The organism is Spirosoma taeanense (assembly GCF_013127955.1).
Classification (GTDB): domain Bacteria; phylum Bacteroidota; class Bacteroidia; order Cytophagales; family Spirosomataceae; genus Spirosoma; species Spirosoma taeanense.
Genome location: NZ_CP053435.1, coordinates 749,273 through 979,958 on the forward strand (window position 1 = coordinate 749,273; position 230,686 = coordinate 979,958).

At 52.5% G+C, this 230,686-nt stretch carries 190 protein-coding genes, 1 pseudogene and 2 riboswitches (2 of these 193 cut by a window edge); of the genes and pseudogenes, 97 read left to right on the plus strand and 94 right to left on the minus strand.

Going from position 1 to position 230,686, the window contains the following annotated elements; all coding sequences use genetic code 11:
• From HNV11_RS03250 to HNV11_RS03275, 6 genes are all read left to right on the plus strand, one after another.
• A protein-coding gene (locus HNV11_RS03250; RefSeq protein WP_171738295.1) for a glycosyltransferase family 2 protein crosses the window boundary here: on the plus strand, positions 1 to 50 show its 3' portion. The gene continues 940 nt to the left of window position 1, outside the view; only the last 50 of its 990 coding nucleotides appear in the window; the start codon falls outside the window, past its left edge; its stop codon occupies positions 48 to 50.
• A 157-nt stretch (positions 51 to 207) separates the two neighbouring features.
• On the plus strand, positions 208 to 1,371 hold the full coding sequence (locus HNV11_RS03255) for a 3-dehydroquinate synthase (RefSeq protein ID WP_171738296.1): 1,164 nt from the start codon (positions 208 to 210) through the stop codon (positions 1,369 to 1,371).
• Between the two features lie 79 nt (positions 1,372 to 1,450).
• Complete coding sequence (gene eboE / locus HNV11_RS03260) at positions 1,451 to 2,680, plus strand: metabolite traffic protein EboE (protein ID WP_171738297.1); 1,230 nt, start codon at positions 1,451 to 1,453, stop codon at positions 2,678 to 2,680.
• A gap of 202 nt (positions 2,681 to 2,882) precedes the next feature.
• A complete protein-coding gene (locus tag HNV11_RS03265; RefSeq protein ID WP_171738298.1) occupies positions 2,883 to 4,259 on the plus strand; it encodes an alkaline phosphatase family protein in 1,377 nt (458 codons plus the stop codon).
• A 96-nt stretch (positions 4,260 to 4,355) separates the two neighbouring features.
• Positions 4,356 to 4,913, plus strand: coding sequence for a hypothetical protein (locus HNV11_RS03270; RefSeq protein WP_171738299.1), 558 nt, complete (start codon positions 4,356 to 4,358; stop codon positions 4,911 to 4,913).
• A 150-nt stretch (positions 4,914 to 5,063) separates the two neighbouring features.
• The gene (locus HNV11_RS03275; protein ID WP_240163735.1) at positions 5,064 to 5,519 is read left to right on the plus strand and encodes a hypothetical protein; all 456 of its coding nucleotides are present in this window, start codon (positions 5,064 to 5,066) and stop codon (positions 5,517 to 5,519) included.
• Between the two features lie 4 nt (positions 5,520 to 5,523).
• Here the strand turns inward: HNV11_RS03275 and HNV11_RS03280 are convergent, their stop codons facing one another.
• Positions 5,524 to 8,667, minus strand: a complete 3,144-nt coding sequence (locus HNV11_RS03280; protein WP_171738300.1) for a metallophosphoesterase — start codon at positions 8,665 to 8,667, stop codon at positions 5,524 to 5,526.
• A gap of 403 nt (positions 8,668 to 9,070) precedes the next feature.
• On the opposite strand from HNV11_RS03280, the gene ileS reads away from it, so the two are divergent.
• From ileS to HNV11_RS03295, 3 genes are all read left to right on the plus strand, one after another.
• The gene (gene ileS / locus HNV11_RS03285) at positions 9,071 to 12,538 is read left to right on the plus strand and encodes an isoleucine--tRNA ligase (RefSeq protein ID WP_171738301.1); all 3,468 of its coding nucleotides are present in this window, start codon (positions 9,071 to 9,073) and stop codon (positions 12,536 to 12,538) included.
• Between the two features lie 146 nt (positions 12,539 to 12,684).
• Complete coding sequence (locus tag HNV11_RS03290; RefSeq protein WP_240163736.1) at positions 12,685 to 13,113, plus strand: hypothetical protein; 429 nt, start codon at positions 12,685 to 12,687, stop codon at positions 13,111 to 13,113.
• 93 nt (positions 13,114 to 13,206) lie between these two features.
• Positions 13,207 to 15,528 (plus strand): metallophosphoesterase, encoded by a 2,322-nt coding sequence (locus tag HNV11_RS03295; RefSeq protein WP_171738302.1) that lies wholly within the window; start codon positions 13,207 to 13,209, stop codon positions 15,526 to 15,528.
• 33 nt (positions 15,529 to 15,561) lie between these two features.
• Here HNV11_RS03295 and HNV11_RS03300 read toward each other — a convergent pair whose 3' ends face one another.
• From HNV11_RS03300 to HNV11_RS03320, 5 genes are all read right to left on the minus strand, one after another.
• Positions 15,562 to 16,485, minus strand: a complete 924-nt coding sequence (locus HNV11_RS03300) for a 1,4-dihydroxy-2-naphthoate polyprenyltransferase (protein WP_171738303.1) — start codon at positions 16,483 to 16,485, stop codon at positions 15,562 to 15,564.
• 50 nt (positions 16,486 to 16,535) lie between these two features.
• Positions 16,536 to 17,153, minus strand: a complete 618-nt coding sequence (locus HNV11_RS03305; RefSeq protein WP_171738304.1) for a glutathione peroxidase — start codon at positions 17,151 to 17,153, stop codon at positions 16,536 to 16,538.
• A gap of 101 nt (positions 17,154 to 17,254) precedes the next feature.
• On the minus strand, positions 17,255 to 17,557 hold the full coding sequence (locus HNV11_RS03310) for a hypothetical protein (RefSeq protein WP_171738305.1): 303 nt from the start codon (positions 17,555 to 17,557) through the stop codon (positions 17,255 to 17,257).
• Positions 17,558 to 17,623: 66 nt separating this feature from the next.
• Entirely contained in the window at positions 17,624 to 19,423 is a 1,800-nt protein-coding gene (gene argS, locus HNV11_RS03315; RefSeq protein ID WP_171742051.1) for an arginine--tRNA ligase, read from the minus strand.
• Between the two features lie 172 nt (positions 19,424 to 19,595).
• Positions 19,596 to 20,375: a hypothetical protein gene (locus HNV11_RS03320; protein WP_171738306.1), complete on the minus strand. Its 780-nt coding sequence runs from the start codon at positions 20,373 to 20,375 to the stop codon at positions 19,596 to 19,598.
• A gap of 191 nt (positions 20,376 to 20,566) precedes the next feature.
• Here HNV11_RS03320 and HNV11_RS03325 point away from each other — a divergent pair, with 191 nt between their 5' ends.
• Entirely contained in the window at positions 20,567 to 20,995 is a 429-nt protein-coding gene (locus tag HNV11_RS03325) for an OsmC family protein (protein ID WP_171738307.1), read from the plus strand.
• A 30-nt stretch (positions 20,996 to 21,025) separates the two neighbouring features.
• Positions 21,026 to 21,559, plus strand: coding sequence for a 2'-5' RNA ligase family protein (locus HNV11_RS03330; RefSeq protein WP_171738308.1), 534 nt, complete (start codon positions 21,026 to 21,028; stop codon positions 21,557 to 21,559).
• Between the two features lie 27 nt (positions 21,560 to 21,586).
• On the opposite strand, the gene HNV11_RS03335 is transcribed toward HNV11_RS03330, so the two are convergent.
• The 5 genes from HNV11_RS03335 to HNV11_RS03355 all read right to left on the minus strand — a co-directional run bounded on the left by HNV11_RS03335 (position 21,587) and on the right by HNV11_RS03355 (position 28,370).
• Positions 21,587 to 22,939, minus strand: coding sequence for an NAD(P)/FAD-dependent oxidoreductase (locus tag HNV11_RS03335; RefSeq protein ID WP_171738309.1), 1,353 nt, complete (start codon positions 22,937 to 22,939; stop codon positions 21,587 to 21,589).
• 100 nt (positions 22,940 to 23,039) lie between these two features.
• A complete protein-coding gene (locus HNV11_RS03340; RefSeq protein WP_171738310.1) occupies positions 23,040 to 25,022 on the minus strand; it encodes a PAS domain-containing sensor histidine kinase in 1,983 nt (660 codons plus the stop codon).
• Positions 25,023 to 25,331: 309 nt separating this feature from the next.
• Entirely contained in the window at positions 25,332 to 25,574 is a 243-nt protein-coding gene (locus tag HNV11_RS03345) for a TraR/DksA family transcriptional regulator (protein WP_171738311.1), read from the minus strand.
• 211 nt (positions 25,575 to 25,785) lie between these two features.
• Entirely contained in the window at positions 25,786 to 27,678 is a 1,893-nt protein-coding gene (locus HNV11_RS03350) for an amidophosphoribosyltransferase (RefSeq protein WP_171738312.1), read from the minus strand.
• Positions 27,679 to 27,800: 122 nt separating this feature from the next.
• Positions 27,801 to 28,370 carry a hypothetical protein gene (locus HNV11_RS03355; protein ID WP_171738313.1) on the minus strand — a complete coding sequence of 190 codons (570 nt, stop codon included), beginning with the start codon at positions 28,368 to 28,370 and terminating at the stop codon, positions 27,801 to 27,803.
• Between the two features lie 221 nt (positions 28,371 to 28,591).
• Between HNV11_RS03355 and lpdA the strand changes: the two genes are divergently transcribed.
• Positions 28,592 to 29,992 (plus strand): dihydrolipoyl dehydrogenase, encoded by a 1,401-nt coding sequence (gene lpdA / locus HNV11_RS03360; RefSeq protein ID WP_171738314.1) that lies wholly within the window; start codon positions 28,592 to 28,594, stop codon positions 29,990 to 29,992.
• Between the two features lie 60 nt (positions 29,993 to 30,052).
• Here the strand turns inward: lpdA and HNV11_RS03365 are convergent, their stop codons facing one another.
• Positions 30,053 to 33,739, minus strand: coding sequence for a tetratricopeptide repeat protein (locus HNV11_RS03365; protein ID WP_171738315.1), 3,687 nt, complete (start codon positions 33,737 to 33,739; stop codon positions 30,053 to 30,055).
• A 159-nt stretch (positions 33,740 to 33,898) separates the two neighbouring features.
• On the opposite strand from HNV11_RS03365, the gene HNV11_RS03370 reads away from it, so the two are divergent.
• The 8 genes from HNV11_RS03370 to HNV11_RS03405 all read left to right on the plus strand — a co-directional run bounded on the left by HNV11_RS03370 (position 33,899) and on the right by HNV11_RS03405 (position 42,063).
• Positions 33,899 to 35,263: a M28 family peptidase gene (locus HNV11_RS03370; RefSeq protein WP_171738316.1), complete on the plus strand. Its 1,365-nt coding sequence runs from the start codon at positions 33,899 to 33,901 to the stop codon at positions 35,261 to 35,263.
• A 111-nt stretch (positions 35,264 to 35,374) separates the two neighbouring features.
• Positions 35,375 to 35,839, plus strand: a complete 465-nt coding sequence (locus tag HNV11_RS03375) for a MarR family winged helix-turn-helix transcriptional regulator (protein WP_171738317.1) — start codon at positions 35,375 to 35,377, stop codon at positions 35,837 to 35,839.
• On the plus strand, positions 35,793 to 36,275 hold the full coding sequence (locus tag HNV11_RS03380) for a DinB family protein (protein WP_171738318.1): 483 nt from the start codon (positions 35,793 to 35,795) through the stop codon (positions 36,273 to 36,275). The genes HNV11_RS03375 and HNV11_RS03380 overlap by 47 nt, the downstream gene beginning before the upstream one ends.
• Complete coding sequence (locus tag HNV11_RS03385; RefSeq protein WP_171738319.1) at positions 36,272 to 36,802, plus strand: DUF4442 domain-containing protein; 531 nt, start codon at positions 36,272 to 36,274, stop codon at positions 36,800 to 36,802. The genes HNV11_RS03380 and HNV11_RS03385 overlap by 4 nt, the downstream gene beginning before the upstream one ends.
• A gap of 6 nt (positions 36,803 to 36,808) precedes the next feature.
• Positions 36,809 to 37,471 (plus strand): alpha/beta hydrolase, encoded by a 663-nt coding sequence (locus HNV11_RS03390; protein WP_171738320.1) that lies wholly within the window; start codon positions 36,809 to 36,811, stop codon positions 37,469 to 37,471.
• Positions 37,472 to 37,523: 52 nt separating this feature from the next.
• Positions 37,524 to 39,878 (plus strand): penicillin acylase family protein, encoded by a 2,355-nt coding sequence (locus tag HNV11_RS03395; RefSeq protein WP_171738321.1) that lies wholly within the window; start codon positions 37,524 to 37,526, stop codon positions 39,876 to 39,878.
• A gap of 61 nt (positions 39,879 to 39,939) precedes the next feature.
• On the plus strand, positions 39,940 to 40,818 hold the full coding sequence (lipA, locus tag HNV11_RS03400) for a lipoyl synthase (protein ID WP_171738322.1): 879 nt from the start codon (positions 39,940 to 39,942) through the stop codon (positions 40,816 to 40,818).
• Between the two features lie 87 nt (positions 40,819 to 40,905).
• Entirely contained in the window at positions 40,906 to 42,063 is a 1,158-nt protein-coding gene (locus HNV11_RS03405; protein WP_171738323.1) for a lycopene cyclase family protein, read from the plus strand.
• Positions 42,064 to 42,477: 414 nt separating this feature from the next.
• On the opposite strand, the gene HNV11_RS03410 is transcribed toward HNV11_RS03405, so the two are convergent.
• The 3 genes from HNV11_RS03410 to HNV11_RS03420 are packed head-to-tail and all read right to left on the minus strand — an operon-like array spanning position 42,478 to position 48,230.
• A complete protein-coding gene (locus tag HNV11_RS03410; protein WP_171738324.1) occupies positions 42,478 to 44,469 on the minus strand; it encodes a hybrid sensor histidine kinase/response regulator transcription factor in 1,992 nt (663 codons plus the stop codon).
• Positions 44,466 to 44,846: a response regulator gene (locus HNV11_RS03415; protein ID WP_171738325.1), complete on the minus strand. Its 381-nt coding sequence runs from the start codon at positions 44,844 to 44,846 to the stop codon at positions 44,466 to 44,468. The genes HNV11_RS03410 and HNV11_RS03415 overlap by 4 nt, the downstream gene beginning before the upstream one ends.
• Positions 44,847 to 44,852: 6 nt before the next feature.
• On the minus strand, positions 44,853 to 48,230 hold the full coding sequence (locus tag HNV11_RS03420; RefSeq protein WP_171738326.1) for a two-component regulator propeller domain-containing protein: 3,378 nt from the start codon (positions 48,228 to 48,230) through the stop codon (positions 44,853 to 44,855).
• Positions 48,231 to 48,489: 259 nt separating this feature from the next.
• Between HNV11_RS03420 and metK the strand changes: the two genes are divergently transcribed.
• Positions 48,490 to 49,767 carry a methionine adenosyltransferase gene (gene metK, locus HNV11_RS03425; protein ID WP_171738327.1) on the plus strand — a complete coding sequence of 426 codons (1,278 nt, stop codon included), beginning with the start codon at positions 48,490 to 48,492 and terminating at the stop codon, positions 49,765 to 49,767.
• Positions 49,768 to 49,842: 75 nt separating this feature from the next.
• On the opposite strand, the gene HNV11_RS03430 is transcribed toward metK, so the two are convergent.
• The 3 genes from HNV11_RS03430 to HNV11_RS03440 form a co-directional block, all read right to left on the minus strand.
• A complete protein-coding gene (locus HNV11_RS03430) occupies positions 49,843 to 50,217 on the minus strand; it encodes an HPF/RaiA family ribosome-associated protein (protein ID WP_171738328.1) in 375 nt (124 codons plus the stop codon).
• A 298-nt stretch (positions 50,218 to 50,515) separates the two neighbouring features.
• Positions 50,516 to 52,012: a capsule assembly Wzi family protein gene (locus HNV11_RS03435; protein ID WP_171738329.1), complete on the minus strand. Its 1,497-nt coding sequence runs from the start codon at positions 52,010 to 52,012 to the stop codon at positions 50,516 to 50,518.
• Between the two features lie 445 nt (positions 52,013 to 52,457).
• Positions 52,458 to 53,225: a tyrosine-protein phosphatase gene (locus HNV11_RS03440; protein ID WP_171738330.1), complete on the minus strand. Its 768-nt coding sequence runs from the start codon at positions 53,223 to 53,225 to the stop codon at positions 52,458 to 52,460.
• A 257-nt stretch (positions 53,226 to 53,482) separates the two neighbouring features.
• On the opposite strand from HNV11_RS03440, the gene HNV11_RS03445 reads away from it, so the two are divergent.
• Both HNV11_RS03445 and HNV11_RS03450 read left to right on the plus strand, forming a co-directional pair.
• The gene (locus HNV11_RS03445; RefSeq protein WP_171738331.1) at positions 53,483 to 54,448 is read left to right on the plus strand and encodes a GDP-mannose 4,6-dehydratase; all 966 of its coding nucleotides are present in this window, start codon (positions 53,483 to 53,485) and stop codon (positions 54,446 to 54,448) included.
• A 166-nt stretch (positions 54,449 to 54,614) separates the two neighbouring features.
• Positions 54,615 to 54,905, plus strand: coding sequence for a hypothetical protein (locus tag HNV11_RS03450; RefSeq protein WP_171738332.1), 291 nt, complete (start codon positions 54,615 to 54,617; stop codon positions 54,903 to 54,905).
• A gap of 160 nt (positions 54,906 to 55,065) precedes the next feature.
• Here HNV11_RS03450 and HNV11_RS03455 read toward each other — a convergent pair whose 3' ends face one another.
• Complete coding sequence (locus tag HNV11_RS03455) at positions 55,066 to 55,713, minus strand: response regulator transcription factor (RefSeq protein ID WP_171738333.1); 648 nt, start codon at positions 55,711 to 55,713, stop codon at positions 55,066 to 55,068.
• Between the two features lie 492 nt (positions 55,714 to 56,205).
• Between HNV11_RS03455 and HNV11_RS03460 the strand changes: the two genes are divergently transcribed.
• The 5 genes from HNV11_RS03460 (at position 56,206) to HNV11_RS03480 (ending at position 60,889) form a co-directional block, all read left to right on the plus strand.
• On the plus strand, positions 56,206 to 56,757 hold the full coding sequence (locus tag HNV11_RS03460) for a fasciclin domain-containing protein (protein ID WP_171738334.1): 552 nt from the start codon (positions 56,206 to 56,208) through the stop codon (positions 56,755 to 56,757).
• A 517-nt stretch (positions 56,758 to 57,274) separates the two neighbouring features.
• Positions 57,275 to 58,417 (plus strand): endo-1,4-beta-xylanase, encoded by a 1,143-nt coding sequence (locus HNV11_RS03465; RefSeq protein ID WP_240163737.1) that lies wholly within the window; start codon positions 57,275 to 57,277, stop codon positions 58,415 to 58,417.
• Positions 58,418 to 58,768: 351 nt separating this feature from the next.
• The gene (locus HNV11_RS03470) at positions 58,769 to 59,758 is read left to right on the plus strand and encodes an NAD-dependent epimerase/dehydratase family protein (protein ID WP_171738335.1); all 990 of its coding nucleotides are present in this window, start codon (positions 58,769 to 58,771) and stop codon (positions 59,756 to 59,758) included.
• 53 nt (positions 59,759 to 59,811) lie between these two features.
• On the plus strand, positions 59,812 to 60,102 hold the full coding sequence (locus tag HNV11_RS03475; protein WP_240163738.1) for a cupin domain-containing protein: 291 nt from the start codon (positions 59,812 to 59,814) through the stop codon (positions 60,100 to 60,102).
• A gap of 10 nt (positions 60,103 to 60,112) precedes the next feature.
• The gene (locus tag HNV11_RS03480; protein ID WP_171738337.1) at positions 60,113 to 60,889 is read left to right on the plus strand and encodes a WecB/TagA/CpsF family glycosyltransferase; all 777 of its coding nucleotides are present in this window, start codon (positions 60,113 to 60,115) and stop codon (positions 60,887 to 60,889) included.
• A 79-nt stretch (positions 60,890 to 60,968) separates the two neighbouring features.
• On the opposite strand, the gene HNV11_RS03485 is transcribed toward HNV11_RS03480, so the two are convergent.
• The 8 genes from HNV11_RS03485 to HNV11_RS03520 all read right to left on the minus strand — a co-directional run bounded on the left by HNV11_RS03485 (position 60,969) and on the right by HNV11_RS03520 (position 71,168).
• The gene (locus HNV11_RS03485) at positions 60,969 to 62,123 is read right to left on the minus strand and encodes a glycosyltransferase family 4 protein (protein WP_171738338.1); all 1,155 of its coding nucleotides are present in this window, start codon (positions 62,121 to 62,123) and stop codon (positions 60,969 to 60,971) included.
• Between the two features lie 23 nt (positions 62,124 to 62,146).
• Entirely contained in the window at positions 62,147 to 63,187 is a 1,041-nt protein-coding gene (locus HNV11_RS03490) for a glycosyltransferase family protein (RefSeq protein ID WP_171738339.1), read from the minus strand.
• A gap of 35 nt (positions 63,188 to 63,222) precedes the next feature.
• On the minus strand, positions 63,223 to 64,167 hold the full coding sequence (locus HNV11_RS03495; protein ID WP_171738340.1) for an O-antigen ligase family protein: 945 nt from the start codon (positions 64,165 to 64,167) through the stop codon (positions 63,223 to 63,225).
• 358 nt (positions 64,168 to 64,525) lie between these two features.
• Positions 64,526 to 65,977, minus strand: a complete 1,452-nt coding sequence (locus tag HNV11_RS03500; RefSeq protein ID WP_171738341.1) for a lipopolysaccharide biosynthesis protein — start codon at positions 65,975 to 65,977, stop codon at positions 64,526 to 64,528.
• A gap of 44 nt (positions 65,978 to 66,021) precedes the next feature.
• The gene (locus tag HNV11_RS03505) at positions 66,022 to 67,170 is read right to left on the minus strand and encodes an acyltransferase family protein (protein ID WP_240163739.1); all 1,149 of its coding nucleotides are present in this window, start codon (positions 67,168 to 67,170) and stop codon (positions 66,022 to 66,024) included.
• Between the two features lie 125 nt (positions 67,171 to 67,295).
• Positions 67,296 to 67,982: a sugar transferase gene (locus HNV11_RS03510; protein ID WP_171738343.1), complete on the minus strand. Its 687-nt coding sequence runs from the start codon at positions 67,980 to 67,982 to the stop codon at positions 67,296 to 67,298.
• 114 nt (positions 67,983 to 68,096) lie between these two features.
• Complete coding sequence (locus HNV11_RS03515) at positions 68,097 to 70,442, minus strand: GumC family protein (protein WP_171738344.1); 2,346 nt, start codon at positions 70,440 to 70,442, stop codon at positions 68,097 to 68,099.
• A 33-nt stretch (positions 70,443 to 70,475) separates the two neighbouring features.
• Entirely contained in the window at positions 70,476 to 71,168 is a 693-nt protein-coding gene (locus HNV11_RS03520) for a polysaccharide biosynthesis/export family protein (protein ID WP_240163741.1), read from the minus strand.
• A 650-nt stretch (positions 71,169 to 71,818) separates the two neighbouring features.
• Between HNV11_RS03520 and HNV11_RS03525 the strand changes: the two genes are divergently transcribed.
• From HNV11_RS03525 to HNV11_RS03545, 5 genes are all read left to right on the plus strand, one after another.
• Positions 71,819 to 72,547 (plus strand): hypothetical protein, encoded by a 729-nt coding sequence (locus HNV11_RS03525; protein WP_240163743.1) that lies wholly within the window; start codon positions 71,819 to 71,821, stop codon positions 72,545 to 72,547.
• 12 nt (positions 72,548 to 72,559) lie between these two features.
• Positions 72,560 to 74,179 carry a hypothetical protein gene (locus HNV11_RS03530; RefSeq protein ID WP_171738345.1) on the plus strand — a complete coding sequence of 540 codons (1,620 nt, stop codon included), beginning with the start codon at positions 72,560 to 72,562 and terminating at the stop codon, positions 74,177 to 74,179.
• 67 nt (positions 74,180 to 74,246) lie between these two features.
• Entirely contained in the window at positions 74,247 to 75,281 is a 1,035-nt protein-coding gene (locus tag HNV11_RS03535; protein WP_171738346.1) for a dipeptide epimerase, read from the plus strand.
• Positions 75,282 to 75,303: 22 nt separating this feature from the next.
• Entirely contained in the window at positions 75,304 to 76,428 is a 1,125-nt protein-coding gene (locus tag HNV11_RS03540) for an aminotransferase class I/II-fold pyridoxal phosphate-dependent enzyme (RefSeq protein WP_171738347.1), read from the plus strand.
• A gap of 85 nt (positions 76,429 to 76,513) precedes the next feature.
• A complete protein-coding gene (locus HNV11_RS03545) occupies positions 76,514 to 76,954 on the plus strand; it encodes a hypothetical protein (RefSeq protein WP_171738348.1) in 441 nt (146 codons plus the stop codon).
• 13 nt (positions 76,955 to 76,967) lie between these two features.
• On the opposite strand, the gene HNV11_RS03550 is transcribed toward HNV11_RS03545, so the two are convergent.
• The 4 genes from HNV11_RS03550 to HNV11_RS03565 form a co-directional block, all read right to left on the minus strand.
• On the minus strand, positions 76,968 to 77,807 hold the full coding sequence (locus tag HNV11_RS03550) for a sugar phosphate isomerase/epimerase family protein (protein ID WP_171738349.1): 840 nt from the start codon (positions 77,805 to 77,807) through the stop codon (positions 76,968 to 76,970).
• 71 nt (positions 77,808 to 77,878) lie between these two features.
• On the minus strand, positions 77,879 to 78,814 hold the full coding sequence (locus tag HNV11_RS03555; RefSeq protein ID WP_171738350.1) for a DUF1338 domain-containing protein: 936 nt from the start codon (positions 78,812 to 78,814) through the stop codon (positions 77,879 to 77,881).
• Between the two features lie 31 nt (positions 78,815 to 78,845).
• Entirely contained in the window at positions 78,846 to 79,607 is a 762-nt protein-coding gene (locus HNV11_RS03560; RefSeq protein WP_240163744.1) for an acyl-[acyl-carrier-protein] thioesterase, read from the minus strand.
• A gap of 103 nt (positions 79,608 to 79,710) precedes the next feature.
• Complete coding sequence (locus HNV11_RS03565; protein ID WP_171738352.1) at positions 79,711 to 79,953, minus strand: type B 50S ribosomal protein L31; 243 nt, start codon at positions 79,951 to 79,953, stop codon at positions 79,711 to 79,713.
• Positions 79,954 to 80,499: 546 nt separating this feature from the next.
• Here HNV11_RS03565 and HNV11_RS03570 point away from each other — a divergent pair.
• Entirely contained in the window at positions 80,500 to 82,980 is a 2,481-nt protein-coding gene (locus tag HNV11_RS03570) for a ribonucleoside-diphosphate reductase subunit alpha (RefSeq protein WP_171738353.1), read from the plus strand.
• A gap of 81 nt (positions 82,981 to 83,061) precedes the next feature.
• On the opposite strand, the gene HNV11_RS03575 is transcribed toward HNV11_RS03570, so the two are convergent.
• A complete protein-coding gene (locus HNV11_RS03575) occupies positions 83,062 to 84,489 on the minus strand; it encodes a tetratricopeptide repeat protein (RefSeq protein ID WP_171738354.1) in 1,428 nt (475 codons plus the stop codon).
• Positions 84,490 to 85,044: 555 nt separating this feature from the next.
• On the opposite strand from HNV11_RS03575, the gene HNV11_RS03580 reads away from it, so the two are divergent.
• Entirely contained in the window at positions 85,045 to 85,488 is a 444-nt protein-coding gene (locus HNV11_RS03580; protein WP_171738355.1) for a cold-shock protein, read from the plus strand.
• A gap of 100 nt (positions 85,489 to 85,588) precedes the next feature.
• The gene (locus tag HNV11_RS03585) at positions 85,589 to 85,780 is read left to right on the plus strand and encodes a hypothetical protein (RefSeq protein WP_171738356.1); all 192 of its coding nucleotides are present in this window, start codon (positions 85,589 to 85,591) and stop codon (positions 85,778 to 85,780) included.
• Positions 85,781 to 86,045: 265 nt separating this feature from the next.
• Here HNV11_RS03585 and HNV11_RS03590 read toward each other — a convergent pair whose 3' ends face one another.
• The 3 genes from HNV11_RS03590 to HNV11_RS03600 all read right to left on the minus strand — a co-directional run bounded on the left by HNV11_RS03590 (position 86,046) and on the right by HNV11_RS03600 (position 89,440).
• Complete coding sequence (locus HNV11_RS03590; RefSeq protein ID WP_171738357.1) at positions 86,046 to 86,810, minus strand: IS5 family transposase; 765 nt, start codon at positions 86,808 to 86,810, stop codon at positions 86,046 to 86,048.
• Positions 86,811 to 87,000: 190 nt separating this feature from the next.
• Complete coding sequence (locus HNV11_RS03595; protein WP_394353883.1) at positions 87,001 to 88,002, minus strand: methyltransferase; 1,002 nt, start codon at positions 88,000 to 88,002, stop codon at positions 87,001 to 87,003.
• A gap of 94 nt (positions 88,003 to 88,096) precedes the next feature.
• Complete coding sequence (locus HNV11_RS03600) at positions 88,097 to 89,440, minus strand: D-arabinono-1,4-lactone oxidase (RefSeq protein WP_171738359.1); 1,344 nt, start codon at positions 89,438 to 89,440, stop codon at positions 88,097 to 88,099.
• A gap of 308 nt (positions 89,441 to 89,748) precedes the next feature.
• Here HNV11_RS03600 and HNV11_RS03605 point away from each other — a divergent pair, with 308 nt between their 5' ends.
• Positions 89,749 to 90,231, plus strand: a complete 483-nt coding sequence (locus tag HNV11_RS03605; protein WP_171738360.1) for a Cif family virulence factor — start codon at positions 89,749 to 89,751, stop codon at positions 90,229 to 90,231.
• A 60-nt stretch (positions 90,232 to 90,291) separates the two neighbouring features.
• On the opposite strand, the gene HNV11_RS03610 is transcribed toward HNV11_RS03605, so the two are convergent.
• A complete protein-coding gene (locus HNV11_RS03610) occupies positions 90,292 to 92,199 on the minus strand; it encodes a beta-N-acetylhexosaminidase (protein WP_171738361.1) in 1,908 nt (635 codons plus the stop codon).
• Between the two features lie 96 nt (positions 92,200 to 92,295).
• Positions 92,296 to 94,437, minus strand: coding sequence for a GAF domain-containing sensor histidine kinase (locus HNV11_RS03615; protein ID WP_171738362.1), 2,142 nt, complete (start codon positions 94,435 to 94,437; stop codon positions 92,296 to 92,298).
• Positions 94,438 to 94,742: 305 nt separating this feature from the next.
• On the opposite strand from HNV11_RS03615, the gene HNV11_RS03620 reads away from it, so the two are divergent.
• Positions 94,743 to 98,246: a ThuA domain-containing protein gene (locus HNV11_RS03620; protein ID WP_171738363.1), complete on the plus strand. Its 3,504-nt coding sequence runs from the start codon at positions 94,743 to 94,745 to the stop codon at positions 98,244 to 98,246.
• 60 nt (positions 98,247 to 98,306) lie between these two features.
• Positions 98,307 to 99,920, plus strand: coding sequence for a serine hydrolase domain-containing protein (locus tag HNV11_RS03625; protein ID WP_171738364.1), 1,614 nt, complete (start codon positions 98,307 to 98,309; stop codon positions 99,918 to 99,920).
• A gap of 95 nt (positions 99,921 to 100,015) precedes the next feature.
• Here the strand turns inward: HNV11_RS03625 and HNV11_RS03630 are convergent, their stop codons facing one another.
• The 4 genes from HNV11_RS03630 to HNV11_RS03645 form a co-directional block, all read right to left on the minus strand.
• The gene (locus HNV11_RS03630) at positions 100,016 to 100,726 is read right to left on the minus strand and encodes a head GIN domain-containing protein (RefSeq protein WP_171738365.1); all 711 of its coding nucleotides are present in this window, start codon (positions 100,724 to 100,726) and stop codon (positions 100,016 to 100,018) included.
• Between the two features lie 92 nt (positions 100,727 to 100,818).
• Complete coding sequence (locus HNV11_RS03635) at positions 100,819 to 102,678, minus strand: STN and carboxypeptidase regulatory-like domain-containing protein (RefSeq protein WP_171738366.1); 1,860 nt, start codon at positions 102,676 to 102,678, stop codon at positions 100,819 to 100,821.
• A gap of 48 nt (positions 102,679 to 102,726) precedes the next feature.
• Positions 102,727 to 103,800, minus strand: a complete 1,074-nt coding sequence (locus HNV11_RS03640; RefSeq protein WP_171738367.1) for a FecR family protein — start codon at positions 103,798 to 103,800, stop codon at positions 102,727 to 102,729.
• A gap of 3 nt (positions 103,801 to 103,803) precedes the next feature.
• Complete coding sequence (locus HNV11_RS03645) at positions 103,804 to 104,379, minus strand: RNA polymerase sigma-70 factor (protein ID WP_394353873.1); 576 nt, start codon at positions 104,377 to 104,379, stop codon at positions 103,804 to 103,806.
• Positions 104,380 to 104,710: 331 nt separating this feature from the next.
• On the opposite strand from HNV11_RS03645, the gene HNV11_RS03650 reads away from it, so the two are divergent.
• A complete protein-coding gene (locus HNV11_RS03650) occupies positions 104,711 to 105,301 on the plus strand; it encodes a DUF6134 family protein (protein WP_171738369.1) in 591 nt (196 codons plus the stop codon).
• 70 nt (positions 105,302 to 105,371) lie between these two features.
• On the opposite strand, the gene trxA is transcribed toward HNV11_RS03650, so the two are convergent.
• Positions 105,372 to 105,683, minus strand: coding sequence for a thioredoxin (trxA, locus tag HNV11_RS03655; RefSeq protein WP_171738370.1), 312 nt, complete (start codon positions 105,681 to 105,683; stop codon positions 105,372 to 105,374).
• Between the two features lie 101 nt (positions 105,684 to 105,784).
• Between trxA and HNV11_RS03660 the strand changes: the two genes are divergently transcribed.
• Positions 105,785 to 106,393, plus strand: coding sequence for a DUF1684 domain-containing protein (locus HNV11_RS03660; protein ID WP_171738371.1), 609 nt, complete (start codon positions 105,785 to 105,787; stop codon positions 106,391 to 106,393).
• 22 nt (positions 106,394 to 106,415) lie between these two features.
• Here HNV11_RS03660 and HNV11_RS03665 read toward each other — a convergent pair whose 3' ends face one another.
• Positions 106,416 to 107,186, minus strand: a complete 771-nt coding sequence (locus tag HNV11_RS03665; RefSeq protein ID WP_171738372.1) for an SDR family oxidoreductase — start codon at positions 107,184 to 107,186, stop codon at positions 106,416 to 106,418.
• A gap of 98 nt (positions 107,187 to 107,284) precedes the next feature.
• Between HNV11_RS03665 and HNV11_RS03670 the strand changes: the two genes are divergently transcribed.
• The 7 genes from HNV11_RS03670 to HNV11_RS03700 all read left to right on the plus strand — a co-directional run bounded on the left by HNV11_RS03670 (position 107,285) and on the right by HNV11_RS03700 (position 119,157).
• A complete protein-coding gene (locus HNV11_RS03670) occupies positions 107,285 to 108,628 on the plus strand; it encodes a M16 family metallopeptidase (RefSeq protein WP_171738373.1) in 1,344 nt (447 codons plus the stop codon).
• Positions 108,629 to 108,633: 5 nt separating this feature from the next.
• Positions 108,634 to 110,010 (plus strand): M16 family metallopeptidase, encoded by a 1,377-nt coding sequence (locus HNV11_RS03675; RefSeq protein WP_171738374.1) that lies wholly within the window; start codon positions 108,634 to 108,636, stop codon positions 110,008 to 110,010.
• A 163-nt stretch (positions 110,011 to 110,173) separates the two neighbouring features.
• Complete coding sequence (locus HNV11_RS03680) at positions 110,174 to 111,310, plus strand: acyltransferase family protein (protein ID WP_171738375.1); 1,137 nt, start codon at positions 110,174 to 110,176, stop codon at positions 111,308 to 111,310.
• Between the two features lie 76 nt (positions 111,311 to 111,386).
• A riboswitch (cobalamin riboswitch) is annotated at positions 111,387 to 111,610 on the plus strand.
• Positions 111,611 to 111,687: 77 nt separating this feature from the next.
• Entirely contained in the window at positions 111,688 to 113,661 is a 1,974-nt protein-coding gene (locus tag HNV11_RS03685) for a TonB-dependent receptor plug domain-containing protein (protein WP_240163749.1), read from the plus strand.
• Positions 113,658 to 114,758, plus strand: coding sequence for a DUF5074 domain-containing protein (locus HNV11_RS03690; protein ID WP_171738376.1), 1,101 nt, complete (start codon positions 113,658 to 113,660; stop codon positions 114,756 to 114,758). The genes HNV11_RS03685 and HNV11_RS03690 overlap by 4 nt, the downstream gene beginning before the upstream one ends.
• Before the next feature lie 299 nt (positions 114,759 to 115,057).
• Positions 115,058 to 118,165: a PVC-type heme-binding CxxCH protein gene (locus tag HNV11_RS03695; RefSeq protein WP_171738377.1), complete on the plus strand. Its 3,108-nt coding sequence runs from the start codon at positions 115,058 to 115,060 to the stop codon at positions 118,163 to 118,165.
• Between the two features lie 56 nt (positions 118,166 to 118,221).
• Positions 118,222 to 119,157 carry a hydroxypyruvate isomerase family protein gene (locus HNV11_RS03700; protein ID WP_171738378.1) on the plus strand — a complete coding sequence of 312 codons (936 nt, stop codon included), beginning with the start codon at positions 118,222 to 118,224 and terminating at the stop codon, positions 119,155 to 119,157.
• Between the two features lie 70 nt (positions 119,158 to 119,227).
• Here HNV11_RS03700 and HNV11_RS03705 read toward each other — a convergent pair whose 3' ends face one another.
• The 3 genes from HNV11_RS03705 to pnuC all read right to left on the minus strand — a co-directional run bounded on the left by HNV11_RS03705 (position 119,228) and on the right by pnuC (position 120,903).
• Positions 119,228 to 119,536 carry an isoamylase early set domain-containing protein gene (locus HNV11_RS03705; protein ID WP_171738379.1) on the minus strand — a complete coding sequence of 103 codons (309 nt, stop codon included), beginning with the start codon at positions 119,534 to 119,536 and terminating at the stop codon, positions 119,228 to 119,230.
• A gap of 150 nt (positions 119,537 to 119,686) precedes the next feature.
• Positions 119,687 to 120,232 carry an AAA family ATPase gene (locus HNV11_RS03710; protein WP_171738380.1) on the minus strand — a complete coding sequence of 182 codons (546 nt, stop codon included), beginning with the start codon at positions 120,230 to 120,232 and terminating at the stop codon, positions 119,687 to 119,689.
• The gene (pnuC, locus tag HNV11_RS03715; protein WP_171738381.1) at positions 120,232 to 120,903 is read right to left on the minus strand and encodes a nicotinamide riboside transporter PnuC; all 672 of its coding nucleotides are present in this window, start codon (positions 120,901 to 120,903) and stop codon (positions 120,232 to 120,234) included. Before pnuC ends, HNV11_RS03710 begins: the two co-directional genes overlap by 1 nt.
• 119 nt (positions 120,904 to 121,022) lie before the next feature.
• Between pnuC and HNV11_RS03720 the strand changes: the two genes are divergently transcribed.
• From HNV11_RS03720 to HNV11_RS03750, 7 genes are all read left to right on the plus strand, one after another.
• Entirely contained in the window at positions 121,023 to 122,216 is a 1,194-nt protein-coding gene (locus tag HNV11_RS03720) for a Gfo/Idh/MocA family protein (RefSeq protein WP_171738382.1), read from the plus strand.
• 113 nt (positions 122,217 to 122,329) lie between these two features.
• Entirely contained in the window at positions 122,330 to 123,112 is a 783-nt protein-coding gene (locus tag HNV11_RS03725; RefSeq protein ID WP_171738383.1) for an SDR family NAD(P)-dependent oxidoreductase, read from the plus strand.
• On the plus strand, positions 123,109 to 123,999 hold the full coding sequence (locus tag HNV11_RS03730) for an ROK family protein (protein ID WP_171738384.1): 891 nt from the start codon (positions 123,109 to 123,111) through the stop codon (positions 123,997 to 123,999). The genes HNV11_RS03725 and HNV11_RS03730 overlap by 4 nt, the downstream gene beginning before the upstream one ends.
• Before the next feature lie 84 nt (positions 124,000 to 124,083).
• On the plus strand, positions 124,084 to 124,890 hold the full coding sequence (locus HNV11_RS03735) for a sugar isomerase domain-containing protein (protein WP_171738385.1): 807 nt from the start codon (positions 124,084 to 124,086) through the stop codon (positions 124,888 to 124,890).
• Positions 124,887 to 125,396 carry a GNAT family N-acetyltransferase gene (locus HNV11_RS03740; protein WP_171738386.1) on the plus strand — a complete coding sequence of 170 codons (510 nt, stop codon included), beginning with the start codon at positions 124,887 to 124,889 and terminating at the stop codon, positions 125,394 to 125,396. Before HNV11_RS03735 ends, HNV11_RS03740 begins: the two co-directional genes overlap by 4 nt.
• Before the next feature lie 131 nt (positions 125,397 to 125,527).
• Positions 125,528 to 126,490: a phytanoyl-CoA dioxygenase family protein gene (locus HNV11_RS03745; RefSeq protein WP_171738387.1), complete on the plus strand. Its 963-nt coding sequence runs from the start codon at positions 125,528 to 125,530 to the stop codon at positions 126,488 to 126,490.
• Positions 126,491 to 126,594: 104 nt separating this feature from the next.
• Positions 126,595 to 127,623 carry a methionine synthase gene (locus HNV11_RS03750; protein WP_171738388.1) on the plus strand — a complete coding sequence of 343 codons (1,029 nt, stop codon included), beginning with the start codon at positions 126,595 to 126,597 and terminating at the stop codon, positions 127,621 to 127,623.
• Between the two features lie 72 nt (positions 127,624 to 127,695).
• On the opposite strand, the gene HNV11_RS03755 is transcribed toward HNV11_RS03750, so the two are convergent.
• Positions 127,696 to 128,022, minus strand: a complete 327-nt coding sequence (locus HNV11_RS03755) for a HesB/IscA family protein (protein ID WP_171738389.1) — start codon at positions 128,020 to 128,022, stop codon at positions 127,696 to 127,698.
• Positions 128,023 to 128,118: 96 nt separating this feature from the next.
• Here HNV11_RS03755 and mce point away from each other — a divergent pair, with 96 nt between their 5' ends.
• The 3 genes from mce (at position 128,119) to odhB (ending at position 133,192) form a co-directional block, all read left to right on the plus strand.
• On the plus strand, positions 128,119 to 128,547 hold the full coding sequence (gene mce, locus HNV11_RS03760) for a methylmalonyl-CoA epimerase (protein ID WP_171738390.1): 429 nt from the start codon (positions 128,119 to 128,121) through the stop codon (positions 128,545 to 128,547).
• A 144-nt stretch (positions 128,548 to 128,691) separates the two neighbouring features.
• On the plus strand, positions 128,692 to 131,472 hold the full coding sequence (locus HNV11_RS03765) for a 2-oxoglutarate dehydrogenase E1 component (RefSeq protein WP_171738391.1): 2,781 nt from the start codon (positions 128,692 to 128,694) through the stop codon (positions 131,470 to 131,472).
• A 91-nt stretch (positions 131,473 to 131,563) separates the two neighbouring features.
• On the plus strand, positions 131,564 to 133,192 hold the full coding sequence (gene odhB / locus HNV11_RS03770) for a 2-oxoglutarate dehydrogenase complex dihydrolipoyllysine-residue succinyltransferase (RefSeq protein ID WP_171738392.1): 1,629 nt from the start codon (positions 131,564 to 131,566) through the stop codon (positions 133,190 to 133,192).
• 54 nt (positions 133,193 to 133,246) lie between these two features.
• Here odhB and gpmI read toward each other — a convergent pair whose 3' ends face one another.
• From gpmI to HNV11_RS03795, 5 genes are all read right to left on the minus strand, one after another.
• The gene (gpmI, locus tag HNV11_RS03775) at positions 133,247 to 134,782 is read right to left on the minus strand and encodes a 2,3-bisphosphoglycerate-independent phosphoglycerate mutase (RefSeq protein WP_171738393.1); all 1,536 of its coding nucleotides are present in this window, start codon (positions 134,780 to 134,782) and stop codon (positions 133,247 to 133,249) included.
• A 63-nt stretch (positions 134,783 to 134,845) separates the two neighbouring features.
• Positions 134,846 to 135,364 carry a low molecular weight protein-tyrosine-phosphatase gene (locus HNV11_RS03780; protein WP_171738394.1) on the minus strand — a complete coding sequence of 173 codons (519 nt, stop codon included), beginning with the start codon at positions 135,362 to 135,364 and terminating at the stop codon, positions 134,846 to 134,848.
• Between the two features lie 30 nt (positions 135,365 to 135,394).
• On the minus strand, positions 135,395 to 135,706 hold the full coding sequence (locus tag HNV11_RS03785) for an FtsB family cell division protein (protein WP_171738395.1): 312 nt from the start codon (positions 135,704 to 135,706) through the stop codon (positions 135,395 to 135,397).
• A gap of 67 nt (positions 135,707 to 135,773) precedes the next feature.
• Positions 135,774 to 137,054, minus strand: a complete 1,281-nt coding sequence (gene eno, locus HNV11_RS03790) for a phosphopyruvate hydratase (RefSeq protein WP_171738396.1) — start codon at positions 137,052 to 137,054, stop codon at positions 135,774 to 135,776.
• A gap of 143 nt (positions 137,055 to 137,197) precedes the next feature.
• Positions 137,198 to 138,664 (minus strand): hypothetical protein, encoded by a 1,467-nt coding sequence (locus tag HNV11_RS03795; RefSeq protein ID WP_171738397.1) that lies wholly within the window; start codon positions 138,662 to 138,664, stop codon positions 137,198 to 137,200.
• A gap of 608 nt (positions 138,665 to 139,272) precedes the next feature.
• Here HNV11_RS03795 and HNV11_RS03800 point away from each other — a divergent pair.
• From HNV11_RS03800 to HNV11_RS03810, 3 genes are all read left to right on the plus strand, one after another.
• Entirely contained in the window at positions 139,273 to 141,222 is a 1,950-nt protein-coding gene (locus HNV11_RS03800) for a M1 family metallopeptidase (protein WP_171738398.1), read from the plus strand.
• Between the two features lie 51 nt (positions 141,223 to 141,273).
• Positions 141,274 to 141,765, plus strand: a complete 492-nt coding sequence (locus HNV11_RS03805; protein ID WP_171738399.1) for an NADH-quinone oxidoreductase subunit C — start codon at positions 141,274 to 141,276, stop codon at positions 141,763 to 141,765.
• 91 nt (positions 141,766 to 141,856) lie between these two features.
• Positions 141,857 to 143,548 (plus strand): hypothetical protein, encoded by a 1,692-nt coding sequence (locus HNV11_RS03810; protein WP_171738400.1) that lies wholly within the window; start codon positions 141,857 to 141,859, stop codon positions 143,546 to 143,548.
• 7 nt (positions 143,549 to 143,555) lie between these two features.
• Here HNV11_RS03810 and HNV11_RS03815 read toward each other — a convergent pair whose 3' ends face one another.
• Together HNV11_RS03815 and HNV11_RS03820 are read right to left on the minus strand one after the other, a co-directional pair.
• Complete coding sequence (locus tag HNV11_RS03815) at positions 143,556 to 144,554, minus strand: bile acid:sodium symporter family protein (protein WP_171738401.1); 999 nt, start codon at positions 144,552 to 144,554, stop codon at positions 143,556 to 143,558.
• Between the two features lie 78 nt (positions 144,555 to 144,632).
• Positions 144,633 to 145,562, minus strand: a complete 930-nt coding sequence (locus HNV11_RS03820) for a Ppx/GppA phosphatase family protein (protein ID WP_171738402.1) — start codon at positions 145,560 to 145,562, stop codon at positions 144,633 to 144,635.
• Positions 145,563 to 145,619: 57 nt separating this feature from the next.
• Between HNV11_RS03820 and rpsU the strand changes: the two genes are divergently transcribed.
• The 3 genes from rpsU to HNV11_RS03835 all read left to right on the plus strand — a co-directional run bounded on the left by rpsU (position 145,620) and on the right by HNV11_RS03835 (position 147,657).
• Complete coding sequence (gene rpsU, locus HNV11_RS03825; protein WP_012924721.1) at positions 145,620 to 145,817, plus strand: 30S ribosomal protein S21; 198 nt, start codon at positions 145,620 to 145,622, stop codon at positions 145,815 to 145,817.
• A 191-nt stretch (positions 145,818 to 146,008) separates the two neighbouring features.
• Positions 146,009 to 146,923 carry a tyrosine-type recombinase/integrase gene (locus tag HNV11_RS03830; protein WP_171738403.1) on the plus strand — a complete coding sequence of 305 codons (915 nt, stop codon included), beginning with the start codon at positions 146,009 to 146,011 and terminating at the stop codon, positions 146,921 to 146,923.
• Between the two features lie 59 nt (positions 146,924 to 146,982).
• Positions 146,983 to 147,657, plus strand: a complete 675-nt coding sequence (locus HNV11_RS03835) for an EboA domain-containing protein (protein WP_171738404.1) — start codon at positions 146,983 to 146,985, stop codon at positions 147,655 to 147,657.
• Positions 147,658 to 147,663: 6 nt separating this feature from the next.
• Here HNV11_RS03835 and HNV11_RS03840 read toward each other — a convergent pair whose 3' ends face one another.
• From HNV11_RS03840 to HNV11_RS03850, 3 genes are all read right to left on the minus strand, one after another.
• Complete coding sequence (locus HNV11_RS03840; RefSeq protein ID WP_171738405.1) at positions 147,664 to 148,815, minus strand: acetamidase/formamidase family protein; 1,152 nt, start codon at positions 148,813 to 148,815, stop codon at positions 147,664 to 147,666.
• 90 nt (positions 148,816 to 148,905) lie between these two features.
• Complete coding sequence (locus HNV11_RS03845) at positions 148,906 to 149,577, minus strand: porin family protein (protein ID WP_171738406.1); 672 nt, start codon at positions 149,575 to 149,577, stop codon at positions 148,906 to 148,908.
• Positions 149,578 to 149,583: 6 nt separating this feature from the next.
• Positions 149,584 to 150,255 carry a DUF4136 domain-containing protein gene (locus tag HNV11_RS03850; RefSeq protein ID WP_171738407.1) on the minus strand — a complete coding sequence of 224 codons (672 nt, stop codon included), beginning with the start codon at positions 150,253 to 150,255 and terminating at the stop codon, positions 149,584 to 149,586.
• 167 nt (positions 150,256 to 150,422) lie between these two features.
• On the opposite strand from HNV11_RS03850, the gene HNV11_RS03855 reads away from it, so the two are divergent.
• The 4 genes from HNV11_RS03855 (at position 150,423) to HNV11_RS03870 (ending at position 154,490) form a co-directional block, all read left to right on the plus strand.
• Positions 150,423 to 151,355: a TatD family hydrolase gene (locus tag HNV11_RS03855; RefSeq protein ID WP_171738408.1), complete on the plus strand. Its 933-nt coding sequence runs from the start codon at positions 150,423 to 150,425 to the stop codon at positions 151,353 to 151,355.
• A gap of 65 nt (positions 151,356 to 151,420) precedes the next feature.
• On the plus strand, positions 151,421 to 152,299 hold the full coding sequence (gene eboC, locus HNV11_RS03860; protein WP_171738409.1) for a UbiA-like protein EboC: 879 nt from the start codon (positions 151,421 to 151,423) through the stop codon (positions 152,297 to 152,299).
• A 54-nt stretch (positions 152,300 to 152,353) separates the two neighbouring features.
• On the plus strand, positions 152,354 to 153,157 hold the full coding sequence (locus tag HNV11_RS03865; RefSeq protein WP_171738410.1) for a 5'-methylthioadenosine/adenosylhomocysteine nucleosidase: 804 nt from the start codon (positions 152,354 to 152,356) through the stop codon (positions 153,155 to 153,157).
• A gap of 136 nt (positions 153,158 to 153,293) precedes the next feature.
• Positions 153,294 to 154,490, plus strand: a complete 1,197-nt coding sequence (locus HNV11_RS03870) for an amine oxidase (RefSeq protein WP_171742056.1) — start codon at positions 153,294 to 153,296, stop codon at positions 154,488 to 154,490.
• 37 nt (positions 154,491 to 154,527) lie between these two features.
• On the opposite strand, the gene HNV11_RS03875 is transcribed toward HNV11_RS03870, so the two are convergent.
• The 4 genes from HNV11_RS03875 to HNV11_RS03890 form a co-directional block, all read right to left on the minus strand.
• Positions 154,528 to 155,256 (minus strand): esterase family protein, encoded by a 729-nt coding sequence (locus HNV11_RS03875; RefSeq protein WP_171742057.1) that lies wholly within the window; start codon positions 155,254 to 155,256, stop codon positions 154,528 to 154,530.
• Positions 155,257 to 155,330: 74 nt separating this feature from the next.
• Positions 155,331 to 155,924 carry a GDSL-type esterase/lipase family protein gene (locus HNV11_RS03880; protein ID WP_171738411.1) on the minus strand — a complete coding sequence of 198 codons (594 nt, stop codon included), beginning with the start codon at positions 155,922 to 155,924 and terminating at the stop codon, positions 155,331 to 155,333.
• A 68-nt stretch (positions 155,925 to 155,992) separates the two neighbouring features.
• Positions 155,993 to 157,069, minus strand: a complete 1,077-nt coding sequence (locus tag HNV11_RS03885; protein WP_171738412.1) for a homoserine O-acetyltransferase family protein — start codon at positions 157,067 to 157,069, stop codon at positions 155,993 to 155,995.
• Positions 157,070 to 157,133: 64 nt separating this feature from the next.
• On the minus strand, positions 157,134 to 158,450 hold the full coding sequence (locus HNV11_RS03890; RefSeq protein WP_171738413.1) for an O-acetylhomoserine aminocarboxypropyltransferase/cysteine synthase family protein: 1,317 nt from the start codon (positions 158,448 to 158,450) through the stop codon (positions 157,134 to 157,136).
• A 219-nt stretch (positions 158,451 to 158,669) separates the two neighbouring features.
• Positions 158,670 to 158,788: riboswitch (SAM riboswitch) on the minus strand.
• Between the two features lie 192 nt (positions 158,789 to 158,980).
• Here HNV11_RS03890 and HNV11_RS03895 point away from each other — a divergent pair.
• Positions 158,981 to 159,310, plus strand: coding sequence for a DUF721 domain-containing protein (locus HNV11_RS03895; protein ID WP_171738414.1), 330 nt, complete (start codon positions 158,981 to 158,983; stop codon positions 159,308 to 159,310).
• A gap of 45 nt (positions 159,311 to 159,355) precedes the next feature.
• On the opposite strand, the gene HNV11_RS03900 is transcribed toward HNV11_RS03895, so the two are convergent.
• The 4 genes and pseudogenes from HNV11_RS03900 to HNV11_RS03915 all read right to left on the minus strand — a co-directional run bounded on the left by HNV11_RS03900 (position 159,356) and on the right by HNV11_RS03915 (position 163,089).
• Positions 159,356 to 160,057 carry a methyltransferase domain-containing protein gene (locus HNV11_RS03900; RefSeq protein ID WP_171738415.1) on the minus strand — a complete coding sequence of 234 codons (702 nt, stop codon included), beginning with the start codon at positions 160,055 to 160,057 and terminating at the stop codon, positions 159,356 to 159,358.
• 69 nt (positions 160,058 to 160,126) lie between these two features.
• A complete protein-coding gene (locus tag HNV11_RS03905) occupies positions 160,127 to 161,296 on the minus strand; it encodes a glycosyltransferase family 87 protein (RefSeq protein ID WP_171738416.1) in 1,170 nt (389 codons plus the stop codon).
• Between the two features lie 13 nt (positions 161,297 to 161,309).
• Positions 161,310 to 162,137 (minus strand): polysaccharide deacetylase family protein, encoded by an 828-nt coding sequence (locus HNV11_RS03910; RefSeq protein WP_171738417.1) that lies wholly within the window; start codon positions 162,135 to 162,137, stop codon positions 161,310 to 161,312.
• Positions 162,056 to 163,089: pseudogene (locus HNV11_RS03915) on the minus strand (glycosyltransferase family 2 protein). The gene HNV11_RS03910 and the pseudogene HNV11_RS03915 overlap by 82 nt, the downstream one beginning before the upstream one ends.
• A gap of 146 nt (positions 163,090 to 163,235) precedes the next feature.
• Between HNV11_RS03915 and HNV11_RS03920 the strand changes: the two are divergent.
• Together HNV11_RS03920 and HNV11_RS03925 are read left to right on the plus strand one after the other, a co-directional pair.
• A complete protein-coding gene (locus HNV11_RS03920) occupies positions 163,236 to 164,231 on the plus strand; it encodes an ion channel (protein WP_171738418.1) in 996 nt (331 codons plus the stop codon).
• Between the two features lie 41 nt (positions 164,232 to 164,272).
• Positions 164,273 to 165,181, plus strand: a complete 909-nt coding sequence (locus tag HNV11_RS03925; RefSeq protein WP_171738419.1) for a S66 peptidase family protein — start codon at positions 164,273 to 164,275, stop codon at positions 165,179 to 165,181.
• Positions 165,182 to 165,215: 34 nt separating this feature from the next.
• Here the strand turns inward: HNV11_RS03925 and HNV11_RS03930 are convergent, their stop codons facing one another.
• Entirely contained in the window at positions 165,216 to 166,286 is a 1,071-nt protein-coding gene (locus HNV11_RS03930) for a M42 family metallopeptidase (protein WP_171738420.1), read from the minus strand.
• A gap of 135 nt (positions 166,287 to 166,421) precedes the next feature.
• Positions 166,422 to 166,835, minus strand: a complete 414-nt coding sequence (locus HNV11_RS03935; protein WP_171738421.1) for a helix-turn-helix domain-containing protein — start codon at positions 166,833 to 166,835, stop codon at positions 166,422 to 166,424.
• A 176-nt stretch (positions 166,836 to 167,011) separates the two neighbouring features.
• On the opposite strand from HNV11_RS03935, the gene HNV11_RS03940 reads away from it, so the two are divergent.
• From HNV11_RS03940 to argB, 9 genes are all read left to right on the plus strand, one after another.
• Positions 167,012 to 167,695, plus strand: a complete 684-nt coding sequence (locus HNV11_RS03940; protein WP_171738422.1) for a ClpP family protease — start codon at positions 167,012 to 167,014, stop codon at positions 167,693 to 167,695.
• A gap of 155 nt (positions 167,696 to 167,850) precedes the next feature.
• Positions 167,851 to 168,642 carry a hypothetical protein gene (locus HNV11_RS03945; protein WP_171738423.1) on the plus strand — a complete coding sequence of 264 codons (792 nt, stop codon included), beginning with the start codon at positions 167,851 to 167,853 and terminating at the stop codon, positions 168,640 to 168,642.
• 208 nt (positions 168,643 to 168,850) lie between these two features.
• Positions 168,851 to 170,083, plus strand: coding sequence for an ATP-dependent Clp protease ATP-binding subunit ClpX (gene clpX, locus HNV11_RS03950; protein WP_171738424.1), 1,233 nt, complete (start codon positions 168,851 to 168,853; stop codon positions 170,081 to 170,083).
• A 164-nt stretch (positions 170,084 to 170,247) separates the two neighbouring features.
• On the plus strand, positions 170,248 to 170,850 hold the full coding sequence (locus HNV11_RS03955; protein WP_171738425.1) for a hypothetical protein: 603 nt from the start codon (positions 170,248 to 170,250) through the stop codon (positions 170,848 to 170,850).
• Positions 170,851 to 171,064: 214 nt separating this feature from the next.
• The gene (locus tag HNV11_RS03960) at positions 171,065 to 171,664 is read left to right on the plus strand and encodes a hypothetical protein (protein ID WP_171738426.1); all 600 of its coding nucleotides are present in this window, start codon (positions 171,065 to 171,067) and stop codon (positions 171,662 to 171,664) included.
• 54 nt (positions 171,665 to 171,718) lie between these two features.
• Complete coding sequence (locus HNV11_RS03965; protein ID WP_171738427.1) at positions 171,719 to 172,438, plus strand: alpha/beta fold hydrolase; 720 nt, start codon at positions 171,719 to 171,721, stop codon at positions 172,436 to 172,438.
• A gap of 142 nt (positions 172,439 to 172,580) precedes the next feature.
• Positions 172,581 to 173,714: an aspartate aminotransferase family protein gene (locus tag HNV11_RS03970; protein ID WP_171738428.1), complete on the plus strand. Its 1,134-nt coding sequence runs from the start codon at positions 172,581 to 172,583 to the stop codon at positions 173,712 to 173,714.
• A gap of 84 nt (positions 173,715 to 173,798) precedes the next feature.
• Entirely contained in the window at positions 173,799 to 174,767 is a 969-nt protein-coding gene (locus HNV11_RS03975; protein ID WP_171738429.1) for an N-acetylornithine carbamoyltransferase, read from the plus strand.
• A 5-nt stretch (positions 174,768 to 174,772) separates the two neighbouring features.
• Complete coding sequence (argB, locus tag HNV11_RS03980; RefSeq protein ID WP_240163754.1) at positions 174,773 to 175,582, plus strand: acetylglutamate kinase; 810 nt, start codon at positions 174,773 to 174,775, stop codon at positions 175,580 to 175,582.
• Positions 175,583 to 175,620: 38 nt separating this feature from the next.
• Here the strand turns inward: argB and HNV11_RS03985 are convergent, their stop codons facing one another.
• The 4 genes from HNV11_RS03985 to HNV11_RS03995 all read right to left on the minus strand — a co-directional run bounded on the left by HNV11_RS03985 (position 175,621) and on the right by HNV11_RS03995 (position 180,312).
• The gene (locus tag HNV11_RS03985) at positions 175,621 to 176,154 is read right to left on the minus strand and encodes a C40 family peptidase (protein ID WP_171738430.1); all 534 of its coding nucleotides are present in this window, start codon (positions 176,152 to 176,154) and stop codon (positions 175,621 to 175,623) included.
• 252 nt (positions 176,155 to 176,406) lie between these two features.
• Complete coding sequence (locus HNV11_RS03990) at positions 176,407 to 178,356, minus strand: TonB-dependent receptor domain-containing protein (RefSeq protein ID WP_317168057.1); 1,950 nt, start codon at positions 178,354 to 178,356, stop codon at positions 176,407 to 176,409.
• Positions 178,311 to 179,378, minus strand: coding sequence for a carboxypeptidase regulatory-like domain-containing protein (locus HNV11_RS24130; RefSeq protein WP_317168058.1), 1,068 nt, complete (start codon positions 179,376 to 179,378; stop codon positions 178,311 to 178,313). Before HNV11_RS24130 ends, HNV11_RS03990 begins: the two co-directional genes overlap by 46 nt.
• A gap of 37 nt (positions 179,379 to 179,415) precedes the next feature.
• A complete protein-coding gene (locus HNV11_RS03995) occupies positions 179,416 to 180,312 on the minus strand; it encodes a GLPGLI family protein (RefSeq protein ID WP_171738431.1) in 897 nt (298 codons plus the stop codon).
• Between the two features lie 122 nt (positions 180,313 to 180,434).
• Here HNV11_RS03995 and HNV11_RS04000 point away from each other — a divergent pair, with 122 nt between their 5' ends.
• Together HNV11_RS04000 and HNV11_RS04005 are read left to right on the plus strand one after the other, a co-directional pair.
• Complete coding sequence (locus HNV11_RS04000; RefSeq protein ID WP_171738432.1) at positions 180,435 to 181,190, plus strand: ABC transporter substrate-binding protein; 756 nt, start codon at positions 180,435 to 180,437, stop codon at positions 181,188 to 181,190.
• A gap of 41 nt (positions 181,191 to 181,231) precedes the next feature.
• A complete protein-coding gene (locus HNV11_RS04005; RefSeq protein WP_171738433.1) occupies positions 181,232 to 182,269 on the plus strand; it encodes an AraC family transcriptional regulator in 1,038 nt (345 codons plus the stop codon).
• On the opposite strand, the gene HNV11_RS04010 is transcribed toward HNV11_RS04005, so the two are convergent.
• The 4 genes from HNV11_RS04010 to HNV11_RS04025 all read right to left on the minus strand — a co-directional run bounded on the left by HNV11_RS04010 (position 182,270) and on the right by HNV11_RS04025 (position 185,707).
• Positions 182,270 to 182,614, minus strand: coding sequence for a DUF4260 domain-containing protein (locus tag HNV11_RS04010; protein WP_171738434.1), 345 nt, complete (start codon positions 182,612 to 182,614; stop codon positions 182,270 to 182,272).
• Between the two features lie 22 nt (positions 182,615 to 182,636).
• Positions 182,637 to 183,650: an NAD(P)H-binding protein gene (locus HNV11_RS04015; protein ID WP_171738435.1), complete on the minus strand. Its 1,014-nt coding sequence runs from the start codon at positions 183,648 to 183,650 to the stop codon at positions 182,637 to 182,639.
• 153 nt (positions 183,651 to 183,803) lie between these two features.
• Complete coding sequence (locus tag HNV11_RS04020) at positions 183,804 to 185,069, minus strand: 3-phosphoshikimate 1-carboxyvinyltransferase (protein ID WP_171738436.1); 1,266 nt, start codon at positions 185,067 to 185,069, stop codon at positions 183,804 to 183,806.
• Between the two features lie 38 nt (positions 185,070 to 185,107).
• Positions 185,108 to 185,707: a hypothetical protein gene (locus tag HNV11_RS04025; RefSeq protein ID WP_240163756.1), complete on the minus strand. Its 600-nt coding sequence runs from the start codon at positions 185,705 to 185,707 to the stop codon at positions 185,108 to 185,110.
• Between the two features lie 102 nt (positions 185,708 to 185,809).
• Between HNV11_RS04025 and HNV11_RS04030 the strand changes: the two genes are divergently transcribed.
• The 5 genes from HNV11_RS04030 (at position 185,810) to HNV11_RS04050 (ending at position 193,725) form a co-directional block, all read left to right on the plus strand.
• Complete coding sequence (locus HNV11_RS04030) at positions 185,810 to 186,877, plus strand: Ldh family oxidoreductase (RefSeq protein ID WP_171738437.1); 1,068 nt, start codon at positions 185,810 to 185,812, stop codon at positions 186,875 to 186,877.
• Between the two features lie 64 nt (positions 186,878 to 186,941).
• Positions 186,942 to 187,928, plus strand: a complete 987-nt coding sequence (locus tag HNV11_RS04035; protein ID WP_171738438.1) for an aldo/keto reductase — start codon at positions 186,942 to 186,944, stop codon at positions 187,926 to 187,928.
• Positions 187,929 to 188,180: 252 nt separating this feature from the next.
• Complete coding sequence (locus HNV11_RS04040) at positions 188,181 to 189,686, plus strand: circularly permuted type 2 ATP-grasp protein (protein ID WP_171738439.1); 1,506 nt, start codon at positions 188,181 to 188,183, stop codon at positions 189,684 to 189,686.
• A 75-nt stretch (positions 189,687 to 189,761) separates the two neighbouring features.
• Positions 189,762 to 190,742, plus strand: a complete 981-nt coding sequence (locus HNV11_RS04045) for a glycosyltransferase family 2 protein (RefSeq protein WP_171738440.1) — start codon at positions 189,762 to 189,764, stop codon at positions 190,740 to 190,742.
• 118 nt (positions 190,743 to 190,860) lie between these two features.
• Positions 190,861 to 193,725, plus strand: coding sequence for a T9SS type B sorting domain-containing protein (locus HNV11_RS04050; RefSeq protein ID WP_171738441.1), 2,865 nt, complete (start codon positions 190,861 to 190,863; stop codon positions 193,723 to 193,725).
• Between the two features lie 36 nt (positions 193,726 to 193,761).
• Here the strand turns inward: HNV11_RS04050 and HNV11_RS04055 are convergent, their stop codons facing one another.
• Together HNV11_RS04055 and lysA are read right to left on the minus strand one after the other, a co-directional pair.
• Entirely contained in the window at positions 193,762 to 194,475 is a 714-nt protein-coding gene (locus tag HNV11_RS04055) for a YebC/PmpR family DNA-binding transcriptional regulator (RefSeq protein WP_171738442.1), read from the minus strand.
• 88 nt (positions 194,476 to 194,563) lie between these two features.
• Entirely contained in the window at positions 194,564 to 195,841 is a 1,278-nt protein-coding gene (gene lysA, locus HNV11_RS04060) for a diaminopimelate decarboxylase (RefSeq protein WP_171738443.1), read from the minus strand.
• A 43-nt stretch (positions 195,842 to 195,884) separates the two neighbouring features.
• Between lysA and HNV11_RS04065 the strand changes: the two genes are divergently transcribed.
• The 3 genes from HNV11_RS04065 to HNV11_RS04075 all read left to right on the plus strand — a co-directional run bounded on the left by HNV11_RS04065 (position 195,885) and on the right by HNV11_RS04075 (position 199,413).
• Positions 195,885 to 197,258 carry an alkaline phosphatase D family protein gene (locus HNV11_RS04065; protein ID WP_171738444.1) on the plus strand — a complete coding sequence of 458 codons (1,374 nt, stop codon included), beginning with the start codon at positions 195,885 to 195,887 and terminating at the stop codon, positions 197,256 to 197,258.
• A 32-nt stretch (positions 197,259 to 197,290) separates the two neighbouring features.
• The gene (locus HNV11_RS04070) at positions 197,291 to 198,016 is read left to right on the plus strand and encodes a glucosamine-6-phosphate deaminase (RefSeq protein ID WP_171738445.1); all 726 of its coding nucleotides are present in this window, start codon (positions 197,291 to 197,293) and stop codon (positions 198,014 to 198,016) included.
• 80 nt (positions 198,017 to 198,096) lie between these two features.
• Complete coding sequence (locus HNV11_RS04075; protein WP_171738446.1) at positions 198,097 to 199,413, plus strand: NCS2 family permease; 1,317 nt, start codon at positions 198,097 to 198,099, stop codon at positions 199,411 to 199,413.
• 66 nt (positions 199,414 to 199,479) lie between these two features.
• Here HNV11_RS04075 and HNV11_RS04080 read toward each other — a convergent pair whose 3' ends face one another.
• From HNV11_RS04080 to sufC, 6 genes are all read right to left on the minus strand, one after another.
• On the minus strand, positions 199,480 to 199,911 hold the full coding sequence (locus HNV11_RS04080; RefSeq protein ID WP_171738447.1) for a BrxA/BrxB family bacilliredoxin: 432 nt from the start codon (positions 199,909 to 199,911) through the stop codon (positions 199,480 to 199,482).
• A gap of 54 nt (positions 199,912 to 199,965) precedes the next feature.
• Positions 199,966 to 200,277 (minus strand): DUF59 domain-containing protein, encoded by a 312-nt coding sequence (locus tag HNV11_RS04085; protein WP_171742060.1) that lies wholly within the window; start codon positions 200,275 to 200,277, stop codon positions 199,966 to 199,968.
• A 5-nt stretch (positions 200,278 to 200,282) separates the two neighbouring features.
• The gene (locus HNV11_RS04090) at positions 200,283 to 200,735 is read right to left on the minus strand and encodes a SufE family protein (protein ID WP_171738448.1); all 453 of its coding nucleotides are present in this window, start codon (positions 200,733 to 200,735) and stop codon (positions 200,283 to 200,285) included.
• Positions 200,736 to 200,739: 4 nt separating this feature from the next.
• Positions 200,740 to 201,978 (minus strand): cysteine desulfurase, encoded by a 1,239-nt coding sequence (locus HNV11_RS04095; protein ID WP_171738449.1) that lies wholly within the window; start codon positions 201,976 to 201,978, stop codon positions 200,740 to 200,742.
• Positions 201,979 to 202,098: 120 nt separating this feature from the next.
• Positions 202,099 to 203,424, minus strand: a complete 1,326-nt coding sequence (gene sufD, locus HNV11_RS04100; RefSeq protein WP_171738450.1) for a Fe-S cluster assembly protein SufD — start codon at positions 203,422 to 203,424, stop codon at positions 202,099 to 202,101.
• Between the two features lie 70 nt (positions 203,425 to 203,494).
• Positions 203,495 to 204,250 (minus strand): Fe-S cluster assembly ATPase SufC, encoded by a 756-nt coding sequence (gene sufC, locus HNV11_RS04105; protein ID WP_171738451.1) that lies wholly within the window; start codon positions 204,248 to 204,250, stop codon positions 203,495 to 203,497.
• 333 nt (positions 204,251 to 204,583) lie between these two features.
• On the opposite strand from sufC, the gene HNV11_RS04110 reads away from it, so the two are divergent.
• From HNV11_RS04110 to HNV11_RS04135, 6 genes are all read left to right on the plus strand, one after another.
• Positions 204,584 to 206,086 carry an arginine deiminase family protein gene (locus tag HNV11_RS04110; RefSeq protein ID WP_171738452.1) on the plus strand — a complete coding sequence of 501 codons (1,503 nt, stop codon included), beginning with the start codon at positions 204,584 to 204,586 and terminating at the stop codon, positions 206,084 to 206,086.
• Between the two features lie 116 nt (positions 206,087 to 206,202).
• On the plus strand, positions 206,203 to 207,132 hold the full coding sequence (ctlX, locus tag HNV11_RS04115; protein WP_171738453.1) for a citrulline utilization hydrolase CtlX: 930 nt from the start codon (positions 206,203 to 206,205) through the stop codon (positions 207,130 to 207,132).
• Between the two features lie 102 nt (positions 207,133 to 207,234).
• Positions 207,235 to 207,684, plus strand: coding sequence for a MarR family winged helix-turn-helix transcriptional regulator (locus HNV11_RS04120; RefSeq protein ID WP_171738454.1), 450 nt, complete (start codon positions 207,235 to 207,237; stop codon positions 207,682 to 207,684).
• A 56-nt stretch (positions 207,685 to 207,740) separates the two neighbouring features.
• Positions 207,741 to 207,953, plus strand: a complete 213-nt coding sequence (locus tag HNV11_RS04125; protein ID WP_171738455.1) for a hypothetical protein — start codon at positions 207,741 to 207,743, stop codon at positions 207,951 to 207,953.
• 88 nt (positions 207,954 to 208,041) lie between these two features.
• Entirely contained in the window at positions 208,042 to 208,926 is an 885-nt protein-coding gene (locus HNV11_RS04130; protein WP_171738456.1) for an NAD(P)H-binding protein, read from the plus strand.
• A gap of 240 nt (positions 208,927 to 209,166) precedes the next feature.
• Positions 209,167 to 210,030 carry an SDR family NAD(P)-dependent oxidoreductase gene (locus tag HNV11_RS04135; protein ID WP_171738457.1) on the plus strand — a complete coding sequence of 288 codons (864 nt, stop codon included), beginning with the start codon at positions 209,167 to 209,169 and terminating at the stop codon, positions 210,028 to 210,030.
• 63 nt (positions 210,031 to 210,093) lie between these two features.
• Here the strand turns inward: HNV11_RS04135 and HNV11_RS04140 are convergent, their stop codons facing one another.
• Positions 210,094 to 211,035, minus strand: coding sequence for a porin family protein (locus HNV11_RS04140; RefSeq protein WP_171738458.1), 942 nt, complete (start codon positions 211,033 to 211,035; stop codon positions 210,094 to 210,096).
• A gap of 136 nt (positions 211,036 to 211,171) precedes the next feature.
• On the opposite strand from HNV11_RS04140, the gene HNV11_RS04145 reads away from it, so the two are divergent.
• The gene (locus HNV11_RS04145) at positions 211,172 to 211,885 is read left to right on the plus strand and encodes an SDR family oxidoreductase (RefSeq protein WP_171738459.1); all 714 of its coding nucleotides are present in this window, start codon (positions 211,172 to 211,174) and stop codon (positions 211,883 to 211,885) included.
• 12 nt (positions 211,886 to 211,897) lie between these two features.
• On the opposite strand, the gene HNV11_RS04150 is transcribed toward HNV11_RS04145, so the two are convergent.
• The 10 genes from HNV11_RS04150 to HNV11_RS04195 form a co-directional block, all read right to left on the minus strand.
• Positions 211,898 to 213,541 carry a S8 family serine peptidase gene (locus HNV11_RS04150; RefSeq protein WP_171738460.1) on the minus strand — a complete coding sequence of 548 codons (1,644 nt, stop codon included), beginning with the start codon at positions 213,539 to 213,541 and terminating at the stop codon, positions 211,898 to 211,900.
• Between the two features lie 135 nt (positions 213,542 to 213,676).
• A complete protein-coding gene (locus tag HNV11_RS04155) occupies positions 213,677 to 214,093 on the minus strand; it encodes a MaoC family dehydratase (protein WP_171738461.1) in 417 nt (138 codons plus the stop codon).
• Positions 214,094 to 214,124: 31 nt separating this feature from the next.
• Positions 214,125 to 215,183, minus strand: coding sequence for a 3-oxoacyl-ACP synthase III family protein (locus HNV11_RS04160; protein ID WP_171738462.1), 1,059 nt, complete (start codon positions 215,181 to 215,183; stop codon positions 214,125 to 214,127).
• Positions 215,184 to 215,574: 391 nt separating this feature from the next.
• Positions 215,575 to 217,059: a RagB/SusD family nutrient uptake outer membrane protein gene (locus HNV11_RS04165; protein ID WP_171738463.1), complete on the minus strand. Its 1,485-nt coding sequence runs from the start codon at positions 217,057 to 217,059 to the stop codon at positions 215,575 to 215,577.
• A 20-nt stretch (positions 217,060 to 217,079) separates the two neighbouring features.
• Positions 217,080 to 220,262, minus strand: coding sequence for a SusC/RagA family TonB-linked outer membrane protein (locus HNV11_RS04170; protein WP_171738464.1), 3,183 nt, complete (start codon positions 220,260 to 220,262; stop codon positions 217,080 to 217,082).
• A gap of 205 nt (positions 220,263 to 220,467) precedes the next feature.
• Positions 220,468 to 220,980, minus strand: a complete 513-nt coding sequence (locus HNV11_RS04175) for a hypothetical protein (RefSeq protein ID WP_171738465.1) — start codon at positions 220,978 to 220,980, stop codon at positions 220,468 to 220,470.
• A gap of 30 nt (positions 220,981 to 221,010) precedes the next feature.
• A complete protein-coding gene (locus tag HNV11_RS04180) occupies positions 221,011 to 222,474 on the minus strand; it encodes a SusD/RagB family nutrient-binding outer membrane lipoprotein (protein ID WP_171738466.1) in 1,464 nt (487 codons plus the stop codon).
• A gap of 24 nt (positions 222,475 to 222,498) precedes the next feature.
• Positions 222,499 to 225,648 (minus strand): SusC/RagA family TonB-linked outer membrane protein, encoded by a 3,150-nt coding sequence (locus HNV11_RS04185; RefSeq protein ID WP_171738467.1) that lies wholly within the window; start codon positions 225,646 to 225,648, stop codon positions 222,499 to 222,501.
• A gap of 416 nt (positions 225,649 to 226,064) precedes the next feature.
• The gene (locus tag HNV11_RS04190; RefSeq protein ID WP_171738468.1) at positions 226,065 to 227,543 is read right to left on the minus strand and encodes a RagB/SusD family nutrient uptake outer membrane protein; all 1,479 of its coding nucleotides are present in this window, start codon (positions 227,541 to 227,543) and stop codon (positions 226,065 to 226,067) included.
• A 14-nt stretch (positions 227,544 to 227,557) separates the two neighbouring features.
• Positions 227,558 to 230,686, minus strand: the 3' portion of a protein-coding gene (locus tag HNV11_RS04195; RefSeq protein WP_171738469.1) for a SusC/RagA family TonB-linked outer membrane protein. 57 nt of this gene lie beyond the right edge of the window; only the last 3,129 of its 3,186 coding nucleotides appear in the window; its start codon lies off the right edge, out of view; the stop codon is at positions 227,558 to 227,560.

Below are 230,686 nucleotides of genomic sequence, written 5' to 3' on the forward strand. Positions count from 1 at the left end.
TGTACTGGCGTTTATACGGCGCCGTGAAATACCGGGTTCTGTATTGGTAGTCAACCCCTAAGTTCGACCAGTCACAAGCTTCAGTTTTGTTTGGCTTGTGGCTGGTTTGCTGTTTTTTAAGTCATAACGAGTAGAATAAGGAACCATAAACGATTTGATTGTATTTTTGAAGGATGAGGGCGGCTCTACTCAACCGCTTTTTAGTTCATGGATCACCTGCAACAAGATTTCAGCGTTCGGTTTACCTATACTGTTTTCTTTACCGAACAATTATTCGCTCCCTCCAATCCACTGCTGACCGATTTCTTTAACCGGCAGCTAGTTGATGCTACGCCTAAAAAAGTGCTGTTTGTGCTGGATTCTGGTGTTGTTGCGGCCCATCCAGATTTATTGACGTCTATCCAGACCTATTTTGCCCAGTCAACCGTTCGGGTTGACCTGATTCCTGAATTCCTCCTTATACCGGGGGGCGAGTCCGCTAAAAACGATCCGTCGCTGGTTGAGCAGATTGTGAACGCTGTTGATCAGTTCGGCATTGACCGACATTCCTACGTGGTTGCAGTTGGGGGTGGATCGGTGCTGGATCTGGTTGGCTATGCGGCTGCTATTTCGCACCGGGGTATTCGCCATATCCGGATTCCGACGACGGTTCTGTCGCAGAACGATTCGGGTGTAGGTGTCAAAAATGGGGTGAACTACCGGGGGAAAAAGAACTTCCTGGGTACGTTTGCGCCCCCGGTTGCCGTCTTTAACGACCTGACGTTTCTGACAACGCTCGATGATCGCGACTGGCGGTCGGGTATTTCGGAAGCGATTAAGGTGGCCTTGATCAAAGACAAGTCTTTCTTCGAATGGATCGAAGCAAATGCCGAAGCGCTGGCGGCCCGGGATATGTCGGCCATGAGCTACCTCGTGCATCGCTGCGCCGAAATGCACTTGCAGCACATTGCCGGCGGTGATCCCTTTGAAATGGGTTCGTCTCGGCCCCTGGATTTTGGTCACTGGAGCGCCCATAAACTGGAGCAGCTTACTGATTTCGACCTGCGTCACGGCGAGGCTGTCGCTATCGGAATCGCGCTCGATACACTGTATTCACAGCAAATTGGCTGGCTATCGGCTGCCGACGCCGACCGGGTTCTGGTAACGCTGCGCGCCCTTGGCTTTGCACTTTATCACCCAATGCTCGACGCCGATCATAGCGCCGGTGTGCTGAAAGGATTAGCTGAATTTCGCGAACACCTGGGTGGTCAGTTGACGATCATGCTGCTGCAGAGTCTGGGGCGGGGCGAAGAGGTGCACGAAATAGAGGCCAATAAAGTTCAGCAGGCCATTGCTACGCTGCGCGAAAACGAATTATTAACGACGGACTAACCGTTTAGCTAACTGACAAAAGCACAGAGTGCCTGCCCTAAAAGGTAGATCTTTGTGCTTTTGCGTTTACTCTAGTTTCATGAAGACACCCCTTGGACACCTCGGCTACTGCACCAATATCCACGCGGGCGAAACGTGGGTCGATCATTTTGCGGCTTTACAACAGGCCATTCCGGAACTGAAACAGCGGCTTTCACCCGATCAGCCGTTCGGCATTGGCCTTCGCCTGTCCAACGTAGCGAGCGAAGAGCTGGAACAGCCCGAAAACCTCGTTGCCTTTCAGCGGTGGCTTGCTGAGAATAACTGCTATGTGTTCACCATGAATGGCTTTCCGTTCGGGGGGTTCCATAACACGGTGGTCAAAGACCAGGTACACACCCCCGATTGGACGACCGAAGCGCGGGTTGAATACACCAAGCGATTGTTTCGTATTCTGTCGGTGCTGTTGCCGGTCGATGAGCTGGGGAACGCCATTCAGGGGGGCGTGTCGACCTCGCCCTTATCGTATCGGCACTGGTTTGAATGGGAGCAGCCGGCCGCCCGCGATTATATCTTCTCGCAGACCACCCAAAACATTCTTGAGGTGGTGGCCGAACTAATCAAGTTACGTCGGCAAACCGACCGACTGATGCACCTCGATCTGGAACCTGAACCTGACGGCGTCATCGAAACCTCCGACGAGTTTATTGCCTGGTTTACGGATTACCTGCTGCCGATGGGTATCGAGCAACTCAGTGAGCAGTTCGACTTAACCGACGAAGAAGCCGAAGCGGCAATCTGCGAGCATGTCCGGCTATGCTACGACGTCTGCCATTTTGCCGTGGGATATGAACGCCCGGCCGAGGTGCTGGCCAAACTGAAAAACTATGGCCTGCGCGTCGGCAAAATCCAGATCAGCGCAGCGTTGAAAGCGGAGTTTCCAGCCGACGAAGCGGGACGTAATGCCGTTCGGCAGGCGTTCGAACAATTTAACGAACCAACGTATCTGCACCAGGTCGTAACCCGCACAAAGACCGGCGCACTGCTACGTTTCCCGGATTTGCCCGATGCGCTGGCTGCGTTCGATGATACGCATAATGAATGGCGGGCGCATTACCACGTTCCGCTGTTCGTATCCGATTACGGCCGGTTGATGTCCACGCAGGACGACATTCGGGAGGTGCTGCAGTTACAGGCCGAGCGGGCTTTTACTAACCAGCTGGAAGTCGAAACCTATACCTGGGACGTCTTGCCGGAGAAACTGAAGTTGAACCTGGTCGATTCGATTGAGCGGGAGATCAAATGGGTTGTACAGAACATACCCGATTGACCAGCTCAGGAGGTAAATAGCAGGGTTCCTGAAGAGCTTCCCTAAGTGAGATACGAACCGGATTTAACGTCCTGATCTTCATCTATCTTGCCTAAATCTCCGGTTACGTGCCTAATTAATGGTTTGTTTAGCTTGATTCCACTCCGGATTGCGCCTATTTTTATGCACCGGTAGTGGTTATTTTAATTGTCGGTTTTGACTGATGCAAAAGACCATAGTACTCGACGTTGTAGGCCTGTCGTATTCGCTGATTGGTGAACACACGCCCTTTCTGAAACAGTGGTTTGCTGGTAAACACCAGGCCACAATTGATCCTATGCTGCCGGCCCTTACTACCTCGGTGCAGTCAACCTACGTAACAGGCAAATGGCCGAGCGAAACCGGAATCGTTGGCAACGGCTGGTATGACCGGACCGACTCGGAAGTGAAATTCTGGAAGCAGTCGAACAAGCTCGTGGCGGGCGAAAAAATCTGGGAACGGGCCAAAAAGATTGATCCTAATTTTACGGTCTCGAAGATGTTCTGGTGGTATAATATGTACTCCACCGCCGACTATTCGGCTACGCCCCGGCCGCAGTATCCCTCCGATGGGATGAAAATTCCGGACTGCTATACCCACCCCGGCGACCTGCGGGATAGGCTTACCCAAGAACTTGGCACGTTTCCCTTGTTTCAGTTCTGGGGCCCCGCCACAACAATTAAAAGCAGTCGCTGGATTGCCGATGCGTCGATGCTGGTCGATAAATGGCATAACCCAACGCTCACGCTGATCTATTTGCCGCATCTGGACTACTGCCTGCAGAAATTCGGTCAGGATTTTGGTAAGGTGGGTAACGATCTGCGCGAGATCGACGACGTTTGCCGTGATCTGATCCAGTATTACGAAAAACAGGGTGCCGAGGTGATTGTGCTGTCGGAATACGGCATTACGAACGTCAGCCGCCCTATTCATATCAACCGGATTCTGCGCGAAGCGGGTCTGATTCGCTACCGTGAAGAGCGGGGCCTGGAAGTGTTTGATGCGGGCGCTTCGCCGGCCTTCGCGACGCCCGATCACCAGATCGCTCACGTGTATATCAACGACCCGATGGTTTATGACAAAGTGCGATCGATGCTGGAGAAGACGCCGGGCGTTGAACGGGTGCTGGATAAAGAACAGCAGAAAGAATACCACATCGACCACGAACGTTCCGGCGATTTTGTGGTCATTGCCGATGCCGAGAGCTGGTTTACGTATTACTACTGGCTCGACGACGCCCGCGCTCCGGATTACGCCCGGCTGGTGGCTATTCACCAAAAGCCCGGCTACGATCCCGTTGAAATGTTCATGGACCAGACCAATCCGCTGATTAAGCTCCGAGCTGGTTATAAACTTGGTCGGAAGCTGCTTGGGTTCCGGTATCTGATGGATGTGATCTCGCTCGACGCAACGCTGGTGAAAGGCTCGCACGGGCGCATTGGAACGGCGCGGGAACACCATCCGGTTTTCGTCAGCAGCCGGAATGTAGGTAATTCGCTGTCGGCAACGGCTGTTTATGACCAGATATGGGAAACAATAGCGGCCGGCGTTATGGCCTGAAAAACAGATAGCGGCTGGTATTGGTTGTCATACCTAGTTAGATTGGTTTCGTATACGAAGCGATAAGGATAGTAAAACACCCGCAAACGACCGCTTATGAAAACCTTCGTCGCCCTTCTTCTGCTTGCCTCAGCCTGCACGTCGAACCGGCCACCCCGGGTAACGGCGCCGGTTGATGGTGCGGAGTATTACCAGCCCAACCAAACTACGTATGCGCTCCAGCAGCGTCTTTATCCGGACCCGCACGGTGGTTTGGGGCATTCGCAGGACTCTGACATCCGCGTAACAGATATCCGCCTGACGGCTAATTACACCGTGCTGTATATGACCTACAGCAAAGACCCCGGCGACCGCAACAACAACTATTACGGTACAAGTGCTATTTCATTCAATCCCAAAGCCGTCCTGGCCTCCTCGGATGGTAAACGAACGTATGCGCTGGTCAAGACCGAGGGTATCCCCCTGACGCCCAATACGCGCGAGATCCGAAACGATGAAAAGGTACCGTTTGTGCTGTATTTTGAGCGGTTAGATAAGGGCGTTGAGTCCTTCGATCTGTTCGAGTGCAAGAGCGATAATCAGAACTCATGTTTTAATGTGGCCGGCATGAGTATCGAGAACCCAGCCGAATCGTCGGCGCAAACGCCCAGATAAGGCTTTTTTCTGATCATACGTACACCGAAACAGCGAGCTGACCGTTAAAAGTTAGTAGTGCCAAGAAGTTTACGCGTGATTATGTCTTTTTTTAAGTCCCTGCATTTCCGTTTACGAGTATCTAGATCGTTCTCTTTTCTCACATTCTGTTTGTTGGTAAGTCTGGTTGCACTGGCGCAGACGAACCTTCGGTATCGGCTGCTCGAAGGTTTTGCGCTGAATGAAGACGCACCGGTCAATAAAGGAAAGCCAACTTTATTTGTGTTTGAACAGGCCGAGACCTTTAAGCAGGTTTTTAAACCGGCCCCGGGCCTGTTCCGACGCACGCTGCAGCCAAACTTTGGTAAGGAGATGGTTGTCGGTATTGCTCTGCCGCCGACAAATACGCCCCCCAAGCTTTCCGTTAGCCGTATTTTTGTGCAGGACTCAATCCTTACTGTGCGGTATATCCGACTGAAGGACACGACCCAGGTTCAGAAGCCTGAGTCTGTTAGCTCGCAGCCGATGCTGGTTGTGGCTATTCCTAAACAAACGGTCCTAAAAACCCGACTGGTCGAAAACGGACGAGTTGTCCAGACTATCCGTAAGCGGGAGGACGAGGAGTAAGCCGTTATTTGGGTTTCGCTGCGGATGGCGGTTGGGTTAATAGTCTAACCCGACGTTCCAGTTGTGCCTGTCTCTGGGCAAATGCATTGAGTTTAGTAATCTGTTGCTGTAAATGGGCGTTCTCAGCTCCCAGCTTGCGGCTGTTTTTTTCCAGCTGAACGACATACAACGTGAGTTCTTCGATTTTTTCCAGCAGTTTCGCATTAATCCAGGCCAGATCAATGCCCTGACTGACGACCTGCTCGGCTGACGGAATGCCCGGCAGATGCCGGTTGGTGCGCACATACTGCTCGACTTCCGGTAGCGGACGGAGGTGGTAGGCGTCTTCAAACACGCGGTCGCTCCAGTCGGCTGTGTTTCTCACGGCTACCTTCACTTTCTGGGTCAGGATTCCTTTGGACACGAACAGGTTATAGTCGGCGGGCATTCGGGAAATTCCCTCGCCAATAATAACGCTACCCGCGTTCACGTTGCGCAGGTTATTGCCCTGCTGCTCCCAAAGCAGAGACGTTGCGCGGGCGGAGTTGTTGATGCTGCCCAGCACTACGTCACCATTGGCGTTGACGGTTAGAAATTTAGTCTGGTTCAGGAGAGTCGCCGGTGTGGTTGATCGCAGATTCGTTATACGTAATCCCCCAGCATTGTTGGCACCAACGATTTCCAGGCGGTTTTGTGGCGTTGAAGTGCCAATACCAACATTAGCACTATTGCCCAGCACAATACTGTTACTCTGATTTACCCGGGCATTGTTGCCGATAGCAGTAGCATTGGTCAGGTTGTTCGCGCCGGCATCGGCCCGGAAGCCCAGAAAGGTATTGTTGAAGCCACCAACGTTAGCCCGGCCGGATTCAAAGCCAATGGCCAGGTTATTGTCGCCGTTAACGCCTGCCCCAGACGCGGCATTGGCCCCGATGTAAATATTAAAGCCGCCGGTCGTATTGCCGCTGCCGGCGTTATCCCCCAGGAAATAGTTACCCGAACCCGTCGTATTAGCCACGCCCGCGTTGGTACCCATGATATAGTTGGCAGAACCGGTCGTATTACTTAATCCGGCCTGTACACCCAGGAAGGTGTTGAAGTTGCCGGTTGTGTTGTTGTAGCCAGCTTTATAGCCAAACATCAGATTGGCTGAAGAGGTCGTGTGGTAGCCAGCCTGATAACCCACCAGGGTATTCTGCTGACTTTCTGTGTTCAGACTAGCTCCGGCATCAGTACCCAGGAGGGTGTTAGTCGTATTGGCTACCGATTCTGTTTTGATCATGGTGAACTCGTCTTTCACCGCTCCGTTCAAACCAATAAATTTTCCAATGAGTTGATTCCCCTCTACTTCCAGATACAGCGAGCCGCCTTCATCCAGCGAAACATCCATCGCCGGGTGCTGGGGGATAGACCCTTTTCCGGCTGCTCCGCCCGTGCCATTTACGATATACATGACGCCCTCGTTGGTCGGCGCCATTCGGTTCTTGTAATAAAAATTGGGCGTTGGCTCATTGTTGGCGGGCGGGGCATTGTGCACATTGGGGTCGAACGTACTGGATGGACCCGTATGGCCTTTTATCAGCTTGGTGCGTTCATACACATGGCTGTGTCCGCCGATTAAGAGATCAACCCGGTACTGATCCAGTATAGGTACCAGTTGCTGGCGAATGTTTGTCAGTTCGGCTTCGCTGTCGGAGTCGTGCGTGCCATTGGTGTACGGCGGATGGTGCAGGAAAACCAGGGTCCACGTAATGGCGGGATTTGCTTTGGCGGCTTCCAGGTCGGCTCTGAGCCAGGTCATCTGCGGCCCAGCCGGAGCGAAGATGGCTGTACCCTGGCCACTCTCGTAGCCATAGCTGTCGAGACTGACAATGTGGATATTGCCGTGGTTAAAGGAGTAATACTCTTCTTTGTCGTTACCAGCCCCACCCCGAAAATTGCTGACTATATTGAAATAATCGATGGCATGGTCTATTCGTCGGGCTTCGGTGCTGTAATAATCGTGGTTGCCGGGGGTAGCGTAAAAAGGAGTCTGTCGCATAAACCGGTCCGGACCGTATACATTGAAGACATTGAGCTGATAGACCGAGTCCCGCCCATCTCTTGTCCCGCCTGCACTATAGGCATTATCGCCCAGCCAGATCCACATATCGATATACTCGCTGCCGGCGAAGGTTTTGAAGCCATTTTTTACGTCAATCTGGCGGGCTCCCCCAGTTCCAAAATCGCCGATTAGCCATATGCGCGTTTTTTCAGGAATGCCTAATGGGGGTGACGTATAAAAGTAATTGTCGGGTGTGCCCTGCAGCACAGAGCCGTCGGTAGCGCCTATTGTGTAGAAATAACGGGTTGACGGAGTTAGGCCCGTCAGGCGTTTCTCGTGTTCGGTCGTCGCCGATGTCTCGTCGGCAGTAAAGGTCTGACTGCCTGGTTCAGTGGTCCAGTAACGCACCCTACCGGTCGAAACCGTTGAGGTGCGCCAGCGCAGGGTCATTTCATGAGGTGTCCCCATTTGCAGATACGGCCCCCGGACCAGCGGTGTAGCAACCGGCGTAAACGTAACTTCCATGTTAAAGCGAATGTCGGAACTGGAGGCACTCGTCTGATGAATCTCGGCGGCAATGACGTTATTTCCCGTATGGAACAGGCTGCTTGGGTTCATAGTCACGGTTTTCCAGGCCCGCTCCTCGTCATCGCTTGGAATGGCAGTAGCTGTGGTTGAGTAGGTGATGGTAGCGGGTGCTTCCGGGAGATTTTCGCGATGAACTTCTGTGCCGTTCACATAGATGACAATGCCATCATCGCGCTGGTAGCGAATTGAAAAGGTTCCGGTAACATCGCTCAGGTTGACCGTGTGTCTGAAGTAAGTTGTAATGCGCTTGGTGTTACAGTCGGGCGCACAATCGGTACAGGTACAGCCGGAACAGCCGTTGCAGATAGTCGTGCTAGCCGCATCCGAATTATTGGGTGAGTAGCCCAGGGGTGATGGCCCCACCGACCAGGACGCGTCATTAAAGGTTTCGGTTCGCCAGACAGTACCCTGGTCGCCGTTTTGATTTAGAAATTTCCAGGTAGCCCCAACGGCAACGACAGTTTGACTGGTAGGCTGTGCAGACAGGCCCGCGAGAAGCCCAAATGACAGCAATGCTAGAACGATAAGAGACTTCATGGCTCATAATGTTTATATAATTTATTTAAATTGTCTAACTAATTTAAGTGCTTTGAGCCAGCTATATTTTCTGGATGGGTTGTTTAAAAAAGTTATTGGCCTGATTTTATTATACGGTGGTGTATATACGTAATTAGTTTACCTAAGAGTAGAGAAGGGTAGTCTTAACAGAGATATATAGAGAGCCAGGTTCTTACCAGTCTGGTTTTATCATCAACTGGTTGGTGAACGTTCGCACCTTGGAGCAATGTTCAATCTCTGAAGATAATCCGGAATGCAGGCAGATTCATGGGCTGACCACTGCGCCAAAATTCCGTATCTTTGCACTTATTTTTCAACCACTTTGGCGCGGAACGGGTGTATCGCTTCAGCGGACCGACCACTCCAGCAGTACCGACCGATTATGTCAGGCGTGACTTATCAGCAATATGAATCCCTCGATTACGCAAAGATTGCGGCCGAGGTCTTGACTTACTGGAACCAGAATCAGGTATTCGAGCAGTCCGTTGCTATTCGCGAGGGAAAGCCGTCGTTTACGTTTTATGAAGGACCTCCTTCGGCTAACGGCACGCCCGGTATTCACCACGTCATGGCCCGGACGATCAAGGATATTTTCTGCCGTTACAAAACCTTACGGGGCTTTCAGGTTGAACGTAAAGGCGGCTGGGATACGCACGGCCTGCCGATCGAACTACAGGTCGAGAAAGAGCTTGGCATCACAAAAGACGACATCGGCAAGTCGATCAGCGTTGAGGAATATAATCGCCGGTGCCGCGAAACGGTTATGCGTTTCACCGACCAGTGGAACAGCCTGACTGAGCAGATGGGCTATTGGGTTGATCTTGATAATCCCTACGTTACCTACAAAAACGAATATATTGAGTCGGTCTGGCATCTACTGAAGCAGCTGTATAGCAAAGGATTGCTTTATAAAGGCTACACCATTCAGCCGTTCTCGCCGAAAGCCGGAACGGGCCTGAGCTCACACGAGCTGAACATGCCCGGTACGTATAAGGACGTTCGCGATACAACCGTTGTGGCCCAGTTCCGGGTGAAGCTGACGGGTAAGTCGGGCTATCTATTCGATGCCGCCGATTCCGACGACGTGTTTATCCTCGCCTGGACGACAACGCCCTGGACGCTGCCGGCTAACTCAGCGTTGACCGTCGGAAAGGATATTGACTACGTTTTAATCAAGACATTCAACCCCTATACGTTCCTGCCTATCAATGTGGTGCTGGCGAAGGCGCTGGTAGGTCGGTGGTTCAGCGAAAAAGGCCGTCAGGATGACGTAAACAGCCCGGCTTTTGACGCCTACCTGCCTACTGATAAGGTTGTTCCCTGGGCGGTTATCGACATCCCCGGCTTTAGGGGCGAACATCTGGTCGACATTGAATATGAGCAGTTGCTGCCGTACGTACAGCCCGTTCAGCCCGCCTTCAAAGTCATCCTGGGCGACTTCGTAACGACCGAAGACGGTACGGGGGTTGTGCACACCTCGCCAACCTTTGGGGCCGACGACTTCCGGGTGGCGCAGGCGGCTGGTATTCCGGCGATCATGGTGAAAGACGAAACGGGCAAAAACGTCCCAATCGTTGATCGGCAGGGCCGGTTCGTGGCCGAAATTACGGACTTCGCCGGGCGTTACGTTAAGGAAGAATATTATTCCGACGAGGAGCGTGCCGATCCGGAGTTCAAACCAACCGACGTGCTGATCGCCATTAAGCTGAAAGAAGAGAACAAGGCGTTCCGGGTCGAAAAATACGAACACCCGTACCCGCACTGCTGGCGCACCGACAAGCCGCTGCTGTATTACCCGCTCGATAGCTGGTTTATCCGGACGACGGCCGTTAAGGAGCGTCTGGTTGAACTGAACAAGACCATCAACTGGCAGCCCGAGAGCACCGGCACCGGGCGCTTTGGCAACTGGCTCGAAAACCTGGTAGACTGGAACCTGAGCCGGAGTCGTTACTGGGGAACGCCCCTGCCTATCTGGCGGAGCGAAACGGGCGAGGAAATATGCGTAGGCTCGGTGGCCGAACTGATTGAATATTGCTCACGGGCGAATGCGCAAATGGGCGAATGGGTGGCTCAGGGTAAAGCTGAGTTCCAGTCGTATATCGACAAAAACGCGGCCTTCCTTTCGGCGCATAAAGACGGTACGTATGACCTGCACCGGCCATATTCCGACGAAATCTATTTCGTTTCGGAATCGGGTAACCTGATGCAGCGCGAGCCTGATCTGATCGACGTCTGGTTCGACAGCGGAGCTATGCCGTATGCGCAGTGGCATTACCCGTTTGAAAATCAGGAGACGTTCCAGCAGGCGTTCCCGGCCGATTTTATCTCCGAGGGCGTTGATCAGACGCGCGGTTGGTTCTTTACGCTCCACGCCATTGCGGTTATGCTGTTCGACTCAGTGGCGTTCAGGAACGTCGTTTCGACGGGGCTGGTGCTGGATAAGAACGGCAATAAAATGTCGAAACGGCTGGGTAACGCCGTCGATCCGTTTGCAACGCTGAGCCAGTACGGTCCCGATGCGACACGCTGGTACATGATTACCAACGCTGAGCCCTGGGATAACCTCAAATTCAATGTCGACGGTATTGGTGAGGTGCAACGGCGGTTCTTCGGAACCCTGTTCAATACGTATAACTTCTTTGCTCTGTACGCCAACCTGGACGGCTACCAGATCAATCAGTTTGACCGGGTGCCCCGTGAGCAACTGCCAGAGCTTGACCGCTGGATTCTGTCGAAGCTCAATACACTGATCCGCGACGTAACGGAGCAGTACGAAGGGTATAACCCAACGAAGGCCGGCCGACTGATTCAGGACTTCGTGACCGACCAGCTTTCGAACTGGTACGTTCGGCTTTCGCGCCGGCGGTTCTGGGCGGGCGCGTCGAATGCGGGCGATCTGTCGCTCGACAAGCGGGCGGCTTACGAAACGCTGCAGCACTGCCTGGTCGCGGTCTCGCAGCTGATGTCGCCCATTGCGCCGTTCTTCAGCGACTGGCTGTATCGCAGTATGACGGAGGGCGTCCGGGAAGAGTCTCGGGAAAACGACACGCCGTTCAGGCACGATTCGGTGCACCTGACTGACTGGCATCCCGTTGAAGAAGCCTGGATTGATGAGGAACTGGAGCGGTCGATGGAACTGGCTCAGCAGGTGTCGTCGCTGGTTCACTCGCTACGTAAGGGTCATAAACTCAAAGTTCGCCAGCCGTTGAGCCGCGTGCTGATTCCGGTGCTCAGCGCCGATACGCGTCGGCAGCTCGAACACGTTGCTCCGCTGATTATGTCGGAGGTGAATGTAAAAGCCGTCGAGTTTGTAGACGACGCATCGGGCATCCTGAAAAAGAAGGTGAAGCCCAATTTCAAGTCGCTGGGTCCGAAGTTTGGTAAGCAGATGAAAGACGTGGCGGCTGCGATTACGGCCATGACGGATGAGCAACTGAAGTCGCTGGAGCAGGTGGGCACGCTGCAGCTTGGCGAGTACAGCCTGAGCCTGACGGACCTCGAAATTCTGACCGAGGACATTCCCGGCTGGCTCGTTGCCAGTGAGGGTGGCCTGACCGTTGCGCTAGACGTAAACGTAACCGACGAACTGCGCCGGGAGGGTATCGCCCGCGATTTTGTGAACCGGATTCAGAACCTGCGTAAAGACCGGAACTTCGACGTAACGGATAAGATTCAGATCGAACTCGAACGGAACGACGCTACTCTGGCGGAGGCTATTGAGGCCAATAAGCCGTATATTCAGCAGGAGGTTCAGGCCGTTTCGCTGGATCTGGTGACGGATCCGAATGGCTCGGCGACCGAAATCGAGATGGACGAGTTCAGGCTGCGGGTGAAAGTCGAAGTCGTGTAGAAACCAACTGGTTTAACTAGCAAGGAGCCGTTAACGATAGCGTTGACGGCCCCTTGCTAGTTACGGTCCACATATATCAGTTGATGAACATGTGACTGGCATAATTTTAGCTATCAGGCTCTACTGTCCAATCATTGTGAGTTGGAATGGAGAATACGTCAAATGCTTTAATGGAAGCCTTACAGACAAGTTTACGCTCATTTGTCAATACCTATTTATCCGTGATGTGGCGTCTGCGGGAGTGTCGGCTCAACGATGAGCAGCTAAGTTCGGCAATCGGTGTGAGAAGCAGCGCGGTCCGCAGCCGACGCGCCAAACCGGACCTCTGGAAACTCTCGGATATCGAACGACTGGCCACCTATTTTCGGGTACCAACAACGGCCTGCCTGCAGTTAAACGCAACGTTACACGATTTACCGACCCGGCTCTCGGAGCTGACTACTGCCGAACGTCGGCAACTGGAACGAATACTGCCCGTTAAAAAAACTCAGCTTCATGCGTACAACGTAACGGGCTGGCCAGTCCGGCATCTATTGCAGATGCACCAGGCACTAGGTACCCTTCCGCACGAATAGCGGTGGACAAAAAGAGTAAGTCAGGGAGTTGACAGGGAATGTTATTACTTGTCAACTCCCTGACTTATTTTTATCGGTTTCCATCACATCTTCATGAAACAGCTCTCTGGTTTGTTTGCCTGTTTAAGTATATTAATTCCTTTTTTCACGGCTGCCCAAACGCCCCGAATTGTACGAGGGCCCTATCTACAGGTTATTACGCCCACATCAGTCATTATCCGGTGGCGTACCGATCAGTTAACGGTAGGCCGGCTCTGGTACGGGGCGTCTACAAAACAGCTGACGAATACCCTAAGCGAAAAACAGCCGGCTCTTGACCACAGCCTGACACTGACTGGCTTACAGGCTGCCACCCGGTATGCTTATGCGGTTGGTTACGATAACACGCAGCTGGGGTCAGGCGCTGACTATTACGTGCAGACGGCTCCCGCTTCAGGCGCTGCCAGTCCGTTTCGGATGTGGGTCCTGGGCGATTTTGGCTATGGAAATAGCGATAATCAACTGAACGTTTACCGGGCTATCCGCAACGCAACCGCCGATCGCCCGGCCGATCTATGGCTCTGGCTGGGCGATAATGCGTACTGCTGCGGAAAGGAAGATCAGTTTCAGACGTCTGTGTTTGATACCTATGCGCCAACATTCCGAAATACGCCTTCATTGGCTACGCCCGGTAATCACGATTACGCCGATAATAACCGGGTATTCGATATCGCCTATTACAATCTGTTTTCATTTCCTCAACAGGGTGAAGCCGGTGGCGTAGCCTCGGGTTCTAAAGCCTACTATTCAGCGGATTATGGCAATGTGCATCTGGTTTCGTTGGATTCGTATGGCCTTGAGGCCGGCCAGTTCCGGTTGTATGATACCACCGGAACGCAGGTGCAATGGCTCAAACGGGATCTGGCTGCTAACAAACTGCCCTGGACGGTCGTCTTTTTTCACCACCCGCCTTATAGCAAAGGGTCGCACGATTCCGATACGGAAGAGCAGATGCGGCTACTCCGCCAGAATCTGACGCCAATTCTTGAACGCTATGGGGTTGACCTGGTTTTGAGCGGTCATAGCCACGTCTATGAGCGGTTTTATCGTATGAAAGGGCACACAGGTTTAGCCAACACCTTCGATCCCGCGAAACATACAGCCGAACTTACGACCGCCCGGTACGACGGTTCGCCGAATTCCTGCCCTATCCTGTCAAAAGGCGCCGGGACGGTTTACGTCGTGAATGGCTCAGGCGGAGCGCTGGGCGGAAAGGCGGCTGATTATCCGCACCCGGCAACAATCTATGGGAATACAACCGTTGGTGGGTCGATGCTGATTGATGTGAACGATAACCGGCTGGACGCACAACTGATTCTGGCCGATGGCTCGGTTCCGGACCGGTTTACCATTCTAAAAAACGTTAATAAAACAACAACGCTTACGGCCGAATATGCAGACACCATTCAACTGAAAGCATCCTGGCCCGGCGAATACCGTTGGCCGGACGGGCAAAGCAGTCGCACTATTCCGTATGCTGCCAGTAAAGCAGGGACATTCCCCCTTACCGTTCAGGATAAGCGCCAATGCCTGACGGATCAGTTTATGGTGACTGTGCTACCCGAACCAAAAGTAACGGCCAGCGTCCCCGGCCCTGTTTGCGCAGGAAGCCTAATTGACGTGCGGGCTACGGTCAATAATACGGCCCGGTCTGCTGAATGGTCATACGATGTGCTACTGTCAGATGCTACTGGAAATTTTGACCACGAACGGCTGATCGGTTCCGGATCTCTACAGACGCTTCGGGCTACCCTTCCAGCCGCATTACCTAAAGGAGACGGGTATCGGTTACGGGTTCGGCCCCGCAATCGACCCTATGTACAAAGTATAGCGAGCAATAGCTTCGTGGTGAAGACTTTGCCAACGGCAACGCTGTCTGGCTCAACGACCGTACTGCAGGGTCAGCCGGTTTCTCTGACGCTGAGCTTCACCAGCGATGGCCCCTGGCAGGGCAGTCTGTCGACCGGAACGATGTTCAATACCAGCGTAAACCCATTCACGATTTCGGTTCTTCCCGCCCAAAGCACTGTATACAGCCTTAGCGGGATCAGGAATGAGTGCGGACAGGGAACGGCTTCCGGAGATGCTACCGTCACGGTTGTATTGCCAACAGAAACAGAAGAGTTTGCCGGTGGGCAGTTGCGCATCTATCCGAATCCGGCTCAGGATATTGTGCATATTGATCTGACCGGCTTCCAATCCGGAAAGGCAGAGCTAACGTTACGCGACGAGCAGGGAAGGCTGATGTTTAAAAAACAAATAACGGCATCCTCATTTACCCACGAAGTCGTACCTATGCCCGTTAGCGCAGGCTATTACCTGCTGACGGTGCAGATAGGCAAGTATTCGCTAACTCGAAAAGTGATCCGGCAATGACAGGGCTCGTAAGTTACCCGTGTCGGACAACTGTCACAGCAACTGCCCCAGCCCGAACAGCACGACAAACAGCAGGGTCGAGAGGGCGAGCTGTCCCAGTCGGGCGTTGAGTTCGGCGGGCCGTTTATGAGTAGCAACCGCCCGGCCGTTCAGCACAAACAGCGGGAACGCCAGCACATACAGGTAGTGAGTCAGGGGCGCGTCGGTGAGCAGGGAGTAAGCCAGGGCGCAGACCATGCCGGTTAACAGTAAGCCCCAGTGGTACCGGATAGCCAGTGGGAGACCCAACCGCGCCGGAATGGAACGTTTTCCCGTCAGCGTATCGGTTTCAATATCGCGGATATTGTTCACGTTCAGAACGCCGGTTGCAAACAGGCCAACGCTCGTAGCGGGTAGGAGCAGGATTGGGCTAAACGAGCGCGTATGCAGAAAATAAGTCCCCAGCACGCCAACCCAGCCGAAAAAGATCAGGACAGCAATGTCGCCAAAACCGGCATAACCGTAGGGCCGCTTTCCGTTTGTGTACCCGATGGCAGCCGCAATGCAGAGTAACCCAAGAATCAGAAAAATCCAGAACAGAGAAGCCCCCGCCGGTTGGGCGTTCGTTCCGGCGTCTGCCCGCTCCCGAAAGGAAAGAAACAGCAGCCCGACGCCTGACACCAGCGATAGGATCGAGGTCAGAACAATACCCCGCAGCATGGCTTCTTTCGTGATGTCGCCGGTGGCTACAGCCCGGCGCGGCCCAACGCGCAACTCGGTGTCTTTACCGGACACCGCATCACCGTAATCATTGGCAAAGTTGGAGAGGATCTGCAGGAAAATGGTTGTCAGAGCCGCCAGCAGGGCAATCTGCCACTCAAAATGCTGGTTAGCCAGCGCCAGAAAACTGCCCAGAATAATGCTGGCCAAGGACAGCGGCAAGGTGCGCGGCCGGGCCGCAGCAATCCACGATTTCATAGTACTAAAGAAAAGTAAAGCCGTGCATAACCCATGCACGGCTTTACTCATTAAATGCCTACCGCTTTCTTAAACTCTTCGTCATCGGGCTTTACCTTCGACCCGAAGAAGTGCGTTAGTTCACCTTTTTCATTTACAACATACTTGCAGAAATTCCAGGTGGGTACTTTGTCGTTCCAGCCGTTCAGTTCTTTGGTTGTCAGCCATTTGTAGAGCGGGGCCTGGCCGTCGCCCTTTACGTCAACTTTCTCAAACATGGGGAACGAGACGCCGTAATTCTTCTGGCAGAATGAAGCAATCTCTTCGTTGCTGTCCAGTTCCTGATTGGCGAAGTTGCCGGATGGGAACCCCAGCACAACAATCTTCTCGCCATGTTCCTTATAGAATTTTTCCCAGTCAGCATACTGGGGCGTAAAGCCGCATTTGGAGGCTGTGTTCAGCACCACCACTTTTTTCCCCTTGAAGCCGCTCAGCGCAACCGATTTGCCGTCAAGGGTCTTAACCGTAAAATCGTATAATGATTTTGTGGGAGCAGCGTGCCCAACAGGCGCTATAGCCACCTCATTCTTGTTGCTGAAAATACCTTTTACAATGTCTTTAAACATAAAACCAGATGAGATTACAATTAGCCCGGCAGCGGTCAGGATAAGCGGAACATGTTTTTTCATAGGGAAAGAGCTTTGAATATTGAGTCTGGCAACGTGCCGACCTCCCTCTCAACGGTTTGTTAAAAAAAATAGTTTAGCAAGCCACTTGGCGTTCGCGCCAATTAATTGACTGCATCGCGAATGTACACTTTTACCCCACCTATTCGGGGCGCCAAAACATTATAGAGAAAGGCAAAGAGCGCCCCAAAAATCAGTCCCATTGTGCCATAGAGGAGGGGCAGCAGAATTAGCATTACCATTCCGCTTCCCATCATGGTTCCCCATCCCGAGCCGCCCATCATGGGACCAAACAGGGAGCCGAAGAGAGTAAACAGCAACGCAAAGAAAAGACCAATAGCAGCCAGGGCCGCCCCGTACATAATCGCTACCGACATGATGTCTAAGCGGGTAATTTCTCGTTTCATCGTATGAAGGCTTAAGGTTTACGCTCTGAAAGTAAGCAGTTTATACGCCTTCGCCATATGGACCGCCTACATTTTTTCCGGGACCTGTATGCCTAACAGTTCCATGGCTTTCCGAATGGTTTCGGCGACGGCTTTCGACAGAATCAGACGAGTGTTTAACTTGACCGGGTCGGTTTCTTTGAGTATTGACAGCCTGTCGTAAAACTGGTTGAACGTTTTGGCCAGGTCATAGGCATACTGAGCAATGTACGACGGGGAGTAATGCTCTCCGGCATCGGCTACCCGCTGCGGATACTGACTTAGCAAAAACACCAGCTGCTGCTCTAACTCGTCGAGTTCGCTGGCTTCAACCGGCACAGCAAACTGAATTCCTGTTTCGGCTGCTTTTCGCAGCACCGACTGAATCCGGGCGTGTACGTACTGAATGTAGGGGCCGGTGTGACCGTGCAGATCGACAGATTCGGCGGGGTTGAACTGCATCCGTTTCTGCGGGTCCACTTTCAGCAGGTAATACTTCAGGGCTCCCAGACCCAGCATTCGGAACAGCTCGGTTTTTTCCGTACTGCTGAACTCGTCCAGTTTGCCTTTGGCTGCTTCGTCGGCGGCCGTCGACGCGGCTTCGGTCGTCTCCTGAATCAGATCGTCGGCGTCCACTACGGTTCCTTCACGGGATTTCATCTTACCCGTGGGCAGGTCTACCATGCCGTAGGACAGGTGAAACAACTGGCTGGCGTAAGGACGACCCAGCCGGCGCAGGATCGCAAACAGAACGTTGAAATGGTAATCCTGTTCGTTGCCGACAACCCAGATTTGGCGGTCGTTACGAAAATCCTGGAATTTGAGGTCGGTTGTACCGAGGTCCTGGGTCATATAAACCGAGGTGCCATCCGAGCGCAGAACAAGTTTCTGGTCGAGGCCCTCTTCGGTCAGGTCAATCCAGACGGACTGATCCTCTTTGCGGTAAAAAACGCCTTTCTGAAGCCCTTCTTCAACGATCTCCTTACCGAGCAGATACGTATTGGATTCGTAGTACGTCTTGTCGAAACTAACGCCGATGTTCCGGTACGTTTCGTCGAATCCTTTGTATACCCAGCTGTTGAGCTGGCTCCAGAGCGCAACCGTGTCGGGGTCGCCCTGTTCCCAGAGCCGGAGCATTTGCTGAACTTCCTGCATGAGCGGAGCCTGCTTTTCAGCATCTTCTTTTGGCGTACCTCCGGCTACCATTTCCTCAACCTGGGCTTTATACGCCTTATCGAACAGTACGTAATATTTACCGATCAGGTGATCGCCTTTCATGCCGGCCGACTCCGGCGTTTCGCCGTTTCCGAACATCTGGTAGGCGAGCATGGATTTACAGATATGAACGCCCCGGTCGTTGACGATGCAAGTCTTCACCACATCGTAGCCGTTAGCCGCCAGAATCCGGCTGACCGAATCACCCAGAAAATTATTGCGCAGGTGCCCAAGGTGCAGCGGCTTGTTGGTGTTCGGCGACGAAAACTCCACCATCACCGACTGGCCTTTCTGAGGCAGCGAGCCAAACTGCGAATCCATGGCTATATCGTTCAGAACCTGCACCCAGGCCGAATTGGCAATACTGATATTCAGAAAGCCTTGGACGACGTTGAACCCGCTCACCACGGGGCTATGTTCGACTAACCACGAGCCAATTGACTGGCCAATCTGGGCGGGCGACTGGCGAAGCGTCTTGGTCAATGGAAACGTAACGAACGTATAAAGTCCTTCGAATTCCTTCTTGGTTGGCTGTAAAAGAACCTCGCCTACGCCGTTCGTATCGACTGCCGACTGGTACACATCAGCAATGGCGTTTTGTATCGCCTGTTTTAATTCTTCCTGAATATCCATTGGATCATTGAACCGCACGGGTGAGCGGTTTTGCGGGTGCAAAAGTACGAACCTTTAGCGGGAAAGTCAGGCAGCACACGGCTTGACTATATGACTAAACATACGGGGCGAAGCCAAAATGGCTTCGCCCCGTACAATCTGGTAGGCCCGGCGCCGATGGTTACCAATTAGTCTATTTCTTATTGCCGAAAAACAGGGTGATATAGCCCGAGGTGAAAAAGCTGCGGTTACCCTCGGCGCGGTTTCCGTTAGGATTCGTGTTCGGGATAATGATGATCTTGTTGGGGAAAACCTCGGCCAGAAAGCCAATCTCGACTCCTGTTGTATTATTGCGAAACGTGCTCAGTTCGAAGCTAATCGCCGTTTTTACGTTCAGACCAACGGTTAGCTTTGATTCGCCCAGGCCCTGAAAGAAACCCCCTGAGCCTATGGGGGCACCCGCCTGACCTGCCCGGTTCAATGAACTATACGGTACGGTAAGCGTTCGGGTACCCTCCTGAATCTGCACGTAATAGGGCTTAACAATCCCCAGCGTTGGGCCGGCTGCCACAATGCCACTCACGGAAATCCCTTCGTCGGCGCTGCGCTGGAACAGTTTCAGTTCACGACCATACTGACCCCGAAGGGCAAACAGGTAATTTTCTTTACCCTGAATAAAACGGGAACTGGCAAAATTGTTCGTCGTCTGAATCTCTTTGGGATGCTTCACATTCACCAGCTCTACGCTCAGGTAACGATATTGAGGCAAGCCAAAGAACTCACCGGGCAATAACCTAGCCTGCCGAAACGAAAGCCCGCCCACTATGCCGGAATTCGTATTGGTCGTAATGCCATACGTGGTTATGGTCTGGTAGGTCTCATCTTCAGGATCCGTGTTCTGCGCACGGGCCCCTCCATTGATTAATAACCACCCGAGTAAGGCTATTCCTTTTATCGTGTATACTGTTCGCATTATCGTCTGATTCAGAACTAAAACTAAACAACTTTTAACAATTTTCACACAAAATCGCTGCGCACATTAGCGTAACCATCCCATTATTTTTATGTTTAGGTCAAATAACCGATAAATTAACCAATCAGGAACAAACGGGTAAATAATTCAGGAACTTACCGGCCAGTTTGCCGAATTACAAACAGAATCGCATGGCTACAATTCATATTGATTACCTGGGTGAACTACGAACGGACTGCGTCCATCTTCAGTCGGGTACCCATATCACCACCGATGCCCCTACCGATAACCAGGGTCGGGGCGAGGCTTTTTCGCCCACTGATCTGGTTGTCAATGCGCTCGGTAGCTGCATTATCACGACGATGGCTATTATGGCCCGGCGCGAGGGAATAGAGTTGCGGGGCAGCGCATTGGACGTGACGAAAATTATGACCAGCCAGCCACCCCGACGCATAGCGCGCATTGAAGTTGACCTGGTTCTGCGGGCGGAAACGCTACCCGATGACGAAACCCGCGCCCGGCTGGAGAAGATCGCCCATACCTGTCCGGTTGCCATCAGCCTTCATCCCGACATTGAACAGGCGGTGCAGATTCGCTGGGAAGTAGCCGAAACGGTTTAGGCAGACCTGCGTTTGGCCTGATACTGAAACATGGCTTCCGGAGGCACTAATCTTTATTTTATTGCGCTGCTGCCTGACCAGATTATTCAGGACGAAGTAACGGCCTTTAAACAAGAAGCGCAGGCTCGGTTTGGGTCCGGCCATGCGCTCCGATCGCCCCCGCACATTACGCTGGTACCGCCGTTTCGCAGCCATCTGAGCGACTTTTCAGCCTTACAGGCCTCTGCCGATGAGCAGGAGCCTTTTTCGGTTCAACTCCGGGATTTCGAACGGTTCGGCAATCGGGTGATTTTTGTGAATGTGGTACCAGAGCCTGCGTTGCTGACCTGTCAGGCGCAGATTGCTGACTTCTGTCATCAGCAATTTGGTATATCTCCCGATCCGCGTCCTTTTCATCCCCACATGACGGTAGCGTTTAAAGACCTGGAACGGGCCGTATTTCCCAATGCCTGGGCTTATTTTTCGGCGCAGGCTTACGAACGGATGTTTACTGCCGACGCGTTTACCCTGCTTATGCATACCGGACAGCAATGGGAGATTAAACACCGCTTTGCGTTTAGATAAAGCCCAATGGCAGGATGCTACGTCTTGTTAGCGGCCAAACAGGCCGAATAAGCCTTTCTTCGCTTTTAGCCGCACGGGTCGGTTGGGATTTTCGGCATTAAATTTTGCCAGGATAGCAGGCTCAAACTGCCGGAAAAATTCCGGATCGAAATTGGCCTGCGGCAATTGTTCGAGTACATATTCAATTGGTTTGCCGGCTGCAATCCAGTCCTCCCAGATTGCCTGCCGCTGGCGGATACCGAGCGCGTTCACACCCGTAACGGCACCTGTATCGGCGCGGTAATTGATCCGCATGGCGATTTCGCCCGCTGCGTGTTCCCAGTAAAACGCCTGTTCAGGACCGTCATTAGGCAGGAAATTAGCCACGTCGCCATACGTCTGGTATTCGATGTCGAAAAATTTGGCCGAGTTAAAAAAGACGCCTGGTTTATAAGCTGTTTGCTGACCTGTCAGGGTCTGAGCCAGGGTTTCGCCCATGATTCGGCCGCTGTACCAGATCTGCTCCAGGGGTTTACGTCCCGGCGGGGGTGTTCGATGCTGAACGCAGTCGCCAATGGCGTAGACATCGGAAAGGTTTGTTTCCAGAAACTCATTCACCAGGATGCCCCGGTCAGTTTCCAGTGGCGTATTTCTCACGAAGCTGATATTGGGGCTGACGCCTACGGCTATGCCCACAAACTGCGCCGGAATCTGCTCACCAGCTTTGGTGACGACGGTGTTCACCTGGCCAGTTCCATCGTCGCGAAGTTCGGCCAGTTCGGTATGCAGGCGCAGGTCAACGTGGTGAGCTACAATGTGGCGTGTAACCAGCGCTGATTCTTCGGCGGGCAGCACACTACTCCAGAAACTTTTTTCGCGGACCAGAAACGTTACGTGAATATTGCGCGAAAGCAGCATCTCGCATAACTCAATACCAATCAATCCACCCCCAACGACCACGGCCTGGCGAATGCTCCGCGTGTCGGCTTCCATGCGGTCGAGGTCTGGCTTGCCGTAGAGACCCTGAACCCCGCGCAGGGTTTGACCCGGCCAGCCCATGAAATTAGGCTTGGACCCAACCGCAAGAATAAGCACATCATAGGCAAATGGCTCTTCCAGAGCGGGCGTGCGAACCAGGTTCAGGTATTTTTTGTCGAAATCAATCTGGGTTACGTGCGCCAGGACCAGTTCAATCCGGTTTTTGACCCAGAACCAGTCTTCATAGGGTTTCAGATGATGAAATTCGAGCTGGCCCATATACACGTACATGAGCGCCGTGCGGGAGAAAAAATGTTCAGTTTCGGCAGAAATGACGGTAATGCGGTCGTCACTTTGTTTGCGGATTTCGCGGGCGGCCGTAATACCCGCAATGCCGTTGCCAACGATAACAATATGACGCATGAAGCTGAAAGGACGAATTTAGCCAAAGACAATCTATATACTGGTTGTCGTCTTCGGTGGATTCGTCAAAGTACGCTAATTTGCTCCAGCAAACAGCCGCTCAGGCGGGCAGATATACCCGAAAGGTGGCACCTTCGCCCAGCTTACCCGATGCACTGATCCCGCCCTGATGATTTTCGGCTACTTTCTGACAGATAGCCAGACCCACACCAGTTCCGGGATACTGGTTATGGGTGTGCAGGCGCTGAAATACCTGGAATATTCGGTCAAGGTATTTTTTGTCGAAGCCAATCCCGTTATCCTGCACACTTATTTCGTAGAACGTTTCGGCGTCAGAGCGCTGTGTTTCCAGCGTAGCTGATGCGGGTAAGGTGCCCGCTGGAATGGCCTGTCGGGTTATGCCGCGGGCCGATACCCGAACGTGGGGTGCTACATCCGGTCTCCGGAACTTCAGCGCGTTGGTCAGCAGGTTGCCGAAAAGCTGATGCAGTTGCGGCCGATCGCCGGTCAGCTCAGGAAGTTCGCTTATCTCTATGACTGCGCCGGTTTCCTGGATAGTCAGCTCATATTCATCAACGATGGTCTGCACAATCTCGCTCAACGAGATTTTCCGGAAAGGCTCCCGAACCGTTGAAACGCGGGAATAAGCCAGCAAATCTTTAATCAGCTCCGACATGCGCACCGATGCTGACTGCATACGCTGTACGTAGCTCTGGCCGGTGCTGCCTAAAGCCGAACCGTATTGTTCGGCCAGCATAGTGCCGAACGCCTGAATTTTGCGGAGGGGTTCTTGCAGGTCGTGGCTCGCTACGTAGGCGAACTGCTGGAGACTATCGTTGGAGCGCTGCAGTTCCAGATTCGCGGCTTCGAGTTGCTGGCGGTACCGGTGGTTATCGGTAATATCAATCGAGGAATTAATGAACCCATCGCCAAACTTATTAAGGGTCAAATAATACCACCGGTCTCCGTAAGGCAGCTCCAGATGCAGCGTCTGCCCCGTGTTGACCACGTCGACGTATTGCGTAAACGCAGCACTACCCGCCAGTTCCGGGTTACGATCGCAGAAAGTTTGAGTGTAAACCCCCTCGGATAAATTACCAAATACGTCCATAGCCTGCTGATTGGCCAGGGTGATCTGAAAGTCTATAATCTGACCGGCTTTGTTGCGGATGGCTTTGTTGACCGTAATGCCCGTGAGCGTCGAATTCATGATCCGATCCAGTAGTTCAGCCTGCTGCTGCTGAGCCAGCTCGGAACGCTTCAACTCCGAAACGTCCATGAAGGTGAACAGGGCTCCATCGTTCTGCTTCACAAAAGAGCAGTCAAACCAGCCGTCGATTCCGTCGTTGGTGTACGGAAAGATAAACTCCCGGGTTTTGCCGGTCTGAATCGTTTCAATAAGATCAGCCACAAATCCAGTATCGCTCAGGCCCGGAAACAGTTCCAGCATGCGCTGACCGGTCATTTCGGCTACTGTGCGTCCGGTCACCCGCGCGTTGGCCGGGTTTGTCAGTCGGTATATGAAATCAACAATCTGTCCGGTATCGTCCCGAACGGCTTCGAATACAGCAAGGCCCGCTGGTGAGTTATTGATGATGGTTTGCAGAAGATCAGCCTGCTGCTGACGTTCGAGCTGAGCCTGACGTTCGGGGGTAATGTTGTTATGGATCAGTAAGATGCCATCCCCCAGCTTTTGAACAGACAGGTCGATCCATAAGCCAAACAGTGGGTGAAAATGCGGATCACGATAGGGAGCCCCCGTTTCGCATACCTGGATATAATGCTGAAGCAGAATATCGCCCGTACCCCACGGATAAAACTCGCTGCGCGTACGTCCGATGAGTTGTTCCGGTGTTTTGCCCTGCAGGTTGCTGGCTACTTCATTGATTTGCCGAAGCCGGAAATCAATAATCTTTCCCTGGTTCGGCCCTTTCGTCTGATCCCGCACAGCCTCATAGAGGGCAATACCCACGTAAGGGTTTGCCATCAGGCCGGTCAACAACGCCGACTGATCATCAAACTCATGAGCGGAGAATTTTGCAGGGGGTGAAGGAGGAGGCTGAGAGGTGGTAAAACCATCCATTGCAAGTAACGCGGACGCGGATTTTTGGTTACGAAAGAGGGTTCAGTAAAAATAAAAAACGGTATAAGTCCTATTTTCAATACTACAAATAAAATTTTATTTGTCAGAAAATACAACACGTTACACGTCCTGAAACTCTGACTGATAGACATTTTTCCCGCTAAACCATTAAAGCGGAAGCTAATGTGAAATTCTGGTTGTAACCCGAACCGCCAACTGGGACACCGCCCTGACGGCCCGACAAAAAAAGAGCCGATCCCCTGGGAGTCGGCTACAATTATTTTTCGGCAATCGCTCAGGTAAGTAAGCTTAATTGCGCTTCTCGCGGGTCATTGACATGGAAGCGCCAGTACCCCGCCGGGCCTGCATTTTCTGCAAACGAACGGCCTCCTGCTGCGATACGATCTGCAGGGCCGAATACTCGGTCTTACCCGTAATGAGCGGGAAGCCAGCCACGCGTTGCGCCCGCGAACAATGAACGCAGGTCTTAGCCGTTGGCAGGGCTTTCAGACGCGCTTCGGGAATAAGATTGCCACACTTGATACAGTACATAACGTTGATTTGTTAGCTATATACAGAACATCCTGCCGAGTCATAAAGTGCCTAAATCTGGCTATACGTTCAGCCTGAATTGTTGAGTATGTATCTGGTAATCAATAGTTTGCTTTAGGCTTATAACGCGGTTTAAAAGGGTTGGCTAGCCAGAAAATCAAAAAAGGGATGCAAACGTTTGCATCCCTTTTTTGATAGTCGTTTCAATATTTTAATAGGCCCGAACCAGACGGCCTTCCATGAAATTGACAAAGGCTTTGTTAACGACTGTATTTCCGCCGGGGGTTGGGTAATTGCCCGTGAAATACCAGTCGCCCGAATGGTTGGGGCAGGCCCGGTGCAGGTTTTCAACAGTCTGATACACAACAGCCACTTCGGCGTTCAGGTCGCCGGGCGTGATGATCTGCGCTACCTTGCGCGAAATTTCCTCGTGCGTAAAGGGATCAAACAAGGCCTTAACGTAATTATGCTGCGAGGCATTTCCGGACTCGATAGCTGCGACGCTTTCAGCATAGACTTCGTCGAGCAGATTGTCCATGCCGCGTTCGCGAAGCAGTTCGAGAGCTGCCCGGAAGGCCACAAACTCTTTCACCTTCGACATGTCGATACCGTAACAGTCGGGGAAGCGAATCTGCGGAGCCGACGATACGATAATGATTTTCTTGGGACCAAGCCGGTCGAGCATTCTGAGGATGCTTTTCTCCAGGGTTGTGCCCCGCACGATGGAGTCGTCAACGACGACTACGTTATCCTTACCCTTTTTGATGACCTCGAAGGTGGTGTCATAGACGTGCGAAACCATATCGTCGCGCTGAGAATCGTCGGTGATGAACGTCCGCAGTTTTACGTCCTTGGAAACCAGTTTTTCAATCCGTGGCCGGAACGACAGCACCCGGTCGAGTTCTTCCTCGAACAGGATACCATCCATGATGGCTTTCTTCCGCTGTTTGTACAGGTATTCTTCCAGACCCTCAACCATGCCGAAAAAGGCGGTTTCGGCCGTGTTTGGAATATAGGAAAAGACCGTGTTTTCCAGATCGTAGTCGATTTCTTTCAGGATTTGCGGCACGAGCAATTTCCCGAGGTCTTTGCGTTCGTTGTAAATGTCGGGGTCGGTGGCCCGGGAGAAATAAATGCGCTCGAAGCTGCACGACCGCTTCTCAATCGGCTGCACAAACTGGAGTTCATTATACTCGCCGTACTTGTCGATGATGAGCGCATGACCAGGCTGCACTTCTTTAATCTCACTGTACTCGGCGTTGAAAGCGGCCTTAATAGCGGGCTTCTCCGAAGCGACTACCACCACTTCATCGTCGGCATAGTAATAGGCGGGCCGAATCCCGGCGGGATCGCGGGCTACAAACGCTCCACCGTAACCCGTCATGCCCACCATAGCGTAACCACCGTCGAAATCGCGGCAGGAACGGTGCAGAACCCGCTGCATATCGAGGTTGTCCTCAATGATGTCCGACAGGTCGGGGTTTTCGTAGATGCCCTTGAACCGATCAAATACGCGCTGGTTCTCCTCATCCAGAAAGTGGCCGATTTTCTCCATCACCGTTACGGTGTCCACTTTCTCTTTGGGGTGCTGACCGAGCGAAACCAGCTTATCAAACAGACCATCTACGTTGGTCATGTTAAAGTTACCCGCCATAACCAGGTTGCGGCTGCGCCAGTTGCTTTGGCGGAGCATAGGGTGGCAGTTTTCAATTTCGTTGGCGCCGTGGGTACCGTAACGCAGGTGGCCCATCCAGACCTCGCCCGTGAAGGCTACATTTTCCTGGAGCCACCGGGCGTCTTTACCCTTGTCTTTATTGCCTTTGAGCGCCTTGCGGAATTTCTTGTTGAGCTTTTCAAAAATATCCGTCACCGGACGCTGATCAACTGAACGGTAACGGCTGATGTAGCGGTGGCCGGGCGGCACGTCGAGTTTGATGTTAGCGATACCGGCTCCGTCCTGGCCACGATTGACCTGCTTTTCCATAAGCAGGTACAATTTATTGGCTCCGTAGAGGGCTGTGCCGTATTTATCAATGTAGTATTGATACGGTTTGCGGAGTCGGATGAGGGCAATACCGCACTCGTGTTTGATGGCGTCGCTCATAACAGGGGTTGATGAAAGCAGACTAACCGCCGGGGCGATTGATTATCAGGTTGCTAAAAAAGTAACGACCTGCCAGCCCGTTTCGTTCGGCAGGAGCGCTAAACAAAGGTAGAAAAAGATAACTACTGCAGCTGCCCCTCCACCGAAAACTCATTCTTGTCGAAGAAGGGTAACTGCTGATAGCCCGACAGTTTATACCGCTGAATGCGCCACTGTGGCCCTTTGACCAGACCACTTTCGAGCAGCAAGTGACGCTCTGACGAATATAACGGATTTTTGGTTTGCAGAACGGCTTCAATCTGGCGCGGCTGCCGGGTCAGGGAGTCGAGCCGGACGGTCAGCGACCGGACGGTTAAGCGCTCCTCCGTCGTTTTGAGCGTATACTGGTAGGTCAGTGAGTCCGGGCGGGCAATCCGGTAACTGTTACGGAGAGCGGGCTTGTTAATGTCGGTCTGGGTGAACAGCTCCAGCTCACGGCTCCAGTTGACATCCCGGGTCGTCTGCTGATTCCGCTCCTCGTTAATTCGGACGGCTTTGCTGACGAGTGGTTTCTGGGCCGACAACGCCCTGATCTGGCCTTTTACAAAGCTCAGCACATCGTAATAGACATTGGGTTGGTTTTGTTGAGCAGGATTGTTGCAACTGCTCAGGACGAGCGTAGCGAGCAGGTTCAGTGAATAAACAAAGCGCATAAAGCCAAACGGAACGGCCCCGGATGAGGAAGGGCATCTGAAACCACCAACACGATTTTTGGAAAATCGGTTTGGACAATCAAATTCTGAACCAAATTTGCACCGGCAATGCTTCTCTTTAAAAAGGTTTGCGGTTCGGGACGCGTTGACTGACAGCAGTGGTACTAACGTAACGGCTTCTGATTACTTGTCTTAACCGCAGACTGCGAACTCATCTCATCATGGAATACGATGTTATCATTATCGGTTCGGGGCCGGGTGGCTACACCGGCGCGATTCGCTGTGCCCAGCTCGGACTGAAAACGGCCATTATCGAAAAATACCCGACGCTGGGTGGTACCTGTCTGAACGTCGGCTGCATTCCGTCGAAGGCGCTGCTGGACTCGTCGGAGCATTTTTACAATGCCTCCCACACCTTTGCCGAACACGGCATCAAACTCGCTGATCTGCAGGTTGACCTGCCCAAGATGATCCAGCGGAAGCAGGATGTTGTCGATCAAACGACGAAGGGCATTGCCTTTCTGATGAAGAAAAACAAGATCGATACGTTCTCTGGTGTCGGCTCGTTTGTGGATGCGCACTCGGTGAAGATTACCAAAGCCGATGGGGGCGAAGAAACCATAAAAGGCAAAAACATCGTGATTGCAACGGGCTCGAAACCATCCTCGTTCCCGTCCATGCCTATCGACAAGAAGCGCGTGATCACCTCGACGGAAGCCCTGACGCTGCAGGAAATCCCGAAGCACATGATCATCATCGGTGCGGGTGTAATCGGTGCCGAGCTGGGGTCGGTTTACGCCCGGCTTGGCGCGAAGGTGTCGTTCGTTGAGTTCTTCGATTCGATGATCCCGACGATGGACAAAACGATGGGGAAAGAACTCCAGCGGGCTGTTAAAAAACTTGGCGCCGATTTTTACTTTAACCACAAGGTAACGAAGGTTGAGAACAAAGGCGAAGAGGTTGAGGTGAGCATCGATACGCCAAAAGGCGAGCAGATTACGCTGACCGGCGACTATTGCCTGGTATCGGTCGGTCGGCGCCCCTACACTGACGGTCTGAACCTCGAAGTGGCCGGTCTGCAAACTGACAACCGGGGCAAGCTTGAAGTAGATAACAACCTGCGGACGAGCGTGCCGCATATCTACGCGCTGGGCGACGTAATTCGCGGGGCTATGCTGGCCCACAAAGCCGAAGAGGAAGGAACGTTCATTGCCGAAACCATTGCGGGTCAGAAGCCGCACATTCACTACCGGCTCATTCCGAACGTAGTCTATACCTGGCCGGAAGTGGCGGCCGTAGGCTATACCGAAGAAGAGGTGAAGCAGGAAGGGATTCCCTACAAAACCGGCTCGTTCCCGTTCAAGGCACTGGGCCGGGCGCGGGCGAGTATGGACATCGACGGGCTGGTGAAGGTGCTGGCGCATAAAGAAACCGACGAGATTCTGGGCGTTCACATCATCGGTCCCCGCGCGGCCGACATGATTGCCGAAGCCGTTGTGGCGATGGAGTTCCGGGCCTCGGCCGAGGACGTATCGCGGATGTCGCACGCGCACCCGACCTATACCGAAGCCTTCAAGGAGGCCTGTCTGGCCGCTACCGACAACCGGGCGATCAATATGTAATCCGATTTGAAGTCTTTATAGGGCAAAAGCCCGATTGCTCATCAGCAGTCGGGCTTTCTTTTACTGGCAGGCATCGGTTAACCCGGTCTGTTCGACTAAATAGTGCATATTTACGCCTTCCCAAACAGTTTTTGCCTTACAGCGACGTTCCTGTCTGATAGTGTCATCAGATGCATACAAAGACCAATAATAGTATGCCCGACCAAGAGAATAATGGTCGTTGATTTGATTGTACAATCGAATAGCTACTTCATATAGCTTGTCACCTCCGCCACTATCCGACTGGCGAAAAGCCACATCGCCTAGACTCTTCAGGCAGTTGGCCTTACCTAACAGATCACCAACCTGCTCATAGAGCGGCTGAGCCTGCTCATAGTAAGTGATGGCCCTGGCATTGTCCGACTGGAGAAAAGCCACATCGCCTAGACTCTTCAGGCAGTTGGCCTTACCTAACAGATCACCAACCTGCTCATAGAGCGGCTGAGCCTGCTCATAGTAAGTGATGGCCCTGGCATTGTCCGACTGGCGAAAAGCCACATCGCCTAGACTCTTCAGGCAGTTGGCCTTACCTAACAGATCACCAACCTGCTCATAGAGCGGCTGAGCCTGCTCATAGTAAGTGATGGCCCTGGCATTGTCCGACTGGAGAAAAGCCACATCGCCTAGACTCTTCAGGCAGTTGGCCTTACCTAACAGATCACCAACCTGCTCATAGAGCGGCTGAGCCTGCTCATAGTAAGTGATGGCCCTGGCATTGTCCGACTGGAGAAAAGCCACATCGCCTAGACTCTTCAGGCAGTTGGCCTTACCTAACAGATCACCAACCTGCTCATAGAGCGGCTGAGCCTGCTCATAGTAAGTGATGGCCCTGGCATTGTCCGACTGGCGAAAAGCCACATCGCCTAGACTACGCAGGCAGTTGGCCTTACCTAACAGATCACCAACCTGCTCATAGAGCGGCTGAGCCTGCTCATAGTAAGTGATGGCCCTGGCATTGTCCGACTGGCGAAAAGCCACATCGCCTAGACTCTTCAGGCAGTTGGCCTTACCTAACAGATCACCAACCTGCTCATAGAGCGGCTGAGCCTGCTCATAGTAAGTGATGGCCCTGGCATTGTCCGACTGGCGAAAAGCCACATCGCCTAGACTCTTCAGGCAGTTGGCCTTACCTAACAGATCACCAACCTGCTCATAGAGCGGCTGAGCCTGCTCATAGTAAGTGATGGCCCTGGCATTGTCCGACTGGAGAAAAGCCACATCGCCTAGACTCTTCAGGCAGTTGGCCTTACCTAACAGATCACCAACCTGCTCATAGAGCGGCTGAGCCTGCTCATAGTAAGTGATGGCCCTGGCATTGTCCGACTGGCGAAAAGCCACATCGCCTAGACTCTTCAGGCAGTTGGCCTTACCTAACAGATCACCAACCTGCTCATAGAGCGGCTGAGCCTGCTCATAGTAAGTGATGGCCCTGGCATTGTCCGACTGGCGAAAAGCCACATCGCCTAGACTACGCAGGCAGTTGGCCTTACCTAACAGATCACCAACCTGCTCATAGAGCGGCTGAGCCTGCTCATAGTAAGTGATGGCCCTGGCATTGTCCGACTGGAGAAAAGCCACACCGCCTAGACTACGCAGGCAGTTGGCCTGTAATTGTTGCCACTGGTTCGTTTTTGTTATTTGAGCTGCTTTTGTTAAAAAGTTGGTTAGATATAGACCACTGAAGGAAGAAAAAAGTGTAAGGTCGGTTAAGGCATCAATCAACCATTCGGTGTAATCGCACTTACTGAAAATTTGGTTCAGGTTAAGCCATTCGGCCTGAACTCTTGTAAACGCTCCCTCCTGAAAACTGACTTGTCGGCCGCTTTCGGCGGCTATATTCACTATTTTTCGCACGGTTGGCTCTAACCAAAGCGGGTCAGGAGAAAATTTTCGGTTAATCACTTCGCGGATGGGAGCCAGCACCCGCACCCGACCTATACTGTCTTCTTCAGCCAGCACTACGCGCAACAGGGCGTTCAGGTCGTCTTCATAATCTGGGAAAGCAGATTCCCAATCGGCCCGCTGAATACCGTCGGGTAACCAGCACAACGCTTTAAACAGTTCGCGCCCAGTATCGCTCAGTCGAGGACTATCGAATGATAACAATATGGATACTTCAAGATTTAAATCTTTATTGGCGGGATCTAATTTAAGGAGATCGGTTTTACGTTGTTCCCATTTCTGTTCAAGCGCAGCTAATCTCTGTTCATCTTTAGCGCGTTCGGCTAAAAGGGTTACGGCTAGCGGCAGATAGTCCACGGCGCGGAGCAGACGCGGCAGTGCTGGATCATTAGCGAAGACCTCACCCGTTAGATTTAGAAACAGGGCTCTGGACTGTTCCTCTGTCAGGGCGGGTACGGTTATCGAGTCCCAGCCGATGCGGGTGCCGGGAATAGCTTTCCCCCGGTAGGTGACTACCAGTCGAAGATTGGTCAGACTTTTAAGCCGCCCCAGTATACTTTCAAAAACTGGTCCGAACCGTTCCCAGGGCGTTTCGGCATTGTCGAACACTAGGAGCGTCGGTTGTTCCACGAGAAAATGCTCGACCTGTTGCTGGGGCGACAGATCGCGGCTGGGTTGCAAACCAAGCGTGTCGAGGGTTTGCGACCAGAGCAAATCAGACGTTGTTACAGCCTCGCAACGCACAAAATACCGTTGTTCGCCGAATTGGATAGCGGTTTTACGGTGATACAATACATTCAGTATTGTGTTGCTTTTGCCAATGCCCGCGCCCCCCAATAAGCCTATTGGTTTGTTTCCAGGCCGTACGAGCTTATCTACTACCGTTTCAATGAGTTCACCTCGACCAATATTATCGGGCACAGCTGGTAAGTTCTTGGGGATGGGTGGAACAACCGGCAGTTGGTAAGCCAAGCGTTCCAGAAACGGCGTAAGATCGCTGTAGTCAGCACCATAACTGATAAGTTGGATATTGTAACCCAACGTCTGATGCTCTTCCCGAAGCTTATCCAGTTCGGATTGGCGTACCACGCGAAATACCTGAGTTGCTGAAAGGTGCGCCCGCGACCAGGTGAGAAGTCGACTGAAATTAGGGTCTTTTGTGCTGTCTCCAAAGCCAATAAAGATCACGTTATAGCGACTGAATAGGGATTTTTCGGCAAAGAGCGCGAACTCCTGTTCCAGCAATTCGTCGTAGGAGCGTTTGCCAAGAATAATCGAATTCGGATCGCGAAAGTGACCATGCAGGTGTAAAATAGCTTGTTCCTGGCCGTTTAAGAAACGATGGAGTTTGGCTGTGTCGCGCCATGAAATACCAGGCAAGCCGGTAATGTCCTCAAACAGTCGGTCGTAATTTGTAGTAGCAATGGGCACCTTAAGCTTTTCCAGCGCTCGGATCAAACGCTGGTCTTCAGGCGACAATCCCGCAAAAACAACCTCCAGCCATCTTTCCATGAGGTTATTTTTAATAAGGTATTGCTGAACTTCGTCGCCAATTGCCAGCAATTCATCGAGTGAAGCTGATGATGTAGCATCGAACGTGCGGCAGGATTCACTTATCTCGTTGATATCCTGGGCATGACTACAACAAAAATCAATACCATGCTTCAAAAGCAGCGACCAACTACGGATAAGTTTGTTGCTACAGGCAACACTAGCCGAGACCCCCGTACCTGCAATTACGATGGCTTCGCCTTTTTGGAGAACCTGAAGTAAATCGTCGATGGACTGAGCAGTAGACGTAGACATTCGGTGTGGAAAGAGTTGATTGTAAAAATGAGCAGATACCTCCACTAAAACAAGCTCAATTAACTCCTGTGCAGGAGGTATTAAGTGCAGAAAAGCCCGATTGATTATTAGCAGTCGGGCTTTTCTGTATCTTGCTGTCTTAACGAATACAACCCAATCATGAAAAAAACGCTTACTCTTCTGCTCATGCTGCTCGTTGGTTATTGCCGCGCGCAGAACGCCGACTCGGTCACGATCCGAAAAATCTATAACGAAGCCCTGTCGAATGGTCAATCGTACGAGTGGTTACGTCACCTCACTAAGCAGATCGGCCCTCGGCTAAGCGGCTCGACTGGTGCGCAGAAAGCCGTCGACTGGACGAAGCAGCTCATGGAGCAGCAGGGGTTCGACCGCGTATTTCTGCAGGACGTAATGGTGCCCCACTGGGTACGCGGGGCAAAGGAAGAAGCCTATATCCGCAACGGTAAGCAAAAGACGACGGTGCCAATCGCGGCACTCGGCGGTTCGGTAGCTACGGGGCCGAAAGGCGTTGAAGCGGGCGTCGTGGAGGTTAAAAGTTTTACCGAACTACGAGCACTCGGTGCCGACAAGGTGAAGGGCAAAATTGTGTTCTTCAACCGCCCGATGGACCCGACCAAGATCAATACCTTCGAAGCCTATGGCGGGGCCGTTGAGCAACGGGCCAATGGGGCAACCGAGGCCGCCAAGCTGGGTGCAATTGGCGCGATTGTACGCTCGATGACCAATGTGCACGACGATAATCCACACACAGGCAGCATGCGCTACGGTACGGGCGTACCGCTGATTCCGACGGCGGCCATCAGCACCAACGGGGCCGATCTGCTCAGTAAGTCGCTCAGCGAGAATCCGAACCTGACATTCTACTTCAAACAGAATTCCGAGACCCTGCCCGACGCGAAATCCTATAACGTAGTCGGCGAAATTCGGGGTAGCGAGAAACCCGACGAAATCATCGTGGTAGGCGGCCACCTCGATTCCTGGGACTTATCAGAGGGGGCGCACGACGACGGGTCGGGCTGCGTTCAGTCGATCGAAGTGTTACGTATTCTGAAGTCGTTAGGAATAAAACCCAAGCGTACGATCCGGGCGGTGATGTTCATGAACGAGGAAAATGGTCTGCGGGGTGGGGTACAATATGCCGATCTGGCAAAGAAAAACAACGAGAAACACATTGCGGCCGTCGAGTCAGACAACGGCGGATTCACTCCGCGCGGCTTTGGCATCGTCGGTACGCCCGACCAGCGGGCGAAGGCGATTGCCTGGAAACCCTTACTGGCTCCGTATGGCCTGACCGAAATTGGACCGGGTGGCGGGGGCGCTGACATTGGGCCGTTGGCAACACTTGGTACGGTCCTGTTTGGCTTCAAACCCGACACGCAGCGGTATTTTGATTACCACCACACAGCCGTTGATCGCTTCGAGGCTGTCAGCCAGCGCGAACTCGAACTCGGCGCAGCTTCGATGGCGGCTCTGGTGTATCTCCTCGATCAGCACGGCCTGTAGCAATCTTAACGAGTTCCGTCCTGAAGCCCGGTTGCGCCAACGTAACCGGGCTTTTGTTTGCCCGTAAATTCTAAAGTTGCATATGCAACTTTTTCTGATTAAGCTTGCCGCATGAACGAGCAGAGCTATTGCATAGCGGGGCGGTTACGGATGCTGGCGCGTGTGCTGACGGGACGTTATACCGATGCCTTCACAGCTGAGGGCGTTACGTTTGCGCAGGCCGGACTACTGATGCGCATTTTTGCGCAGCCGGGTATTCGGCAGACCCAGCTCTCGAAGCAGTTGCAGATTGAAAAATCCGCCATGAGTCGGGACGTACAACTGCTTCACAGAAACGGCTGGCTGACCGATAATCTCCGGCAGGGCTTGTTTCTGACCGAAAGCGGCTCGCAGCTCGCCAAACGATGCCATAAAATCTGGAAAGTTCTGAACGCGCGGATTCACGACGAACTAGGGCAGGAGGCTATTGACGCGCTGACGCTGTTCTCAGCTAACGTATTAACGCCTAAAAATCAAACACCAACTCCCAATGACAACTCAATTGTTAATCCAGCTCTGGCAAACGAACCAGAATAGCGTACTGGGTCCGATTCGCAAACTCAGTCCTGATAATTACCGGAATCGATTAATGCCTACTACGGCGTCGGCGGGGTTTATTGCGCTGCACACGGCCGAGGCTATGCACCGCTTTGCTCAGATGATTTTCAATCGGGAGCCGACGATTCTGCTGCAAGCGACGGGTGGCGTAATGGACGAAGGTAATCTACTGGATCTGCCCACAGTGCTGCAGACTGTAAACGAAAGTTTTGCGATGGTTGAGGAACAGATTCGGCAAACCACCGACGAGCAGTGGGCCGAGCCGGTAGCCTCGCCCTTCGGCGAAGCGTCGCGCATGCAGGTACTGGCGTTCCTGATGCATCATAATTCCTACCATGCCGGACAGATTGCGCAGGCTATAAAAAAAGGGCGTGTGTTCGTCCGGAATGTGGCGGCTTCGGGAACCATCGCATGAAGCCGATCTTTCTGCGAACCAAACGCCGGGAGTCGTTCCAGACATGGCGCTTTCGGACGCTGATGAACTGGTACCCCATGTTTTTCGGAACGGGCGGTAAGATTCTGTTCTGGTCGGCCGATTCGCGGGAGGTGCATCTCTGCCTGCGTCGGAGTATCTGGACGTACAACTACGTCGGGACCATTTTTGGTGGTAGCCTCTTCTCGGCGGCAGATCCATTCTATATGCTCATGCTCCTGCGGATTTTTGGTAATAACTACGTTGTCTGGGACAAAGCCGCCAGCATTCGGTTTCGCAAACCGGGCCGCCAAACGCTTTACATGCGCTATGAATTGACCGACGAGCAGATTGACGACATTCGCCGGGACGTAGCCACTAACGGGCAGACCGAGCGGAGCTTTAGGTTGCAGTGGTTAGATAAAGACGGGACGGTTTACGCCGAGATTGAGCGGCTATGCTACGTGGCCGACAAACAGCATTACGAACAGCGCAAAGGCGACCGGCAGCGGTCGCGGTTTCAACGCTAACAGCTTATGACCGAACACCACCTTACCGTTCAGCGGACGGCCCGTTATTACACCCTTGGGGAACTGACCGACCAGACCACGCACGTCTGGTTTTGTCTGCACGGGTTTGGCCAACTGGCGCAGTTTTTCGGTCAGAAATTCGCAAGTCTGATTGATGAACAGACGCTGGTTGTAGTGCCGGAAGGCTTGTCGCGGTTATACCTGAACGGCGAGTACCAGCGCGTGGGCGCTTCGTGGATTACCCGCGAAGACCGGCAGCACGAAATCAGCGACTTCGTGGCATATCTGAATGCACTGTACGATCGGGTTCTGACGGGACGCGATCCCAAAACGCTGCACTTTACGGTGCTGGGCTTCTCGCAGGGGGCGTCTACGGCCTGTCGCTGGCTGAATGCCGAGCACATCAAGGTCGACCGACTGATTCTCTGGGCGGGTTATTTTCCGAGTGGCTTTGGTGATATGATCAGTCCGGATCAATTAATGCCGCTGGACATGCATTACGTGTATGGTCGGCAGGACGAATTTATCCGCCAGATGCCCGATGCCGAAGGTTACCTCCGCCGGATGCAGGAGGAAGTGCCAACGCTTAAACTAACGGTCTTTGACGGTGGTCATCGGGTCGAGCCGAAGGTACTGACGCGGCTAATTGGCCGGGAAAAGCCGGAATAAATATCCACCGTAGCACCTGTTTTGGCTATCTTACGGCCAAATGCCCAACGCTATGCTTCGTTTGTTTGCCCTCATGGGGCTTTTGTTCTGCATTAGCCAATGCTCAAATGCCCAGCAATTCCCCGGTCTCCAACAACCCGTCGAAGTCATTTGCGACCCCTGGGGCGTTAATCACATCTACGCAAAAAATGAACATGATCTGTTCTTTGCGCAGGGGTATATGGCCGCCCGGGATCGCCTGTTTCAACTGGAGATCTGGCGTCGGCAGGCAACTGGAACGGTTGCTGAACTGCTTGGCTCGCAGGAAACCAAACGGGATATCGGCACGCGGCTGTTCCGGTTTCGGGGCGACATCAACAAGGAACTGCTGCATTATCATCCACACGGCCCGCAGATCGTTGGGGCGTTTGTCGATGGCATCAACGCCTACGTAAAGGAAATAAACAAAACGCCCGAAAAACTGCCGTTCGAATTTCGGGTGCTGAACACAAAACCGGGCTTCTGGACACCCGGAGTGGTCATCAGCCGACATCAGGGACTGGCTTATAACGTGCGGGACGAACTGAATTACGGTCGGCTGGTGAAACTAATTGGGGCCGATAAGCTGCGGGAATTGCAGTGGTTTCATCCCGTCTCGAAGGCCAACGAACCCAATTTGACCCTGCACGTCAACGGTGACGAGCTGTTTCAGCCGATCTTAGAGCTATACGAAGCGTTCCGGCTGCCGCTGAAATTTCAGGGTCGACCGACCAAGGCCGATGAAGACGAAGCCAGGCGATCTGGTGAGTCAATAGACGACTGGTTCAACGTCGAAAAGCAGTACGTTGGCTCCAACAACTGGGTGATTGCGGGTAATAAATCGGCGAGTGGCTACCCCATGCTGGCCAACGATCCGCACCGGGCGCAGTCGACACCCTCGTTACGTTACTGGGTGCATCTAAACGCACCGGGCTGGAACGTCATCGGCGCTGGCGAACCCACGCTGCCCGGAATCTCGATTGGGCATAATGAGTATGGGGCATGGGGACTGACCATCTTTGAGACCGACAACGAAGATTTATACGTTTACGAGACTAATCCGAAAAACCCAAACCAGTACCGGTACAAAGGGCAATGGGTGGCGATGAAAACGCTGACGGAAACCATCCCGATGAAAGACGGGTCATCCGTTCGGGCGGAGTTGAAATACACGCGTCATGGGCCGGTGGTATTCGAGGACGTAAAGAACCACAAAGCCTACGCCATTCGCGCGGGCTGGCTCGACACAGGCTGTGCGCCTTATCTTGCGAGTTTACGCATGAATCAGGCCCGCACATGGCCCGAGTTCCGGCAGGCGTGTTCGTTCAGTCGGTTGCCGGGCGAGAACATGATCTGGGCAGACCGCAAAGGGACAATTGGCTGGCAGGCGGTTGGGCTAGCGCCCATCCGAAAAAACTTTACGGGCCTGCTGCCGGTGCCGGGCGACGGACGGTTCGAATGGAGTGGCTATCTGCCGATGCAGCAATTGCCCAACAAACTCAACCCGCCCGAGGGTTACGTCGTAACGGCTAATAACAACCTGACGCCACCCAACTTCCCGCACCGGAACGCGATTGGCTGGACGTGGTCGGCACCCAGCCGTGCCCATCGCATTGAAGAGGTCCTGAGCGACGGCAAACGTAAAACCCTGGTTGATTTTATGACCCTGCAGGCCGATTACCTGTCTATTCCGGCCCGGACGCTGGTGCCGTTGCTGCAAAACCTGTCGTCGCCCGAAAACCGGACGGAACAGGCGCTGGCTTATCTCCGGCGCTGGGACTACAAACTCAATCCCAACTCGGTGGCGGCTGCTATCTACGTAGCCTGGGAAGAGCAGTTGAAACTGGCTGTAGCGCAGCAGATAGTTCCGCGTGAGGCCAGACCTTACCTGAAAGCCGTCCCGTCCAAACGCATCATGGATGCCCTGTTGGTGCCAACCGCCGGTCGGGATAGTCTGTTACTGGCTTCGCTCGATAAGGCCGTAGCCGCGCTTACCGACCGATTGGGAAGCGATATGGACGACTGGTCGTATGGGCAGCGAAAAAATAAGCACATTACCATTACGCACCCGCTAAGCGATCTGGTTGACAAAGCCATGCAACAGAAAATTAACCTGGGGCCGGTGGCACGGGGCGGCTATGGCGAAACCGTCAACGCAACGGCCAACAACCTCAACCAGACACATGGTGCCTCGTTCCGGATTCTGGTCGATACAGAAGATTGGGATAAAGCGCTGGGAATCAATAGCCCTGGTCAATCGGGTGATCCTGAGAGTCCGCACTATCGCGACCTGTTTCCCATCTGGGCCGAGAACGGCTATTTCCCGGTTTTCTTTTCAACAGAAAAAATCAAAACCGTAGCTGAGACGACAACCGTACTGCGTCCGTGATTGCTTTTTTAACGAACTTTACCGCCCTGAAAAACCTTTTTCAGGAAAGGATTGAGGAGCCATGATCGAACTACCCGTAATACCCTCCGAACAACAACGTAAGAAACGCCCCGACTGGCTGCGCGTGAAGCTGCCTATCGGTCCTGAATATGCCAAAGTCCGCAAACTGGTTGACGAGCACAAGCTGCATACCATCTGCGAAAGCGGCAACTGTCCCAACATGGGCGAGTGCTGGGGGGCTGGCACGGCTACGTTCATGATTCTGGGTAACGTTTGTACCCGTAGCTGTACGTTCTGCGCCGTAGCGACGGGTCGCCCGAATGAATATGATACCGACGAGCCCCGGCGCGTGGCCGAAGCCATCGTGCTGATGAAGGTCAAGCACGCCGTTATTACGTCGGTCAACCGCGATGAGCTGAAAGATCGGGGCGCCGAAATCTGGTACCAGACGGTACGGCTCATTAAGGAAGCTTCGCCTGCAACGACGATCGAAACGCTCATCCCCGACACGAAAGGAAACTGGGAAGCCTTGGAACGGATGATTTCGGCCGGGCAAGAGGTTGTCTCGCACAATATGGAAACCGTCGAACGGCTTTACCGGCGCGTTCGGCCGCAGGCGCGGTACGAACGCAGTCTGGAGCAGATTCGCCGGACAAAGGAGTACGGTCAGCGCACCAAATCGGGTATCATGCTGGGGCTGGGCGAAACGCACGACGAAGTGTTCAAAGCCATGGACGATCTGGCCCAAAACGGACTCGACGTGCTGACCCTGGGGCAATACCTGCAGCCCACAAAAATGCACCACGAGGTCATTGAGTGGATTCACCCCGAAACGTTTGCCATGTACCGGGAAGAAGGTCTGGCCCGGGGCCTGAAATACGTCGAATCCGGCCCGCTGGTACGGTCAAGCTACCATGCCGAGAAACACGTGAATGTATAGTTTGCCCGAAATGGGTAAACAATTAGGCTCACCCGCTTATTTTATAAGAAGAGTCCGGACGGAACGTTCGGGCTTTTTCTTTGTTGCATGAAAAAATACGACTTCATCATCGCCGGGGGCGGCATGGCGGGTTTGAGTCTGGCGTATTATCTAAGCCAGTCTGCCTTACGCGACCGATCGATCCTGATTCTCGATCGGGAACCTAAAAACCGTAACGACCGAACGTGGTGTTTCTGGGAGCATGGGGCCGGCCCGTTTGAGCCGATTCTGTTTCGGAAGTGGAACACGGTCAGCTTTCACGGAACTACGCATGCCGGCCCACTCGACATGGGCGAGTATCAGTACAAAATGCTGCGCAGCATTGATTTCTACGATTTTGTGCAGAACGAACTGGCCCGGTTTCCAAATATTGAGCATCGGCAGGCAACGATTAACCGGATCAAAGATACCCCCCAGGGTGGGTTTGTTATTGCCGACGATGAGCCGTTCATTGCCGACTACGTCTTCGACAGCACCTTCGCGCTGAAGCTCGACCAACCCGAAAATCACAACCTGCTACAGCACTTTAAAGGCTGGGTTATTAAAGCTGAGAAGCCCTGTTTCAACCCAAAACAACCGGAACTGATGGATTTTCGGGTTGAGCAGCATGGCGATTGCCGGTTTGTGTATGTCATGCCTTTCGATACGCAGACCGCGCTTGTGGAATTTACCCTGTTTAATGGCAGTCCGCTGAAGGCCGACGAATACGACGCTGACCTGCGGCTGTATATCGACCGGTATCTGGATACGGGCAATTACCAGATCTGCGAAACCGAAGCGGGCGTGATTCCGATGTCGGATGAGCCTACGCACGAAAATCCTTCTGAACATATTGTCCGGATTGGCACAGCGGGCGGATATACAAAACCGTCAACGGGTTACACCTTCCAGCGTACGCAGCGTTACCTGCGCGATATTGTCAAAAACATTGTTCAGACGGGTAAGGCTAACCGCCAGCTTCCCTGGTTCAGAAGTCGCTTTAAGTTATACGACAGTGTGCTATTGAATGTACTGGAACAGCGCCGTCATCCGGCCGATGACGTATTTACGCGGTTTTACGCCGAAAATCGGCCTGCTACGGCTTTTCGGTTTCTGGACGAAGACACCAGATTTCTGGAAGAACTTCGCATCTTCGCCACCATGCCATGGTGGCCCTTTACCGCGGCATTCTTCGATGTGCTGCGCCGGAAAACGTTCAACGGTTAGGTAGAATAGGCCAGAAAGGCAAAAGAGCGACTGTTTTCAGCCGCTCTTTGCGCTAACTACCAGCCTAATTAACAAAGGATAGAAACGGAAAGCGTAGAGGTCTTCATTTGTATTCTGGCCGGTCTGCTGATAGGGTATATACAAGGCCAAACCGGGTTTATACGTTGGTCGTGGGTGGTTGAACGTTTATCAATGACGTACACAAAGGTCAGATATAGCTTTATAGCAGACTTTCAAATTGGGGACAAAGACTGTCGAATTGGGGACATCTTTTTCAATACCTGCCTTAAATGTTTAATAAGCGGTTTTCGGATGGCATAGCGGCAAAGGCAAAAAGTTATAAATGACATCGGCCCTGAGCAGCGCCATCATAACTGGCGCTGCTCAGGGCCGAACTACCTGCTTATGTTCCGCTTATTTCAGGGCAAACTCGGAAGGCGTTTTTTTATAGAACTCCTTAAACACCGACGTAAAGTGCGAAGGTGTTTCGAAGCCGACCATGTAGGCGGTTTCGGATGCATTATGCCCCGCTCGCAGCAACTGGGCAGCCTTGCGCAGCCGATATTGCCGGATCAGTTCGTTAGGAGCCAGATGGGTCAGCGTGTGAACTTTGCGATACAGCGTTTTTCGGCTGATGGACAGTTCTTCGGCCATCCATTCGACCGTTAGCGCTGACTGATCCAGGTGTCGTTCGATTAAGGTATAAACCTGGCGCAGAAACGGATTCTGCACCGTGTCGAGCAGGGAAGAGTCGTCGGGCTGAGTGAGTTGGCGACTGTATTGATCCCGCAGTTTCTGCTGGCGGTTGATGAGGTTAGACAAGCGCAGATGCACTTCATCCAGATTAAACGGTTTAATGATATAGTCGTCTGCGCCGTAGCGCAGACCTGCGATAACATCATCATGCTCCGATTTGGCGGTCAACAGGATAACGGCAATATGATCGGTTTCCGGATGCGATTTTATCTGCTTCGTCAGGTCATACCCATCCATTTCCTGCATCATCACATCCGAAATCACTACGTCGGGCAGTTCCTGCTGCACCAGGTCCCAGCCTTCTTCTCCATTCGCGGCTGACCGAACGCGGTACGTTGGGGTCAGTTCGGCAATGATAAACTCACGTAGCTGATGATTGTCTTCCACAACCAGAATCAAAGGTGTTTCGTCGGATTGCGGGGGGGATGGCACAACTACCGAGTCAGGCACTGGCGTAAGAATGATACGCTTCGGGGCAACCAGCGAGCGATCAACAGGGGCAACCAGTACCTGTACCGGCAAAATCAGATTGAAGCAGGTTCCTGATGTGTCGATTTCGCCGGCGGGCGGGCTTTCAACGGTTATGGTGCCGCCGAGCCGTTCGGTGAGCTCCTTCACTAAAGCCAGCCCGATACCGGTACCCTCATAAGCCCGCGTCCGGGCGCTATCGACCTGGTAGAACCGATTGAAAATGCGTTCGCGTTTATCGGCCGCAATACCAATGCCCGTATCGCGCACCGTTAGCCGGATCAGTGCTTCAGACTGAGCTGAGCCAACAGCAGGGAGGCTATCCGGTATTTCGGTCAAATTAATGGCTACACAGCCTGTTTCGGTAAATTTAACGGCGTTGGAGAGCAGATTATACAGAATCTTCTCCCATTTATCGGCGTCGAACAGATAGTTGCTGGAGAGTAGATCGGCCCGGTAGGTCAGATCAATGTTTTTTATTTCCGCCGATGGCCGAAACACCTCCACTATCTGGCTGACGAAGCCGCCCAGATCACCTGGTTTGTTGACAATGGTCATGGCGCCTGCTTCGAGTTTAGCAATGTCCAGCAACTGATTAATGAGCTGCAGCATATGCTGGGCATTCTGACGAACGATCGAGAGCGAATGAAGATACGGCGTGGGCAGGTCATTTGCGGTCAGCAGTTTGTCAACCGGTGCCACAATTAACGAGAGGGGCGTACGGAACTCGTGAGTGATATTGGCAAAAAAGCGCATCTTCATCTCGTCGATGGCTCGCAGTTCCATTGATTCCCGCAATTGCCGGACGTATTCCGCCGTTTTTTCAATGGTTATGGCCAGATCGCCGAAGTCGATGGGTTTACAGACAAAATCAAATGCCCCCCGGTTCATGGCCGTTCGGATATTGCTCATATCGTCGTAGGCCGTCACCATAACAGTTCGCGCGACCGGATTTACCTCCAGCAGTTTAGCCAGCAATGTCAGGCCATCCATGCCCGGCATGTTGATATCAGACAGCACAACGTCTATGTCGGGCTGCTCCCGAATAATCGCCAGCGCCTGCATCCCGTCGTGAGCATAAATAAACTCGTATTGATTGGCCTGTATCCTGCGCCGGAAATGCTGCTGAAACAGGGCCTCCAGATCGGGTTCGTCGTCGACCAGTAGAATTTTTGTTTTCATTCCTGCGTCAGATTAGCTAGTCTACTTTTAAGGATCTCGAAATCAACGGGCTTCGTTAAAAAATCGTCGGCTCCGAAGCGTATAGCCGCCTGATGGTTCCTGTCGTCGCCATAGGCCGTTACCATCATGACCGAAGGCGGCTTCATGGGGTGTTCATCCCGAATCCGACGTAACAGCTCCAGGCCGTCCATTCCCGGCATATTGATATCGGACAAGACCAGCACGACGCCAAAAGCATGCTGGTTCAGATAGTCAAGAGCCATCTGACCCGAAGAAGCAAATGCAAATGTCAGCTTTCCCGAGCGGATTTCGCGTCGGAAGCGCTGTTCAAACAAGGGTTGTACATCGGGTTCATCATCAACAACTAAAATATTCATGGGTCCTTAGGCTGGTAAGGGAAATTTAATAATAAACTCGGCAAACTTGCCTTCCTCCGTCTGAACAGTCAACTCACCACCATGGCCTTTCGTAATAATGTCGTAGCTGAGCGAGAGGCCTAAGCCAGTCCCCTGCCCAGTTGGTTTTGTTGTGAAAAAGGGCTGATAGATTTTGTCTAAAACGGTCTGGGAAATGCCAATGCCGTTATCGTGAACGCAAATTTCAATGGCGTAGTCGGTACGCCGGGTACTAACCATCACCTCCGGCTGATAATCATCGCCAACCCGCTTCTGCTTTTCAGATACGGCATAAAAGGCGTTGTTGAACAGGTTCAGCAGCACCCGGCCTATATCCTGAGCCACTACCGGAATCAGACCCAGATTCGGATCGAATTCCGTAACCAGACGCGCGTTGAAGCTTTTATCTTTCGCGCGCAGACCGTGGTAAGCCAGCCGCAGATACTCATTGGCTAAGCTGTTCAGATCGGTTGGGTCTTTCTGTCCAGTGCTGGTGCGGGAGTGCTGAAGCATCCCTTTTATAATTGCATCGGCACGCTGCCCGTGGTGCGTGATCTTTCGGAGGTTCTGACCAAGCAGATCCGCCAGATCCAGCGCATCGTTCTGATGGCCAGCCTGCAGTTCTTCGGTCATTTCTTCTACCAGTTCGACGCTGATCGCCGAGAAGTTATTGACAAAATTGAGGGGGTTCTGAATCTCGTGAGCGATACCCGCCGTCAGTTCACCCAGCGAGGCCATCTTTTCTTTTTGAATCAGCTGCCTCTGGGCCGACGTCAGCTCCGACAGGGTCTTTTCGAGACTATCGCGTTGCCGGGCAATCTCGTTCCGTTGCTGGCTAACTTCGGCCGTTCGGACCGCCACTGTTTCTTCGAGCAGGCGGTTGGCAATCCGCAGTTGCCGGGAACGATATCGGATGAACCCCCAGATACTGCCGACCAGCGCCAGAACATAGAGGGTATAGGCCCACCAGGTTTTCCACCAGGGTGGCAAAATGCGAATGTGGAGCGACGTGCTCTGGCTATTCCAGATCCCGTCGCTGTTTGCCGCTTTCATCCGAAACACATAGTCATCGGGAGGGAGACTTGTATAACTCACAAACCGGCGGGTACCGCTCTGAATCCAGTTATTATCCACTCCAACGAGCTGGTAGGCATAGCGGTTGCGTTCGGGCATTACATACGCCAGAGCGGCAAACTCGAAGGAAAGAAAGTTTTCGTCGTGACGTAGCGTGATGACGCTGTCGGTTAATGGACGGTCCCTATCGAGTACTTTAAACTTCGTTACGTAGAGCGGAAATGGGCGGGTATCGTCCCGAATACTGTCGGGGTTAAAGCGGACATACCCGTTCCGGCTCCCGAAATAAAGTCGGTTATTTTTAGTGACAACGGCGTTCTCCACGAAGTCGTTGCTGGGCAGTCCGTCGTTGATGTCGTAGCTTCGGACTGCTTTGGTACGTGGATTATAACGACAGAGTCCCCGGTTGGTGCTAAGCCATAAATTGCCAGCTTTATCGCCCGCTATTGCCACGACGCGGTTACTGGGCAGGCCATCCTGGGTCGTAACAGGCGAGAAATACCCGGTTTTAGGGTCAATTCGATTTAGCCCCCCCTGATTCGTGCCCGCCCAGATAATCCCGTTGGGATCTTCATAGAAAGTCAGGACCTCGTTGTTGTTGAGCTGGCCGGGCCGTGGACCCGCTGTGTAATGCGTAAACTGGCCCGTTGCCGGGTTTAGCCGGCTCACACCTTTTCCGTTGATACCGACCCAGACATCGCCCGACCGGCTGGCCAGCAGGCTGTACACGAACTTGTCCGGCAGCCCGGCCGTATCACCAGCTTTGTATTTGTAGTAGGTGTATTGATGCGTGCGTGGATTAAACGAAGCGATTCCACTTTCGCCCCCCAGCCAGATATCGCCCGTCGGTCCCCGGCTGAGGAGTTGGGCGTTAATGTCTGCCGGATAACGGGTGTACTGCTTTGAACTGGCATTGTACTGGTATAACCCGTCGCGCGTGCCCAGCCAGATACCCAATGGACCGTCCGGCAACAAAGCAAAGATGTAATTCTGGTATTGATCCGAAAAGCCTACTGGCGATAGGGGAAGCTCAGTCAGCTGTTGTTTCTGCTCATCCAGCCGGTGTAGACTAAACTGGTTGGTCAGCCAGACCTGGTCATGGTGGTCAACCAGCAGGCTATGAATCTTATTAACAAACAGGTTAACTGCTCCCTTGCTAGGCTTGATTTTATAGGGCGTAAAGTGCTTTGTATGCGTAATCTGTTTATCAATTCCGTTGCTTGTGCCCACCCAGAGCGTACCGCTTCGATCATGAAAAACAGCCTGGGCGCTCGGACTGCTGAGCCCATTTGGGTTATTGGGATCCGGACGATACGTCACAACCTGTTGGCTGGTCAGATTTACGCGCTGCAAACCATCAGTGGTACCAATCCACAGATCGCCGTCTGCATCGCAGTGAATACCGTCCAGAAAGACGTATTTGTTTATAAGACCGCCGGGGTTGAACGGCACAATCCGGAGCGGCTGACTCCGCAGATTAATCTGAAACACACCGCTGCCGGCCGTGCCGAGCCAAAGCCTATCCTGCTCATCTAAATAAAAAGCGTTGAACGTCGGCTGGGAGGCCGCAGGTGAGTCGAGATACAACGGCGTGAAGCGGCCGGTTTGCCGGTTAAACTGATACAGCCCCTGCCCGGTAGAGACCCACAGCCGATTCTGGTGATCTTCAAAAGCCCGCTTGACCGGAACTTCATTTTTTGGGGATGGGTATAACCGAAAGTGGCGCTTACCTGGATTATAGGCGATTAAGCCGCCATAAGCACTGATCCAAAGGATACCTTGTCGGTCTTCGCAAACAAAAAGCTGGTTATTCCAGCGACTGGCGTTTTTTACCCGAACAGGATGGGGAGTAACGCGACCGGTACGTTTATCTACTTCGTGAAGGCCGCCACCTTCCGTAACGGCCCAGAGTCGGCCAGTATGGTCTTCGCAAAGGCCCGTAACTTTGTTACTCTGAAAGCTATGGTTTGGGTTCGCCGGGTCGGGCTGGAAAACAGTGAAATTATACCCATCGTGCTTGTTCAGCCCATCGTAGGTACCAAACCAGAGAAATCCTTCCCGGTCCTGGTGGATACAATTGATGGAATTATGAGACAGGCCATTCTGGACCGACAGATGCTCAAAGTAATTGTCGGTCTGCTGAGCGTTCAGCCCCTGAAACGGGAGAACGCCAAGCAGAAACAGAAGAAGTAGGCCAACAGCGAATAACTGGTTTGTTATATGATCAGGCGTGCTGAACCTCAGGTCTTTACTAACCTGGCGTCCGCGTACCGCCATCACATACCTCTTCATACGTTCTCGTTAGGCTGGAATTCAAAGCAAGTACATTTTACGTACGCACTATTTCCAGATTATTGATTAAAAGGTGGTGGATTTATTGTGTGTTGGTCTGGAAGCTGTAAACCCTTTAACAGGCTGCCCGGCAGATGCTAATTGCTCAGGATTTAGCCTGATTAGCAGCCTCATTCCAGCCTTCGCATCCGGCTAAATCTTGCCCCTTGCCAAATAACGTGTAGCTTTGCAGCTTAAACTAAGTCATACGGAAAGAGTAATGCCTTATCTTTTCACTTCCGAGTCCGTTTCTGAGGGACATCCTGATAAAGTCGCCGACCAAATCTCCGACGCACTGATTGATAATTTTCTGGCATTTGACCCATCCAGTAAGGTAGCCTGCGAAACGCTGGTAACCACTGGTCAGGTGGTGCTGGCTGGTGAAATTAAAACGGATACGTACTTAGACGTTCAGAAGATCACCCGCGATGTAATTCGCAAAATTGGCTATACCAAAAGCGAGTATATGTTCGAGGCTAATTCATGCGGGATTTTCTCGGCCCTGCATGACCAGTCGGCGGATATTAACCAGGGGGTTGATCGGAAAGTCGACAGCGAAGATTTTGAAACCCGGGCGAATGCTCAGGGTGCCGGCGATCAGGGTATGATGTTTGGTTACGCAACTAACGAAACCGATAATTATATGCCCCTGCCGCTGGATCTGGCTCATGCCATCCTGCGCGAAATGTCTCATATTCGCAATAACGAAAGTCACCTGATGCCTTACCTGCGGCCTGATGCCAAATCGCAGGTAACCATTGAGTATTCAGACGACCATCAGCCTATTCGCATTGATACAATCGTTGTTTCTACGCAGCACGACGATTTTGCTGATGACGACACGATGCTGAAGAAAATCAAGGAAGATATTATCAATATCGTGATTCCCCGGGTGAAGGCCGCTCAGAAGCCTGAGTTGCATAGCCTGTTTACGGACGATATTACGTATTACATCAACCCAACGGGTAAATTCGTGATTGGCGGTCCCCACGGTGATACGGGCCTGACCGGACGTAAGATTATCGTGGATACCTACGGCGGCAAAGGTGCCCACGGCGGTGGCGCTTTCTCGGGTAAAGACCCATCGAAGGTAGACCGGTCGGCTGCCTACGCAACGCGCCACATTGCTAAGAATATGGTAGCCGCTGGTTTGTGCGATCAGGTGCTGGTACAGGTTTCTTACGCTATTGGAGTTGCGCAGCCCTGTGGTCTGTATGTCAATACGTATGGTTCAGCTAAGGTTGATATGCACGACGGCGAAATTGCTGAGAAAATCAGCCAGATTTTCGATATGCGACCCTATGCCATTGAGCAGCGGCTGAAGTTACGTAATCCAATCTATTCCGAAACGGCCGCTTATGGGCACATGGGCCGTAAGAACGAGATCGTGAAAAAAACCTTTGGTTCAAACGGTCACAGCAAAGAGGTTGAGGTAGAATTGTTTACCTGGGAGAAGCTGGATTTCGTCGATAAAATTAAAGAAGCCTTTGGGCTGTAAGCCGTATTTGGCGGCCGCTTAACAAAACGAAAGCCACTCCGAATGGAGTGGCTTTCGTTTTGTTAAAAAACTAGGTTATAACTCATCGGGTTCAAAAACCTCATCTTCTGTTATTCTGGATTTAGCCTCCGTAATAGCCGGGCTGGAAAAGTCGTTTCGCTTCTGTTTGCAGCGAACGAGTTTGTCTTTCAGAACGTCAAGTACCCGGTCGGTTGCGCTTTCGAAACTTTTGTCGTGTTCTTTCACGAACAACTCTTTGCCGGGGATCGTAAGACGAACTTCGACGATTTTTTCTTTAACTCGATTCGAGTCGGCTCCGTCCAGCCTTAAAAACACCTCACCGCCAATAATACGGTCGTGGAAGGTGTCCAATTTGTTCAGTTTAGCCTGGATAAAATCTAACAGGCTCTGATCTGCCGTGAAATGTACGGCGTGCATTTGTAGTCTCATTGTGTCGCTTTTTAAGTGAATTGAACAGAACAGCAATGGACTATCTAAGTTTGGGGTTACCAACTAGAATGTCAAGTGCTGCTATAAAAGATACAATTGTGTTTCACGAGTCAGATTACGCAAAGGGTGGCCATAAGTCAGATTGAGCAATTTACGTCTAACCGTGGAACCCCCTTTGGCTAAAGTTCTTTGTAAAGTATAATTTAGCTCCTTTACTCTATATAGATAACTGCTGGCGAGTGAGTTTTGATTTACTTTTTTCGCCACAAATCGGTTAGCGGCTGGTACTGAAGAGGTTCTAGTGCGTCGTTTTCCATACTTTGCGCAGGCTGATCCAGCCACCTACTGCATTAGAATACAATTGCCCCTGATCGACAGCAACGGCCGTCCGGAGTTCAGAGCCCCCCAGCCAGGTAAGCGGCCACGTAAGCCAGGCCGCGCCAGAAACCTGCGGTACCGGTTCAACAAACCGAAACCGATGGGTACCGAAATTACGGCTTACCGACAGTCGGGATTGCCAGCGAATACCACTTCGTCCAACCGTTCCGGCCAGTCCGATATGAGCCATCTGCACTCGGTTGTTTGCAATGGCCCATATCCGTTTGTTTGGCTCGTTCTGCCGTTCCGGACGGAGGTCGGCCCGACGCGACAGAAATGGCGTGCCAATCACGCGTTCATGCTGCGTCCAGCCGTTGATATACTGAAAGTTGTTGAAGTAGTCGTCCTGCCCATCATAACGTCCCGTATGCACCAGCGAACCGCTCTGGCTCATCGTATTAAGGAATTCCAGCAGAAGGTGCCGTATCTGAAAGCCGCCTGAACTGGCACCTTGATGCTGTAGGCGCAGGCCATACAGCCCATCCGGGAAATTGACGAACGCCGTTCCGGACTTATCCTCAAACGGATGCTGATAATAACCCATTGTCTGCCACTGCCCCAGGCGGGTTTCAAGGCCAAAGTCTATTGAACCCAGATGATTACCAAATCGGTTGATTCCGTCGAAGGCTGTATGCGTAGCGGATTCAAGCTCATCGGGTTGTTTGGCTGTGATGACGTACAGGTAATCCCGAAACGAGTCGGGCAATTGCCCATTCCGGGCTACACCGCTGGTCATATAGCGTGAATGACCTCCCCACTGGGCGCTGTGGAGGACGCCCCCGGTCAGGCGCACCCGCCAGTTGGGGCGACCAATGCGTACGTAGAATGCTTTCTGGTGAAGATACGACTGTTGAATTGAGTCCGAATTGGCAAACCAGCCGTGGGCGTAAAAGGCGTGAACGGAAATGATGTTACTGGTAAAGCCCAGGGGCATGAATTGATTGGTGCCCAGCTGAAGCTTTGTAATAGGCAGGGCATTCCCCGACCACGAATAAAAACCCGAAGAAAGAGTGGAGTCGCCCAAACCAATGATTTCTTTCTTTCGCCCAACCCATAGACTGAAATAATCCCGGTCAATCGATGCAAAAGCCTGTGGTAGGATAACGCCAGACTGGTTACCAAGATGACCAACCGCTTCCAGCCCGTAACTCAGCCCTCGATTGAGCCCTTTGTGTAGGTTACCAAAACGACCGTTTGTACCAACTGTCACAAAACCGGCTGGACTGTTACGGGGAACGATGCCGTACTGATTAGCCTGAAGCCAGAAAGGCGTTCGATTACCGGATGCCGCCAGGCCAGTCAGCTCAACGCTATAGATTGCTGAATGGCGTGAGGGTATAGCTGAAGAATCTACCTGAGCAGTTACGGCCCTGGTAACCATCAGGCCTATAGCAAACGAAAGAAGCCTTATCTTCACAGATACAAATAGTTGAGTAGTGAGCAGAACTGGTAACCCTTTACGTGTTCACTACATACTTTATACTTACTCTAGTGAATGCAAGGTACTAAAATTAATTTTCAAAAAAGGTTATTTGGTAACAAATATTGTCTCCGTATAATAACGCATGAAATAATCTATTACGTCTCGATATAAATGAGAAAGGGGCTAATGGTCTGGTAAATAGTCAGATAAATAGTTAGGCGCATTGTTGGTCTACCTAAATAGAACAAGATAAACTCAGATATACTTGTTTGTGATATATTAAAAGCGTAAATATATTTCTAGGGGTAAGGTCATCAATTGTTTTTGGTGTAGTTTTGTCTACTAACCTTAATCCGTAGTGTATGCAGTTGTTAACAATCGTCTGTCAGACCGTAAAAAGAGAGTTTAATACGTTCACGTCACTAATGAGCGGTTTAAGCTAACCTAAAGACTCATTGAGCAGGGGTTGCTTACGTAACTGCTCATATTCGGGGGAAGAAAACAAGGCTGATAAGGCGGATAGATCGCCTGGCCGGTGTAAATCGCTGCCAATGAAATCAACCCAGCCTTTTTTGAGCAGCATACGAGCCTGTATTTGCGCGCGTTCGCCGTAGCGACCCGTTAAAGAGGCCCAGTTGAGCTGAAACAGGCAACCTGTCTCGTGGAGGTGGATGAGCGGAGTAGGATCGTCGTAATAATAAACATAACGTTCAGGATGAGCCAGGACAGGTGTATAACCCCGTGTTCGTAAGCGGAACAGCAGTTCGTCCAACTGATGCGGGGCAGCCGCCCAACCAAGTTCAAACAACAGATAACGCGCTGAACCAAAGGTTAACAGCTCATCAGTGTCGATCATCGCCGGAAAAAACTCGTCGAGCAGGTACTCAGCTGCAACCTCTATCTGTAACCCAGGAGCGTGTTCGTCAGCTAATGCCTGCAACGTAGCTTGTCCTGCTCGCAGCCCGGCCGACGTATTGGGATACCAGTCACGGCTAACATGAGGGGTTGTAATCACCTTTTGAATGCCCCAGGCTGCTAATTGCTTCAGGCACAGAACGGCCTGATCCGGATTGGTAACGCCATCGTCAATGCCGGGAATAAGGTGTGAATGCATATCAACCCGCCAGTAGCAAGGCTCGGTCATGTCAACCGTTGTCGGTGTGGAGAACGAATTGATTGCCCGCCGGATTGTTTGCCAGAAATGCATAAAATAGTTGTTGTACTCACTTTTACTGGTCGCTGATTGACCCTGTGCTAAAGCTAATACGCTTTTGCGCGAAAGTTAGTTTTAATTAGTTAAACCTGCTTCTACTCACGGGATGGTAACAGCCTCGAAAGCAATGGACAGTTATTTATACTAATCCTTTCCTTTTAACGTAAAGCCTTAAAATGTTGGTGTACCAGCTGATAAGATAAAAGGCTTGTCGACCAGTCGTGATCTAGTTATAATAACTTAAGAATACTATGACCATTCTTTTAACGGGTGCAGCCGGTTTTATTGGATCACACCTAACCAGGCAGCTGTTGGCCGCTGGACATGTGGTCATAGGGCTGGATAACTTCGATGATCAATATGATCCGGCTCTCAAGCGCCAGGCTATCCGACCGTTTATTAGACTGGCCAACTATCGACTTGTAACAGGCGACATACGTGATCAGGCCCTGTTGGCCGAAGTGCTGAGTCAGTATCGCTGCGACACGGTGGTGCATCTGGCCGCCCGAACCGGAGTAAGAGCTTCGGTTCATGAACCTGCCTTATGTATTGATGTAAACGTAACTGGTACACTGGCGCTGCTGGAAGCAATGCGGGTTTCGAACGTACGACGCCTGGTGCTGGCTTCTTCTTCCTCTGTTTATGGTAACTCGAGCTTTGTGCCGTTTCGAGAAGATGACGAAGCAAATGGTCCCTTATCCCCGTACGCCATGTCGAAGCGGTCGGCGGAACTACTCGCTCACACGTATCATCATTTATACGGATTTGATGTGGCCTGCCTGCGTTTCTTTACGGTGTATGGCCCCCGACAGCGACCTGAAATGGCCATTAGCAAGTTTACTGCCCGGCTACTTGATGGCAAGCCTATAACGCTCTATGGTGACGGCAGCACAACTCGTAACTATACCTATGTTCAGGATACGGTAACGGGCATTATTCAGGCTATTCACCACCTTGGTGGATTCGATCTGCTGAATATTGGCGGAATGGCTTCCATTAGTTTGAGCGAGTTAGTTCACCTGATTGAGCAGGCAGTAGGACAGCGAGCCATTATCAACTGGCAACCTGCTCAACCGGGAGATGCTCAGTCAACCTGTGCTGATCTGAGGCAGGCCCAGGCACGTATCGGGTATTATCCGTCGGTTTCGATCAAGGAGGGGATTGGCCGGTTCATAAATTGGTATAAGAAACAAGCCTTAAACCAACCAATAGTATAAGCATGCCCCGGATAGTGCTTGTTGTTATTACCGGCCAGTATGTGTTAACTTATCATACCGCTTATTTATGATGTATATACATTTAATTGAAGTTTAATTCCAGAAATTACTTAGTAACAAGTGGGTGACATACCTTTGTATCATAAACAAAACACCACCAGTTACTATGAAACGCTACATGGCCATTCATCACAAAGGAAATGCAACTACTTTCACCGCCGTTGAGTCCGTCGAACATGCACGAGCGCACCTGTTAAATCTGCTTAACACCCGTAAGGCCAGTTCTAAAGATGCCATGTCTATTGTGGAAACAACTGAAGATAAGCTGTTGTATTACAGAAAAAAGAACACGATTGAAAGCCTGAACGGCATGGATGTGTCGACCGATAATTTTCGGGAGCTATTCGCCCGGTATATTCAATCGACATTGAATCAGTTAGGGTACGTAGCGCATTAATCCCCTATACGTCGGGTTTCCAGCCCTTTCAAAGTGAAGAGGTTAATTACCTGAAGTGACTAATGAAGTCAAGAGTGAGTGTAGCGAATTAGTATATATATAGTAACAAACGGGAAGGGACGATCAGACTAATCGTCCCTTCCCGTTTGTTATAGATTCCTTACAGTTCAATTAAGCCATGTCGGACTGCCTCCAGAGCCATTACAACCCGGGTACGTACGCCCATTTTCTGAAAGACAGCTTCACGATAGCCATCAACCGTGCGTGGACTAACGCACATACGGTCAGCAATTTCGTTGTATGTTAATTCACTACACGCCATTTTAAGGAAATCGTATTCGCGGTTATTGAGATTAAACGACAAAACCGGCCCCCCAGTCCTGGTCGTGGGGCTATTGCGGGTAAGCTGGCGCGGCAGAAGATCAGAATAATCAAATTCCTTTTCCATCACATCATCCAGGGCCTTTTTGAATTCGCTAGACCGACAGCCTTTGAGTAAATACCCGCGTGCTCCATTGCGGATCATCTGAAGGATATGTTCCTCCCGACCAGTCATGGACAGGGCCAAAACACGTACGGTTGGGTAATGCTGACGAAGTTGGATAGCTGTTTCAAAGCCATCCATTCTGGGCATCTTCAGATCAACCAGAGCAATATCGGGCACCAGGCCCCGGCTCATATAGTCCAGCATTTCCTGACCATTCTCTGCTACAAATAATACTTCGTAGTTATCAAATTTCTGAATCAGGTTGGAGAGGGCTTCTGCAAACAGACGATGGTCGTCAGCTATGGCTATTGATGTCGGCATATGTGTGGTTAGTTAAGAGGGTTATGTGCTGAAAGGTAACTAGTTAGCTAACTAACCACAATATATATAGACAATTATTTTTTTGGCGGTAAAGACCCTTCACTTAAACGTTTTAGGAACCCGTAACCTGAATTTGCATTCGCTTTAAACGGCATAATACGTGCAGAACAGGTTTGCTAATGGCAGCATAGCGGTTAGAATCGTTCCAACTGTTACTCCAAAGAAACGCCTGGTTCGGTGCAGGGTTACTGAACAGAGGCAGACGTTACCCTTGATCGTCTAATCGTGCTTATAGTCAATCTGATGTCTGAATTTAAAAATACTCTGGATTACGGAAAGACGACAATAGCCTGATGGCAGCGCTTTGATTGAATCAGGTTATAAGTAGTTTTTCTAGTTATACAAATCCAAGCCTACCTCTTTGTGCGTAAGTCTTCCCGTTGATCGATCACAACATTCAAGACAAATTTTAACTAAGACACAATTAACAACATGAAGACGTTCAAATTCGCTCTTTCATTGACAGCCTTACTGGCGATCGGTCAAATTTCATTTGCCCAGGAAAAAACGGTTACAGTCGGTGGCGCACCGATGTATCCTTCAAAGAATATTGTAGAAAACGCGGTTAACTCAAAAGACCATACTACGCTCGTGGCAGCTGTCAAAGCGGCCGATTTAGTGGAGACGTTGTCTGGACCTGGCCCATTTACGGTGTTTGCCCCAACGAATAGCGCATTTAACAAGCTGCCAAAAGGAACCGTAGAGACTTTGGTGAAGCCAGAAAGTAAAGCAACGCTCACAGGCATTCTGACTTATCATGTCGTACCGGGTAAAGTGAGCGCAGCTGATCTGATGAAGATGATATCCGATGGTGGAGGTAAAACGATGCTTAAAACTGTAGGAGGGGAATCGCTGACCGCTACAATGAAAGGCAAGAAAGTGCAGATTACGGATGACAAGGGTGATGTAGCCACGGTGACTATTGCTGATGTAAATCAATCTAACGGGGTTATTCATGTAATTGACACCGTCTTATTACCGTAATAGGCGTTCATTTAACCATTAAAGGCCATTCCTGCGCGCAGGAATGGCTTTTTGGTAGATAATATATCTTTGTTACTGAATATTTTGTTTTTTTAACTATAGTTAGACTTTAGGTCGTCACGTCTATAAAAATTCTTTTTTCAAGGTATAAGCGTCACTTAATTGACTTTTAATGATTGTATTGATCTAGTAAAGGGGCCTCAAGTATAGCAGAAAATGTGTTCAATGTTATAGATACTAATATTAAATGTATATACATTTAATATTAGCAAAACTAAAATATTACATCTATATCTATTAGTATACTTATAGCTAATTAAATGGTAGTTTCTTTTAGTGGATTTTTATAGATAATATTTAATAGTCGTTTAATGGCTCACTATGTTTTAATTCTTCGTTAATAGGTTCTTAATTTGTTTATAATTTTGCCTTAAGTACATGTTAATCAGGCTTTAAAGTTGATTTAATGTAGGTACATCAATTTTGTCTCAACAAAAACGGACAAAACGACGTACCTGTGAAACAGATTTCTACCTCCGCTTCTAAACAGCTTTTAGTTTTGATTTCTTTGTTTTTTATCAGCTTTATGACTGCTTGCAACCCCAATTCGGAAGATGTCAAGCCACAGAGCGTAATGATAATAGATTACTCGGCAAGTACTCGAGCAACTGCCGTCATCGATAATGATAGCACACTAAAAGCTGTGGCTACTTTTCCGATTGGTGCCGCTTTTAACTCTAAGATTGTAAAAGAAAGTGATAAGGCTAACAGCTTGTTCCAAGCCCAGTTCAATGCTAAAACGGTTCATGCTTTCATGAACACTGAACCTGCTCCTGGCCAATTCAACTTTTCTGAAATTGATTATTGGGTCAATGCTGCTGACAAGCAGCCTCTTCGGTTGCATGGCCATTGTTTAGTATATCACATGGCGGCTCCTGAATGGTTCTCTCAGTTTAAGGGTAACACGGAAGGATTTGAGAAGGCAGTTAAAAATCACATTCAAACTCTGGTAAGCCGTTATAAAGGTAAAATCAAAAGCTGGGACGTAATTAACGAAGTGTTTGACTGGAACTCAGGTGCGGTTCGCCAGACGGCTTTCCGCCAGTTGTATGCTAGTGATGCCGCTTACCTGGAGTTCGTGAAGCGTTGCTTTCAGTGGGCTCATAAAGCTGATCCGGATGCCTTGCTGTTCTATAATGACTACGGTTTCGAAACCTATTCGTCAAAACTGGATGGTGTATTAAAAATGATCGACAATTTCAAAAAGAGCGGAACCCCTATTCATGGGCTTGGCACGCAATTGCACATCGATATTAACACCTCTGAAACTGGTCTTCGCAACGCCTTCCAGCGGTTGGCCGCAACCAGCCTTCTGGTACACGCATCAGAACTGGATATCGCTGTGAACCCTAAGAATGATCAGACCCTGGTTTTTTCGAATGAACTGATGAGTGTGCAGGCTGCTAAATACAAAGTTGTAGCTAGTCTCTATAAGCAAAATGTACCGAGCCGCCTCCGATATGGTATTACTATGTGGAGCTTTAGCGACGCGGATAGTTGGTTGGTAACAGATAAAAAGATGCGCGATATGCCAAATGTATTCGATACAAAACTGAACAAGAAAATGGCTTTTTATGGTTTAATGGATGGTTTGAAATAATCAATATAAATACTTTTCATTGCTATAGCCAGTCTTAAATTATAACGTCATCTGTTTTTATAACGGCTAGCGGTCAGACTTTCTAAGAGCCTGACCGCTAGCCGTTTAATGCGTATATATAAACCTGTCAAAAGGTTTATATGATCCATTGGATGTATTATAGTTTAAAAGATTAGCCAATTACATAAATAGCAATAACCCATTTTGGATTATATAATTGATATACAATACTATAACAAGTTTATAAAAATAAATTTATGTAAACTAATAGTTGGTATAGGACTTGCATATAGTTATTAATTATATTGCGTTCGTAAAAAATAACTACAATCAAAATCAATCAATTCTATCATGAAAAAAGCACTTGTATGCGGAGCCGGTGGTTTCATCGGCGGACACCTGGTAAATCGCTTAAAGTCAGAAGGTTACTGGGTGCGGGGAGTCGACATTAAGTATAACGAATACGGCAATACGAACGCCGACGAATTTATTCTTGGCGACTTAAGAGACCCAGCCATAGCGGCTGAGGTAGTAACAAGTGATTTAAACGAAATTTATCAGCTTGCCGCTGACATGGGCGGAGCCGGTTTCGTATTCACCGGTGATAACGATGCCAGCATTATGCATAACTCCGTGTTGTGTAACTTAAATATTCTGGAAGAAGCTAAACATAAAGGCGTGAAGCGTATTTTCTATTCGTCTTCAGCCTGTATGTATCCTGAGTATAATCAGTTAGATCCCGAGAACCCTAAGTGCTCTGAAGATTCTGCTTATCCGGCTGCTCCCGACAGCGAATATGGCTGGGAGAAACTCTTCTCGGAGCGTCTATATCTGACATATCAGCGTAATCACGGCATTGAGGCCCGGATCGCTCGTTTCCACAACATTTTTGGCCCACAGGGTACCTGGGAAGGCGGTCGTGAAAAGGCCCCTGCTGCAGTTTGCCGTAAAGTAGCTATGGCTGAGGATGGTGGATCTATCGAAATATGGGGTGACGGTAAGCAGACACGTTCGTTCCTGATTGTTGACGAATGCGTTGAGGGTATCCGTCGGTTAATGGAATCTGATTTTTCAGGACCGGTCAACATCGGATCGGAAGAGATGATTTCACTCAATGACTTTGCGAAAATGGTTATTGAACTGTCTGGTAAATCTATCGCTATCAACAACATTAAAGGCCCAACGGGTGTGCGTGGTCGTAACTCCGACAACCGCCTGATTCAGGAAAAACTGGGCTGGGCACCGTCTACTCCGTTACGCGTAGGTGTTGAAAAAACCTATAACTGGATTTGTGAGCAGATTCAGAAAAAGGCAGAAGTAGAAGTTCTTGAAGAGGTTTAATGGATACTATTACGGCGGTAATCAGCAGCCTTGCAAGTGAGTCGACGGCTCACTTGCAAGGCTCTAAAAAGGTGTTTCTGCGTAATTCAGATACGCCGACGAATCTCACGCAGGTAGCCCACGGGACGTTCCGGGCAGCTGACTATTGCGAGCTGCATAGTCATGCTACAATGGAGGAGGTCTTCTTTTTTATGAGTGGAAAAGGAATCTATACAGTTGGCGATCAGCAGATACCTCTGGAAAAGGGGGTTTTCGTCCGGATTCCGGCCGGTGTCTCTCACCGTTTAGAGGCCGTTGGCGACGAGCCGTTAGAATACGTATACTTTGGTGTTGCTACAGAGTAATCTACAAAAAATGGTACAGGTATTAAAGACTAAACTATACGATGCTGGTCTGGAAACGGCTGTTTCAGAATTAATCGAGCAATGTGCACCAACGAGCCAACGACAGAATAAATGCGTTAGTGCGACAGGGGCACACGGCATGATTACGGCCATCAAAGAGCAGGATTTTCAGCAGGTTCTGGACTCGTTCTATTGGAATCTGCCAGATGGAATGCCCGGCGTATGGGTTGGCCGTTTGAAAGGTTCCGCAAACATGAATCGGTGTTACGGCCCTGATTTCTTCATGCGGGTGTTTCAGCAGAGTGCCAACACGCCAGTCAAGCATTTTCTGTGTGGTGGAAAGGAGGGCGTAGCTGACGAGCTGAAAGAAGCCGTTGGTAAGAAGTTTTCAAATCACAATGTGGTCGGTACGTATTGTCCGCCGTTTCGGACCTTATCGGAAAATGAGTTTAAAGCACTGGGTGATCAGATCAACCAGTCGGGCGCGAATGTAGTCTGGATCGGGTTGAGTACTCCAAAGCAGGAACGCTTTGCCCAACAATTAAAGAAATACACGTCGGTTCATTTTATCGTTACGGTCGGTGCAGCCTTCGATTTTCATACCGACAATGTAAAACAGGCTCCGGCCTGGATGCAGCAGATGTCAATGGAGTGGTTTTTCCGCTTATTGATGGAGCCCAAACGCCTTTATAAACGATACTTAGAAATTGTCCCACTATTCATTTTTTATAATCTAAAAGAAGCGTTAAGTGTCAGTAAATCCCACCGGGTTTCAGGCGCTAAATAACATAATTCAATCCATAAAAAAAAGAATAAACGAAGGCTGGAATATAGTGTATTCCAGCCTTCGTTTTTGAATAACGGGATCAACGGGCTACCTGCTGATAAATGTTCATCAGCATAGCATAGTTAGATGCCGGAGTATATTTCCTTTCATAATTCGCTCTGCCTTCTAATCCCATCTCCGTCGAGCGTTTATTATTACTACATACCAACTCGATTTTATCAACCAAATCATCGATTTGTCCGGCTTTAAAGGTATAACCTGTACGGCCATCTTCAATTAATTCTGGGATACCACCCATGCGAGCTCCAATAACAGTTGTCCCCTTTGCATAGGCCTCTACGACCACCCGACCGAAGGGCTCATGCCAGAGTGACGGAATAACCAAGGCCCGAGCTTTACCAATAATTGAATAGGTTTCGGCAAGCGTTTTTTTACCTAAATACTCAATATTGTATTGCTTTGTACAATCTATTACTTCCTGCTCCAACGGGCCTTCTCCAACAACTTTTACCCGAACGCTTTTAGACAGCTTGGGCAAGGCAGCTAACAAGGTTCGGATGCCCTTTTCCACCTGTAATCTGCCAACATAGACAATGTAGTCTTCTTTTGTAAAACAGACGCCAGGGTCCGGATACACAAAGTTTGGCTTCACCACAATTTTTTCGGCCGGAAAACCACCCTCAATCATTTTCTGCTTTACAAATTCAGAAACGCTAACAAACCGGTCTATCTGCTGCCAGGTAGGCAAATAGTTATGTAACATTAGCATAGAAGTTGCTGTTGCGCTGGCGGCTGCATTATCCCGATAGCACTTATGTTGGACAGCAGCCGTCTTAATCATTTTAGTTAAACATAACTCACAAACTTCACCATCGCGGTAGAGCATTGCATTAGGACAAACAAACCGGTAGTTCCGAACGGCCTGAATAACGGGTACGCGTTCGGTCTGAGCAGCGTAATAAACAGAAGGAGAAATAAGCGGAAAGAAATTCTGAACGTGGATAGCATCGTGCTTATGCTGCTTCAGTAACCGCCGTACCTCACGATATGACTCCCGAGACCATAATGTGCGCAAGGCTGCAGCTGTTTTAGATAGAGTAGCTACTTTTGAGTTGTTTTCAATATAAGAGGAAACCGAGTTACCATACTGTTCCAGGACAGATACTTCAGCTTTACGTGACTCGTCTTCACCACCTTTGATTAAGTATTCGTTGTGAACGCTCAGAATTCGCATGGATTTAATGAGAAGGGTTGGGCTTAATAGTTAACCTCTGCGAGTTGAGGTTCGTACTGCGATAGAATATGAGTTTTCAGAAACAGCGCGTAGGACTCCCAAGAGTGGTCTTGAATAAAACGGTTTATTCTCCCTATGTCAACTACAGAGTGTGGGCTATCAATAGTCTTGTTCACTAATTCGATCAGCTCCTCAAAATCCTGGTAGGTGTAGGCTAGGCCTTCCTGTGCAAAATCTTTGAAATTACCGAAGTTAGGTCCAATAACAAGTTTATAATTAACCAAAGATTCAATTAGAGCCCCTGAACTCAGAACGCTTTCTTGGCGATAGGTGAACACTACGGTTCGGGAGAGTTCAAATAGCCGCTGAAGCTCGTCGTCGGAGGTGAAGCGGTTTATAACCCGTATCGAGTTTGTTTCTAAAGCCTGTAAATCTTGGTAATAAACTGGGTCGGAGCACTTTCCTTGTATAAGAATGCGTAAATTTGTATGCCCTTTATCATGCACATACTCTAAAAATTCTTTGATCCCTTTATATGGTAGTATGGTTCCCCAGAACAATATGTCATAAACAAAATTACTGCCGAAGTGGGGTTTATAAGAACTGACTTTGAAGGGGTGAGGATAGTAGATAAGACGTGATGACCTCTGCAACTGAGTAGTTTCCTTCGAATGAGCAATCATTAAATCAGCCTGACGGTTTAATACCTTTCGAAAATAGCTGGAAAGCCATCGGTTGCGTGAGCTATGACTGACTTTATTGTGAATTGTCCAGATAATCTTTACGCCCATTATCTTAAGAAAGGGGAGCAAAAAGACTAAAGCCAGAGCTTGCGTATACCCCATAGTGCGGTTAGCTACCTCTTCCACCCAATTAAAGACAACCGCGTCTATGCGACGTGTGTGTAAAAAAATATCAATAACTCCAAGCCAGGCAGTCTTGCTGCGAATTACGGCTACCTGGTTGACTTCTAGTGCTTTTGCTAAATTACTAACATAAGGATTAGTATCAGGCCTGAGACTATATGACCGGTCAGGATATACATATACCTGGATATTTTTCATATATAAGGTAGGGATACAAAATGAACAGATGTTAGTTAGGTAATTGTTACCGGTCTTGTGAATTGGTTGATAGAAACAGTTTGCTGCTTGATGGTAGTTGCGCGGATTTTTCGTGTCGTCACCTGTATAAGATCGTAAGAACTTAGAGTAGCAATAAATAGAATCCACAGAAAATTATTTTGACGTAACATGTTACTTTCTACGAAATTATATACTAAGAAAAGTATCATATACATAACACCCCATCCATATAGATGCTCTCTACGTAGACTATAGTTCATCATATAAGCGGATAGTTTAGTGACATAAAGAATCAAAAAGGCTACAAAGCCTACATAGCCTAAATCCAATAAGATATCTAGGAAACCATTATGCGCATTAGGAACTTCCCAATTTAATTCCTGTGATATAATTGCCGAAGCGCTATGATCGCCTAACCAGAACCCACCGAAACCATGCCCGAATAACGGCCGCTTGTCCACCGCTACGAAAATCTGTTCCCAAAGCAATGTTCGGCCAGTGAGTGTCGGATCTTTACCAAGAAGCTCAAATAATACTTCGTAATTGTTGAGCATATAGTAGCCGCCACTAGCCAGACCAGACAGCACAGATAATAAAACAATAATGAGACTGGAGGCCTTCAGTTGAAAAGTCTTTAGAATGTAGCCTAAACCAATTACAAAGATCACTAATACCAAAGCGCTTGATGAGCGAGACATGATGATTAGAAAAACCGAGAGGGAAATATGTAACCAATATTTCTTCTGAGGTTTGATAGAATGCAGAGTAAACGCTGTGAGCGTATAAATCACCATTAGACGTCCGAGCGTATTTTTATGGGTATATACGCCTTTCCAGGCCCCTTCGTGGAACCCTCCTTCCTGTAAAGCTCCCATTAGACCGTAGCTAGGAAAAGTAATTGCTGTTATCAATGATAAGACTGCGCCAGCCACTAGGGTTTGGTTGATCAGTATGAGCATATCGTGCAGCGAGTATCGTATGGATAGATAGTAGCCGAATAGCGATGTGCCAACTAAGGCTATAAATCGACGGCCGGTTACTAATGGACTGTCGCTCCAGCTTATCGATACGAGTACAAGTGCAAATAAAAGGAGCAGAAGTATATTGCCCGATAATGCTGTTTTTAGGGGTCGTACGTTACCCGATAAGTAATAAATTGTTACAAGATATATCGTTACATATACAATTTGTGAGACAATGTCCCCCTCTGGGTTTACCGCATCCCCAATCGTTGAGTTCCGGAACATAGCCAATATGGCTCCGCTATAAATTAAAAGAGATACAACAACGAAGAACCGTTCGGTAAAGGAGGGGGGCTTACGCATAGTTTTTCTTACTTTTTAATTTTAATTGATTTGTAACAAAAGAGATACTAATAACTTTAAATGCTATCAATAGGCTCCCATATAAGATACCGCCTAATAGGGTAAGGAATAGTAGTCCCCACAAGCCAGAGCCATAAGATCGGAATAAGAGAATAACGGCACCCATCAGAATAGAAGCTGTCAGAATTTTTAGAATCTCTTCCCAAGGAATAGGTAGTTTATAAGCACGTAAGCTAAGCATATAACTTAACAGCAATACTGCACCGTAACTGATCAATGTAGCATACGCTGCTCCCATTAGGCCAATGCGTGGCAATAACAGTAAATTTAAAGCGACATTAATAAAGGCAGCTACTCCTACCGACCAAAGCTGCAATCGCGTTTTTTGAGCAAGCTGAAAACTCTGATCCAGATAGAAGCTCTTTATACCACTCAATACAGCTCCAATAGCAATGTATGGTATTAGCATTGCAACTGTATCTGCATATTTTTCGCCAACTAGAACGAATGCTATTTGTGGGGCCAAAGCTGCCATGCCAATAGCAGTTGGGAGCGAGATTGCCAGAAGTAAAATTAGATTGGATTTGAGATGTTTATTGGCAGCTGCTGGTCCTTCGTGTTCCAAAGCCCTGATAACTAATGGATAACTAGCTAAGCTAATAGATATCATGATAACCCATAATGTCTGTTTGGCTAGATCATAGCCGACTGAATATGTTCCTGTGCTAGCCGTTCCTAAGAAGTGTTTTACAAGATAGCGGTCAGAGCTATCCATAATAAAAGTTAGGGCGCTCGAGGCTGTCAATGGTACGCCATACGTCAGATGGGTACGGATGGCCCGGGAATCAAAAGAGCCGGTTTTAGCTGTTAATTCCGTAAAGAAACTTTTAAAATAGAAAGCTATTGCTGCGAAGGAAGCAATCAGTAGGCCGAGTAGCAGACCTGTTGCACCATACCCAAAATAAGCCAAGGCTGAACTTAGCCCTATAGCCAAAGTCGCTTTTAAGAAGTGTGCGAAAGAGTACTGTTTGGGTTGCAGGTTGGATCGATAATAATCGAGCCCTATTTCAAAAAACGCCTGCACAAATAATAGCCCGACTCCCAGACTAATATAACTAATGGGTATTTTCTGCCCACTGATGTACAAAAACAGGCCAATCAAAACAGCCGAGAGCAGAATTGAGCCTAAATAACCCGCTAGTACCGTAGTGTTTAGCTGACGCTTATCATCTTCAGAAGTGCAAGTGGGTGTATAGCGTAGCAGCACCAGCCGAATCCACTGAAATAAAACTGCGTTGAACAAGTTGACTGTTGCGACAATTAGTGCATAGCTACCATACTCCTCTGGTAAAACGAGACGAGTGTAAATACTTAAGGCAAGAAAATTGATCAGGCCGGGCATACCTCGCCCTAGAAAATAGATAATACTGTGCTTCGTTAACATAGAGAGGAATAATTAAGCCTAAGCAATACTTCGCTAAAATGTATTTAGAGAGTCGGCCTTGCGACTTTAAACCGTTTAATAGTATGATTCAGCTTATTAAGTATAGGTGTTTCGATATATCTGTGAACGAGCATACCAAAAAGTAGTGCTACTAGCATAATTGGCAACACGGTTATTGCTAGATTATGAGGCCAGATAGACTTGAGTAATAACGTTTCTGCATTGATGAGCGAAGAGTGAGTAAGATAGATAGCATACGATGCATTACCTATGAATAATAATCCTGTGGGAACATTCCATTTATCTAGCTTATCAATATGGGCGCTACCGAGTATAATCAGGAATGAGGGTATACCGAAGAATAGATAAGAGTAATTTTCTGTCACTGTCTTTAAGTCTTCTGATCTAGTAATTAAGTCGACCCCCTGCTCAAGAGCAATTTGGTTCACGTTAATTACGGTATATAACGAAGCCGTAACAAACAAAACTAGGCCGCTTGCCAATAGCCAGTAGCGGAACTGTGTAAGTAAAGAATGGCTGAATAAATAAGCTGCTGCTAGACCGAACAGGAATTCAGTATGATGATAGCTAATTATAAAACTATGTGATGAGTGAAGTAATTTTGGTACATCGCCTAGAAGCAGACCACTTGTCCAATATAAGAAAATAAAACCCCCATAGCTAAGAAGTAAGTATTTAAGGCTACTTGATTTATTGAAGATCAAGAGACTAAAACAGGCGTAAAAAAAAAGCTCGTAGCTCAGAGTCCAACTTACATTAAGCACTGGAGATTGAGGATGAGGAAGTAAAAATAGGGCGCCAAGTATTGTTAAAGCACTGTATGTTTTAATAAGCAGCTTGGGAATTAGCATTAGCCAGTATAATGGGAAAATTCTGATAAGGCGCTTGCTAATAAAATAGTAAACCCGATCTTTAACTCCCAGATCATGCTGGTGGATAGTATATATAATGAAGCCGCTTAATACAAAAAAGAAATCAACGCCCGCCTTACCGAACTTAAAGGAATTGTTCAGAACAGAGTGATTTAAGTTTGTAGCGTATAATGTGCTCGTATGATATAGTAAAACAATCAGAGCCGCTAACCCTCTAAATAGTTGAATTAAAGCTAGCTTGTCCGACCGATTTATGTCGGGTGTAATCGAGGTATTAACAGTTAATATAGGCAAATTCATCGCTTTATACCTGGAATTTTATTTCTGCTAATCCGCTGTGTAGGTGTATGTAAATGACCCGCTGATTTAACACTAAATCTACTTAACTCTTTATCTTGTGGCATATCTATACGGACAACAGCGGTTTAGAATGCCTTCTTATCACCTTTAATCATACTGGTTACGGTCCACCAGCAGATTTTCAGATCCAGGGGAAGGGTTTGTTTCCGGATGTATAAATGGTCGAAGCGTATCCGGTGCTGCATGTCAATCAGTCGTGCTGTTTCGCCCCGGCAGCCGCGTACCTGCGCTAATCCCGTGATCCCGGGCTTTACCGCATAGCGTTTGGGGTAACCCGCCATTGTGCTCCAGTGCTGCGCGTCTAACTGAATTGGATGCGGGCGGGGACCAACAATGCTCATATCACCCAGAAGTACGTTGAAAACCTGTGGCAGCTCGTCCAGATTGCTTTTACGCAGGAACCGACCAATAGGCGTGACCCGGCTGTCATTCTTGGTTGCCTGCTTAAACTGAGCGTTTTTATCGTAGGTCATTGTCCGGAACTTCAGGCAGCGGAACGGGCGTCCATTCCGACCGGTTCGCAGCTGGATAAATAACATTGGTCCGGGCGACGTTAGCCGGATTAGTAAACCGATAACCGGGACCAGCCAGATCAGCAGTGAGACAATGACTAAGCCGGATACTACAATGTCGAACAGACGTTTCCCCCGGCTGTCTTTGTTAGACAATACAATTTTGTCGTGGGTAGTTGCCGAGAATGACTCATTAAATACTGCTGGATCAGTGAGTGATGGCAAGGACAAATCGAGCATATTCATGGGTGGTTGAATGGAGTATCAGGGAGGATTATTCAATGAATAGGCAGTAGCTGGCCATTAAGTCGCGTTGCGACCTTCACAACTCAATGGCCAGTAATAATTGATGACTTATCTGCGGTTATGAATGGTTACTTTAGGCGGCTTGTTGGATTCTTCATAATAGCCACCGCCGTACCCGTAGCTGTATCCGTACTGATACGACTCGCCACCGCCGACGCCGTTCAGGATTAAGTTGAGCCGCTGGAATCGGTGCTCTTTGTAGAGATTGTCGATCATGCGCAGGTAAGCCTTCGGCGTGTGATCGTGCCGTACCATAAACATGGTTGCATCTACGTGAGGAGCAATTAATTGAGCGTCCGTTACCAGACCTATTGGCGGAGAATCTACGATAATGTAGGCAAACCGTTCACGCAGTTCACGGAAAAGCTGCTCCAGTCGGGGGCTGCTCAACAGTTCGGCCGGGTTTGGTGGAATCGGGCCACAGGTAATGATGTGGTAGTTCGGAAAGCCTGGAATTTCCTGCAGAACCTCGTCCAGCGTAGCTTCCTGAATGAGGTAATTGCTGATGCCAACGGTATTGAACAGACCCAGTACCGAGTGGAGCTTGGGTTTACGTAAATCCATCTCCAGAATGACAGTCGGCCGGTCAACCAGAGCCAGGCTGGCGCCCAGGTTCAATGACAGAAAGGATTTGCCCTCACCACTGATGCTGGACGTAAACATGACAACCTGGCTATCCGTCGGGTTGCTACGCAGGAATTGGAGGTTAGTACGCAGCGTCCGGATCTGTTCGGCAATAACCGATCGCTTGCCCGATACCATTACCAGCGGATCAACGTTCCGGCTGGCCATGATCTCGCCGAGAATGGGAACCTGGGATACCGATTCTACGTCGGTCCGGCGGCTGACGCGGTCGTTCAAGGCGTCGCGGGCGGCCAGAACACCTACCGGAAACACCAGTCCTAAAAGGCCAAACAAAAGGAAAATGGTAGCTTTTACGGGTTTTACTGGCTCACGACCACTACGCGGGGGATCAATCGTGCGGCTATCGGCCACGGTCGACGCGTACGACAGGGCCGTTTCTTCGCGCTTCGCCAGCAGATACGTATACAGGTTATTTTTGATTGCCTGCTGACGGGTAATGTTAACGAGCGCCCGTTCTTTGCGAGGAATTGTGCGGATCTGATTTTCCAACTGACGGTTGGTATTCTTCAGTTGTTGCTGAGTGCTAATCAGCGTCCGTTTTACGTTCTGAATGTTCTCCGTCAGGCTCGCTTTCGTCGCTTTGATCTGATTGTCGAGCGATTGCAGGATCGGGTTGCTTGGCGTCGTCGTGCGGCTAAGCTGATCGCGCTGCAGTTCCAGTTCGCTTACCTTGGCTACCAGGCCCATCAGCACTGGGTCGGTTACGCTAAGAGTAGCCGGTGCCATGCCGCGTTCGTCGGCTTTGCTGTCAATGTAGCGTTCGATATCCTGAACCGCTCCTAACTGAATAGTTGCTTTGTTAAGCTGATCGTCATTTTCTTTGACGGTTTCCAGGAAAACCTGCGCCTGTGAGCTCAGATCGGTAATGCCTTCGGCTGATTTGAACGACTCCACGCCTTTCTCAACTGTTGACAGTTCACCGGCGATCAGCCGTAAACGTTCTTCGATAAAGTTCAGCGTGTTCGAGGCAACGATGTTTTTATCGACAATAGCCGCCTGGTTGTATTCACTGATGAGCTTATTAAGTACGGCCTCGCCTTTGCGGGGAACAGCGTCTTCGAGGGATAACTGCAGCACAGTGGAAGCTTTGCTGCTCGGCTCAACCGTTAGGTGCTCCAGGTATTTATCAACCGCTTCGGCTTTGGGCAGTACCCGAACAACGATCGGCTCTGACTCCACCTTCAGCGGTCGGCGCGTAAACAGCCGCAATTTACCATAAGGTGTCTGAACACTCTGGTTAACCGGATAGGATACATCATTAACCCGCACTGTTTTGGCATCTGCAACGCTAATATCCAGATCCGTTTCGTAAAGGGCAGGGGCTGGTTTCTCGATCAGGACCCGGATTGGCGACTCATCATAAATTTCCCGGTTGCCCATATTGGTTGGCCGGAAATACTTTACGTCAAGGCCAAGGCCGTCTACGACCTTGCTCATCAGCGCGTGCGACTTTAAAATTTCGGTCTCGTTCTCGACTACTTTTTTGGGCGCAAAAATGTCCATCTCTTTCAGGATGTTCTCTTCGCTCAGACCTTTCTTATCGTCTTTAATCAGCAGGCTTGTCTGTATTTTATAGATGGGCGTCTGATACAGCATGAAGACATAAGCCCCTGCTCCTGCCAGGACCAGTGAAAGAACAAACCATTTCCAGTGCCGGACGTAGCGCATCAGCACCGCCCGCAGGTTGGGCGTATTCTCGGCTTCGTACAGTTGGTACGGAGCGTAGGCATAGTTATTCTGATTCGACATGATGGAGCCGTTAGATTGGATAAAGGATATAGATTAATAGAATCGGGACGCAATGATGGCCAGGAACGAGAGCCCGCTCAGCACAATTGGCAGGAGTTGGTTCGTGCGATCAGCCGTAGCTGCCCGCGCGCGTCCGGGTTCGACGTACAGCACATCATTGGGATGCAGATAATAGTAAGGAGAATTAAATAAGTCACGGCGGGTAAGATCAATGCGGGCAAATGTGCGCTTTCCATTTTCCTCCCGGATCAGGAGTACGTTGTCCCGGCGGCCATAGATGGTAATGTCGCCCGACAGGCTAAGCGCTTCCAAGAGCGTAATCTGCTCATTTGGGATAGTGAATAAGGACGGACGGGTCACTTCGCCCATCACCGAGATCCGAAAGTTCAGGCTGCGGATATTGACCGTTGGCTCCTTCAAAAATTCTTTGAGGGATTCGCGCAGTTGCTCTTTAACCTGAGCAACTGTTTGCCCGCTTACGTTTACTTTTCCCAGCACGGGCAACTCAATAAAGCCATTGTTGTCGACTAAATAGCCATTCTGCGGAGGCAGTGGGGTTGTACTGGTTGAAGCTGAGGGTTGAACGCTACGATCGGCAATAGCAAAGGAGGTATAGGGATTAAAGAAAGATGATGCCTCCTGGTTCAGGCTGCTGACCTGTACAGACAGGACATCCCCCGGTTGAATTTTCGGAGCGTACCGGGCAGCAACAGCCAGGGTGTCCATTTTGGAGGCTTCTCCCTGGAAATAAGTAATCTGTTTAGAAGAAACGCAGCCTGTTAAATACTGACAGCTGCCAATAAGCAGGATTAACGTGATTCGCAGACAGTAGCTGCGGCTGGTACGCATAAGATGTATTTTCATTTTACGGATCTAATAGCTGACTGCTTTTTTATTAATCTTACCAATTTTATCTTCAGGCGGATATTGGTCAATGGTGTGGTAGAGAACCTATGAATTCGTTGGAGCCCCGTTGTTTGATCAATCACCCCTGTAAAGACATAGACAAAATTAGTAAAATTTTTATTTACCAAAATACGATAACGTTAATTTAATGTGTATTTGGTCAACTATCTATGTTCGGTCACATATTGTGCCAAAATTAAACTGTTTTTAAGCTTTTTATTTACTGATTGGTAGGTGACCGAACGGCCTATACGTTGTCTGCCTAGGTTTTGTGCAATACGATTCCCGATTATCTTAAAAGAGCTTCCATCGCCCATAATAAAATACAGTTTTAAGTACTCAGTAAAGCTGAACTGATAATCTTATAAATTACTTAATGAATTGCCAGGTATCACTCTGATTAATAAGTGGCTGAAGTGGGAAATATATGCTTATTTTTGTTACCTTATTATTGTTATAGTAAATTATTTATGAATAGACTCTTTTATCGTTCGCTGGGTACGCGATTATTGACGCTTACTGCGGTCTGGTTCACAGCTACTTATGCAGCCTTAGCTCAGTCGGACTCTGGCTCTGCAGCGAAGAGCCAGAATGTGCAGTCAATTAATCTACAACTCGGGACGACCGGGCCCGGGCTATTCTATACGCATCTGATCAGCCGTCAGCGCCGTCTGGCGTTTCGTATCGGCGGACAGTATATAGCGTACCAGAAACCGATACGGGTTAAAACGGCCCCTGATTCGTATATCACGATTGATCCGGACTTTGTCATTGGTACTGCGCAGGCCGGGCTTAAATGGCAGCCGTTTCAGCGTGGGGCATTCTTTGTGGCCGCCGGATTAGGTTATACTTGGCATCCAAACCTGAATTTTGTCATCACGGCGGAGAACAAACTAAACTTCGATGGCCTTGAGTTAACGCCCGAAGACGTTGGAACTATTAACCTTGGCTTCCGCTGGCATCCTGTAGTGGGGTATATTGGCTGGGGTTTTGGACGAATAATTCCCCGCAGGCGGTTCGGCGTAGGCTTTGAGATGGGCATGTATTACCTCGGGCGTCCGAGCGTGGAGCTTACCTATGAAGGCTTTCTGGAAACCACTAACCTCGATGAACAGGTGCCGCTTGTGGAGCAAAACCTGTCGAACTACCGCTATCTGCCGGCTATCAATCTAACGTTATCGTATGCACTCAGCCGTTAACTCAGTCCAGCTATGAAATTACGTTACCTTCTCTATAGTCTTACCAGCCTGCCACTTTTGCTGGATGGCTGCCAGAATCCGCTTGAAGGCATTCAAATCCGGGTTAAAGATCCAATTCAGCAGGGGGTGGTGGAGTGTCGGCTCTACGATCCGGCCGGTAACCCGCTACCTCAGAATAGCCGTATTAGTATTGCCGGACCCGATGCCGACAAGGTCGTAACGACCCTGAATACGAAGAAATACAAAATAAACGCGGATGGGAGCCTGCTGGTGGCTGCTTCGCCAATGGTAACGCTCTCCAGCCAGCAGCCTATGCGGTTTTCAACGGTTGTTGAAGCAGAAGGATATCTGACCATTGTTCAACCGTTTGTCTTGACGAACGGCGGCCGGCAAACCCGTTACGTACGGCAGATTAGTATGACAAAGCCTCCCCGAACGCTATCGGTTGCCCGCCTTGCCGGTCGGGCCAATGCCGATGGAACGCTGCCGACAACACTGAGCTTGACAACTGCTGAACAGAACACCGAGGCCGACCACGCAACGGTTACCATTGGGGCCGGCACAAAACTGACCGACCGCGAAGGACAGCCGGTTGGTGGCGATCTGACCATGGCTGTTCTGCACACCAACGCCCGTACTGGCGATGCAACAAGCCAGGTACCGGGAGGAGGGATTCTGTCGTATGTGAACGGACGGAATGGTGGGCCATCACTCGGCACACTGCGGGTTACGTCTATTGCCGGGTCCGTATCGTTCGAAATTTTTAACGGCGCTTATCAACTGCTCACGGGGCTGTCGCAGCCGGCCCGCTGGACAATGGAGCTGAATCCGGCTACGATTAACGGGCAAACAGGCCGGGCGGTGCAGCCGGGCGATTCTATTCCGCTGTACAGCTACGATGCATTTTCGAATCGCTGGCAGCAGGAGAAACCCGGTGTAGTTGTCCGCAATAGCCAGACTGGTCGGTTGACATACCAGGCCGAAGCGTCGCGGGCGGCTGCTTACGTGGCTACCTGGACCGAATTTCTCTGCGACGTAGGGCCAGTGTTTAAGGTAAGCAGCAAACTAACCAACGTTGACGTTAATTATCTCTGCAGACTAATTGATGCCAGAACCGGCGCTCAGGTGAGTGCTTTCCACGCAAACGTGAACAACGGAGCACTCATCCGGATTTACAACCAGTTACCCGGACGCCAGTTGAAATTGCAGATATATGATGAAACCGATGCCTGGGGGAAGGGGGCGAAAGGTGGACTAATTGCGGAGTCTGCCGTGGGTACAACCTGCGATCAGACGCCCATAGCCGTTGATCTGCGCGAACTGCCGGTTCCACCCGTCATGAAGCTGGAATTTTATTTCTCCTGCCCCGCCGGAACCAAATTAGACGAGTCGGCGCTGCCCGCCATGATCCGGACGCAGTATAGCGAAGCCGGTAAAGAAAGCTGGCGCGACCTGATTACGGCAACCCGCACCGAACGTAAAGTCGCTTCGTATAAACTACAGGTCGGACGAAAGTACGACCTGCGAGCCAGCACCGACGGCGGAGCTACCTGGCCGCTGCGGGAAAACGATTATCTGGTTGATAAACCCGACTGGACCCTTAAAATCCGAGCTTCGATGTACTGCAAATAGAACGGAAGCGTAGCTTTGCCGGAATAGCTGGAACCGATCCTGCTGGCACCGACAATCGATACCATTCATGCAGTTGTTTCTCCACCGCGTCGATTTACGTCTGAGGCATACATTTACCATCGCGCACGACAGTCGTGATATACAACCATCACTCATTGTTGAACTGCGCGACGGGGCGTATAGCGGATACGGCGAAGCTACGGCAACCCGGTATTATGGTATTACGATCGATGGCATGGTGGCGGCTCTTGAGGCTATGCGTAACCGGATCGAAACTGACAGGCTGGCCGATCCTGAACAGTTCTGGGCGGATATGCAGCCCGAACTGGCCACAAATCCGTTCGCTCTCTGCGCCCTCGATCAGGCGGCCTGGGATTTATGGGGCAAACGCGCTGGTCAACCTCTCCATCAACTCTGGCATCTGGACCCGGCGCGCGGACCCCTGACGAACTACACGATTGGGCTTGATACGCCGGCGCAGATGGTTCGCAAGATGAAGGAGCGTCCCTGGCCGCTGTATAAAATTAAGCTGGGGCGACCCGAAACAGATCTGGAAACGGTTCGGTTGCTGCGTAGCTATACTAACGCTCGCTTCCGGGTAGATGCGAACTGTGGCTGGACAGTTCAGGATGCAATCGAGAAGTCGCGGGGCCTGGCCGACCTGGATGTTGAATTCATTGAGCAGCCACTTCCGGCCAGCGATTGGGAAGGTGCCAGGCGCCTGTATGAACAGAGTGTCCTGCCGATTATTGCCGACGAGAGCTGTATCGTTGAAGAGGACGTAGACCGGTGCGCGGGGTATTTTCACGGCGTAAATATTAAACTGACCAAATGCGGAGGCTTAACACCCGCCCGGCGCATGATTACCCGCGCCCGGCAATTGGGGTTACGAGTGATGGTGGGCTGCATGACCGAGTCGAGCGTGGGCATTTCGGCCATTGCCCAATTGCTGCCCCTGCTCGATTATGCCGACTTAGACGGTTCTATGCTGATTGCCGATGACCCCGCAGCGGGCGTTACGTTTGATTACGGACGGGTTGTTTACGCCAGTGCCAACGGAACCGGAGCAACACTGAGACCTGACGTAACAAACAGGGAATAATCACAGGCTATTTAAAGTACCCATGACGAATAGTTTTAGCATCCACCACCTTCCCGGCCGGACGATTCAGCATGATGGGAACCCTTATCTGTTTTTTAGCGGTACGGCTTACTTAGGCTTACCCCAGCACCCCGCTTTTCAGCAGTTGGTAATCGAGAGTATCAGACGTTACGGGACCACCTTTGGCAGTTCACGTAACGGGAATCTACGCCTTGCGGTGTATGAAGAAGCAGAAGCAAAACTGGCGGCTTCGGCAGGGGCCGGGGCTGCTTTAACGCTCTCATCAGGGATGATGGCCGGGCAGACGGTAATCAACTGGCTGCGGGCGCAGAAGGCTTTGTTCATCTACGGCCCCAATACGCATCCGGCTCTGTGGGACAGCCCCACCCGTGTGCTGCCCGCTCTGTCCTTTGCCGATTGGGCGGCTCAACTGCCCGAGCAGTTACGATGGAGTGATGCCAGAGATCATACACCAGGGCCGATAGCGGTTTTAGTTAACTCACTGGAGGCTGTTCGCTCCGAATTTTATGAGTTTAGCTGGATGGATCAGCTTCCCGCCGACCGGCCCATTTTGCTGATTGTAGACGATTCGCACGGGCTGGGCGTTCTGAACGTCGGTGCGCAGGGCTATGGACGGGGTATCTGGCCCCAGTTGCCGGGCAAACGGCGGGACCACGTCAGACTGATCGTTACGGCTTCGCTGGCGAAAGCAATGGGGCTGCCGGGGGGCGTTGTCTTCAGTGATGCGCATATAGTAGCAGAATTGCGTCAGACGGCTTTCTTTGGGGCCTGTTCGCCCATGCCACCTGCCTACCTGGATGCCTATATAAACGCCGAACCGCTCTACGTTGAAGGCTACAACCGGTTGCAGCGTAACCTGAAGCAGGCCGAAACCCTGCTGTTGCCAACGGGCCTGTTTCAGCATGCACCGGGTTATCCGGTTTTCTTTACCGAGCAGGATGACCTGTATGCGTATCTGCTCCGGAGGGGAGTGTTCATCTATTCGTTCGCCTATCCAACGGCAGCCGACCGGGCCAATACACGTATCGTAATAAGTGCATTTCATGAACCAGCCGACGTTCAGCAGTTAGCCGAACGCGTTTACGAATACTGCGACCGGATAAAGACAAACTCGCCGTATATCTGAGCCAACAGATTATTTGCGCGCAAATTACGGGGCGAGTGCCACAATGCACAGATGAGCAGCGTATTGGAAGTAAATCTCCCGGTTTATGAAAAAATACTATGCTTTTCTTGTTTTGCTGGGAATTGGGTTCGCAGCGTGTACCAAAAACAATGATGTTGCGCCTGATTCCTCATCCCGGATCGCTGGAACGTATCAGCTTACCTATATCCGGCAGGATTCAGCCGATGTTGTGGATTCGCTTGTGTTGCCTTATATCGTAGGCGGACAAACCGTAATTTCTGGAACCATTACAGCTACACGTATTGCCGGTACAACACCGACAGATAGCCTCGCTGTCTCATTAACAGTTCAGGGGCAGGCTTCCACATCCCCACTAGGCCGGGTTGAGGTTAGAACGAATGGAAACAGCTATGACCTGTACTCGGGAACGGACAAAGTAGGAACGGCCGACGGAACAAATATCGAGATTGACACCGACCCGGCGAATACGCAGACGTTCCGGCTGGTGTTAAGAGGCAAAAAGTAATTTCCTGCCCGGCTTATTTCAGTCCCGACAGAAACGCAAGACTCTGCGGTATCTGCTCCAGCGAGCGTGACGATTCGTCTTCGATAAAAAAGTGCTTCACGCCCAGCTTTCGGGCCTGTTTCATTATGGCGGCAATACCCACATCGCCCTGGCCGAGCGGCACGTTCGATTCAACATCAGCATGGCCGTTGTTGCTGTCGGGGGTACCGGGTTTGCGGTCTTTGAGGTGCATGAGGGGAAAGCGCTTTGGATACTTCTGCAGCAATGCAACGGGATCGTAGCCGGGCGCTTTCACCCAGAAAACATCCATTTCAAAATTGACCGCTTTGGGGTCGAAGTTTTCGGCCAGGTAATCAAAGAACGTACCGTCCTTATAGGTCTGGAATTCATAGCCGTGGGTATGATAGCAGAACGTAAGCCCATTATCGGCCAGGAGTCGGCCGGCGGTGTTAAACACATCAATAGCTCGGTCGGCGTCCTCAATCTGGAACAGATCGCCCGGATGCGGAATCCAACTGCAGACAACGTATTTAGCCCCCAGCGCTTTCGCTTGGGCTAGCACCTTCGGTACGTTATTATCCAGATCCTCAAAACTGGCCCCTGTACTGATCACTTTGATGTTGTTTTCATCCAGAAGTTTACGGAAATCGGTCAGGCTCAGGCCATACGTTCCCCCGGCTTCGACCTCACGGAAACCCATCTGTTTGACCTTCGCCATCGTGCCGGGTACGTCTTTGGCAAACTGGTTGCGTAAACTATACAACTGAAGGCCAACCGGAGCCGGTTTTTGCGCCAGGGTTACTAGACTGCCTGATAGCAGCCCGGTGAGCAGAAGAAGGGGTTTCAGGTTCATGGCTACGGGTTATCGGTAAAACTCGTGTCAGTAGAAGCGAACAACCATAAATCTAAATGATAAAGCGAACGTTATCTACCTGTTTGGGTCGTAAACGTACTCTCAAAAATCTTATCGGCATTCCCCGTCTCGAAACCCTCGCGTCGGTGGGCGCGCGTAATCTGATTGGTCGGCAGGTGACGGAAATCCGGCAGGACCCGCCGTTCCGCAAATTCGACGTAAGAGCCCGCAATGCGGAACACCTCCCCCCCGGCAAACTCGGCATCAAGCATCTGCGCTACGGTCGAAGCCTGCCGTAAGTCGCCGTCGGGACTGACTTTTATCGTGCCCCCCGCCGAGTTTAGCCGGAAGCCCCGGCGCTCCAGAAACGCCACAAATTCGTCAATCGTGTTGTAGCTCGGTTTGAGGTTATGAACGCTGATGGTAAAATGATTCAGATAATACCGGTTATAAATCACCCAGGCTGCATATTCGCTTTCGGCCAGCAGGGCCCGATAGTCGGCCAACGTAGGGGTTTGCCAAAGGGGTTGATGCAGAAACGCATCCACAGCCGCAGCATCGTCCAGGTTCAGCACGTCGACCGGGTCGCTCGTAACAGTATCGGTATACCGGTGAATAATCCGCTGAGCCTCGGCCGATAACTCATCGACGCGCAGCTCGCTGGCGAAAATACGCGGCAGGTTACCGCCCAAACGGGCTGGAGGACTGTACCAGTACGCTGTGAGCTTCTTCTCGGTAAAATTGTATTCGTCGCGCTTTTCGTAGCCGTAATGCAGAAAAATCTTCTCGAACGAAGCCAGCCCGAGGTTGGGTACGCCCATGGTGCGGAAGGCAATGTGGTCGTTCTCGATCTCGTTCGGCGATGCGATAATGCCTTCATCAAGCATAGCGTCGAACACCTTCTTTACGTCGGGAACGCGCTCGCTATACCGGCGCATCAGCCCGTCCAGGACGGCGGTAAGGGTCTGGTTCCGGTCAATGGTTGATTTGTTCGGTGAAGTGGTCATGCTTGTACAATCTTACCGTTGGTTACGTTGATTAATCCGATGTTCGCCAGCGCGTTCGGGCCAGCAGTATCTCCTTACCCGACCCGCTGTGTTCGATCCGGTGCAGCCGGGTGTCTGACGGAGCCTCCGCCGACGTATCAATGGCCAGTTGAACGCGCAGCCGATCGTGCCAGTGGCTTTCGGTTCGGTAAACTAAATCAATTTCGGCTAATTCCCGCGTTTTCAGCGTTTCGTCCTCAACGCATTCAACCAGCCATTGTACATAGGCTACATTGTTGACGTGTTGGTTCTGATCAATACTGAGCCAGCCCACTTCAACTGTCTTTTCCAGAATGGGCGAAAATGGGGCTGTCTGGAAATCCGGTTTGAGCGGCAGTCGGGGTAAGGGGTCTGGGTGGGATGGCAGCGTCAGGTTACGGATAAAGTCGGGCAGCGGCACCATTGTCCGCTTTTCCATACTGAAAACGAGCCAGGTGCTGGTGGCATCGGCCAGTAGCGTCCCATCTTCGGCCAGCACCCGAAAGTCACGATAAATGAAATACTTCTCTACAAAAGTTGGGTAGGTCATCACCTGAATTGTCTGTCCGTAGACTGGATAATGATACATCCGTAGCCGGAATCGCATCAGCATCCAGCCGAGCGCAGACTGGCTGAACTGGGTCAGATCGGCCATGCCAAACCCGTGCTCAGCCGCATTCCGGTTGGCCGACTCCTGCAGAATATTCATCAGTGCGGGTACGCTCAACCGGCCGTGGGCATCGGTTTCATAACCGCGTAGCGTAAACGTGTCCATAGGCATAAAAGAATCGGGGGCAAAGGGCACCAACGAAAACTCCCCCGACACGACATGGCGTAACGGGGGAGTTGCAAACCTGTATGGTCGTTGAGACCTCTAATTACTTGGTGCCGTACCGCTTGCGGAACTTGTCCACGCGGCCTGCGGTATCGAGCAGCACATTCTTACCCGTATAGAATGGGTGCGACTGTGAGCTAACTTCAATCTTAACGAGTGGGTAGGTCTGGCCCTCGAACTCGATAGTGTCTCTGGTCTGAACCGTTGAGCGCGTCAGGAATTTGTAGTCGCTCGACAGGTCATGGAATACCACTTCGCGGTAATCCGGGTGAATGCCCTTTTTCATGGTCTTATGCTCAGTTTCTTGTCATCTTCTCGGTTTCCGACCGAAAAGGACTGCAAAGGTACGGTGTTTTGTGAGGATTGACAAGATTTTTGTATGTTCTTTTTAGAGCTGATTGTCAGCTTAATAAGGGTGACCCGTTGGCTAATAATGCGCTAACAAATCCTTGCGACTGCTCGCCTTTCTGCCTATTTTTAGCAACAGAAACACTTCCTCTGCGGTGATTGCCGGACGGGTTCCGGTCCTGGTCAGCCGATTCATAAATTCGCTCTTTTTAATTTTTTAGTCTACGTCTGCTGTGGGGTATTGTTAAGTCGCTAAGGCTTACGACTTAACAATTTCGTAATCTGCTGGCAGCGTTCTATTTTTTCAAGACGCTCCAAAACCGCCGAACTCTCGGGCTTGGTTTTCCGTCTATTTCAACAGAACTTTAAAAATTCATCGCTCCCTGCCGGGATATTCTGTCGCCTTACCCGACAGAAAATAGGGAGGAATATATCTACATTGCATTTAACATTTTCTATATATCACCATTAATCCCAATCGCCCATGTTTGTAGTCAAACGCGATGGCCGCCGGGAGTCGGTCAAGTTCGATAAGATCACCGCCCGGATTGAGAAATTGTGCTACGGTCTTGACCCTGCTTACGTACAGCCCGTGGAGGTCGCCATGAAAGTCGTCAACGGCCTTTATGACGGCGTCAAAACCACCGAACTTGACAACTTAGCCGCCGAAACTGCGGCTTCGATGACCACCAAGCACCCGGACTACGCTATTCTTGCCGCCCGGATCGCCATCTCGAACCTGCACAAGGAAACCAACAAGTCCTTCTCGGGTACTATCAAGCAGCTTTACCATTACGAAGACCCGAAAACCGGCGAGAACGCATCGCTGATCTCGCGCGAGGTCTATGACGTAGTACGCCAGAATGCGGCCCTGCTCGATTCGACGATCATTTACGACCGTGACTACGGCTATGATTACTTCGGGTACAAAACCCTTGAAAAATCGTATCTGCTGAAGATTGACGGCCGCATCGCCGAGCGCCCGCAGCATATGCTGATGCGCGTGGCGGTTGGTATTCACATGGACGACGTCGATTCGGCTATCGAGACATACAATCTGCTGTCGGAAAAGTGGTTTACGCACGCGACCCCGACCTTGTTCAACGCCGGTACGCCTAAGCCGCAGATGTCGAGCTGCTTTCTGCTGACCATGAAGGACGACTCCATCGACGGAATCTACGACACGCTAAAGCAGACCGCTAAGATTTCGCAGTCGGCGGGGGGAATTGGCCTGAGCATTCACAACGTTCGGGCGACGGGTACCTATATCAAAGGTACCAACGGGACGTCGAACGGGATTGTACCCATGCTGCGCGTCTTTAATGACACGGCCCGGTACGTTGATCAGGGCGGGGGTAAGCGGAAAGGCTCGTTTGCGGTCTATCTGGAGCCCTGGCATGCCGATATTTTCGAATTCCTGGACTTGAAAAAGAACTCAGGGAAAGAAGAAGTACGCGCTCGGGATCTGTTCTACGCACTCTGGACGCCCGATCTGTTCATGAAGCGGGTAGAAGACAACGACGTCTGGTCGCTGTTCTGCCCGCACGAGTGCCCCGGTCTGGCCGATTGTCATGGTGAAGAATTCGAAGCCCTTTATACGCGTTACGAACGCGAAGGTCGTGCCCGCCGGACGGTGAAGGCGCAGGAGCTGTGGTTCAAAATTCTGGAGTCGCAGACCGAGACTGGCACGCCGTACATGCTCTACAAGGACGCGGCTAACAAGAAGTCGAACCAGAAGAACCTCGGTACCATTAAGTCGTCGAACCTCTGCACCGAGATTATCGAGTACACCGCCCCCGACGAGGTGGCGGTCTGTAACCTCGCATCCATCGCTCTGCCGAAGTTCATTAAGCGGGATACCGATGGGGTGATGCGTTTCGATCACCAGAAGCTGTATGAGGTGACCAGAACCGCTACGCGCAACCTCAACAAGATTATCGACATCAACTATTACCCGGTTGAAGAGGCTCGTCGGAGTAACATGCGCCACCGGCCGATTGGTCTGGGGGTGCAGGGGCTGGCCGATGCGTTCATCATGCTGCGGATGCCGTTTGAATCGGACGAAGCGCGTCGCCTGAACGAAGATATCTTCGAGACGATCTATTTCGGTGCCATGACGGCTTCGATGGAGCAGGCTAAGGAATACGGTCCTTACGAAACCTGGAAAGGGTCGCCTATTTCGCAGGGGATCTTCCAGTTCGATATGTGGGGCGTAAAGCCGAAGTCGGGCCGCTGGGATTGGGAAAGCCTGCGCAAAGAGGTTGTCGAACACGGTGTTCGCAACTCGCTGCTGCTGGCCCCGATGCCGACCGCTTCGACCTCGCAGATTCTGGGTAATAACGAATGCTTCGAGCCCTACACGAGCAACATCTATACCCGTCGCGTGCTGTCGGGTGAGTTCGTCGTAGTGAACAAGCATCTGCTTAAAGATCTCGTGAAGCTGGGTCTGTGGAACGATGCGATGAAGAACAACCTGATTCTGGCCAACGGTTCGGTTCAGGCCATTCCGGGTATCCCGCAGAACATTAAAGACCTCTACAAGACGGTCTGGGAGATCAAGCAGAAGCACATCATCGACATGGCCGCCGACCGGGGCGCGTATATCTGCCAGTCGCAGTCGCTGAACATTCACATTCAGGACTCGAACTTCGGCAAGCTGACGTCGATGCACTTCTACGCCTGGAAAGCGGGTCTGAAAACAGGTATGTACTATCTCCGCACGAAGGCCGCTGCCGATGCCGTGAAATTTACGGTTGTTCAGCCGCAGGCCGAGCCGCAACTGGAGCCGGTCATGGCCGAAACCGCTCCCGTCGAGAAACCGCTCGATTACGTGCAGTATGCTAAAGACCACGCGACCAACGCCATGCCAACGCCCGTGCCGATGGTAACGGACCTGGAGCAGCAATATGCCGCCATGACCTGTTCGCTCGACGACCCGGAAGGCTGCGAGGCCTGCGGATCGTAACGAACTCGCTAGCTTCCTAACAGCAGAAAAGCCCTGATCGATCAGGGCTTTTCTGCTGTTAAGGCAAAACCAGTCAGGAGTTTATTGAGCGCCCCTGGCAATGGCCCGGTCGTAATCCCGGTTGAGGCTCTCCAGAAATTTACCCGTGACCCAGCTGATATCTGAATCGCGGATGAACACAAACCGTTTGGGGATAGACGTGTTCGAATAAGCGCGGAAGATAGAGTCCAGCAGCAGGGCTCCGGCAATGATCTGCTTTTCGTTGAACTGGCTCTGCACGTTATTCATATCAGTCTCTGCTTTCTGGCGCACAACCGGGTCCGTCAGATTGGTTAGGTCCGGGTGAATCAGACTTTGGTAGTCGGTCAGGGCCAGACGGGCGAAGCGTTCTACGTCGCCGGCCGTCAGGGGAACTGCGGTCTTGTCGGCCTTGTCGGGATGCAGATAGGCCGCTACGGCCCAGGCAATGCCGCCACCCAGGGCGACCGTCTTGCGCTGATGCAAACCGGGGCTGGCCGTGTTGAACTCAACGTTGACCATCGTGTCTGAAACGGCCTTGATAACCCGCTGCGCTTCCTGTTTGTACGCATTGATGTCCAGCGAGCGGTTGTTGTCAATCAGGTTCGCCAGCGATTTAGTACCGTATGGAAAGCTAATCGGGCGGAACCGCCGGTTGGCGTCGAAATATCCGCCTTTGGTGTTACCACTGCCAACGTCAATGCAGGATGAGCTTAGCCAGAACTTACGCGGAATAGCGCCAACCATAAACAGTTCGGCCTCCCGGGCCGCGGTCATTGTTGTATCAATGAACAAAGTCGCGTTACTATAAGTACCGCTGGTTACCAGGTTCGCCAGCTGATCGTAAAGCTTCTTTTTCCTGTCCGGCGTTTTATTAAAGGTTTCATTAACACCACTGCTGAAGGCGATGTATGTACGTTCGGCGGGAATGTTGTAACGCCGAATCGAATCCATATATACTTTCATAATGTCCCGGCCCGCCTGAAACGACTGCGCCGTGCCGGAGATGAGGGTTACGTTGGGAGCCGTAGGCTTTAATTTAATGTCTTTCTCGTAGAAGCCGTTTTCAAACTTGGTTCGGAAAATAGCCAGTTTCACACCCGACGAGCCAATGTCAATTCCCGCATACAAATCTTTGCCGGATGTTTCACCAATAAGCTGCTGCATAGCTGCTTCGCTGGCGCCGTAATTCAGCTTCTGGTAGAGAATAAGCGCTTTCTGGTAATAGCGTACTGCATCCTGGGTGTTTTCCTGCTCACTGTAGGCGTAGCCCAGATTTTCATAGGCAACGGCTTCCATATAGGGGTCTTTTGATTGAACTGCCGGTAAAGCCCGCAAAAGCAAATCAATGGCCTGCTGCGGGCGATCAACCATGCGGAGCGTATTACCCAGCTTAATAAAATGCATGGCTTCTACAGCCGTGCGGGCGTTTTGCGACAGACCCGGGAGTGAACATCCAACGAACAAAATAAAAAATAGAATACCTTTCATAATAGAGAGAACTAGTATACAAACGCACTTGAATCCAGTACAATAGAATGCGAATTGATCACTAAGTCAACGTTGATCGCTTCATACGAACTGGATAGTTTGTAGTCAAGAAGTAGTATTTAGTAAAAGGCACTGACACCCGAATGATAACTGCTCAGATTATCAGATGCATTCCGGGCTATTCCAGGCCGTCAGGCGGCAGAAGGCGATCCCTGGCGGATAATAAGGAAAGCCGGTCAGGCGCTGAGATTTTTGATTGCTTTCGGAGGATAATAACTTTCTGAATCCTATGAACTGAAATTAGTTTGTTGGCTAACGTAAAGAATTTATAAACAGTTTATTGACTCGCCAACTACTGAACCACGACGATCTGCATTCATGAGAAGAGAATATTATCTGTAGAAACCAACTTATTTCCGATAGATACGGTTGTATAACCAGAGGCTTCCTTAAGTCTGTACGGATTGGCAGACCGTCCTATCTCATCGCTCCCTCTCAGGAACATATCCTCCCGGCGAACGCGCGCTCAGTTATCTCACTTAATTTTAACATTGAATGGAGACATTTAAGAAAAAAGAGAAAGAAAAAGCAAGACAAAAGAAGAGAAAAGACAAAGAAGAAAAACGAGACGAACGCCGGGCAAATACCCAGAAGGGTCAGCCATTTGCTGAGATGCTGGCCTACGTGGATGAAAACGGCAACATTAGCTCGACACCACCGGACCCGAGACGGAAAACTAGTATTGATGTCGATACTATTCAGATTGGTGTGGCCCGGCAGGAAGATATGGAACCGCAGGATACCGTCCGACAGGGTATTGTGACGTTCTTTAACTCGGCAAAAGGATACGGGTTTATCCGGGATCTACAGAGCCAGGAAAGTATTTTCGTACACATGAACGGCCTGGTCGATGCGATCAACGAACAGGATAAGGTAAGTTTTGAAATTACAATGACTCCCAAAGGTGCCAATGCGGTCGGGGTCAGGAAAAACGCGTAGGCGTTCCCGATTTGCTTGACGGGTAGATACCAGCCTGTAGAGCCTTGTTTCTAGGAACGATACCACGCGGGTATCCTTCATCACTCTGATCATCTGCATTATGGCAAAGCCAGCATACACCTCCATTCCGCCTACTACCGACCATGTTTATTGGATGCTAAAATCCTCGGATGGCAAAACCAGTATTTACGTGCCTCGGGACAGAGAGCTGGATCGGCAGTTAAAGATTAAGTTTCAGGCCGAAGTAGCTGCCCGAACGTCACCGAAACGCCGACGAACCAGCGGAAGCTGATAACGGAGTATCCGACAACCTGGCCTCAACCGCCAGGTTTTATTTTATAAACTCCCGGTGCTCGTCTTCGGCGGGTTCTGGGTAGTCGAGCCTAAGGTCAGATGCTGTCGATGCGGCATTGACATTCCAGGTTTTGCTTACCAGGGATTTTAAGGTTTTGATTTACCCGGGGGTGCCAAATCGTCCATTGATTTCTTGGACGATACGATTATGATAGCCATTCCGACTATCAGTAAGAATGTGTTTGGGAATTATCTTTTGCCATTCAAATGATCCGTTGCAATATAATCTGAATGTTGGCTAAGTACAGCCAGCAAACCGAAGATGATATCGTGTATTCATAATCTTTGACAATCCTTCGAAAGTGATTCGTCCAAGCAATGGTCCGTTCCACTACCCACCGTTTGGCTACGGGTACAAAGCCCAGAGTTGATTCAGGACGAGACGCTTTTTCAAAATCAAGGCTCCATCTAGCCAACTCTTGAGCGAAGACGCCATTATAAGATTGATCACCGTAGACTTTCTCCAAACGCTCTCCAACTAGCCATAGTAAGTCACTGACCATCGATACGGCTGAAGGGCCATCCGCTTGATTAGCAGAATGGACATCTGCTAGCCATAGACGCCCTTGGGTGTCAACGATGAGTTGCCTTTTTCGGCCATTCACTCGTTTATTCGCGTCGAGACCTCGGTTCTCCCAAATCATCGGAGCCAACTTAACACTTTGTGAATCAATACATACTGCAGATGGATATGCTTCTTTACCGACCCGCTTACGGTCAAGTTGATTTAAGGCCAGATTGATTCGACCAAAAGTACCATCCTGTTTCCAACGTCTAAAATAGTAATAGACGGTTTGCCAATTAGGCCACTCGGTAGGCAGATTGCGCCATTGGCATCCTGTGCGTAGCAGCCACAAAATACTGTTAACAATCTGTCGCAAATCATGAGTCCGCTGACGATCAAGTGGTAAAAAAGGAGAAATTGCATCCCACTGGGCGTCGGTCAGTGGCTTCCACTGTTTGGTCATTGCTTTGCATCTTGGTCGATACAAAAATGACTCGACGCTCAGCCTTTAACAATTCCCAAACAGCTTCTAAAGACAAACAATTTCATAGACGCAACTCTGATTAGAATTTCCCCAATACGGTGAAACCCTAACTGAATTTGCGTGGATACGTAAAGAGCTTATTCGTTCCGGCAAGGTTGACCGTTGGGTATCAATCTGGCTTTCGGGCCCGGATCAGGCCGTAATCCATCTGGGTCGGGAAGGCGTCCTGGGTTGGTTCCAGACCTGCCTGCGTGAACCAGCTTCGGTATTCGGCCCGGCTGTAGCACCGGCCTTTAGTGTTCCAGAAGAGTTGTGCCGAATAGTCCGTAACGGCCAGTGGACCGTCGAGCGTATCGTTGAGGAAGGCGTCGTGTACCCAGAGTTCGCCACCGGGGTGCAGGGCTGCGGCAAAGTGATGGGCCAGTTGCTGGCAGGTTGGGGTGGGCCAGTCGTGAAAGAGGCTGGCCGCCAGAAGCAGATCCGTCTGGGGCAGCTCGTCGGTCAGCATATCGCCCGGCAGGAACGTCACCCGACCTTTAATGGTTTCGGCTCCCGGCCGACCACTCTGGACAAACTCATCCAGCAGTTCGGCCGCTATGGTCAGTACGGCTGGCCGATCCAGAATGGTGGCCGTCGATTCTGGGTTGACCAGCAGCCATTCGTAAGTATAATAACCCGTGCCGCCCGCTACGTCCAGCAGGTGCCCTTGGCGCGTTGAAAGATTAGCCGCTACGAGGGGAGACAGATGGCGGGCGCGTCCGGCCAAGCCCAGCGTCAGGGTACGGGCCAGACCGGGGTCGTCCATAGGAGAGGGTCCTTCGCCTTCTTTGACGAACGAAATGCCCTGGGTAGTATCCAGCGGGCCGTCGTTCTTTAACCGCACAGCCATCTCCAGCGCCCCCGGATCGCTTTGCTCCAGACCTGTATAGCCCGTGAGGTTCGGCGTCTGGCCATGAATCAGGAAACGTCCCAGTTCAGTGATGAACAAACGCTCAGACTCATCATGGGCAAGTAAGCCCATGGCGCAGAGCGCCGGAAACAACACCATTGCCGGGCGCTCGCTCAACTGGAGTCGGCTTCGTAGCTCGGCCAGGGAAAGCGGTTCGATCCGTAACGTTTCAAAGACGCGCAGGTGATGAACAGCGGCAATTAACAAACGGGAGCCAAACATAGCCCGCAAATGACGTGTGATTGGCGCGGGGTCGGGTTGAGTGACAGGCACTATCGGATTAGTTTTGTGGCCAGGGCGATTATACGGCCAGATCTTAGCTATACAGGTTTGTTTGCAGGAAGTCGTTGCGAAACTTGCCCTGCGGGTCATATTGCTTAACCAGTTGCTTGAAGTCGGTGAGCTTCTCGTAGCGCGACTGGAGCAGCGATGGCGACATCGTAAATAATTTACCCCAGTGGGGCCGAAACTTGAACGGGGCCAGCTCTTTCTCGATCAGGGGTAACACCTGCCGGACGGCGGGCCAGTCCTGTTTCCACGTAAAGTGAATGGCCAGGCTGGGCTGCTTGTAGCAGGTGCTCATCCAGAGGTTATCAGCATCAATGGTACGTAATTCAGAAATCAGCAGGTGCGGGCTTATCTGGTCGCGCAGACGCTCTACGGCCAGAATGGCCTCCACCGCGTTCTGGCGGGGAACGAAGTATTCTGACTGCAATTCTTTGCCGCTGCTGGGCGTAAAACCCATCCGAAAGTGCGGCAGACGCTCATACCAGGGACCGGGTACGCCCATCTGCTCCGTGCAGTTTTCGGCCGATAGTTCGGCTATGGGGTGGAGATTGCGGGTGGCGAGTCTGGCTCCGTAAAACTCGGGTTTAGCGGTCAGCGTGACGCCTTTGGCAACTCGGCGTTTGATCCAGACTTCATTGACGCGGTTTTTCTGCCAGTCGGTGAACAGGCTGACACTGTACCCGCTCGACATAATAGCCTCAAAATTGTCTTTTAACTGTGCTATCGGCAGGTTCTCGTAGACATCCTGTCGCATCCGGAAGGTGGGCTGAACGTCGAGCGTAACGTGCGTGATTACGCCCAGGGCGCCCAGATTAACCACCGCGCCCCGGAAGGTCTCGCCGTCTTTTTCGCGGGACAGTTTGACCACGTCGCCGTTTGCCGTGACGATTTCCAGTGCCGACACGGAGGTGGCCAGGTTACCGTTACGCACCCCCGAGCCGTGCGTTGCCGTGGCGCAGGCCCCGGCAATAGAGATATGGGGTAGTGAAGCCAGATTGTGCAGGGCAAACCCTTTGCTTTCTAGATATGGGCACAACTGCCCGTAACTCATGCCCGCGTCGACGGTGACGGTGCGCGCGTTTGTATCCAGCGCCACAACCTGATCCATTGGCCTGACCGAGATAAAATTGTGGGGGCTGTCGGCTATGCTGTTGAAGCAGTGTCGCGTACCGAGCACTTTCAGTTTACTGTATTTCTTAACAATCTCCTGAACCTGCCCGGTTGATTTGGCCGGATAAAGTTTATCCGTACTGTATTCATAGTTACCGGCCCAGTTTTTCAGTTTATCGTCAGCAAGCCAATCGGTCAGGGGAGAAAATACAGGCGCTGTCATTAAGGCAGAAGATAGTTTGATAAATGTTCGCTTTTTCATGGCTAAAAGGCTTAGGTTGCCTGCTAAACTAACTGGATTCGTTGAGATTACGCAATATTCCGCTTGCGAAAAATCTGAAGAAAGAAGCAGGATGAAACCAACAAATGTTTATTCTACGGTCGTTAGGCCGGCCTGGATAGCTATCAATTTTCCAATTTGTTAGACGAAGGCAGGCAAATGCTTACTTTACTACCCCTGTAAGTAAACCAAGCAGATAAAATATACTATTTATTCTAAAAGCACAAGAAAATACTTGCATATTATAACTTCACCGTTTACCTTGATGAGGAACTAAATAGTCCTCAGCTATGAAAACTTACCTTTTAGCATTGGCCGTTTTTTTCGGCACAGTATCGGGTAGTTTGGCTCAGGCGGATCATGACGCTATCAAGCGAGTGCTTCGCAGTGAGACGGAAGGCTTCTTCAAACGAGACAAGGCGGAGTGGGCAAATGCCTGGGCGCATACACCGTACATTAACTTTGCGGCTAATCTGTACGGCGGAGACTTTTTGTTAGTCCAGGGCTGGAATAACCTGGAAAAACAGTTCGCCAGCCAGTTCAAAAGCAAAAAGGTGACGGATAAAGTCGTGGTGCAGAATTCCAATTACAACATTCACCAGAACGGCAACATGGCCTTTGTGGCCTATGACCAAACGTTGGTAGACAGCCATGGCAAAACCACCTCGAAGGAATCACGGGTAGTCGAGAAAATCAACGGTCAGTGGAAGATTATCAACGTTATTGCTCTGACAAACCTGAAAAGTTTTGGGTTGGCCCAACAAACAAAATAAGCTTACAACCAACTGGTTTTCACGTAAAAAACGGGGCTGGATCCAGATCCAGCCCCGTTTTTATTTCACCCGTTTTTTTAGCTCGTCGCGTTTCAGGGTGAGCATTCGACCAATGGGTTTGCCTGCTCTGTACGTAATCACCCGGAGGGTAACGGGTCCTTCCGGAATCTCGATGGGCGTAGAATATTTAGGAGAATACTGACCAGGAACGCTATCATCAATCGTATAAAAGATATCTAGGTCAGGGATTTCGGCATCCAGGGTAGCCACGAGTTTGTCGCCTTTCAGGACGGTTGTAACCATAGGGTCGTAGGCGCTACGAGCGTAATTGATACCGGCCTGATCGGCGCGCCCGAACTGCGTTTCCATGCGGGGCACAAAAGCGGCCCAGTTCTTACTGTCTTTAGGCGACCAGTACACGTCGGCCAGCGCCCAGGCACGCGGATAGGTCATGTACTCCGCATGACTGATGGTGTTGATAGCTTCAGTCCACAGGTTCGCCTGACCGCCGAGAATGAACTTGGGGTCAATGCCTTCGGGAACAGGCTCGAAGTTATAGCTGGTTTTCAGACGTACGGTGCTATAAATGGGCGGATCGAGCGTCGGATCGCCCTGCATTAGATCAATGTAAACGTATTGACTTGGCGTCATCACCACATTATGCCCCAGGTGAGCCGCTTCGATACCGCCTTTAATGCCCCGCCAGCTCATTACGGTTGCTTCGGGAGCAATGCCGCCTTCCAGAATCTCGTCCCAGCCAATAAGCTTTTTTCCTTTACGTTTCAGAATCTGCTCTACCCGTTTCATGAAATAACCCTGTAGTTCCTCAACGTTTTTCATGTTCATTTTCTGCATTAGGGCCTGGCAGCCGGGGTCTTTTTCCCAGTAGCCTTTGTAGCACTCGTCGCCACCGGCATGAATGTAGGAATTGGGAAACAACTGAGCTACTTCGGTAAAGACTTTGTCCAGAAAGACGTAAACGTTTTCGTCCGACGGGTTCAGTGTGTTGTCGATGAACATCTTGAACGTGCCGTTACCGAACCACTCGGCGAAGTTGCTGCCGGGGTTTACTTTCGTGCTGGTGTCCCTGGTACACGAAAGTTCGGGATAGGCTGCAATGGCCGCCATGCTGTGGCCGGGTACGTCAATCTCGGGCACGATCGTTACGTTCCGCTCCTGGGCGTAGCGCACAATTTCCCGAATGTCGTCCTGCGTGTAGAAACCGCCGTCCGTTGGTGCTTCGCCGGGCCTGGGCGCTTCCAGCTGACCAAATTTACCGACGCGGGGTACGCGCCAGGCGCCAACCTGCGTGAGTTTCGGCAATGATTTGATCTCAATCCGCCATCCCTGATCGTCGGTCAGATGCCAGTGAAAGGTGTTGTATTTTAACTGGGCAATCTCGTCGATGAACCGCTTTACGTCCTCTTTGGGGAAGAAGTGTCGGCTTACGTCCAGCATGACGCCCCGCCAGCCAAAACGGGGGTAGTCGGTAATCTGAACGCAGGGAGCCGACCAGGTGCTTTGCGCCAGCGTTTTGCTCGCCATTTCCTTAGGAAATAACTGAAGCAGCGTCTGCATTCCGTAGTAAAGCCCGGCTGGCTGATTGGCCGACAGCTTGACCGCCCTGGGAGAGACCTCCAGCGTATAGCCTTCATTGCCTAACTGAGCGCTTGGCGTTGTATTCAGACTGAGTTCAATGCTACCGGGCGCAGCCGTTTTCCCCGACGTAACGCGGCCCTGTCTGGCCTTGAAGCCGTAGCCCGTAGGGGTCGAGAGCTTTTCGGCAAGCATCTCTGCAACTGACCGGCTCTGGGGCTGTGTATAGCTGATAACCGTGGTTTTGGTGAGCAGGAACTTGCCCGTCAGCGGTTTGACGTCAACGGGCTGCGGGATGAGATGGATGGGGTTGGTCTGTGCCTTACCCGTCAGGGTTATCAGCAAAAATAGAATGAGTACGACGTGTTTCATGAAAAGGGTTACTCGTTGCGTAAGTTGACCGACAATATTAGCTATTATCGGGTTAACCTGAATGCAGGCAAATCATCACCTGAGTTAAGAGCCTGCTCAGCTAGTAGTCGGCTGGTCGGCTGGGAGATAAACCTGAAATGTGGCTCCCTGTCCGGGCTGGCTGGTGGCGGTAATTACTCCGTTGTGGTTATCGACCACTTTCTCGCAGATGGCCAGCCCAATGCCGGTGCCTGCAAACTGGGTGCGGCTGTGCAGCCGCTGGAATACCTGAAAGATGAGTTCCAGGTATTTTTCGTCGAAACCAATCCCATTATCCTTAAAATTAATCTGATGGTAGGCCGGCGCTTCATGATCGGGCCGGACGGTCGAGGGTAAGTCAGTAGTAAGAATAAGCCGGTGATTTATTGCGATAACCGGCGTTACGCCCGGTCTGGTAAACTTAAGTGAGTTGGACAGCAGATTCTGAAAAAGCTGCCGCAACTGATGAGTATCGCCCATGACCACGGGTAACGGGTCGACATGAATGGTGGCCTGCGTATCCCGAATTCGCATTTCCAGGTCAGACAGTACGTCGTTGGCCAGCGTTTCCAGTGCTACGGGCTGGAAAGAATCTCGTTTGGTCGAGAGCCGGGAATAGTTGAGCAGGTCATGAATAAGTGTAGACATCCGTTCAGCCGCCGACTGCATCCGTCGGAGTAAATCCTGCCCATCACTGCCTAAAGCGGGGGCATACTCGTTGTGTAGAATCTGGCCAAACGACTGAATTTTACGAAGGGGCTCCTGCAGGTCGTGGCTGGCTACGTAGGCAAACTGTTCCAGCCGTTCGTTGGATTTCCGGAGTTTCTCATTGGTTTCACCCAGTTCCTGCGTGCGCTCCTGCACTTGTTTTTCCTGCTCTTCAACGCTTTTTCGCAGGGCCTCCTGCATCTGTTTCAGTTCCGTAATGTCTACGACAATTCCGGCGAAGCGAACAATCCGTCCCTGATCGTTCCGTACCGTTCTGCCTTTTGCCCGAACCCAGCGTTCCTGCTGATCGGCCTCACCGATCGTGCGGAAAACAACGTCGTGGTCGCCATCGCCTTCCGGATCAATGGCGCGCCGGTTCGCGAGCCGAACCCGCTCCCGGTCGGCGGGATGGACGCGCGCCAGCAGATCATCCGCTGTTATGGGCGCGTCAGGCGGCAGTCCGAATAGCTGTTTGCAGTTGGGCGACCACTGAGCCTTTCCCGTGAGAAGATCGAAATCCCAGGTGCCCGACGACGCGGCTTCCATCGCCAGGGTTAGCCGCTCTTCGCCTTCCTGATGTTTTAGCTCGGCCAGTTTTCGGTCGGTGATGTCAACCAGTACTCCCAGAAAGGATATAGGCTCACGCTGATCGTTGTAGTCAAACCGTCCCCGGGCAATAACCCAGCGTACTTCGCCTTCGGGGTTGATTACCCGATGATCAGCCTCAAATTTTTTGCCGCTGGCAAGAGCCTGCTGGAACAGAGTTCGTACGTGTTCCCGATCGTCGGGGTGAACCGAGTCGGCGAACGATTCAATAGGCATTCCGCTGGCGGTCTGTTCTGCATCAGCGCCAAACAAACGGGCCAGGTCACCGTCGGCGTAGAGCTTATTGGCCTGAATATCCCAGAACCAGGTTGCGACCAACCCGGCCGACAGCGTGTCGTGCATCAGGGACCGGCTGCGGTGGAGGGCGGTTTCCGTACGAACAGTTGTATCGCTGACAAGCGGCAGCTGCAAATCGAGCTGGTGCGTCGCCAGGGCTGCGAACCGTTGTAGCATCTGTCGATCTGATTCGGAAAAGGATCGTGGCTGCGTATCCAGCACGCAGATCGTACCGGCGGGGATTCCATTGGACGTCCGAATGGCGGTGCCGGCGAAGAACCGTAAGGTTAGCGCACCTGCCACAAATGGCAGAGTCGATCGATGAGGCTCCTCCAGAAGATCGTCAAAAACGAGAGCCTCAGTCGTGTGCAACGCCTGCGAACACAACCTGCCGGCTAAATCCAGCGCGTCAGCGTCCGACAGGCCTACGTTGGCTTTGAAAACAACCCTATCCTGGTCCGCCAGCGAAATCAGCGCACCAGGAGTTTGAAAAACCTGCGTCAGAATATGGGCAATGTTCGTGAACGCTTCTTCGACGGATGCGTCGAGCAGAGTATATGGACCTAATCCCTGCATGGGTTGTTGATTATGAACCGATAGGTTAGGCTTGTCCAAGGTATTGTGCTGCATAGCTTACCCGGCAATTGAAGGGTTGATTGAACAGGAGCGAGTTTAAAGATAGAAATCTATTTAGAAAATAGATTAGCTTATTTAAAGGCCGCCCGTATCTATTCCGTTCAAAATACTTCGTTCGGTTGACGACTGAGGGCATTTTCAGAAAGACATCGTTAGCTATTTTACGGTTGAGCGCGGCTTAGTGGGTAGTTTATAGGGCAATATGACTTACTATCCACGAACCTTTCCTGACAGCCTGAAGACGCAGGTCGCCTGTCAGACTTTGCCACGAAACGTAAGCCCTTAACTCTTGCCGTATTATGATTTGGTTACCGTCATCAACGAAGCATTATCTTCGTTTGCTTGTAGCAGCCGGAGCCACGGTTGGTCTCTACGCCTGTCTGAATACCCAGAAAGCCGTTAAGCAGACAACAGTTTCTGCCAGTCCGCCAGCCGTTACACCAGCAACCCCCAAACGGGTGCTGGTCTTCTCGAAAACGAAAGGCTGGAAACACACGTCCATTCCCTTCGGTATTGCCGCCATCCAGAAACTGGGCGCCGAAAACAACTTCCGGGTCGATACCACTAAGAACGCCGACTATTTCAATGACGACAGCCTGCGGAATTACCAGGCCGTGGTGTTCCTGAGCACAACCGGTAACGTTTTGAACCCCGTTCAGCAGGCTGCCTTTGAGCGGTACATTCAGGCGGGTGGTGGCTACATGGGTATCCATGCCGCTGCCGATACGGAATATGACTGGCCGTGGTACAACAAGCTGGTGGGGGCTTATTTTTCCAGTCACCCCAGCAATTCCAACGTCCGCAAAGCAACCGTTGACGTAACCGACAAAAATCACCTATCTACGGCCCACCTGCCCGACCACTGGGAGCGTACCGACGAATGGTACAACTACCGTTCGTTCTATACGGATTTGAACGTTCTGGCGAACCTGGACGAAAATACCTATGATGGCGGAACAAACGGCGCTAATCACCCTATTGCCTGGTATCATGAGTTTGACGGTGGTCGGGCATTTTATACCGGTGGCGGTCACGAAGACGCCAGCTTCAGCGAGCCCTTGTTCGTAAAACACCTGTTAGGCGGCCTGAACTACGTAATGGGCAACGGCAAGCCTCTGGATTACAGCAAATCGTACGCAGTTGTGATGCCGGAAGAGAACCGGTTTGTCAAGACCGTCTTGGTCAACGACCTCAACGAGCCGATGGAACTGGCCATCGCCGACGACGGGCGTGTGTTCTTTACGGAGCGGAGCGGCAATCTGTCGGTCTATAACCCGCGAACCAACGAGCACAAGATTCTACACAAGTTTTCGGTATCAACGAAACAGGGCTTTGGCGTTCAGGGCGTAACGGTCGATCCAAACTTCGCGACGAACCACTATTTGTATCTGTATTATTCGCCGATGGCAGACAAAGATCCGGTTTATCATCTGTCGCGCTTTGTGATCAAGGATGACAATACGATCGATCTGGCTTCGGAGAAAGTGGTGCTGAAAATTCCGCACGAGTTTGAAGCCAGCGCGCACCATGGCGGTTCATTCGCCTGGGACAAGGAAGGAAACCTGTATCTCTCTACCGGCGACAATACCAACCCCTTTCCGTCGAATGGGTACGCGCCAATCGACGAGCGGCCCGACCATCTGACCCTCGATGCGCAGCGATCGGCGGCTAACACCAACGATCTGCGGGGGAAAGTGCTGCGGATTCGTCCCCAGCCGGATGGAACCTATACCATTCCCGACGGAAACCTCTTCCCGAAAGGTATGGCCCAGACGCGCCCCGAGATTTACACGATGGGTCTGCGAAACCCGTACCGGATTGCGGTAAACCCTAAATCGTCGGTACTGTACTGGGGCGAAATCGGCCCGGATGCAGGCAAAGACAGTACGATTGGGCCGCGGGGTTATGATGAATTCAATCAGGCCAAGAAACCGGGTAATTTCGGCTGGCCGCTGTTTATCGGCAATAGTCAGCCGTATCCAGACCTGGATTTTGCCACGAACGTAGCCGGTCCCCGCTTCGATTCCAACGCGCCGGTCAACAGTTCGCCGAATAACACCGGCATGAAGACTCTGCCCCCGGCCAATCCGGCTATGATCTGGTATCCGTATGCGGCTTCCAAAGAGTTTCCGGAAGTTGGACAGGGTGGTCGCAGCGCCATGGCCGGTGCATTTTATACGCACGACCAGAACTCGGGCTCGAAGAATAAATTCCCGGCCTACTACGATGGCATGCTGTTCATCTTCGACTGGATGCGTAACTGGGTGATGGCCGTGCGGGTCGATCAGAACGATAATTATATTCGCAACGAACCCTTCATGGCGACCAATGGCGACTTCCGGCGACCTATTGATCTGGCGTTCAACAAAGACGGCGTGATGTATATGCTCGAATACGGTTCGGTGTACGGGGCCGATAACGACGATGCCCGCCTGGTTAAAATCGAATACAATACCGGCAACCGGGCGCCCGTTGCCCGCGCGACCGTCGTTGATTCACTGGCTACGGCGCAGGCCAGCGCCCGCTCGTTCCTTACCTCCGACAACCGGAACAGCCCCGCCACTCGTGAAGCCGTTGGACAGGCCCCGCTGCGGGTAAAGTTCAGTGGTCGCGGTACGGATCTCGATCAGGATGATGTACTGAACTACCAGTGGCTGTTCGACGGTAAAACGGTAGGTAGCACCCAGCCCAACGCGACCTATACGTATACACAGCCCGGCGTTTATAATGCTATTCTGAAAGTGAGTGATCAGACGGGGCTGGTGGCGATGGATACGGTTGTCGTCAAAGTCGGCAATGCCAAACCCGAGGTAGCCATTACGACGCCGGGTAATAAGTCGTTCTTCTGGGCGGGCAAACCATTTACATATTCCGTCAAGGTAAGCGATAAGGAAGATCAGAAGATTGACCCGAAACGTATCAAGGTCTATTACGCCTATAGCGCTCAGCCGGGTAATGCCCCGACTGCGGCTCCGCAGCAGGGCCACCAGGACCTGGCCGCAATTGGCAACGGCTCGCTCGGGAAAACCCTGATCGCGGGCAGCGACTGTAAAGCCTGCCACACGATTGATAAACCATCCGTCGGGCCTACGTTCCTGGCCGTGGCCAGCCGGTACAAAGGCCAGCCCGGCGTGGTTGAGCGGCTGGCGAAAAAAATTATCGAAGGCGGTGGCGGCAACTGGAGCAAAGATCACCTGATGAGCGCCCACCCGCAGATTCCGGCCCAGGACGCGCAGGAGATGGTGAAGTATATTTTCTCGCTGACAGATGAGCAGAAGCAGAAAACAGTTCCGCTACAGGGAACGCTTGCCCTGACCGACCACAAAGCCGACGAGCCACGCGGGCAGTATACGCTGGTGGCCGCATACACGGATAACGGTGGACAGGTCGTTGGACCGATCACCAGCACCGATGTTGTTTCGCTGCGTCCGGCTAAAGTCAGAACCCTCGACGCCGATGCTTACGTCGGTTTCCCAAGATGGGGCAATCGCCTGTCGGCCGGTGGCCATAAGGCATACGTACTGCTGAAGGGGATTGACATGACCGGTATTAAGTCGCTGACGTATGATTATTCATCGCTCGATAAAGACGGTGAAATAGAGTTGCGGCTCGATTCCTATGCCGGGCCCGTGGTGAACCGAACGCCCTACAAAGCAACGGGCGACTGGAAAAACGCCGGGCAGGTGACGGCCCAACTGGACAAGCCCATTACCGGCAAGCACGATGTTTACGTCGTGGTTGTCAAGCGCGATAAACCCAGCAACAATATCATTCAGCTTAACAGTATAGAGTTCAATGAATAACCGAGGCCAGGTTGATTAACCCGGTATCTAAGCGTATCACTTAACTACGTTCTTACTACGATGGGCCTGGATCGCAGACTCTTTCTCAAGCAACTGGGCTTTGGCGCAGCCGGTCTGAGTATAGCCGCTACTTTCGACACGGTTGGCTGGGCTTCGCCGACCCGTTCACTCAGCCTGCCGCGCAGCCTGCCCGAAGCGCAGGGCGTGGCCTCGGGTGGCCTGCTGAATTTTGTCAATACCGTTGAAGCCGGAAAATTAAACCTGCACAGCCTGATGGTACTTCGGCATGGGCGGGTTGTGGGCGAAGGCTGGTGGGCGCCGTATGCGCCCCAGTTGAAGCATACATTGTACTCGCTCAGCAAAAGCTTTACGTCGACGGCCGTTGGCATGGCCGTGGCAGAAGGTCGCCTGACGGTGAATGATAAGGTTGTTTCGTTCTTCAAGGCCGATGCGCCCGCTACCATCAGCGCCAATCTGGCGGCTATGCGCGTGAAAGACCTGCTGACCATGTCGACCGGGCATGATAAGGACGCAACACCGGCTGTCCGAGGCTCCGGTGAAAAAAACTGGATTAAGGCGTTTCTGGCGCTGCCGGTCGAGCATGAACCGGGAACGCACTTTGTGTACAACAGTGCCGCGACTTATATGCTCTCGGCGATTGTGCAGAAACTTACTGGCAAAACGGTGCTCGCGTACCTGAAACCGCGTTTGTTCGAGCCGCTGGGCATCAACGGCGAAGACTGGGAGGTTGATCCAAACGGAATCAATACCGGCGGCTGGGGACTCCGTTTGCGCACGGAAGACATTGCCAAGTTCGGTCAGCTGTATCTGCAGAAAGGCATGTGGAACGGCAAACGGTTGCTGCCCGAGGCCTGGATTGCGGACGCTACCCGATTTCAGATTCAGTCGGCCGGGGGTAAACGTAAAGCCGAAGAAAACGACTGGCTTCAGGGGTATGGCTATCAGTTCTGGCGGTGTCGCCATGATGCGTACCGGGGCGATGGCGCGTTCGGCCAGTACTGCATTGTCCTCCCCAAAGAAGATATGGTCGTTGCCATCACTTCCGAAACAGGGGATATGCAGGCCATTCTGGACGCCGTATGGAATCATATTCTGCCCGCCGTTCAGGATTCGGGCAAGTCGGTGGATAAGCTGCCTCAGGATGCTTTAAAACGGAAACTGGCCACGTTGGCCCTGGCTCCGCCCAGTCTGCAATCACCTTCATCGGCAGCGACGCAAATCAGCGGGAATACCTACACGTTCGCGGATAACTCGCTGAAAGCCAAAACGGCTTCCCTGACGTTTGGCAAGGACGGCTGCATTTTTAAACTGCAGGATGACCGGGGCGACCATCAGGTTACGTGCGGAATAAACCGCTGGGTAGAGGGTAGTACGACTTTTTCGACCATTCCGCTCAAACTGGTGTCTACGCCGGTGCCAGGCGAAACCAGTTCGAAAGTGGCCGGTAGTGGCGGATGGCAGGACCCCAACACCTTTGTTATGACGTGGCGGTTTATCGAAACGGCCCATTATGATACCGTTACGTGCCGCTACAATGCCGATGGCGTTGAGGTAAGTTTTGAAAACAGCATTGCAAAGCTGAACGGCACGAAAGACTCTCGGCCAAAGCTGATGGGAAAACTGCAATCGTCTGTTTCGCAGAGAAAAAGTTGAGCAACGTAAACGTAATCAAGCGCATTGCCGCCTATCGGATTAATCCCGCAGGCGGCAATGCGCTTGGTTGGTTTAAAAGGCTTATTTCTCGCCAATTAATCGTTTTGTACGCTACTGGCTCCGCTCACGTGCTGCCGCACGGTGGGTGTGCCCCGGTACCGCACGGTGCTGGCTCCGCTGGCATCGACGACCAGCGCTGTGTTTACGCTGACACTGGCTTTGCTGGCCCCCGATACGTTAATGTTCGCTTCGGCAACCGGATACGTAAAGGCTTGCAGCTTCGATGCACCCGACAGATCGGCCGCCAGCGACGAGCCGTTTCCATTCAACTGCAGGTTCGACGCACCCGACAACCCGATGTTCGTTCGTGCTGCCTGTACGGTAAATTCCCCTTTGGATGCGCCTGACAATTCAATGTCCAGCTCACGCAGGTTTGTAAAGCCTGTAATCGTCGACTGGCTGGCTCCTGAAAAGGCAACGCCCCGTAGCGTTGGCATGGTAATGAGAAAGGCTGTCCGATGTTTGCGATTCCGCGAGTTACGGTACCGGGCAAACAACGTTCCGCTGCGGGTATACACATCCAGATCGTCCAGATTGCGCTGATCGCCTTCAGCTACGATACTAAAAGTAACTCCGGACTGGACGGTAATAGAAAAGGCACTGCCCATGTCGAGCCGGTCAAAGCCGCTCAGGGCGTAGGTCTGTTCGCCGGCCTGATAGGGGCCAATGTCCTCGGGCCCGCAGGCGACCAGACTAATTAATACGAAGGCAATACAACTAATCTGATAACGTAAGCTGCGTTTCATGGTGTTTACTGGTTAAATGAATATGCTGTATTTGGCTTCATGACAGCCTCCTTTTCATTTACCCCTACGCGTCAGAAGAAAATTTTCAGTTTTTAAGGCGTACCGAACCGCAGGCCGGCCTGAAAGCCTATCCAGCCCCAATGGCGGGCGTTACCAAAATCGGTGGTGCGATTGTCGAAGAGGGGCAGAGCGGGCCGAAGCAGGGGCCGGGTAGTCCCGCCGGTGCTAAAAAACCAGTTGGCCGATGGACCGAACGCGAGGAACAGCCCCCGGCTGAGTTTAGTCTCAATCAGAGGGCTGAACCGAATTTGCTGGTTCCAGTCGTCGATCGTTCGGGTCCTGTAAAGGAAATAATGCCCGGTAGCCTCCAGACTCAGCAGCGTTCCTGGCGACAGCCGGAATGCGGTTCCTAAACCGTAGCCGACGCTCAGCCAGGGATTATCTGTCTGGTTAAAACTACTGCCCGCCGTGAAAATATTGTAGAACTGCCGGACGCCCGTGCGATACGTTAAATTCAGCCGGTTAACTTCATTGGTGGCCACCTCAATCCGCCGAAAGCCATTGTTTACGTGGCTGAATAAGCCAATGGGAACGCTGCCCGATGATTCGGCAATGTTGATCAGACCAATCTGCGTTCCGCCCGAAATTGCCCCCGCCCGGTTGAGCAGGCCGCTGATCTGCCAGCCCTGCACGTTGCGACGGGCGAAATTAAACAGCCCAGCCAGTTGGACGCCGTTGATAGACTGGCCAGTATAATTTATCAGCCCACCGATTTGCACGCCACGCGACATATCGCCCAGCGTCAGATTGAACAAACCGCCGATTTGTACGCCCTGTGCCTGTTGTAGATTAATATTGAACAAACCACCTGCCTGCGTACTGCGCACATCGCCCCCGTTGAGGTTAAACAGTCCACCCGCCTGCACGCCATGCACCTGCCCGCCCACAAGGTTACCAAGTCCCGCTACCTGAACGCCCTGCACATCATTCCGAACAAGGTTGAGCAGGCCACCAGCTTCGAAGGCACGCACGCCAAGTGAGTAGCCCACAAAGACGTTAAACGAAAGCCGGTTGATAATACGTCCGCTCAATCGGTGATTCGTGCCGATGTACGGCACCAGCGATACCTGCCAGTCGCGGTAGAGCGTATCGCGGCTCAGGTTGATGTCGTGGATCGCCTGCTGCGCCGATACAAACAGCTGCATGAGGCCCATGCGCCCGCGGTCAAGTGCCGACATCGGAGGGTGCCGGGGCGTCGAGTCGATGGCTGCGACCAGAGTTGGTAAGACAACCGGCGGGGTAATGGGGGGTATAGCGGGGCGGGTTGTGTCTTCGCTGGTCCGTATCGGTAGCGCCTGTAGGGGTGTGCTGGGTGGCTGGGGCGTCAGGCGAATGTTGACCGAGTGATTGAATCTGGCCCGAACCGTAACGGTTTCGCCTAGATACGACTGCTTCCGCACATCGAGCCGAATCGTTGGCAGATTACTCGGCAGTCGAATGCGGTAATACCCAAATGGGTTACTGACGGTAGAGGCCAGGGTTGTTTTCTCGAAAATACTGGCCTGCGCAATGCGTTCGCCGGTTTGCTCGTCGAAAATATAGCCATCCAGCAAAAGCTGTTTGGGTGCCGTTTCGGGCGGGTCGGCGCGGAGCAGAATGATATAGTTTCCCCGCGATTTATACGTCATGCTGCGGGCAAACAGCTGGTTGAGCACCTGCCGAACCGGCGCGTTGGTCAGCCGGACCGTAACGAGCGTAGCCGGGTCAAGGCGGGTTGGGTCGTAGGAAAATTCCAGACGCCCGGCGCGGCTGATCTGCCTGAGCGCATTTTCAACCCGCTCGTTCCGAATATCGACCGAGATGAGCCGCTCAAGCGGGGGCGTCGTCTGCGCCAGCAGCCGGGTGCTCAAGAGCAGGAGAAAGAGAAAGATAGAAGAACGTATCGGGGCCATTGACAGGAAATTTTAAAGCAAGACAGCCAACCGGGTGTTAGCCCCTATCTACTGGCAGCCATCGCCTTCTAAAACCACCTGCTGACCGACTCGCCTAACGCGTAACTGCAGCGTTTCGGCCGTAATGGCGATGACGTCATCCAGCGGCAATTTGTCGAAACGAGTGCTCAGAAGGCAGTTCCCCAGCCGGGCGCTACCCAGCCGCACGTCGGCCTGATAAACGGTATTGATCGTTTGCACAACGTTACGTAACGGCTCTTTATCGAACACCAGCTGACGGGTTTTATACGCGAACACATTTGGAGAAACCTGGAGAATCTGGCGAAGCGTATCAGCCCCGGCCACGAAGGTTGCCTGCTGATTAGGCGTAAGAACAACGGCTTTGCGGCCACCGGCAAACCGAACCTTACCCGTACGAACAGCCACGCTGACGTTCGCGTCGTAAGCCCGGACATTGAACGACGTTCCTAATACCTGCACGGTGGTCTCCCGGGCCTGAATGCGGAATGGCCGCGTAGCATCGGGCGAAACGTCGAAGAAGGCTTCGCCCGTCAGCGTAACGTCGCGATGGTCGTCGGCAAACGTGGCTGGGTAGTGCAGGGTTGAGTGTCGATTCAGGAGAATTTTAGTGCCATCGGAGAGGGTTTTGTTCAGAGATTGCGTGGTTGTGGTCAGCGTCAGAAACGTTTGCTCGCCGGGCGGTGGCTGCTGCCCCCGGAAGCGAAGAGCCAGCCAGCCGGCACCTAGCGCCAGCAGCAGCACGGCTGCGATACGCCAGATTGGCCGGGACCAGATTGATCGGTGTTGGGCTGGCAGCGCGTCGATCTGAACCGGCAATGGTTTGATTGTTGGCTCCGGCTGCGATCCGGGCGAACCTGATAGCCCGCGCATTTTCTGGTGAACGGCTTTCCAGGCCGCATCGGTATTAATCGACGATTGATCGGCGGGCGTTGCCGTTTGCCAGATGCGTTCAAAGCGAACAAAATCGTCAGGACTGGTCGTTGACGCAACTGAGCTGTCGCCGTCGAGCCACTGCTGTACCCGCGCCGACTCGTCCGGGTCGGTTTCGCCCGCCAGAAACTTGGCCAGCAAGGCGTCGTCTATGGGTTGTTGGTCTGCCATGGCTCAGGGCTGGTTTAGCAGCCAAATGAAAAGTATAGGTAGGTAGTCGCTCAATTCTGTTCGTAATAAACGAAGGGCTTTACCGATCTGATTTTCCACTGTTTTAATGGAAATGCCCAATTGATCGGCAATCTCTCCGTATTTCAGCTCCTCAAACCGGCTTAACGTAAACGCCAGTCGGCACTGTTCGGGCAGTTTTTGAATAGCCGCCTGCAGCCGGTCAGCCAGCTCATCGCCCAGCAGTGTGTGGATTGGTGACTCGGCGGTCGTCTCACCAGCGTAGAGCGTGTGCTCTCGGTGTTCGTCGCGAACCGCCAGGTGCTTGATCCGGTTCAGGCAGCGATTATGCACGGCCCGAAACAGATAGGACTTCAACGAAGTTGTAATAAATAGACCGTCGCGTTTTTCCCAGAGTGCCAGAAACATGATCTGTACTTCTTCTTCGGCCTCGTCGGCGTCGGGCAGAAACTGGCGGGCGTAACGGCACAAGGAAGCGTAATGCTGCCGGAAAACAGCTTCAAACGCTTGCTCGTTGCCTTGTCGGATGGCCGAAAGTACGTCCTGTTCAGCTGGTTGCACTGACTTGGGTGGATGGATGATAGGATAGGGTAAAACTATCATTTTCACAGAACATACATTTAGCTGGTGATAAGACACCTATTCTTCGGTAGACCCCTATGCACTTTTTAAATAAATTATAGTTTGATTTTTATTTTTCTGAAATTGGGGTGAGATTAGTAGTTCGGAAATCCTTTTTTCGGCCGGATGCTGATGAATGCTTTCCTAACCAATCGGAACTGTACAGAAAACCAGCCGGCAGATTTCAAGCGATTTTCCGGGTTGGTATAGGGGTGAGAGCCTGACGAGCTGTCCTATTAACGAACGAAACAACAAGTTACTTTCAGACATTATGCTGCTCATTCAATTAACGGGCATATGCCTCCTGAATCTCTTCTTCTGCGCTCCGTCGGCGCAGCCGCTGACCTATGATGTAGTTGTTAATAACGCAAACGTTGGTCAGTTACGCGTTAACTCAACAACTACAGCCACCGGCGTTCAATATCAGGTCGATGGATCGGTGACTATGAATCTGTTAGGGGAAAAACGGATGATTACGCAATTTACCAGCATCTACCGGGGAAGTTTAATGACCGAAGCGTCGTCCGTTGAACAGCTTAACGGACGAACACGCCATAACTCGTCGGTTAACTGGGATGGTAACAGCTATCATATCCGCATCAACGATGCCCGATCGCGGCTAACCGACCGTCGGGTAACCTATAGCACAGCCCGTTTATACTACCACGAGCCGTATCAGATTCGGGAGTTATTCTCGGAGCGGCACGGTCAATTCTGTCACCTGCGGCCCGTAGGTGCGCATACCTATGAGCTGACTATGCCCGATGGCCGAAAAAATTATTACCGCTACGTAGACGGCGTTTGCCGGGAAGTAGAGGTAAATCAGCCGTTTTTTACCTGCTACTTCCGGCTGCATACCTAAGCCTGAGTTCTTCCGGGCTCATTAGCCTTTCTTCTTTACAAAAGCTGAAAGCAACTGACGGGCGTCAGACTTACCCGCCATACTGTTTCACCAGACCTTCCAGCGTGTGCAACGGCTGAACGCCCGACTGGCGCCAGACAATCTTACCGCCTTTGAACAGGATCATGGTCGGAATACTTCGAATCTGATATTGCATGGCCGCTTTCTGACTTTTATCAACGTTGACCTTAACAACGCGGACTTTCTCGCCAACGCGGTCGGTCAGTTGTTTCAGAATGGGAGCCTGCTGCTTGCAGGGGCCGCACCAGTCGGCGTAGAAATCTACCAGTACGGGCTTATCGCCGTGAATAATATCATGAAAAGATTCTTTGGTCTGGCTCATAACGTTGTTGCGTTTATAGGTTGGATGTAGTTGTTTCGTATTTAGTAAACATTGCCAGGGGGCCGCTGGTTCGAGCCGACACCCATCCCGCTCCTCCAGCCATGAAAGAGATTCTGCCCGTTCTGCTAACGTTCTTGCTGGCAAGCACAACAGCTGCCCAGACGCCGTTCGCTGACCAGATTGCCCGGCATCGGGAGACGTATCGAAACGAATTCCTGATTACGCCGAACAGCCCGCTGAAATCGGCGGAAGCTTTGTCGTATCTGCGGTTCTTTGCGCCCGACTCGGCTTATCGGGTTACGGCCACGGTACAGTTAACGCCCGATGCCGAGCCGTTTGACATGCCAACCTACAGCGGAAAAACCAGTCCGAATGTGCAGTATGCGGTGCTGTCGTTTCAGCTTAAGGGCAAACCACAGCAACTGGTCGTGTACCGGAGCCTGAATCTGGCTCGACTGCCGCAGTACCGGAACTATCTGTTTTTACCCTTTAAAGACGTTACGTCGGGGCAGTCGACCTACGGTGGAGGACGTTACCTGGACTTCCGCACCGGCGACATAAAAAACGGCCGCTTAGTGCTCGATTTCAACAAAGCCTATAATCCTTACTGCGCGTACAGCGACGGGTACTCCTGTCCCATTCCGCCGAAAGCCAACGTGCTCTCTGTCGCCATTGAAGCGGGGGAGATGACCTACGGCAAAATCCACTGATTAAATCGCGCTCCTGCTAAGGTCAATACCCCCAGGCCAGTAGTCCGCCATCGACCGCGATGGTCTGTCCGGTAACGTAACCCGAAGCGGGCATACTCAGAAAGGATACCACTGAGGCCACTTCTTCGGGTTCTCCAACGCGGTTCATGGGCGTCCGTTTCAGGATACCACCCAGCTTTTCGGGGTTTGTCAGCACCGGGCTGGCCAAAGGCGTGCGGATATACCAGGGCGCAACGGCGTTGACCCGGATGCCATCAGCGGCCCACTCCACGGCCAGATTGCGGGTGAGCTGAAGCAGGGCGGCTTTACTCATACCGTAAAGCGATCCACTGCTGGTATGCGTCAGCCCCGATACCGACGAAACCATGATGACCTTTGCGTTGCCGGAGGCTTTCAGCAGCGGATAGGCTGCCTGGGTCAGTTCGTAAGCCGAGCGCTGGTTGGTGTTCAGAACGTGATCATACTCGGCAGGGCTGTATTCAGCGGTTGGCTTACGGATGTTTGTCCCGGCATTGTTCACCAGAATGTCCAGCGTGTTCCAGCTCGTCTGAAGCGCTTCAATGACCTGCGCGGCCACGCCTGGCTGACTGACATCCGCTGCCAGACCATCGACAGTATGGCCCTGTTGCCGGTAGTCGGTAAGTTGCTGCTGCAAAAGGTCATTGTCGCGGGCAATGATAAATACGGCCGCGCCGAGGTCCAGAAACTGCCGGACGATAGCCTCGCCGATACCTTTGGTTCCACCCGTAACGAGGGCGCGTTGGCCGCTCAGCGACCAGAGAGATTGATTCATGAGCAATGAGTTATTTCAACCGGAACGCAAAGAAACGGCTTTTTGTAATCCGCTTTATCAGGCGTATTTTTAGCTTTTCTCTCAATCAATTCATTCACATGACTAAACGAATCGGGCTGCTGGTCGGGCTGCTGTTCTCGACAGGTAGCGTTGTTCTGGCTCAGAACAAGCCTAAACCGGAGGACGTGCAGACGTTCACGCTCAAAAACGGCATGAAGTTTATGGTCCTTGAAGACCATTCCATCCCTAACGCCAATTTCTATTCCTTCTGGAAAGTTGGTTCGCGCAACGAGGTGCACGGCATTACGGGCCTGTCGCACTTTTTTGAGCACATGATGTTCAACGGAGCCAAGAAATACGGCCCTAAGCAGTTCGACCGCGTAATGGAGGCCAACGGCGGTTCCAACAACGCCTACACGACCGAAAACACGACGGTGTATACGGACTGGTTTCAGAGCGGAGCCCTGGAAACAATTTTCGACCTCGAAGCCGACCGCATCCGGGACCTGGCGATTGATCCAAAGATGGTAGAGAGCGAGCGGGGCGTGGTGCTGTCGGAACGCAGCACCGGTCTGGAAAACAGCAACTACCGCGTCATTAACGAGCTGGTGCAGTCGGTCGCGTTTGTCGAGCATCCGTATATGTTTCCGGTCATTGGCTTCGAATCCGACATTAAGAAATGGACGCAGGCCGATCTGGAGAAATATTTTAAGACCTACTATTCGCCCAACAACGCCGTGGCGGTGGTCGTTGGCGACGTAACGGCCGCGCAGGTAAAAAAACTGGCCGAGCAATACCTTGAGCCAATTCCGGCGCAGAAACTGCCCGATAGCCTCCGTACCGTAGAGCCTCCTCAGAATGGGGAACGCCGGGCCACGACTTATAAGGACATCGCAACGCCGAACATCCTGATGGCCTATCATACGCCCGCTACCCGCCATCCGGACTATTACGCCCTCGATCTGCTCAGTGGGGTGCTGAGTTCAGGTAACTCGTCGCGGCTGGTTAAATCACTGGTACTCGATTCGACAATCGCGTCGCGGGTGTTTACGAACATGGATCAGTCGTTCGACCCAAGCCTGTTTTCGGTTTATGCGATTGCCGCCAGTGACATATCGGCCGAAAAACTGGAGCAATCGGTCCTGAATCAGATCGACAAGGTCATCAACGAAGGCATTACGGATACGGAACTTCAGAAACTAAAGAACCAGAAGCTCATGGAGTTCTACCGGACGATGGAAACAATTAACGGAAAAGCCAACTCACTGGGTACCTATGAGCTGTTTTTCGGCGATTACAAGAAACTATACGAAGCCCCATCGCTGTACGAGAAAGTAACGAAAGAAGACGTACAACGTGTAGCCAGAACCTACCTCACCGCCCGCAATCGTACCGTTGGCTACCTGCTGCCGGAGCCAAAGAAAACGGGAACGACCAACTAATCGGCATGAAAACAATACTGACTCTCATTACGGCCCTGTTTCTGACGGGCCTGGCATCGGCGCAGACCTTCAAGGTGCCGCCCTATCAGAAATTCAAGCTCAAAAATGGCCTGACCGTTTACCTCATGGAGCAGCACGAGGTGCCGCTTATTAATGTCTCAGCGGTTTTCGATGCCGGGGCGGTGCAGGATGGTAACCGTTACGGTCTGGCCAATATGACGGCCGATGCCCTGCTGTTTGGCAGTGCCAAATACCCAAAAGCGCAGCTGGAGGAAAAAACCGAGTACGTCGGGGCCAGCATTGATACATATGCGGGAAAGGAAGTCGCCAAGCTCTCGGCTTCGTTCGCCGTGAAGGATCAGGACCTGCTGTTCGATATTATTCAGGACGTAATTACCCGGCCGACGTTCGATCAGGCGGAATTTGATAAGTATAAGCAGCGGCAGCTGCTTCAGCTTACGATGCAGAAAGAAAGCCCGCGGGCCGTGGTGAACTCGTATTTCAACCGGTTTGTGTTCGAAGGGCATCCGTATGCCAACCCCGTAACGGGTACACCAACGGCGGTGTCGGCTATCTCGGCCAGCGACGCCCGGCAGTTTTATCAGAAAAACTTTACCGCCGACCGGTCAGCCATCGCTATTGTGGGCGACTTCAACACGGCCGACATGAAAAAGCGGATTACCAGCCTGCTGGGGGGCTGGAAAACGCCAGCTGCGACCTCGCCCAGGCTAACTGACCCTACGTTCGCCTTCTCGGGCAACCGGGTGCTGCTGATCAACAAAGATGACGCCCGCGAAACAACGTTCCTGATCGGTGGCAAGGGCATTACGCAGAACAACCCCGATTTTATTCCGGTCACGGTGGTCAACACGATTCTGGGCGGACGGTTTACATCCTGGCTCAATGACGCGCTGCGGGTTAACTCGGGCCTGACGTACGGAGCCGGGAGCCGGTTTGGTACCTACCGGAACAGCGGTACGTTCGCTATCTCGACATTTACCAAAGTGAGCACCACCACGGAGGCAATTGACATGGCCCTGCAGGTACTCGACAGTCTGCACCGTACGGGTATTGACGAAAAAACGCTGACATCGGCCAAGAATTACGTCAAAGCCGATTTCCCGCCCCGGTACGAGTCGGCGAGTGAGCTGGCCAGTCTGCTGACGGATATGTTCAGCCTGGGTTTCGATGAATCGTTCATCAACAACTTCCAGAAAAACGTGGATGGACTGACGGTGGCTAGAACCCGCCAGATTATCGATCAGTATTTCCCGAAAAATAATCTGCAGTTCGTTCTGATCGGTAAAGCAGAAACCATTCGGGATAAGGTAAAGAAATACGGGACGATTACTGAGAAGGAAATTAAGGCGGATGGGTTTTAACTCCCCGGCGACACCTGAGTCGATCCTATTAACAAATGACTAAAGGCCAGACGATTATAAAAAGTCTGGCCTTTTTTAGACCTCAATCTGCCGTTTAATTAATAAGGGCCTGCTATATGCGTAAACAATGATAGCTTGTACAGTTTTTAACCGTCCGTAACTAATGGCACCAGTTTTACCCGCCGAAACTAAACGACAGGAATCCTACTTTACCTGGCTCAGAACGATCTATACGGGTTTCTTCGCCAGTAATACCCGTCTGACCTGGATCGATTATGCCCGCGCTGTTTCGATCATGGTCGTTGTGTATGGCCACACGGCCACCGGCGTGGCAAAAGCGGTGGGTGGGGTGGCACCCGCTATCCTGTATGTTCCGCAGCTCTATAATCACCGCATGGCGGTATTCTTTCTGGTGTCAGGCATGTTTATCCAGAGCAGTATCGCCAAGCGGGGCTATAAAGGGTTTGTCTGGAATCGGTTCGCAACCTTACTTTACCCGTATTTTTTGTGGGGCGCACTGCAACTGACTACCCAGATTCTGCTGTCGGGACAGACCAACACCAAACGCGACTGGACGTATTATCTGTATCTGTTCTATAATCCCCACGAAGTAGACCAGTTCTGGTATCTCTACGCGCTTGTGAGCGTAGCTGTTATGTTTGCCCTGACTTTCCACTTTCTCAGGATTCGGGGGCTGTGGCAGGTGGCGCTGGGACTGGTGATGCGGTATTTCGCGCCGATGGTACAGGACTACAGTGCTCCGTATTACCTGATGTATTTCTACGTCTTCACGGCGGTTGGCTATGTACTGACCGATGAGATGCTGAAGCGCGATTTGCTTGGTCGGATCAATGCCAAAGCCTGGACCCTGGCTCTGCTACCGGTGTTTGTGGCTTCGCAGTGGTACTGGCACACCACGGGCCGAGACAATGTCAATAACATGGTTTATCTGGCAATCACGCTCGGGGGCGTAGCCATGAGTATTCTGGTTTGTTATCTGCTCAGCCGGTGGGGCGCTGCCCGCTGGATGCGCTTCATAGGCTACCATTCCCTCTATATTTATCTGGTTCACATCTTCATCGTATCGGGCCTGCGCATTGTAGCCACGAAGGTGCTGCATTTTTATCAGCCCATACCGCTGATTATCATTGGCATTGTCCTGGGATTAACCTTACCCATTCTATTCTATCACCTGGCCCTGCGCTTTGGTGCCTGGTGGCTGTTTTCATGCGATAAATCCGAGATGGATGCGTATAAACGCCCGAAACCAGTACCGCAACCGGCGGCTGCCATATCGTAGCAAGCCAGACCTGTCGTTAATGAATCTTGCAGCCCCGGATAATCGGGGCTGTTTTTTTGTTTGGCCGATACCGCTACCTTTGTCGCGAGTTTTCGGTGCCTGATGCTGCTTCGTGGCGGCTTTCACGGCTTAAAAGGGAATTTGGTGCAAAGCCAAAGCTGTCCCCGCAACTGTCAGTCTCAATAATCAGTCGGTTCCATCTGCGTAGCCACTGCCTGAAAACGGATATATCCAGCAACAGGTGGGAAGGCCCGAACCGGCGAGACGAGCCAGGAGACCTGCCGACGACCATTCGCTGTTCTGGTGTTCGGAGGAAACGTCCAGACCGCGTGCCATACGTAGCAGGTGGCTTAAGGTCTGTTTTTCCGTTTTAGCAAGTGAAGAAAACCCGCTGGTGGTTTCATGGAGCCGTTTGGGCTGCTCTCATTCTCTCCGGGATGAGGCCTCCGGAGGCATCTGCCCTATCGTCTGAACGCGGCCGGGAACTGGTCTGTCAGGCCGATACCGCCGTGCCGCTGTCGGCAGTGACGGTGCGGGCCATTGCGCCCGAACGATTTCTGGCGGGGCAGAAGCTCCAGCGCGTTGATTCGACAACCCTTCTTCAATTTCGGTTTGGGATGCTGACCGATCTGCTGGCGCTCAACACACCGCTGGCGTTCAAGAGTTACGGTCCGGGTCAACTGGCAACGGTCTCCTTTCGCGGCACGTCGGCGAATCACACGGCAGTCCTCTGGAATGGTATCAATATTAACCAGCCCAATCTGGGGCAAACGGATTTTTCGACCCTGCCCGTGGCGGGTTTCGACCGACTGGCCGTGCAGTACGGCTCCTCGGCAAGCGTCGTGGGTTCCGACGCGGTTGGTGGGAGCGTGCTGCTGGGCAGTAGTCCCGTCTGGAAACCGGGATTTTCAGCAACGCTTGGCCAGCAGATCGCTAGTTTTCAGAATCATCAGACGCAGGCTGGCATCCGGTATGCAAGCACGCCAGGACAGATTTGGCAGGTAGCGGGAAAAACGTTTGCGTACCGTAACCAGTTTAACAACGTTTATCCTTATACCGAACGACGCAACTATTTTCTGGAACAGTCCGAAACCGCGCAGCGCGGGCTGGTTCAGGACCTTTATTTTCGGCACAGAAGCGGACGGCAACTGTCGGTTAATGCCTGGCTGTCCGACAATGATCTGGTTGTTGCGCCTGACGATACCATCGCCCGCGAACGAACCCGAACTCAGTCGGCGCGTTTGCAGGGCACCTATGAAGCCGACCGTCTGACCGTCCGACTTGGCTGGATTCGGGATGTATACGATTACGCCAAGGGCAATTTTGATGCGCCAAGCCACACCCGAACGGACCGGTTTGTCAACCGCGTCGAGCGGGAGTTCGTACTCTTGCCCACCCGTGAAAGTCTGCGGCTGAATCTGCGCATCGGGGGGGAATGGTCGCACTACCGCACCGTAACGGATGGCTACGGCGGACAGCTAATTACCGAAAACCGGGAGGACCTGTACGCCCTGCTGCGGTTTCAAACGGTCCGCTGGCTTGTATCGGCTAACGTCCGGCAGGCATTTGTAACGCGCTTTAATCCACCCCTGACTCCTTCGCTCGGTGCCGAGTACCGGCTTGTTCAGCACCGCTCCTTTGCGCTGACAGCTAAAGGGTCGGTAGGCCGCAGTTACCGTGTCCCGACCCTGAACGAACGCTACTGGCTTGGGCTGGGGAATCCGAATCTGCGGCCCGAACGGGGATTTAATCTGGAAGCCGGACTGGTGGCCAACGCTACGTTAACGGAACCACTCCGTCTGACTGTAGAAGCAACCGCCTATCAGAACCGCGTGGACGACTGGTCATACTGGAATCCGGACTACGGCTATCGGGTCGAAAACCTGCAACTGGTGGTTTCGAAGGGTCTTGAGCTAAGTACGAACCTGACGTACACACAGGCCCGCTGGCAGGCAGGGCTGCGGGGCGGCTATGCCTTTATCCAGTCCTCGCAGGAGCGTGCCTATAGTACCTACGCGCAGGACGTTGTTGGGCGGCAACTGCCTTACGTACCATTGCATACGGGCACGCTGAATATCTTTTTACAGCAACACCGAACGCGCCTGACGGTGCAGACGCAGGCAACGTCGCGCCGGTACATTACGTTTGACGAAAGTCAGTTTTTCCGGGGCGTCACGCTAACTAATGTTTTGCTGGAGCATACCGTCCGGGTTGGGCCGGTGGCGGGGCGGGTGCAGGGGCAGGTCAACAACGTATTCGACGCGCTGGCGTTCAGCGTAAAACGAAATGCCTTGCCCGGTCGGAATATAGCAATTAACTTATTACTCAATTTATTTCCCAGTACTCCATGAACAACCAATTGAAGAAGAGCATCCTCCTTGGGTTAGTGGCCCTGAGCGCGTGGAATTGTCAAACGCCAGACCCCCAGCCTTCGCCCTATGAGTCGGGGGCGTATATCTTAAACGCTGGTAATTTTACCGACAACAACGGTTCCATTTCGTTCCTCCCGCGCAACTCAACCACCCCGGTAACGGACATTTTCAACGCAGCCAACACCCGTACGCTGACGGGTGGCGTACGCGACTACACCGAAATCGACGGCAAGGGCGTAATTCTGGTTGACAACAGCACGGCCGGTCAGGATAAGATTGAGGTAGTCGAAGCCGGGACGTTCAAGTCGCTGGTTACGTTTAAAGCTCCCGACGTCGAGAATCCTCGTTACGTCGTGTATGCCGGCCCGAACAAGGCGTATATCAGCTGCTGGGGCGCAACCGGGAGCGGAACTAATTTCTTCGCCAATCCTGGGTATGTACTGGTTCTGAATCTGGCCTCGAGAACCATCGCGAAGAAGATTCCGGTAACTAAGGGAGCCGAACGGATGGTTGTAGTCGGGAAGGAAGCCTTCGTCGGGAGCGCCGGTGGCGACCGCGTTCTGACGGTTATCAACACCGAAACGGATGAAGTGCAGCAGCCCGGTCTCGATATCGGGGTTAATCCCAATCCGATTGCCTTCGACGGCAACGGAAAACTATGGGCGTATGCTTCTTCAACGAAAGAAATGGTGCGGATAAACCCGAACACTAAGTTTGCCGAAGTCCGGCTGAAGGTAGGCAGTGGCAGCAAATCGCCCGGCTCGATTGTGCTGAGCGCCGACAAGCAGTTCTTCTATTTTGTGAACTCCTTCTACGACCCGGCGGATAACTACAAAGAAAAAGGCGAGACGTACCGCTTTTCAATCAACGACACCAGTATTCCGGCTACAACGCCCTTTATTCCGCGCCTGTTCAGTGGTCTGGGCGTTGATTCCAGCGACCCACGCGGATTGATTTATGCCGGCGTGACGCCCTCCTATAAGCAGGCGGGTTACGTTCTCCGCTATTTGCCCAGTGGTGCGCTGGTTGATTCGGTGCGGGCCGAAATTGCCCCGAGTGGGTTTTTCTTCCGTTAATCCGAAATAACTCTAACATAATCCGGCCCGGTAGGTAGTCCCTGTCGGGCCGGGTTGTTTATTGGCTTAGGCGATTCGTTTTGTCTGATGGCGTAAATTATGAATCTGAAAAGAATTTACGTGCTAAGCAGCGAGATAGGTGGTAAAAAGAGTAGAAAGCAGCCTTCCTAGGGTTTGATGATGGATGGTTTCTTACGACTGTTCGGGTGAAATTGATTTCCAGATTCTGAAATAAAGACTTTCTTTATCACTATATTTACGGGTTATAATACAATCCATTGCTCTTTCAACTGTTCCTTATGACTTCTTTTCGGCTACCAAACTTTATACGTTCCCGGCGAGCGCTAACGCTCTCAGCGGCTGGCTTGCTGGTGAGTGGGGCCTTCATTGGTGCCTACCAGAACCGAAACCTGAACGCAGCCTCCAGCCGTTACCTGACGAGCCTGTTTGCCCAGCTTAGCGACGACGATAAGCACGACCCAAAATATGCCGTGGGTAGTCTGAACGTCGCGCCGGGACTGGAAGCCACGCTGTTCGCGGCTGAGCCAATGCTGACGAATCCGACCAACATTGACGTAGATGCCAAAGGGCGCGTGTGGGTCTGCGAAGCTTACAACTACCGCCCGGCCGTCAACGGTAACCCGACACGTAAGGAAGGCGACCGGATTGTGATTCTGGAAGACCAGAACGGCGACGGTAAAGCCGACGTTACGAAGGTTTTTTACCAGGGACAGGACATCGAATCGCCCCTCGGTATCTGGGTGCAGGGCAATAAAGTAATCGTCTCCGATAGCCCGAACGTCTGGGTGCTGACCGACGAGAACGGCGATGACAAGGCCGATAAAAAAGAATTACTGTTTAGTGGAATTGGGGGCGAACAGCACGATCACGGCATGCATACGTTCGTGTTCGGCCCGGACGGCAAATGGTATTTTAACTTCGGTAACGAAGGCCGCCAGCTATTGGACAAGGACGGAAAACCGGTGGTGGATATTGCGACCGGCAAAACCATCGACCGGACTAATTTTAAACAGGGTATGGTGTTCCGCTGCGACCCCGACGGTAAAAACGTAGAGTTGCTGGGCCAGAACTTCCGGAACAACTACGAAGTTGCCGTTGACTCCTATGGTACGCTCTGGCAGTCGGACAATGATGACGATGGCAACAAAGGCGTGCGGATTAATTACGTTATGGAGTACGGCAACTACGGCTATACCGACGAGATGACCGGTGCAGGCTGGCAGGCCAACCGCGAAAATATTGAACCCGAAACGCCCCGGCGTCACTGGCACCTGAACGACCCCGGCGTTGTGCCGAACCTGCTTCAGACCGGGGCCGGTTCGCCAACGGGTATCATCGTTTACGAAGGAAAACTCCTGCCTCAGCAGTTCCAGAATCAGGTCATCCACTGCGATGCAGGTCCGAACGTAGTCCGGTCGTATCCGGTGCAGAAAGAGGGTGCGGGCTATACGGCCAGGATTGTGAATGTTCTGGAAGGTGCACGGGACCAGTGGTTCCGCCCCGCCGATATCTGCATAGCGCCGGATGGTTCGCTGATTATTGCCGACTGGTACGACCCCGGTGTAGGTGGTCACCAGGCAGGCGATCAGAACCGGGGCCGGGTGTATCGTGTGGCCCCGCCCAACTCACCCTATAAAATGCCGAAGGTTGACGTAACCACTACTGACGGTGCGATTGAAGCGCTGCAAAGTCCGAACATGGCAATACGGTATGCGGGCTGGCAGAAGCTGCACGAGATGGGTGGAAAAGCCGAGAAAGCGCTGGCAAAGATGTATAAAAGCAGTGCTGATCCACGGATGCAGGCTCGTGCCCTGTGGCTGCTGAGCAAACTGGACAAAGGTCAGAAATACGTGGAGACGGCTTTGAAAAGCAATAATCCTGATCTGCGGATTACCGCGCTTCGGGCGGCCCGCCAGCTTGGCAGCGACCAAACCATTTCGGCCGTAAAACAACTGGTCAACGATTCGGATGCCCATGTTCGTCGGGAGTGCGCCATCGCTTTACGTTTGAGCAAGTCCGCTGAGGCACCGTCACTTTGGGCACAGTTGGCTAACAAACACGATGGCAACGATCGCTGGTATCTGGAAGCACTCGGTATTGGTGCCGATGGCAACTGGGATAGCTATTACACCGCTTGGGTGAAGCAACTCAACGGCGATCCGCTGGCTAACGCCGGTGGTCAGGATATTGTCTGGCGCGCTCGCACGAGGGAATCTGTGCCCATGCTTGCTAAACTGGCGGGTGATGCCGGCACCGATCTGAACCAGCGGCTGCGGTACTTCCGGGCGTTCGACTTTAACCCCGGTGCCGTAGAAAAATCAAACGCCCTGTTAGGAATTCTGCAGGCAAACAGCGGCTCTACCGACGTAACCAAGCTGGCCCTGCGCCACCTGGATCCTGACTTTGTGAAAACCTCGTCTGTGGCCTCCAGTGCGTTAACCAAACTCATGGATGACATATACGGCACTAAGGAGTACATTGAGCTGGTTACGCGCTATGAGCCGACTTCCGAAAACGCCCGCCTGAAGCAGATGGCCATGGCGAAAGCCTCGGACGTAATCGGCCGGGATGCCGCCCGACAACTGCTGAAGCAGAACGGTAGCCCGCTGGTTTGGGACGTCATTAATGGCAATGATACCGATGCTACGCTGAACATGCTGACCGCTTTACGTCGGGTGGGCAACAAAGAATCGCTGGAAATCCTGAAGAATGTCGCTTTAGATGAAAAACGGCCGGTGGCTGTTCGTCGGGAGGCTGTTCGCTCACTAGGTGGCAGCTACGAGGGTGAGGAGATCGTACTGGCGCTGCTTAAGTCGGGTGAGATCAAGGGCGAATACAAGGCGCCCGCCGTGCAGGGTGTTAGCGGAGCGTGGCGGAAAAAGATTCGTCAGGAAGCTGCGACCTACCTGGACGCAGGAACCGCTACCAGCAGCAAAAAGCTCCCGGCTATGAACGAGTTGTTGGCCATGAACGGCGACGCGACAAAAGGCGTCAACGTCTTTAAAACGAACTGCACCATTTGCCACCAGGTCAACGGTGAAGGTATGGACTTCGGCCCGAAACTGTCGGAGATTGGTTCCAAGCTGCCGAAAGAAGGGCAGTATCTGGCTATTCTGCATCCTGACGCCGGTATCAGTTTCGGTTTTGAGGGCTGGGAGGTGAAATTCAAGGATGGCAGCACCATGTCGGGTATCGTTTCGAGCAAGACAGAAACCGATCTGCAAATGAAATTCCCCGGTGGTGTCGTGCAGAACTATAAAATGGCTGATGTAGTCTCGATGAAGAAACTGGATTCGTCCATGATGCCATCGGGTCTCCAGGATGCCATGAGTACGCAGGAGCTGGTTGACCTGGTTGAATACTTAGCAAGTTTGAAAAAGAAATAAAAATTGTCTGGACCGCAGGGACAATACTCTTAGGTCCGGACGCTCCACAATTCCCTATGCAACGACGCAATTTTGTCAAATCGACTCTCGGTGTAGCCGGAGCCGCTATCTCGGGTGAAGCAATGGCCAACAACTGGCACTCGCAGCCCAATCTTCTGGCTAAGAATACGTTCAAGCTCAAATATGCCCCTCATATCGGCATGTTTGAAAACAGCGCCGGTAAAGATCCGATTGATCAGATCAAATACATGGCCGACTTGGGCTTTATGGCCCTGGAAGACAACGGCATGATGGGACGTGAACCGGCTCTGCAGGAAAAAATGGGCAGGGAACTGGATCGGCTGGGAATGACGATGGGCGTGTTCGTACTCGATAAAGGTGGAAACTCGCAGAACGCGCTGGCTGCCGGAAAACCCGAATTCATAGACATTTTTCTGAATGGATGCCGGCGGGCCGTAGAAACGGCAAAACGGTGTAACGCTAAATGGACCACGGTCGTCCCCGGCGATTTTCAGCGGAATCTGCCGATTGGTATCCAGACCGGAAACGTAATCGATGCTCTGCGTCGGGGCGCCGATATTCTGGCACCTGCAGGTTTGACGATGGTACTGGAGCCGTTAAGCGATACGCCGAACCTGTTTCTGCGCACCTCCGATCAGACCTACGAAATCTGCCGGGGCGTCAACAGCCCGTCGTGCAAGATTCTGTTCGATATCTATCACATGCAGAAAAACGAAGGGCACATTATTCCGCATATTGACTGGGCCTGGAACGAAATTGCTTATTTCCAGATCGGCGACAACCCCGGACGGAACGAACCAACCACGGGGGAGATCAATTACAAGAATGTGTTCAAGCACATTTACAAAAAAGCCAAAGCCGAGAACAAGGAGTTTGTGTTCGGGATGGAGCACGGCAAATCAATGCCCGGCAAGGAAGGCGAAATGGCGCTAGTGAAAGCGTACCTCGAATCGGACAGCTTTACGGTTTAATTGAGATAAAAGTGACGGGGCGGCCGGGAGAATACTCTCTCGGCCGCCCCGTCACTTTTATCTTTCGCTATTACAATACAACCACCGAATTCTGAGCGTCAGAAACTCCGCTTGCTACGTATTTGTCGGCAGCCGAGTCATTTACCCAAGTCGCGCCATCGAGAATGTAACGGTATTGATACTCGTTGCCAACTGGCAACTCAACCGTCGTCTTATACGAACCATCTTTTTGCTTTTTCAGCACCTGAGCTGTGGCGTCCCAGTTGTTGAACTCACCGGCCAGGGCGACCGTCTTGGCACCGTTGACGGCATCCGCCGGCAACTCAAACGTTACTTTACAAACAGGCTTACTTTTGAGAAATTGTTTGGCAACTGCCATAGTGGTCCATTGTTTGGTTTCTAATGCAAAATTATATCACAAAATAAATAAGTTAATAGTTATCAGCTAATTAACTTATAATATTCTTCGTAAAGTTATAAGTAATATATTATGTTTTATAATTATTTCTCTAGTGTACTGATTAATTTACTATACGGAACCGGGGGCGTTCAGAAGTTGATCAGCCAGTTGACGTACGGTAGTAAGACGTTCTGAGTATGAGCCACTTACTAGGACGTAGGGAAGGTTACGGTGGTCAAGTTCAGTCTTAAACCGAGTCATTAGTTCGGTTCGTCGGTGGCCCAGATCACGTAATCCATCGGCCACCCAGGGCACATCAATATCCAGCAAAACGTAGGCGTCGTACTGAATTTGCTGCTCCAGTTCATAGAGAACGGGCGGCACCTGACCCAGATAAATATCCGAATAAATCTGCGTGGTTATTACGTCGGTATCGCAAAATAAGATGCGGTTGGCCTTCTGCTCGGCGGCTAGTACGGCCTGGGTCTGCGCGTGCCCGATGCGGACAATGTCGTCTAACGAGAACTCATTGGAGGTAATGAGGTCGCGGGCAACTTCGGGCACAAAAACGGTCTGGTACTCGGTTGCTAACTGCCGAGCCATGGTGGTCTTTCCCACACTTTCGGGGCCGAACAGGCAAAGTTTACTAACTGGCTGCGCTATTTTCTCACTCATCACGACAGAGGTTGGGTAGAATAGCCCCGGTATTCCCGCGTCCAGTTCCAGGCTCCTAGCGCGGCAATGAAGCAAAAAACAAAGTATTCAACGCCAACTAATTTGACGCCTTTCACAAAATACATATACGTCAGAATGACGTCAACACCGAGCCAGACGTACCAGCACTCCACGCGCTTCTCGATCATTAGAAACGTAGCGACGATACTCATGACTGTTGTAAACGAATCCAGATACGGGAAGGCGCTGGGCGTGCTGAACAGGACCGGAAACCACTCGTGCAGGTTACTGGCAAAAGTGCCCAGCAGACCGGTTGCCACGATGCCCGCTACGGTCCAGACTAGAAACCGGCGCACAGGCATACGCGTAATGCGAAGTTCCTGGTCTTTATTTTCTTCACCGCGTTTCGGGTGAGTCCACCGCCACCAGCCCTGCAGGTTCGTAACGAAGAAAAACACCTGCAAAAACATATCGGGGTAAAGCTGAATCTGGTAGAACAGGAAAAAGAACAGCACAACGCTGCCCGCGCCAATGGGCCAGCTCCAGACGTTGGCCCGCGCCGACAGCCAGACCGCCACTGCGCCACTCACCACCCCAAAGAACTCCAGATAACTCATGGGGTAATCCCAGATGGTAAAGAAAAGCGTATTGATGTCAAAAAAATCAATCATGGGTCAAAGTAATCGGCAGGCAGAATCGGCTTTAGTTTCGTAAAAGTACAGCACAAACGTTCTGCTTTGACTAACTCCAGGTTGGCCGCGGAGCAGTATCTAACCCCTTCGACCTCTCTATGCAACGTATTGCTATGCTCGGTGGCGGCTTCATTGGCCGCTTCTATGCCGATTCACTCCACGGTCAGCGCAGTCGCGACAAAGTCGTCGCCATCTACGCCCGCCGTGAAGAAACCGCCAAAAAATTCGCCGACGATTACGGCTGCTCGTTCCTGTCGACCAATATGGAAGAGGTAATTGCGCATCCGGATGTCAATATGGTGTGCATTGCCCTGCCGAATAATCTGCACGCAGCGGCTGTTGAACTTTGCGCCAAACACAAGAAAAACGTAGTCTGCACCAAACCCCTGGGCCGCACCGCCGACGAAGCGTTACGTATGATGCAACTGGTTGAGGAAGCCGGTATTTTCGGGGGTTACCTGGAAGACCTGTGCTATACGCCCAAATTCCTGAAAGCGATGGATAGCGTACGGAACGGCGCGCTTGGCCGAATTCTCTGGGCCAAATCGCGCGAAACGCATCCGGGGCCGCACTCCAACTGGTTCTGGGATAAGGAGCAGGCCGGCGGGGGCTGTATGCTGGATCTGGGCTGCCACTGCGTCGAAATCGCTCGTAACTTCATCGGAAAGGACGTAAAGCCGGTGGAAGTGATGTGCTGGGCCGCTACCCAGGTGAAACCCATCGAGGCCGAAGACCACGCCATTGCGCTGGTGAAATACGAAAACGGCGCGATTGGTCAGTTTGAAGTGAGCTGGACCTTCCGGGGCGGAATGGATCTGCGCGACGAGGTCATGGGAACCGAAGGCACAATCTGGATTAATAGTTTCCTGCGGACGGGCTTCGAGATGTTCACGACCGGCAAAGGCGCCGATTACGTAGCCGAGAAGGCCGAAAGTAACACCGGCTGGCTCTTCCCCGTTGGCGACGAAGTCAATGATCTGGGCTACAATCACATGTTTACGGATATGTTCGTGTCGGCGGAAGAAGGTCGCCCGCCCGCCGAAACCTTCTACGATGGGTATATAGTAAATGCCATTCTGGATGCGGCCTATAAGTCGGCCAGCACGAAGCAGTGGGAGCCGGTACAGCTACCCGTCTGGCGCGGCAGAGAAGGGCTAACCCAGGAAACCACCCTCACCGAGTATGACGCCGATCATTACCTGATTAAACAGGAGATGACCCACGACGGCCGGAATAAGCTAATTTTAAAAGAAAAGGCCACCGGCAAAATCATTGAGCGGGATCTGGCATGATCTGCCCTAACAGAGCTAGATTGTAAATAATTACGCTGGAGGGCATTTGATCGGTTAATCCAAATAAATTGCCGGTTGTAGTCGATTAATTTACGAAGTACACGGTAAGAACAATGTGGTTAGAGAATAAACGAATCGTAGTTATTGGTGGCACGACCGGCATGGGTCTTTCGGCTGCGCTGGCATTTGTCCGTGAGGGGGCAAATGTGATTGTGGTGGGACGTAATCCGGAAAGCTGTACGGCGGCTGAGGCTCAGCTCGATGGCAACGGCTTAGCCATGTCGGGCGATGCGGGCGATCCGCAGACCGCTTTGAAAGCCATTACGCTCTGTCAGCAGATTTTTGGTGGTTTCAATGGGCTTTATCACGTAGCCGGTGGCAGTGGCCGCCGGTTTGGCGATGGCCCGCTTCACGACCTGACGCTAGACGGCTGGAATTATACCGTCAACCTGAACCTGACTTCACTCATGCTGTCGAATCAGGCGGCTGTCCGGGCGTTTCGAGCGCAGAAAACGGGGGGTACTATCCTGAACATGGGTTCGGTGCTGGGCTCGTCGCCCTCGCCGACCTATTTTGCCACCCATGCCTATGCCGCCATGAAGTCGGCCGTGATCGGGTTCACCAAGTCCGTGGCGGCCTATTACGCTAACGACAATATTCGGGTCAATGTGCTGGCTCCCTCCCTGGTTGAAACACCCATGGCGCAGCGAGCAACCACCAATGAGGCCATTATGGCGTTTACAAAGACAAAACAGCCGCTCGACGGTGGTCGCATTGGTAAGCCCAGCGACCTCGATGGGGCGGCTGTCTATTTTATGTCCGACCAATCGCGCTTCACAACCGGGCAGGTTCTGACCGTTGACGGCGGCTGGAGCGTTAGCGAAGGGCAGTTATGAACGCTATCGGCATTGACCTGGGCGGCACCTGGATTAAAGGTGTGCTGGTGAATATCGACACCGGAGAGGTTCTCAGGCAACTCTACCAGCCGACCAACGGCGAAAAAGACTGGAAACAGGCCGTTGCCGAAACCGTTGATGCTCTGCGCCAGCAGGCAGCCGGGTCTGTACGGGCTGTGGGGCTATCGGCCCCCGGTTTGCCGAATGAAACAAATCAATACATTGCGTTCATGCCCGGTCGGCTGAGCGGACTGGAAGGTCTGCACTGGGGGCACTTCCTGAACGGTCGGGTCCATGTCGTCAATGATGCGCACGCGGCTTTGCTGGCCGAAGCGCGGTTTGGCGTGGCCAGAGGTCATAAACATGTTGTCATGCTCACGCTCGGCACGGGCGTTGGGGGCGGGGTTCTGATCGATGGCAAACTTTACCAGGGTAATTTCCAGAAAGCTGGTCACGTTGGGCACATGACGGTTGATTCGAGTGGGGACCGCGACATTACGGGCGCACCGGGAAGTCTGGAAGACGCTATCGGCAACGCAACTATTGAACGTCGGTCGCTGGGGCGGTTTACGTCTACCTACCAACTTCTCGAAGCCTATAAGAGAGCCGATTATTTTGCCCAGTGGGTCTGGCTGTCGTCGGTTCAGAAACTGGCCGTGGGCATTACGTCGCTTATCAACTGTTTCTCGCCTGATCTGGTTGTGCTGGGCGGAGGTATTACGCAGGCTGAAGACGATCTGTTATTACCCTTGGCCGAATTTATGGCTTTATACGAATGGCGGCCCGGTGGTCAGACAACACCCATTAAAATTGCTCAGTTCGGCGATATGGCCGGTGCCATTGGTGCCGCAAGTTTTGCCGTTCAGTCTGAACCGGACATTGGATAAGCAAACGGATACGTACCTTTCCTGTCCTGATATTATCATCCGGCTTTCCAACAGCTGGTGTTCGCTTCCTAAACTCGAAAACTCTTGGTTCAGACTTACATTCAAAAATGCCGGGCGATTCTCGACACCGTCGAAGCGCAGGAAACGCAGATTCAGCAGGCAGCCCGCTGGTTTGCGGATACGATTCTGGCGGGACGGATGGTGCATGTTTTCGGGTCGGGTCACAGCCGGATTATGGTCGAGGAGATGTGGCCGCGCTACGGTTCGTTTCCGGGCTTTAATCCCATTGTAGAACTGTCCCTAACCTTTCATAACCTCGTTGTCGGGGCGAACGGGCAGCGGCAGGCGATGTTTCTGGAAAACGTGCCGGGGCTGGCCGACCGAATTCTACGTAACTACGATCTGTCGGCGCAGGATTCGGCGCTCGTCATCTCGTCGTCGGGCTGCAACATCGTGCCCATCGAAATGGCCGAACTGTTTCAGCAGAAAGGGGTTAAGGTTGTTGCCCTACTTACACAGGAACATTCCGAAAAAAGCCTCAGCAAACGCACCGATGGAAAAAAACTTGGTGCTTTTGCCGACCTGATTCTAGATACCGGTGCACCCGTTGGCGACGCTATGCTGACCGTGCCGGGGCTGGATACGCCCGTAGCGCCGGGCAGCACAGTAGGCGGGGCTGTGCTCATAAATTGTATTAAAGCTGAAGTGGCTCGGCTTCTGACCGAAGCCGGTCAGCCGCCCAAAGTTCTGAGTGCGGGCGTCGTAGTAGGGGCGCAGCGGGCTGTCGAGCTGTTTGAGTCGGCGTATGACGAACATGCGCACCGGCTGGCAAAACTGTATGCAAACGTAGGCGTCGCGAGCTACGTAAGCGGAACGAGCGCTGAGTTATGATTGAAACGTCCCGTCTGACCTTATTACCTCTGACGCTCGACCAGCTTCGGCTTTACGTTGCCGATAACCATAGACTTGAGCAGACGCTGAACCTAAAACCGGGCTATCGGCGTGTGGTGGAACCGCTGCTGAGTATCATAGTCCATTTTACCATTCCGCGCCTGAAAGACCCGGCTTTCAATCCGATTTATCATACGCTCTGGATTGCCATTGACCGGGACCGCCAGCAGATTGTTGCCGAAGCCAAATTTAAGGGCGAACCCGACGAAACCGGCACTGTCGAGATCGGTTACGGCACCTACCCGGCCTTTCAGCGACAGGGCTACATGAGCGAGATGGTTGGTGGCATGATGAACTGGGTGGCTCAGCAACCGAACGTCCGGCGTATTGTGGCCGATACGGACGTGGAGAACGTAGCGTCGCAGAAAGTCCTGTCGAAGAACGGTTTTCGGCTGTTTGACCGGATGGAACAAATGTTGTGGTGGGAGTACTGCCTAACGGAGTAGAGAAACGTAAAGGGCAGGTTTTATACCGATTAATAAATTAAGCATCCGCCCAAAAAGCGGTTGAACCGGCTTAACCGCCAATAATTTATCTTATCTCAATAACTGTTCCTTCCCTATACACCGAAGTCACTATGAAAAACGTCGCCGTAGCGCAGAAGATGAATCTGCCGTGGGTCGAATCTCCCTTCTTCAATGATTTATTACTGAAAAGAAACCTGACGCCGGAACAGCGCGAAAGAGTTGTTCACTACAACCGTGAAGGTTTTTTGCTACTTCATCAGCAGGTTAGCCACGACCTCATTGACCGCACGCTCCGCGAAATAGAATCAGAATATCCCGCCAATGTGGGCGAACAACCCAGCCGGCACCAGGACCTCTGGAAAAAGTATGCATCGGTGCGGGAAATAGCCAGTCAGCCGCAGATTTTCGACGTTCTTCGGCTGCTGTATGAACGGGAGCCGATTCCCTTTCAAACGCTCAATTTTAAATTCGGTACCCAGCAGCGTGCTCATTCCGATACCATCCACTTCAGCAGCGTACCGGCCCGGTTTATGTGTGGCGTTTGGGTCGCTATGGAAGAAACCAATGCCAATAACGGGCCGCTGTTTTACTATCCCCGGTCGCACCGGCAGAAAGAGTTTAACTACTTCGACATTGGTATCGAAGCCGAAGAAAATTACGCCGAATACCCTCATTACGAAGAGTTCATGGAGGAATTTATGGAAACTAACGGCTATCAGCGGCAGGAAATCCATATGCAGAAAGGCGATGTGCTGATCTGGTCGTCCAATCTGGTACACGGCGGCATGCCCATCAAAGGCGGAAACGTAACGCGCTGGTCGCAGGTAACGCACTATTATTTTGAGGGCTGCATGTATTACTCGCCCCGCTTCTCGGATATGTTCGCCAACAACCTTAATCTGCGGCATGTCGTCAATATTGCTACCGGTAAGGTGATTCAACATAGCGAGAATGGCCGGCCGATCGAAACGATAAATACAGGAAAGTTTCGGTACGCTGTCAGCCACAATTTCACCCTGCCTGTTCTGCTGAAAGAAGTGTTCAAAAAAGTTCTGGGCAGAAAGCCATTCTGACGGTTGAACTAATGAATGGGTGACCAAATCAGTAGTTTCGCCGGGGGCAGGTCTCTTGGTTCTGTGCCCACGGTGTGGGTTAATCCAGATAACGTACTACCCGCTTGCAACCCGTTCCTATCAAAACCACGGTCGTCGGCTCCATGCCGTTTCCCGGCTGGCTGGAGTTTTCCAGCCAGAATCTTCATCAGTTTGGGCCGGCCGACATTCATGAAATGATTGAAGACGCCGTCGTGGCGTCCATTCATGATCAGGTTGCTGCCGGATTAGATGTCATTACGGATGGCGAACAAACCCGCTTCGATTTTAACCTGTCGTTTTACGGCTACATCAACGGCATTCAGAACAACGAGACGGAACTGCGTCGGTTTGGGCCGCCCGCCCACGACCAGCGGGGAAAGCACAATATCGTAGAGCCACTGACGGCCCCCAGAGGTCTGGGCGTAGTTGAGGAATACCAGCGGCTGAAACGGTTAGCGCCCGAAGGGCAGGGGCTAAAAGTTTCGATTCCGGGGCCTTACACCCTCAGCGGTCGGTTGCTGCCGGGTAGTTTATATAAAGACCGCTGGGAAGTGACCGAAGCGCTTCTGCCGCTGGTGCGCAAGGAAATTGCCGACCTGGTTGCGCTCGGGGTGCCTGAAATCTGCGTCGATGAGCCTTCCATGTCCTGTTACGCTTACCGCGAGGACACGAAGCGGTTTGTCGATATTTTCAACCGTACCGTCGCGCCGGGCGTGGGTAAAACCCGACTGTCCATGCATCTCTGCTTCGGTAATTATAAAGGCCGGTCGGTCGGTAAAAAGACGATTGCACCCATGCTGCCCGATTTTCTGGATATGGCCGTCGACGAGCTTCACGCCGAGATGACGATTCTGAATTTTGCGGAGGTCAACCTACTAGAGCGGTTTTCCGAGAAATTTGATGTAGCCGTTGGGGTAATCGACGTCAAGAGCTACTACATCGAAACGCCCGACGACGTAGCCGAGCGCATCCGGAAGTGTCTGCCCTACGTTCCTGCGGAGAAACTGGCCGTTGCGCCTGACTGTGGCCTGAGTCAGACGGCGCGCTGGGCCGCCAGACAGAAACTGGCCAATATGGTGGCCGGGGCAAAAAAGGTGCGGGCCGAACTTTAAGCTGGTCGGCCAAAAAAAGGCTGCTTTGCAAAGCAGCCTTATACGAAAAGCATAGGTGGTCGGTTCTGCAGGCTACACAGCAAAGCTCTCTCCGCATCCGCAGGTACGGGTAGCGTTGGGGTTTTTGAACTGGAAGCCTTTACCATTCAGACCGTCCGAGAAGTCGAGTTCAGTGCCGGCCAGATACAGCAGACTCTTCCGGTCAACCAGAATCTTAATGCCTTTATCTTCAACAACATGATCCGTCGGCTGCTGCGTAGCGTCGAACTGCAATTCATACATCAGGCCCGAGCAACCTCCGCCCTGCACAGCCACGCGGATAGCGTAGTCCTCAGCAAGGCCGTCTTTCTGGCGGAGTTCAACGATTTTGTTTTTGGCGATCTCTGAGACAGTAACCATGGTCGTAATGGAATCGGATTTGGCGCAAATCAATGCTAACTTACTAACTTTCGGCCGGACGGAAAAGTTCTTTCCTGTATCCGCCAGCTCGATACTATGCTCACCAATATAGAACACATTGGCATTGCGGTACGCAATATAGCTGCATCCAATGATCTCTTTACGAAGCTGTTGAACACTGCACCGTATAAAGCCGAAACCGTCGAGTCGGAAGGCGTAACAACTTCGTTCTTTCGGGTCAATCAAACCAAACTCGAACTGCTGGAAGCGACCAGCCCCAACAGTCCGATTGCCCGCTTCCTGGAAAAGAAAGGGGAGGGCATCCACCATATCGCGTTTGAAGTCGATGATATTCTGGCCGAGATGGAACGGTTAAAAACGGAAGGGTTTATGCTTTTAAACGAGACGCCCAGGCCCGGTGCAGATAATAAACTGGTTTGTTTTCTGCACCCGAAAGGTACGAACGGCGTACTGATCGAACTCTGTCAGGAACGCAACAAACCGACTTCTGAACCATTGGAGTAACCATCAACTAAACCCGACTTTACGCTGTTATACCAACAAGGGCGTCGTAATCAAGAGGAAGCCAGATAAAAACCCTAAATTTTGCGGTCAACTGTTTGGCTGATACGCTACCTTTGCGAGTCAAAACAACGACGCGCCCCCGTCATGGATCAGTACTCATATATCGCCAATTCCGACGCGGCTTACGTAGACCAACTGTATCAGTCTTATAAGCAAGACCCTCAATCAGTTGACGAGAGCTGGCGGCAATTTTTTAAAGGATTCGAGTTTTCGTTGACCTATGGTGAGAAAACCAATGGTAACGGCGGCTCCGCTAAGACAAATGGTGCGGCTGTTGCCTCGGCTAACGGCAGCCAGACGGCCCCAAAGCCGGTTGATGCCAGCCATGCCGAAAAGGAGGTATCCGTAGCCAGTCTGATCAAGGCCTATCGGTCGCGTGGGCACCTGCTGGCCAAAACCAACCCGCTCCGCGCCCGCAAGGATCGTCAGCCGCGCGTAGACCTGCCCGACTACGCCCTGTCGGACGCCGACCTCGACACTACGTTTGAATCGGGTAAGCTGCTCGGTATTGGCCCCGCAACGCTGCGAACTATCATGGAATCGCTGCGCAAGATTTACGCGGGTAATATTGGTTTCGAGTACATGTACATCCGCGAACTGGATGTCAAGAACTGGCTGCGTAACAAGATCGAGAAAGAAGCGCTGGTATTCATGCCTACGCTCGATGAAAAGAAGCGCATTCTGGAAAAGCTGAACGAAGCCACGGTTTTCGAAAACTTCCTGGCAACAAAGTATCTTGGCCAGAAACGTTTCTCGCTCGAAGGGGGCGAAACAACCATTCCGGCCTTGGACGCAATTATTCGGACCGCAGCCGACATGGGCGTTGAAGAGGTGATGATCGGTATGGCGCACCGGGGGCGGCTTAACGTTCTGGCTAATATCCTTGGCAAAGCCTACGAGAGCATCTTCGACGGTTTCGAAGGAAACGTACCGGAGCAGGTGCAGGGCGATGGCGACGTAAAATATCACCTGGGCTATTCCAGCCTGACCGAAACCCCGTCGGGCAAGCAGATCAGCGTTAAGCTGGCGCCAAACCCCTCGCACCTGGAGGCCGTGAACCCGGTTGTTGAAGGGTTCGTACGGGCACAGGCCGACGAAGAATACAACAGCGACTTCACCAAGATTATGCCTATCCTGATTCATGGCGATGCCGCCGTGGCCGGACAGGGTATTGTTTATGAAGTGACGCAGATGGCCAAGCTGGCGGGTTATCAGACCGGCGGTACGGTGCATTTTGTGATTAATAACCAGGTTGGTTTCACGACCGACTTCGAAGACGCCCGGTCGTCCATCTATTGTTCCGACATCGCCAAAATCATTGACGCGCCTATTTTCCACGTCAACGGCGACGATCCGGAAGCAGTCATTTTCTGCGCCAAGCTGGCGGTTGAATTCCGGGAGAAGTTCAACCGGGATGTGTTTATCGATATGGTCTGCTACCGGCGATATGGACATAACGAGTCCGACGAGCCGAAGTTCACGCAGCCGACGATGTATAACATCATCGACAAGCACGCCAATCCGCGCGAACTCTATAACAAACTACTGATTGAACGGGGTGATGTGGACGCCGAGCTGGCCAACCGCATGGATACCGAGTTCAAAAAGCAGTTGCAGGACCGGCTCGACCGCGTAAAGCAGAAGGCCGAGATACCCTATAAACCCCTGCGGTTAGACCTGGACTGGGCGGAGCTTCGGTTCGCCGAACCACAGGATTTTACTCACTCGCCTGAAACCGGCGTTTCGCTGGAAACCCTCGAAACCGTTGGCAAGGCGCTGGTTCAGCTTCCGGAAGGCTTTAAGCCGCTTAAGCAGATTGATAAGCTGCTGAGAGACCGGCAGACAATGCTGACCGAGACAAAAATGGTGAACTGGGGTACGGCCGAACTGCTGGCCTATGGTTCGCTGCTGGTTGAAGGGAAACCGGTTCGGCTCAGTGGGCAGGATGTACAGCGGGGAACGTTCTCACATCGTCATGCCGTGCTGCACGATGTCGAAACGAATCAATCTTATTCGTCGCTGGATCACATTCGGGAAGGTCAGCAGAAATTCCAGGTCTATAACTCGCTGCTGTCGGAGTATGGTGTACTCGGTTTTGAGTACGGATACGCAATGGCGAACCCCCATGCGCTGGTCATTTGGGAAGCTCAGTTCGGTGATTTCTCGAACGGCGCTCAGCTGATCATTGACCAGTTTATTGCCGCTGCTGAATCGAAGTGGGGTATCCAGAATGGCGTAACGCTGCTCTTGCCCCATGGATACGAAGGCCAGGGGCCCGAGCACTCCAATGCCCGGCCCGAACGCTATCTGCAGCTCTACGCAGAATACAATATGGTGGTGGCCAACATTACCACACCGGCCAACTTCTTCCACCTGATGCGTCGGCAACTGGCGTGGCCATTCCGCAAGCCGCTCGTTGTGATGTCGCCGAAATCGCTGTTACGGCATCCGAAGTGCATTTCACCCCTGGAAGACCTGACCAAAGGCTCGTTCCAGGAGGTGCTGGGCGACAACTATGCCGATCCCAAAAAGGTGAAACGGGTGCTGCTGTGTACGGGCAAGATTTACTATGATCTGCTGGATAAGCAACAGGCCGATCAGCGGACCGACGTTGCCATTGTTCGGCTGGAGCAGTTGGCTCCGCTGCCCAAAACGCAGCTGGATGCGATTCTGAACCAGTACAAAAAAGCCGAAATGTTCTGGGTACAGGAAGAACCCGAGAACATGGGCTACTGGACGTATCTGCTGCGTATTGGCTTAAACCTGCCGATCATTTCGCGCGAAGCGGCTGCTTCGCCGGCCACTGGTTACGCTAAAGTGCATACCCAGGAACAAGCCGATATTGTTCGGAGAGCTTTTGAATAACTAATAGTCGATCAGTTGGTCAGTCAGTGCAGTCGTGAAGTGATTTTCGATGAATACGGATTGATTAACTGACTGACCAACTAACTGCTATATGGCCGTTGATATGAAAATCCCCGCTGTAGGGGAATCCATTACTGAAGTAACCGTTGGCACCTGGTATAAGAAAGAAGGCGATCAGGTGAAAATGGACGACGTCCTTTGCGGACTCGATTCTGATAAGGCAACGTTTGAACTGACGGCCGAATCAGACGGTATTCTGCATATTCTGGCGCAGGAAGGCGACGTGCTTCCCATTGGAGCCAGCATCTGCACTATTGACGATGGCGCGGCTGCCTCCAATGGGGCCGCAACGCCTGCTTCAACCGAACCGGCAAAGGCCGAAGCGCCCAAAGCTGAACCCGCAAAATCTGCTGAGTCAGCACCAGCACTTCAGGCCGTGGCAGAACCGGCTGCTGCGCCGGTAGCAACTGGCTCAAGTGTGATTGAGATGAAAGTACCAGCCGTAGGGGAATCCGTTACGGAAGTGACCATTGCGTCGTGGAGCAAGAAAGACGGTGATCAGGTAGCGCTGGACGAAGTGCTGTGCGAGCTGGAATCGGACAAAGCTACGTTTGAGCTTCCTGCCGAAGCTGCCGGTACGCTCCGGATTGTAGCGCAGGCAGGCGAAACGCTGCCCATTGGTGCGCTGATTGCCAAGATTGAAACGGGTGCTTCCGCGGGAACTTCCCAACCTGCTCCTGCTCAGCCAGCACCGCAGCAGACTACGGCTCTGTCAAGCAACGGATCGAGTCAGCATGGTAGCGCGCAACCGGGCTACGCGGCTAATCATCCGTCGCCCGCAGCCGCCAAAATTCTGGACGAAAAAGGCGTTTCGGCCCAGCAGGTTCAGGGTACGGGTGTAGGTGGACGTATCACGAAGGAAGATGCGCTGAAAGCCCAGCCCGCTCCGGCACAAACGGCTCCTGCCCAGCCTGCGGCTAAACCGTCAGCACCGGCACCCGCTCCGGCTGCTTCGGGTAATCGTGAACAGCGCCGTGAGAAAATGACCTCGCTGCGTCGGACGATTGCACGCCGACTGGTCGCTGTGAAGAATGAAACGGCCATGCTCACTACCTTCAACGAGGTGGACATGAAGCCGATCATGGATCTGCGCAATAAGTATAAAGATAAGTTCAAAGAGAAAAACGGTGTGGGCCTTGGGTTTATGTCGTTCTTCACGAAAGCCGTCTGCATTGCGCTGAAGGAGTTCCCGGCCGTGAACGCCCAGATCGATGGCGATCAAATCGTGTACAACGATTTCTGCGACGTATCCATCGCGGTTTCGACCGACCGGGGCCTTGTGGTTCCGGTGATTCGGAATGCTGAGCAGATGAGCTTTGCCCAGATTGAGAAAGAGATCGTGCGGCTGGCTGGTCTGGCCCGGGACAATAAGCTGACGATCGAGCAGATGACCGGCGGTACGTTCACCATCACGAATGGCGGTACGTTCGGCTCCATGCTGTCAACGCCGATCATTAACGCTCCGCAGTCGGCTATTCTGGGTATGCACAACATCGTTGAGCGGCCCGTGGTCGTTAACGGTGAGATTGTGATCCGGCCGATTATGTATGTAGCGCTGTCATACGATCACCGCATCATCGACGGTAAAGAGTCCGTGAGCTTCCTGGTCCGTGTGAAGCAGATTCTAGAAGATCCAACGCGAATCCTGCTGGATATGTAATAACCATTAACATAAAAAAGCCGCTCTGAATTGGTCAGAGCGGCTTTTTTATATCTATTCGTTTATCAAACTGATGCCTGTCATTTCGGGCGGTTTCGGAATGCCCATCAGGTGCAGGATAGTGGGTGCAATATCAGCAAGTTTACCGTTGTTTAGCTTTGGTTGGTAATCGTTATCCACCAGAATGCACGGAACCAGGTTGGTGGTGTGCGCAGTATTGGGCGAGCCATCCTCGTTGATCATGAACTCAGCATTGCCATGATCGGCAATAATAATCGTTGAATAACCATGATCCAGGGCCGCCTGCGTAACGGCTTTGGCGCAGGCATCGGCGGTTTCAGCCGCTTTAATAACAGCCTCGAAAACGCCCGTATGACCCACCATGTCGGTATTGGCAAAGTTCAGGCAGATAAAATCGGTTTCCTCGTTCTGCAGCTCAGGAACAATAGCATCGCGAATGTCATAAGCGGCCATTTCTGGTTTCTGATCGTAGGTTTTAACGTCTTTTGGCGACGGGCACAGAATCCGCTTCTCACCGGTAAAGGGTTCCTCGCGGCCACCGGAGAAGAAAAACGTAACGTGCGGGTATTTTTCTGTTTCCGCAATTCGAATCTGCTTCCGGCCGGCGCCGGCAATAACTTCACCCAGCGTATTCTGCAGATTGTCTTTCTCAAAAATGACTTTGACGCCTTCAAAGTCATCGTCGTACTTGGTCAAGGTAACGTAATTCAGCGCCAGCTTTTTCATGCCCTGCTCCGGAAAATCTTTCTGGGTCAGCGCCTGCGTAATTTCGCGGCCCCTGTCGGTCCGGAAGTTAAAGCAAAGCACTACGTCACCGTCTTCAATGACCGCTATGGGCGAGCCATCGGCTCTGGTTGCGATGATTGGCTTCACAAATTCGTCGGTTACGCCCGCATCATACGAAGCCTGCAACGCAGCCGTAACGGCATCCGGCGAAACTGGTTGACCGGTGCCGTGAACCATAGCGTCGTAAGCCACCCGAACGCGCTCCCAGCGGTTGTCGCGGTCCATGGCGTAGTAACGGCCCACAACGCTGGCAATCTGGCCGGTTGTTGCGGCCATGTGCCCTTGTAGTTCCGTCAGAAAACCAACCCCACTCTTTGGGTCGGTATCGCGGCCGTCGGTAAAGGCATGGACAAAGACATTGGTCAGGCCGTGATTCTGAGCAATCGAAAGAAGCCCTTTGAGGTGGTCAATATGCGCATGAACGCCCCCGTCGGAAACCAGACCAATAAAGTGAACCTTCCTGCCCGACGTTCTGGCGTAATTCAGGGCGTCAGTCAGGACAGGTTCGGTATCTAATGTGTGCTCATCAACTGCCTTGTTGATTTTGACCAGGTCCTGATACACGACCCGACCCGCGCCGAGGTTCATGTGGCCTACTTCCGAGTTGCCCATCTGCCCGGACGGCAGACCAACCGCCAGTCCAGAGGCTTCCAGCAGACTGTTGGAGTATTTCGGGTAAAGTGACCGCATGAAGGGGACACTGGCCGCTTCGATGGCCGATACTTCGGGCTTGAGGGGAATCCCCCAGCCATCAAGTATGATAAGAATGACCTTTTTGTTCATATGCAACGGGTGAAAAAGCAGAAGAGCGAATGAGTGAAAAGCTGACGCATGAGAGCCGCTTGTTCATTCATTCACTCGTTCGCTCTTTACATAGTCAAGTTCATGCTGCTGCGCAAGGTACACCAGTAACTGTCGACAGCAGCGCAGGCAGATCTGGTAAACTTCTTCAAATACCTCCGGGCCTTCATAATAAGGATCGGGCACGTCTGGTTGGTCGCCGACTTGCGGATCAAATTCGCGCAGCAGAAAAATGGTATCGGTTGTATGCAGACCGGTGCTTCGATAGTTCAGTTTTTCAATGGCTTCGAGGTTTGCCTCGTCCATCGCCACAAAATAAGTGAACTGGGCCAAGTCTTCGCCGGTCATGCGTCGGGCGCGATGGGTGAGAGTCAGATTGTGCTCAAGCGCGTTCTCGCGGGTCCGGCGGTCGGGTAACTGCCCCAAGTGAAACGATGAGGTACCGGCCGAATCGCAATGAAGCAGCTCACTCAGCCCGGCTTCGGCTACTAATGACCGAAATACGCCTTCTGCTACCGGCGACCGGCAGATGTTGCCGTAACAAACGAAAAGCACGGAAAGCATAGTGGCGATCTTCAGCAAACAATCAGCTTACTACTTCTCAATCGGTTCATTCTGTTCATCGACGATGACAAACACATCTTCGGTCGGCTTTTTCATCAGGTACTTCTCCCGGGCGAATTTTTCGCGAAGCCGGTCATTGCCCAGCACTTCGCGCCGTTCAACCTGCAGGCGGCTAATCTGCTCCTGATAATACGTCGCTTCCTTTTCCAGCTCGTGCAGTTTCCACCAGTTCCGGGCCTGCGTAACCAGATCATTGGCGTCAAAAAACAGCATCCAGACCAGCAATGCCAAGCCCGTGGCCACGTAAAAATTACGAACGGAGCGGAAGAGACGATTGAGCATGACTATATAGGATACAGGCGGTACGATAAATGGCACTTAGTCATTCATCGTACCGCCTTACGTCGTTTTAAAACTTCAATCCGGGAAAATACGCCGATTCGCCCAGTTCTTCTTCAATGCGGATCAACTGGTTATACTTCGCCATCCGGTCCGAACGCGAAGCCGAGCCGGTCTTGATCTGACCCGTGTTGAGGGCAACCGCGAGGTCGGCAATGGTCGCGTCTTCGGTTTCGCCCGAACGGTGCGACATAACGCTCTTGTACGAATTCCGCTTGCCGAGATTTACGGCGTCGATTGTCTCGGTCAGCGAACCAATCTGGTTAACTTTAATCAGGATCGCGTTGGCAATGCCTTTGTCGATTCCTTCCTGCAGGCGCGTTACGTTGGTTACGAACAGGTCGTCGCCCACGAGTTGAGTTTTCTTGTCTTTCAGCGCGTCGGTTTGCATCTTCCAGCCATCCCAGTCGTCTTCGGCCATTCCGTCTTCGATAGAGAGGATTGGGTATTTACTCACCCACTCTTTCCAGTAGTTGGCCATTTCGGACGAGGTCAGTTTGTCGCCCGATGACTTTTTGAAGTGGTAGACTTTCGCGTCGGCATCGTAGAACTCCGAGCTGGCCGCGTCCATGGCGATCCAGACATCTTCGCCCGGCCGGTAACCTGCCTTTTCAATTGCCTGCAGAATCGTCTGAATGGCTTCTTCGTTCGATTTAATGTTGGGCGCAAATCCACCTTCGTCGCCGACGTTGGTAGCCAGACCCATACCTTTCAGAACTTTCTTAAGCGTATGGAAAATTTCCGTACCCATCCGCAGGGCTTCCGAGAAGCTCGATGCGTTGGCCGGCATGACCATGAACTCCTGAAAATCAATCGAGTTATCAGCATGAGAGCCTCCGTTCAGAATGTTCATCATTGGAACGGGCAGCGTGTTGGCGTTAACACCGCCGATATACCGATATAAAGGAAGACCGGCTTCCTGAGCTGCGGCTTTGGCAGCGGCCAGCGATACGCCCAGAATAGCGTTTGCTCCTAAGCGGCCTTTGTTCGGCGTGCCGTCCAGTTCCAGCATGATTTTATCAATCATACCTTGCTCGAAAACGGAAATGCCGACCAGTTCCGGAAAAATCAGTTCGTTTACGTTGGAAACGGCTTTTAGAACGCCTTTGCCGACGTAAACCTTCGGGTCGTCGTCGCGGAGTTCAACCGCTTCGTGTGAGCCAGTGGATGCGCCCGACGGCACGGCCGCGCGGCCTAAGAAACCGTTTTCGGTCCGAACGTCTACCTCAACGGTCGGGTTGCCTCGAGAATCCAGAATTTGCCGGGCATGAATGCTTTGGATGGTACTCATTGCAGAAAATAAGAAGGGTTAACAACGAAAAAGCCAATTTTTTCGGTGGTGATTACCAAGTTGTTGCAGGAACCGGGTAAACCGACGCAAAGTAACAAAATACGAGGCAAACTTCAGACCGGTCAGACAAAACCGCGTTAAATCTAGCTTTCCTGGCTCGCATCAATTTTTTTAACCACCTCGTTATTAAGTATATACGTAAACATGCGCCGATCAAGCGTTGTAGGGACTCGCTCAACGGCTTCGTTGATATCCCAGAGCAGCTTTATTTTTAGATTAATGCCTTTGATGACGTCAGCTCGCACCCGGCGTTGGTTGTCCAGGGTTTTGTCGGTAATCTTCAGCAATTCATTGAGTTGTTCACCACTGATGCCGCCCGTTGTCTGCGCCCGTAGCAGGGCCTCAAATACTTCCTTTTCCTGCGGGTTGAGAACAGACAACTGGCTGATTCGGGTGGGCTCCTGGTGAGCAGTGGGAGTCGGCTTTGCTACGGCTTTTTTGTGCCGCAATCTCCAGAATAAGTTAGCGCCTATACCAACCAGTAGCAGAGTCCCCAATGTACAGACAGCCCAAAGGATAGAATTATCCTCGGTTTCGTAGAAAGCGCCAATAGGCCGGGCGTCGCGCCAGATCTGAGCAATGGGTAACTTGATGATGCGAACGCCTGCCTCTGAGTTATCTGCCACATTCCGGCGAAAATGCAGCGTATTCTGCCACACATAACTATGGTATACATCCCGCTCGCCATTAGCCAGTACATTACCCAGCAATTTATCAGTATCCCGCCAAAGTCTGGCTTCGTTACGAACCGCGTCGAACACCAGAAAGGTTGTCAGCGGGTTGTCGTAAAAGCAAAGTATAAAGTATCGGTTAATCTGAAACCAGCTCGCCTTGCTCAGAATATCGAATTGTAGATGTTCGCGCACTGCTGATGACGTTTGCCCAACCTTCCGCCAGGTATTGCTGGCGAATGAGAACTGATAGACGCCCTCGTCCCAGTGAAACCCGCCCTGGTGCTCAGAGTCATTCTGATGAAAGCTCAGGGCAGAGATAAAGGCGTCGACTTCGGGCACATAGCCGTTGAATCCCTGATAGATTGAGGCAGGCGCGTTCGTGGCAGAATTCAGACTTTCCCATTCATTCGTGGCAGCCTTGTAATACGCCAGAATGTTGTTTGTATGCCAGAATCCGTAACCGCCGAAACTGTGCAGGATACCCTTTCGTATGAACTTCGCCGAATGGCAGTTATAGCCTCTAAAAAATGTTTTATCCAATCGTTCCAGCCGCCTTGTCTGCCGATTGAATTGGTAAACCTGCTGCGTACAGTTAACCAGCAGGAGACGATTAGTCGAATCGACCGGGAAGCTTTCAACGCGGGTGGGTGACGGAAACTCACCCGAAACAACACCTTGCAGTTCTATAACGCCCTGTAGTTGCCAGATGCCCGGTCTGGTTTCGACTTCCAGCGTTTTTTTATTCGTATCAATTCGGTGCAGTCGGCCGTCGGGCGCGTCGGGCCAGGTCAGGACGGCGGCATAACTATGTCCCGTTTGTAGTCCGAAGAGCAAGTGGACTAATAACCAGATATATAACTGACAATAACGACTCATGATGGGGATGGATAAAAGCCAATGCAGACAAATATGTCTTTATTCCCGGATATGTGAGGAAGGGAAATCACGGAAATTTTCTTGCCGACCGTAAAGGGGAACGCTTTTTTTGCGGCAGATAACCGCCCCACCCACGTTCAGCCTTCCTTTCTAGGCCTTTACGTGATGAACCAGCTCAAAATTCATAAACTTTATATGTTTATGAATTTTGAGCTGTTCGTTACCCTTGTCTGGTGCTTTGCGTTCTGCTTTCATGCCACTTTCTCATTCTGCGAATCCCCAAAATATCCTTGAGTTTGTGAAATGCTATGGGATCCACTTCGAGCTATTAAGGCGTGAGTTGATCGGCTGTAGTGAGATTTCTTCTGAACGTAATAAAGCTATTCTGGCTGATTTTCAGGAGGAAACCAGACCCATGGTCCTTGCTGTGGCCGAATTGATTCGACAGGAAGTGATACGTATGGAGTGGGGACAGACTTCTGATAATTAATTGGCTTCAGGACCTAACGGGGGCTGCCTGCCTGACCATTACGTGTAGCTTCTGCTGATTCCGTTGCAAACCCGCCTGCTTTTTCGGTACTTAGCCTTGCCACTACCCGGTGCCGCCGATGAAAGCTGCTTTATTTCTCTTTTTGCTCGTTAGCACAGCCCTGACAGGACTGGCTCAGGTTCCCCGACCAACTTTCCCGACGCCCCTTAGCCCACGGCTGGCGAACTACCGGATTGACGTAACGCTTGATCCGGCCACCAAAAAACTGGTCGGCGACGAAACGCTGACCTGGCGCAATCCGTCCGACGATGTTATTCGGGAGTTGCAGTTTCATCTGTATCTCAACGCGTTTCGTAACGAGAAAACGACGTTCATGCGCGAGTCGGGCGGGCAGTTGCGGGGCGACGTCATTGATCGGAATGCTACAGAAAACCCGTACGGTTCGATTGATATTCTCTCGATGAAACGGCACGCGACCTCGGGCGCGTCGGAGTCGCTGGCTTATCAGTTTATTCAGCCCGATGACCGGAACAAAGACGACCGTACGGTTATTCGGGTGCCACTCAGCAAACCGGTTGGGCCGGGTGAGACGATTGTACTAGAGATTCAGTTCCGGGCCAAACTTCCTCAGATCTTCGCCCGTACGGGCTTTAGCCGCGACTATTTTCTGGTCGGGCAGTGGTTTCCCAAAATCGGGGTTTATGAACCCGCTGGCACGCGTTACGCGACAACAGGCCAGTGGAACTGCCATCAGTTTCATGCCCACTCTGAGTTTTACGCCGATTATGGCGTTTATGATGTCAATATTACAACGCCGAAAGAATATTGGGTGGGCGCAACGGGGGTAATGGTGGGCGAGAAAACTGGGCCGGGGGAGACCAAAACGCTGCGCTGGCATGCCGAAGACGTAGTAGATTTTGCCTGGACGGCTTCGCCCCATTTCCAGGTTGTCAACGATAAGTGGAAGCACGTAACGATTGAACTCCTGCTACAGCCCGAACACCGGCATCAGGCCGACCGGCATCTGAAGGCGGCCAAAGCGGCTCTGGCGTATTTCGACAAACATCTGGGGAAATACCCGTTTCCAAATCTGACCATTGTGGACCCGCCCGTTCATGCCAGTGGTTCTGCCGGTATGGAGTACCCAACCTTTATTACGGCCGGAACGGCCTGGTTCATACCTGAAGGTATTCGCGCGCCGGAGATGGTTACGGTACACGAGTTCGGTCATCAATACTTTATGCAATTGCTGGCGTCCAACGAGTTTGAAGAGGCCTGGCTCGACGAAGGCTTCAATCAATATTACGAAGGCCGGATTATGGACGCAACCTACGGTGTTCGCTCGTCGCAGGTCAATCTGCTGGGTTTTCGCATGGGCGATCTGGAGAGTTCGCGCGACAGTTACGTGCATCAGGACAATCCAGCCGTCGGGTCGTCGTTTGGGAATACCTGGCAGTTGCCCGAAGGTCAGTACGGGGTGTTGACGTACTCAAAAACCGCTACCTGGCTACGAACGCTGGAAGGGCTGGTGGGCCGGCAGGTAATGGACGAGATTATGCAGACCTACTTCATTCGCTGGCGGTTCCGACATCTCAACGCCCAAAGCTTCATCGACATCGTGAACGAGCTTGTTTCGAAGCGACTCGGCAGTAAGTATGGCCCTGATATGAACTGGTTTTTTGCGCAGGCGCTCTATGGGGATCAGGTAGTTGATTATGAGCTAACCGGCCTGAAAAATCGCAGACAGAACGGTCGGCAGCAGTCCGTCATTACCGTTATGCGCAATGGCGACGGACAGATGCCGGTCGATATACAGGTGCAGTTCGAAAATGGCCGGACGTTAATGCTGTTCTGGGATGGGAAAGCCCGCCAGCGCCAGTTTACGATTACCGAGAACGCGCGGGTTGTTTCGGCAACGGTCGACCCGAAGCAGAAGATATATATGGACACTAATTTCAATAACAACAGCCTGACGCTGGAACCATCATCGGCGCCGGCGGCTAAATTTGCCACAAAGTTTTTGTTCTGGGTTGAGAACTGGATGCAATGGCTGGCCTGGCTGGTCTAAAATTGGTTCGTATTTACGTAACCGACGTAATGGATTCTGTTTTTTAAAAGTATGAGCTTTTCCGAAATCGCCAGTTTTCTCGATAGTGCCTTTGGTCCGTCACTAACCGCCAACACGCAGAATCCACAGCCGTTTCTGACGGTTCCAGCAGAGCGTCTGGTGGAGGTTTGTCAGTTCTTGCGCGACGATGAGCGCTTGTTTTTTGATCTGCTGGCCTGCCTGACGGCCATTGACAACGGCGCTGAAGCCGGAACGATGGAGGTCGTGTATAACCTTACGTCTATTCCGTATGAGCATAACCTGATGCTGAAAGTGATTGTGCCGCGCAACCCGGAAGGTCAGCCGTTACCCGTTGTGCCGAGTGTGGCTGCCATCTGGCGCACCGCCGACTGGCACGAACGCGAGGCTTTTGATCTCGTCGGCATTCATTTCAGCGGCCACCCAAACCTGCGCCGAATTCTGCTGCCTACCGACTGGCAGGGCCATCCCTTACGTACTGACTATCGCGAAGACGAACAGTATCACGGCATCCGAACCCAGTAAATGAACCCTGGGCAGACCGGCCACCAGCTTACATCAGGTTAGCCATTTTGTCGTTTTATTTGTTGTGGTTTCACAACCCGACTGCCTTTCCATGAATCGTTTGCTACGTAACTGTCTGCTGTTTTCATTTCTCTACGTATCCTTCACGACTGTCTTTGCGCAACCCACTTCAGTGCGTGGTATTCCAGCGGTTGACTCGGTCATCGTAACGGGTCGTATCCGGAATCTGTCGGCGCGACTTTATCGTGAAGCACCAACGGTCCTGATCAGCCGGAACAACATTCTGCAGGCCAGTCGCGAGTTGGTCCGGCCCGCTCCGCTGAACGTGGATGGTAGCTTTCGGGTATCGCTGCCGTTGATCTATTCGCAGGAAGAGTTGTATCTGAACTACGGGCGAATTTCAACGGCGTTTCTGGCTGCACCCGGCACATTATCCATCGAACTGAATGCCGATTCCTTATTCACGTCCGCCGTTCCGTTCCAGTTTGGGGGTGTTAATGCGCAGGTGAACCGGCAGTTTGCCCGCTACAAAGCCTTTGAGGCCGCTTTTTCAGACAAACCCGACAACCGAAAACTATCGGATCAGGTGAGTGGTAAAAACGCTCAGGATACCTATAATACGGTTCTCACGGCTTATGGGGCCGCGTTTCGGCAATTTGCCGTGCGCGAAAAGCCGTTTCCACTCGTCGCCCAATGGGTTAACTCGATCAACCGCTACAATGCCGCCGGGTTTGTCTATGAAAAAGCTACGTACGAGAACGAAAAGCTGCCAACTTCGCTGAATGATTCGCTACGGCCACCCGACGACCGGATGCTGACGGCCGCCCGGGCTTCGGCCATGAACCGGTTTGCGGCCTACGCAACGCAGCTTTTAACCACTGCACAGACTAACCGTTCCGCCAACGGACTAACCGTTCGCACGCTGTCGTCGCTGCTGCTGCGGTATGGCCGTAATCTGACGGAAGCCGAACGAACGCGCCTGCAGAGTTATATGGAAAACAACAGTGCCAGGGCGTCAGACCTGCGTTTTTTCGACGGGTTGATTAAACGCAGCAACGATACCATTCAGCGGCTGGTTACCTACGAAACCCTGATGCAGCGCAGCCGAGATCAGTTCGATGAGGCATCGGTGGGCTATATCGGCGCTTATACGCTGGCGGTTGCCCTGCCCAGCCTGACCCTTGATTTTGCCCGGTTGCTGCAGGATTACGTTCAGGAACAGATTAAGGCTACGGCCCTGAAACAGTCGCTCAACGAGTTATACCGGCTGGAGGTGAAAGACAGTGCCCGGATTCGGGCGGCCGTACAGACCTTGAACAAAGCGGGTGAAACGGCACGCAGCGTTGAAGTAACGCCCGGCGTATTCATTACCCGCGATGCGATCGGCAGCGGTTCAGCGGCATTCGATCAGGTCATCAACAGTAATCGGGGAAAGGTTATTTACGTCCTGCTCACCTCCGTGCTGGAAGAGAGCGGGCGACAGGCGGCACTCGACGCACAGCGACTGCGGAGCATTTACCGAAGTCGTGATTTTGCCTTAGTTTACCTACCCTTACCCAGTTCGGATAAAGAAACATGGGTTGAGTTTTCGGTCAAGAATAACCTCTTGGGCGATCACCTGCTGCTGACCGAAGCGCAGCTTGATGATGCACTTAGCCGCTTACGGTCGTCTAATGAGGTGTCGGCAACAATCATCAACCGGGTTGGCAAGATCGTCAAGCGGAACGCACCATTACCAAACGACACCGAAGACTTAAGAAAAGTGCTCGACAAGAACCTGTAGTTGAGGCTTAGCGGGATGAATCGGTAACGCTTTCCATTTCAGACACGTTGGCAATGCTTTTGGGCGGACGCTGGCTCCAGAAGGTAGCCAGCAGCGAACCGGTCGTGTTCATAATGGGACCAAACAAGGCTGCAGCTAGTCCGACCGTAGCAACTTTCCCCATCTGAACAGCGATGCCCGAGGCTAAACCACCATTCTGCAAACCAACCTCGATAGCAACTGTCCGGCAGCTCTGCTCGTCCATGCCAAACAGGCGGGCACTGCTGTATCCCAGCAGGAACCCGGCCAGATTATGAACCAATACGCAGAGGGCCAGCGTCCAGCCAACGGTCAGCATACTGTCGCGTCCGGTAGCGGTAATGATAGCGACAATGAGGATGATCCCGGCCATGGAAATAAGGGGCATGAAGCGGTTGATAAAGACGGCTGACTTATGGAAAATCCGATTCAGAACCAGCCCCACAATGACCGGCAAAATCACAATCTGCATGATTTCGAGCATCATCTTCAGAAATGAAATTTCAACGAATTGCCCGGCCAGCAGTTTCATCAGCGCGGGCATGAGCAAAGGCGCCAGCAGCGTGGCCAGCGTTGTGATGGTGATGGAAAGTGGTACGTTGGCTTTCGCAATGAAACACATTACATTGGAAGCCAGACCACTGGGCGAACAACCAATCAGAACAACGCCCGCAGCTACTTCGGGTGGGAAGTCAAAGGTATTTGCCAGCGTAAAGCCCATCAGCGGCATAATCAGGAACTGACAGGCCACGCCGATGAACACCGCCCTGGGCTGCCGGATAACCCCCTCAAAGTCTTTCAGCGACATGGTTGTGCCCATACCCAGCATGATAATCTGCAACAGCGGGACAATCAGCTTCTTCAGCTGGAAATCGCCAATCTGGGTAAACGGCCCCGGAAACACCAGCGCAACAACAACTGCCAGGATGATCAGAACAGTGTACGTCAGGTTACGGTACGGCGATTGATGAGTGGTTTCGGTTTTCAAAGGCGTTGTTAATTAGTCGTCAGTACCTGGCAAAGCGGCTCTGTTTCCGTTTCTACTTAACCAGCTACAACCCAGCGCCTACGCTTGCTTCATGGTTGAGAGAATCCCTTCTTTCAGCGAATAGGTTGAGGTTCTGATCTGGGTGATGCCATACGCTTTCAGAACGTAATCAATCAGGCACACGGCTACGACGATCATGTCAACGCGCAGTTCGATCATGCCGGGAAGCTGCATCCGTTCCTCATGGTTTCGGGTGATCAGCAGTTCATAGGCCCGGTAAAATTCGTCGATTGGCAAGTTGAACGCGGTCTGGGCCGGATCGGGGAGGTGACCCCGCTCATGCATATACCACATATCAACCAGGGTGTCAAACGAGCCCGATGACCCAACCAGCACCGTCGGCTGATATTGATGGATGGCGTTGGCCAGGGGCAGGAGCTGTGCCTGGAAATAATCGGTTAACCGGCGGATGCTGCCGGCGCTGATGGGATCGGTGGTCATGAACCGTTCGCGGAGTCGCTGGCCGCCAATCTCGAAGCTCTGCTTCCAGTAAATCCGGGTCTGATTGCCCAGAATAAACTCAACGCTGCCGCCACCAATGTCAATGACCAGCGCTGTCTGATCGTCCAGCGCGCCAGCCGCCCGCACGCCTTTATAAATATATTCGGCTTCCTGCTCGCCCGAAATGACCTGAATGGGGATACCAGTTTCCTGCCGAACCTGCTGGATAAATTCCTGCTGGTTGCGGGCAACCCGAATGGCGCTTGTGCCAGTGGCCATCACCTGCTCCGGCGCAACGTGATGCTGGTCCAGCACCTGCCGGAAATGGGTTAGTACGTTCAGCGCCCGGCCGATAGCTTCGGGCGTGATAATTCCCTGATTGATACCCGCCTGACCGATTTTAGCCGGGCGGCTTTCGCGAAACAGCGTTCGGTAGCCGGTTGCTTCGTTTTCAACAATGAGAAGGTGAAAGGTATTGGTGCCTAAGTCGATAATTGCTTGCTTCATAGTCGCAAATCTATTATCTTTGCCGTCCGGTTTTAGCTAAAACACAATATTTAAGACATGCTTATCATTAACGTAAAAGACAACGAGTCGATTGACAAGGCCCTGAAACGCTTCAAGAAGAAATTCGAGAAGACGGGCGTGTTGCGGCAGTTGCGGTCGCGGACGGCTTTTCAGAAACCGTCGGTAAAGCGTCGCACCGAGATTATTAAGGCTGCCTACAAAGAGCGTATGTACGGCAACCACACCGAGCAGTAGGCCGGTGGTATGCAGCTGGCGTTGACAGGTTGATTGCGCAGTCAATTTCGTAACGTCACTGATCAGGATACAGAAGCAGCAGGCAGCAATGTCGGCTGCTTTTTTGTTGCCCAAATCGGATGCCCGCCCCAGTTTGCATGGGTTTCCCGATTAGCTTTACAAAGTGAAACGCCGTTAATCTCTTTAAGCCTATGAATCCTGCGGGGCATACCCTGAGTGCGGACGATTTCCTTCAGCACATTCGCTTCGAAAAACGCCTGAGCCACCATACGCTGACGGCCTACGCCAACGACCTGGCACAGTTCAGCACGTTCCTGACGACGGAATGCAATCTGGACCAACCCGCCCGCGCCGATTTCCGGCATATTCGTTCGTGGATTGTGAGCCTGGTCGAAGCGGGTATGGATAAGTCGTCGATTAACCGGAAAATCGCTACGCTGCGCTGTTATTATGGTTTTCTGGTACGCCGGAAAGTGATTGCGCTGGACCCGATGGCGAAGATTCAGGCGCTCAAAGCCAGCAAAAAGCTGCCGGTTTACGTCGAAGAAAAGCCCATGGAAACTCTGCTGGACGAAATCGAGTTTGCCGATACGTTCGAGGGAGTACGCGATAAATTAGTGCTGGAACTGCTTTACGGAACCGGTATTCGCCTGAGCGAGCTGACGGGTCTGAAAACGGCGGACGTTAATCTATACGACAAAACGATTCTGGTGTTGGGTAAGCGAAATAAACACCGGATTATTCCACTGACTGACCCGCTGCTGGAGCTGATCAAACAGTACAGTCGGCTGAAAGAACAGGAGTTTGGTGGTCAGGCCGATCCGGCGATGTTAATTGTAAGCGATAAAGGAGTGGCGGCTTATCCAGTCCTGATTCAGCGGATAGTGAAACGACACCTGACGCTCGTAACCACCCTCGAAAAGAAAAGTCCGCACGTTTTGCGACATACGTTCGCCACGCATCTGCTTAACCGTGGGGCCGATCTGAATGCCATAAAAGATTTGCTCGGTCACAGCAGTTTAGCCGCCACGCAGATTTATACGCATACCAGCCTGGAGCAATTAAAGAAAACTTACGACCAGGCTCACCCGAAAGCCAAAAAGTAGAGTAGCCGTCTGGTTCGCTTTACCGGATAGGCGAACCATCATCTGATCATTAGTACCTGATGAATACTCTTGCAATTAGCCAGACGCTGTTTTATCTGATTGAACAGCAGCCTGATTCCAGCAAAGCCGTTACGTATCTGCGTCAGCAAGCCGACGCTTTTCACTCGGCGCCACAAGTCTCCGTCTTTTATCGCGTCTTTACGGCCCTGCCACGGTTTGTCGGAAAACAACCCATTGAAGTGCCGGCAGATATGGCGTTCGCGCTGGAGCGTGCCCGGCCGGGTTTTACGGTTGCGGGCTGGACGCTCGACCGGCTGGCGCGGGTGTGGTGGCTGCTACAGCTTCCGGCCGACGACGAAGCACGTTACGTCAGGACCATCACGGAGCTGTTCAAGTCGGGCGAATTGAACGAGCTAGTGGCGCTGTATTCGGCGCTACCTGTACTGGCTTTTCCGGAAGCCTGGCGGTTTCAGGCCACCGAAGGTATTCGTAACAACATCGCCGATGTGCAGTCGGCTATCATGCTGCAGAATCCCTATCCAGCCGATTATTTTGATGAACCGGCCTGGAATCAGCTGGTTCTGAAGGCATTTTTTACGGACAAAGACGTTACGCAGATTATTGGGCTGGATGACCGAAAAAACGCCCGGCTGGCCCAGACGCTGGCCGACTATGTCGCCGAACGCCGGGCCGCCGGGCGCAGTCTGCCGCCCCATATCGAGCGGCTGCTGTAACTGGGTTTACGCCCAGTAGCTGAACTTCTTCTGGGTAAAGATGGACTTGGGAATCATCGCGTGAACACCGAGCACCTGATCGACCACCTGGCTGACTTCAAAATCAACGGCTGTACTGGCAATAGACAAGGCTTCATTGAACGTAAAGCCCAGCTCATCTTTAATAAACGAAGTGGCTTCGGTCAGCGCGTTTTTCATCGCCAGGCGCAGGTCTTTGTCGAGGCCAACGGCAATAAAATGGGTTGGTGTTTCGGCCCGGGGCATTTTCAGCGCCTTGCCTTTGTGAACGATAAACTTAGCCGTCAGCGTCAGCGCCGTTTCGATGGCTACGCCACTGACCTCGCCGTTGCCCTGCGCGCCATGTCCGTCGCCGGTAGTGAACAAACCGCCCGGTACCGATACCGGCAGGTGTAATGTCGTACCCTTAACGAGGTGCTTAATGTCCAGGTTGCCGCCGAAAAAACCAGGTGGAATCGAGCTGACACGGCCCGTTTCGGAAGGAGGAGACAGGGCCATTACGCCCATAAAAGGTTTCAGTGGTATTTCGACGCCTTCTTTCAGATACGCTACTTTCCGTTTCGCGTCGTAACGGTACACAAACGTTTCGCGGGTCGTTACGGCGTCGGGAATACCACCCCCGCCCGGCCATACACTGTTGACGCCAAAACCAGCCGGAAACTGCAGGTTCAGAATCCGGATTTCCAGCGTGTCGCCGGGTTGAGCGCCTTCGATGTAAACCGGCCCTGTCAGCATGTGCCCTCGAATACCGGACGGTTCGGGCTTCACATTCTTCATAATGGCGATGACCTCCTGTGCGTGGGCATCAATGGGCAGGTTATTTTTTGTATAAAACTCTTCGGGGTTAGTGCGGCTGACGCCCGAAGGGTTTACAGTCTGAATTTCGACCACGTCGCCGTCTTTTACCCGGGCAACGGGTGACACATCGGCCCCAAAATAGCCCCACACCATGTTCTCCGGCATCGACCGGACAATGTGATCGGGCTTGACCCGACTGGTCGTGTTCGCTGCGGGCTCTAAAACAACCGGCGACGGACCCGCAAGCAGATCCGTCGCCGATATGGATAGGCCACTTACCGAAAGGGCCGCCAGCCCATTGCGGGTAGACTGGTGTAAAAAAGAACGTCTTGAAGTTTTCATTCGGTTGTATTGTTGGTTACGCCCAGATGAGCGTCTTCCAAGATAAAACCGAATTGGTTGTCCTGCTAATTCTGCGGACGAAAATTGTGGCTAATACCAGCGATATACGATACCTGCCGACAGCATTAGTGATGGACTGCTGTTTTTCAGCAGATCGTAGTTGAAGAAAATATTCTGGTATTGCGCCTGAATCTCTGCGCCGAACCCTTTCTCGCGTCCACCGTAATATTTCAACCCAATGGCGGGTGCAATAGCCCCTTTGAAGCCGGTTTGCTGATCGGATAGCGTGCCGAAAAAGTTGGTGTAGTCCACGAAAGCGCCACCCCCCGCAAACTGCACGTAAGGCCGGATAGCCGCTGCATTATCGGCAAAATAATAGGAGAGCGAAGCCATTGCTGGAATCACCGACAGCGTTCGGGTCTGCACGGCCGAAATGTCCTGCACGGTATTGCCGTTGGTATACGTATAAGTGCTTCGGCCCAGACGCTGCTGATTGTATTGATAGCCGGTTTTCAGACCGAGCGAAAATCGCTGCGGGAACAGCCATTCGCCCTCAATGGCGAGGTTGGCGGGCGAAATCCGGTCAATATATCCCTTCTGACCACCCAGGGGAAAAGCGACACCGTAACGAGCCGCAAAATTAAAGGTTACGTACTGCTGATAAGGCGATGGAAACGCGTTTGCGTACTCATCGCGATTTGCTTGTGCCCAGGCTGCCGATGTAAGCGTAGCGAGGGCAAGGATTGCCAATATGCGTTTCATAAGTCGTTAGCGGGCTGCCTGTAAATAAGGAGATTGATTGAATAGGGTACTGATCGCCGTGTCGACGTCCTGTGGCTCGGTAATATCGGAGCCGCGTATTGTCGCGTCGTAGATGACGTTCAACTGCTGCTGATCGGTACCCGTTGAACCGACAGGGCGGTTTTTAAGATCAACGATCTGGATTTCCCAGTACTGATCGCTCACCTGATAGGTGTAGTAAGAAGGATAGTAGGGGTAGTAGCCACCGAAGCCGCCAAATCCACCATACCAATAGTTCGAGTAGTACGACGAGTACGGATTAACGCCTACGCCCGTATACCGATTATTGACCCGGATGATGGCTACGCCCAGATCGGCGTTCTGCCCCCGACTGACCCGCCGGAATCCACGGTTGGTCAGGGCAGCCGTTATGTTGGTGACGAAGCGGCTCTCGACCGTATTCAGCGAGGGTGTATAGCTGTTGTTCGACTCGATAATCACCGAATCGGGCAGGCTGAAGGTCTGGTACTGGCTGAAATTAACCGACTTGTCGTAGTTGGTGATGTATACCTGACTATCCTGCGGACTCAGATCATTGATGGCATTCTCCCGACAGGCGGTCAAACCTCCGCCGAGCGTCAGGAGCAGGGCCGCATACAGACCCCACCGGCCTGTCATTAGCTGTTGACTCGTTTTCATGTTCAAAGTTTGTTGTCTTACTATCAATTAAACGAATAGGCTAATCGTAAGTTTACGGGAACCAGATTAGAATTTGCTTAAAGAATGATGAAAGACTGATTCGGTTTTTGTGGAACTTTGTCGGTGAACCGGCGTTGGTTCCAGACGCCCTTAACGCAGCATCACTCATGGATTTTATGGATTCCATTCGCGGCATGTCGTTCTTTGATATGCACGTGCACATGACCTCCCGCACCACCGATGATTACCAGGCTATGGCCGACGCGGGCGTAGTCGCTCTGATTGAACCCGCTTTCTGGTTAGGCCAGCCGCGCACGGGCGTTGACTCATTCCGGGATTATTTCGCCAGTCTGGTTGGCTGGGAGCGGTTCCGGGCGTCGCAGTTTGGAATCCGGCATTACTGCACCATAGGTCTCAATTCCAAAGAAGCCAATCAGGAAGAACTGGCCGAGCAGGTTATGGAAATCCTGCCCCTATTCATCTATAAGGAAGGGGTCGTCGGCGTTGGCGAGATTGGTTTTGATGACCAGACCGCGGCCGAAGAAAAATACTACCGGGCGCAGCTGGAACTGGCCAAAGAAGCAGGTCTGCCAGTACAGATTCACACGCCCCACCGCGATAAAAAGCAGGGTACGAGCCGAAGCATGGACATTGCGCTGGAACACGGTCTGGCCCCCGGCATGGTCATCGTCGATCATAACAATGAGGAAACAGTCCGCGAAGTGCTCGACCGTGGCTTCTGGGCGGGCTTTACAATCTATCCATTCACCAAAATGGGTAACGAACGCATGGTCGAAATCGTGAAGCAGTACGGTCCGGAGCGAATCATGATTAACTCGGCTGCCGACTGGGGAATCAGCGATCCGCTGGCCGTACCGAAAACGGCCGCTCTGATGAAACAGCGCGGTATTTCGGACGAAGCCATCCGGCTCGTTACGTTCCAGAACGCCGTAACGGCCTTTGCGCAAAGCGGTCAGCTGAGCCTAGACGAACTGACACAGCCAATGGGTATTGACCAGAGCCAGCGTTATAACGGTAGCTCGGTGCTTCGCGGAGGACAGGCCCCCCGGGTTGATAAAGAGTCAACAATAATTAAATAATCATTGAGTGGATGAGTGATTGAGTAGATGCTGTTCACTCATTCGCTCATTCACTCAATCGCTCAATGAACATCAAAGCCTTCCTTTCGCTCACTCGCCCTGCCAATTTGGTAACGGCTATCGCCGACGTGCTGGCGGGTATGGCCATTGCAGGTTACTTTCTGGATGCGTCGCCAGCGCCGGCGCCGGTAGGCTGGCTCGCTTTGTCAACAGTTTGCCTGTACGGTGGGGGCGTTGTGTTCAATGATGTATTCGATGCTGAACTCGACGCCGTTGAGCGGCCCGAACGGCCTATTCCAAGCGGTATTGTCAAGAAAAACAGCGCAACGATGTTAGGCACAGTACTGCTGCTGATCGGGATTGTTACGGCCTTTCTGGCGAACCAAACCGCTGGCCTGCTGGCAATAGGTATTGCTGTAGCGTCGCTCGTATATGATCGTTTCGGGAAGCACCATAACCTGCTTGGGCCGCTGAACATGGGTCTGTGCCGGGGCCTGAATCTTCTGCTGGGCGTCAGCATTCTACCCAATCAGGTGCTGCCCTGGGCGTGGGTCGGCCTGGTGCCGATCGCCTATATCGGCGCTATTACCATGATCAGCCGGGGTGAGGTGCACGGCGGCAGCGCCGGCACTCTGCGGGTGGCGGGCCTGCTCTACGCGCTCGTTATTGGCTGCGTAGCCGCACTGGCCCAGAGCCGGGGACAGTTAGGTACTGCCCTGCCGTTTCTGTTGCTGTTTGGCTATTATATTTTTCCTCCGCTATGGCGAGCCGTTCGCGAACCCGTCGGGCGTAATATTGGCGCAGCCGTAAAGGCGGGCGTATTGTCGCTCATTGTAATGAATGCAGCTTGGGTGGCTTCGTTCGCGTCGTTTCCACTGGCCATGCTGGTGTTTTGCTTATTGCCGCTGTCGCGTTTGCTGGCGAAAATCTTTGCCGTAACCTAACCTGAACGACAGCGTAATGTCAGACGTGTTATCTGACAAATTAATAAAGCCTGTATGAATAAATTTCTGGTTCTTCTGTTGCTCGTTTCGCATATTTCCCTGGCCCAGCGTTATAAGCCGCAGCCTATAACCGGCCTGCTGGGAGCCTTTGGTGCCGAGGTTACGTTGGTTAAACAATCCTTGAAAAATCCGAAAACCGTTGTTGTGGATGGCGTTACGTTCACCACCGGGCGTATCGGAAAGCATAAGGTAGTGGTTGCCGAAACCGGCATTGGTAAGGTGAACGCAGCTATGACCACGGCTTTGCTGCTCGATCATTTCCGGCCCCAGCGGGTTTTGTTTACGGGTATTGCGGGCGGTACCAATCCCGACCTTCAGCCGGGTGATATTGTCATTGCGGGCCGGACGGCTCACCACGATTACCAATCCATTACGTTCGATCAGAAGCCGACAATTCAGACGCGGGCGCTGTCGGGACAGATGAACCCGGTTTATTTCCCGGCCGATTCGATTATGCTGCAACATGCCCAGACGGCTGCCAAGACGGTTACGTTTGATCCTATTCCCGTGACGACCCGCCCACCGGCCGTTGTGACCGGAACGGTCGTTACAGGTGATCAGTTTATTTCATCGGCGCAGAAAGTGGCGCAACTGCGGCAGGACTTCAATGCCGATGCCACTGAGATGGAAGGCGCAGCCGTAGCGCAGGTATGCCACGAAATTCAGGTGCCGCTGCTGGTCATTCGGAGCCTGAGTGATCGGGCCGACAGCAACGCCCGGCGCGATATGCTCTCGTTTTATGAAACGGCGGCCCGCAATTCGGCCAAACTGGTTCTGGCAATCGTACAAACATTCTGAATAGTGCCTTCGTATGGCGAACACATGAAGCTTAGTGTGTTCCTTTGCCTCGGAAAAAGCCAGTTAATTTGATGGATAAGGGCTTTTTGTTCATATTTGATTGCTGTACACGTTCAGCCCGCAGGCTGCTTACTTCATGCTCGACGCTACTGACTTCCCATCAATGAATCCGTTTCGATCCTTTTGGTGGGCGGGTTATGAATGTACTGACCAACTCAACTGCTTTGGCAACCGGGTTGATTTTCTGCCGCTAACGGGTCACCTGCAGCTTCTGAAAGAAGACTACAAACATCTGGCCCCTTTTGATATCCAGACCGTACGGGAAGGGATTCGCTGGAGTCAGGTTGAGAAAACGGCCTACCAGTACGACTGGAGCGTTGTTGAACGTATGCTGGCCGAAGGGCATCGGCAGGGCATTCAGCAAATCTGGGATTTATGTCATTTTGGTTATCCCGATGACCTGACCCCCCTGCACCCAATGTTTGCCCGCCGGTTTGCCGCCATGTGTCGGGCCTTTGTTCGGTTTTATCGCGATCGTTACCCTGATGATGAATTGATCGTAACGCCTATCAATGAGGTAAGCTTTATGTCCTGGCTCGGAGGGGACGCCTGTGGAACCTCCCCGTACTGTACCAGGCAGGGGTGGGAAGTGAAAGTTGGTTTGATGCGGGCGTATATCGAGGGCGTGGCGGCCATGCGTGAGATTGACCCAACGATACGTATCCTGACAACCGAGCCCCTAGTGCAGATTGTGCCACCACTGAACGCTACCCGGCAGGCGATAATGGATGCGGCTATTGCCGATGAAAACCAGTTTCAGTCGGTCGATATGCTGGCCGGCTATCTGATGCCTGAACTGGGTGGTTCGCCCGATTATCTCGATCTGCTGGGTTTCAATTATTACTATAATAATCAGTGGGTAATCGGCTTCAATAATTTTCTGCCCTGGGCCGATCCAGTTCCTGATCCGCGGTGGGTTCCTTTTCGCCAGCTATTGACTAAGGCCTATCGTCGCTATAATCGACCGATTGTCCTGACCGAAACTAGCCATCCCGGCATCGATCGTCCGCATTGGATCGATATGATTGGTCGTGAATGCGCAGCCGTTATTCGGGCGGGCGTGCCGCTCCTGGGCGTCTGTCTGTATCCCATTGTGGATCGCCCCGACTGGGACCATCTTGACCGCTGGCATCATTCCGGCCTCTGGGATGCCGACCTGACGACGGATCCGCCCGGTCGTGTCCTGGTCCGCGATTATGCAGATGCGTTGTTACGGGCGCAGAATAAAGTGCAAATGGCGCAGATAGAGGTTAGTCAGCTGCCTGTTCTGTAAGACGGCTAAGCCAATGCGCTGAACCGCCGAATTACGGTCAAAGATAAATCTGCACCATCTTGTGCCAGTCGTCGGGGTGGTGAGCCCGGCCAGACCAGACAAATAATTCGTGCGGTATCTGCTTGGCAGATAAAGCCTCACTGAGCGCAAGATTGCTGCCCAGAAAAGGATCTTCGGCCCCAATAGTCAGCACAATGTCCAAGCGACGCAGGTGTTCAAGTACGGCACCGTCGGCCAGATTGGGCAGAAAGTGATTCGGCGTGTTAAAATAAATGTCGTCGTCGTAATACGTATCAAACAGGCTGGGAAACTCCGCAACGGGGGCCGATAGATCGTAGCGTCCGCTGAGGGCAACTACTTTGCCAAACCACTGCGGGTGTCGGAACGCAATATTCAGTGCATGATAAGCACCCAGGCTGCACCCGTGCGAGATCATAAATGGCTGCGGGTTTTTCAGGCGGGAAAGCGGCAGAACTTCGTTCAAAATGTACTGCTCATATTGACCATGTCGCCGGATTCGGTCAGAAGGGCCAATGTAGCGATTATAAATACTCTCGCTGTCAATACTGTCTACGCAGAAAAGCTGCAGCCAGCCCTGTTCGATCCGGTCGGCCAGGGCCGCTACGAGGCCAAAATTCTCGTAATCATAGAACCGGCCACGGCGGGTAGGGAAGACCAGTACCCGAGCCCCTGCATGGCCGAAAACGAGCAGCTCCATGTCGCGACCCAGATTGGGACTGTGCCATCTATGATACTCGCGCTGCATAGTCTGAGTAAGATTCATGAACGAAGATGGGCCCTTTAGGTTGAACCTGATACAGTTATCCGATAAACAAATCGTTAAAAAATATCGTTTCGGGCCTTCAGGGTCTGCTGCCAGACCCGATAACCTGCCGGACTTAAGTGCAGGCCGTCGCTCTCAAAAAACTCTTTTTTGGGCCGCCCGGCCGGACCCAGCAGGGGCGTTGTCATATCGACAGTTTTAAAGTCCGGGCATTTAGCAATTTCTTCCGTAATGAAGGCGTTGGTTGATCGTATCTTGTCGGCGAGATGCCAGCGGGCAGGACTGATTTTAATAGTCAGATACGACAAAGGTACGCCGGGCAAAAATTGATGCATCTGTTCGGCAACCGCCCGAAAAAATAGATACACTTCTTCCGGGTGGCGACCGTCGCCAAGGTCATTATCGCCTGCGTAGAACAGCACTGATCGGGGCGCTGCCGGAACCACCAGCCGCTTAAAAAACCACGCACAGGCTGCCAGCGTTGAACCGCCAAAGCCTAAATTAAGCGTATTGAGGTTAGGAAAATCCTGCGCCAGACTTGTCCAGAGCCGGATGGATGAACTACCGTAAAAGACGACCCGATCTGTAGCGGGGGATTGTGCGTTTAGTTTTGTTTCGAGTTGTCGTACCTCGTCTTCGTACCAAAGCATTCGAACCTGGTTGAGTGGATAGAATTAACTTATCTGCTTATTAACAAGCGTTCCTGCCATCAGTGTTTTCACGGATTACTTTTTAGTGAGGCAACGACAGTTGTTTTAGCCGTATTTGCGGCCTTCCACTTCCGAATGAGTGTCGCCAGCGGCCGGAATTCAATCAAAAACCCATCGTGCCCATACAGCGAGTCAATTTCCTCATACGTAGCGTCGGGAATGTGGCGGGCCAGAAACTGCTGCTCTGTTGGTGGGAATAACAGGTCGGAACGGATACCCACAACCAGCGTTCGGGCCTTAACCTGAGCCAGCGCGTTCAGGATGCTGCCCCGGTTGCGGCCCACGTTATGGGAGTCCATAACTTTCGAGAGCGTCCAGTACGTAAAGGCATTGAAGCGGTCGGCCAGTTTATCACCCTGATAACGCTGGTAACTGGCGGCCTTATAGCCGTCCAACTGCTCGTTATTATCCAGGGCCTGGGTAAAGCCGTAGGTGTCATAGTTACGGTAGGAAATCATGGCCATGGCCCGGGCTGCTTTCATCCCGGCAATACCCGCGTCGTCGCGTCGTTCGCACCAGGTGGGGTCGGCTTCAATCGCCATCCGCTGGGCTTCATTGAACGCAATACACCAGGGCGAAGCCACTGCACCCGAGGCAATCAGGATCAGGTTTTTGATGAGGTTCGGCTGCAGGATCGCCCATTCGATGGCCTGCTCGCCCCCGACTGATCCGCCAATGCAGGTATCAATTGTCTCAATGTTCAACTCCTGACGTAATAGGTCCATTGCACTTACCATATCCCGGATGGTAAGTGCCGGAAAGTCGTGGTGATAGGGGATGCCCGTGGCCGGATTGATTGACAGCGGCCCCGTTGAGCCGTAACAGGACCCAATTACATTGGCACAGACAATAAAGTCTTTTTCCGGATCGAAATATTTACCGTGGCCTACCATACCGCTCCACCAGTCGCCGGCGTCGGCATTACCCGTCAGCGCATGGCAAATCCAGACAACGTTGGTTGGTTCGTTGGTGTCGGCGTTCCGATTGAGTGTGCCACGCGTCGTATAGGCCAGCCGGAAACCCGGCAGACTCGCCCCCGATTCAAGCGGGAAGGAATATTTATAATCGAAGTACTGGAGGTTCAAAATTGGTTTACAGTTTGGGTTTTCGGATCGCAACCCATAGCTGCGATCCGAAAATCAGAAACGCCTAATTCAAAACCGGCTCCGCAATCTGAGCAAACGCCTGTTCGAGGTCAGCTTTGATGTCATCAATATATTCAATACCCGCCGAAATACGCAGGAGCCCCGGCTCAACGCCCGCAGCCGCCTGCTCCTGTTCGCTCAACTGCTGGTGGGTCGTTGACGCTGGGTGGATAATGAGCGTCTTCGAGTCGCCAACATTGGCCAAATGGCTGATTAGTTTAAGGCTGTTCACAAACTGGTCGGCCGCTGCCTGACCACCCTTCACTTTGAACGTAAAGACGCCCCCAAAGCCGCGTTTGAGGTATTTCTTCGCCAGTTCATGGTAGGGACTGCTTTCCAGGCCGGGATAGTTAACCAGTTCAACCTGTTCGTGTTGTTCCAGCCACTGCGCCAGCGCCAGGGCGTTCTGCACCGTCCGATCGACGCGCAGCGAGAGTGTTTCGAGACCCTGCAGGAGCAGAAACGAGTTGAACGGGCTAATGGCCGGGCCCCAGTCACGCAGACCCTCCACCCGGGCGCGGATAATGAACTGAATGTTGCCAAACGGTCCGCCAACACCGAACACATCGCTGAACACCATGCCGTGGTAACCCGGAGAAGGCTCGCTGAACTGCGGAAACTTGCCGTTGCCCCAGTTGTAGTTGCCGCCGTCCACAATAACCCCGCCAATGCTTGTGCCGTGCCCGCCAATCCATTTTGTTGCCGACTCGACAACAACGGCCGCACCATGTTCAAGGGGCCGGAACAGGTACCCGCCCGCACCGAACGTATTGTCGACAATAAGCGGCAGATCATGCTGCCGGGCAACAGCTGCAATGGCGTCGAAGTCCGGAATGTTAAAACCCGGATTGCCGATGGTTTCGAGATAAATGGCTTTGGTTCTGTCGTCAATCAATCGGGCAAACGATTCGGGTTTGTCGCCATCGGCAAAACGGGCCTCAATCCCCAGGCGTTTAAATGAAACTTTGAACTGGTTATATGTACCGCCGTACAGAAACGACGTTGTCACAAAATTGTCGCCCGCACTGAGAATATTGCTCAGCGCAATAAATTGAGCCGCCTGCCCGGAGGCAACGGCAAGGGCCGCCACCCCACCTTCGAGAGCCGCCATGCGTTTCTCAAAGACGTCGGATGTAGGGTTCATTATGCGGGTATAAATGTTCCCGAAAGCTTTCAGGGCGAACAGGTCTGCGCCGTGCGCTGAGTCATTGAACACGTAAGACGTAGTCTGATAAATGGGGACAGCCCGCGCGTTGGTGGTTGGGTCGGTTTCCTGACCGGCGTGTAGCTGGAGGGTATCAAAATGAAGTTGCGAGTCCATATGATTGAAGTCAAAAGTTAAAAGCCGCTGCTGCGGTGCGTAGGGTTTAGACTGATTGAGTAAGGTAGCAGTGCGTAACACCTGTCACTGAAAACAAGGTTACAGCGACTGCAACAGACGCCCGAAAACCACTCCCGGTTTAGGGTGCGATGAGGGTGAACTGCGCTTTAGTAAGCCCCCGCGGGCATACAGCATAAGATGTAGAGCATGTGATAAACCGATTTATAGTCCCTAACGATCCGCCACCGCGGTTGCTTTAGGCAGGAGTTAGCACCTTGCCATGTGGTAGGTTGCCAGCGGTTCGCAGAGCCTGATCTCTCCCCGCTTCTGTATAAATCAATCTGCGCCGAGAGAAACGTAATAAATGGCGCTTAACAATTGACTTGATGGCGCAAGTATAACAGCCAAACGGTGGGAAAACAAACCCTGCTCGGTATTTCTATCCGCTACCTTAATTTTTCGGCCAATCACGAAAACAGATATAGGGGAAGTGAAGACGTTTTTTACCTTTGTGTTAAGACCAGTACCCAATGAGCCACACGCCCTACCGTTACAACCGGGAAAATGCTACACGCGTAGCCGGTATAACGACCGTTAAAGACGCCATCGGCCAATTGCTGAAGCATTATCAGCTCCAGACGCGTTTCAACGAAACCTATCTTGAAGCGTTTTGGGGTCGCATGATGGGACCCGCTATTGCTTCCCGTACCAGTCGCCTTTACGTGCGCGATCGCAAACTGCACATTGAGATTGCATCGGCGCCCCTCCGCAACGAACTGGTGAATGCCAAACAGAAGCTCATTCAGTTGGTCAACAAAGATATGGGCACCGACGTCATCGACGACGTGGTGTTTATTTAAACGCATCGTCTCCTGGCCGAAGGAATACTGATGTGTCGCGTTTCTTCAGAACTGGATCAGCAGATTCCGGCGCTCTTCCTGCATGGTGATTGGCTCCGATAAAAACCGGGCATTCAATTTCAGCCGCTGGCAAATGGCGAGCCATTCCCGTTCCGGTACGACCAGAAACCCGTTTTCTTTCCGGACGGTGTGATAATCCGAAAACCGTAACCGGAACAGCAACCGCACCATCGACAGCAACTGCCCCTGCCGGAACGACTTGCCGATAATGCTCAGAATGTCTTTAATGATATTCTCCTCCACAATCAGGTCGCAGATCAGCGCTTTGGCACCGGGCTCGGCTACTTGTTTAATGTTATTTAGTAATTGCTCGACCTCTGCCGAATTACGGTAATACTGCACCACGCTCATTACGATAATAACGTCGAACCGCTGGTCAGCAACCGGACTGAAGTTTAGATAATCGTCCGCAGACAAATCGTGAAAGAACACATTGGGGTGCGCCACATGCTTAGCTCGGGCAATCTCGTTATACCGTTTTGAAACATCCAGCCCGTGGATTTCGGCCACGCGGTCGTGCCAAGCATCTTCCAGATTGCCCGGTCCGGAGCCAATGTCGAGCACCTTCTGATTGGCCGATAACGGAATGTATTTCTCGACCCGGGCCAGAAAATAAGCGTAGTTTGCTACCATCGAGTCGTCAAACTCATTCTCTTTCTGCCAGAAGTCAAGCCAGGTGGATGCCATTCTATCTAAAGTTATGGATGCATCGGCTGCCATAGCGTTTCGAAACCAATGGCGTAGCCGATAATGTGTTTATGAATTGATCAGGGAACTCGATTTGGAAACGGAATGCATTATCGGCGAACGTACATGCATTAAGTAAATCACCCGGAACCAGATCAGGACGCAGGGCAGTGCCTTAAGCGCATAGGGCTTCGTCCACTGATCCCGCAGAACGGCCGGAAAAAAATCGCTGGGGGAAAGAACCGTAAGCACGAAGCAACTAATAAGAAGTATACGGTCCAGGGTTGACTGTGGCCCAACGAACCACCAGATCAGGACGCCGGTAACGGCCGTGATGTACGTAGGCGACTCGGATACAGGGTTGAAAATAACCTGAAAGATGAGAATGGAGGCTACCATCAGCAACCGGAATGCGCGTTGCCCGAACCGCTGGACATGCACGTAAACCGTACAGAACAGCAGCACTCCACTGCCGATAATAACCGCAGTCGGCACGTCGGGAGAAAGAAACAGGTGAATAAGCCGGTGAATCGACGTATTCGCCCATTTATCGTGATTCGACTTGAACAGCAGTTCCCGCACCCACATCTCATATTGATAGAGCAATTCGGCTGGCGACGTAAAAAGCAGGGGTAACAACCCAAGCACAAGGCCCCATAACATCATGTACACTAGGAAACGCCTTTTCTGCGGATACAGCAGAAACAGAGCGGCTGCGACCAGACTGTAGATTTTGATGTTGAACCCAAGGACAATGAAAAAGGCGGCCCAGAGCGGCTGCTTCTTTTCAAAGCTTAGAAAGGCAAAAAGGGGAATGGCGGCTATGAGCGGATTGGTCTGGCTATTGACCAGCGACGTAAACAACTCCTGCAATCCGAACCAGTACGCAAATACCTTCTGCTGTCGGGTTAGCGGCATTCGGTAAACGGCGTAAACCCACACGCCGGCAAACAGAAACTGCCATAGAAATAAGCCAACCGAGTAGGGGAGAGCAAAGATGGGCGCAAACAAAGCCGCGAACGTTGGCGCGTAATGATAATGGTCGCTGTACTGAGCTGGATACAGGGCATACAGGCTTTTACCTTCAATCAGGTGATACAGGGAGTAATAAAAGATGCTGTAGTTATTCGAACTGAACAGAATGGTGAGTTTGATGCTGGCAAAGAGCGTGGCCAGTGCGTAAACGCCGAAAACAAACCGGTAATTACTAAAAATGGATTGGCCGGGAAAAGCTGACATGCTTTAAAAAATGTTAGCGAATGGACAATTGCTCGACGAACTCATCCATCGTGCTGAATTCGCCCATTGGCTTTAAATACCGTAACAAACTTTCGACCCGGTCGAGTAGGGCGTCGCGGGAGTGCCGACGAACATACGTTGGGATATTGCCGTAGGCCGACAAGTCGGTGAATTCCCACGGATGAACGTATAAGTTCAGAAAACCGTCGGACTGGAGCGTCTGGCGGCAAAGCTGTTTATAATAGCTAAACGGAAAGTTCTTCAGGCTCAGCCAGAATAGGGGCAACCGCAGCGTTGGGGTTACCGAGGCCGGCACCTGCCACACGCCCATTTCCTGAAACGGATGCCGGGGCTCACCCCAGTGGTTATACCGACCCGGCAGGTAAGTGGGGTGCAGAGATGAATTGTACCGATAACCCGCCTGTTGCACATCGTTCGGGTCAACAAATCCCATGCGTGCCCGCCGGAATCCGGTTACGGGACGGCCAAGCAACTTTTCGAGCGCGAGCCGCGATTTGAGCAGATCAGCCGGTTCAAACGTCGTGTGGTAATAGCCATGCGACGCAATTTCGTGCTTTGTTGCCAGGCCCTGAATCAGTTCTGGCTCGTGCAGGGCGTAGTTGGCCGTTGTAAACAGCGTAGCGCGGGTGCCGACAGCATCGAAGCGTTCGGCGAGCAGTCGCAGGCCCTGCGTTGAAACGGCAATTTGTTCGCTTAAGGAAATATCATGGCCAAATTCAACGGCGGTGTCAAACTCTTCTACGTCAACGGTGAATAAAATCGCTCGGTCTCCATAGCGGTTTTGATAGGCCGGATCGGCTGCTTGGTTTGTGCTTTCCATGTTGTCGTTACGGTCTCCTCAATCTCACTGGTATCGCCGATGATATAAGCCGGTCGTTGCTTTACTTCGATGAAGGTTTTGCCTAGATAGACCCCAATAATGCCGATCATGATAAACTGAACCCCGCCGATCAGGGCCATCAGGACTACCAGAGTTGTCCAGCCCGATACAGTCGCGTTCGTGAAAAAGTATTCATACAATACTTCTGCGCCGAACAGAGTGGCAAACAATGACATGCCGAAGCCCAGCAAAACAGACAAATATAGCGGCCGTGTCGAGAACGACGTAATGCCCATGGCGGCCAGTTTGAGCATCTTGCGGAACGAGTACTTCGAGCGCCCGGCGTAACGGGCCGCCGGCTGGTAAATAATCCGGCATTGCTGGAAGCCAATCCACGAAATAGCCCCGCGCAGAAACAGATCGTTTTCTTTAAACTCGTTTATTGTGTCAACAACCTTACGGTCGAGCAGCCGGAAGTCAGCTGCACCGTCTTCAAGCTGCAGATTTGAAACATTGCGCAGTAGGGTATAGAACGCTTTTGACGTGGAGCGTTTGAACCACGATAACTTTGGGTCAGCCTGGCGGACTGTATAAACCACTTCGTAACCTTCACGCCATTTGGCAATCAGCGCAGGAATCAGCTCCGGAGGATGCTGCAGGTCGGCGTCAAGGCAGATGATGGCCTCCCCCGGGCGTGTTCATACCCGGCCCGCAGGGCCATCTGGTGGCCGAAGTTTCGGGAAAAAGATAGATACCGGACCACAGCATACGCCTTACTTAATTGGCGCAGTACGTGCCGAGTCTGATCGGTGCTGCCGTCGTCGATAATTAATAGTTCATAGGAACCATAGGGCTCCATCACAGCCATGAGCCGATGAATAAGAACCGGCAGGTTCTCTTCTTCGTTATAGGCCGGTACGATCAGACTAATCATCCCATAATCGGTTTTCATTTCTGCTTTTGGGTATGTTACGGTAGGTAATTTAGAAGCACTAAAGTAGGTAGTTATACTTATTGATGGAATGATGTTGAATTAAACTTAGCTTAAAGTTGTCATCCAGACCGACAGGTCTGTTCATTATGTTGCCTTTGTGAAATATGTCTCCAATTACATCAACGTCTCCAAAAAACTTGCGAGGGGCTGATAGCCAGCTGGTTCATCAGGAAGAGCAGCGTCAGGATCTTGGCTTCGGTACTAAGCTCAGTGAAGCGTACTCACGGCTGATTAACAAAGACGGGAGTTTTAATATAAAGCGGGTAAACGAGGCATTCTGGGACCGGCTTAATGTATACAATCGGTTGATTATGATGAGATGGGCCAGTTTTTTGAGCTGGGTTATTCTCGCTTATCTGGTGGCCAATCTAGTATTTGCCGGTATTTATATGCTGGCGGGGGCCGACAACCTGAAAAGCTCAAACGATCAGGCGTTTAATGGTGATTTCTGGAAGGCGTTCTTTTTTAGCGCGCAGACACTTACAACAGTGGGCTATGGACACATTGCTCCCAACAGTTTCCTGACCAGCTCAATTGCCGCCTTCGAATCCATGCTGGGGTTACTAGCCTTTGCCCTGGCAACCGGTTTACTGTACGGCCGGTTTTCGAGGCCAACTGCGCATATCCGTTTTTCGGCAAAAGCGGTTTTCGCACCGTATCTGGACGTAAATGGGTGGATGTTTCGGGTTATCAATGCGCGGGCCAACCAACTGATCGATGTCGAGGTCGAGGTATCTCTCTCGCGTCTCGAAACCAGGCCTGATGGTACGAAGTATCGACGGTATAACAGCCTGAATCTCGAACGACATAAGGTAGCGTTCTTTCCGACCAACTGGACGCTGGTTCATCCCATTACGACCGAAAGCCCGCTGCACGGCTGCACACCCGAAGACCTGGCTAATTCCGACGCAGAATTCCTAATTTTGCTGCGGGCAACGGACGATACGTTCTCGCAGACGGTCCACACCCGATACTCGTACCGCTACGATGAGGTGCTCTGGGGACGAAAATTCCGGGCGATGTTCGACGGGAGTCAGCATGGGATGGTGACGCTCGACCTGAACAAACTCGACGAAACCGACGAAGTCCCGCTTAATTGAACCGAAGGTAGTCGCCCGGCGACTGCCTGTTGCTTATCAGCATGCAAATTCCTTCTTTTTTACGCCCCGGCGATACAGTCGCGGTGATGTCGCCGGCCAGTTGGTTTCCCTACGAAGAACTGGCCGAGGGGCTGCGGATCTTACACGACGACTGGCAGCTCAACGTGATCGAAGGCGAAAGCTTGCGGGCGGTCGATGGCCCCTTTGCGGGCTCCGATGCGTTGCGCCGGGCCGATCTGCAGCGCTTTCTGGACGACCCGACGATACGGGCGGTGTTTGCTGCGCGCGGTGGCTATGGCTGCTACCGCATCGCCGATGGTCTTGATTTGAGTGGTTTGCAGCAACATCCCAAATGGCTCATTGGCTTTAGCGACGTAACGGTGCTGCTTAGCTTGTTTTATAATCAGGGCGTGCAAAGCCTGCACGGACTAATGCCCCGGCAATTTGGCGGGATTGAGCGGGCCGAGTCACTCGAATCGCTGCGGCAGTGGTTGTTTGGTGAGATACGGGATCAATATGCGGTGCTTGCGCATCCGCTCAACCGTTTAGGGCAGGCTACTGGGCCATTGGTCGGTGGCAACCTAACCCTGCTGATCAATTCGCTTGGCACGCCTACCGATCTGAATTTTGCAGGAACGATTCTCTTTATCGAAGATATTGACGAAACGCTTTTTTCCCTCGATCGGATGATGACGCAGTTACGTCGGTCGGGGCGGCTGGCGGGGCTGGCGGGTTTGGTCGTGGGGCAGTTTACCGACATGCGCGTAAACCTGTCGCTGCCGTTCGGCAAAGATGCCTTTGAAATCATTGCCGAGGCTGTGTCGGACTATAAGTATCCTGTCTTGTTCAACTTTCCGGCCGGGCACGTTGACTATAATCTGGCCTTGCCCATCGGCCGGACAATAAGCCTGTCGGTGGGTAAAGAAGAAGGGAAATTGGTATTTGGGTAAACTAAAAAGGGGCTGCAAGCAGCCCCTTTTTAGTTTACTTGATGTAGCGGAAATCTTCCCCCCCTTTCAGCGCGAGCAGGGTTTCGTACATGAGCCGGATTACGTTCTGGACATCGTCCATGTGTACCGTCTCAACGGTCGTGTGCATATACTTCAGCGGCAGCGAAATCAGAGCGGATGCGATACCCTCGGTTGCATAGGCGAACGCATCGGTATCCGTACCCGTTGAGCGACTAACGGCCTGTCGCTGAAAGGCGATGCCCTGCTGTTCAGCCACGCCGATCATGAAATCGAGCACGTTGTTCTGCACCGCCGGACCGTAACACAGCACCGGACCGTCGCCACATTTCAGGTCGCCCTGTTCTTTCTTGTCGTACTTGGGCGACTGGGTGTCATGCGTTACGTCCGTGCAGATGGCGAGGTCAGGTCGGAGCCGCCGGGCAATCATTTCAGCCCCGCGCAGGCCAATTTCTTCCTGAACCGCGTTGACAACGTAGAGCGTAAAGGGCAGCGTAACGTTGTTTTCTTTCAGCAGCCGTGCTACTTCGGCGATCATGAAACCACCCATGCGGTTGTCGAGCGCCCGACCCACAAAATAGCGCCCGTTCAACTCCATCAGGCCGTCGGAGAAGGTGCAGACCGTGCCAACATGAATGCCCATATCCAGGACTTCCTGCTTCGTGGCCGCCCCTACATCAATGAACAGGTCGGTTACCTTCGGCGCGGTGTCTTTAGCCAGATCCCGAACGTGAATAGCCGGCCAGCCGAATACTCCATCAACAACGCCTTTTTTAGTGTGCAGATGAACCCGCATGGACGGCGCAATGAGCGCATCGGAGCCGCCGTTCCGCCGAACGAACAGATAACCATCGTCGGAAATGTAATTGACAAACCACGAAATCTCGTCGGAGTGAGCCTCGATGACAACTTTATAGTCCTTGCCGGGACCAATGACTCCTACCGCTGTGCCATAGGTATCTACGATGTACTCATCGGTGTAAGGCTTAAGGTAATCCAGCCAGATTTGCTGCCCCGATGATTCAAAGCCAGTGGGGGAGGCATTATTCAGGTACTGGTACAGGAATTGTTTACTGTGTTCGTTCATTCAAAAAAGTGTTTGTAAGCGGTAGCGAATACGAAGATCCAGGGGCGGAACCGGCCCCGGCAAATGTACAAAGAGCGCGCTCATTCCCTGACTGAAGGCCGGGCTGTTTTAGAAGGATAATTTTGCGAATAAACTTCAGAATCCGATCCGCTCGCGCTTCTGCTCGACGCCCATGGACCGTAACAAATCCATTGCGATGCGGTCGTCGTATTTCCGTTTCCAGTAGTCGGCCTCCAGGCGAAGTTTATCCAGTTCCACATGTTGCTTCTCGACAGTCAGGCGGAGTTTATCCAGTTCGTGGGTAGTGGCTGGGTCAGCTTTGGGCTCAACAATCTGGGCCGATACGGCTTCGTCGGTCAGCAGGGCCAAGGGCGAGACATTAAGAGCATCGGCAATCTGGGTCAGCCGCGCAATGGTCAGGTCGGTTTTGCCGCGCTCAATGTCGCCATACGCCGTTGTGGACAGATTAAGCATATCCGCCATATTTTCCTGCGACAAACCGCGCTGGAGTCGCTGCAGTCGTATTTTTTCTGCGATGGATGCCTTCATATCAAGTAACTACGATAAATTCTAAACCAGAACCGACAGGACTTTTCGGGATGATAACGCATTTTTGTACCGTTCGGTGCAATCATACCCCGCCAGGTTACCTGGACCCGGGCGGGTTTGATCTCGAAACTTACACCATCTGTTATTGGTTTTCAAACAAAGAGTAAACGCCATTTATGAATTACGAAAAAGAATTCCGCAAATTCGCCGTGCATCATATGGGCCTGAACGGCCTGACGGTGGACGGTTACGTAAACCACACCGTTGAGAACATGACCCGCTCGGTGATTGAAGAGCGTCCCATGAACTTCCGTGAGGTGGATGTATTCTCCCGGCTGATGGCCGACCGGATCATCTTCATGGGTCTGCCCGTTGACGATAACATCGCCAATATCATTGTGGCCCAGCTTCTTTTCCTGGAGTCGGCCGATCCGAAGAAAGACATTCTGATGTATTTAAATAGCCCCGGCGGGTCGGTTTACGCGGGTCTGGGTATTTACGATACCATGCAGTACGTGCGGCCCGACGTAGCGACAGTCTGCACCAGTCTGGCCGCTTCGATGGGTGCCGTTCTGCTGGCGGGTGGTGCCGCAGGCAAGCGTTCGGCGCTGCCCCACGCCCGCATCATGATTCACCAGCCGTCGGGTGGTGCGCAGGGGCAATCGGTCGATATTGAGATTACGGCCCGCGAAATTGTTAAGCTGCGTGTGGAGCTATACGAGATTCTGGCGCATCATTCGGGCAAGACCGTTGAAGAGATTGAGAAAGATTCGGACCGTGACAAATGGATGCGGGCCGACGAAGCAAAAGAATATGGCCTGATCGACGAAGTCCTACGCCGGGACCGGCCCACGACCTAAGCCGTCGTGAACGAGTGAAAAGCGCGGGTTGCCATTGTGTAACCCGCGCTTTTTTGTTAACGATATGGGGGGGCCGGGGCCAGGGGCATGGTTTTTGTTTACTGAACAACTGAAAATATGTAGTAAGGCAGTTTAACTGAAAACGACCAGCCTGTATGAAAATTCGTGTACTCGTTCGTTGGTTTAGCGGTCTCTTTGTTGGGTTATGCGTTGCGGCCTGCTCGGTGCCCGATGCGCCTGATCCGGGGCCGGAATACCGGCTGGTCAGAACAACTTATTCGGGGCTTTCCGGACGTACGCTGAATATCGACACAACCCTCTATACGTATGATCAACTTGGTCGGTTAAGCAGTTATACATCACATGGCGAGAACCCGCAGGCCGTTCGGCGGACAATGATTTACTACAACGCCGAAAATCGCATTGACCACATTGATCAGCAACTGCCCAACGGTGGATTCCTTGATGGAACAACTCGGGTTGTTGGCTGGCGGGCTATATACCGCCATGATGCTATGGGGAATGTGGAGACCGTTACGGTGTCGAAGGCTATAGACGACTTTGCTCATTTTACGCCCTACGAAGAGTATCGGTTTATGTACGAAGCTAACCGCGTTCCGTCCCGAATAACGGTTATCAAGCTCAATACCAACCAGGCTGATAATTACGATTATACGTATTCGGAAGGAAATATCATTCGCGTCCGGCACACATCCGTTCTGCTGGCAAAGGCCGAAGAAGTTACGTATGAATATGACGACAGGCAGAACGTCAATAAAGGAATCATCAGGCTTACGCCGGACCTGGACTATTATAATCGAAACAACCGGATTACGGGTCTGACGCCTTTTTATGACGAGCGGGGATTACTGGTAAAAACCACATCGCCGGGCCAAATTCGCGATAACATTACGTTGTACACCTATGAAGAGGTGACCAGAAACTAATCCCTTGGCGCTGATAGTTTGGGGAATTGACCGCCGGTGGATAAATTTGCTTACCACAGATGACCTGGGCTCGCCTGGGTCGTTTTTTTTACTGAAATTAGACTAACAAAGCTCTTATACGATCCGTTAACCATATTCGTTCGGCAGACGCGCTGACATCACCGTTATCCGAACGAATTTAACTTCGCTATTTACACTGCAAACGTACATGCCACAAATTAGTTGCTCGTTCTGCGGACGGCGCAAAAACGAGGTGCTGCTGCTCCTGTCGGGCATCGACGCGCACATCTGCAACTACTGTATTGAACAGGGCCACCAGGTGGTACTGGAGGAAATGCGTCCCCGTCAGAGTGAACCGACGGAGGTGCATATCAACCTCATCAAGCCAGTGGATATGAAACACCACCTCGACCAGTACGTTGTTGGGCAGGATGATGCCAAGAAAGCGATTACGGTTGCCGTGTATAACCACTATAAGCGGCTCATGCAGCCGAAAACCAATGATGATGTAACGATTGAAAAGTCGAATATCATTATGGTCGGTGAAACCGGTACCGGAAAGACTTACCTGGCCCGCTCTATCGCCAAGATTCTTGAAGTTCCGTTCTGCATTGCCGATGCGACGGTCATAACCGAAGCCGGTTACGTAGGCGAGGATGTTGAGACGATTCTGACCCGGCTGCTGCAGGCCGCTGATTATAATGTCGAAGCGGCCGAGCGAGGTATCGTTTATATTGACGAGATTGACAAAATCGCCCGAAAGTCCGACAATCCCAGCATCACCCGCGATGTTAGTGGCGAAGGGGTGCAGCAGGCCTTGCTGAAACTGCTCGAAGGCTCGGTGGTGAACGTACCGCCCCAGGGTGGCCGCAAGCACCCCGACCAGCGGATGATCTCGCTGAATACGGAAAACATTCTGTTCATTTGCGGGGGCGCGTTTGATGGTATTGAACGGCACATTACGAAGCGGATTAATACCCGACCTATTGGTTTTTCGGGCGACCGTCGCCTGAACGATAGCTTTGAAAAAGGGCATCTGATGCGCTATATCTCAGCGCTTGATCTGAAATCGTTTGGGCTGATTCCGGAACTGATTGGCCGGTTACCTATTCTGACATACCTCGAACCGCTCGACCGCGATGCGCTGATGCAGATTCTGACGGAGCCCAAAAACGCCCTCACCAAACAGTATGATAAACTGTTCCAGATGGAGGACATCAAGCTCCACTGGGACCCGAGTGCGCTCAACTACATTGTCGATCAGGCATTGCAATACGGACTTGGTGCACGCGGGCTGCGATCCATCTGCGAATCAATCATCATGGATGCCATGTTCGAAATGCCTTCGCAAACAGGCGTTAAAGAGTTTACGATTAGTTTGGAGTATGCCCGCGAGAAATTTGGCAAATCCACTACTTTTCAACTGCGTTCGGTGGCTTAGGCAGCGCATAAAATTGATTAAACTGATCCCTGGTTCTGAAAGGAGCCGGGGATTTTTTTACCAGTGAGTCGAAATTTTCTGATGGTTTATAACAAAGGGAGGGTAACCCGGTTTAGCCGTTGATAATTCAATTGTTACACCCAATTAAAACAAACGTTACGCCAATGAAAATCACTACACTACGTCTGGTAACTGGCCTGATGATGGCCACTCTGTTTGCAGCCTGTAGCCGTCCGGTGGCTTACTTTCAGCCAGGTCAGCGTGAACACATTGCGGCAACACCTGCTCCCGTTAATACGACCGAGACGCTTACGCCGGCTACTGTCGAGGCTCCGGTCGTAACAGCGGCCACAACCACCGAGCCGGTAGTGCAGGCTAACGCAGCCCTGGAGCAGGCAACTGCTCTCGTACGTAACGATGCCAAACTGTCGGCAGATAAGACCGTAGCCAAGCGATTAAATCGTGTGCGGACACTGCTGGCCTCTGCTTCGGCAAAAGGAACCCTGACGCCATCGGCTACGAACGCGCCCAGAAAGGCAGGCCTGATGGAGCGGATGATGTTGAAGAAAGTCAATAAGAAAATAAACCGGCAACTGGCCCCCGCCAATCCGGAGAAAGCGATGGCCAGTACAGGAACGCTGGCAACCGGCGCGGTGCTGGTCATTGTTGGTCTGTTGCTGCTGCTGCTCACGAGCGGCACGGGTGCAACCATCGGGCTGATATTATTGCTGGTTGGGGCGGTTGTTCTGCTGATTGGTTTATTGTGAGCCTGACAGCTACCAGGTAACCAAACTCTTGGGACGTCAATTTATGAAAGGCCTCCGTTGGCAACGAGTTTTAACTAACCGACGGAGGCTTTTTATCGCCAAATGGTTCATTAAATCATATTCAAACCGGTTTTTTACAAGGTAACCTAACAAACGGATAAGGATGCAGTTGTTGTGGTTGATAAATCCATTGTTCACATTAAAATCGTTCTCTATGAGCACGTTCTCCAAACCAATTCTTGCGGCCCTGATGGGCGCAGCCATTCTTTCATCCTGCAGCCGTCCAGTGGCTTATTTTCAGCGCACGCCAACCGAGCGGTTCTCGTCTCCGAAAACGGAAACCGTAGCCGTTGCAACGCCGGCTGAAGTGGCTGAGCCGACACCCGTAGTAGCTCCCGAGGTAACTCCTACTCCGGCTGAGCAGATTGCTCAAACCAAGGAGGTCATGAGTCAGGTAGAAGCCTACGTTCGAAATGACAGCAAGCTGGCATCGAACAAAAAACTGACTAAACGTATAGCGCGGGTAAACGAAATGCTAGCTACGTCGAGTGAGAAGGCAACCGTTTCGACAAACGCAGCGTCAAGCAAGAAAATGTCGCTGATGGAGCGCACGATGCTGAAAAAGCTGGATAAAAAAATAAAAAACCATGTAGCGCCCGATGAAGCACAGTTGAACCGGAACACACGTAACGGTATCATCATTGGCGCCATTGGTCTTATCCTGTCGCTGATTTTTGGCGGTGTTATCGGCGTTATCGGTCTGATTCTGCTCGTTGTGGGTATCGTGCTGATTCTGCTTGGTATTCTTGAGTAAACCAACCTAAGTAGCCCTGCAGGACATTCAGGTTCTGCAGGGTTTTTTTATACCATGCGTTCATCGCCAGTTATCTGCCTTATTCACGGACACGGTGTAGATGCCTCCATCTGGGACGATATCTATCCGGCTTTATCGGAGAATAAGTCAGTACTGAAGCCTGATTTCTCCCGGCTTACCAATTACTCAACCATTGAGGCTTACGCTGAAGATCTGCACGCCCGGCTAAAAATGGCTCAGGTAGAAGAAGTTATTCTAATCGGGCATTCCATGGGCGGATATATTGCCCTAGCGTTTGCCGAAGAGTACCCGGATATGGTCCGCGGACTAATTCTTTTTCATTCGACGGCTTATGCCGACGACGCAGCCAAGAAAGAGCAGCGGGCAAAAACAGTTGATGCACTGGCTAAAGAAGGCTCTGCTCCGTTTATCAATGGCCTGATGGCCAAACTGGTTGCTTCTACCTATCCCCCGGAGCAGGTTAATCGGTTAGTAGAACGCTTTCAAGGTTTGCCAGCCGCAGCCCTCATCGCCGGTATGAAAGCCATGGCCGAGCGGCCCGACCGGACGGATGTGCTTCGGAATGCTCAATTCCCTGTACTGGTGGTGCTGGGCCAGGAGGACCAGGTTATTCCGTTTGAACAGGCGAGCCAGATGGCGGGCTTATCCAGTCGAATAAACATGTCTGCACTGAACAATGCTGGTCATCTAAGCATGGTTGAGCAGCCCGAACAGGCCTTATCCATTCTTAAACCGTTTATTGATCAGTTCTAATTTATCCGGAGCCAGCTAACGTAAGGAAGCCATTGGGCTTCCTTTTTGCGTTTTAGACCCGTTTTCGCCTGATTATCCGTAAACTTGCACCGGTTTTCGCCCAAAAGGGCATTTTGCTACTTGTGTAATCAACGGTCTGATCATGGCTGATTTGTTCAATGTTTATCCGCTCTACGACATCGAACCCGTTCGGGCGCAGGGCAGCTACCTCTGGGATACACACGGTACCCGTTATCTGGATCTGTACGGCGGTCATGCTGTCATCTCGGTAGGACATACGCACCCCCGGTACGTACAGGCTCTGACCGATCAGCTTCATAAGATTTCATTCTATTCCAACTCCGTCCGGATACCGCAGCAGCAGGAACTGGCCGATAAGCTGGGCGCCTTATCAGAACACCCGGACTATGCGCTGTTTCTATGTAATTCCGGCGCCGAAGCGAACGAGAACGCGCTGAAACTGGCGTCCTTCCACACGGGCCGGACGCAGGTTGTCGCCTTCTCCAAGTCCTTTCATGGCCGAACGGCCGGGGCCGTTGCGGCTACCGACAACCCGGCTATCGTGGCTCCGGTTAATTACAAGGAACACGTTCGGTTTTTGCCTTATAACGACGTAGAAGCTGCCCGGGCGGGTATCACCAGTGAGACCTGCGCGGTCATTATTGAGGGAATCCAGGGCGTTGGCGGCATCCACGTAGCGACCGACGAGTTTCTGCAAACGCTCCGGCAGCGGTGCGACGAAACTGGCGCTGTCCTGATTCTGGACGGGGTTCAGTGCGGCTATGGTCGGTCGGGGAAATTCTTCTCGCATCAATTCAGCGGCATCGAGGCCGATATTATCTCCATGGCAAAAGGCATGGGCAATGGCTTCCCGATTGGTGGAATTCTGATTTCCCCCAAATTTAAAGCCAGTTATGGCCTGCTGGGTACGACCTTCGGGGGCAACCACCTGGCCTGTACGGCGGCTATCGCCGTGCTCGACATCATGGAAGAAGAGGGTCTGATCGAAAACGCTACCCGGATGGGCGAGTACTTCATGGACGGTATTCGCCAGATTGGCGGCTTCAAAGACCTGCGTGGCCGGGGGCTGATGATTGGCATCGAATACGATTTTCCCGTGGATGACCTACGTAAAACGTTGTTGTTTACCCATAAGCAGTTTACGGGCGTAGCCGGCAAAAACACCATCCGGCTTCTGCCTTCGCTGGCTATTGGCATCGATGAAGCCGACCAGTTTCTGGAAGCCCTCAGCCACGAAGTAAAAGTTTTATCCTAAACGGTCTTATCGTCATCAGCAGTCATTGTTAGTCAACGACTGCTGATGACTGTGTATGACTAGTGCATGACCCTCTGAATCGTAATGACCAATTTTCTCTCCCTTGCCGACGTTGCTGACCTCGATTCGCTGATTCAGTCCGGTCTGGCGGCTAAAGCCAATCCCTTCGCTGATCAGCATCTTGGCCGGAACAAAACTATCGGGTTGATTTTCTTTAATTCCAGCCTTCGCACCCGACTGAGTACGCAGAAAGCCGCTCAGAATCTGGGACTCAACGTCATGATCATGAACGTCGGGCAGGACAGTTGGGGGCTGGAAATGGAAGAGGGCGTGCTGATGAACGGCGACAAAGCCGAACACGTCCGGGAGGCTGCCGCTGTAATCGGTCGTTATTGCGACATTATTGGCATTAGGGCCTTTGCCGAGCTGAAAGACCGCGACAAAGATTATCGGGAGCAGGTCATGCACCAGTTTGCGAAGTATGCCCGGGTGCCTATTGTTAATCTCGAATCGGCTACCCGCCACCCGCTGCAGTCGTTGGCGGACTGTATTACGATTGAAGAAGCCCGCAACACGCCCAAACCGAAAGTCGTCCTGACGTGGCTGCCGCACTTCAAGCCCCTACCACAGGCGGTTGCCAACTCGTTCTCCGAGTGGATGAACGCCCGGGCCAATGCGGGGAAAGTAGAGTTTGTCATTACGCAGCCAGAAGGCTACGAACTAGCCCCCGAATTTGCTGGTAACGCCCGCGTAACGTATGACCGGGCTGAAGCCTTTGCTGGCGCCGATTTTATTTACGGTAAAAACTGGTCGTCCTACACCCAGTATGGACAGGTATTGACGCAGGACCCGTCCTGGGCCGTAACGATGGACGATATGCAGCGAACAAACGAGGGTAAATTCATGCATTGCCTGCCCGTTCGGCGTAATCTGAAGGTTTCGGATGCGGTGTTGGATAGTCCGCAGTCGCTGGTCATTGAACAGGCGGCTAACCGGGAATGGTCGGCGCAGGCCGTGTTGAAAGAAATTCTGCTTTCCTTAACTGGTCGTTAATTGTCATGCTAGACACCGATAATTCCATTATAAACAAGCTTATCGTTATCAAGATTGGGGGTAACGTCATTGATGATCCCGCTGCCCTGAAGCGGTTCTTAACGGCTTTTGCCAGCTTACCCGGTTCCAAACTGCTTGTGCATGGCGGAGGGAAAGTCGCTACACAGGTCGCCGGTAAGCTGGGTATCGAAACGACAATGGTGGAAGGCCGCCGGATAACCGACCAGCCGATGCTTGATGTGGTAACGATGGTTTACGGCGGATTAGTCAATAAGCAGATCGTTGCCAAACTACAGGCGCTGGACGTTAATGCCATTGGTATAACCGGCGCCGACGCCGGCACGATTCTCGCTCACAAGCGTCCGGTGAAGGACATCGACTACGGGATGGTTGGCGATATTGAGGAAGTCAATTCAGGACAGATTCAATTTTTTCTGAGGCAGGATTTGACGCCCGTCTTTGCGCCCATTACCTACAGCGCAGCGGGTGATCTGCTCAATACCAATGCCGACACCATGGCTTCGGCCATTGCGGTCGATATGGTTCTTCACAACGAAGTAACGCTGGTCTATTGCTTCGAGAAAAAAGGCGTTTTGGCGAACCCCGAAGATGACAACAGCGTCATCGCTGAGCTTACGCCCGCAGTTTACGCTGAATATAAAGCGGCCGGAACGATCAACAAGGGCATGATTCCCAAGCTGGATAATGCCTTTCGGGCGCTGGAAAAAGGAGTGGCGAAGGTAATCATCTGCCATGCCGACGACGTATGTTCGGCGGTTGAGCAGGGCGCGGGAACGACGCTGAAATTGAGTTGAGTTCCTGGTGTTGGTTAAATCGGGAGGTGCCAAACCGACTATTTATCGGCCAGTAGATGAATAACGCGTCGGACGCCCATAAACCGACGCTGGTAATAGTCGGCGTGCAGATAATCGTAGCGGACGCCCCCGCTCCAGGCCGAATGAATGAATTTTACGCGGTCGCCAACGACTTCGGTAATCAGGCCAACATGCCCAATCCGGTTGCCTCCTGAACTATGGCCTTTGAAGAGAATCAGATCGCCGGGCTGCGCATCGGTTTTGTCAATGGCCTGGCCGACATTGCCCTGCGCTGCGCTGGAATGCGGTAACGAAATGCCGAAATGTTTGAAGCAGAAGCGCGTGAACCCGGAGCAGTCGAACCCGCTTTGGGTGGTGCCGCCAGAACGGTAGCGGATACTGAGGTGTTGCTTGGCGAAGCTGATAACGTCGCTTACGAGCGGAATCTGCTCATAGAACGATTTTTCAGTAGAAGTTACGGCGGGTACTGATTCAGTTACGGTGGATGGAGTCTGGGCTTGAACGATGCCAAACGAGACAGTAGCAATTACTGTCAGGAGCATTTTCTTCATTATAGAAATTGGTCAAATCCAAGTTAGGTTGGATAAAACTAAGCGATTGGGGAATAAATGCCAAATAAATGAGGAGGAATTTCTACACTTTTAATTTCAGGCTTAGTATGCCATTATGTTTACTGAATTGATAGTCAATAGGTAAGTAGATTTTTGGTTACAGAAATATATTGAATTTTAATGTGCATGTTATAAACAGCAAAGAGACCGTCCGGACGGTCTCTTTGCTGTTTATAACGAAGTGTCGGGTAATTACTGATTACGTCGGAAACCACCCTGACCCCGGCCCTGACGGCCATTGGTCCGATTGAAGGGATCCTGCGGGGGCGTTACGCCCGCTCCAAACCGACGTAAGTTATAGACGAAACTGATGGTGAAATATCGGTTTAGCACCCGGCTCTGCACTTCTTCCACGTACGTGTCGGTTACGTTCCGAACGATGCTCTGGTTCTGATTTAGCAGATCGAACACCTGAAGCCGTAGCTCACCCTGTTTCTGCTTGAACAACTGCCGGGCTAAAGCCACATTCCAGAGCGTAAACGACTGGTTATAGCTGCCCGTGCTGCCGCCGTAGTGGTTAAACGTCAGGTTCGTCGTGAACGTAAACCGGAGGGGTAGCTGATAAAATAAGTCCAGCGTGGCCGACTGGTTCAGGAAGGTCGTGTTCTGCTGCGGCTGGAGCGAATACCGGGCCGACTGAAGGTTAATATTCCCGGCCAGATTCAGATCCAGTTTTTCGTCAATGTTCGTGTTCAGGCTCAGGCCCTGGCCAATCAGCCAGTTCTGAGCTAAATTGGGCTGGTTATTTACGAAGCTGGTACCCCGGTTGTAGGTCAGGTTGGTCGTCAGGTTCACGTTAACCCGCTGTTCATCAAACCGGATTGGTCGTCCCAGAACCAGGAAACCGTTCAGGGTGTAATAGCCATCCGTATTGACCGGCCGGGTCATCTGCGCGCCCGAACGGGTAAAGGTTGTCGAGTTCACAATCTTGTTATCCGTCCGGCTGACGTTTATCGAAGCAAATAAATTCCGGAAGGTTGTCGGCTCGAAACGGTTATAATTCAGTGACAGATTATGGCTGAACTCCGGTTGCAGATCAGCGTTGCCAAGCCGAATGTTCAGCGGATTCGTATTGTCCGGAACGGGTTGCAACTGGTTGACCGATGGCGCGTTGACGCGGGTTCGGTAATTCAGGCGCAGCGTCCGGTTCTTGGCGAAGTTATACGTAAACAGGGCGTTGGGCAGCAAGTTCGTAAACGTCCGGTTCAGGCTCGTGTCGCGGCTTAGATTGTTGGAACGTAAACCCGCCTGCTGAGCGTCGAAACCGAGGGCATAGGTGTATTTGAGCCGCCGGGTCTGCCAGGTCAGGCCGCCCCGGTTAGTCATGTAGGTGTTGACAAATTGGTTACTGAGTTGGGCATTCGGGCGGTCGTACTGCCCCGTAGCTTCATTGAAGTCGGCAACGGCCCGATTGGACGTATTGCGGTTGTTGGAAAGCATGTAGTGGAATTCGAGGGTCTGCCGCATGGATAGCGGTTCGGTATAGGAAACGTTGATGCTGTTCGTCATCGAACGCGTTTCCTGCTCGTTACGCTGGTTGATCGTTTGTGCAAACAACCCGCCGGTTGCTGTCTGACTGCTTCCTGGCGTAGTGGTGCCCGAAATGGGAATATTGGGTTGCGCGAACGTATTGACCGATTGGTTGATTCCTTCGTTGTCCTGGTTGTTGAGCGACGTGTTCCAGTTCAGCGATACAGTGCGGCCCCGCTTCCGAAACTTGCGGAACAGCAGTAACGAGTTGTTGCCTGTGAACCCACTGCCCGTTGACCGGTAATTGGTGTTACTGGTGTTTACCGGTCCGCCCTGTCCGTCAAACGTCTGTGACTGACTCTGATTCTGATAATCAGACTGGAGCCACGATAGGCTGGGAATTAGCCGAATCGTGGTGAGCGAGTCAATGCGATAATCGAGCCGGAGGTTAGCCCGGTGGTTGGTATTGCCGTTTTCGGAGCCATTCTGCCGGTTGGTGACAAAAGCAGAGTCGGCCTGGCTGGTCGATGTGCCGGTGCCATCGCTATTAGGAATGACGTTTTCCCGCCGACTGCGCTGGTCGGTCAGCGTGTTGGTATTTGATACGTTATAGCTGCTGACGACGTCTATCTTTTTGCCCCAGCCGTCGCGGTAGTTGATCCCCCCGCCCACGACTGCGTGATAGCGTTGTTCCCCACCTGACCCTGTCCGCCAAAATTACCGCCACCACCGCCCCCGCGAACGAGGTTTCCTCCCCGGGCATTGCCGCCCAAGCCCTGACCGCTGCCGCCGAAGTTACTGCCGAGTCCCAGGTCCTGCGCCGTAAAGCCCTGCTGGTTGATGTTATTGGCCATTCCCAGCACGGAGACCTGCTGCCCATCGTTGAAACGGTTGAGGCTGACGCGGGCCGAGTAGCGCGGGTCGTCCTGGGGCTTGGGCCCAATCGCCAGGGATTGTTGTCCGAAACTGCCTTTCCGCTTGTCCCGCTTGGTGGTGATGTTGATGGTTTTCTCGCGGTCGCCGTCGTCCACGCCCGAAAACTGCGATTGTTCGGATTGCTGATCAAAAACCTGCACTTTATCGATAATATCGGCGGGCAGATTGCGGGTTGCCATTTTAGGATCGTTACCAAAAAACGGTTTCCCATCGACCAGCACCTTTTTGACTTCCTGACCCTGCGCCTTGACGTTGCCATCGCGGTCAACCTCCATACCCGGGAGCTTTTTGAGCAGGTCTTCAACCTGCGCATTTGGCTGGGTTTTGAATGAGCCGGCATTAAATTCCAGCGTATCGCCCTTGACGGCCATGGGTGCCCGTTCGCCCTGCACCTGCACTTCGGTTAACGTCTGCGACTGGGCCACCAGATCCAGCGTACCCGCGTCGGCGGTTGGATTGTTGCTGCTAATGCTGATACGACGGGCTTTGCTGCGGTAGCCGACATACGTAACCAGGACGCGGTACTGGCCCTCCGCCACATTTTTGAAGACATACCGGCCCTCGCCGTCGGTAATGCCGAACGTAACCAGCGAAGAATCGCGGGCGAGTAGTAGCGATACTGAAGCTTCGAGCAGGGGCTGTCGGGTAGTTGAGTCAACCACTGCCCCCCGAATGATGCCGGGCTTGTCGGCATACGGCGATTGGCCAAACAGGCTGCCCGACAGCAAAGCGATTATGAAAACCAGAATCAGACGCATAAGAGGAGGAGACTGAACAAATCCGCGCGACGTAAGGCTAATTTCGGCCCGGGAATGGCATATTGGTCATCATCTTCTGCCGGAAATCGGCCATCGCTTTCCGGCGAATCTGCTCCATCTCGGCAGCGGCAATAGGTTTAGCGTTTTTAGGCGGCTGTACGCTCGTTTCGGGAACGGCCTCCAGAGACACTTTGGTTGCCTTGAACGACTCCTTATCTGATTCAATCTGCAGCACCACACCGGCCGGTGGCGTCAGATCGGCCACGGGCGAGTACGTAAAGGGTAGATCGGTCGTGTACCAGACGGTGTATGTTTCTTCGGCCGCATCGTTGCCAGTTGCTGGGGCCGCTCCGTTACCCCGCATCCGGCGATTAGGTCGGCGGGTAGCGGTGGCTTTATGGCAGAGATAACCCGCAATTTTCTTGGTTTTATCGGACGTTTGCCAGCCTTCGGGCGTGGGCATCGGGCGTTCGGTTTGGTACATCTGGGTCACTGAATCCTGTTTGATCGTCATGACCTCAATGCGTTTGTGGCCAGCCAGATCCAGAAAGGATTCCTGCTCAATCGGAAAATTCATTCGGCGATTCTGGGCGGGCCGGGGTGAGTCGCCGGGGCCGTCCATCGTCATCTGGCGAACCATATTCTGGGGCCGGTCGCGTTCTTCTTTGGCCATGTTACCGGCAAAGACCAGTTTCTGCGTAAAGGATATTACGTCGGGCATACCTTCGGGCGCATCGGGTGCCCCCGGACTACCAGGCCTGACTTCCTGCCCGTTGATTACCATGCGCATCTGCGACCGGTCGATCTGGCGCATACCTTCGTAGGTAATCCGGCCCGACAGGCGGTTTGCTGGCCCGGCTCCGGTCGTCTGGGCCTGTATAGTGCTGCCGGTGAGTAAGCCGGCCAGAAGTAGGGTGAGCGTATATCGGTTCATCGCTGTAAGGAGCGTTTTACAAAGTAAAAGTTGCATAAAATTTCAGGCATCAGATTGATAATTTGTTAAAAGCCGTTAAACGAGTACCCAGTCGGCAAATTCGACCGGCGAGTGCCTGTTCTATGCTTCCGCAACGTATTGTTTCGCTCGTGCCTTCCCAGACAGAACTGCTCATTGATCTGGGTCTGGATAAAGAGATTGTGGGTATTACTAAGTTCTGTATTCATCCAGCCGACAAGGTCCGGGATAGGGCCATTGTAGGCGGCACCAAGACGCTGCATCTTGACCGGATCAGGGTGCTGGAGCCTGATCTGATCCTGGCCAATAAAGAAGAAAATACACGCGAGCAGATTGAGGAGTTACAGCGCCAGTTTAGGGTTCACGTAACGGATGTAAATACGTTGGTCGACGCGCTGAATATGATTCGCGAGGTTGGCGAACTGACCGGTAAACGCGAGCAGGCGGAGCAACTGGTTCGGCAGTTGACAGCGTCATTCGACCAGTTGCCGCAACCGGGTCAGAACCAGCCTGCCGCGGCCTATTTTATCTGGCGGAAGCCTTACATGGTAGCGGCCCGGGCAACGTTTATTGACGCGATGCTCGAAACGGCGGGCTTTCGGAATGCCTTTGCCGATCGGACGCGCTACCCCGAAGTAACACCCGCCGACTTGCAGGCTGTCCGACCGGATTTGATCTTGCTGTCGTCGGAGCCGTACCCGTTTACGGAAAAACACATTGCCGAATTGCAGAGTATCTGCCCGTCGGCGCGGGTGCTGGTGGTTGATGGAGAGCTATTTTCGTGGTACGGAAGCCGGCTGTTGCGGGCCGCCGATTATTTTAGGAACTTACAGGGCCAAATTGCCCGGTTAACCTCCTGAACGTAATAGAGAATCTGCGCCCGGCAAACACCTTTTTGCAAATGACCAGCCCGTCAACTCCGCATACGCTCTCCATTGCATCGGTTAACCTGATTTTATTCGCAGCCCGGCAAAGGGGAGCCGATCCGGATGCGCTCGCCCGCAGCGTTGGCCTGGACCCGGCCCGGCTTGGCGATCCCGATGGACGTATTCCCATCCGGCAGGTGCAGGACCTCTGGCGCGAACTGGTGACCGTCACCGGCGACCCGAATATTGCCCTGAAACTGGGCGAGATGATTAATCCGGTTGCCGTGGGTGTGCTGGCCTACGTCATGATGCACTGCCCAACGCTGGGCAAAGCACTCGATAAGCTCTGCGAATACCAGGACATCGTTTGTGAGGGTATTCAGACGGTTGGGCGACGCGATGGCAATGAGTTCATTCTGTTGCTATACGTAACGAGCCCGGATATTATTTACCCGACCTACGCGCTGAACTCCGAGCTGGCAATTTACCAGTCGGCGTTTCGGGCGCTGACGGGACGGGCGATTACGGCTAACGAAATCTCGTTTGGCTACCCGCGTCCGGTCGATACGTCCGAACATGAGCGCGTGTTCGCCCCGGCCCGCCTTACGTTCGATGCCGATTGTACCACGATGACGCTCGATGCGTCCCTGCTCGACATCCCGATTCTGAATGCGAACCCCAGTCTGTTTCCGCTGTTTGAGCAGCACGCCAACGCCCTGCTTCAGAAACTTCCAACGGCCCGATATCAACAGCCGTCGCTGGCGGCACGCGTGAAAGGGGAAATCATCGCGCTGCTCAAGGGCGAAGAGCCGACGCTGGCAACCGTTGCCGACCGACTGGCTATGGGCGTCCGGACGCTCCAGCTCCACCTCAAAGACGAAGGCGTTACGTATCAGCAACTACTAGACGATGTTCGCCGGGATCTGGCCGTTAAGCACCTACGCGAAGCGAACCTGAGCACGACCGACATTGCTTATCTATTGGGTTTTGCCGAGCCAAGCGTGTTTTTTCGGTCGTTCAAAAAATGGACGGGCGTTACGCCGGGCGCGTTTCGACTGGGGCAGGTGGCCTAATCACAGTAGGTCTAAACTCGTGTGTTTAAAGCTGTCGAAGTACTTCAGGCCGTAGCCCGCCATCCGGTCCATGCTGGAGTGGGCAAACAGGATAATGCCGGTCAGCATCAGGTAGGGGTTATGCGTTAGCAGGCCCAGCAGCCCGATCAGAATACCCAGAGCCTTGTTATGGACAAGGTTATAGAAGACAGCTCCAACGGCAGGATTCACCAGATAGCCAAGCATACTCAGGTCGGGCAGGAGCAGCAGGACCGGAAACCACCACCAGGCAAAGGGCAAATAGGTGAACAGAACGATACAGCCCAGGAACTGAGCCAATTCTTCGAGTTTTAGCAGCGTTTTCATGAGGTTGATTGAACGTAAAGAATTACGATAAAGCGAAGGAACTGGTCGCCAATGAAGGCGTGAAAGAGCGCTTTAGCTGGTGCTCTGCGAACCACGTCAGTGTTTCGGTCAGTGCCTGACGCATGGGTGTAGGGCTAAAGTCCGGGAACGCAGCCCGTATCTTCTGATCGTCCAGCAGGACCGTGTTTTCGTAGAGATACAGCATCTCTTTTACTTCCCGCAAAACGGGTAAAAACAGGGCCAGTCCATTGATCGCAAATCGGCTGTATAGCTGAATCTTCAGGGGTTTACCGACCAGCCTGCTGATCTGTTCAAACCACGACCGAATAGAGGAAATTGTCGTGCCGCCATAGTTCCAGACTTCGTAAGGAGAAGAAGCTGACGGATCGCGCAGCATCAGCCGGGCAATTAGTTCGGCGGCATCGGGGGTATAAACCGCCTGGTGAGGAATATCGGCGTTAATAAGCCAGGGCAGCGCTTTCCCATTCAGGGCGTTCTCAAAAATGGGCCGGACACCGTCGTTGAGTACATTCGGCCCCCAGAAATCTGGCAGACGAACGTTCAGCACCCGGCAGCGTCCGGCATGGGCGGCAGCTTCGAGCAGGTCTTCCAACTCGACACGTAACTGGCCTTTCCGGCTGACCGGATTGGGTTGGCTGTCTTCCCGGATGGGCTCCTGAGCGTTACCAAAGTTGTACACGTTGCCGGGGAAAACAATCGTTGCCTGACTCTGAGCGGCTGCGTCGATGATCTTCTGGGTAACCCGGTCCATATTGCCGAACCACCGATGATACGGGTAATTGATGCCGTGGAAAATATGGGTTTTTCCCTGCGCAGTTCGGTTCAGCAAAGAAGCGTTCTGCGCGTCGCCTTCCACGATAGTGAGTGTGGGCTGATTAGAAAAAAGGGCTTCGGCTTTGGCCCGGTTCCGGACGAGGATAGTAACGGGTAGCCGGCGGGCGAGCAGGTTAGCCGTTACGGCATAGCCAATGCTGCCGGTTGCGCCCAGAATAAGCGTGTTTACTGTCGTGTGCATGAGTTTGTGAGTCAACTAGTACACGACAAAGGTCCGGCTCAGCGCTGGTCCGGTCGCTGACCGAATATGCAAACCCGACTGACCAATTACGAAAATCTTAGATTCGCGTAATCGATCAGTCGGGTTTACGTGGTGAAATCTTGGCTGGAACGGCTAAATGGACGCCTGTTTTTCGGACTGGCCCAGCGAACTGACCGTAACGACCCGCGCCATGTCGTCCCAGAAACTGGGGTATGATTTGGCGACAACGCCCGGCTCCTCGATGATGATCTCCTGCCGCAAGGCTACAGGGGAAAAAGCCATCGCCATGCGGTGGTCGTCGTACGTATCGATGGTTGCGGGCGACTGGGGAGCAGCGCTCAACTGCCGGACTTCGTAGCGATGGTTCGGCTCAGTCTCTACCAGCTCGGCCCCAATTTTTTGTAGTTCGGCTTGCAGCGCGGCAATGCGGTCGGTCTCCTTGATTTTCAGACTTTCGACACCCGTTAGCGTGAGCGTTACGCCTTTCATAGCTGCGCAAACGGCTACGGTCTGGGCCAGATCGGGGCAGTCGGTGAAATCCCAGGCCAGCGTCGTGGCGGTCTGGCCTTTCGTCAGCCGAACGCCGGTTTCGTTAAAAAGGCTTTCGACACCCAGCGAGCGCATGATCTCGACAATGGCGCTATCGCCCTGTAGGGATTTGGCTTTCAGACCCAGCAACTCAATCTCAGCGGTTTCGTCTTCGGCCAGGGCCAGTACGCTGTACCAGTAACTCGCGCCCGACCAGTCGGACTCGATGGCGTAGGGTTTTGGTGTGTAGGGTTTGGACGCAACGGTAATGGTTTTCGCTTCCCAGTCGGCCTGAACGTCAGCCCCGAAATAGCGCATCTGTTCGAGCGTCATCTCGATATAAGGCCGTGAGCCAATTGCGCCGGTCAGTTCGAGGGTCAGACCCTGCGGCAGACGGGGTGCAATCATCAGCAGGGCCGAAATATACTGGCTGCTGACGTCGCCCCGGATGCTCACCCGGTTCGTGTCGGCCGCCCGGAAGCCATTAAGCTGCAGGGGTGGGTAACCTTCATTGTTCAGGTACGTAATGTCGGCACCGAGGGTGCGCAGGGCGTCAACCAGAATACCAATCGGCCGCTCGCACATGCGGGGCGTTCCGGTCATGGTCTTCTGCTGGCCCGTCGTGGCGAAATAAGCCGTCAGGAAACGCATGGTCGTCCCGGCATCCAGTACATCGGCTGTCGAGTCGGTTGACTTCAGCAGCCGGATCATCGTCTGCGTATCGCGGGCGGTAGACAGATTTTGCAGTTCGCAGCGAAAATCGGTCAGCGCATCAATGATGAGGGCGCGGTTGCTTTCGCTCTTGGACGAAGCCAGCGGAATGGTGGCCCGGACGGGACCGGTGGGAGGGCTTAATTGTACGGCGTTCATTCCGGCAAAGATACGCCATACCCGGCCGTTCAGCCAACTTAATAGGTTCGCAATACGTTCAGGCGGTGATTTTTGTTGATCCGGATGTGCGGGTTGCTTAACCAGTGAAACAGCAGACCGCTACCAATAAACGCTCCTGTAACGGGCAGCACTCGCGCATTTATCTGTCCATTGTTGACCAGATCAGCGATCAGGTAAACGCCCCCGGCCAGCGGAAAAATCGTGCCGGCTGCCGTTACGAACGGGATTCGTCGGTGCAGCATGATCGTTTGCACCTCGTTGAGCCGGAAGGTTACGGGCTCGTCGCGGTTCATTACTTCGTTGGCGACCAGAATACTGAATGTGCTGTCGGTAACCTCGTAAAGAGACTCCCGGTACGTTTCGCCCCGGGCCTTAAAATGAATTTCGTCACCCTCAAAAAAACGGTAACGCCGAAATCCGCCAATCGTATGGTTGACGTCGAGCGTTAGGTAACGCGAGTGGCGGATCAGCGCTCTGTAAGCCGTGCCTTTCCGCTGCAGGAGTTGTTCGGTGGTGAGGGTATCGCGGGGCTGGGCAATTACAGCAGATAGGATGCACAGACTAGCGTTGATAAGAAGCAGAACAATTCGGAATGGGTGGGTTTTAAATGACTTCATAACACAATGACCTGGCCTTACTCGGATAACCTAAAACAAACCCGATTGGCTGAATTTTTACGAAAGTTTAACCCATTCGGTGCGTGATGCCTAATTTGCGCCATGATTGATGCCAACCGACTACGCTCGTTTACTGAACAGATATTTATCGCCATTGGCTGTGCCGAAGCCGACGCCCGATTAGCCGCCGATGTGCTGGTCAGCGCCGATCTGCGGGGTGTTGACTCGCACGGTGTAGCCCGTTTGCCGGGTTACGTCCGACTCTACGATCACGGCCGTATTAATCCCCAGCCGCGCATCCGGGTTGTTCATGAAACGCCTTCTACGGCCGTTGTTGACGGTGACCGGGGGCTAGGTCTGGTGGTAGGTCCCTGGGCTATGCAGGTGGCCATCGAGAAGGCCCGCCTGGCTGGAACGGGCTGGGTCGCCGTTCGAAACTCCAATCATTTCGGCATTGCGGGTTATCACGCCTTGCTGGCGGCCGATTACGATATGATCGGGCAGGCCATGACCCACGCGGCCCCGCTCGTAGCGCCGACCTTCTCGCTGGATAAGCTCCTGGGCACCAATCCTATCGCCGTAGCGATACCAGCCGCGACGGAACCCACCTTTCTGGCCGACTTTGCCAGTACGGCCGTGGCCTACGGAAAGCTCGAAATCCTGCAACGTAAAGGCCAGGACATTCCGCCGGGCTGGGCGCAGGACGCCGGAGGTCAGCCGACGACCGATGCCAACGCCATCCGCAATGGCGGTGCGCTGCTGCCGCTCGGCACCGACCGCGAACATGGCAGCCACAAAGGCTATGGACTGGGCGCTATCGTCGATATTTTTTCAGGCGTTTTGTCGGGGGCTAACTACGGTCCGTGGGTGCCGCCTTTTGCGACGGCCGGTTTCATGCAGGCCAACGAGGGCGTGGGACAGGGAACTGGTCATTTTTTCGGGGCCATGCGGATTGATGCGTTCCGGCCTGCCGATGAGTTCAAAACTCACATGGATACCTGGATTCAGCGATTCCGGCAGGCGAAGGCGGTCGAAGGAAAACAGGTTCTGATACCTGGCGACCCCGAGCGGCTGATGGAAGCTGAGCGGCTGGCAAACGGGATTCCACTGCTGGAGCCGGTCATGGACAGTCTGACCGAATTGGGGGAGCGGTTCGCCCTTAGCCTGTAAGCTGTAGCGATTTACCAGAATACAGGCTTGATTCAATTACTTCAACCGTTAACCAGCAGTATATATGCAATACCGAAAACTCGGCAAAACCGGCTTCTCAATCTCTGAAATCAGCCTGGGTACCTGGCAGGTAGGTGGCAAGTGGGGCGAACCGTTCAGCCACGACAATGCCGACCGGATTCTGAATGAAGCCGCTGATGCCGGTATCAACTTTATCGATACCGCCGACGTGTACGGCGATGGTGAAAGCGAAAAAGCCGTTGGGCGACTGGTACGCTCCCGGTCGGAGCGAATTTACGTAGCCACCAAATGCGGCCGACGCCTGCAGCCGCACGTCAACGACGCCTATCAACCCGCCGTCCTGCGGGCGTTCGTCGAGGATAGTCTGCGTAGCATGGGACTGGAAACCCTCGATCTGATCCAGCTCCATTGCCCGCCTACGGACGTGTTTTATCGCCCCGAGATATTCGAAGAGTTCGACCGGCTGAAAGCCGAAGGAAAGATACAAAATCTGGGTGTCAGCGTCGAGAAAGTAGAAGAGGGCCTGAAAGCTATTGAATACCCGAACGTAACGACGGTGCAGATCATCTTCAACATGTTCCGGCAGCGGCCCGCCGAATTGTTTTTTGGGGAAGCCCAGCGAAGGGACGTTGGCATCATTGTTCGGGTACCGCTGGCCAGTGGTCTGCTGACGGGGAAGTTTGACCGGAACACGACTTTCGCAAAAGAGGATCACCGCAATTTCAACCGCGAAGGCGATGCCTTTGATAAGGGCGAAACGTTCTCGGGAGTGGATTATGAAACCGGTCTGGCTGCGGTTGAGGAACTAAGAAGCGTATTTCCGGACGATAAAAATCTGGCGCCCGATGCCCTGCGCTGGATACTGACGTTCGACGCCGTTAGCTGCATCATCCCCGGCGCGTCGAAACCCGAGCACCTGCGATCGAATCTGCAGGCAGCCCAACGGCCCGCGCCTTCATCCGAGCAGATGGCAGCGGTGAAAAGAATCTACGACGAGCGAATCAAGAACCCGGTTCATTATTTGTGGTAAACGCACTTTTCATAACTCCCGTCACGACGGGAGTTTTTGCTTTTAAGACCTATAAATCCGGTTCTACCGTTAAAAACTTAATACGTAAAAAGATATTTTCTTCATTTATTGCTGATACTGGCTAATTGAGAATAGTTAGGTATTTTAAAATAACGTTAGGTTAAATTTGACTTATTCGTTGTAATATTTGTATAATGCTTAACTTAGGCAACGGCTCTTTGGCGTTTCTGCCAATTCGCAATATATTGTTCCATGAAGCAACGCGTGTCCAAACAAGTGCAGTCTCAAACGCTTAACGGCATGACCCAGTCGCAGGGGCAGAGTGCCGTCAATTTTTCCTTTACCGATTACCAGACCGAAGGTTTCTTCGACGAAATGTTTGCCAGTCCGGCGCAGGTGCGGGCGGGTTACGTATCCTTCCGGCAGCGCGTTGAGCAACTCAGCCGCGAGGACATTATCGGTCGGCAGCATGCCGCCGAACGCGCCCTGATGAGCATGGGGATTACGTTCAATGTGTACTCAGAAGGCGAAGGCACCGAGCGGATCATGCCGATTGACATCATTCCGCGCGTGATTGAGTCGGCGGAGTGGAATCAGATGGAAGCTGGTCTTATACAGCGGATTAAAGCCCTGAACCTGTTTCTGGATGACGTGTACAATGAACAGCGGATTCTGAATGACGGGGTCGTGCCGCGCGATCTGATCGAGTCCAGTAAATCGTTTCTGCCGGTCTGTATGGGCGTAAAGCCGCCCAAAGGAATCTGGTGCCACATCACTGGAACGGACCTGATCCGGGGCGACGACGGGCAGTTTATGGTGCTTGAGGACAACCTGCGCTGTCCGTCGGGAGTTTCCTACATGCTCGAAAACCGCGAACTGACCAAACAGACCTTCCCCGAAGTACTGGCCCAGACGGGTGTTCGGCCCGTGTCCGACTATCCGACGCGGCTGCTTCAGATGCTTCAGTTCATTGCCGACCGGCCCAATCCAACGGTGGTTGTGCTGACGCCCGGTATTTATAACTCGGCGTATTTTGAACATTCCTACCTTGCCCAGCAGATGGGCGTCGAGCTGGTTGAAGCGCGCGATCTGGTGGTGTCGGGTGGGTACGTTAAGATGCGGACTACGAAAGGGTTTCAGATTGTTGACGTCATTTACCGGCGTATCGACGATACTTTCCTGGACCCTAAAGCCTTCAACCCCGACTCGATGATTGGCGTGCCGGGCATTTTTGACGTGTATAAAAAAGGCCGGGTGGCACTGGCTAACGCACCCGGCACCGGCGTCGCCGACGACAAGGTGATTTATGCCTACGTGCCGCGCATCATTCAGTACTACCTGGGCGAAGAACCTATTATTCCAAACGTCCGGACGTATATCTGCCGGGAGGAAGAGGATTGCCAGTACGTAATGGACAATATCGAACAACTGGTTGTCAAGGAAGCCAACGAAGCGGGCGGCTACGGGATGCTTATCGGTCCCAAAGCTACGCCGGAGGAACACGAACTGTTCCGGCAGAAGATCCGCGAGAATCCACGGAACTACATCGCCCAGCCCACCATCTCGCTCTCGCGGGTACCCTGCATTGTCGGCGATCATGCCGAAGGTCGCCATGTGGACCTTCGGCCCTATATTCTTTACGGCGACGGGGTCAATGTAATTCCGGGCGGACTGACGCGCGTGGCGCTGCGTAAAGGGTCGCTGGTGGTCAACTCCTCGCAGGGTGGGGGCGGCAAAGATACGTGGGTGCTTTACTGACGAATTATGAATGATGGAGGGGGAATGATAACTTCGGCCCGGCAGGGCTTATCTTTCCCCTTCAGCATTCAGTAGTTGGTTGACCTCAGCATTATCATTGTTAATTACAAAACCCCCCGGCTCATTCTGGACTGTCTGGCATCGGTTCGGGCGTACACGGAAGGCATTACGTTTGAAGTAATCGTCGTCGATAACCAGTCGGAAGATGACAGTCGGACGGTGGTGCTGGCGCAGTATCCTGAGGTGCGCTGGTTCGATATGGGCTATAATGCCGGATTCGCGCGGGCCAACAACCACGGCATCCGGCAGGCGCAGGGACGTAACATCCTGCTTCTCAATTCAGATACCCTCCTGATTGATAATCTGCTGGCCCGGTGCGTGCGGGTGCTGGACGAGCAGCCCGACGTAGCGGCCGTAGGGGCGCTTCAGTTGGGGCGTGACCGCCAGCTTCGCCCCAATCTTTACACTACCTTCGGCCAGATCCGGCGGGCGTTTTATATCCTTCCGGCGGGCGAGCGATTCCAGAACCTGCTTCAGCGACTAATTCCCGATACGCAATACGCCGACCCAAACCAGGTGGACTGGTTGTCGGGCGCATTCCTGATGACGCGGCCAACAACCATTGCCAAAGCCGGTGCGCTGGACGAAAGCTTTTTCATGTACGGCGAGGACGTAGAGTGGGGCTATCGACTGGGAAAGCAGGGACGGATCTTATTACTTCAGGATGCCCAGTTCATTCATCTGGAGTACGGCAGCAGCGACGACAACCAGCAGCACGTGGTGACGCACATTAATCGCTTCAAACCTCAGATTCAGGTATCGCAGCTGTTGTGGGTCAGAAAGCAGTATGGCGTTGGTGCTTACCTGGTGCTGATGCTGCATTATCTGCTGATGGTGCCGATTGTCTACGGCTGGAAAATAGCCGTTAACCTGCGCGACCGTCGGCCGCTTTTTTCAGATTTGGCCAACCAGCGCGCGTTTGCCCGGCAGGCCGGTATTTTTCTGCGCTTCTTCTGGAAAACCCTGTTCAACCGGCCGGGTTTCTATAAAGTCTGATTGTTTTCTGTGATGGGCGGTCCTGTTGAAAAGATAACCTAAAAAGGGGTATTTTCCAGCCCGCTAGTGAATACACTTTTTTCATTAGAAATCGTTGTATGTGAAATGCCATAACTCTATGCGTTTAGTTTATACAGTTGGGCTGATTGCCCTTTTTTTAGGAGCGGTTCTTCGGCCGACCGTCAGCCGGGCGACGCACGTCCGGGCGGGCGAGATTACGACCCGGCGCCTTCCCGGCCCCTCACTCACGTATGAAATTACCCTGACGACGTACTACGACGAACAAACCGGTAAACAGGCCGCCGACGATGCTAACCGATATACGTTCTGTTTCGGCGACGGCACGACGGCAGAAGTGGAGCGGACCATCCGACGGTTCATCAACGGGCGAACATCCTCGGTAAACGTGTACCGCACTACGCACACGTATCCCGGTCCGGGTGCTTATACCATTGGGGTGCAGATTCCAAACCGGAACAAAGGGACGAAAAATCTGCCGCCCCCGGGTAATTCCGATCAGATTACGTTCTATGTCTCGACGACAATTCTGATCAATGCGGCCCTACAGGTCAATTCGACCCCGGTTATGCTGAACCCGCCCCTCGATTCGGCCCGTGTCGGTCAGAAATTCTGCCACAATCCGGCCGCTTACGACGCCGATGGTGACAGCCTGGCGTATCGGTTGAGCAAACCGCAGGAAGGGATCACCAATAGCTGCCGGAGCCGGTTTATTCCGGCTTATCTGGACCCGACGAGTTTCAGTCGGTCGAGCGAAGCGGGCAGTACACCAACGTTTACGATTAACCCGCAAACGGGCGAACTCTGCTGGGACGCCCCCGGTGAAGAAGGCCAGTATAACTTTGCGTTCATTGTTGAGGAATGGCGTAATGGCATTCTGATTGGCGAGATCACCCGCGACATGCAGATTATAGTCGTAGACCGGCCGAACAAGCGGCCCCAGATTCAGGGGGGCGAGTTGTGCGTGGAGGCCGGTACATTGATCCAGCGCGCCATTACGGCTACCGATCCCGATGGTCAGCCAGTCATCATTACGGCCTATGGCGGCCCGTTCAACGTAAACAGCGAAGGCATTCCCTTCCCGAACGGACAGAACATCGTAGCCCCACCGTTTGCCCGGCTTATTAACGGCGGCATTCCCCAGGCGCAGCCCGCTTCGGCTACGTTCTCCTGGCAAACCAACTGTAATCAGGTTCGGACGGAGCCGTATGACATTACGTTCAAAGCCACCGATGTACCGCCTAGGGGGACGCCCGCGCTGGTGTCGTTTGCAACCCTGCGCGTTCGGATCGTTGGGCCATCGGTCAAGAACCTGACCGCCCGACCTACGGCCACGGCATCGGGCCGGGCCATTCAACTGAACTGGAGCCAGTACACCTGCGGAGGGGACAGTACCAAACTGATTATCTACCGCAAGGAAGGCTGTACGCCCTTTACGCCACAAGCCTGCGTGGTTGGCCTTCCGGCCAGCTTAGGGTATCAGGAAATTGCCCGTGTTCCCATTGGTACAACGACCTATATAGACACTACTTCGCTCAGACGGGGCGTAAGCTATTCGTACCGCATCGTAGCCCGGTATCCGGGTATTAACGGTGGAGTTGGTATCGCATCGACCGAAGCCTGTCTGGAACTGCCTCTGCTGGCTCCCGTGCTGACACAGGTAACGGTTGATAGTACGGGTACAACCAATGGCCGGATCACCGTCCGCTGGACCCGTCCGCTGGGATTGCAGCCGGGCGACCTGGGCGCTCCGTATCAGTATCGGCTGCAGCGGGCAACGGCCCTAGATGGCACCAATTTCACAACCGTTGCCACAATCAACACCAACCTGCAGCCGAACGTAGTCGATACGGTGTATATCGATCGGGGGCTGAACACAACGGCGAACGCGTATCGATATCGGCTGGAGTTTTACTATACCGGTACCAACGGACAGTTGACCCGGCTGGACGTAACGGACCCGGCATCGAGCGTACGGCTGGGTGTAACGCCCGGTCAGCGGCAGGTTTCGCTGAGCTGGCAGGCCAATACGCCCTGGAGCAACGACAATCAGGTGCACGACGTGTACCGCAGCCGGACGGGACCGAACGGACCGTTCAACAAAATTGCTGAGGTTCGGGTACAGGGGCCGCAGACCTATGTCTTTACCGATACGGGAACGGATGGGTTTGTGGCGGATGGCAATACCAGCCGTGTGCTGTCGGCCGACAGTAACTATTGCTACCGCGTAATGACGCGGGGCCGCTATGCCGACGCCAAACTGGCGACTATTGGCCTGCTGGCGAACTATAGCCAGATCAACTGTGCCACGCCGACCGATACCACCCGGCCCTGCGCGCCCCGTTTGGGTATGGATAGTCTGAACTGCGCGAACCTGACGAACGAGAGCTTCTGCAACGAGACGACGTTTACCAACCGCCTGCGGTGGCAGTCAACATCTGGTCCGACCTGCGACCCGAATATCGCCAGTTACAAGATTTACTACGCGCGTTACGTGCAGGACACGCCCGCAGAACTGGCGAGCGTCCCGGCACCTACAATGACGTTCAATCATACCAGCCTGACAACGGTGGCGGGTTGCTATTACGTAACGGCCGTTAGTCAGCGGGGTCTGGAAAGCCTGCCATCGAACCGGGTCTGCAACGACGCCTGTCCGGCGCTGGCTCTGCCGAACGTGTTTACGCCCAACGGCGACGGTAAAAACGATTTGTTCCAGCCGGTGCGTTGCCCCCGCTTCGTGGAAAGCATCAACCTGATTGTATTCAACCGCTACGGTACGAAGGTGTATGAAGGAACCACGCCGACGCTGGCCTGGGACGGCAAAGCGACAGATGGCACCGACCTGCCGAGTGGCTTATATTACTATCAGGTGAATGTACGGTACGCTGTCGTTGACCGGAACGCACCGGCTCAGGTGCTCAAAGGCTGGGTGCAGATTCTGCGGGAGGGCGTCAGTATGCGATGAAATAAAAAAAGGGCCGGTTTTAAACCGGCCCTTTTTTTATTTCATATTGTGGTAAACTGTCTGCACATCGTCGTCTTCTTCGATCCGCTCAATGAGCTTTTCTACGTCAGCGGCCTCCTCGTCGCTCAGCTCTTTATAATCGTTCGGAATCCGTTCAAACTCGGCCTGTTTGATTTCGTAGCCTTTCTCTTCCAGGAATTTCTGAATGGCGCCAAACGCCGTAAACTCGCCGTAAATAACGTACTGGTTGGTTTCTTCGTCAAACTCCACCTCGTCGCCCCCCACGTCAATCAGCTCCAGTTCCAGTTCTTCCTGATCAATACCCTCGGCCGGAATCCGGAATACCGACTTACGGTCGAACATAAAGTCCAGCATGCCCTGCGTGCCGAGACTGCCGCCGAGCTTGTTCAGGTAACTGCGAACGTTGGCTACGGTGCGGTTGTGGTTATCGGTGGCCGTTTCAATGACCAGCGCTACACCATGCGGGGCGTACGCTTCATAAACAATCTCTTTATAATCCTCCTGCTCTTTCGAAGAGGCCTTTTTGATCGCCCGATCGACGTTTTCCTTCGGCATGTTGGCTGCCTTGGCATTCTGGATGATCGCCCGTAGTCGTCCGTTGGTATCCGGGTCCGGGCCGCCGTTTTTAACGGCAATAACGATGTCTTTGCCGATGCGGGTAAAGGTTTTCGCCATTTGCCCCCACCGCTTCATTTTTCGGGCTTTCCGATATTCAAATGCGCGTCCCATGGTTTAGTACTGCTTATTTATTTGGAGTCTGAGCGCCGAGGTCCGAGCTGAAGGGTTGATTTTACCCTTAGACGCCGGGGCCACAAACTCAAAGTGATTGCTCGATTACTTCGGAATTGAGTTCGGGTATATCGACCTGACCGCGAAGCAGGTCGTCAAATGTCTCGCGCTGGCGGATGAGATAAGGCTTGCCTTCATACACCAGCACTTCGGCCGGGCGCAGCCGGGCGTTGTAGTTCGATGCCATGCTGAAGCCGTAGGCCCCGGCATTCTCGAACGACAGGACGTCATTGGGCCGTACTTCAGGCAGCAGCCGGTCGGTAGCAAACGTATCGGTCTCGCAGATATACCCAACAACGGTGTATAGCTGCTCTTCGCCCGCCGGGTTCGACACATTTTTAATGTCGTGGTAGGCATCGTACATCATCGGGCGAATGAGGTGGTTCAGTCCCGAATCAACAGCTACGAATGTTCTTGAAGGGTTTTCCTTTACGATATTGGTCCGCACCAGCAGATGGCCGCACTCGCTGACCAGAAACTTGCCCGGCTCGAACCATAGTTCTAGATCGCGGCCATACTGCTCGCAGAACGCCCGGAACGTAGCCGATACTTTGCTGCCCAGTTCGGCAATATCGGTTACGTGGTCGCCGGCCTTGTAGGCAACTTTAAACCCGCTGCCAAAGTCAATAAACTTCAGGTCCGGGTAGTCGTTGGCCAGATCGAACAGGATTTCGGCCCCCCGCAGGAAGGCGTTGGCATTCTTGAAGTCGGAACCAGTATGCACGTGCAGTCCAACAACGGGAATCTGGTAACGCTCCACCACCTTGCGAATTTCAGTCCGCTGCAGAATGGAGATGCCGAATTTTGAGTCTTTATGGCCGGTCGAAATCTTGATGTTGCCGCCCTCGGCAATGTGCGGATTAATGCGAATACTGACGGGTACCGACGGACCATACGTCTGGCCAACCCACTCCAGCAGGGGCAGACTGTCTACGTTCAGCTGCAAACCCAGTTCAACGGCCTCGCGGATTTCATCGAACGAGACTCCACTGGGCGTAAACATGATCTGGCCCGGCTCGAAACCTGCCAGCATGCCCATCCGCGCTTCGTTAACTGAAACGGAATCCATTTCGACGCCCTGCTGCCGCATCAGCTTCAAAATAGATATGTTGGTCAGGGCTTTGGCCGCATACTTTATTTTTAGGTTAACCCCGGCGAACGACGACCGAAGCAATCCGATTTTTTCGATAATTTTGTCAGCGTCATAAACGTACAGGGGCAGGCCGAACTCATCGGCAATCGCCAGTACGTCAACGCCCTGAATCTGATAATGGCCTGACGCGGCCCCGCGGTTTTCTATGTGCATGATTCTCGGTAAACGAACCGCAAAATTACGCCATCTTTCCCCCATGTACAAAATTCGCTGGGTTCTCTTATGGCTGTTCCTGGTTAATACGTTTCTGACCAGCGGCCAGACTACTACCGGTATTGCGTCTCGTAACGCCAGCCCGCTTCAGTCAGGCCCGATGGTGGGCTATTCGGACATGCGCGAAGTGATGCTCTGGGCGCAGACTAAACAACCGGCCCGGGTGCAGATCCGGTACCATGAAGCGGGTAAGCCCACACCCGCTCATCTGACCAACGAAGTAAAAACCAACCGAAACGCGGCTTTTACCGCCCACCTGCTCGCCGATCAGGTGGAACCCGGCAAAAAGTACGAGTACGAGGTGTTAATCGAGGGCAGAAAGGTGAGCCTGCCCTACCCGACAACGTTCCAAACCCAAAACCTGTGGCAGTGGCGGACCGACCCCCCGGCGTTTCGCTTCGGCGTCGGAAGCTGCACTTACGTGGGCGAGGGTGAATATGACCGGCCCGGTACGCCCTATGGTGGCGGCTACGAAATCTTTACGGCTCTGGCCGCGCAGAAACCCGATTTCATGCTCTGGACGGGCGACAACACCTACACTCGCGAGGCCGACTGGAATAGCCGCACAGGCGTGCTCAAACGCTACACCCATACTCGGTCGCTACCCGAAATGCAGCCCCTACTGGCTGCAGCGCATAATTACGCTATCTGGGATGATCATGACTACGGCCCCGACGACTCCGACCGGAGCTACTGGCTGAAAACTACGACCCTCGATGCCTTTAAACTGTTCTGGGCGAATCCGAACTTTATTTTTGATGAAGGCTGTACGGGTACGTTCTTCTGGAATGACTGCCAGTTTTTTCTGCTCGACGACCGAACCTTCCGCGCGCCGGATGCGACGCCCGACGGCCCCGAAAAAGTATACTTTGGCGAAAAACAGCGGCAATGGCTGATCGATGCGCTGCGCTTCAGCAAGGCGACGTTCAAATTCATCATTACCGGCGGGCAGATTGTCAACCCGGCGAAAATCTTCGAGAATTACGCCATCTACGGCACGGAGCGCGATAAGCTGTTCAACGAAATTGCCGATGCCAAAATTCCCGGTGTGCTGTTCATTACCGGCGATCGGCATCACACCATCCTGCACAAACTGGCCCGCACCAATGGGCAGCCGGGTAGCACGTATCCCCTGTATGACCTGACCATTTCGCCCCTGACCTCCGGCCCATCAAAACCCCTGGCTGATGAGCTTAAACAGCCAACCTACGTCGAGGGGACGCTTGTTACCGACCGAAACTTTGGAATCCTTAGCGTCAGCGGGCCGCTTAAAGATCGTGTCCTGACAATTCAGGTATTTGATCAGAAAGGCGCTGAACGCTGGAGCCGCGAATTACGGGCAAACGATTTAAAATAAACCAGAGCTAATCTGGCTGCCAAACAACCTGCATGACCCTTCGCCAATTTCCCGACCACGACACCCTGTCGCAGCATACCGCCGAGCATATTGCGGCTCTTATCAATCAAAAACCCGAGGCCATACTTTGCCTTGCTTCGGGCGATACGCCCATTGAAACCTATCGGCGGTTCGTTACGCTGGTGCAGGCCGGGCAGGTAGACGTTAGCCGCTGTCAGTTTGTGGGGCTGGACGAATGGGTGGGCTTCGGCCCGGATGATTTCGGGAGTTGCTCCTATTACGTGTTTCGGGATTTGTTTACGCCCCTGAACCTGCGTCCTGACCAGATCGCAGTTTTCGATGCCAAAGCCACTGATCTGGAAGCCGAGTGCAGACGGATTGATGCGCTGATCGACGCGCGGGGCGGTCTGGATCTGCTGCTCGTGGGTATAGGTATGAACGGTCATATTGCGCTTAATGAACCTGGAACGCCCTTTACCAACGGCTGCCATGTTGTCGAACTGGCCGAAAGCACCAAATCGGTCGGCCAGAAGTATTTTACGGAAGCTACCACATTAGATCAGGGCATTACGCTGGGTCTGCGTCATCTGACCCAGGCCCGCGAGGTAATCCTGCTCGTGAGTGGCGAAAAGAAAGCGCCTGTCCTGCGCGACGCCCTGACTGGCCCCGTTACGGAGCAACTCCCCGCCAGCATCGTACAAACACAGCCGAATGCGCGGGTCTGGGCCGATGAAGCGGCCGGGCGCTTGCTGGTTTAAACCGTTGTGGCCTACACTGACTGGCAATGGTCCTGTTATACGTTATACGTTGAGCTTTGAACGGCTTAAAGCACTACCTGATGACGACAGATTTTCCTGCTTCTTCCCGACGAACCGAAATCCTGGCGGGCGTATCTACATTTCTGGCAACGATGTATATCATCGTGGTTAACCCCGCCATACTGAGTCAGGCTGGGCTGCCGTTTAGCGGGGTGCTGACGGCTACGGTGCTGCTCTCCTTCTTTTGTAGCCTGATGATGGGTCTGTACGCCCGTAACCCCATTGTGGTAGCGCCCGGTATGGGGCTTAACGCGTTCTTTACGTTCACTGCCGTCAAAGGGATGGGTGTCCAGCCGGAGGTAGCGCTAGGGGCCGTGTTCTGGGCGGGTATTCTGTTTCTACTGCTGTCGGTGCTGAACGTTCGCTCGACGATTGTGCGTCTGATTCCCTTACCTCTGCGGTACGCGGTGTCGGCGGGAATTGGTCTGTTCATTACGCTCATCGGCTTTGAAAACGCCAGATTCATCGTTGCGAATCCGGCCACTTTGGTGGGTATCGCCCGCCTGACTGATCCAATCGTGCTGACGTTCGTGTTTGGCCTGCTGCTAACCGCAATACTGGTAGTGCGCGACGTGCCGGGGGGAATTATCATCGGGATTGTGCTGACAACGCTTGCCGCCTGGCCAATCGGCCGTTACTGGGGCAATGCTTCGGCTGTGACTATGGGCCAGAAAACGCTGGTTAATTTTCAGGGCATCTGGGCCGCTCCTGACTTTAGCCTGCTGGGTCGGTTGGATCTGGTTGGGTCGTTGAGCTGGTCGTTGTGGCCGGTAATTTTCGCCTTTGCCTTTACGGACCTGTTCGATAGTCTCTCTACGTTCGTGGGCGTAGCCGAAGCGGGTGGTTTACAGGATGAGAATGGCCAGCCACGCCACCTGAACCGTTCGTTATTGACCGACGCCGTCGCCACAACGCTGGCCGGTGTATTCGGAACCAGTCCCGGTACGGCCTATATTGAATCGGCGGTAGGGATTGCGCAGGGCGGGCGAACCGGGCTGACAGCGGTGGTGGCGGGCTGCTGTTTCCTGCCGTTTCTGTTTCTGTCGCCGTTACTTTCGGTTATTCCAGCCATTGCAACCGCCCCGGCGCTGGTACTGGTTGGCGCGTTTATGATGAAACCCGTTACCCGTATCGACTGGGGGCGGTTAGACGATGCTTTGCCTGCCTTTCTGGCCCTCGTGCTGATCCCTTTTTCCTATTCCATTACGCAGGGACTCATCTGGGGCTTTTTGTCCTGGACCGTTATCAAACTTGTTATTGGCAAACGCCAGGAAGTGCCGATAGGGCTGCTGGTTGTTGATGCCTTCTGTATCCTGGCGTTGTTTGCCGAGCGTTGATCGAGCCTCTAAATAAAATGGGATGGTATAGTTATACCACCCCATTTGTACAAGGCTGTTGATTTCTTAGGCGTTCGCCGGTGTGCAATACTCTTCCAGCGCCATGGTAAGGTGCTGGGCAATCATCTGCGCCGAACGACCTTCAATGTGGTGCCGCTCGATGAAATGCACCAGTTCTCCATCCTTGAAAATGCCGATCGCGGGCGACGACGGTGGATAGGGAAGCAGATACTCCCGCATTTTAGCCGTGGCCTCCGGGTCACCGCCGGCAAATACCGTCACCATCTTATCGGGTTTTACCGGGCTAGCCGCCAAGGCTGCCTTTACGCCCGGACGAGCCGCACCAGCCGCGCAGCCACATACCGAGTTAACAACAACCAGCATCGTGCCTTCGGCATTTTCCATCGTGTTCACCACGTCGTCGGCGGTGGTCAGTTCCTGAAATCCGACGCTCGTCAGGTCTTCCCGCATCGGGACAAGCAAATGAGGAGGATACATATCGTAAAAAAGTTGAAAGTTTGTGTTTGCAGTTTACAGGTAATGCCCGTGGTCTTACATGAAGCCAAGCTCCAGTTTTGCGATCTCAGACATCAATTCGGTTGAATAGGGCGGATCGAAGGTCAGCTCGACGCTAACGTCGTTGACGCCTTCAATGGCCCGGACTTTTTCTTCAATTTCGGCCGGAATCGATCCCGCCGAAGGGCAGGAGGGCGAAGTCAGCGTCATGAGTATATAAACGTTGTTAACCGGAAAGACCTTAATGTCGTAGATCAGGCCCAGTTCATACACGTCAACCGGAATTTCGGGGTCATATACGCCCTTCAATGCCAGGATAATCTGTTCTTTTAAGGCTTCTTCTGTCATGATTGTCATGCGTTTGACGGGTCCTGTACGGTTACGGTTTGTTGTGCATAAGCGCGTCCAAAGGCTTTCATCCGTTCGACCATCGAAGCCAGTCCGCCCGAACGTAGCGATGTAATCAGATTCCCCATCCCTACGCGCGGAATAAAATACAGATCCGCGTTGGCAATGTCTTCTGGTTTTTCGCCCGACAATACCCGAATCAGCAGACTGACCAGCCCTTTTGAGATCTGCGCCGTTGGCTCGCTGTCTCCGTAAAAATGCAGTCGGTCGCCTTTCAGTTCAGCATCCACCCAGACTTTCGACTGGCAACCCATAATCCGGTTCTGATCCGTCCTGGCCGATTCAGGCATGGGCGGCAGCTTCTTGCCGAGGTCAATAATATACTGTGTCTTGTCGAGCTGGTCCTCAAACAAGTCGAACTCCTCAATAATCTCGTCCTGTTTCTCGTTGATCGTCATCGTACTATAGCATCATCTTCTGCACCCGGCGCAGACCCGTTACGAGCCGGTCGACCTCGTCTTTGGTGTTATAAACCGCAAACGATGCCCGCGTGGTTCCGGTAATGCCAAAGCGCTGCATCAGCGGCTGGCAGCAATGGTGCCCCGTCCGGACGGCAATGCCCTGCTGATCAAGAATAACACCCGTATCCTGGTGGTGGATACCATCCATTACCCACGAAATAACGCCAATTTTATGCTTTGCCTGCCCAATGATCCGTAAGCCTTCAAGCTCGCTCAGCTGCTCGGTGGCATACTGAAGCAAATCGTGTTCGTGGGCAGCAATGTTCTCTTTGCCTAAGCCCGCCATGTACTCCAGCGCGGTTTTAACGGCCACCACATCGGCAATGTTAGGCGTTCCGGCTTCGAACTTATACGGCAGGTCGTTATAAGTCGTTTTCTCGAACGTAACTTCCTTAATCATCTCGCCACCACCCCGGTAGGGCGGCATGGCGTCCAGAATCTCTTTTTTGCCGTATAGAACCCCCATGCCGGTTGGCCCGTAAAGCTTATGCGCAGAGAAGACGTAAAAATCGGTGTCGAGCGCCTGTACGTCCAACTCGAGGTGCGAGCTGGCCTGAGCGCCGTCAATCAGAACAACGGCTCCGACCCCGTGCGCCAGATCAATGATCGTTTTAACGGGGTTGATTGTGCCCAGCGAGTTCGAAACGTGAACGACCGAAACAAACTTCGTCCGTTCAGAAAGCAGCTTTTCGTATTCTTCCAGAATCAATTCCCCATTATCATCAACCGGAATGACCTTCAGGATACAGCCACGCTCTTCGCAGAGCATCTGCCAGGGAACAATGTTGGAGTGGTGCTCCATCGTCGAGATAATGATCTCGTCGCCTTTGCCCAGAAACCGGCGGCCATAGGTTTGCGCCACCAGATTAATACCGTCGGTGGTGCCATACGTAAAGATGATCTCTTCCCAATGCTTCGCATTCAGAAAAGACTGAACAGCCCGGCGCGACGCTTCGAAAGCGGCCGTTGCCTGCTCGGCGAGGTGGTGGATACCCCGGTGAATATTGGCATTGTAGCCTTCGTAATAGCGGGTCAGCGCATGGATGACCGGCAGCGGTTTCTGGTTGGTAGCCGCATTGTCGAAATACACCAGCGGCCGACCGTTAACGGTCTGGTCAAGCACCGGAAAGTCCCGGCGAATTTGCTCAATATCAAGAGTATTCTCTATAGCCGATTGCATGGAAAGTTCGGAGGTTGTATTAAAACAACAAATCAGGCCGGAGAAAGGTGCAAAAACAGAAGCTGGTGATTAGTAATCGACTCGCGCAACTAACCACCAGCCCTGGCTCTATTTCAGTGATTATTTCGCCAGCTTCTGCGCCACAACGCGCTCCAGATACTCACGAATGGCCTGTATCTTGATCTGGCTCAGCACGTCCTGCGAGAACGCGTACAGCAGCAGAGTCTGGGCTTCATCTTTAGGAATACCGCGTGAACGCATATAGAATAATGCCTCGTCGTTCAACTGGCCGGTCGTTGTACCATGCGAACACTTTACGTCGTCGGCAAAGATTTCCAGCTGCGGCTTGGTATTCATGGAAGCGCCCGGCGACAGAACCACGTTCTTACAGGACTGATAGGCATTCGTTTTCTGCGCATCGGGCCGGACGTAAATCTTACCGTTGAAGACGCCCGTACCGTTATCGTTCAGGATGCCTTTGTACAGTTCATTACTGAACGAATTCGGCATAGCATGGTCCACAAGTGTATGGTTGTCAACGTGCTGCCGGCCATTCGGCATGTACAGACCGTACATAAAGGCTTCGGCATACTGCCCGTTAAGAACAATGTTCAGGTTGTTCCGGACGAAGTTGCCGTTGAGCGTAACGGTTGCCGAATAAAAGTGGCTGTTGTCGCTCTGGTTAACCTGCGTAGTGCCAATATGATAGGCCTTATCGGTCTCGTCCTGCACTTTGTAGTGCTGCATGCGGGCATCGCGGTCGAGCACAATTTCCGTTACGACGTTGACGAAGCTGGCCCGGTCGCCCAGCGTCCGGTATGATTCAGCCATGGTAACTTCGGCGTTCCGGCCAACAATCACCAGGTTGCGGGGCTGAGAGGCAATGTTCTGTTCGCGGGCGTCACTGATAAACCGCAGAATGATCGGCTGTTCGACGGTCGTATTGTTTGGGACACGCACCACTACGCCATCGTTGGCAAAGGCCGTGTTCAGGGCCGTAAAGGCGTTGTCCTGGTAGTCGGCGTAACGCGCAAAATGCGAGCCGATAAAGTCAGGATCAGCACGGAGGGCTTCCGCAAAGCTTAGAATCTGCACCTGCCCGGCCGGACTGATGAGCCGCGACAGATCGGCCCGGTAACGGCCATTAACAAAGTACAGCACATTGCCGTCTAGGTTCGGAATTTCGAGCTGAACCAAATCCTCGGCCTTAAGTGGCGAGGGGGCATCCAGGTCGAAAGCCTCTTTGAGCAGGCCGCTCACGTTGGAGTATTTCCACTCCTCATGGCGAATGGTCGGGAAGCCCAGCAGGTCGAACTGATTCAAAGCCGCCCGGCGAACCTGGTGCAGCGGGGTTTTACTTTCCCCATTCATCCGCTCTTCGTTGGTACGGAAAGCGGCCAGCAACTGGTTCTTGAAATCAGTATAAGATGAAAAAGAAGGAGTCATTTTCAGTTGGCAGTTATCAGCAGGCAGTGAAGAGCGGCTTGGCTGCCAACTGCTTACTGCCCACTACAGACTATATTGCTTCGGTTTCGGCTTTAATCCAGTCGTATCCTTTTTCTTCGAGTTCAAGAGCCAGCTCTTTCGGACCCGACTTAACGATACGGCCTTTGTAGAGTACATGAACGAAGTCAGGAACGATATAGTCCAGCAGTCGCTGGTAGTGCGTAACTACGATGGTAGCCCGTTCCGGCGACCGCAGTTTATTGACACCTTCGGCCACAATACGCAGTGCGTCAATATCCAGACCGGAATCCGTTTCGTCGAGGATTGCCAGTTTCGGTTCCAGCATTGCCATCTGGAAAATTTCATTCCGCTTTTTCTCACCACCCGAAAACCCTTCATTCAGCGACCGGCTCAGCAGCGACTGATCGATGTTGACGAGTTTCATTTTTTCTTTCATCAACTTCAGGAACTGAACGGCATCGAGTGAGTCCTGACCGCGCTGCTTGCGGATCTCGTTCATCGCTGTTTTCAGGAAGTTAGTCGTACTGACGCCCGGAATTTCAACCGGATACTGAAAAGCCAGAAAAATCCCTTCGGCGGCCCGCACTTCAGGGGCCATCTCCAGCAGATCCTGTCCTTCGAACAACACACTACCGCCCGTCACCTCATATTCTTCACGGCCCGCCAGCACCGATGCTAGCGTACTTTTGCCAGCACCGTTTGGGCCCATAATTGCGTGAACCTCACCGGCGTTGACTTGCAGATTGAGACCTTTTAAGATTTCCTTGTCGCCAATGGAGGCATGTAAATTACTGATGGATAACATAATAGGTTGTATCGTGACGGCACAAATAAAGCCGCAAAGTTAGCAGATGAATTGGTATCTGTCCTGATAGGGTAACAAAATCAGCCACTTAAAAGTTGACCCTCATCTCGCTTATTCGCTTATATCCATAAATAGCCAGATGAAAACGGCCAGCCGTGGCCGATAAACAGGCTTTCTGTCAACCCTTCAACGGCTATGGTAGAGTTAAAACAGGGAGAGAAATTCACTCGGCTGGCGGAGGGTAGCCACGAATAGGGCCGGTTTCCTTTTCATAGCGCAAACCTGTACCTTGCAGACAGCAATCCTGACTAAACGCGGGAGGGCTTCGTTTGCATGAAAAATGGAAAAGATACCGCAGCCGCCGAAGCGGCCACTGCGGAAAAGCTCGTTTCAACACCCACTCAACAAATTAATGTTTCCTCTGAAATTGGTACGCTCCGGCGGTTGCTGATCCACAGTCCCGACCGGGGCCTGGGCAAAGTAGTGCCCTCAAAAGCCCAGGACTGGCTGTTTGAAGACATCGTTCACCTGGACATGATGCGCCGGGATGAGTACGATTATTACGTAAAGATTCTGCTGTATTTTCTGGACCCCGACAAAGTGCGCGGACAGATTGATAAACTCGGGCCGGATGATGATCGTGCCTTTTTTAAGCCGGATCATGCCGAGTATTTTGGCTCCGACAAGGTTATCGATATTCAATGTCTGCTGTCGGATATTCTGGCCGATGAAGTGATTCGTACCCGCATGATTGCGGCAATCTGCGGTATCGAACGGACGTCGTTCCGCACCCAGCAGCAGCTGAATGAATACGATCCGGTCGAACTGGCAAAGATTATGATTTCCGGCTCGTTACCCGACCGGACCATGCTTTTCTCGCCCCTACCGAACTTCATCTTCACGCGCGACATTGGTATCGTTATCAACGACCATATCCTGCTTAACAAACCTGCCAAACTGGCCCGAACCCGCGAGGCCCTGCTGGCGCAGTACATCTTCTTTAATCATAAGCTGTTTGCCGACTATCGTAACAAGATCATTGAAATACCCGATAATGAATACGCGTTTTTGCTGCCCGATTCAGATGCAAACCACGACGTAACCCGCTCGACGCTCGAAGGGGGCGACGTTATGATGATTGCCAAACGCCATCTGATGATCGGCGTCAGCGAACGGACTACGCTCTACGCGGCTCAGCAGGTGATGCGGATTGTCTTCAGCAAGAACCTGGTCGATACCGTGACCATTATTAAAATCCCTAAGAAGCGGGATTATATGCACATCGACACGATTTTTACGCAGGTGAAACGGAACGTTTGGGTGCTGCTGGGGTCGCTGGCCCGCACCGGCGATGAAGCTAAAAAGCGCGATGTGCTGCATTTTTTTGCGCCGAAGGATTTGTCGGAAGAACTGAAGATTCTGCAGTTCATTAAAGGGCTGGAGCATAAACCCATTGAAATCGACAATCTTGAAGATTTGCTGACCGATATCAGCAAGAATGATCTGGGCGCTACCGAACCCGTTCAGTTTATCTATTCGGGAAACGGGGAGTTTCCGTTTGGAGCGCGGGAACAATGGACGGACTCCTGCAACCTGCTAGCGCTGAAAGATGGGGTCGTGATTGGCTACGATCGTAACGAAAAAACTGCCGAAGCGTTCCGCGAGGCCGGGTTTGAGGTCGTACCGGCTGCGAACCTGTTACTCCGTTTCGAGCGGGGCGAGTCGTCGCCCGAAACAATTGAAAATACGTTTATTATGCTGCCCTCCGCCGAACTGAGCCGGGCGCGGGGTGGGTCGCACTGCATGAGCCTGCCCCTGCTGCGGGAAGAAATTTAAGTGATCCGGCCCGGTCAGCAACCGACTTTTCCGCCCGGAGCAGGCCGGGCCGGGTTGCCTTAATCCGGGTTTTGGTGGTAATTTGCCTGAAATTTGACTACTCGACAAATACACCTATGCAATCGCAAGCTACCTCCCGCATTCTGATGATCCGGCCCGTCAACTTCGGGTTCAACGAGCAAACAGCGGAATCGAACGCGTTTCAGGATATAAAACTGGCCGCGCAAACGAAGGGTGTAGCCCAGGAAGACGCCCGGCGGGAATTCGACGAAATGGTCCGTCAGCTTCAGGCGATCGGAGTCGATGTGCTGGTCTATGACGATACGGCGGACCCCTACACGCCTGATTCTATCTTTCCGAACAACTGGGTGTCGTTTCACGCCAGCGGGACGGTCGTGCTCTATCCCATGCAGGCCGAAAACCGGCGGCTCGAACGCCGGCCCGATATTGTGAACGACCTCGCTGAGCGCTTTCACGTAGCCCGGGTTATTGACCTGACCCATTTTGAACAGGAGGGTAAGTTTCTGGAAGGCACGGGCAGTATGGTGCTGGATCGGATGCACCGTGTGGCCTTTGCCTGCTTGTCGCCCCGAACACACCCCGACGTCCTGGCGGAGTTTAGTCGAAAGACTGGTTACCGAACGATTTCGTTCTATGCTACCGATGCGGCCGGTAAGGCCATATACCATACGAACGTGCTGATGTGCATTGGCGATACGTTCGCGGTTGTTTGCCTGTCGGCCATTGCCGACCCCGACGAACGGCTTATGGTGCGGCAGGAACTGGAGGGGCTTAACAAACGAATTATTGACATCACGCTGGACCAGATGGCCTGCTTTGCCGGAAACATGCTTCAGGTGCAGACCCGGAAAGGGCAGAAACTGCTGGTTATGTCTACCCGCGCGTTCAAATCATTGACGCCGAAACAGATCGATCAGTTAGACGATTACGCGACTCTGGTTCATTTCGATCTGTCGATGATTGAAGGAAATGGGGGCGGCTCGGCCCGCTGCATGATGGCCGAAGTACATTTACCACTCAAGTAAGGAACAGTAGGGGATTTTTAAGGATTCCCTACATTTTTAAAATATTGCTTGCACATACAAATATAATTAGCGTATCTTTGTATCACCAATGAGGTAAGAGCTATGAACGTAGAGAAAATCGGTTGCGAAAAAGAGGTGACACGGTTCAGTGCCTGTTTGTTGTTTTCGGCAAACGCGCTGGCGCGGGCGATCACACTGATCGGGGACTCGGAGTTCGGGCGTTTCGGGTTATCCTATTCGCATGCTTATCTGCTCTGCGAAGTAGTTGATCAGCCCGGAATATCGCCGACGCAGTTAAGCGACACGCTCTATCTGACGCCGTCCACCATTACCCGGCTGGTTGAAAAACTGGAATTGAAAAAGCTCGTTCGGCGGGAATCAGAAGGGAAAAAGACCCTCATTTTCCCCACCGACGAAGGCGAAGCGATACGCCCTGCCATTGCTGAGGCCTGGAATCGGGTGGGGGAGCGATATTCTAAAGCCATTGGCGAAGAAAACGTCTGCCAACTGACAGCGCAAGTGTTTAAAGCCGCTCAGGCTTTGGAGGAATAGCGCCAGTTTTTTTAAGTATTTTATTGCATGTGCAAGCAAGTAAAGGGAGGTGAGCTATGAAGACTGACAACGAAACCATTGGATTGCTGATTGGCAAAGGAGATGCCACAACAAAAGGAATTTGCCGGTCGCTGGCTAAAGAAGGTATTACAGCTCTTGTGAAACAAAAAGAAGACGGCATTACCGAAGCTGAGGACGCGCCCCGTCATACGTGGTCGGGTAAGCCCGGCGAGGACATGTTCTTTAATGGCTGGAAACTACTTTTTTAAACCTCTTTTCCTAATTTAATACCCTGGGTGTTAATCTGTATGGATTAAATCCAATGCAGAAGAGAACTATCCAGAAATTCAGATAACTATGCATTATGTTATTACCGGCTCCATTGGCCACACCGGAAAACCCATTACCGAAGGTTTAGTTAAAGCTGGCCATACGGTCACCGTCGTGACCACCAAACCCGAGAATGCAGCGGCCATTGAAGCGCTCGGCGCGCAGCCGGCCGTTGGCAGCGTAGAAGACGCTGACTTTCTGAAGCAGGCGTTTGCCGATGCTGACGCGGTTTACCTGCTGATTCCAGGCAAATGGGGCGTAACGGGCTGGCGGGCTTTTCAGAATCGGATCATAGACAATTACGTAGCGGCTATTGAGGCAAATGATATTCGATTTGCCGTCCTGCTGAGCAGTATTGGTGCTGATCTGGGCGAAGGTACGGGACCGGTTGACGGGCTATATGATGCCGAGCAGAAACTGACGAAGGTACCGGGGCTAAATAGCAAATTTCTGCGTCCATCCTACTTCATGTATAATCTGTTCAGTCAGATTGATCTGGTGAAGGGGGCGGGTATTATGGGCAGCAACTTTGGCGATGATCCGGTTGTCCTAACGCATACCAGCGACATTGCCGACGTAGCCCTGCAGGAACTGCTGAATCTGGATTTTACGGGACATCAAGTGCGTTACATTGCCAGCGACGAACGAACGGGCGCCGAAATTGCTCAGGTGCTGGGGGCGGCTATTGGTAAGCCCGCAACGCCCTGGGTCGTGTTCACGGATGAGCAAACAAAAGAGGGGATGCTGCAGGCAGGTCTGAACGACGAAATGGCTTCGGCTTATACGAAAATGGGCAAGTCGATTCGCAATGGTCGTATGCAGGGCGATTTCTTTCTGAATAAGCCTTCCTACGGGAAAGTCAAACTGGAAGAGTTTGCACAGAATGAATTTGCTCCGGCGTTTGGCGCCTGATTATGAATTGATAATTCATCGATAGGCCACTGGATATCCAGTGGCCTATTTTGTTAGGACGCCTACCATGTTGGCAGCCCGGCTTTTCTCCCTAAGCTACCATAGCTACAACAGCCTCTATTACGTGTTTATACCCAGAGCGTAACGGATTACTGAACCAGATTTTAAACCAAAGTGGATGGCTGAAGTTGGAGAATAAAAGCAGTATCTCCTGCTTTTATTCATTAACAAACAAAATGCATGGGAACCAAAACTGCCCTTATTACAGGCGCTAACTCCGGTCTGGGACTCGCTACCGCCAGGGCGCTGGCCCAACGGTCGTTTGACCTGATTCTGCTGTGCCGAAATGAACAAAAGGGCCGCGCTGCGCAGGCCGAAGTGAAAAAAGCAAATCCCGCGGTTGAGGTAGATCTGGTTACAGCCGATCTGGCTAATCTGGATTCGGTACGTCAGGTAGCTGAGCAGGTCAGGGCAAAATATCCTAAACTGGATGTGCTGATCAACAATGCAGGGTACACGCCCGCCAAAATTGAATTTGTTACCGAGGGCAAGGCATGGCCTGGAGTGGAAAAGTCTTTCTATGCCAGCCACGTTGGGCATTTTGTTCTGACTCATCACCTGATGGACGCCCTGAAAGCAGCCGGAACTGCAACTGGTGACGCCCGCGTAATCAGTCTGTCGTCGGGGGCTTACCTGGGCGGTAGGGCGGTGAGGTTCTTTCGGCGGATTGATGATCTATCGCTGCTATCGGCGTATTGCGATGATAAACTGGCGAATCTGCTGTTTGCTAAAGAATTAGCCAAACAGACGGCTGGAACGGGGATTACGGCCTACTCCGTGCATCCGGGAGCGGTGCGAACCAACTTTGGCGCCGACACGCCGGGCTTTCTGGGTAAGGTTTTTTCGCTGGCCGGCCCCCTCATGCGTACGCCCGAAAAAGGAGCGCAGACGACCGTTTTTCTGGCGTCGGCTCCGCTTAAGTCCATCGGCGGACGTAATAACGGCGGATATTTTGCCGATAGCCAGCTCAAACGGACGCACAATCAGGATGTTACCGACGAAAAGGCAAAATGGCTTTGGGAAAAGAGCCTGCCGTTTGTCTAGGAAACAAAAATGGCGGCAGCCAGAAGCCACCGCCATTCTATAACCCACTCTATGAGAATTCATTTAGTTGCCGCCCAGCGGGAATACGTACCCCAGCGTAGCTTCTGAATTGATCAGGTTCGCGTCACCAAAGCGAGTACTGCCGGCGTTGTCGCCAAGAACGTATAGGCCGCGCACCTCAACGGTTACGTGGCCGGGACCAACCTTAATCATGCCTCCAACGCCCGCTGCGGCTCCGAAACTGAAGCGGTTGTCAATGCTGTCCAGCGACTGATTCAACCCGTTGAGACTTACGCTGGATAAATAGGAGGCATACGGGCCAACGTTCACAAAGAAGCGATGGCCGGTCATGGACCCGGAGGATATTTTGAGAAACAGCGGTACGATAAACTGGTCGGCCGAGGCTTTGAGATTGCGGATGCCAAATCCGGTTATTTTCGTGCTCAGCCGGTTATAATTGATCTCTGGCTGGAATGACAGCGTTCCTTTCCCAAACTGAAAAACCACCCCGGCAACGAAGTCTGGGGCGGGGTCTCTTCCCGTTATCTTTTCAAAATAAATGGGATAGGTCAGCCCGCCCCGAACCCCAATCCGGATGTTGGAATTCTCTCCGTTGGCTGTAGCCGGACTAAGTGGCCGGGCGGTTGCCACCGGCGTGGAGATCGGTACTGGTCTGGGCGTGTTCGTAGCCGTCTGAAGGCGAGTAGGCGGACTCGACACCGGCGTTGTGGTCGTTCGGGCGGGGGTTGACTTCTTTGAAACGCCATGGTACTGATCGTATAACTCCTGGCGTCGGTTTGTCGAGGAAGCGGCTGAAGCAGGGGTGGCGGCCGCTACGGGCGTTGATGCCTGAGGAGTGGCCGGGCGAACAGCCGACGAAGTTGAAGTCGCAGTGGTTGTTGATGTTACCGTAGAAGATTTAGGCGAAGTGGCTGGCTGGCTTTGCGCCCACGCCACGCCCGATAAACATAGGTAGCCAGTTAACAGTGCGTACAGGGGTTTCATTGAAAATTCGATTATACTGTAAGATTAGTCGGAAAGGTACTAAATCCTGTAACACCAATGAGGAAACGGCAGCTGGGTTGAGCATACGGTTGATTTGCCTAAACATTTTACCACCTGAGAAAGTAAGTAGTGTATCATGAAAACTGAACACCAGCGAACGGCCCTCATCACGGGGGCTAATAAAGGTATCGGCAAAGAAGTGGCCCGCCAACTGGCCGCCCGCGGTTTTGCCGTATTTATCGGGGCCCGCGATATGGCGAAAGGCCGAGCTGCGTCGGAAGAATTATGTCAGCAGGGATACGAATCGACCTTTATCCAGCTCGACGTAACGGACCCGGTCAGCATCAAAAATGCCTGCGGTACCTTCTCCCAGAAAGCCGATCATCTGGACGTGCTGATCAACAATGCAGGCGTTCTGGAAGATCATGGTGAGGATATTCTCAAATTAAATCCTGAGATGCTCGACCGGACGTTTAAAGCCAACGTCAGCGGGCCGATCATGGTTATCCAGGATTTTCTGCCGTTTTTACAAAAGAGCGTAATTGGTGGGCGGATTATTAATGTATCGAGCGGAGCCGGATCACTGGCCAGCATGGATACCTACGCGCCAGCCTACAGTATTTCAAAAACTGCCCTGAACGCCGTAACCCGGCAGTTTGCGGGCGCTCTGAAAAACGAAAAGATTGCCGTTAACTGCGTCGATCCGGGCTGGGTGCGTACCGATATGGGGGGACCCCATGCCAGTAGGCCCGTTGAGCAGGGTGCTGAAACGATTGTCTGGCTGGCAACGGATGCGTCCCAGGTAGAGACAGGTAAGTTCTGGCACGACAAGCGGGAGGTCGAGTGGTAAAACTCGGCCCACCTATTGCTCCAGAGCCATCTTGACGGCTTCGTAGGCGTTCAGCAAACCACCTGAGCGGCTCAGGCTCTTAAAGGGTACCTGATTGCCCCGCCCCGGTTTCCGGACCGTAAGCCGGGGTTTATAACTGCTTTTGAGGAGAATCGCTTTAACCTGTGCGGCCGTCAGCGTGGGGAAGTAGGAGCGGAGCAAAGCCGCTACACCCGCCGTATGGGGAGCGGCCATACTCGTGCCCGAAAAGCTGGCGTACTGGTTGTTTGGAATGGTGGATAAAATCTCAGTGCCCGGCGCAAACAGATCCACCGTTTGCGGGCCGTAGTTCGACGAGCGGTTGGGCAGTCCGTCGTTGATGCGCCAGGTATTGTTGCCAACCACGATGACGTTCTGCGCCGTCTGCCCATTTTCATACCGTGCTGATGGATAGGCCGGCAGCGAATCATAGTTTTCGCCGTTATTGCCAGCCGCATGAACAATCAGAACGTCGTGTTCTTCGGCATACCGAATGGCTGCATCAACCTGTTCCTTATAGGGCGACAGACGTTTTCCAAAGCTCATGTTAATGACTTTAGCGCCGTTTTCAACGGCGTAACGAATTCCGTTTGCTACGTCCTTATCGCGCTCATCACCATGGGCGGGCACGACCGATACCACCATAAGCCGGACATTGTCGGCCACGCCATCCATACCAGCTCCGTTGCTCCGTTTAGCGCCTATTATACCCGCTACGTGACTGCCATGCATGGCCAGCTCTTTCGACTGACCAATCTGCATGGAAGGACTGCCATAAAAGCGCTCAGTCGGATCGGACGGATTATCGCCAACGGTCGCTCGCGGATTGTAATCCGGATTGTAGGCAATGTCAGCATCACTAGCTATGGCCCGACGAAACCGAAGCCAGTTTTCCCGGATGAGTCTGGTGTAATTGGCGAAGGAACCATACGCCGGGTTATAGGCATTTGCCAACAGGTTTCGAACCGCTATGGTTACCGAATCACCCCCAAGCTCCAGGTTCCGAATTGCAACGGCGGTAGGCGTGTTGTCGCCCAGCCGTGCTTCAATCCGGGCGGCAATCTGCCAGAAGCGGGCGGTATCGGCAAGGGCCAGACGCTTGGGCTGAATAGCCTGGTAGCGCTGCAAAAACAGCTTCTTTGCCGTCTGGTATGTATCATACTGGCGCTGTTCGGTTGCATTCAGACGGCTGCGATTGGCCTGATCGTATTTAGGCTTCAGCAGTATGTAAGTCTGCGTAATCTCCGGCTGGTCATACTCATAGGTCGTGCCGTCTTTAGCACCCATGAAATTCCAGCCGTTCAAATCATCGGTATAGCCGTTTTTGTCATCGTCAGTGCCGTTGCCGGGAATTTCCTTTGGGTTCACCCAGATAACCTCGCGCAGGTCTTCATGACTGATATCGACCCCTGAGTCCAGCACGCCAACGACAACCGGTGTGGAGGGGCGGTTTTTCAGCAGCTCATAGGCCCGGTAGAGACTGATGCCAGCCACTGAATCGGCAGCCGGGTCAAGATATGGCCAATCGCGCGGGGGCTGCTGCCGGACCAATCCCTGCGCTGGGCACAGGGATGAAACGAGTAATAAAAGACAATAAATACCAAACGTAGACAGACACAACGGCAGACGGCAGTTCATTCGGGAACGACGTAACTTTTCTCTAAACTACACAATCATCGGTTTTTTCGGCAATCTGACTTAAAAGCGCTGGACCAGCCGACGTAAGAAATGCTCTTATATCAGCTGGTCCAGCGCCTGGTTAACCGCTCAATGCTATTCTTGCTTACCCCCAAACATTTCTTTATGGAACACCGTGCCAGTGCCCCGGAGTGTAGTCTTGTTAGTGGTTGGGTCAATGACCGAGCAGGTAATCTCAGCCGTATGACGTTTGGTGTCAATAGCTTTGCACTCAAATCGGGCCTCGTATTCCTGATCGGGATACATGGGCCGCACAAACTCCAGCATCTGCGTGAGATGGACCCCTCCGGATCCTCCAAAGTTTCGGCCGAATACCCGGGCAAACACGCTGGCACTCAACATGCCGTGCATAATAGGCCGTTTGAAAGGAGTCTGGGCCGCATAATCCGGGTCAAGGTGAAGAGGGTTGTCGTCGCCGGTAACCTCGGCGAAAACCTGAACGTCTCTCTGCGTGAACAGATATCGGTAATTATAGGTATCTCCGACTTGCATAGAAGAAGTTAGGATGGTTGAAGGATCGAGCTTACCAGCGAATCAGTGCCGACGCCCACGTGAAGCCGCTACCAAAAGCCGAAAGGCAAACCAGACTACCCTCCTTAATTTTGCCAGCTTCCCAGGCTTCGCATAAAGCAATGGGGACCGAAGCCGCCGTGGTGTTACCGTACTGCTGAATGTTGTTCCAGATTTTTTCGTCCGGCAGGTTCAGCTTTTTCTGTACATACTCCAGAATACGCAGATTGGCCTGGTGCATCACAAAGAAGTCAATGTCATCGAGCGAGTAACCATTCGATCGGGTGGCTTTCAGAATGACCTCCGGAAATTTCTGGAAGGCTTTTTTAATGACCAGATACCCTTTGAAAACGCCGGGAAAAATATACTGGGCCTCAAATGGGCCGTCGTTGGGCTGTATAAAGTTGTATTCAGATTCGAGATACTGGGATTTATATTTTTTCAGATGATAATTGCCGTGGCTGCCGGGGTTGATAACGGATAGTTCTTCGGCGTCTGTTCCATCGGAATGCAAATGAGTACTTAACACTCCCTGACCTGGCTTATCAGTCGGCTGCATAACAACAGCGCCGGCCCCATCGGCAAAAATGATGGCTGAGTCCCGCCCGCGCAGCGTGTAATCCAGGTTGAACGATTGCCGCTCGGCAGCCACAACGAGAATATTACGGTAGGTTCCCGTCCGGATAAACTTATCCGCTACCGATAGGGCGTAAATGAATCCTGAACACTGGTTGCGGATGTCAAGCGCACCAATCTCGCTGTTGGTGATTCCCAGTTCGCGCTGAAGCAGCACTCCGCAGCCCGGCACCGGATAGTCGGGGCTCATGGTGGCAAACACGATGAAGTCGATCTCGTTGGGCGTAATACCCGCCCGCTCGATGGCAATTCGGGAAGCGACTGCGCCCATTGTCGTCGATGTTTCTTCGCCCATCTTCGCATATCGCCGTTCGCGGATGCCCGTTCGCTCCTCGATCCAGGCTCCATTAATGTCCATCCAGGGGGCGATCTCCTCGTTGGGCACTACCCGTTCAGGAACGTAGTAGCCAATACCGGCAATCTTTGAGTTCAACATTACGGTAAAAGTTGGATATGGTCCACCCAGAATTGCTGTACACGGGAAGATAACTCGCTCTTGAGGGTGACTTTAGTACGCAAAATAATCATTTGTGGGGCGGGGTGGGCCGGAAGTTACTAAGCGGAGGGTAAGGCGTGGACTCAGGCTGAACTTTGGCAGACTCAAGAGCGCTCGGGGTTTATGCGTTTATAGCCGGCTGTAGTTGAGTAGGTTAAAGCATACAATTGGAAATATGGATGACCTATATGTCAAAAATCTTTTATGAACAGGCATGGATTGAACAAAAGGAGTATCCAATAGAACAAAACGCCCCCAGGACGGTCCTGGGGGCGTTTGCCGAGTTAAGGCTGATGAATCCGGTTATGTAACCAGATCAACCGTTGATAAGTTAGTTATCGGTTGCCAGATTGTTCAGCTGCAGCTCCGTGGCCGAGATTGGCCAGATGTAGCCAGACTCATTCGGCCCCTTGGCTGGAATCGTTCCTTTGGCCGGGATCGTCTGCAGCAGGCGGACCAGATCATTGTTACGTAAGCCTTCGCCCAGGAACTCAATCCGACGCTCCAGCAGAATTGCGTTGATCAGCTCCGCTGGAGTCGCAAAACTGGCCGTTGTGTAGGAAGTAGCTGCATCCGACCGGTTCCGGACGGCACTCAGCAACGCTACCGCCTGTGGGTCAACGGTGTTGGTGCTGCGCACTTTCGCTTCGGCCAGATTCAACAGTACTTCGGCGTAGCGGATGACCGGAACCCAGTCCGTATAAGGGCTGGGGGCTTTATATTTGATCAGCCAGTTTTTTACGTTGGTGCCCGTACCCGATTGCTTGATGAACGACCGGCGCTTATCCGTTGCTGTCCAGGTTGGCTCGGCAATGATGCCTCTGGGATTCAGCGAATACTCGCCATTGCCCACGCCACCATTAGCCGCCGTTGGCGAAAAATAATAAGCAAGCTGATTTTGGGTGCCCGGGAAATCGCCCGTGGTGCTGGTCATCGGCATCGAGAATATAGATTCTGGATTTGCATAGGACGTAAACACCGTGGTAATATCGGGCTGTAGCTGATGGGCAACGCCCGTTGGCGCTTTGAACGGAGCCGTGGCACTCACGATTTTATTGGCTTCGGTAATGACACTGGCGTAATTCTGCATCGTCAGGTACACCCGCGTTTTCAGAGCAATGGCGGTGTTCTTGTGCGCACGGGTCGTATTGTCCGAAGCCGTCGTGTAGGATGCCGGCAGGCCTGCTTCGGCTTCGTTCAGATCTTTCAACACCTGCGTATACACCTCCGCTACGGTGCTGCGAGCGAGTGCAGACTGGCCAGTGCTCTGGATACCGTTCAGCCGTAACGGCACACCGGGTTTGTTTCCATTGCCATCGGCATACGGACGGGCGTAGTACTGGAGCAGGCTATAATAGCTCAGACCCCGGATCAGTTTTGCCTCAGCAACGTACCGGGCAGCCGCATCCGCACCCACAATGGCTGAACCACCGGCGGCCATCCCATCAATAAAAATATTGCACTTGTTGATGGCCAGATAGGCATAATACCAAAGGTTCTGCACCGCCGTCGCGCTGTTCGTCGGGTTCAGCCCCCATACATCCGAACCGGTTACCAGGTTGGAGGTTTCATTGATGAACTCTTCACCCCGAATGTCGCCATATACGACGAAGCGACCACCATAGAAGTTACCCTCTTTCAAAGCGCCGTAGAGCGACAAAAGCTGCGTCTGGATTCGGTTGGTTGTGCTGAATGCAGAGGCATCCGACACGGACGTTTGCGGAATTGGCGTCAGCAAGTCCCGGTTGCAGGAGCTTAAGCCAATTCCAATGGGCAGCAGACTACATACAGCTGCGTATTTTATATACTTATTCATCAGAAGTTTTTCAGTTAGAATTAAAAGCCGACTTTCAGACCAAACGTAACGGTGCGCGCGTTCGGCACAGTGTTGCGGTCAACGCCCTGCCCGCTGGTCGCGTTACCATTCGACGAAACTTCCGGATCGGGGCCGGGGTATTTTGTAACGATAGCCAGGTTCTGACCGGTCACGTATAAACGCAGGCTGCTAATCTTGGCCCGCGATAGTAAAGAGGCCGGTAGGGTATAGCCCAGCGAAACCGTCCGTAGTTTCAGGAAATCCCCTTTAAATACATTGATATCCAGCGGAAAAGCGGAGCCATTCGAAACGTTGTCGTTAAACAGCGGCTTGGCGTATTTCTTGCCCGTATCGCCTTCTTTCATCCAGGCGTCGGTCAGTACGTCGGTCGCGTTGTTCCAGAAACGCTGATCATGCAGCCCTGCATTGGTGCCATAATACACGTTGAAGCCTAACTGATAGGTCAGCAGAACGCCCAGATCGAACGGCCCGAACTTGAAATTGTTGTCAAAACCACCGTATATCTTCGGAATCGTGTTGGCATACATGACTCCGTCGGCGGCCTGCGTAATGGCTGTACCGCCGGTCGCGTTAACGTAGCGGGTTTTGCCATCCGGCGTGGTCGAGTAGTTAAACTGCCCGGCTGGTGCATAATACTGGTAATACACGTTCTGACCAGCAGAGTTTACGAAAATCCGCTTCCCCGTTGCCAGATCAACTCCGTTCGTGCGAACGACCCACAAATAGCCCAGGGGATAACCAGGCTGGGTTTGGTTCACCGTTTCCAGACCCGATGTGCCCGTCTGAAGCGAGGACAGACCTGGGGCCAGCGAAGTGACTTCATTCTTGTTGAATGTAATGTTGAAGTTCGATGACCACTGAAGCGATTTTTTGTTCAGAATGCGCGCGTTCAGCGAAAGTTCCAGCCCTTTGTTATACATCGTGCCGATGTTCTGAGGGGGGTAAGCAACGCCGGAAATAGTCCCCGGAATACCCGTGGAAGGAGCCTGTGCTACGTTTAGAATGAGGTTATCGATGTCGTTTTTATACAGCGCCACCTCACCCGTGATCCGATCGTTGAGTAAACCAAAGTTCAAGCCAAAATCCGTTTTGGTACTGGTTTCCCAGCGCAGGCCAGGGTTACCCACCACCGAGAAATACAGCGTTGAGACGCCACCATACAGACCCGACGCATAGGTCGAGTAAGGCGTATAGTCGCCGATGCCGCCGATGTTACCCACTTTGCCGTAGCTTCCCCGAATCTTGAAGCTGCTAAACACGTTGTTCAGTTTGGCGGTCGACCAGAAGTTTTCGCGGGTGATCTCCCAGCCTGCCGAAGCGCCGTAGAAAATACCTTTCTTCTCGCCCAGCGCCGAGTACTCGTCCTGGCGAATATTACCGCTGAGCAGGTATTTTTCTTTGAAATTGTAGTTCAGACGACCGAAAGCCGATAGCAGATAGTTCTCTCCGTAACCCAGGCCCGACGTGTTTGTGGTGGTAAACCCGGCCTGAATTACCGTGTAAGCCGGGTCGGATAACGTCTGACGATTCAGGCCGTACGACTGATAGGTTCTGCGCTGTTGTTCCTGACCCAGTAACAAATCGAAGTTATGGGCTCCGCCGAACGACCGCGTAAACTGAGCCGTATTGGTCCACAGCCATAGTTTATTCTTGCTGGAGATAGCTGCGGCATATCCATTGCTGCTGTATCCTTCGCTCGTAATCGGCGCCTGGAAGATGTCGTTGTCAATCAGCAGATAGTCAATACCAAACTGGCTTCTGAGCGTGATCCATTCCAGCGGCTTGAGCTGCACGTAGGCGTTCGACTGGATGTGGTTATTCTCGCTGTTCGACCGGTTGAGATCTAGGGACGGAATTGGGTTCGGATACGAAATAGATGTACCGGTGATATTGTTGGCAAACCCAATGGCCGATCCGTTTACGTTGTACGACCCGTCGTTATTATAAGCAGGCAGAATTGGCGGCAGCACCAGACCAATACGGCCCAGACCGCTCGTGTTAAAGGCTTCGCCACTCAACGAACCCGACGAAGCAGCCGCAAAGTTCTGTTCGTTTGAAAACGACAGTTTACCGCCGATGCTGAACAGGCGGCTCACTTTACTATCGATATTGAGCAAGGTGTTGATTCGCTTGAAATCATTTTTCCGAATGACGCCCTGCTGGGACGTATAACCGGCCGAAAAATAGTAGTTCGTGTTCTCGCTGCCGCCCGATACGTTAAGGTTATGACTGTGCGACATGGCTTGCCGGTATACGTAATCATACCAGCGGGTATTAATCGGGTTGCCGTTCGCGTCGTTTGTCTGCGTAAACTTAACGGTACTGGCTGTGGCGGGGTTATTGGCAGCGGCCATTGATTTGAACGTGACGTACTGGCTGGCGTTCAGCATTTCGGGCAGACGGTACGGGTTTGAAATACCATACCAACCGTCGTAGCTGATCCGGGCTTTGCCGCTCTTACCGCGTTTGGTCGTAACAAACACAACCCCATTGGCCGCGCGGCTGCCGTAAATGGCCGTAGCGGCTGCGTCTTTGGCAATGTCGATACTTTCAATATCGCTGGGGTTAATGCTGGCCAGCGGGTTGGTAGGTGCGTTAGTTGCGCCCTGATCGCCCGTGTAGGTAGGCACACCGTCGACAACAACCAGCGGATACGAGCTTAGCGAGATAGAGTTTGTTCCCCTAATCCGGAATACGGGCGGGTTGTTGACTACGCCATTGGGAACGGTGATCTGAACCCCCGCCGAACGACCGGCCAGACCAGACTCAAAGCTTTGAATGGGTGTTTCGGCAATGGCGGCTCCTTTCACTGAGGAAATACTGCCGGTGGCATCCTGGCGGGATTGGGTTCCATAGCCAATCACAACAATCTCACTCAGTTGCTGCGCATCGCCCGTCATCGCTATGTTAACGGTACTGCGATTACCAACGGCTACTTCCTGGCTTGTGAAGCCAATAAAGCTAAACACTAAGCGACCGTTGGCCGGAACGTTTACCCGGTACGTGCCATTGGCATCGGTAGTCGTACCCCGGTTTGTTCCTTTTACCTGTACGCTCACGCCCGGCAGAGCGGAGCCATCGTCTGATGAAGTGACGCGGCCACTCACGGCTATATCCTGCGCCAGAACCGGCACACAGAAAAGCAGCGCAAGCAACCAGCTCCCTAATAAAATTTTGTGCATAAATGAATTGAGTTAAGAATAAGAAGTGAATTTCACTAAATGGGGGCAAATATATGGCCGTCGGCACGAGAAGCCATATAAACAAAGCAAGAAATTCAAGAAAAATTTATGTAGATATATTCGCTGTAAACGCCGTTCTGGTGGTCAAAAAGGCAAAAAAGGCCCTCCGATGCATCGGAGGGCCTTTTTAAATAATTGTACGAAACTAAGCCAAGATGCGGGCCCGCACTTGCTGCGTTACAATCTGAGTGCCGTCGTCCAGCGTGACCAGAAAGATGAACGCAATCTCGCGGGGCGACAGGGGATTGCCGGTTGGCGTTACGTTCACCGCCGGATACTTGGCTCTGAATGCTGCCAGCGTGGTTTCAAATGTAGCCGTTGTGCCCGAAGCCGGGATAGGCGTAGCCGTAATCAGCGCTGCCGTCGTATTCAGCGATCCGGCGTTGATGGCCGTAGCGCCAGCGGCTACTTTGGTGATCTCCTTGATGGTCCGACCCGAGCTGCTTGGAATCGAGAGTGTGAACTTAATAGCACCACCGGCTGCTGTAGAAACCTCTATGTAGGGGTTACCGCCATAGGTTGTAGCGCCGGGGAAGGTTACGGGCACTGCGGGGCGATTATCGCGAACCAGCGGACCGTATTGCAGATCATCTTCGCAGGCAATGTTGCAAATGGCCAACGTTGCCAGCAGAAAGCCTTTTATGATTGTCAGTTTCATGCGTTTGCTTGAATAAAAATCAGAATGACATTAATCAACATCCCACCAAACCTTTACGTTTGATTGCGGAGCTGGGTTGGGGAAGTTGGGGTTACGCTCATTCTCGAACGTTACATATACCGCCCGAACCGGACGTGTTGCGTCGACACCGGCCGCGTTCTGAGCGGGCTGCTGGGTTGGGTAACCCGTCCGACGCCAGTCATTCCACAATTCAAGTCCATTGCCCGTGAAGGCGATATACTTCTGCGTGATAATCTGCGCAAGTTTCTCCTGCGTCGAGCCGCTCAGGATAGCTACTTTCGGATTGGCTGCCAGATAAGCGTCGATCTGAGCTGCGGTCTGACCTGCCAGCGTCATCGATGCCCGGATGCCTTCCGTGTACAGCGCCTGCGGATCGCCAGCGGTGCCCAGCACCAGTGCGGATTCCGCCAGGATAAACGCGCGCTGGAAGTTCGTGATCAGCCGTACCGGTCCTTCACCGTTCGCCCCCGTTACGTAGGCATTATAACGCGACCAGGAGGACGTTGGCGATGGCAGCGTACCGCGCTGGCCGTTATCCCAGGTAACGTAGTTCGCAGCTGGTTTCGTAAAGAAAACTGGCAAGCGAGGGTCATTCAGGCCCTGAAGCAGGTTCAGGTACCGAGTGCTCAGCAGAATGTCGTCTTTAAACGAGCTCACGTTGGTATACTCATAACGCGGATCGCGGCTACCGACCGAAGCGCCAAAGAATACGTTAAGATCATCGGCGTTCGACGTAATGAAGTTACCGCTTGCAATAACCTGATCGATAATCTGTTTAGCTAAGGCTGGCTCTTTGCGGCTGATGGTGTTGGCGAATTTCAGCAGCATTGTATTTCCTGCCCGGCGCCACTTGTTCAGATCACCTTTGAAGATAACATCATCGTTACCAGGTTTGGTTGCCGAGGTTTTATCCAGATCGGCCAGACCTTCGCGCACCAGATCAAACAGGCTCTGAATTTGCAGCGACTGGTTGCCTTTGTAGATATCCTCCTGCTTGTCTACGCGCGGCTGCGGGAAGGCTTCACCCTGTAAGGCCTGCGAGTAAGGAACATCCCCCCAAATATCGGTTGCCATCGAAAACGTGTATGCCTTCATGATTTTGGCGATACCCGTATAGGCCGGCGAGTTCGAGGCTGATGCGATGTCAATAACCTTCTGGTAATTGACCAGCGAGCCACCATACAGTTCAAAGCGCCACTGGTTGCCAAAATCGGCACCGGTAGTCGAGTAGATGTCATACGTGGCCGGGCTGTTGGCAGCACCCGCTATCTGCTGCATGATCGTGGATGTAAACCGGTTGATCTCGTTTGCACTGGCAAACGCCGTTCCGATCTCCGACGACGGCAACAACACCGACGGTGGTACCGACGTCGGGTTATTAGGCGTTACGTTAACGTCTAAGAAGTTTGTGCAACTGCCCAGGACACCCACCAATGGCAGCATCAGGACCGCTCTTCTGAATATGATTTTCATTGAATTGTCTCGGAATAAAAAGAATTAGAAAGTAAGCCGAACGTTCGCGCCATAGTTACGCGTATTCGGCGGACCGTTCAGGTCTAAGCCCTGAATGTTACCAGCTCCCTGGGTATTTACCTCCGGATCAGCATAGTAGCCCGGTGCAAAGAAGTACAGGTTCCGGCCGCTGACACCCACCGAGATCTGACCAAACGGGGTCTTGCCTAACAGCGTTTTGGGCAGAGTATAGTTCAGCGCTACTTCGCGCAGCCGGTAAACCGTAGCGTCGAATACAGCTGCCTCTGAAGCCAGACCACCCAGACCCTGCCAGTAGGTTTGTGCCGGCAGCTGGATGTTGTTCGGCCGGAACGAACCGTCCGAATTCTGAATAACGCCCGGCAGAATCCGCGGCTGATCGCGGTCGATGCCCGTTACGTACAGCGAACCTGCGCTCCGGTAATCGACAGCACCGAATGAGTACAGCTGTCCGCCCTGACGTACGTCGACCAGCGCCGACAGGGTCAGACCTTTGTAGGAGAACGTGTTCGTCAGACCGGCCGTGTAGTTCGGGTTCGGGTTCGAGATAACCTGACCCGCAAGCGTCGGCGCAAATTGACCCGTTGTTGGGTTGATTACATACTGACCAACGTTTTGGCCGGTTGCGTCATAGTACAGACCCTTGGGGTCGGTATTCTGCACACGCGGGTAGGCCGAGCTGACAATGACGCCATAGGGCTGGCCTTCCACGATTGACGAGGTAATACCAATGAAGCCGTTTCCGGTGATGCCCGACTGCTTAACACCCGGTGCAATCGAAATAACTTTGTTCCGGATGCGGGTAAAGTTCAGGTTGATATCCCACTTGAAGCCGTTAACGCGGACTGGTGTAGCCGACAGAACAAGCTCAACACCGCGGTTCTGCAGCTCACCCACGTTGGTCGTGCGGGTATCGTAACCCGACGATGGCGATACGGCTACGTTGAAAATCTGGTTCGTTGACCGTGTGAAGAAGTAGGCAGCGTCCAGGCTCAACCGGTTGTTGAAAAAGCCCAGGTTCAAACCAACTTCCGAAGATGTAACGAATTCAGGCGTCAGGCCATTATTGCCAATCCGGGTGCTGATACCAAAACCCGGAATGCTGTTGCCGCCAATTGAAATCGGGAACTGAACACTGGCCAGGTTATTACCATAGCTCGACGTGACGAATACCGAGTTTAGCAGGTACGGATCGGCATCGCGGCCTACCCGGGCAAGGCTGGCCCGTACTTTGGCGTACGAAAGAACGTCCGACTGGACCTTGAAGGCGTCGGTTGGAACGAAGCTAACCGAAGCCGACGGATAAAAATATGTGCTGCTGGATTTGGGAAGCGTAGACGACTGGTCAGCGCGGCCCGTCAGTTCCAGGAACAGGTAGTTATTATAGGCAAACGAAGCCTGCGCGTAGTAACCAACCAGTCGGCGCAGCGTAGACGATTCGCCCGAACTGGTGAATACCGACGCGTTCGATACGTTCTCGAAACCCGGAATGGTCAGCGATGCGCCATATACCGTTGCATTCTGCGTTTTGCGCTGATTAATGTTGTTACCGAGCAACAGGTTGGCCGTCAGGCCGTCCAGGAAGAACCGGTCCGTCTTGGCGTTGATGAGCAGGTCACCGTTCAATTCAGAGCGGAAGAAGTTGTCCTGGATGACTTCGCCCTGCGGAGCGCGGGCAGCCCCAATGCTGTTGACCGCTTTCCGGCGATCGGTATAGGTATCACCCGTTACGCGGTACGTTACGTTCAGCCATTTGGTTACGTCGTAGCCCACCGTGAAGTTACCGAAGAAACGGTCTACCTGACTGTTGAGCGTTGTGTTATAAAGCGCCCAGTTCGGGTTGTTTGACGTCGTCAGGAAATAAATGCTCTGACCGTTGGCATCCTGGTAAGGCTCGTTGGGCAGGTCGTAGCTACGCGGAATCCGGGTCAGCTGACCGTAAGCGCTACCGCCGTTACCCAGGGCTGCACCCCGCTGGATGGTCTGCACATACGTACCGGTTCCGGTAATCCGCAGGCCATTGTTCAGCTTGGTTTCACCGCCCAGCTGGACGTTGGTCCGGCCAAACTTCGAGTTTGGCGTAATACCCTGCTGGCTGGTGTTGCTGAGCGAGATATTGAAGTTACGGGCAGCGTCACCACCGGCAATACTCGCCGTGTTCTGCAGAATAGTGCCCTGCCGGTAAAAATCCTGCACGTTGTTCGGATACGCCTGATACGGACGCGATTGCCCCTGCAGGTTGGTTACCGACGTAGGACCACCCACAAACGGCGGGCCCCAGGAGTTGGTAGTGTTGTTAACAAACAGGTTGTTCGTTCCCTGACCGTAATCGTTCTGGAAACGCGGCAGACCATACACGTTCTGCACGTTATAGGACGACGTAATCGTTACTTCCGTTTTGTTGTTCTGGCCCCGGCCGTTCTTCGTCGTGATGATAATAGCTCCGGCCGATGCGCGCGATCCGTACAGCACAGCCGCAGCGGGTCCTTTCAGAACGTTGATCGACTCAATGCTTTCGGGGTTAACGTCAGCCAGGCGGTTAGCCGACTGCGACTGGAACAGGGTATTACCCGTAATGTTTACGTCGTTGCTGAAGATAATACCATCCACCACGATCAAGGGCTGGTTCGAACCGTTAAAGGACGTGATGCCGCGAATGTTGATGTTGGTTGAAGCACCCGGCGCGCCACTTTGCCCCGAAATGTTTACCCCGGCTAGTTTACCCTGCAGTGCGTTGAGCAGGTTAGGCTCCGAACGCTGCGCGATCAGACCACCACCTATTTCCTGCGTCGAATAACCCAGCGACCGCTTGTCGCGCTCGATACCCTGCGCAGTAACAACGATTTCGTCGAGGCTCTGCGTACCACTGGACAAGGTTACGTTAATAGTTGACTGGTTACCCACAGGAATTTCCTGGGTGCCAAAACCGATGTAACTGAACACCAGCCGGGCATTGGCTGGCACACTAAGGCGGTAGTTTCCCTGAGCATCAGTCGTTGCTCCACGGGTAGTACCTTTTACCTGGATGCTCACACCCGGCAGAGCGGAGCCATCATCTGATGAAGTGACGCGGCCACTTACTGATACTTCCTGTGCCAGCACGGGCAAACAGAAGAGTAACGTAAGCAGCCAGCTACCCAATAAAATTTTGCGCATTTGTGAGGTGAAATTAAAACTACATTAAAAAAATAAAATGGGAGACAAATATACTGTGTAGAAGGAACAACTGATACGCTGGTTACAAGATAATTTTTACAATACTCGAATCTTAACCAAAATGTTACGTAAAATATAATTCTCATTGGTAAGCAAAGCCGACTACTGTTCATAAAGTAAACTATCAATCCGGTAAGCCCTATATTATTTGGGATTCAATCGGGATTACTGATTAGTTGTATAAACAATCAAAATTGAATATTTCGGAGGGTGGGTAAGGGTAGCTTCCAGGGGATTGCCTAGCCCGGGAGAGTGAGGGAGCGGATCTGTCCAGACTACGCATTGCCCCCAAATAACAGCGCGCCCAACCAGCTGACTGGTTGGGCGCGTATAACCCGGCAGAAGAGAGTTACTACTTACAGCGGATTCTGAACGATTGCTTTGTTGGCATTGATCTCACGGCGTGGAATCAGAAACTCCCACTGTTTATCACCAGCCGGTACGTCGAAGAGCACGGCAACGGCAGAGCTGACATTAGCGCCGTTCCGGTTCAGGGGCTGGTTGGTTCGCTTCAGATCCGTAAACCGGAAGCCCTCACCCCATAACTCAACCCGGCGATTAAAGGAAATCTCCTCCAGAAGCTGCGTACCCGTTTTGGTTGACTTAACGTAAGACGGGTCGCGCTTACTGACCAGATCAAACAGCACTCCGGCAGCTTCGGCATCCTTACCCTGACGAGCCAGCGCTTCGGCTTCGATCAGATACATCTCGGCCGCCCGCATGTAAGGAATATCACCCATGGTACTGGTCGAAGGCGTACCCGGCAACCGGAATTTCTGGGTCATGTAAGGGACCCGTACTCCGCCCGTCGGTACAATCGAATTTGTAGTCGTTGGGGTTTTAACCCACATCTTCGACCGGACATCCGTAGTCGGAATCTGGTCATACAGCTTGCTGTTAATGACCTTTGGATCTACGCGGATGTTGGTGGAGTTAAAGTTGGCCGAGATATACGAGTGGTACGCGCCAAAATACTCGGACTGATCTTCAAGGTGATCAAAGCCCCACATCCATTCGGGATTGCTGATGTCCGAAAACCCATCCTGATACTGGGCAGTGGTCATGGGCGTATATCCTTTACGCGCTTCAGCCGCAAACTTAGCTGCATCGGCCCAGCTCTGCTGGGTTAGCGCCACGCGTGCCTGTAAACCTTTAATCACCTCAAGATTGATGTGCGATTTATAGCTGCGGCTCGACGTAAGCAAGGTGGCAGCCTCGGCCAGATCTTTGTTGATCTGGGTATACACATCCTCAACGGTTGCGCGGGGCAGGCCTTCGGTCGTTGGCGTCAGCACCAGAGGCACACCGAGCTGGCTGTTAGGCCTGGTGGCAGCGTCGTACCGCTTACCATATAACTGCACAAGATTGAAATACGAGAAAGCCCGTAAGCCCAATGCCTCGCCCTTAATCTGATTCCGCTCAGCTTGAGTACCCGCAGCATTATCGATACTGGTAATTGCAATATTTGCATTGCCAATCAGCCGATAGTATAATTCATAAGGTAACTGATCGCCCGTTGATGTTTCTGAGCGGTGCGCCTGCCAGCGGGTTTCGGGCAGGTGCCAGGTGTTGGCCGTGTTCGGTATAATTACGTCCTCACCCAGAACATCCACAATAATCATCATTGCCGGATGCCCGAAATGGCCCTGAGAACCCAGATACCGCACGATCATGGCCCGGTAAATGCCGTTAAGGGCTGCCGTTGCGTTTTTAGTGGTGGCATAGGCCGATCCTGCATCAACGCTACCGGTTGGCGACGTTTCCAGGAATTCCTTTTCGCAGGCGGTGGTGAGCACGCCTATCGCCAGGAGCATTGTTAACAATTTAAATTTCATGAGTTGTCTGAAGCTTAGAGTGAAAAGGAAACCCCCAGAACCAGGCTCTTGGCCGGGCTGAATACGTTACTGGTAACCCCGGTGAAGTTCTGCTGAACATTCATGCCCTGACGACGGGACAGAATTAAAAAGTTTTCCCCGCTGACGTATACCTGGGCGTTCTCCAGGAATAGTTTGCGAGCCAGCACATTTGGCAGCGAGTAGGAGAGCGTTACCGAACGGAAGTTAAGATAACTGGCGTCGATAAGCCACCGGTCCGAAGCAGCATCAAAATCTGAGGTCCGGCCAGCGTCCATGCGGGGTACGTCGGTGATGTCGCCGGGTTTCTGCCAACGCTGCAGAATATCCACGTGTTTTGCGTTACCGTAACCCCCGGAACTCATCAGCGAAGCATACGCTCCGTCGTAGGTTTTACCGCCGATCTGATACACAATCAGCGCTGAGAGAGACAGGCCTTTGTAGCGAAGCGTGTTGGTAATACCACCCGACAGAGCTGGAATAGAGGTTCCGTTATACTGATAGCGCGCGTTGTTGACGCTGGTTGTCAGCGTGTCACCCGATTCCGTGATGTATGAGTTGGCTGGTACGTAGCTGGCTGCCCGGTACTGAGTTTCGCCCGTTGTCGGGTTAACGCCCTTGTATTCCCGGAGCCAGTAATCATAAATAGACCGACCAACGGCAAGTTTCTTGGTTCCGTCGATAATCTCGGGGTTCTCGTCCGGCATCTTCGTAATCTGGTTCTTTAACCGGGTAGCATTCAGATCAATGCGCCAGGTAAAATTCTGCGTACGAACGGGTTCAATACCCAGCTCGACCTCAACGCCCCGGTTATACATCGTGCCGATGTTGCGGGTAACGGTCGATATTCCCGATGATAAAGGCAGGGGAACGGCAAAAATCAGGTTGGAGGATCGACGGTCAAAATATTCAAACGTACCCGATACCCGACCTTTGAACAGACTGAACTCCAGGGCCGCGTCGAACGAGTTGCTCGATTCCCATTCCAGATTCTGGTTGCCCAGGCTGGACTGCAGAATCCCGGCCTCCATTGCGTTGTTCCAGCCCAGGTTGTACAGCGGCTGCCACGCATAATAGCTGATCGTGTTGTCCTGAGCGTCCTGCCCCGTGTTGCCCCCGCCATCGTTACCGGTCTGACCGTAGGAGGCTCTTAGCTTCAGCGAATTGATTGTTGGAATTGACCGCAGGAAATCCTCCTGATCTAAACGCCAGGCACCACTAACGGAGTAGAACGTACCCCAGCGGGTATCGCGGAAGAACTTACTCGAACCATCGCGACGCACCGAGAACGATGCAAAGTATTTCTGATCGTAATCGTAGTTGATCCGCGAGAAGTAGCCTTCTATACGGCGCGAAAACGCAACCGAAGACAGGTTTGTGGTCGTGGTGAAGTTGACCAGCTCGTAGTTACCATCCAGAATCTGCTGCGAACGCGACCCGGTTAGGTTGTTATCACCAACCTGGAAGTTTTCATGACCCAGCAGCACATCGAAGTTGTGATCACCAAACCCCTTGCTGTAGTTCAGCAACTGGTTGAGATTATAGCTGGTGATATTCTGGAATTCGTGCGAAGCGCGTCCCGCCGGAGCGCCGTCACCTACATGAGGGTTCCCAAACGTATACCCGTTATAATTCGTGATATCGGTACCGAGGTTAGTCGTGAATTTGAAATCCTTCAGGAACGAAATCTCTGCGTAGCCACGGGCACTCAAGACGTTACGCCGGAAATAGTTCTGATTCAGAAGCGTTTCCGCAACCGAATGGCGACCGCCAAAAGCAGGCCGTGCCGGTAGGCCCAGGGCGGTCAGGTTGCCAAAATCCCAGCGTCGGCTACCGTCCGGCAACGTCAGAAACTGGCCCGGGTTAGCCGGATCGTAGGCACAAACCGGGTAGATTGGGCCAATATTCCGGGAGAAATAGAAGGGGTTAACAAAAGCAGTGCTGCTGCCCGCATCGGCCTGATTTGACTTTGTAATCGTTGCCGCCAGATTGGCACCGGTTCTGAACCAGGGTTTCATCTGAGAATTGATGTTGAGCCGGCCCGTATAACGCTCATAATCGGAGCGGAGCAGGTAGCCTTTATCATTCAGGTACGACATCGACAGGAAATAATCGGACTTGTTCTGCCCACCGGCGAAGCTTACGTTCAGTTCATCCCGGTTACCCTGGCGCATGATTGGCTTTTCCCAGTTCAGATCATCAAGCGAAAATTTAAGCTGCGCATTTGGGTTCATCTGACCATTGACGTCAACGACCTGGTTGTCCGGAACGTTATAAACATTGTAGCCCACCAGACTAATCAAACGGTTCGTCGCATCCTGGTTGGCCGGGGTCAGCGCTATGGGGTTCGTGGCCCGGTACGCCAGGCTGTTCCGGTACATTTCCCACATCAGCGGATAATACTGATCAACGCCTACCCGCTCATATTCGGGAAGCCCGCGGGTACTTAAGCCTTTCGTGTAGCGGACGTTAATCGTGCTGCGATCTTTTGCGCCCTTTTTCGTAGTCACAACCACCACACCATTGGCCGCCCGGGCACCGTACAGTGCCGTTGATGACGCATCTTTCAGGACAGAGATGCTCTCAATATCATTCGGACTGATGTTGGCAATGGAGCCCGAGTAGGGAATACCATCTACCACATACAGCGGATCATTTCCCGAAGAGATTGAGCCAAAACCGCGGATACGAATCTCGGGTGCCGTACCGGGTTGTCCGCTGCCGGCCGTAGTCTGCACCCCCGAAACGGCACCGGACAGCGCCTGACCAATGTTCGTGATCGGGCGATTCTGAATTTGGGAAGTGGAGATAGTACCCGCGGAACCCGTAAACGAAGCGCGCTTGGCTGTGCCGAAAGTCGTCACGATAACCTCGTCCAGATTAGCCACATCCGGGGCCAGACGAACCGAAATCGTCGACTTATTGCCGACAACTGTCTCCTGTGACGCATAGCCAATAAAGCTAAAAACCAACCGACTATCCGCTGGAGCACTTATCCGATAATTACCATCGGCATCGGTAGTCGTACCGCGTGTTGTGCCTTTTACCTGCACGCTCACCCCCGGAAGGGCTGAGCCGTCGTCTGATGAAGTAACCTGGCCGCTAACTGTTACGTTCTGCGCTAT

What these genes read in the sequence shown, in the direction of transcription:
- HNV11_RS03255 (WP_171738296.1), top strand. Translation starts at nt 208, where the DNA reads ATGGATCACCTGCAACAAGATTTCAGCGTTCGGTTTACCTATACTGTT.
- eboE (WP_171738297.1), top strand. Translation starts at nt 1,451, where the DNA reads ATGAAGACACCCCTTGGACACCTCGGCTACTGCACCAATATCCACGCG.
- HNV11_RS03265 (WP_171738298.1), top strand. Translation starts at nt 2,883, where the DNA reads ATGCAAAAGACCATAGTACTCGACGTTGTAGGCCTGTCGTATTCGCTG.
- HNV11_RS03270 (WP_171738299.1), top strand. Translation starts at nt 4,356, where the DNA reads ATGAAAACCTTCGTCGCCCTTCTTCTGCTTGCCTCAGCCTGCACGTCG.
- HNV11_RS03280 (WP_171738300.1), bottom strand. Translation starts at nt 8,667, where the DNA reads ATGAAGTCTCTTATCGTTCTAGCATTGCTGTCATTTGGGCTTCTCGCG.
- ileS (WP_171738301.1), top strand. Translation starts at nt 9,071, where the DNA reads ATGTCAGGCGTGACTTATCAGCAATATGAATCCCTCGATTACGCAAAG.
- HNV11_RS03290 (WP_240163736.1), top strand. Translation starts at nt 12,685, where the DNA reads ATGGAGAATACGTCAAATGCTTTAATGGAAGCCTTACAGACAAGTTTA.
- HNV11_RS03295 (WP_171738302.1), top strand. Translation starts at nt 13,207, where the DNA reads ATGAAACAGCTCTCTGGTTTGTTTGCCTGTTTAAGTATATTAATTCCT.
- HNV11_RS03300 (WP_171738303.1), bottom strand. Translation starts at nt 16,485, where the DNA reads ATGAAATCGTGGATTGCTGCGGCCCGGCCGCGCACCTTGCCGCTGTCC.
- HNV11_RS03305 (WP_171738304.1), bottom strand. Translation starts at nt 17,153, where the DNA reads ATGAAAAAACATGTTCCGCTTATCCTGACCGCTGCCGGGCTAATTGTA.
- HNV11_RS03310 (WP_171738305.1), bottom strand. Translation starts at nt 17,557, where the DNA reads ATGAAACGAGAAATTACCCGCTTAGACATCATGTCGGTAGCGATTATG.
- argS (WP_171742051.1), bottom strand. Translation starts at nt 19,423, where the DNA reads ATGGATATTCAGGAAGAATTAAAACAGGCGATACAAAACGCCATTGCT.
- HNV11_RS03320 (WP_171738306.1), bottom strand. Translation starts at nt 20,375, where the DNA reads ATGCGAACAGTATACACGATAAAAGGAATAGCCTTACTCGGGTGGTTA.
- HNV11_RS03325 (WP_171738307.1), top strand. Translation starts at nt 20,567, where the DNA reads ATGGCTACAATTCATATTGATTACCTGGGTGAACTACGAACGGACTGC.
- HNV11_RS03330 (WP_171738308.1), top strand. Translation starts at nt 21,026, where the DNA reads ATGGCTTCCGGAGGCACTAATCTTTATTTTATTGCGCTGCTGCCTGAC.
- HNV11_RS03335 (WP_171738309.1), bottom strand. Translation starts at nt 22,939, where the DNA reads ATGCGTCATATTGTTATCGTTGGCAACGGCATTGCGGGTATTACGGCC.
- HNV11_RS03340 (WP_171738310.1), bottom strand. Translation starts at nt 25,022, where the DNA reads ATGGATGGTTTTACCACCTCTCAGCCTCCTCCTTCACCCCCTGCAAAA.
- HNV11_RS03345 (WP_171738311.1), bottom strand. Translation starts at nt 25,574, where the DNA reads ATGTACTGTATCAAGTGTGGCAATCTTATTCCCGAAGCGCGTCTGAAA.
- HNV11_RS03350 (WP_171738312.1), bottom strand. Translation starts at nt 27,678, where the DNA reads ATGAGCGACGCCATCAAACACGAGTGCGGTATTGCCCTCATCCGACTC.
- HNV11_RS03355 (WP_171738313.1), bottom strand. Translation starts at nt 28,370, where the DNA reads ATGCGCTTTGTTTATTCACTGAACCTGCTCGCTACGCTCGTCCTGAGC.
- lpdA (WP_171738314.1), top strand. Translation starts at nt 28,592, where the DNA reads ATGGAATACGATGTTATCATTATCGGTTCGGGGCCGGGTGGCTACACC.
- HNV11_RS03365 (WP_171738315.1), bottom strand. Translation starts at nt 33,739, where the DNA reads ATGTCTACGTCTACTGCTCAGTCCATCGACGATTTACTTCAGGTTCTC.
- HNV11_RS03370 (WP_171738316.1), top strand. Translation starts at nt 33,899, where the DNA reads ATGAAAAAAACGCTTACTCTTCTGCTCATGCTGCTCGTTGGTTATTGC.
- HNV11_RS03375 (WP_171738317.1), top strand. Translation starts at nt 35,375, where the DNA reads ATGAACGAGCAGAGCTATTGCATAGCGGGGCGGTTACGGATGCTGGCG.
- HNV11_RS03380 (WP_171738318.1), top strand. Translation starts at nt 35,793, where the DNA reads ATGACAACTCAATTGTTAATCCAGCTCTGGCAAACGAACCAGAATAGC.
- HNV11_RS03385 (WP_171738319.1), top strand. Translation starts at nt 36,272, where the DNA reads ATGAAGCCGATCTTTCTGCGAACCAAACGCCGGGAGTCGTTCCAGACA.
- HNV11_RS03390 (WP_171738320.1), top strand. Translation starts at nt 36,809, where the DNA reads ATGACCGAACACCACCTTACCGTTCAGCGGACGGCCCGTTATTACACC.
- HNV11_RS03395 (WP_171738321.1), top strand. Translation starts at nt 37,524, where the DNA reads ATGCTTCGTTTGTTTGCCCTCATGGGGCTTTTGTTCTGCATTAGCCAA.
- lipA (WP_171738322.1), top strand. Translation starts at nt 39,940, where the DNA reads ATGATCGAACTACCCGTAATACCCTCCGAACAACAACGTAAGAAACGC.
- HNV11_RS03405 (WP_171738323.1), top strand. Translation starts at nt 40,906, where the DNA reads ATGAAAAAATACGACTTCATCATCGCCGGGGGCGGCATGGCGGGTTTG.
- HNV11_RS03410 (WP_171738324.1), bottom strand. Translation starts at nt 44,469, where the DNA reads ATGAAAACAAAAATTCTACTGGTCGACGACGAACCCGATCTGGAGGCC.
- HNV11_RS03415 (WP_171738325.1), bottom strand. Translation starts at nt 44,846, where the DNA reads ATGAATATTTTAGTTGTTGATGATGAACCCGATGTACAACCCTTGTTT.
- HNV11_RS03420 (WP_171738326.1), bottom strand. Translation starts at nt 48,230, where the DNA reads ATGAAGAGGTATGTGATGGCGGTACGCGGACGCCAGGTTAGTAAAGAC.
- metK (WP_171738327.1), top strand. Translation starts at nt 48,490, where the DNA reads ATGCCTTATCTTTTCACTTCCGAGTCCGTTTCTGAGGGACATCCTGAT.
- HNV11_RS03430 (WP_171738328.1), bottom strand. Translation starts at nt 50,217, where the DNA reads ATGAGACTACAAATGCACGCCGTACATTTCACGGCAGATCAGAGCCTG.
- HNV11_RS03440 (WP_171738330.1), bottom strand. Translation starts at nt 53,225, where the DNA reads ATGCATTTCTGGCAAACAATCCGGCGGGCAATCAATTCGTTCTCCACA.
- HNV11_RS03445 (WP_171738331.1), top strand. Translation starts at nt 53,483, where the DNA reads ATGACCATTCTTTTAACGGGTGCAGCCGGTTTTATTGGATCACACCTA.
- HNV11_RS03450 (WP_171738332.1), top strand. Translation starts at nt 54,615, where the DNA reads ATGAAACGCTACATGGCCATTCATCACAAAGGAAATGCAACTACTTTC.
- HNV11_RS03455 (WP_171738333.1), bottom strand. Translation starts at nt 55,713, where the DNA reads ATGCCGACATCAATAGCCATAGCTGACGACCATCGTCTGTTTGCAGAA.
- HNV11_RS03460 (WP_171738334.1), top strand. Translation starts at nt 56,206, where the DNA reads ATGAAGACGTTCAAATTCGCTCTTTCATTGACAGCCTTACTGGCGATC.
- HNV11_RS03470 (WP_171738335.1), top strand. Translation starts at nt 58,769, where the DNA reads ATGAAAAAAGCACTTGTATGCGGAGCCGGTGGTTTCATCGGCGGACAC.
- HNV11_RS03480 (WP_171738337.1), top strand. Translation starts at nt 60,113, where the DNA reads ATGGTACAGGTATTAAAGACTAAACTATACGATGCTGGTCTGGAAACG.
- HNV11_RS03485 (WP_171738338.1), bottom strand. Translation starts at nt 62,123, where the DNA reads ATGCGAATTCTGAGCGTTCACAACGAATACTTAATCAAAGGTGGTGAA.
- HNV11_RS03490 (WP_171738339.1), bottom strand. Translation starts at nt 63,187, where the DNA reads ATGAAAAATATCCAGGTATATGTATATCCTGACCGGTCATATAGTCTC.
- HNV11_RS03495 (WP_171738340.1), bottom strand. Translation starts at nt 64,167, where the DNA reads ATGCTCATACTGATCAACCAAACCCTAGTGGCTGGCGCAGTCTTATCA.
- HNV11_RS03500 (WP_171738341.1), bottom strand. Translation starts at nt 65,977, where the DNA reads ATGTTAACGAAGCACAGTATTATCTATTTTCTAGGGCGAGGTATGCCC.
- HNV11_RS03505 (WP_240163739.1), bottom strand. Translation starts at nt 67,170, where the DNA reads ATGAATTTGCCTATATTAACTGTTAATACCTCGATTACACCCGACATA.
- HNV11_RS03510 (WP_171738343.1), bottom strand. Translation starts at nt 67,982, where the DNA reads ATGCTCGATTTGTCCTTGCCATCACTCACTGATCCAGCAGTATTTAAT.
- HNV11_RS03515 (WP_171738344.1), bottom strand. Translation starts at nt 70,442, where the DNA reads ATGTCGAATCAGAATAACTATGCCTACGCTCCGTACCAACTGTACGAA.
- HNV11_RS03520 (WP_240163741.1), bottom strand. Translation starts at nt 71,168, where the DNA reads ATGGACACCCTGGCTGTTGCTGCCCGGTACGCTCCGAAAATTCAACCG.
- HNV11_RS03525 (WP_240163743.1), top strand. Translation starts at nt 71,819, where the DNA reads ATGAATAGACTCTTTTATCGTTCGCTGGGTACGCGATTATTGACGCTT.
- HNV11_RS03530 (WP_171738345.1), top strand. Translation starts at nt 72,560, where the DNA reads ATGAAATTACGTTACCTTCTCTATAGTCTTACCAGCCTGCCACTTTTG.
- HNV11_RS03535 (WP_171738346.1), top strand. Translation starts at nt 74,247, where the DNA reads ATGCAGTTGTTTCTCCACCGCGTCGATTTACGTCTGAGGCATACATTT.
- HNV11_RS03540 (WP_171738347.1), top strand. Translation starts at nt 75,304, where the DNA reads ATGACGAATAGTTTTAGCATCCACCACCTTCCCGGCCGGACGATTCAG.
- HNV11_RS03545 (WP_171738348.1), top strand. Translation starts at nt 76,514, where the DNA reads ATGAAAAAATACTATGCTTTTCTTGTTTTGCTGGGAATTGGGTTCGCA.
- HNV11_RS03550 (WP_171738349.1), bottom strand. Translation starts at nt 77,807, where the DNA reads ATGAACCTGAAACCCCTTCTTCTGCTCACCGGGCTGCTATCAGGCAGT.
- HNV11_RS03555 (WP_171738350.1), bottom strand. Translation starts at nt 78,814, where the DNA reads ATGACCACTTCACCGAACAAATCAACCATTGACCGGAACCAGACCCTT.
- HNV11_RS03560 (WP_240163744.1), bottom strand. Translation starts at nt 79,607, where the DNA reads ATGGACACGTTTACGCTACGCGGTTATGAAACCGATGCCCACGGCCGG.
- HNV11_RS03565 (WP_171738352.1), bottom strand. Translation starts at nt 79,953, where the DNA reads ATGAAAAAGGGCATTCACCCGGATTACCGCGAAGTGGTATTCCATGAC.
- HNV11_RS03570 (WP_171738353.1), top strand. Translation starts at nt 80,500, where the DNA reads ATGTTTGTAGTCAAACGCGATGGCCGCCGGGAGTCGGTCAAGTTCGAT.
- HNV11_RS03575 (WP_171738354.1), bottom strand. Translation starts at nt 84,489, where the DNA reads ATGAAAGGTATTCTATTTTTTATTTTGTTCGTTGGATGTTCACTCCCG.
- HNV11_RS03580 (WP_171738355.1), top strand. Translation starts at nt 85,045, where the DNA reads ATGGAGACATTTAAGAAAAAAGAGAAAGAAAAAGCAAGACAAAAGAAG.
- HNV11_RS03585 (WP_171738356.1), top strand. Translation starts at nt 85,589, where the DNA reads ATGGCAAAGCCAGCATACACCTCCATTCCGCCTACTACCGACCATGTT.
- HNV11_RS03590 (WP_171738357.1), bottom strand. Translation starts at nt 86,810, where the DNA reads ATGACCAAACAGTGGAAGCCACTGACCGACGCCCAGTGGGATGCAATT.
- HNV11_RS03595 (WP_394353883.1), bottom strand. Translation starts at nt 88,002, where the DNA reads ATGTTTGGCTCCCGTTTGTTAATTGCCGCTGTTCATCACCTGCGCGTC.
- HNV11_RS03600 (WP_171738359.1), bottom strand. Translation starts at nt 89,440, where the DNA reads ATGAAAAAGCGAACATTTATCAAACTATCTTCTGCCTTAATGACAGCG.
- HNV11_RS03605 (WP_171738360.1), top strand. Translation starts at nt 89,749, where the DNA reads ATGAAAACTTACCTTTTAGCATTGGCCGTTTTTTTCGGCACAGTATCG.
- HNV11_RS03610 (WP_171738361.1), bottom strand. Translation starts at nt 92,199, where the DNA reads ATGAAACACGTCGTACTCATTCTATTTTTGCTGATAACCCTGACGGGT.
- HNV11_RS03615 (WP_171738362.1), bottom strand. Translation starts at nt 94,437, where the DNA reads ATGCAGCACAATACCTTGGACAAGCCTAACCTATCGGTTCATAATCAA.
- HNV11_RS03620 (WP_171738363.1), top strand. Translation starts at nt 94,743, where the DNA reads ATGATTTGGTTACCGTCATCAACGAAGCATTATCTTCGTTTGCTTGTA.
- HNV11_RS03625 (WP_171738364.1), top strand. Translation starts at nt 98,307, where the DNA reads ATGGGCCTGGATCGCAGACTCTTTCTCAAGCAACTGGGCTTTGGCGCA.
- HNV11_RS03630 (WP_171738365.1), bottom strand. Translation starts at nt 100,726, where the DNA reads ATGAAACGCAGCTTACGTTATCAGATTAGTTGTATTGCCTTCGTATTA.
- HNV11_RS03635 (WP_171738366.1), bottom strand. Translation starts at nt 102,678, where the DNA reads ATGGCCCCGATACGTTCTTCTATCTTTCTCTTTCTCCTGCTCTTGAGC.
- HNV11_RS03640 (WP_171738367.1), bottom strand. Translation starts at nt 103,800, where the DNA reads ATGGCAGACCAACAACCCATAGACGACGCCTTGCTGGCCAAGTTTCTG.
- HNV11_RS03650 (WP_171738369.1), top strand. Translation starts at nt 104,711, where the DNA reads ATGCTGCTCATTCAATTAACGGGCATATGCCTCCTGAATCTCTTCTTC.
- trxA (WP_171738370.1), bottom strand. Translation starts at nt 105,683, where the DNA reads ATGAGCCAGACCAAAGAATCTTTTCATGATATTATTCACGGCGATAAG.
- HNV11_RS03660 (WP_171738371.1), top strand. Translation starts at nt 105,785, where the DNA reads ATGAAAGAGATTCTGCCCGTTCTGCTAACGTTCTTGCTGGCAAGCACA.
- HNV11_RS03665 (WP_171738372.1), bottom strand. Translation starts at nt 107,186, where the DNA reads ATGAATCAATCTCTCTGGTCGCTGAGCGGCCAACGCGCCCTCGTTACG.
- HNV11_RS03670 (WP_171738373.1), top strand. Translation starts at nt 107,285, where the DNA reads ATGACTAAACGAATCGGGCTGCTGGTCGGGCTGCTGTTCTCGACAGGT.
- HNV11_RS03675 (WP_171738374.1), top strand. Translation starts at nt 108,634, where the DNA reads ATGAAAACAATACTGACTCTCATTACGGCCCTGTTTCTGACGGGCCTG.
- HNV11_RS03680 (WP_171738375.1), top strand. Translation starts at nt 110,174, where the DNA reads ATGGCACCAGTTTTACCCGCCGAAACTAAACGACAGGAATCCTACTTT.
- HNV11_RS03690 (WP_171738376.1), top strand. Translation starts at nt 113,658, where the DNA reads ATGAACAACCAATTGAAGAAGAGCATCCTCCTTGGGTTAGTGGCCCTG.
- HNV11_RS03695 (WP_171738377.1), top strand. Translation starts at nt 115,058, where the DNA reads ATGACTTCTTTTCGGCTACCAAACTTTATACGTTCCCGGCGAGCGCTA.
- HNV11_RS03700 (WP_171738378.1), top strand. Translation starts at nt 118,222, where the DNA reads ATGCAACGACGCAATTTTGTCAAATCGACTCTCGGTGTAGCCGGAGCC.
- HNV11_RS03705 (WP_171738379.1), bottom strand. Translation starts at nt 119,536, where the DNA reads ATGGCAGTTGCCAAACAATTTCTCAAAAGTAAGCCTGTTTGTAAAGTA.
- HNV11_RS03710 (WP_171738380.1), bottom strand. Translation starts at nt 120,232, where the DNA reads ATGAGTGAGAAAATAGCGCAGCCAGTTAGTAAACTTTGCCTGTTCGGC.
- pnuC (WP_171738381.1), bottom strand. Translation starts at nt 120,903, where the DNA reads ATGATTGATTTTTTTGACATCAATACGCTTTTCTTTACCATCTGGGAT.
- HNV11_RS03720 (WP_171738382.1), top strand. Translation starts at nt 121,023, where the DNA reads ATGCAACGTATTGCTATGCTCGGTGGCGGCTTCATTGGCCGCTTCTAT.
- HNV11_RS03725 (WP_171738383.1), top strand. Translation starts at nt 122,330, where the DNA reads ATGTGGTTAGAGAATAAACGAATCGTAGTTATTGGTGGCACGACCGGC.
- HNV11_RS03730 (WP_171738384.1), top strand. Translation starts at nt 123,109, where the DNA reads ATGAACGCTATCGGCATTGACCTGGGCGGCACCTGGATTAAAGGTGTG.
- HNV11_RS03740 (WP_171738386.1), top strand. Translation starts at nt 124,887, where the DNA reads ATGATTGAAACGTCCCGTCTGACCTTATTACCTCTGACGCTCGACCAG.
- HNV11_RS03745 (WP_171738387.1), top strand. Translation starts at nt 125,528, where the DNA reads ATGAAAAACGTCGCCGTAGCGCAGAAGATGAATCTGCCGTGGGTCGAA.
- HNV11_RS03755 (WP_171738389.1), bottom strand. Translation starts at nt 128,022, where the DNA reads ATGGTTACTGTCTCAGAGATCGCCAAAAACAAAATCGTTGAACTCCGC.
- mce (WP_171738390.1), top strand. Translation starts at nt 128,119, where the DNA reads ATGCTCACCAATATAGAACACATTGGCATTGCGGTACGCAATATAGCT.
- HNV11_RS03765 (WP_171738391.1), top strand. Translation starts at nt 128,692, where the DNA reads ATGGATCAGTACTCATATATCGCCAATTCCGACGCGGCTTACGTAGAC.
- odhB (WP_171738392.1), top strand. Translation starts at nt 131,564, where the DNA reads ATGGCCGTTGATATGAAAATCCCCGCTGTAGGGGAATCCATTACTGAA.
- gpmI (WP_171738393.1), bottom strand. Translation starts at nt 134,782, where the DNA reads ATGAACAAAAAGGTCATTCTTATCATACTTGATGGCTGGGGGATTCCC.
- HNV11_RS03780 (WP_171738394.1), bottom strand. Translation starts at nt 135,364, where the DNA reads ATGCTTTCCGTGCTTTTCGTTTGTTACGGCAACATCTGCCGGTCGCCG.
- HNV11_RS03785 (WP_171738395.1), bottom strand. Translation starts at nt 135,706, where the DNA reads ATGCTCAATCGTCTCTTCCGCTCCGTTCGTAATTTTTACGTGGCCACG.
- eno (WP_171738396.1), bottom strand. Translation starts at nt 137,054, where the DNA reads ATGAGTACCATCCAAAGCATTCATGCCCGGCAAATTCTGGATTCTCGA.
- HNV11_RS03795 (WP_171738397.1), bottom strand. Translation starts at nt 138,664, where the DNA reads ATGAGTCGTTATTGTCAGTTATATATCTGGTTATTAGTCCACTTGCTC.
- HNV11_RS03800 (WP_171738398.1), top strand. Translation starts at nt 139,273, where the DNA reads ATGAAAGCTGCTTTATTTCTCTTTTTGCTCGTTAGCACAGCCCTGACA.
- HNV11_RS03805 (WP_171738399.1), top strand. Translation starts at nt 141,274, where the DNA reads ATGAGCTTTTCCGAAATCGCCAGTTTTCTCGATAGTGCCTTTGGTCCG.
- HNV11_RS03810 (WP_171738400.1), top strand. Translation starts at nt 141,857, where the DNA reads ATGAATCGTTTGCTACGTAACTGTCTGCTGTTTTCATTTCTCTACGTA.
- HNV11_RS03820 (WP_171738402.1), bottom strand. Translation starts at nt 145,562, where the DNA reads ATGAAGCAAGCAATTATCGACTTAGGCACCAATACCTTTCACCTTCTC.
- rpsU (WP_012924721.1), top strand. Translation starts at nt 145,620, where the DNA reads ATGCTTATCATTAACGTAAAAGACAACGAGTCGATTGACAAGGCCCTG.
- HNV11_RS03830 (WP_171738403.1), top strand. Translation starts at nt 146,009, where the DNA reads ATGAATCCTGCGGGGCATACCCTGAGTGCGGACGATTTCCTTCAGCAC.
- HNV11_RS03835 (WP_171738404.1), top strand. Translation starts at nt 146,983, where the DNA reads ATGAATACTCTTGCAATTAGCCAGACGCTGTTTTATCTGATTGAACAG.
- HNV11_RS03840 (WP_171738405.1), bottom strand. Translation starts at nt 148,815, where the DNA reads ATGAAAACTTCAAGACGTTCTTTTTTACACCAGTCTACCCGCAATGGG.
- HNV11_RS03845 (WP_171738406.1), bottom strand. Translation starts at nt 149,577, where the DNA reads ATGAAACGCATATTGGCAATCCTTGCCCTCGCTACGCTTACATCGGCA.
- HNV11_RS03850 (WP_171738407.1), bottom strand. Translation starts at nt 150,255, where the DNA reads ATGAAAACGAGTCAACAGCTAATGACAGGCCGGTGGGGTCTGTATGCG.
- HNV11_RS03855 (WP_171738408.1), top strand. Translation starts at nt 150,423, where the DNA reads ATGGATTTTATGGATTCCATTCGCGGCATGTCGTTCTTTGATATGCAC.
- eboC (WP_171738409.1), top strand. Translation starts at nt 151,421, where the DNA reads ATGAACATCAAAGCCTTCCTTTCGCTCACTCGCCCTGCCAATTTGGTA.
- HNV11_RS03865 (WP_171738410.1), top strand. Translation starts at nt 152,354, where the DNA reads ATGAATAAATTTCTGGTTCTTCTGTTGCTCGTTTCGCATATTTCCCTG.
- HNV11_RS03870 (WP_171742056.1), top strand. Translation starts at nt 153,294, where the DNA reads ATGCTCGACGCTACTGACTTCCCATCAATGAATCCGTTTCGATCCTTT.
- HNV11_RS03875 (WP_171742057.1), bottom strand. Translation starts at nt 155,256, where the DNA reads ATGCAGCGCGAGTATCATAGATGGCACAGTCCCAATCTGGGTCGCGAC.
- HNV11_RS03880 (WP_171738411.1), bottom strand. Translation starts at nt 155,924, where the DNA reads ATGCTTTGGTACGAAGACGAGGTACGACAACTCGAAACAAAACTAAAC.
- HNV11_RS03890 (WP_171738413.1), bottom strand. Translation starts at nt 158,450, where the DNA reads ATGGACTCGCAACTTCATTTTGATACCCTCCAGCTACACGCCGGTCAG.
- HNV11_RS03895 (WP_171738414.1), top strand. Translation starts at nt 158,981, where the DNA reads ATGAGCCACACGCCCTACCGTTACAACCGGGAAAATGCTACACGCGTA.
- HNV11_RS03900 (WP_171738415.1), bottom strand. Translation starts at nt 160,057, where the DNA reads ATGGCATCCACCTGGCTTGACTTCTGGCAGAAAGAGAATGAGTTTGAC.
- HNV11_RS03905 (WP_171738416.1), bottom strand. Translation starts at nt 161,296, where the DNA reads ATGTCAGCTTTTCCCGGCCAATCCATTTTTAGTAATTACCGGTTTGTT.
- HNV11_RS03910 (WP_171738417.1), bottom strand. Translation starts at nt 162,137, where the DNA reads ATGGAAAGCACAAACCAAGCAGCCGATCCGGCCTATCAAAACCGCTAT.
- HNV11_RS03920 (WP_171738418.1), top strand. Translation starts at nt 163,236, where the DNA reads ATGTCTCCAATTACATCAACGTCTCCAAAAAACTTGCGAGGGGCTGAT.
- HNV11_RS03925 (WP_171738419.1), top strand. Translation starts at nt 164,273, where the DNA reads ATGCAAATTCCTTCTTTTTTACGCCCCGGCGATACAGTCGCGGTGATG.
- HNV11_RS03930 (WP_171738420.1), bottom strand. Translation starts at nt 166,286, where the DNA reads ATGAACGAACACAGTAAACAATTCCTGTACCAGTACCTGAATAATGCC.
- HNV11_RS03935 (WP_171738421.1), bottom strand. Translation starts at nt 166,835, where the DNA reads ATGAAGGCATCCATCGCAGAAAAAATACGACTGCAGCGACTCCAGCGC.
- HNV11_RS03940 (WP_171738422.1), top strand. Translation starts at nt 167,012, where the DNA reads ATGAATTACGAAAAAGAATTCCGCAAATTCGCCGTGCATCATATGGGC.
- HNV11_RS03945 (WP_171738423.1), top strand. Translation starts at nt 167,851, where the DNA reads ATGAAAATTCGTGTACTCGTTCGTTGGTTTAGCGGTCTCTTTGTTGGG.
- clpX (WP_171738424.1), top strand. Translation starts at nt 168,851, where the DNA reads ATGCCACAAATTAGTTGCTCGTTCTGCGGACGGCGCAAAAACGAGGTG.
- HNV11_RS03955 (WP_171738425.1), top strand. Translation starts at nt 170,248, where the DNA reads ATGAAAATCACTACACTACGTCTGGTAACTGGCCTGATGATGGCCACT.
- HNV11_RS03960 (WP_171738426.1), top strand. Translation starts at nt 171,065, where the DNA reads ATGAGCACGTTCTCCAAACCAATTCTTGCGGCCCTGATGGGCGCAGCC.
- HNV11_RS03965 (WP_171738427.1), top strand. Translation starts at nt 171,719, where the DNA reads ATGCGTTCATCGCCAGTTATCTGCCTTATTCACGGACACGGTGTAGAT.
- HNV11_RS03970 (WP_171738428.1), top strand. Translation starts at nt 172,581, where the DNA reads ATGGCTGATTTGTTCAATGTTTATCCGCTCTACGACATCGAACCCGTT.
- HNV11_RS03975 (WP_171738429.1), top strand. Translation starts at nt 173,799, where the DNA reads ATGACCAATTTTCTCTCCCTTGCCGACGTTGCTGACCTCGATTCGCTG.
- argB (WP_240163754.1), top strand. Translation starts at nt 174,773, where the DNA reads ATGCTAGACACCGATAATTCCATTATAAACAAGCTTATCGTTATCAAG.
- HNV11_RS03985 (WP_171738430.1), bottom strand. Translation starts at nt 176,154, where the DNA reads ATGAAGAAAATGCTCCTGACAGTAATTGCTACTGTCTCGTTTGGCATC.
- HNV11_RS24130 (WP_317168058.1), bottom strand. Translation starts at nt 179,378, where the DNA reads ATGCGTCTGATTCTGGTTTTCATAATCGCTTTGCTGTCGGGCAGCCTG.
- HNV11_RS03995 (WP_171738431.1), bottom strand. Translation starts at nt 180,312, where the DNA reads ATGAACCGATATACGCTCACCCTACTTCTGGCCGGCTTACTCACCGGC.
- HNV11_RS04000 (WP_171738432.1), top strand. Translation starts at nt 180,435, where the DNA reads ATGCTTCCGCAACGTATTGTTTCGCTCGTGCCTTCCCAGACAGAACTG.
- HNV11_RS04005 (WP_171738433.1), top strand. Translation starts at nt 181,232, where the DNA reads ATGACCAGCCCGTCAACTCCGCATACGCTCTCCATTGCATCGGTTAAC.
- HNV11_RS04010 (WP_171738434.1), bottom strand. Translation starts at nt 182,614, where the DNA reads ATGAAAACGCTGCTAAAACTCGAAGAATTGGCTCAGTTCCTGGGCTGT.
- HNV11_RS04015 (WP_171738435.1), bottom strand. Translation starts at nt 183,650, where the DNA reads ATGCACACGACAGTAAACACGCTTATTCTGGGCGCAACCGGCAGCATT.
- HNV11_RS04020 (WP_171738436.1), bottom strand. Translation starts at nt 185,069, where the DNA reads ATGAACGCCGTACAATTAAGCCCTCCCACCGGTCCCGTCCGGGCCACC.
- HNV11_RS04025 (WP_240163756.1), bottom strand. Translation starts at nt 185,707, where the DNA reads ATGAAGTCATTTAAAACCCACCCATTCCGAATTGTTCTGCTTCTTATC.
- HNV11_RS04030 (WP_171738437.1), top strand. Translation starts at nt 185,810, where the DNA reads ATGATTGATGCCAACCGACTACGCTCGTTTACTGAACAGATATTTATC.
- HNV11_RS04035 (WP_171738438.1), top strand. Translation starts at nt 186,942, where the DNA reads ATGCAATACCGAAAACTCGGCAAAACCGGCTTCTCAATCTCTGAAATC.
- HNV11_RS04040 (WP_171738439.1), top strand. Translation starts at nt 188,181, where the DNA reads ATGAAGCAACGCGTGTCCAAACAAGTGCAGTCTCAAACGCTTAACGGC.
- HNV11_RS04050 (WP_171738441.1), top strand. Translation starts at nt 190,861, where the DNA reads ATGCGTTTAGTTTATACAGTTGGGCTGATTGCCCTTTTTTTAGGAGCG.
- HNV11_RS04055 (WP_171738442.1), bottom strand. Translation starts at nt 194,475, where the DNA reads ATGGGACGCGCATTTGAATATCGGAAAGCCCGAAAAATGAAGCGGTGG.
- lysA (WP_171738443.1), bottom strand. Translation starts at nt 195,841, where the DNA reads ATGCACATAGAAAACCGCGGGGCCGCGTCAGGCCATTATCAGATTCAG.
- HNV11_RS04065 (WP_171738444.1), top strand. Translation starts at nt 195,885, where the DNA reads ATGTACAAAATTCGCTGGGTTCTCTTATGGCTGTTCCTGGTTAATACG.
- HNV11_RS04070 (WP_171738445.1), top strand. Translation starts at nt 197,291, where the DNA reads ATGACCCTTCGCCAATTTCCCGACCACGACACCCTGTCGCAGCATACC.
- HNV11_RS04075 (WP_171738446.1), top strand. Translation starts at nt 198,097, where the DNA reads ATGACGACAGATTTTCCTGCTTCTTCCCGACGAACCGAAATCCTGGCG.
- HNV11_RS04080 (WP_171738447.1), bottom strand. Translation starts at nt 199,911, where the DNA reads ATGTATCCTCCTCATTTGCTTGTCCCGATGCGGGAAGACCTGACGAGC.
- HNV11_RS04085 (WP_171742060.1), bottom strand. Translation starts at nt 200,277, where the DNA reads ATGACAGAAGAAGCCTTAAAAGAACAGATTATCCTGGCATTGAAGGGC.
- HNV11_RS04090 (WP_171738448.1), bottom strand. Translation starts at nt 200,735, where the DNA reads ATGACGATCAACGAGAAACAGGACGAGATTATTGAGGAGTTCGACTTG.
- HNV11_RS04095 (WP_171738449.1), bottom strand. Translation starts at nt 201,978, where the DNA reads ATGCAATCGGCTATAGAGAATACTCTTGATATTGAGCAAATTCGCCGG.
- sufD (WP_171738450.1), bottom strand. Translation starts at nt 203,424, where the DNA reads ATGACTCCTTCTTTTTCATCTTATACTGATTTCAAGAACCAGTTGCTG.
- sufC (WP_171738451.1), bottom strand. Translation starts at nt 204,250, where the DNA reads ATGTTATCCATCAGTAATTTACATGCCTCCATTGGCGACAAGGAAATC.
- HNV11_RS04110 (WP_171738452.1), top strand. Translation starts at nt 204,584, where the DNA reads ATGAAAAATGGAAAAGATACCGCAGCCGCCGAAGCGGCCACTGCGGAA.
- ctlX (WP_171738453.1), top strand. Translation starts at nt 206,203, where the DNA reads ATGCAATCGCAAGCTACCTCCCGCATTCTGATGATCCGGCCCGTCAAC.
- HNV11_RS04120 (WP_171738454.1), top strand. Translation starts at nt 207,235, where the DNA reads ATGAACGTAGAGAAAATCGGTTGCGAAAAAGAGGTGACACGGTTCAGT.
- HNV11_RS04125 (WP_171738455.1), top strand. Translation starts at nt 207,741, where the DNA reads ATGAAGACTGACAACGAAACCATTGGATTGCTGATTGGCAAAGGAGAT.
- HNV11_RS04130 (WP_171738456.1), top strand. Translation starts at nt 208,042, where the DNA reads ATGCATTATGTTATTACCGGCTCCATTGGCCACACCGGAAAACCCATT.
- HNV11_RS04135 (WP_171738457.1), top strand. Translation starts at nt 209,167, where the DNA reads ATGGGAACCAAAACTGCCCTTATTACAGGCGCTAACTCCGGTCTGGGA.
- HNV11_RS04140 (WP_171738458.1), bottom strand. Translation starts at nt 211,035, where the DNA reads ATGAAACCCCTGTACGCACTGTTAACTGGCTACCTATGTTTATCGGGC.
- HNV11_RS04145 (WP_171738459.1), top strand. Translation starts at nt 211,172, where the DNA reads ATGAAAACTGAACACCAGCGAACGGCCCTCATCACGGGGGCTAATAAA.
- HNV11_RS04150 (WP_171738460.1), bottom strand. Translation starts at nt 213,541, where the DNA reads ATGAACTGCCGTCTGCCGTTGTGTCTGTCTACGTTTGGTATTTATTGT.
- HNV11_RS04155 (WP_171738461.1), bottom strand. Translation starts at nt 214,093, where the DNA reads ATGCAAGTCGGAGATACCTATAATTACCGATATCTGTTCACGCAGAGA.
- HNV11_RS04160 (WP_171738462.1), bottom strand. Translation starts at nt 215,183, where the DNA reads ATGTTGAACTCAAAGATTGCCGGTATTGGCTACTACGTTCCTGAACGG.
- HNV11_RS04165 (WP_171738463.1), bottom strand. Translation starts at nt 217,059, where the DNA reads ATGAATAAGTATATAAAATACGCAGCTGTATGTAGTCTGCTGCCCATT.
- HNV11_RS04170 (WP_171738464.1), bottom strand. Translation starts at nt 220,262, where the DNA reads ATGCACAAAATTTTATTAGGGAGCTGGTTGCTTGCGCTGCTTTTCTGT.
- HNV11_RS04175 (WP_171738465.1), bottom strand. Translation starts at nt 220,980, where the DNA reads ATGAAACTGACAATCATAAAAGGCTTTCTGCTGGCAACGTTGGCCATT.
- HNV11_RS04180 (WP_171738466.1), bottom strand. Translation starts at nt 222,474, where the DNA reads ATGAAAATCATATTCAGAAGAGCGGTCCTGATGCTGCCATTGGTGGGT.
- HNV11_RS04185 (WP_171738467.1), bottom strand. Translation starts at nt 225,648, where the DNA reads ATGCGCAAAATTTTATTGGGTAGCTGGCTGCTTACGTTACTCTTCTGT.
- HNV11_RS04190 (WP_171738468.1), bottom strand. Translation starts at nt 227,543, where the DNA reads ATGAAATTTAAATTGTTAACAATGCTCCTGGCGATAGGCGTGCTCACC.